Annotated in this window: 206 protein-coding genes and 1 tRNA gene (2 of these 207 cut by a window edge); 112 read left to right on the top strand and 95 right to left on the bottom strand. The window is 63.5% G+C overall.

The genetic code is table 11. The features are described 5' to 3' along the window. From pcnB to O3298_RS06985, 4 genes are all read right to left on the bottom strand, one after another. On the bottom strand, window positions 1-749 hold the 5' portion of the coding sequence (pcnB, locus tag O3298_RS07000) for a polynucleotide adenylyltransferase PcnB (protein WP_305057301.1). 625 nt of this gene lie to the left of the window's left edge; the window shows 749 of its 1374 coding nt (coding positions 1-749); its start codon is at window positions 747-749; its stop codon lies off the left edge, out of view. Then, the gene (locus tag O3298_RS06995) at window positions 742-1413 is read right to left on the bottom strand and encodes an HAD family phosphatase (protein ID WP_099668341.1); all 672 of its coding nucleotides are present in this window, start codon (window positions 1411-1413) and stop codon (window positions 742-744) included. The genes pcnB and O3298_RS06995 overlap by 8 nt, the downstream gene beginning before the upstream one ends. Further along, complete coding sequence (gene hda / locus O3298_RS06990; RefSeq protein ID WP_058048421.1) at window positions 1413-2081, bottom strand: DnaA regulatory inactivator Hda; 669 nt, start codon at window positions 2079-2081, stop codon at window positions 1413-1415. Before hda ends, O3298_RS06995 begins: the two co-directional genes overlap by 1 nt. 77 nt (window positions 2082-2158) lie before the next feature. Then, window positions 2159-3241 carry an AI-2E family transporter gene (locus O3298_RS06985; RefSeq protein ID WP_305054147.1) on the bottom strand — a complete coding sequence of 361 codons (1083 nt, stop codon included), beginning with the start codon at window positions 3239-3241 and terminating at the stop codon, window positions 2159-2161. Between the two features lie 188 nt (window positions 3242-3429). Here O3298_RS06985 and purM point away from each other — a divergent pair, with 188 nt between their 5' ends. Then, a complete protein-coding gene (gene purM, locus O3298_RS06980) occupies window positions 3430-4473 on the top strand; it encodes a phosphoribosylformylglycinamidine cyclo-ligase (RefSeq protein ID WP_077408694.1) in 1044 nt (347 codons plus the stop codon). Between the two features lie 185 nt (window positions 4474-4658). Here the strand turns inward: purM and O3298_RS06975 are convergent, their stop codons facing one another. Continuing rightward, entirely contained in the window at window positions 4659-5990 is a 1332-nt protein-coding gene (locus O3298_RS06975; RefSeq protein WP_305058853.1) for an MFS transporter, read from the bottom strand. Window positions 5991-6114: 124 nt separating this feature from the next. After that, window positions 6115-7731 (bottom strand): GMC family oxidoreductase, encoded by a 1617-nt coding sequence (locus O3298_RS06970; protein WP_305058852.1) that lies wholly within the window; start codon window positions 7729-7731, stop codon window positions 6115-6117. Window positions 7732-7893: 162 nt separating this feature from the next. On the opposite strand from O3298_RS06970, the gene O3298_RS06965 reads away from it, so the two are divergent. Further along, a complete protein-coding gene (locus tag O3298_RS06965; RefSeq protein ID WP_305058851.1) occupies window positions 7894-8730 on the top strand; it encodes an IclR family transcriptional regulator in 837 nt (278 codons plus the stop codon). Here O3298_RS06965 and O3298_RS06960 read toward each other — a convergent pair. The 5 genes from O3298_RS06960 to O3298_RS06940 form a co-directional block, all read right to left on the bottom strand. Further along, window positions 8727-9953 carry a 6-phosphofructokinase gene (locus O3298_RS06960; protein WP_305058850.1) on the bottom strand — a complete coding sequence of 409 codons (1227 nt, stop codon included), beginning with the start codon at window positions 9951-9953 and terminating at the stop codon, window positions 8727-8729. The two genes, O3298_RS06965 and O3298_RS06960, sit on opposite strands and share 4 nt — an antisense overlap. A 118-nt stretch (window positions 9954-10071) precedes the next feature. Beyond that, complete coding sequence (locus O3298_RS06955; RefSeq protein ID WP_305058849.1) at window positions 10072-12120, bottom strand: sodium:solute symporter family protein; 2049 nt, start codon at window positions 12118-12120, stop codon at window positions 10072-10074. Next, window positions 12117-12431: a DUF4212 domain-containing protein gene (locus tag O3298_RS06950; RefSeq protein ID WP_099666354.1), complete on the bottom strand. Its 315-nt coding sequence runs from the start codon at window positions 12429-12431 to the stop codon at window positions 12117-12119. The genes O3298_RS06955 and O3298_RS06950 overlap by 4 nt, the downstream gene beginning before the upstream one ends. Further along, complete coding sequence (locus O3298_RS06945; protein ID WP_369811495.1) at window positions 12424-13950, bottom strand: sensor histidine kinase N-terminal domain-containing protein; 1527 nt, start codon at window positions 13948-13950, stop codon at window positions 12424-12426. The genes O3298_RS06950 and O3298_RS06945 overlap by 8 nt, the downstream gene beginning before the upstream one ends. 2 nt (window positions 13951-13952) lie before the next feature. Continuing rightward, window positions 13953-14687: a response regulator transcription factor gene (locus O3298_RS06940; protein WP_034746066.1), complete on the bottom strand. Its 735-nt coding sequence runs from the start codon at window positions 14685-14687 to the stop codon at window positions 13953-13955. A gap of 240 nt (window positions 14688-14927) precedes the next feature. Between O3298_RS06940 and recA the strand changes: the two genes are divergently transcribed. The 6 genes from recA (at window position 14928) to O3298_RS06910 (ending at window position 20526) form a co-directional block, all read left to right on the top strand. Then, on the top strand, window positions 14928-16034 hold the full coding sequence (gene recA / locus O3298_RS06935; RefSeq protein ID WP_071321836.1) for a recombinase RecA: 1107 nt from the start codon (window positions 14928-14930) through the stop codon (window positions 16032-16034). Window positions 16035-16172: 138 nt separating this feature from the next. Then, window positions 16173-16628, top strand: a complete 456-nt coding sequence (recX, locus tag O3298_RS06930) for a recombination regulator RecX (RefSeq protein ID WP_289900142.1) — start codon at window positions 16173-16175, stop codon at window positions 16626-16628. Window positions 16629-17143: 515 nt separating this feature from the next. Further along, entirely contained in the window at window positions 17144-17704 is a 561-nt protein-coding gene (locus O3298_RS06925) for a DUF2889 domain-containing protein (protein ID WP_077408684.1), read from the top strand. Window positions 17705-17782: 78 nt separating this feature from the next. Next, window positions 17783-18952 (top strand): ADP-forming succinate--CoA ligase subunit beta, encoded by a 1170-nt coding sequence (sucC, locus tag O3298_RS06920; RefSeq protein WP_034788653.1) that lies wholly within the window; start codon window positions 17783-17785, stop codon window positions 18950-18952. Between the two features lie 13 nt (window positions 18953-18965). Further along, complete coding sequence (gene sucD / locus O3298_RS06915; protein ID WP_034746085.1) at window positions 18966-19847, top strand: succinate--CoA ligase subunit alpha; 882 nt, start codon at window positions 18966-18968, stop codon at window positions 19845-19847. A gap of 214 nt (window positions 19848-20061) precedes the next feature. Next, entirely contained in the window at window positions 20062-20526 is a 465-nt protein-coding gene (locus O3298_RS06910) for a pilin (protein WP_092608610.1), read from the top strand. Between the two features lie 21 nt (window positions 20527-20547). On the opposite strand, the gene O3298_RS06905 is transcribed toward O3298_RS06910, so the two are convergent. After that, window positions 20548-21270: a flagellar brake protein gene (locus O3298_RS06905; protein ID WP_305058847.1), complete on the bottom strand. Its 723-nt coding sequence runs from the start codon at window positions 21268-21270 to the stop codon at window positions 20548-20550. 163 nt (window positions 21271-21433) lie between these two features. On the opposite strand from O3298_RS06905, the gene O3298_RS06900 reads away from it, so the two are divergent. Beyond that, on the top strand, window positions 21434-21811 hold the full coding sequence (locus O3298_RS06900) for a DUF6713 family protein (protein WP_369811494.1): 378 nt from the start codon (window positions 21434-21436) through the stop codon (window positions 21809-21811). A gap of 12 nt (window positions 21812-21823) precedes the next feature. On the opposite strand, the gene moaC is transcribed toward O3298_RS06900, so the two are convergent. Next, on the bottom strand, window positions 21824-22330 hold the full coding sequence (moaC, locus tag O3298_RS06895) for a cyclic pyranopterin monophosphate synthase MoaC (protein WP_305058845.1): 507 nt from the start codon (window positions 22328-22330) through the stop codon (window positions 21824-21826). Window positions 22331-22526: 196 nt separating this feature from the next. Between moaC and O3298_RS06890 the strand changes: the two genes are divergently transcribed. Then, the gene (locus tag O3298_RS06890) at window positions 22527-24116 is read left to right on the top strand and encodes a M48 family metallopeptidase (protein ID WP_305058844.1); all 1590 of its coding nucleotides are present in this window, start codon (window positions 22527-22529) and stop codon (window positions 24114-24116) included. 3 nt (window positions 24117-24119) lie between these two features. Here the strand turns inward: O3298_RS06890 and O3298_RS06885 are convergent, their stop codons facing one another. The 4 genes from O3298_RS06885 to O3298_RS06870 all read right to left on the bottom strand — a co-directional run bounded on the left by O3298_RS06885 (window position 24120) and on the right by O3298_RS06870 (window position 26424). Beyond that, on the bottom strand, window positions 24120-24710 hold the full coding sequence (locus O3298_RS06885) for a DUF2946 family protein (RefSeq protein WP_305058843.1): 591 nt from the start codon (window positions 24708-24710) through the stop codon (window positions 24120-24122). Continuing rightward, the gene (locus tag O3298_RS06880) at window positions 24703-25728 is read right to left on the bottom strand and encodes a YheT family hydrolase (RefSeq protein WP_305058842.1); all 1026 of its coding nucleotides are present in this window, start codon (window positions 25726-25728) and stop codon (window positions 24703-24705) included. The genes O3298_RS06885 and O3298_RS06880 overlap by 8 nt, the downstream gene beginning before the upstream one ends. After that, window positions 25728-26153, bottom strand: coding sequence for a nuclear transport factor 2 family protein (locus O3298_RS06875; RefSeq protein ID WP_034780622.1), 426 nt, complete (start codon window positions 26151-26153; stop codon window positions 25728-25730). Before O3298_RS06875 ends, O3298_RS06880 begins: the two co-directional genes overlap by 1 nt. 76 nt (window positions 26154-26229) lie before the next feature. After that, window positions 26230-26424 (bottom strand): zinc-finger domain-containing protein, encoded by a 195-nt coding sequence (locus O3298_RS06870; protein ID WP_034780619.1) that lies wholly within the window; start codon window positions 26422-26424, stop codon window positions 26230-26232. 258 nt (window positions 26425-26682) lie between these two features. Between O3298_RS06870 and O3298_RS06865 the strand changes: the two genes are divergently transcribed. The 11 genes from O3298_RS06865 to O3298_RS06815 all read left to right on the top strand — a co-directional run bounded on the left by O3298_RS06865 (window position 26683) and on the right by O3298_RS06815 (window position 37991). After that, the gene (locus O3298_RS06865) at window positions 26683-27417 is read left to right on the top strand and encodes an AzlC family ABC transporter permease (protein ID WP_099668344.1); all 735 of its coding nucleotides are present in this window, start codon (window positions 26683-26685) and stop codon (window positions 27415-27417) included. Further along, entirely contained in the window at window positions 27410-27760 is a 351-nt protein-coding gene (locus O3298_RS06860) for an AzlD domain-containing protein (RefSeq protein WP_034780613.1), read from the top strand. Before O3298_RS06865 ends, O3298_RS06860 begins: the two co-directional genes overlap by 8 nt. A gap of 77 nt (window positions 27761-27837) precedes the next feature. Then, entirely contained in the window at window positions 27838-29049 is a 1212-nt protein-coding gene (locus O3298_RS06855; protein ID WP_099666365.1) for a phosphoglycerate kinase, read from the top strand. Between the two features lie 113 nt (window positions 29050-29162). Further along, window positions 29163-30611, top strand: coding sequence for a pyruvate kinase (pyk, locus tag O3298_RS06850; protein WP_305058841.1), 1449 nt, complete (start codon window positions 29163-29165; stop codon window positions 30609-30611). A 180-nt stretch (window positions 30612-30791) separates the two neighbouring features. After that, entirely contained in the window at window positions 30792-31856 is a 1065-nt protein-coding gene (gene fba, locus O3298_RS06845; protein WP_289903317.1) for a class II fructose-bisphosphate aldolase, read from the top strand. 104 nt (window positions 31857-31960) lie between these two features. After that, window positions 31961-32854 carry a phosphoribosylaminoimidazolesuccinocarboxamide synthase gene (locus O3298_RS06840; protein ID WP_099666367.1) on the top strand — a complete coding sequence of 298 codons (894 nt, stop codon included), beginning with the start codon at window positions 31961-31963 and terminating at the stop codon, window positions 32852-32854. 1 nt (window position 32855) lies between these two features. Beyond that, window positions 32856-33353 carry a 5-(carboxyamino)imidazole ribonucleotide mutase gene (purE, locus tag O3298_RS06835; RefSeq protein ID WP_289900147.1) on the top strand — a complete coding sequence of 166 codons (498 nt, stop codon included), beginning with the start codon at window positions 32856-32858 and terminating at the stop codon, window positions 33351-33353. 15 nt (window positions 33354-33368) lie between these two features. Continuing rightward, window positions 33369-34565: a 5-(carboxyamino)imidazole ribonucleotide synthase gene (locus tag O3298_RS06830; RefSeq protein WP_305058840.1), complete on the top strand. Its 1197-nt coding sequence runs from the start codon at window positions 33369-33371 to the stop codon at window positions 34563-34565. Next, window positions 34562-35581 (top strand): L-threonylcarbamoyladenylate synthase, encoded by a 1020-nt coding sequence (locus tag O3298_RS06825; protein ID WP_305058839.1) that lies wholly within the window; start codon window positions 34562-34564, stop codon window positions 35579-35581. The genes O3298_RS06830 and O3298_RS06825 overlap by 4 nt, the downstream gene beginning before the upstream one ends. 241 nt (window positions 35582-35822) lie before the next feature. Continuing rightward, complete coding sequence (locus O3298_RS06820) at window positions 35823-37205, top strand: SGNH/GDSL hydrolase family protein (protein WP_305058838.1); 1383 nt, start codon at window positions 35823-35825, stop codon at window positions 37203-37205. Window positions 37206-37304: 99 nt separating this feature from the next. Then, window positions 37305-37991: an OmpW family protein gene (locus tag O3298_RS06815; RefSeq protein WP_289903322.1), complete on the top strand. Its 687-nt coding sequence runs from the start codon at window positions 37305-37307 to the stop codon at window positions 37989-37991. A gap of 39 nt (window positions 37992-38030) precedes the next feature. Here O3298_RS06815 and O3298_RS06810 read toward each other — a convergent pair whose 3' ends face one another. Beyond that, a complete protein-coding gene (locus O3298_RS06810) occupies window positions 38031-38537 on the bottom strand; it encodes a flavin reductase family protein (protein ID WP_077408668.1) in 507 nt (168 codons plus the stop codon). Window positions 38538-38713: 176 nt separating this feature from the next. Between O3298_RS06810 and msrA the strand changes: the two genes are divergently transcribed. Then, complete coding sequence (msrA, locus tag O3298_RS06805; RefSeq protein ID WP_305058837.1) at window positions 38714-39247, top strand: peptide-methionine (S)-S-oxide reductase MsrA; 534 nt, start codon at window positions 38714-38716, stop codon at window positions 39245-39247. Between the two features lie 18 nt (window positions 39248-39265). Here msrA and O3298_RS06800 read toward each other — a convergent pair whose 3' ends face one another. Together O3298_RS06800 and pdxH are read right to left on the bottom strand one after the other, a co-directional pair. Further along, window positions 39266-40513, bottom strand: a complete 1248-nt coding sequence (locus tag O3298_RS06800; protein ID WP_099668346.1) for a cyclopropane-fatty-acyl-phospholipid synthase family protein — start codon at window positions 40511-40513, stop codon at window positions 39266-39268. A gap of 127 nt (window positions 40514-40640) precedes the next feature. Then, window positions 40641-41831 carry a pyridoxamine 5'-phosphate oxidase gene (gene pdxH / locus O3298_RS06795; RefSeq protein WP_305058836.1) on the bottom strand — a complete coding sequence of 397 codons (1191 nt, stop codon included), beginning with the start codon at window positions 41829-41831 and terminating at the stop codon, window positions 40641-40643. 112 nt (window positions 41832-41943) lie between these two features. On the opposite strand from pdxH, the gene tcdA reads away from it, so the two are divergent. Continuing rightward, window positions 41944-42804 carry a tRNA cyclic N6-threonylcarbamoyladenosine(37) synthase TcdA gene (gene tcdA / locus O3298_RS06790; RefSeq protein ID WP_305058835.1) on the top strand — a complete coding sequence of 287 codons (861 nt, stop codon included), beginning with the start codon at window positions 41944-41946 and terminating at the stop codon, window positions 42802-42804. Between the two features lie 10 nt (window positions 42805-42814). On the opposite strand, the gene thpR is transcribed toward tcdA, so the two are convergent. Beyond that, window positions 42815-43333 carry an RNA 2',3'-cyclic phosphodiesterase gene (gene thpR, locus O3298_RS06785; protein WP_305058834.1) on the bottom strand — a complete coding sequence of 173 codons (519 nt, stop codon included), beginning with the start codon at window positions 43331-43333 and terminating at the stop codon, window positions 42815-42817. Window positions 43334-43428: 95 nt separating this feature from the next. Here thpR and O3298_RS06780 point away from each other — a divergent pair, with 95 nt between their 5' ends. Both O3298_RS06780 and cysK read left to right on the top strand, forming a co-directional pair. Next, window positions 43429-43893: an FKBP-type peptidyl-prolyl cis-trans isomerase gene (locus tag O3298_RS06780; protein ID WP_077408663.1), complete on the top strand. Its 465-nt coding sequence runs from the start codon at window positions 43429-43431 to the stop codon at window positions 43891-43893. A 189-nt stretch (window positions 43894-44082) separates the two neighbouring features. Further along, window positions 44083-45015: a cysteine synthase A gene (gene cysK / locus O3298_RS06775; protein WP_305058833.1), complete on the top strand. Its 933-nt coding sequence runs from the start codon at window positions 44083-44085 to the stop codon at window positions 45013-45015. Here the strand turns inward: cysK and O3298_RS06770 are convergent. Then, window positions 44976-46265, bottom strand: coding sequence for an SGNH/GDSL hydrolase family protein (locus O3298_RS06770; protein WP_305058832.1), 1290 nt, complete (start codon window positions 46263-46265; stop codon window positions 44976-44978). The genes cysK and O3298_RS06770 overlap by 40 nt on opposite strands. A 99-nt stretch (window positions 46266-46364) precedes the next feature. Here O3298_RS06770 and O3298_RS06765 point away from each other — a divergent pair, with 99 nt between their 5' ends. Both O3298_RS06765 and O3298_RS06760 read left to right on the top strand, forming a co-directional pair. Beyond that, on the top strand, window positions 46365-47270 hold the full coding sequence (locus tag O3298_RS06765; protein WP_305058831.1) for a LysR family transcriptional regulator: 906 nt from the start codon (window positions 46365-46367) through the stop codon (window positions 47268-47270). A gap of 100 nt (window positions 47271-47370) precedes the next feature. Next, a complete protein-coding gene (locus O3298_RS06760) occupies window positions 47371-47772 on the top strand; it encodes a DUF2809 domain-containing protein (protein WP_305058830.1) in 402 nt (133 codons plus the stop codon). Window positions 47773-47774: 2 nt separating this feature from the next. Here the strand turns inward: O3298_RS06760 and O3298_RS06755 are convergent, their stop codons facing one another. From O3298_RS06755 to O3298_RS06745, 3 genes are all read right to left on the bottom strand, one after another. Further along, window positions 47775-50609 (bottom strand): pitrilysin family protein, encoded by a 2835-nt coding sequence (locus O3298_RS06755; protein WP_305058829.1) that lies wholly within the window; start codon window positions 50607-50609, stop codon window positions 47775-47777. Between the two features lie 78 nt (window positions 50610-50687). Further along, window positions 50688-51056, bottom strand: a complete 369-nt coding sequence (locus O3298_RS06750; protein WP_305058828.1) for a hypothetical protein — start codon at window positions 51054-51056, stop codon at window positions 50688-50690. Next, window positions 51057-51785 (bottom strand): hypothetical protein, encoded by a 729-nt coding sequence (locus O3298_RS06745; RefSeq protein ID WP_305058827.1) that lies wholly within the window; start codon window positions 51783-51785, stop codon window positions 51057-51059. Window positions 51786-51997: 212 nt separating this feature from the next. Between O3298_RS06745 and O3298_RS06740 the strand changes: the two genes are divergently transcribed. After that, on the top strand, window positions 51998-53770 hold the full coding sequence (locus O3298_RS06740) for a diguanylate cyclase (protein ID WP_251350145.1): 1773 nt from the start codon (window positions 51998-52000) through the stop codon (window positions 53768-53770). Here O3298_RS06740 and O3298_RS06735 read toward each other — a convergent pair. Continuing rightward, the gene (locus tag O3298_RS06735; protein WP_305058826.1) at window positions 53760-54242 is read right to left on the bottom strand and encodes a CinA family protein; all 483 of its coding nucleotides are present in this window, start codon (window positions 54240-54242) and stop codon (window positions 53760-53762) included. The genes O3298_RS06740 and O3298_RS06735 overlap by 11 nt on opposite strands. Before the next feature lie 223 nt (window positions 54243-54465). Here O3298_RS06735 and O3298_RS06730 point away from each other — a divergent pair, with 223 nt between their 5' ends. Genes O3298_RS06730 through O3298_RS06720 form a run of 3 tightly spaced genes read left to right on the top strand, consistent with a single transcriptional unit; the run spans window position 54466 to window position 59687 of the window. Further along, window positions 54466-55083 carry a YfiR family protein gene (locus O3298_RS06730; protein WP_180278680.1) on the top strand — a complete coding sequence of 206 codons (618 nt, stop codon included), beginning with the start codon at window positions 54466-54468 and terminating at the stop codon, window positions 55081-55083. Then, entirely contained in the window at window positions 55084-57114 is a 2031-nt protein-coding gene (locus O3298_RS06725; RefSeq protein ID WP_099666382.1) for an ATP-binding protein, read from the top strand. Further along, window positions 57111-59687, top strand: coding sequence for an EAL domain-containing protein (locus O3298_RS06720; RefSeq protein ID WP_099666383.1), 2577 nt, complete (start codon window positions 57111-57113; stop codon window positions 59685-59687). Before O3298_RS06725 ends, O3298_RS06720 begins: the two co-directional genes overlap by 4 nt. A 3-nt stretch (window positions 59688-59690) precedes the next feature. On the opposite strand, the gene thiL is transcribed toward O3298_RS06720, so the two are convergent. Next, entirely contained in the window at window positions 59691-60671 is a 981-nt protein-coding gene (thiL, locus tag O3298_RS06715) for a thiamine-phosphate kinase (protein WP_305058825.1), read from the bottom strand. A gap of 88 nt (window positions 60672-60759) precedes the next feature. Between thiL and O3298_RS06710 the strand changes: the two genes are divergently transcribed. Further along, entirely contained in the window at window positions 60760-61353 is a 594-nt protein-coding gene (locus O3298_RS06710) for a hypothetical protein (RefSeq protein ID WP_305058824.1), read from the top strand. A gap of 2 nt (window positions 61354-61355) precedes the next feature. Here the strand turns inward: O3298_RS06710 and O3298_RS06705 are convergent, their stop codons facing one another. Continuing rightward, the gene (locus O3298_RS06705) at window positions 61356-61877 is read right to left on the bottom strand and encodes a MarR family winged helix-turn-helix transcriptional regulator (protein ID WP_099668348.1); all 522 of its coding nucleotides are present in this window, start codon (window positions 61875-61877) and stop codon (window positions 61356-61358) included. Between the two features lie 125 nt (window positions 61878-62002). On the opposite strand from O3298_RS06705, the gene O3298_RS06700 reads away from it, so the two are divergent. The 4 genes from O3298_RS06700 (at window position 62003) to O3298_RS06685 (ending at window position 66687) form a co-directional block, all read left to right on the top strand. Further along, window positions 62003-63190: an MFS transporter gene (locus O3298_RS06700; RefSeq protein ID WP_369811491.1), complete on the top strand. Its 1188-nt coding sequence runs from the start codon at window positions 62003-62005 to the stop codon at window positions 63188-63190. Window positions 63191-63230: 40 nt separating this feature from the next. Next, window positions 63231-63824: an SMI1/KNR4 family protein gene (locus O3298_RS06695; protein ID WP_305058823.1), complete on the top strand. Its 594-nt coding sequence runs from the start codon at window positions 63231-63233 to the stop codon at window positions 63822-63824. Further along, window positions 63808-64176, top strand: a complete 369-nt coding sequence (locus O3298_RS06690) for a hypothetical protein (protein WP_305058822.1) — start codon at window positions 63808-63810, stop codon at window positions 64174-64176. Before O3298_RS06695 ends, O3298_RS06690 begins: the two co-directional genes overlap by 17 nt. Window positions 64177-64368: 192 nt before the next feature. After that, complete coding sequence (locus tag O3298_RS06685) at window positions 64369-66687, top strand: NADP-dependent malic enzyme (protein WP_099666388.1); 2319 nt, start codon at window positions 64369-64371, stop codon at window positions 66685-66687. A gap of 53 nt (window positions 66688-66740) precedes the next feature. Here the strand turns inward: O3298_RS06685 and O3298_RS06680 are convergent, their stop codons facing one another. The 4 genes from O3298_RS06680 to O3298_RS06665 form a co-directional block, all read right to left on the bottom strand. Then, window positions 66741-67610 (bottom strand): hypothetical protein, encoded by an 870-nt coding sequence (locus O3298_RS06680; protein WP_305058821.1) that lies wholly within the window; start codon window positions 67608-67610, stop codon window positions 66741-66743. A 69-nt stretch (window positions 67611-67679) separates the two neighbouring features. Continuing rightward, window positions 67680-68516 (bottom strand): universal stress protein, encoded by an 837-nt coding sequence (locus O3298_RS06675; RefSeq protein WP_099666390.1) that lies wholly within the window; start codon window positions 68514-68516, stop codon window positions 67680-67682. A 312-nt stretch (window positions 68517-68828) separates the two neighbouring features. Then, window positions 68829-69842 (bottom strand): two-component system response regulator, encoded by a 1014-nt coding sequence (locus O3298_RS06670; protein ID WP_305058820.1) that lies wholly within the window; start codon window positions 69840-69842, stop codon window positions 68829-68831. After that, on the bottom strand, window positions 69839-73195 hold the full coding sequence (locus tag O3298_RS06665) for an MHYT domain-containing protein (RefSeq protein WP_305058819.1): 3357 nt from the start codon (window positions 73193-73195) through the stop codon (window positions 69839-69841). The genes O3298_RS06670 and O3298_RS06665 overlap by 4 nt, the downstream gene beginning before the upstream one ends. Window positions 73196-73492: 297 nt before the next feature. On the opposite strand from O3298_RS06665, the gene O3298_RS06660 reads away from it, so the two are divergent. Further along, entirely contained in the window at window positions 73493-74299 is an 807-nt protein-coding gene (locus O3298_RS06660; RefSeq protein WP_305058818.1) for a class I SAM-dependent methyltransferase, read from the top strand. Window positions 74300-74302: 3 nt separating this feature from the next. Here O3298_RS06660 and O3298_RS06655 read toward each other — a convergent pair whose 3' ends face one another. The 3 genes from O3298_RS06655 to O3298_RS06645 form a co-directional block, all read right to left on the bottom strand. Then, window positions 74303-74803, bottom strand: a complete 501-nt coding sequence (locus tag O3298_RS06655; RefSeq protein WP_305058817.1) for a hypothetical protein — start codon at window positions 74801-74803, stop codon at window positions 74303-74305. A 64-nt stretch (window positions 74804-74867) separates the two neighbouring features. Then, the gene (locus tag O3298_RS06650) at window positions 74868-75614 is read right to left on the bottom strand and encodes a M56 family metallopeptidase (RefSeq protein WP_305057335.1); all 747 of its coding nucleotides are present in this window, start codon (window positions 75612-75614) and stop codon (window positions 74868-74870) included. A 7-nt stretch (window positions 75615-75621) separates the two neighbouring features. Then, entirely contained in the window at window positions 75622-76038 is a 417-nt protein-coding gene (locus O3298_RS06645) for a GNAT family N-acetyltransferase (protein WP_289917522.1), read from the bottom strand. A 147-nt stretch (window positions 76039-76185) separates the two neighbouring features. Here O3298_RS06645 and O3298_RS06640 point away from each other — a divergent pair, with 147 nt between their 5' ends. Both O3298_RS06640 and O3298_RS06635 read left to right on the top strand, forming a co-directional pair. Further along, window positions 76186-76578, top strand: a complete 393-nt coding sequence (locus O3298_RS06640; protein WP_289917520.1) for an Imm10 family immunity protein — start codon at window positions 76186-76188, stop codon at window positions 76576-76578. 68 nt (window positions 76579-76646) lie between these two features. Next, window positions 76647-77225, top strand: coding sequence for an NnrU family protein (locus O3298_RS06635; protein ID WP_289917519.1), 579 nt, complete (start codon window positions 76647-76649; stop codon window positions 77223-77225). Between the two features lie 91 nt (window positions 77226-77316). Here O3298_RS06635 and O3298_RS06630 read toward each other — a convergent pair whose 3' ends face one another. The 6 genes from O3298_RS06630 to O3298_RS06605 all read right to left on the bottom strand — a co-directional run bounded on the left by O3298_RS06630 (window position 77317) and on the right by O3298_RS06605 (window position 85452). Then, window positions 77317-78372: a hypothetical protein gene (locus O3298_RS06630; RefSeq protein WP_289917518.1), complete on the bottom strand. Its 1056-nt coding sequence runs from the start codon at window positions 78370-78372 to the stop codon at window positions 77317-77319. Then, window positions 78359-79789 (bottom strand): MBOAT family protein, encoded by a 1431-nt coding sequence (locus tag O3298_RS06625; protein ID WP_305058816.1) that lies wholly within the window; start codon window positions 79787-79789, stop codon window positions 78359-78361. The genes O3298_RS06630 and O3298_RS06625 overlap by 14 nt, the downstream gene beginning before the upstream one ends. Window positions 79790-79793: 4 nt before the next feature. Beyond that, on the bottom strand, window positions 79794-80855 hold the full coding sequence (locus O3298_RS06620; protein WP_305057338.1) for a radical SAM protein: 1062 nt from the start codon (window positions 80853-80855) through the stop codon (window positions 79794-79796). 401 nt (window positions 80856-81256) lie between these two features. After that, window positions 81257-81343 (bottom strand) — tRNA-Leu (locus O3298_RS06615). Window positions 81344-81497: 154 nt separating this feature from the next. After that, entirely contained in the window at window positions 81498-82814 is a 1317-nt protein-coding gene (locus tag O3298_RS06610; RefSeq protein ID WP_152282894.1) for a hypothetical protein, read from the bottom strand. A 274-nt stretch (window positions 82815-83088) separates the two neighbouring features. Further along, window positions 83089-85452 (bottom strand): DNA polymerase II, encoded by a 2364-nt coding sequence (locus O3298_RS06605; protein ID WP_305058815.1) that lies wholly within the window; start codon window positions 85450-85452, stop codon window positions 83089-83091. A gap of 132 nt (window positions 85453-85584) precedes the next feature. Here O3298_RS06605 and O3298_RS06600 point away from each other — a divergent pair, with 132 nt between their 5' ends. Further along, the gene (locus O3298_RS06600; RefSeq protein WP_289900186.1) at window positions 85585-87264 is read left to right on the top strand and encodes an AMP-binding protein; all 1680 of its coding nucleotides are present in this window, start codon (window positions 85585-85587) and stop codon (window positions 87262-87264) included. Window positions 87265-87339: 75 nt separating this feature from the next. Here O3298_RS06600 and O3298_RS06595 read toward each other — a convergent pair whose 3' ends face one another. The 8 genes from O3298_RS06595 to hutC form a co-directional block, all read right to left on the bottom strand. Beyond that, entirely contained in the window at window positions 87340-88320 is a 981-nt protein-coding gene (locus O3298_RS06595; protein WP_305058814.1) for a choice-of-anchor A family protein, read from the bottom strand. 199 nt (window positions 88321-88519) lie between these two features. Beyond that, window positions 88520-90244: a glycosyltransferase family 39 protein gene (locus O3298_RS06590; protein ID WP_305058813.1), complete on the bottom strand. Its 1725-nt coding sequence runs from the start codon at window positions 90242-90244 to the stop codon at window positions 88520-88522. A 152-nt stretch (window positions 90245-90396) separates the two neighbouring features. Continuing rightward, window positions 90397-90666, bottom strand: coding sequence for a type B 50S ribosomal protein L31 (locus O3298_RS06585; RefSeq protein ID WP_034746247.1), 270 nt, complete (start codon window positions 90664-90666; stop codon window positions 90397-90399). A gap of 293 nt (window positions 90667-90959) precedes the next feature. Further along, window positions 90960-92222 carry a transcription termination factor Rho gene (gene rho, locus O3298_RS06580; protein ID WP_034746249.1) on the bottom strand — a complete coding sequence of 421 codons (1263 nt, stop codon included), beginning with the start codon at window positions 92220-92222 and terminating at the stop codon, window positions 90960-90962. A 156-nt stretch (window positions 92223-92378) separates the two neighbouring features. Then, window positions 92379-92705, bottom strand: a complete 327-nt coding sequence (trxA, locus tag O3298_RS06575) for a thioredoxin TrxA (protein WP_077408631.1) — start codon at window positions 92703-92705, stop codon at window positions 92379-92381. A 302-nt stretch (window positions 92706-93007) separates the two neighbouring features. Beyond that, window positions 93008-93466 (bottom strand): response regulator, encoded by a 459-nt coding sequence (locus O3298_RS06570; protein ID WP_077409296.1) that lies wholly within the window; start codon window positions 93464-93466, stop codon window positions 93008-93010. A 70-nt stretch (window positions 93467-93536) separates the two neighbouring features. Then, window positions 93537-96860: a PAS domain-containing hybrid sensor histidine kinase/response regulator gene (locus tag O3298_RS06565; RefSeq protein ID WP_305058812.1), complete on the bottom strand. Its 3324-nt coding sequence runs from the start codon at window positions 96858-96860 to the stop codon at window positions 93537-93539. Window positions 96861-97190: 330 nt separating this feature from the next. Then, window positions 97191-97910: a histidine utilization repressor gene (hutC, locus tag O3298_RS06560; RefSeq protein ID WP_099666405.1), complete on the bottom strand. Its 720-nt coding sequence runs from the start codon at window positions 97908-97910 to the stop codon at window positions 97191-97193. Window positions 97911-98092: 182 nt separating this feature from the next. Here hutC and ada point away from each other — a divergent pair, with 182 nt between their 5' ends. From ada to O3298_RS06545, 3 genes are all read left to right on the top strand, one after another. Further along, a complete protein-coding gene (gene ada, locus O3298_RS06555) occupies window positions 98093-99148 on the top strand; it encodes a bifunctional DNA-binding transcriptional regulator/O6-methylguanine-DNA methyltransferase Ada (protein WP_305058811.1) in 1056 nt (351 codons plus the stop codon). Further along, window positions 99145-99834: a 2OG-Fe(II) oxygenase gene (locus tag O3298_RS06550; RefSeq protein ID WP_305058810.1), complete on the top strand. Its 690-nt coding sequence runs from the start codon at window positions 99145-99147 to the stop codon at window positions 99832-99834. Before ada ends, O3298_RS06550 begins: the two co-directional genes overlap by 4 nt. 75 nt (window positions 99835-99909) lie before the next feature. After that, on the top strand, window positions 99910-101586 hold the full coding sequence (locus O3298_RS06545) for a mechanosensitive ion channel family protein (protein ID WP_305058809.1): 1677 nt from the start codon (window positions 99910-99912) through the stop codon (window positions 101584-101586). 32 nt (window positions 101587-101618) lie between these two features. On the opposite strand, the gene O3298_RS06540 is transcribed toward O3298_RS06545, so the two are convergent. From O3298_RS06540 to O3298_RS06515, 6 genes are read right to left on the bottom strand one after another with little or no spacing between them, the layout of a single operon-like run. Next, on the bottom strand, window positions 101619-102122 hold the full coding sequence (locus O3298_RS06540) for a hypothetical protein (protein WP_305058808.1): 504 nt from the start codon (window positions 102120-102122) through the stop codon (window positions 101619-101621). 13 nt (window positions 102123-102135) lie between these two features. After that, window positions 102136-102648, bottom strand: a complete 513-nt coding sequence (locus O3298_RS06535; RefSeq protein WP_305058807.1) for a hypothetical protein — start codon at window positions 102646-102648, stop codon at window positions 102136-102138. Beyond that, entirely contained in the window at window positions 102648-103163 is a 516-nt protein-coding gene (locus O3298_RS06530; protein WP_289900195.1) for a hypothetical protein, read from the bottom strand. The genes O3298_RS06535 and O3298_RS06530 overlap by 1 nt, the downstream gene beginning before the upstream one ends. Window positions 103164-103173: 10 nt before the next feature. After that, the gene (locus O3298_RS06525) at window positions 103174-103632 is read right to left on the bottom strand and encodes a hypothetical protein (protein WP_289900196.1); all 459 of its coding nucleotides are present in this window, start codon (window positions 103630-103632) and stop codon (window positions 103174-103176) included. Between the two features lie 52 nt (window positions 103633-103684). Next, window positions 103685-104110: a hypothetical protein gene (locus O3298_RS06520; protein WP_289900197.1), complete on the bottom strand. Its 426-nt coding sequence runs from the start codon at window positions 104108-104110 to the stop codon at window positions 103685-103687. Between the two features lie 19 nt (window positions 104111-104129). Further along, entirely contained in the window at window positions 104130-105104 is a 975-nt protein-coding gene (locus tag O3298_RS06515) for a hypothetical protein (RefSeq protein ID WP_305058806.1), read from the bottom strand. Window positions 105105-105320: 216 nt separating this feature from the next. On the opposite strand from O3298_RS06515, the gene O3298_RS06510 reads away from it, so the two are divergent. From O3298_RS06510 to O3298_RS06470, 9 genes are all read left to right on the top strand, one after another. Continuing rightward, window positions 105321-105935, top strand: coding sequence for a GNAT family N-acetyltransferase (locus O3298_RS06510; protein ID WP_305058805.1), 615 nt, complete (start codon window positions 105321-105323; stop codon window positions 105933-105935). A 66-nt stretch (window positions 105936-106001) separates the two neighbouring features. Then, complete coding sequence (locus O3298_RS06505; protein ID WP_305058804.1) at window positions 106002-107675, top strand: amidohydrolase; 1674 nt, start codon at window positions 106002-106004, stop codon at window positions 107673-107675. A 118-nt stretch (window positions 107676-107793) separates the two neighbouring features. Next, window positions 107794-109497 carry a urocanate hydratase gene (gene hutU / locus O3298_RS06500; protein ID WP_305058803.1) on the top strand — a complete coding sequence of 568 codons (1704 nt, stop codon included), beginning with the start codon at window positions 107794-107796 and terminating at the stop codon, window positions 109495-109497. A gap of 19 nt (window positions 109498-109516) precedes the next feature. Beyond that, window positions 109517-111076: a histidine ammonia-lyase gene (gene hutH / locus O3298_RS06495; RefSeq protein WP_289900202.1), complete on the top strand. Its 1560-nt coding sequence runs from the start codon at window positions 109517-109519 to the stop codon at window positions 111074-111076. 20 nt (window positions 111077-111096) lie between these two features. After that, entirely contained in the window at window positions 111097-111885 is a 789-nt protein-coding gene (gene hutG, locus O3298_RS06490; RefSeq protein ID WP_305058802.1) for an N-formylglutamate deformylase, read from the top strand. Continuing rightward, window positions 111870-113246 (top strand): formimidoylglutamate deiminase, encoded by a 1377-nt coding sequence (locus tag O3298_RS06485; RefSeq protein WP_305058801.1) that lies wholly within the window; start codon window positions 111870-111872, stop codon window positions 113244-113246. The genes hutG and O3298_RS06485 overlap by 16 nt, the downstream gene beginning before the upstream one ends. Next, complete coding sequence (locus O3298_RS06480; RefSeq protein WP_305058800.1) at window positions 113246-113821, top strand: HutD family protein; 576 nt, start codon at window positions 113246-113248, stop codon at window positions 113819-113821. The genes O3298_RS06485 and O3298_RS06480 overlap by 1 nt, the downstream gene beginning before the upstream one ends. A 12-nt stretch (window positions 113822-113833) precedes the next feature. Further along, window positions 113834-115060 (top strand): imidazolonepropionase, encoded by a 1227-nt coding sequence (gene hutI, locus O3298_RS06475; protein WP_305058799.1) that lies wholly within the window; start codon window positions 113834-113836, stop codon window positions 115058-115060. Between the two features lie 84 nt (window positions 115061-115144). Beyond that, window positions 115145-116575 carry a glycine betaine ABC transporter substrate-binding protein gene (locus O3298_RS06470; protein ID WP_289913244.1) on the top strand — a complete coding sequence of 477 codons (1431 nt, stop codon included), beginning with the start codon at window positions 115145-115147 and terminating at the stop codon, window positions 116573-116575. An 11-nt stretch (window positions 116576-116586) separates the two neighbouring features. Here O3298_RS06470 and O3298_RS06465 read toward each other — a convergent pair whose 3' ends face one another. The 3 genes from O3298_RS06465 to O3298_RS06455 form a co-directional block, all read right to left on the bottom strand. Further along, window positions 116587-116766, bottom strand: a complete 180-nt coding sequence (locus O3298_RS06465; RefSeq protein WP_034746290.1) for a hypothetical protein — start codon at window positions 116764-116766, stop codon at window positions 116587-116589. Between the two features lie 588 nt (window positions 116767-117354). Beyond that, on the bottom strand, window positions 117355-117861 hold the full coding sequence (locus tag O3298_RS06460; protein WP_305058798.1) for a GNAT family N-acetyltransferase: 507 nt from the start codon (window positions 117859-117861) through the stop codon (window positions 117355-117357). Beyond that, window positions 117858-118802: a DMT family transporter gene (locus O3298_RS06455; protein WP_289903380.1), complete on the bottom strand. Its 945-nt coding sequence runs from the start codon at window positions 118800-118802 to the stop codon at window positions 117858-117860. Before O3298_RS06455 ends, O3298_RS06460 begins: the two co-directional genes overlap by 4 nt. Window positions 118803-118984: 182 nt before the next feature. On the opposite strand from O3298_RS06455, the gene O3298_RS06450 reads away from it, so the two are divergent. Further along, a complete protein-coding gene (locus O3298_RS06450; RefSeq protein WP_257218848.1) occupies window positions 118985-119116 on the top strand; it encodes a hypothetical protein in 132 nt (43 codons plus the stop codon). A 22-nt stretch (window positions 119117-119138) separates the two neighbouring features. On the opposite strand, the gene O3298_RS06445 is transcribed toward O3298_RS06450, so the two are convergent. After that, complete coding sequence (locus tag O3298_RS06445; protein ID WP_034780449.1) at window positions 119139-119588, bottom strand: glycine zipper 2TM domain-containing protein; 450 nt, start codon at window positions 119586-119588, stop codon at window positions 119139-119141. Window positions 119589-119724: 136 nt separating this feature from the next. Further along, the gene (locus O3298_RS06440) at window positions 119725-120153 is read right to left on the bottom strand and encodes a DUF962 domain-containing protein (protein WP_099666421.1); all 429 of its coding nucleotides are present in this window, start codon (window positions 120151-120153) and stop codon (window positions 119725-119727) included. 95 nt (window positions 120154-120248) lie between these two features. Between O3298_RS06440 and O3298_RS06435 the strand changes: the two genes are divergently transcribed. Then, complete coding sequence (locus O3298_RS06435; protein WP_305058796.1) at window positions 120249-120773, top strand: DNA-deoxyinosine glycosylase; 525 nt, start codon at window positions 120249-120251, stop codon at window positions 120771-120773. A gap of 31 nt (window positions 120774-120804) precedes the next feature. Here O3298_RS06435 and O3298_RS06430 read toward each other — a convergent pair whose 3' ends face one another. After that, window positions 120805-122013, bottom strand: a complete 1209-nt coding sequence (locus O3298_RS06430; protein ID WP_289913056.1) for a hypothetical protein — start codon at window positions 122011-122013, stop codon at window positions 120805-120807. A gap of 107 nt (window positions 122014-122120) precedes the next feature. Then, window positions 122121-122987, bottom strand: coding sequence for an HDOD domain-containing protein (locus O3298_RS06425; protein ID WP_099666424.1), 867 nt, complete (start codon window positions 122985-122987; stop codon window positions 122121-122123). Window positions 122988-123277: 290 nt separating this feature from the next. On the opposite strand from O3298_RS06425, the gene O3298_RS06420 reads away from it, so the two are divergent. After that, window positions 123278-123856, top strand: a complete 579-nt coding sequence (locus O3298_RS06420; RefSeq protein WP_305058795.1) for a DNA-3-methyladenine glycosylase — start codon at window positions 123278-123280, stop codon at window positions 123854-123856. On the opposite strand, the gene O3298_RS06415 is transcribed toward O3298_RS06420, so the two are convergent. Beyond that, window positions 123853-125559 carry a methyl-accepting chemotaxis protein gene (locus tag O3298_RS06415; RefSeq protein ID WP_305058794.1) on the bottom strand — a complete coding sequence of 569 codons (1707 nt, stop codon included), beginning with the start codon at window positions 125557-125559 and terminating at the stop codon, window positions 123853-123855. The genes O3298_RS06420 and O3298_RS06415 overlap by 4 nt on opposite strands. A gap of 68 nt (window positions 125560-125627) precedes the next feature. Beyond that, on the bottom strand, window positions 125628-126086 hold the full coding sequence (locus tag O3298_RS06410; protein WP_099666427.1) for a cache domain-containing protein: 459 nt from the start codon (window positions 126084-126086) through the stop codon (window positions 125628-125630). Window positions 126087-126368: 282 nt separating this feature from the next. Between O3298_RS06410 and O3298_RS06405 the strand changes: the two genes are divergently transcribed. From O3298_RS06405 to O3298_RS06385, 5 genes are all read left to right on the top strand, one after another. Further along, on the top strand, window positions 126369-127733 hold the full coding sequence (locus O3298_RS06405) for a KamA family radical SAM protein (protein ID WP_305058793.1): 1365 nt from the start codon (window positions 126369-126371) through the stop codon (window positions 127731-127733). A 2-nt stretch (window positions 127734-127735) separates the two neighbouring features. Next, window positions 127736-129076, top strand: a complete 1341-nt coding sequence (locus tag O3298_RS06400; protein WP_305058792.1) for an MFS transporter — start codon at window positions 127736-127738, stop codon at window positions 129074-129076. Beyond that, window positions 129021-129869, top strand: a complete 849-nt coding sequence (locus O3298_RS06395; protein ID WP_305057367.1) for a fumarylacetoacetate hydrolase family protein — start codon at window positions 129021-129023, stop codon at window positions 129867-129869. Before O3298_RS06400 ends, O3298_RS06395 begins: the two co-directional genes overlap by 56 nt. Continuing rightward, window positions 129869-130435 carry a carboxymuconolactone decarboxylase family protein gene (locus tag O3298_RS06390; protein WP_289917464.1) on the top strand — a complete coding sequence of 189 codons (567 nt, stop codon included), beginning with the start codon at window positions 129869-129871 and terminating at the stop codon, window positions 130433-130435. Before O3298_RS06395 ends, O3298_RS06390 begins: the two co-directional genes overlap by 1 nt. A gap of 95 nt (window positions 130436-130530) precedes the next feature. Beyond that, window positions 130531-132090, top strand: a complete 1560-nt coding sequence (locus tag O3298_RS06385; RefSeq protein ID WP_289903398.1) for a S1C family serine protease — start codon at window positions 130531-130533, stop codon at window positions 132088-132090. A gap of 56 nt (window positions 132091-132146) precedes the next feature. Here O3298_RS06385 and O3298_RS06380 read toward each other — a convergent pair whose 3' ends face one another. The 3 genes from O3298_RS06380 to yjgA form a co-directional block, all read right to left on the bottom strand. After that, window positions 132147-132815 carry an alpha/beta hydrolase gene (locus tag O3298_RS06380; protein WP_289917459.1) on the bottom strand — a complete coding sequence of 223 codons (669 nt, stop codon included), beginning with the start codon at window positions 132813-132815 and terminating at the stop codon, window positions 132147-132149. Then, entirely contained in the window at window positions 132812-133444 is a 633-nt protein-coding gene (gene mog, locus O3298_RS06375) for a molybdopterin adenylyltransferase (RefSeq protein WP_305058791.1), read from the bottom strand. Before mog ends, O3298_RS06380 begins: the two co-directional genes overlap by 4 nt. 90 nt (window positions 133445-133534) lie before the next feature. Further along, window positions 133535-134134, bottom strand: a complete 600-nt coding sequence (gene yjgA, locus O3298_RS06370) for a ribosome biogenesis factor YjgA (protein WP_099666434.1) — start codon at window positions 134132-134134, stop codon at window positions 133535-133537. Window positions 134135-134226: 92 nt separating this feature from the next. On the opposite strand from yjgA, the gene pmbA reads away from it, so the two are divergent. Then, complete coding sequence (gene pmbA, locus O3298_RS06365) at window positions 134227-135579, top strand: metalloprotease PmbA (RefSeq protein ID WP_305058790.1); 1353 nt, start codon at window positions 134227-134229, stop codon at window positions 135577-135579. A 46-nt stretch (window positions 135580-135625) separates the two neighbouring features. Here pmbA and O3298_RS06360 read toward each other — a convergent pair whose 3' ends face one another. Both O3298_RS06360 and O3298_RS06355 read right to left on the bottom strand, forming a co-directional pair. Beyond that, complete coding sequence (locus tag O3298_RS06360; RefSeq protein WP_305058789.1) at window positions 135626-136735, bottom strand: cytochrome-c peroxidase; 1110 nt, start codon at window positions 136733-136735, stop codon at window positions 135626-135628. 279 nt (window positions 136736-137014) lie between these two features. Then, complete coding sequence (locus O3298_RS06355) at window positions 137015-138139, bottom strand: M14-type cytosolic carboxypeptidase (RefSeq protein ID WP_034746346.1); 1125 nt, start codon at window positions 138137-138139, stop codon at window positions 137015-137017. Between the two features lie 141 nt (window positions 138140-138280). On the opposite strand from O3298_RS06355, the gene O3298_RS06350 reads away from it, so the two are divergent. Further along, complete coding sequence (locus O3298_RS06350) at window positions 138281-138535, top strand: hypothetical protein (RefSeq protein ID WP_077408596.1); 255 nt, start codon at window positions 138281-138283, stop codon at window positions 138533-138535. A gap of 112 nt (window positions 138536-138647) precedes the next feature. Here the strand turns inward: O3298_RS06350 and paaX are convergent, their stop codons facing one another. Then, the gene (paaX, locus tag O3298_RS06345) at window positions 138648-139577 is read right to left on the bottom strand and encodes a phenylacetic acid degradation operon negative regulatory protein PaaX (RefSeq protein ID WP_305058788.1); all 930 of its coding nucleotides are present in this window, start codon (window positions 139575-139577) and stop codon (window positions 138648-138650) included. A 267-nt stretch (window positions 139578-139844) separates the two neighbouring features. Between paaX and paaA the strand changes: the two genes are divergently transcribed. The 22 genes from paaA (at window position 139845) to O3298_RS06235 (ending at window position 161182) form a co-directional block, all read left to right on the top strand. Continuing rightward, the gene (paaA, locus tag O3298_RS06340) at window positions 139845-140834 is read left to right on the top strand and encodes a 1,2-phenylacetyl-CoA epoxidase subunit PaaA (protein ID WP_077408594.1); all 990 of its coding nucleotides are present in this window, start codon (window positions 139845-139847) and stop codon (window positions 140832-140834) included. 26 nt (window positions 140835-140860) lie between these two features. After that, complete coding sequence (gene paaB / locus O3298_RS06335; protein ID WP_034746356.1) at window positions 140861-141145, top strand: 1,2-phenylacetyl-CoA epoxidase subunit PaaB; 285 nt, start codon at window positions 140861-140863, stop codon at window positions 141143-141145. A 14-nt stretch (window positions 141146-141159) separates the two neighbouring features. After that, entirely contained in the window at window positions 141160-141912 is a 753-nt protein-coding gene (gene paaC / locus O3298_RS06330; protein WP_305058977.1) for a 1,2-phenylacetyl-CoA epoxidase subunit PaaC, read from the top strand. Then, window positions 141912-142439, top strand: a complete 528-nt coding sequence (paaD, locus tag O3298_RS06325; protein WP_305058787.1) for a 1,2-phenylacetyl-CoA epoxidase subunit PaaD — start codon at window positions 141912-141914, stop codon at window positions 142437-142439. Before paaC ends, paaD begins: the two co-directional genes overlap by 1 nt. A gap of 40 nt (window positions 142440-142479) precedes the next feature. After that, window positions 142480-143559 (top strand): 1,2-phenylacetyl-CoA epoxidase subunit PaaE, encoded by a 1080-nt coding sequence (gene paaE, locus O3298_RS06320; protein WP_305058786.1) that lies wholly within the window; start codon window positions 142480-142482, stop codon window positions 143557-143559. Window positions 143560-143643: 84 nt separating this feature from the next. After that, the gene (gene paaG / locus O3298_RS06315) at window positions 143644-144435 is read left to right on the top strand and encodes a 2-(1,2-epoxy-1,2-dihydrophenyl)acetyl-CoA isomerase PaaG (RefSeq protein ID WP_305058785.1); all 792 of its coding nucleotides are present in this window, start codon (window positions 143644-143646) and stop codon (window positions 144433-144435) included. 1 nt (window position 144436) lies between these two features. After that, window positions 144437-146002: a 3-hydroxyacyl-CoA dehydrogenase PaaH gene (gene paaH, locus O3298_RS06310; RefSeq protein ID WP_305058784.1), complete on the top strand. Its 1566-nt coding sequence runs from the start codon at window positions 144437-144439 to the stop codon at window positions 146000-146002. Next, window positions 145995-146441 (top strand): hydroxyphenylacetyl-CoA thioesterase PaaI, encoded by a 447-nt coding sequence (gene paaI, locus O3298_RS06305; RefSeq protein WP_305058783.1) that lies wholly within the window; start codon window positions 145995-145997, stop codon window positions 146439-146441. The genes paaH and paaI overlap by 8 nt, the downstream gene beginning before the upstream one ends. Before the next feature lie 68 nt (window positions 146442-146509). Continuing rightward, on the top strand, window positions 146510-147838 hold the full coding sequence (gene paaK, locus O3298_RS06300; RefSeq protein ID WP_305058782.1) for a phenylacetate--CoA ligase PaaK: 1329 nt from the start codon (window positions 146510-146512) through the stop codon (window positions 147836-147838). A 22-nt stretch (window positions 147839-147860) separates the two neighbouring features. Further along, complete coding sequence (gene pcaF, locus O3298_RS06295; RefSeq protein ID WP_305058781.1) at window positions 147861-149066, top strand: 3-oxoadipyl-CoA thiolase; 1206 nt, start codon at window positions 147861-147863, stop codon at window positions 149064-149066. Window positions 149067-149147: 81 nt separating this feature from the next. After that, complete coding sequence (locus O3298_RS06290; protein WP_305058780.1) at window positions 149148-150299, top strand: ABC transporter substrate-binding protein; 1152 nt, start codon at window positions 149148-149150, stop codon at window positions 150297-150299. An 81-nt stretch (window positions 150300-150380) separates the two neighbouring features. Then, window positions 150381-151259: a branched-chain amino acid ABC transporter permease gene (locus O3298_RS06285; protein WP_230538975.1), complete on the top strand. Its 879-nt coding sequence runs from the start codon at window positions 150381-150383 to the stop codon at window positions 151257-151259. Continuing rightward, window positions 151256-152239, top strand: a complete 984-nt coding sequence (locus tag O3298_RS06280; protein ID WP_289900230.1) for a branched-chain amino acid ABC transporter permease — start codon at window positions 151256-151258, stop codon at window positions 152237-152239. Before O3298_RS06285 ends, O3298_RS06280 begins: the two co-directional genes overlap by 4 nt. A 1-nt stretch (window position 152240) precedes the next feature. Next, window positions 152241-152996: an ABC transporter ATP-binding protein gene (locus tag O3298_RS06275; protein ID WP_099666449.1), complete on the top strand. Its 756-nt coding sequence runs from the start codon at window positions 152241-152243 to the stop codon at window positions 152994-152996. Beyond that, entirely contained in the window at window positions 152996-153724 is a 729-nt protein-coding gene (locus O3298_RS06270; RefSeq protein WP_305058976.1) for an ABC transporter ATP-binding protein, read from the top strand. Before O3298_RS06275 ends, O3298_RS06270 begins: the two co-directional genes overlap by 1 nt. Before the next feature lie 9 nt (window positions 153725-153733). Beyond that, window positions 153734-154348 (top strand): phenylacetic acid degradation protein PaaY, encoded by a 615-nt coding sequence (gene paaY, locus O3298_RS06265; RefSeq protein WP_289903419.1) that lies wholly within the window; start codon window positions 153734-153736, stop codon window positions 154346-154348. 23 nt (window positions 154349-154371) lie between these two features. Beyond that, window positions 154372-156423 carry a phenylacetic acid degradation bifunctional protein PaaZ gene (paaZ, locus tag O3298_RS06260; protein WP_305058779.1) on the top strand — a complete coding sequence of 684 codons (2052 nt, stop codon included), beginning with the start codon at window positions 154372-154374 and terminating at the stop codon, window positions 156421-156423. A 194-nt stretch (window positions 156424-156617) separates the two neighbouring features. After that, a complete protein-coding gene (locus O3298_RS06255; protein ID WP_289917432.1) occupies window positions 156618-156992 on the top strand; it encodes a hypothetical protein in 375 nt (124 codons plus the stop codon). 10 nt (window positions 156993-157002) lie between these two features. Then, window positions 157003-157440 (top strand): DUF2846 domain-containing protein, encoded by a 438-nt coding sequence (locus O3298_RS06250; RefSeq protein WP_289917429.1) that lies wholly within the window; start codon window positions 157003-157005, stop codon window positions 157438-157440. A 419-nt stretch (window positions 157441-157859) separates the two neighbouring features. Next, window positions 157860-159122: a hypothetical protein gene (locus tag O3298_RS06245; RefSeq protein WP_305058778.1), complete on the top strand. Its 1263-nt coding sequence runs from the start codon at window positions 157860-157862 to the stop codon at window positions 159120-159122. Between the two features lie 10 nt (window positions 159123-159132). Next, entirely contained in the window at window positions 159133-159540 is a 408-nt protein-coding gene (locus O3298_RS06240) for a hypothetical protein (RefSeq protein WP_289903423.1), read from the top strand. A gap of 61 nt (window positions 159541-159601) precedes the next feature. Then, window positions 159602-161182: a methyl-accepting chemotaxis protein gene (locus O3298_RS06235; protein ID WP_305058777.1), complete on the top strand. Its 1581-nt coding sequence runs from the start codon at window positions 159602-159604 to the stop codon at window positions 161180-161182. Here O3298_RS06235 and O3298_RS06230 read toward each other — a convergent pair. From O3298_RS06230 to O3298_RS06175, 12 genes are all read right to left on the bottom strand, one after another. Then, on the bottom strand, window positions 161179-162402 hold the full coding sequence (locus tag O3298_RS06230) for a Xaa-Pro peptidase family protein (protein WP_289903427.1): 1224 nt from the start codon (window positions 162400-162402) through the stop codon (window positions 161179-161181). The two genes, O3298_RS06235 and O3298_RS06230, sit on opposite strands and share 4 nt — an antisense overlap. Window positions 162403-162447: 45 nt before the next feature. Further along, entirely contained in the window at window positions 162448-162984 is a 537-nt protein-coding gene (locus O3298_RS06225; RefSeq protein ID WP_235194153.1) for a type II secretion system protein, read from the bottom strand. After that, the gene (locus tag O3298_RS06220) at window positions 162971-163354 is read right to left on the bottom strand and encodes a type II secretion system protein (RefSeq protein WP_305058776.1); all 384 of its coding nucleotides are present in this window, start codon (window positions 163352-163354) and stop codon (window positions 162971-162973) included. Before O3298_RS06220 ends, O3298_RS06225 begins: the two co-directional genes overlap by 14 nt. 5 nt (window positions 163355-163359) lie before the next feature. Further along, window positions 163360-163830 carry a type II secretion system protein gene (locus tag O3298_RS06215; RefSeq protein ID WP_305058775.1) on the bottom strand — a complete coding sequence of 157 codons (471 nt, stop codon included), beginning with the start codon at window positions 163828-163830 and terminating at the stop codon, window positions 163360-163362. A gap of 8 nt (window positions 163831-163838) precedes the next feature. Continuing rightward, window positions 163839-165713, bottom strand: coding sequence for a secretin and TonB N-terminal domain-containing protein (locus O3298_RS06210; RefSeq protein WP_305058774.1), 1875 nt, complete (start codon window positions 165711-165713; stop codon window positions 163839-163841). Between the two features lie 17 nt (window positions 165714-165730). Further along, window positions 165731-166270 carry a hypothetical protein gene (locus O3298_RS06205; protein WP_305058773.1) on the bottom strand — a complete coding sequence of 180 codons (540 nt, stop codon included), beginning with the start codon at window positions 166268-166270 and terminating at the stop codon, window positions 165731-165733. Then, entirely contained in the window at window positions 166267-166887 is a 621-nt protein-coding gene (pilO, locus tag O3298_RS06200) for a type 4a pilus biogenesis protein PilO (RefSeq protein WP_305058772.1), read from the bottom strand. The genes O3298_RS06205 and pilO overlap by 4 nt, the downstream gene beginning before the upstream one ends. Next, entirely contained in the window at window positions 166875-167417 is a 543-nt protein-coding gene (locus O3298_RS06195; RefSeq protein ID WP_305058771.1) for a hypothetical protein, read from the bottom strand. Before O3298_RS06195 ends, pilO begins: the two co-directional genes overlap by 13 nt. Further along, window positions 167408-168196: a hypothetical protein gene (locus tag O3298_RS06190; protein ID WP_305058769.1), complete on the bottom strand. Its 789-nt coding sequence runs from the start codon at window positions 168194-168196 to the stop codon at window positions 167408-167410. Before O3298_RS06190 ends, O3298_RS06195 begins: the two co-directional genes overlap by 10 nt. After that, entirely contained in the window at window positions 168183-169880 is a 1698-nt protein-coding gene (locus O3298_RS06185) for a GspE/PulE family protein (RefSeq protein WP_305058768.1), read from the bottom strand. Before O3298_RS06185 ends, O3298_RS06190 begins: the two co-directional genes overlap by 14 nt. Window positions 169881-169902: 22 nt before the next feature. After that, window positions 169903-171096 carry a type II secretion system F family protein gene (locus O3298_RS06180; RefSeq protein ID WP_305058767.1) on the bottom strand — a complete coding sequence of 398 codons (1194 nt, stop codon included), beginning with the start codon at window positions 171094-171096 and terminating at the stop codon, window positions 169903-169905. Between the two features lie 243 nt (window positions 171097-171339). After that, window positions 171340-173871 carry a M4 family metallopeptidase gene (locus tag O3298_RS06175; protein ID WP_251350220.1) on the bottom strand — a complete coding sequence of 844 codons (2532 nt, stop codon included), beginning with the start codon at window positions 173869-173871 and terminating at the stop codon, window positions 171340-171342. Between the two features lie 671 nt (window positions 173872-174542). On the opposite strand from O3298_RS06175, the gene O3298_RS06170 reads away from it, so the two are divergent. Beyond that, on the top strand, window positions 174543-175199 hold the full coding sequence (locus O3298_RS06170) for a hypothetical protein (RefSeq protein WP_099666466.1): 657 nt from the start codon (window positions 174543-174545) through the stop codon (window positions 175197-175199). Between the two features lie 51 nt (window positions 175200-175250). Here the strand turns inward: O3298_RS06170 and argH are convergent, their stop codons facing one another. Then, window positions 175251-176648 carry an argininosuccinate lyase gene (gene argH / locus O3298_RS06165; RefSeq protein ID WP_099376466.1) on the bottom strand — a complete coding sequence of 466 codons (1398 nt, stop codon included), beginning with the start codon at window positions 176646-176648 and terminating at the stop codon, window positions 175251-175253. Window positions 176649-176913: 265 nt separating this feature from the next. Between argH and O3298_RS06160 the strand changes: the two genes are divergently transcribed. From O3298_RS06160 to O3298_RS06150, 3 genes are all read left to right on the top strand, one after another. Further along, window positions 176914-177111, top strand: coding sequence for a hypothetical protein (locus O3298_RS06160; RefSeq protein WP_305058766.1), 198 nt, complete (start codon window positions 176914-176916; stop codon window positions 177109-177111). 135 nt (window positions 177112-177246) lie between these two features. Continuing rightward, entirely contained in the window at window positions 177247-177672 is a 426-nt protein-coding gene (locus O3298_RS06155) for a GNAT family N-acetyltransferase (RefSeq protein ID WP_289917892.1), read from the top strand. 81 nt (window positions 177673-177753) lie between these two features. Beyond that, complete coding sequence (locus tag O3298_RS06150) at window positions 177754-179019, top strand: S9 family peptidase (RefSeq protein ID WP_305058765.1); 1266 nt, start codon at window positions 177754-177756, stop codon at window positions 179017-179019. Window positions 179020-179046: 27 nt separating this feature from the next. Here O3298_RS06150 and O3298_RS06145 read toward each other — a convergent pair whose 3' ends face one another. Next, entirely contained in the window at window positions 179047-180435 is a 1389-nt protein-coding gene (locus O3298_RS06145) for a YfcC family protein (RefSeq protein WP_305058764.1), read from the bottom strand. A gap of 4 nt (window positions 180436-180439) precedes the next feature. Next, a complete protein-coding gene (locus O3298_RS06140; RefSeq protein ID WP_305058763.1) occupies window positions 180440-181576 on the bottom strand; it encodes a succinylglutamate desuccinylase/aspartoacylase family protein in 1137 nt (378 codons plus the stop codon). A 201-nt stretch (window positions 181577-181777) separates the two neighbouring features. Between O3298_RS06140 and O3298_RS06135 the strand changes: the two genes are divergently transcribed. From O3298_RS06135 to O3298_RS06125, 3 genes are all read left to right on the top strand, one after another. Further along, on the top strand, window positions 181778-182785 hold the full coding sequence (locus tag O3298_RS06135) for a MurR/RpiR family transcriptional regulator (RefSeq protein ID WP_305058762.1): 1008 nt from the start codon (window positions 181778-181780) through the stop codon (window positions 182783-182785). 33 nt (window positions 182786-182818) lie between these two features. Continuing rightward, entirely contained in the window at window positions 182819-185608 is a 2790-nt protein-coding gene (locus O3298_RS06130; protein WP_305058761.1) for a TonB-dependent receptor, read from the top strand. Window positions 185609-185756: 148 nt separating this feature from the next. Continuing rightward, window positions 185757-187010: a cyanophycinase gene (locus O3298_RS06125; protein WP_251350229.1), complete on the top strand. Its 1254-nt coding sequence runs from the start codon at window positions 185757-185759 to the stop codon at window positions 187008-187010. Here the strand turns inward: O3298_RS06125 and O3298_RS06120 are convergent. Beyond that, entirely contained in the window at window positions 187001-188197 is a 1197-nt protein-coding gene (locus tag O3298_RS06120) for a DUF418 domain-containing protein (protein ID WP_305058760.1), read from the bottom strand. The genes O3298_RS06125 and O3298_RS06120 overlap by 10 nt on opposite strands. Before the next feature lie 8 nt (window positions 188198-188205). Beyond that, complete coding sequence (locus O3298_RS06115) at window positions 188206-188808, bottom strand: TetR/AcrR family transcriptional regulator (protein WP_289913102.1); 603 nt, start codon at window positions 188806-188808, stop codon at window positions 188206-188208. Between the two features lie 209 nt (window positions 188809-189017). On the opposite strand from O3298_RS06115, the gene O3298_RS06110 reads away from it, so the two are divergent. From O3298_RS06110 to O3298_RS06050, 13 genes are all read left to right on the top strand, one after another. Further along, the gene (locus tag O3298_RS06110) at window positions 189018-190460 is read left to right on the top strand and encodes an IgA Peptidase M64 (protein WP_289913105.1); all 1443 of its coding nucleotides are present in this window, start codon (window positions 189018-189020) and stop codon (window positions 190458-190460) included. Window positions 190461-190887: 427 nt separating this feature from the next. After that, window positions 190888-191073: a hypothetical protein gene (locus O3298_RS06105; RefSeq protein WP_143451452.1), complete on the top strand. Its 186-nt coding sequence runs from the start codon at window positions 190888-190890 to the stop codon at window positions 191071-191073. Next, window positions 191070-191852, top strand: a complete 783-nt coding sequence (fabI, locus tag O3298_RS06100; protein ID WP_289913107.1) for an enoyl-ACP reductase FabI — start codon at window positions 191070-191072, stop codon at window positions 191850-191852. Before O3298_RS06105 ends, fabI begins: the two co-directional genes overlap by 4 nt. 10 nt (window positions 191853-191862) lie before the next feature. Further along, window positions 191863-193311 (top strand): efflux transporter outer membrane subunit, encoded by a 1449-nt coding sequence (locus O3298_RS06095; protein WP_289913109.1) that lies wholly within the window; start codon window positions 191863-191865, stop codon window positions 193309-193311. An 18-nt stretch (window positions 193312-193329) separates the two neighbouring features. Next, entirely contained in the window at window positions 193330-194403 is a 1074-nt protein-coding gene (locus O3298_RS06090; RefSeq protein WP_289913110.1) for an HlyD family secretion protein, read from the top strand. A gap of 2 nt (window positions 194404-194405) precedes the next feature. Continuing rightward, complete coding sequence (rbbA, locus tag O3298_RS06085) at window positions 194406-197150, top strand: ribosome-associated ATPase/putative transporter RbbA (RefSeq protein WP_305058759.1); 2745 nt, start codon at window positions 194406-194408, stop codon at window positions 197148-197150. Between the two features lies 1 nt (window position 197151). Next, complete coding sequence (locus O3298_RS06080; protein ID WP_099666483.1) at window positions 197152-198276, top strand: ABC transporter permease; 1125 nt, start codon at window positions 197152-197154, stop codon at window positions 198274-198276. Between the two features lie 47 nt (window positions 198277-198323). Further along, complete coding sequence (locus tag O3298_RS06075; protein ID WP_305058758.1) at window positions 198324-200588, top strand: DUF3141 domain-containing protein; 2265 nt, start codon at window positions 198324-198326, stop codon at window positions 200586-200588. 9 nt (window positions 200589-200597) lie between these two features. Beyond that, window positions 200598-202013: a bifunctional enoyl-CoA hydratase/phosphate acetyltransferase gene (locus O3298_RS06070; protein WP_305057402.1), complete on the top strand. Its 1416-nt coding sequence runs from the start codon at window positions 200598-200600 to the stop codon at window positions 202011-202013. Further along, complete coding sequence (locus O3298_RS06065) at window positions 202010-203227, top strand: acetate/propionate family kinase (RefSeq protein WP_305058757.1); 1218 nt, start codon at window positions 202010-202012, stop codon at window positions 203225-203227. The genes O3298_RS06070 and O3298_RS06065 overlap by 4 nt, the downstream gene beginning before the upstream one ends. Before the next feature lie 215 nt (window positions 203228-203442). Further along, complete coding sequence (locus tag O3298_RS06060; protein WP_305058756.1) at window positions 203443-203919, top strand: hypothetical protein; 477 nt, start codon at window positions 203443-203445, stop codon at window positions 203917-203919. Between the two features lie 164 nt (window positions 203920-204083). After that, the gene (locus O3298_RS06055) at window positions 204084-206393 is read left to right on the top strand and encodes a M43 family zinc metalloprotease (protein ID WP_305058755.1); all 2310 of its coding nucleotides are present in this window, start codon (window positions 204084-204086) and stop codon (window positions 206391-206393) included. Window positions 206394-206428: 35 nt separating this feature from the next. Continuing rightward, window positions 206429-206767, top strand: coding sequence for a hypothetical protein (locus O3298_RS06050; protein WP_305058754.1), 339 nt, complete (start codon window positions 206429-206431; stop codon window positions 206765-206767). On the opposite strand, the gene O3298_RS06045 is transcribed toward O3298_RS06050, so the two are convergent. The 5 genes from O3298_RS06045 to O3298_RS06025 all read right to left on the bottom strand — a co-directional run bounded on the left by O3298_RS06045 (window position 206764) and on the right by O3298_RS06025 (window position 215070). Then, entirely contained in the window at window positions 206764-206952 is a 189-nt protein-coding gene (locus O3298_RS06045) for a helix-turn-helix transcriptional regulator (protein WP_251350242.1), read from the bottom strand. The two genes, O3298_RS06050 and O3298_RS06045, sit on opposite strands and share 4 nt — an antisense overlap. Before the next feature lie 199 nt (window positions 206953-207151). Next, window positions 207152-209506 (bottom strand): DNA topoisomerase IV subunit A, encoded by a 2355-nt coding sequence (parC, locus tag O3298_RS06040; RefSeq protein WP_099401637.1) that lies wholly within the window; start codon window positions 209504-209506, stop codon window positions 207152-207154. A 48-nt stretch (window positions 209507-209554) separates the two neighbouring features. Continuing rightward, window positions 209555-211351 (bottom strand): J domain-containing protein, encoded by a 1797-nt coding sequence (locus O3298_RS06035; protein ID WP_305058753.1) that lies wholly within the window; start codon window positions 211349-211351, stop codon window positions 209555-209557. Between the two features lie 12 nt (window positions 211352-211363). Further along, complete coding sequence (locus O3298_RS06030) at window positions 211364-213073, bottom strand: molecular chaperone HscC (RefSeq protein ID WP_305058752.1); 1710 nt, start codon at window positions 213071-213073, stop codon at window positions 211364-211366. Beyond that, window positions 213073-215070: a DNA topoisomerase IV subunit B gene (locus O3298_RS06025; protein WP_077408539.1), complete on the bottom strand. Its 1998-nt coding sequence runs from the start codon at window positions 215068-215070 to the stop codon at window positions 213073-213075. Before O3298_RS06025 ends, O3298_RS06030 begins: the two co-directional genes overlap by 1 nt. Window positions 215071-215533: 463 nt before the next feature. On the opposite strand from O3298_RS06025, the gene kdpF reads away from it, so the two are divergent. The 7 genes from kdpF to O3298_RS05990 all read left to right on the top strand — a co-directional run bounded on the left by kdpF (window position 215534) and on the right by O3298_RS05990 (window position 224484). Then, window positions 215534-215623, top strand: coding sequence for a K(+)-transporting ATPase subunit F (kdpF, locus tag O3298_RS06020; RefSeq protein WP_034746483.1), 90 nt, complete (start codon window positions 215534-215536; stop codon window positions 215621-215623). Continuing rightward, complete coding sequence (gene kdpA, locus O3298_RS06015; RefSeq protein ID WP_305058751.1) at window positions 215623-217428, top strand: potassium-transporting ATPase subunit KdpA; 1806 nt, start codon at window positions 215623-215625, stop codon at window positions 217426-217428. The genes kdpF and kdpA overlap by 1 nt, the downstream gene beginning before the upstream one ends. Before the next feature lie 9 nt (window positions 217429-217437). After that, window positions 217438-219516, top strand: a complete 2079-nt coding sequence (gene kdpB, locus O3298_RS06010; protein WP_251350246.1) for a potassium-transporting ATPase subunit KdpB — start codon at window positions 217438-217440, stop codon at window positions 219514-219516. A gap of 10 nt (window positions 219517-219526) precedes the next feature. Beyond that, a complete protein-coding gene (gene kdpC / locus O3298_RS06005) occupies window positions 219527-220102 on the top strand; it encodes a potassium-transporting ATPase subunit KdpC (RefSeq protein WP_305057409.1) in 576 nt (191 codons plus the stop codon). Between the two features lie 58 nt (window positions 220103-220160). Next, window positions 220161-222902, top strand: a complete 2742-nt coding sequence (locus O3298_RS06000; protein WP_305058750.1) for a DUF4118 domain-containing protein — start codon at window positions 220161-220163, stop codon at window positions 222900-222902. Next, complete coding sequence (gene kdpE, locus O3298_RS05995) at window positions 222899-223597, top strand: two-component system response regulator KdpE (RefSeq protein ID WP_034746496.1); 699 nt, start codon at window positions 222899-222901, stop codon at window positions 223595-223597. Before O3298_RS06000 ends, kdpE begins: the two co-directional genes overlap by 4 nt. Window positions 223598-223728: 131 nt before the next feature. Next, complete coding sequence (locus O3298_RS05990; RefSeq protein WP_099668363.1) at window positions 223729-224484, top strand: TorF family putative porin; 756 nt, start codon at window positions 223729-223731, stop codon at window positions 224482-224484. Between the two features lie 54 nt (window positions 224485-224538). On the opposite strand, the gene O3298_RS05985 is transcribed toward O3298_RS05990, so the two are convergent. Genes O3298_RS05985 through O3298_RS05975 form a run of 3 tightly spaced genes read right to left on the bottom strand, consistent with a single transcriptional unit; the run spans window position 224539 to window position 226401 of the window. Beyond that, complete coding sequence (locus O3298_RS05985) at window positions 224539-225048, bottom strand: cobyrinic acid ac-diamide synthase (protein ID WP_289917344.1); 510 nt, start codon at window positions 225046-225048, stop codon at window positions 224539-224541. A 10-nt stretch (window positions 225049-225058) separates the two neighbouring features. Next, on the bottom strand, window positions 225059-226096 hold the full coding sequence (gene dapA, locus O3298_RS05980) for a 4-hydroxy-tetrahydrodipicolinate synthase (protein ID WP_289917342.1): 1038 nt from the start codon (window positions 226094-226096) through the stop codon (window positions 225059-225061). Continuing rightward, on the bottom strand, window positions 226093-226401 hold the full coding sequence (locus O3298_RS05975) for a hypothetical protein (RefSeq protein WP_233515995.1): 309 nt from the start codon (window positions 226399-226401) through the stop codon (window positions 226093-226095). The genes dapA and O3298_RS05975 overlap by 4 nt, the downstream gene beginning before the upstream one ends. 218 nt (window positions 226402-226619) lie before the next feature. On the opposite strand from O3298_RS05975, the gene O3298_RS05970 reads away from it, so the two are divergent. Further along, a protein-coding gene (locus O3298_RS05970; protein ID WP_289917341.1) for a gamma-glutamyl-gamma-aminobutyrate hydrolase family protein crosses the window boundary here: on the top strand, window positions 226620-227323 show its 5' portion. It continues 301 nt past the right edge of the window; 704 of the gene's 1005 nt are visible here — the first part of the coding sequence; its start codon is at window positions 226620-226622; its stop codon lies beyond the right edge, outside the window.

Genomic DNA, 227323 nt, shown 5'->3' with positions numbered 1-227323 from the left:
CAGGCCAGCGCGTGGCCGCTCATCAGCAGTTTCAGCATCTCGTCGAACACGCGCGGCGCGGGCACATTGTTGATCAGCGGCGCCATGATGGGAATCGGCGCGGCCGTGTGCGGCTCGATGGTGAATTTCAGCTTGGCGGCGAAGCGCACCACGCGCAGCATGCGCACGGGGTCTTCGCGGTAGCGCTCTTCCGGCTTGCCGATCATGCGCAAGGTCTTGGCGCGGATGTCTTCCACGCCGCCGTGGTAATCGAGCACTTCCTGCGTGGCCGGGTTGTAGTACATGGCGTTGATGGTGAAGTCGCGGCGCAGCGCGTCTTCGTGCTGCAAACCGAAGGTATTGTCGCGCAGGACGCGGCCGTGTTCATCCTTGGGCGCGGAATCGGCGCCGGCGCCGCGGAAGGTCGTCACTTCCAGCAAATCCTGGCCGAACATCACGTGCACGATCTGGAAGCGCTTGCCGATGATGAAGGCGCGGCGGAACAATCGCTTGACCTGTTCCGGCGTGGCGTTGGTGGCGATGTCGAAGTCTTTCGGTTTGACGCCCAGCAGCAGGTCGCGCACGGCGCCGCCGACGACAAAGGCCTCAAAACCCGCTTCCTGCAAGCTGCTGGTGACGCGGATGGCATTCGACGACACCAGTTTCGGGTCGATTCCGTGTTGCGCAGGACCGAGCACGATGGGTGCCGTGGTGTCGCGCGCTGCCTCTTTTTTAACGCCGAGGATCTTGCGGATGAATTTTTTAATCATTGAATAAGTGGAGTGATGGCCAGCCGTGGAGGGATGCGTGTGCGCTCAAAGCGGTATTGGGATTGGTCGCGACAGGGTGTGTCACGACCGACAGCAAGGGAATGTCGTTGTGCGAATCGCTGTAAAAATAGCTGCGCTCGAACTGCCCCAGTTCCTTGCCCATTTTTTCCAGCCAGGCATGGGTGTGGGTCAGCTTGCCCGCGCCCAGGGTCGGCGTGCCCACCAGCTTGCCCGTGACATTGCCTTTGTCGTCATACTCGGGCATGGCGGCCAGCAGGTGTTCGACGCCCAGCGCATCGGCGATGGGTTTGGTGATGAAATGGTTGGTGGCCGTGACGATGGCCAGCAGGTCGCCCGCGTCCTGGTGCTGTTTCAGCAAGGCCACGACTTCGGGGCGGATGGCCGGCATGACCACTTCGGCCATGAATTGCTTGTGCAGCGCTTCCAGGCGTTCGCGCGGAAACTGCGCCAGGGTGCCGAGCGAAAATTCCAGGTATTCCACCGGATCGAGCGTACCGGCCTGGTATTGCGCGAAAAATTCGTCGTTGCGGCGGGTGAATTCGGCGGCGTCCACGGCACCGATGCGTACCAGGAATTCGCCCCACTCGTGATCCGAGTCGATGGGCAGCAGGGTGTGGTCGAGGTCAAACAGGGCCAGATTCATCATTCTTTCGCTTCCGCCTGCAGCAACTCGCGCAACAATGGCAAGGTGATCGGGCGTTGGGTTTCAAGGGAGTAGAGGTCGAGAGAGTCCAGCATCGTCGACAGCGAACGCATGTCGCGCCGGAAATGGGACAGCAGATAGGGTAACACGCCGGGCGACAAGGTCAAGCCGCGGGTGGTGGCCGCCTGGGTCAGGGCGGCGATTTTTTCATCGTCGGTCAAGCCGTGGATTTGATAGATCAGGCCCCAGCCCATGCGCGTGCGCAAGTCTTCGCGCACGGGCAGCACGGCCGGCGGCACGGCGCCGCTGCATACCATGAACGCCTTGTTGGCGCGGATTTCATTGAACAGGGCAAAGGCATCGATCTGCGCCAGCGGCGACAGCTTTTCGCAGTCGTCGAGCAGGTACAGGTCGACGTCGGGCGAATACACGAATTCGGACTCGATCGAGAATGGCGAAATGTAGCGCGCGCGCTCGGTGCTGGCCAGGGCCTTGAGCAGGTGGCTCTTGCCGGCGGCCAGTTCGCCCCACAGGTAGGCAAAATGTTCGCGCGAAGTGCGCGCGGCGAACTGGCGCATCAGCTGCGCCACTTCGGCATTCTGTCCCACCTCGAAGGTATCGAGGCTGTGCGCCTGGTCTGTGCCTAAATCGAGCACCAGTTGTTTCATGGCGTACGCCTTGTCCTGTTTTTCATTACTGCTTGTGCATCATTGGTATTGCCAGGTTGATATGATATCCGCTTTTATTATGCATTATAGAAGGTGCTGGACAGGTAGTGGCGTCTTAGATGCTTAAAAGCGACCATCAACACGGCAGAAGCGGGTAAAGCGAGCAGTACGCCGACGAAACCAAACAGTTGCCCGAAAGCCAATAAGGCGAAGATCACGGCCAGCGGGTTCAGGCCGATGCGCTCGCCCACCAGGCGCGGCGTGAGGAAAAAGCCTTCGATGACCTGGCCGCAGCCGTAGATGACGGCCACGGCGATCACGCCGCTCCAGTCGGCGAACTGCAGCAGGGCGGCGATCAGCGCCAGCATCAGCCCCAGGCCGAAGCCCAGGTAGGGGATGAACACCAGCAAGCCCGTGATGATGCCCACAGGCAATGCCACTTCGAAACCGGCGATGGCCAGCGCGGCCGAGTAATACGTGGCCAGCACCAGCATGACGAGCAGTTGGCCGCGCAGGTATTGCGCCAGCAGGGTGTCGACTTCCTGCGCCATGCCCACCGTGCGGCCCACCCAGCGGCGCGGCACGGCGCCGGCGATGCGCGCCAGCATGGGATGCCAGTCCAGCAACAAATAGAACAGTACGACGGGAATCAGCACCACGGTGGCCAGCCAGCCCAGCACGGCCGTGCCGCCGATACGGGCCGAGGCCAGTACTGTGCTCCAGATTTCATCGCCGCTGGTGGCCATCTGCTGGCTCAGCATGCGCTTGATGCCCGTACCATCCAGGCGCACGCGGATGCCCAGGTCGCGCAGTTTCGGCGCCAGGAACTCGTTGGCCTTGCTGAGAAACTGGGGAATCTGCGCCTGCAGCAAGGGAATTTCCTTCTGCAGCACGGGCACGACGATCAGCACCAGCGCCGTAATGGCGAGGAAAAACAACACTACGACGACCAGCACGGCCAGCGGACGGGGCAGGTAAAAGCGCTTGTAGTGCAGGCGTTGCAATCGGTCCACGCCGGGATTGAGCACGTAGGCGAGGATGGCGGCGGCCAGGAAGGGCGTCAGGATGGGGCCCAGGCTGACGAGCAGCAGCAGGAATGCCAGCCAGACCGCGATCCAAAATGCTGTTTGCTTCTGTTCGGCGGTGATGGCGAATGGCATGGAGTTTGTACTGTTGCGTTAAAAAAAGGCAGTTAATTACGAAATGGCGGGGCAGTTTGATAAAATAGCGACTTGATCGACCGAATTCACCCGCTGGCGCCCTGCCGCACGATGTTGAAAAACATGCTTGCGCGCGCGTGCCGGCGGGTATCCGCCTTCTATTTTACCGCCTCCGCTGCCACCACACCATGAACCAGACTTCTAATGTTTCCCTTTCCTACCGTGACGCTGGCGTCGATATCGACGCAGGCGACGCTTTAGTCGAAGCAATCAAGCCGTTTGCCAAGCGCACCCTGCGCGAAGGCGTGATGGGCGGCCTGGGCGGTTTTGGCGCCATGTTTGAAATCAGCAAGAAGTACAAGGAACCGGTGCTGGTCTCGGGCACCGACGGCGTGGGCACGAAATTGCGCCTGGCATTCGAACTGAACCGCCACGACACGGTCGGCATCGACCTGGTCGCCATGAGCGTCAACGACATCCTGGTGCAAGGCGCCGAACCGCTGTTCTTCCTCGATTACTTCGCTTGCGGCAAGCTGGACGTGGCCATCGCCACCGACGTCATCAAGGGCATCGCCCAGGGTTGCGAACAAGCGGGCTGCGCACTGATCGGCGGCGAAACGGCGGAAATGCCGAGCATGTACCCGGCTGGAGAATACGACCTGGCAGGTTTTGCCGTCGGCGCCGTGGAAAAATCGAAAATCATCGACGGCACCAAGATCGCCCCGGGCGACGTGGTGCTGGGTCTGGCTTCGTCGGGCGTGCACTCGAATGGTTACTCGCTGGTGCGCAAGATTATCGAAGTGGCAAAACCGGACCTGGAAGGCGACTTCCATGGCCGCAAGCTGGCCGACGTGCTGATGCAGCCGACGCGCATCTACGTCAAGCCATTGCTGGCGCTGATGGACGCCATGGAAGTCAAGGGCATGGTGCACATCACCGGTGGCGGCCTGGTGGAAAATATCCCGCGCGTGCTGCAGCCTGGCCTGGTGGCCGAGCTGGACTCGAAATCGTGGACCATGCCACCGCTGTTCACGTGGCTGCAACAGCACGGCGGCGTGGCTGACGCCGAAATGCACCGCGTCTTCAACTGCGGCATCGGCATGACCGTGATCGTCTCGCAGGAAAACGCGGACGCCGCCATCGCCCAGCTGCAAGCGGCCGGCGAAACCGTCTCGCGCATCGGCACCATCCGTGCCCGCGTGGGCGACGAGCATCAAACCATCGTTATCTGATCGCACCTGACCAAACCTACTGCGCGCCGCGCTTTGCGGCCTGCGATGCTCACCGTACTAGAGTACGGTTGCGCTTCTTAGCCACAAATCACTGGCGCTCGCTACGGTTTTGTCAGGCGCTGTGGCGTTCGTAAGAAAAAAGCAGGCCTCTTTGAGAGCCTGCTTTTTTTATGCCAGTTGCCAGCTTACCTTGCGTGCGCCGGCTTCATGTGCCCATCCGGCTGCGAGCCGCCCCTGCCGATCATGGCCACGCTGACGGCCGAGACGAGGGACGCGAACAGGATGTAGCCGACGATGTGCCACGGTTCGCCATTGCCCGTCTTCAGCAGGTAGGTGGCGATGATGGGCGTCAGGCCACTGGCGAAGATGCCGGAGAACTGGTAGACGAAGGAAATGCCCGTGTAGCGCACCTTGGCGTCGAACAGGTCGCAGAACAGGGCCGCTTCCGGGCCGTACACGGCCGAATACAGCACGCCCAGCGGGATGATCACGGAACACCACAGCAGCAGCGGATTGTCGGCGTGGTTGAGCATGATCCAGAAGGCGGGGATGGCCGACACGCCCGTGATCAGCGAACCCCAGAAAAACACCTTGGTGCGGCCGATGCGGTCCGACAAGCGGCCGAAGAACGGGATGCAAAAGCACATTACGACGGCGGACGCCATCACGCCCATCAGCGCTTCCGTGCGGGCGATCTTGATGGTATTGGTCAGATAGGTGATGGAAAACACGCCGAAGATATTGAAGAACACGCCATCGATATAGCGCGCGCCCATACCCTTCAAGACATTGCCCGGGTAGCGTTTCAGCAGGTCGAAAAACGGAATCTGCGTCTCCGCGTTCTTTTCCTTGACGGCCTGGAATTCCGGCGTTTCCATCACGTTCAGGCGTATCCACATGCCGATGAAGACGAGGGCGGCCGACAGGATGAAGGCCACGCGCCAGCCCCAGGACAGGAATTGCGCATCCGTCAGGCTGTACGACAGAACCGCCACCACGCCGGAGGCGAGGCACAGGCCGATGGCCAGGCCGATCTGCGGCAGGCTGGCGTAAAAGCCGCGCTCCTTCGGCGGCGCATATTCATACGCCATCAGCACGGCGCCGCCCCATTCGCCACCGAGGCCGATGCCCTGCAGCACGCGCAGGAACAGCAGCAGGCCGGGCGCCCAGTAGCCGATGTGGTCATACGTGGGCAGTACGCCGATCAGGAAGGTGGAGATTCCCATGATCATCAGGGTCATCACCAGCATGCTCTTGCGGCCGATCTTGTCGCCAAAGTGGCCGAAGATCACGCCGCCGATGGGGCGCGACAAAAAGCCCACGGCGAAGGTGCCGTAGGCCAGCATGGTCGAAACAAGCGGATCGCCGCCCGGGAAGTACAGCTTGCTGAACACGATGCCGGCGACGACGCCGTATAAAAAGAAGTCATACCACTCGATGGTGGCGCCGATCACGCTGGCCATCACGACTTTCCGTAGCTCTTTGGCTTTTTTCGGATTGTTCGGATTGTTATCCATAATATCTAGTCTCCAATCGATATCGATTATGTGTTTTTTGATGCTGGGTTGCTTGCCGAGTCATTGGGGGCGGGCCGGTCTGTCCGCCGTTGGCATCCTCCTTGCTGGGAATGGAGCGGGTGGGTCAGGCCGCCTGCGGCAGCCGCACGGCGTCCGCCAGGATCATGTCGGCCGCTTTTTCCGCGATCATGATGGTGGGAGCGTTCGTGTTGCCCGAGACGATTTCCGGCATGATCGACGCATCGACCACGCGCAATCCCTGCAAGCCGTGCACGCGCAGGCGGTCGTCGACGACGGCCATCGCGTCATGGCCCATCTTGCAGGTACCGCTGGGGTGGTAGATCGACTGGCTGAAGCGCCGCGCCGCATCCAGCAGTTCTTCATCCGTCTCGAATTGCGGGCCGGGCACGAACTCGGCAATGATGTGCGGCGCCAGCGACGGCGCGGCGGCGATTCTGCGCGCCACGCGCAGGGCGGCGATCGCCGTGCGCTGGTCGCGCGGGTCGGACAGGTAGTTCGGGTAGATGCCCGGATAGGCGAGCGGGTCGGCGGACTTGATCGACACGTGGCCACGGCTGTGCGGGCGCAGCTGGCACACGGACGACGTAAAGGCGGAAAACGGATGCGCGCCTTCGCCCGGCTTGTCGGCGCTCAGCGGCTGCATGTGGAACTGGATGTCGGGCCGCTCCACCTCGGGCGAGGATTTGGTAAATACCGTCACCTGGCTGGCCGCCAGGGTCAAGGGCCCGGAGCGCGAAAACACATATTGCATGCCCACCCACAGCTTGCCCCACAGGCTGTTGACTTCATCGTTCAGGGTTTTCAAGCGCGTCTTGAAGACGAGGCGGATTTGCAAATGGTCTTGCAGGTTCTGCCCCACGCCGGGCAAGTCGTGCACCAGCGGCACGCCGACTTCCTCGAGCAGGGCGCGCGGCCCTACGCCCGAGCATTGCAGGATTTGCGGCGAGCCGATGGCGCCCGCGCATAAAATCACTTCGCCGCTGGCGCGCGCCTGGCGCAGCTGGCCATCCTGCCGGAATTCGATGCCGACGGCGCGCTTGCCCTCGAACAGTACGCGCGTGATTTGCGCCCGCACTTCCACGCGCAGGTTGGCGCGCTTGCGGGCCGGCCGCAAGAAGGCTTTCGCCGTGCTCCAGCGCAAACCCTTGCTGGCCGTCTGCTGGAAGTAGCCCACGCCTTCCTGCGTGGCGCCGTTGTAATCGGCATTGAAGGGGATGCCGCTTTCCGTGGCGCCGGCAATAAAGTGTTCCGCGATGGGGCGGCGCAGGCGTAGGTCCGATACTTTCAAGGGACCGCCCACGCCGTGGTAATCGCTGGCGCCCCGTTCCTGGTCTTCCGATTTTTTAAAGTAGGGCAGTACCTCGGCAAAGCTCCAGCCAGCGTTGCCCAGTTCGGCCCAGCGGTCGTAGTCCTCTTTCTGGCCCCGCACATACAGCAGACCGTTGAGCGAGCTGGAACCGCCCAAGACCTTGCCGCGCGGCCATTGCAGCTGGCGCCCGGCGATGCCGGCGTCCGCTTCCGTGCGGTAGCACCAGTCCAGATTCGGGTCGTGCATGGTCTTGAAATAGCCGACCGGCACGTGGATCCAGGGATTGTTGTCCTTGCCGCCCGCTTCCAGCAGCAATACCTGATTGTTGCTGTCGTGCGACAGGCGGTTGGCCAGCACGCAGCCGGCGGAACCGGCGCCGACGATGATGTAATCATAGTGTGTTTGCAACATTGCTCTTGTCTCCTGCGTTGCGGTAACGCTTGCCTCGGCGGGCGGTTTTTGCGATACACTGGTCTTTATTGATTATTTTTGGAACTTCTTGTTCCATTTATAAAAGACGTGCAGCACCGGGACAAGCGGAAACAGCCGCATACGCGAGAGGTGAAACAGAACATGCATGATGCGTTTCAAAAACGGCCGGCCGAGGCCGAAGAAGGTAGCCAGCCGGCGTCCAGCACGGCGGCCAGCCATGGCGACGAGGCGCGGGGCTTGCGCGTGCTGCGCCTGATCGAGCACCTGGCCAGCGCCAGCCAGCCCTTGACCCTGTCGCAACTGGCCGCGCGCATGCAGGTGCCCAAGGCCAGCATGATGCGCCTGCTCGATACCCTGGAACAACATGGTTATGTGCTGCGCACGCCCGTGGGACGCGGCTACGTGCCCGGTGCCGCTTCCACCAACCTGGCGCTGGCCACCCTGCGCAACAATGCCCTGATCCGCGTGAGCCGCAGCATCCTGGGCAGCCTGGTGGCGGCCACGGGCGAGACGTGCAATCTGGCGATTCCCGAGGGCAATGCGATCGTCTACGTGGACCGCGTGGAAACGCAGGAACCGCTGCGCCTGCACCTGGTGCTGGGCACGCGCGCGCCCATGCATTGCACGGCGAGCGGAAAATTATTCCTGGCGCACATGAATTTGCTGGAGCGGCGCGAGTTGCTGGCCATGCTGACCCTGCAGGCGCGCACGCCGAAAAGCATCACGGACCCCGTGCTGCTCGAGCGCGAGATCGTGCGCATCGCCCGCCTGGGCATCGGCATCGACGACGAGGAATTCGTGCATGGCATGGTCGCCGTGGCCGTGCCCATCTGCGCGGCCGACGGGCGCATCGTGGCGGCCGTCGCCTGCCACGCGCCCGTGGCGCGCAAGTCCGTGGAGCAGCTGCTGCAGCACGTGCCGCAACTGAAGGACGCGGCCGTCAAGCTGCGGCCGCTGCTGCTGGCGGAAAACAGCTAGGGTTTCAAGACCTTGGCCACCTTCGCCGCGCGCAGGCGGAAGGCGTCCGGCATGCCCGAGCCCAGCAGCGGGCGCAGGTACAGCCGGAAAGCATCCGTCACGTCCGTGCCGCTGGCGCTGATGAATTCGTCTTCCATGGTGCGCGTCTTGCCTGCCACGTCCGTCAGGGGCAGCAACTCGTAATCGACGGAATAAAAACCCGTGCGCTTGATGGCGACGGAGCCGTCGCGCTCGCCCCACATGGCGAATTGCACGGCCTTTTCACCCACTTCGCGGGCTTCGCGTTGATCTACATCAGAGACGCAGCCGATGAAGGAGCGCTGCAGATAGCCGAAGGTATCGCCGCGCACGCGCTTGATGCCCAGTTTCGCCTTGATCTCGTCGCACAGCAGGTCGGCCAGCGCGCCCGTGCCGGACAACTGCACGTTGCCGTGCGCATCGCGCTCGACCGCATTGCCCGCCTGTGTGGCCAGCAGGCTGGCGATCGGCTCGCCTGATGCATCGTGGATGCCTTCCGACACGGCGATCACGCAGCGGCCATGTTTTTCATACATGGCCTTCACGTCGGCGAGGAATTGATCCAGCGCAAAGACACGCTCGGGCAGGTAGATCAGGTGCGGGCCATCGTCGGGGAACTTCTTGCCCAGCGCCGAGGCGGCCGTCAAAAAGCCCGCGTGGCGGCCCATCACCACGCCCACGTAGACGCCGGGCAAGGCCGCGTTGTCGAGGTTGGCGCCGGCGAACGCTTGCGCGACGAAGCGCGCGGCCGAGGGAAAACCGGGCGTATGGTCGCTGCCCACCAGATCGTTGTCGATGGTTTTCGGGATGTGGATGCAGCGCAGCGGATAGCCGGCCTTATGCGCTTCCTCGCTGACGATGCGCACCGTATCGGACGAGTCATTGCCGCCGATGTAAAAGAAATGCTCGATTTCATGCGCGCGCAGCACTTCGAAGATTTGCTGGCAGTAGGCGATGTCCGGCTTGTCGCGCGTGGAGCCGAGGGCCGAGGAGGGCGTGGCGGCCACCAGTTCCAGGTTGTGGCTGGTTTCCTGCGTCAGATCGACGAATTCTTCATTGACGATGCCGCGCACGCCATGCAGTGCGCCATACACGCGCGTGACGTGTTGAAAGCGCCGCGATTCGAGCACCACGCCCACCAGCGACTGGTTGATGACGGCGGTGGGGCCGCCCCCTTGGGCGACAAGAATTTTTCCAGACGGCATGGGATTTCCTCGTAAATGGAACGGCCCTCCAGCCTACTCCTTTTTTGCCGGGGGGCTGTCTTTTCCGATATTCCTGTCGCGGAATTTCTCCATTTCATCCCATGGTCGGGACGCGTTGTTATTCCGGCGCCCGGATATGCTCGACCAGCCCCGTGCTGCGGCGCCCAGGCGCCGGCGTCAGCCAACTGACCAGTACGGCGGCCGCCAGGCCGGCCGGCACGCCGAAGATGCCGGCGGAAATGGGCGCGATATGAAACCATTGACCGCTGGCATTACCGCCCAACATTGTGCTCGTGTGCAGCATGTAATACAGGCACACGCCAAAGCCCGCCAGCATGCCGGCCAGCGCGCCCTGGTGGTTGGCGCGTTTCCAGAACACGCCCAGCACCAGCGGCGGAAACAGGGTCGAGGCGGCCAGGGAAAAGGCCACGCCCACGAGCGACAAAATGTCCGCCGGCTTTTGCGAGGCCGCATAGGCGGCGATGAAGGCCACGGCCAGCAGCAGCAATTTCGAAATCGTCACGCGCTTTTGCGTCGAGGCGGTGGGATCGACCACCTTGTAATAAATGTCGTGCGACAGGGCGTTCGAAATGGCCAGCAGCAAGCCATCGGCCGTCGACAGGGCGGCAGCCAGGCCGCCGGCCGCCACCAGGCCGGAAATCACGTAGGGCAGGCCGGCGATCTCGGGCGTGGCCAGCACCAGCACGTCGGCATCGATGGAAATTTCCGCCAGTTGCACGATGCCGTCGCGGTTGACGTCGACGATGCTGATCAGGGGGCTGAGCTTGTCCACGTTGGCCCAGTAAGATACCCAGGTGGGCAGGTTCGTGTATTGCGTGCCCACCAGCGCCGAGTAAATATCGTACTTGACCAGCACGGCCAGTGCGGGAATCGTGAGGTAGATCAACAAGATGAAGAACAGGGTCCAGAAGACGGACACGCGCGTTTCGTGCACGGACGGCGTGGTGTAGGATCGCATCAGGATGTGGGGCAGGGCGGCCGTGCCCAGCATCATGCAGAACACGAGGGCTAGGAAATTGTTGCGCTTGATGTCGGATTGTTCCCGGTCGGCGGCGGGAAACGGCTGCGCGTGCGGAATGATCGGCTCGGCGCGTTTCTGGTTCTGCGCCTGCGCCGCCTGCCACAGCACGCGTGCCTCGTCCGGACTTTTCGGATAGGCGATCAGGTAACGCTCCGCGTTGCGGATGTCGAGCAGCGAAGCATTGCGCTGGCGCAAACTATCGAGCTGGCGCTGGGCCGTCAGATGGCCTTGTTCCCAGGAAGCAGGCAAGCCGTCGATGCGCGCCTGGTAGCTTTGCGCGCGCTGGCGGAAGATGGCGCGCACTTCGTTTTCTTTCGGGTCCGTTTCCAGCACGTGTTCGCGCGCGCTCAGTTGCGGCAGCACCTTGCCGTAGGCGATCTGCGGCACGGGATTGTCCGCATGCTTGACCGACAGCCACATGGCGGGAATCAGAAAGGCGACGAGGATGATGATGTACTGCGCCACCTGCGTCCAGGTGATGGCGCGCATGCCGCCCAGAAAGGAGCAGACGAGGATGCTGGCCAGGCCCAGGAAGATGCCGACGGAAAAATCCACGCCCGTGAAGCGCGAGGCGATCAGTCCGACGGCATAGATCTGCGCCACCACATACGTAAACGAGACGATGATGGTGGCGGCCACGGCCACCACGCGCACGCTGGCCCCCCGTTTGTCGGTGCCGCTGCCGTAGCGGGCGGCGAGGAAATCGGGAATCGTGTACTGGCTGAACTTGCGCAGGTAGGGCGCGATCAATAGCGCCACCAGGCAATAGCCGCCCGTCCAGCCCATGATGAAGGCCAGGCCGTCGAAGCCGTTCAGGTACAGGCCGCCGGCCAGGCTGATGAAGCTGGCCGCCGAAATCCAGTCGGCGGCCGTGGCCATGCCGTTGAACATGGCCGGCACCCGGCGTCCCGCCACATAGTATTCGGTGACGTTCGAGGTGCGGCTGATGACGCCGATGGTGGCGTACAGGGTGATGGTGACGAGCATGAACAGGTAGCCGATCCACGCGCGCGGCATGCCTTCCTGTTCCAGTACCGACAGGGCCAGCAGGAAGGCGGCGAAACCGGCGGTAAACAGCAGGTAGTAGCGGCACAGGCGCGCAAAGAAGCTGCGCTGGCCGCTCATGCTTGCTCCTCGGCATGAAAAGCCCGGTCGAGGCGCCGCATGCGCCAGGCATACAAGGCGATGATGGCCAGGTACACGAGCGAGGCGCCCTGGGCTGCCATATAAAAGGGCAGCGGCCAGCCGAACAGATTCAAATGCAACAGTTCACGTGCATAGAACACGGTCAGGAAGCCCGTCAGCAGCCAGACCAGCAGCAGGATGGCCGTCAGGCGCCGCGTCTTGCGCCAGTGCACATCGAGGCGCGCCTGCAGCTCGGGGCTGGGCGTGCGCGCCGGCCGCGCGGGGGGAGCGGGTGGGCTCGGCTTATCCATACGTGATGTCATCCTCTTCTGGCGCGTCCGGCAACAGCAGGGCGATGCTCAGGCGCAGCAGGGTGCCCGGCAGCTTCGGCGACTGCGCGCGCGGATTGTTAAAAATATCGACTTCGGCGCCATGCTGCTGGGCAATTTCGCGCACGATGGCCAGGCCCAGTCCGCTACCGTCAACATTACTGCCGAGAATGCGGTAAAAGCGTTCGAACACGTGTGCCCGCTCCGCCTGCGGTATGCCGGGGCCCGTATCTTCCACTTCCAGGATGGCCAGTTCCAGGGTGCTGCGCACGCGCACCGTGACGCTGCCGCCAGCCGGCGTGTAGCGCAGGGCATTGTCGATCAGATTGCTCAGCAGTTCGCGCAGCATCATGGCATTGCCGGAAATCATGATCGAATACGCGGGCTGTTCGAAGCCCAGGTCGATATGCTGGGCAAACGAGGCTTGCACCCAGTCTTGCACCACGCCGCGCGCCAGTTCGCTCAACTCGATCGGTTCGAACGCCGTGCCGGCCTGCGGCTGGTTTTCCGCGCGCGCCAGGGCCAGCAACTGGTTCACCAGGCGCGTGGCCGCTTCCGAACTTTTCGCCAGTTGCAGCAGCGAGCGGTGGATTTCGTCGTGGTCGGTCTGGCGCAGGGCCAGCTCGGATTGCATGCGCATGCCGGCCAGCGGCGTTTTCATCTGGTGCGCGGCATCGGCGATGAAACGTTTCTGCATGTCGATCGACAGTGACAGCCGCGCCAGCATCTCGTTGAGCGAACCGACCAGCGGCGTGATTTCCTCGGGCACCTGGCCCGATTCGATGGGCGACAAATCGTCGGGCGGGCGGGCGCGTATGCGCTCCTGCAATTGCGCCAGCGGCGACAGGCCGCGCGCCAGGGCAAACCAGACCAGAGCCAGGATCACGGGCAGGATGATGAACTGCGGCAAAATCACGCCCTTGATGATTTCATTGGCGAGCTGGGCGCGCTTTTCCAGGGTTTCCGCCACTTGCACCAGCGCGCGGCTGGGTTCATCGTCGTTGCCGGAAGGAATGTCGAGATAGCTGAACGCCACGCGCACGGGCGTGCCGTGGATGGTGTCGTTGCGAAACAGCACCATGCCGCTGCGGTATTTGTCGGGGTCTTGCGGCGGCGGCAGATCGCGGTCGCCGTTCAGGTATTCGCCGCGCGGGCCCACCACCAGGTAATACAGAGTGTCGACATCGTCGCCGCGCAGGAAGTCGCGGCCCTTGCCGTTTTTGTCCGGCACGTGGCGCAGCATCGCGCCATCGGCTTGCTTGACCTGCTGCGTCAGCACCGTCACGCTGTCTTCCAGCGCATGGTCGAACGGTTGATTGGCGATGCTCTTGGCCACCAGATAGGTGATGGCGATGCTCATCGGCCACAGCAGCAGCAAGGGCGCCAGCATCCAGTCGAGGATTTCGCCGAACAGCGAATGCTCGATGGTGTCATCCTGCTCCGTGGTGGGCGGCTCGAACCAGTCGTCGTCGTCCGCCTCGTCCGCTGGCGCCTCGCGCACCTTCACTTGCTGGCGGGGCCGCTGGCCGGGCTTGCCGATTCGCCCGCTTCGGCGTTCAGGCGCGCCGCTTCCGAGTATTTTTCCAAACAATAGCCGAGGCCGCGCACGGTGGCGATGCGCACGCCGCCCACTTCGATCTTCTTGCGCAAGCGGTGGACATACACTTCGATGGCGTTGTTCGATACTTCTTCGCCCCATTCGCACAGGTGGTCGACAAGTTGCTCTTTTGAAACGAGGCGGCCCGTGCGGCCCAGCAGGATTTCCAGCAAGCCCAGTTCGCGCGCCGACAGGTCCAGCATCTGGTCGTTGATGTAGGCGCTGCGCCCCACCTGGTCGTAGCTGAGGGGGCCGTGCTTGATGATGGTGGCGCCGCCGCCGGCGCCGCGGCGGGTCAGGGCGCGCACTCTTGCCTCCAGTTCCGACAAGGCGAACGGCTTGGCCATATAATCGTCGGCACCGAGGTCGAGGCCATTCACGCGTTGCTCGATGGAATCGGCGGCCGTCAGGATCAGCACGGGAAGCAGCGAGGCGCGCGCGCGCAGGCGGCGCAGCACTTCCAGCCCGGACATCTTGGGCAAGCCCAGGTCGAGGATCAGCAAGTCGAATTCCTGGGTGGACAGGGCCGTATCGGCCTCTTGCCCGGTCTTGACGTAATCGATCGCATAACCGGACTGGCGCAGCGAGCGGGTCAGGCCATCGGCCAGCACGCTGTCATCTTCGGCAAGTAAAATACGCATGGTGCACTTCCTATGCTTGCGACGGTAGAAGCTTGTATTGTGTTTCATTTTCCGCAAGGTGGCGAATTTTTGTGAAAAACAGGGTTGTATTGATCTGTTTCAAAACAAATCCACGTTCCGCTTGCATTGATCACTGTTTTTTTATACAGTACTGTCTGTGTAAAGAATTTAACCCACTGGCGCTATCGCAGGCCGACCGATTCACGTGAATCGTCGACTGTAGAACGGCTGAAAGAACATATGGACGATAAAAAAGCTGTAGTACCCGCATCGGAAAAAGCCAAGGCGCTCGCCGCCGCACTGGCGCAGATCGAGAAGCAGTTTGGCAAAGGTTCGGTCATGCGCATGGATGCCAGCGCACCGATCGAAGAAGTGCAAGTCGTGTCGACCGGTTCGCTCGGCCTCGATATCGCGCTGGGCGTGGGCGGCTTGCCGCGCGGCCGCGTGGTGGAGATCTACGGCCCGGAATCGTCGGGTAAAACCACCCTGACCCTGCAAACCATTGCTGAAATGCAAAAACTGGGCGGCACCTGCGCCTTTATCGATGCCGAGCACGCGCTCGACGTCGGTTACGCGCAAAAGCTGGGCGTGAACCTGCATGAATTGCTGATCTCGCAACCGGATACGGGCGAGCAGGCGCTGGAAATCTGCGACGCCCTCGTGCGTTCGGGCAGCGTCGACCTCGTCGTCATCGACTCCGTGGCCGCACTGACGCCACGCGCCGAGATCGAAGGCGACATGGGCGATTCCCTGCCGGGCTTGCAAGCCCGTTTGATGTCGCAAGCCCTGCGCAAGCTGACCGGCTCCATCAACCGCACGAATACCCTGGTCATCTTCATCAACCAGATCCGCATGAAGATCGGCGTGATGTTCGGCAGCCCGGAAACGACCACTGGCGGCAATGCACTGAAATTCTACGCCTCCGTGCGCCTGGATATCCGCCGTACCGGCTCGATCAAGTCCGGCGATGAAGTGATCGGCAACGAAACCAAGGTCAAGGTCGTCAAGAACAAGATCGCGCCGCCGTTCAAGGAAGCGCACTTCGACATCCTGTACGGCGCCGGCACCTCGCGCGAAGGCGAAATCCTGGACCTGGGCTCGGATGCCAAGATCGTGGAAAAATCCGGTTCGTGGTACAGCTACAACGGCGAACGCATCGGCCAGGGCAAGGACAACGCCCGCGCCTTCCTGCAAGAGCGTCCGGCGCTGGCCCGCGAGATCGAAAACAAGGTCCGCGCTTCGCTGGGCGTGCGCGAACTGCCGCCGCTGGCTGCTGAAAAGCCGGAAAAAGCGGATAAAGCTGCCGACAAGGCTGCCAAGGCTGCGGAAGCCAAGGCCGCCGAGTAAGCGACAGTGGCGGGGCCAGCCTGGCCCGCCGGCGGCAGCTTGCCGCACAAAAAAGTTCTACAATGATTGCCGCCCTGCGCCTGTGCGCCTGGCGGCAATTGTGTTTTCAGTCCGGTGTGGTAAAGATGGGATATGGGTATGGCAGCGGTACAACTAAGCCTGAAAGGCAGGGCGCTACGCTTTCTGTCGATGCGCGAACACAGCCGCATGGAATTGCGGCGCAAGCTGCAGCGCCATGCGCAGGAAGGCGACGATGTGGAAGCCTTGCTCGACAGCCTGGAGCAAGCCAACTGGCTGTCGCAGGAGCGTTTTTCCGAGTCGCTGATCCACCGCCGCTCGGCCCGTTTCGGCAATAGCCGCATCATGGCGGAATTGCAAAGCCATGGCATCGGGGGCGAGGCGCTGCAGGAACTCAAGGCGGGCCTGGCCGAAGGGGAAGTGGCGCGCGCCTGCGAAGTGTGGCGCCGCAAATTTGGTGCAGTGGCGCAGGATGCCGAGCAGCGCAACAAGCAGATGCGCTTCCTGATGCAGCGCGGCTTTTCGCAGCGCGCCGTGCAAGCGGCCTTGAAGGGGCGGGAGCCCGAGGACGACTAGGCGGCTGGCGCGCTTCTGCGTGCTTTCGTGCCGTGCCGGCGGCCCGCTCTGGCCGCGCTGTGTTCCATCTACAACAGTCCGCACGATGCCCTGCTTGCGTGCGCGGGCCAGTCGGCCTTGCTGTTTGTCCATGTTTTCTTTGCAGGATTCTGCTTCTGTCATCGCCCTGTCAAGCCAGCGGCGTATTGTTGCGCTGCACGTCGTGAGTGCTGCCTGTGCCGTGCGATCTCGGCGCGGTGGCGGCAACTGGATGCGGCTCGCGGCTCCAGGTGCGCATATCTATCATCACTGAATGTGATAACAGCGTAAATTTCCATGTGCTTTCTTTATACTTTGAAATGTTTTTATCGAGGCAATGAAAAATTATGTTGCGGCGCAACCAGCGCCCAGTGTGCTACACTTTTAGGGTTTTTGCGGCGCCGCAGGTGCGGTTGCTGTTCGTAGAAGCTGCGAACAGAGTGCTTTAGGCACATGGCTGCTTACTAAATTATGGCCGCGCAAGCGGCATCGGTCTTATGCCCCTGTCAACTCCCGTATCCCGGCGCGCCCTCCGGCACTCCCGCGTTATCGACGTCCAAGCGTATGTGCGCGACGACGGCCTGTGGGATATTGACGCCCGTATCACCGATATCAAAAGCTACGACGCGACCCTGGCCTCCGGCCCCCGTCCCGCCGGCTCCCCCCTGCATGACCTCCACTTACGCATTACCGTCGATCGCGAACTGACCATCGTCGAGGCCGAAGCCGCCTCCGATGCCGTGCCCTATCCCGGTTTTTGCGATACCATCGGCCCCGCTTACAGAGCGCTGATCGGTTTGAATTTATTGAAGAATTTCCGCCGCGACTTGAAACAGCGCCTGGCGGGAATCGCCGGCTGTACCCATTTGACCGAACTGGCGCAAGTCTTGCCGACTGCGACGGTTCAGGCATTTGCCGGCGATGTCTGGTCGACCCGTGACGGTGCGAATGCTGACTTGTCGCATGAAAAGCCGTTTCAACTCGACAAATGCCACGCCCTGCGCACCGATGGCGGGGCGGTTGCACAGTATTACCCGCGCTGGGTAGCCAAAGCGTGACCCCGGCGCTCTGTTTTTCCTGTTTTTTTTGCACCACTAACCGTATTTTTACACATCAGTATCAGAAGGGAAGCCAGCATGAAAATCCATGAGTATCAAGCCAAAGAAATCCTCCGGCAATTCGGAGTGACGGTACCACGCGGTATTCCGTGCATGTCCGTCGAAGAAGCCGTCAAGGCTGCGGAAACCCTGGGCGGCCCGGTGTGGGTTGTCAAGGCGCAGATCCACGCAGGTGGCCGCGGCAAGGGCGGCGGCGTGAAAGTGGCAAAATCGATGGAACAGGTCAAGGAATACGCTGACCAGATCATGGGCATGCAGCTGATCACGCATCAGACCAGCGCCGAAGGCCAGAAAGTCAACCGCCTGCTGGTGGAAGAAGGCGCCGACATCAAGCAAGAACTGTACGTTTCGCTGGTCACCGACCGCGTTACCCAGAAAATCGTCCTGATGGCGTCGTCCGAAGGCGGCATGGACATCGAAGAAGTGGCCGAGAGCCACCCAGAGAAGATCCACCACGTCACCATCGAGCCGAGCGTTGGCCTGACCGATGCCCAGGCAGACGACATCGCGACCAAAATCGGCGTGCCTGCCGGTTCCATCGTCGACGCCCGCGTCAACCTGCAAGGCCTGTACAAAGCATACTGGGAAACCGATTGCTCGCTGGCCGAAATCAATCCGCTGATCGTCACCGGCAGCGGCAAAGTCATCGCCCTGGACGCCAAGTTCAACTTTGACCCGAACGCCCTGTTCCGTCATCCGGAAATCATCGCCCTGCGCGACCTGGACGAAGAAGATCCAGCTGAAATCGAAGCGTCGAAATTCGACCTGGCCTACATCTCGCTCGACGGCAACATCGGTTGCCTGGTGAACGGCGCCGGCCTGGCCATGGCCACCATGGACACGATCAAACTGTTCGGCGGCGAGCCAGCCAACTTCCTGGACGTCGGCGGCGGCGCCACGGCAGAAAAAGTGACCGAAGCGTTCAAGATCATGCTGAAAAACCCAGGCCTGAAAGCCATCCTGGTGAACATTTTCGGTGGCATCATGCGTTGCGACGTGATCGCCGAAGGCGTTATCGCCGCGGTGAAAGCCGTTTCGCTGAACGTACCGCTGGTGGTGCGCATGAAGGGCACCAACGAAGATCTGGGCAAAAAGATGCTGGCCGATTCCGGTCTGCCTATCATCGCAGCCGACACCATGGAAGATGCAGCCAAGAGCGTCGTTGCCGCCGCTGCCGGTCAAGCTTAATTAAGGAATCAACATGTCCATTCTGATCAATAAAGATACCAAAGTTGTTACCCAAGGGATCACCGGCAAGACCGGCCAGTTCCACACCCGCGGTTGCCGCGACTACGCGAACGGCAAAGCTGCCTTCGTGGCAGGCGTGAACCCGAAGAAAGCCGGCGAAGATTTCGAAGGCATTCCTATTTTCGCTAACGTTACCGAAGCGAAAAAAGAAACCGGCGCCAACGTTTCCGTCATCTACGTGCCGCCAGCAGGCGCGGCAGCGGCGATCTGGGAAGCTGTCGAAGCTGAAATGGATCTGGCCATTTGCATCACCGAAGGCATTCCTGTCCGCGACATGATGGCTTTGAAAGACCGCATGGCCAAAGCCAACAGCAAAACCCTGCTGCTGGGCCCTAACTGCCCAGGCTTGATCACGCCAGACGAAATCAAGATCGGCATCATGCCAGGTCACATCCACAAGAAGGGCCGTATCGGCGTCGTTTCGCGTTCGGGTACCCTGACCTATGAAGCAGTGGGTCAGCTGACCGCACTGGGCTTGGGACAATCGTCGGCAGTCGGCATCGGCGGCGACCCGATCAACGGTCTGAAGCACATCGACATCATGAAGATGTTCAATGACGATCCAGATACCGACGCGGTCATCATGATCGGCGAAATCGGTGGTCCAGACGAAGCCAACGCGGCTTATTGGATCAAAGACAACATGAAAAAACCGGTCGTTGGCTTCATCGCCGGCGTAACGGCTCCTCCAGGCAAGCGCATGGGTCACGCCGGCGCGCTGATCTCGGGCGGTGCCGATACGGCACAAGCCAAGCTGGAAATCATGGAAGCTTGCGGCATCACCGTCACCAAAAACCCGTCGGAAATGGCGCGTCTGCTGAAAGCCATGCTGTAATTCCAGCCCGGTCACCGCAGTACAAAAAAGGAGCTTCGGCTCCTTTTTTTTTGTCCGCAAGACAGGCCGCATCCCGGCCCAGGACGACGGCGCTGGTCCGAACCGGCCAAAATGTGTCGCTTTTCTTTCCACGTGTGCCGCCGCTGCCCGGGCGCGCCGCTGGCATGGCGCTTGCACCATGCACGGCGTGAGCAATGCACAATGGGAGGATACGATGCGCGCGCAAAGCGGATTTACCCTGATAGAACTGATGATCGTGGTGGCCATCGCCGGCATCCTGGCGGCCGTGGCCATTCCCCAGTATGGCGACTACACGATGCGGGCCAAGGTCAGCAATGTACTGGCGGCCGCCGCGCCGCTGAAGACAGCCGTGGCCCTGTGCGTGCAGGAAAACGGCGGGCTGGCTACCGCCTGCAGCACGCCCACCCAGGCCGTGCCCAGCGCCATCCCCGTGTTCAGTGCCACGCGCGAAGTGGCCAGCGCCACAGTGGACAAGGGCGATATCGTGCTGACCCTGGCGGCCGACCTGGGCACGGGTATCGGTGGACAAACCGTGACGATGACCATGAAGCCGGGGACGAGCAGCCTGACCTGGTTCAATAGCACCACCGTCACGAATGCGGCAGCGAAGGAAGCGATTACCAAAAACAACATTCCCGACGTGACGCCGACCCTGTAAGCAAGGCTTGCTGGCAGGGTGTCAGACGATTTTTTGCCGGTCCGCGATCAGCGCTTCATAGGTGAGGTTTTGCAGCAGCGTGTAGTGGGTCGGTTCCAGGTCGATGAATTGCACGCCATACGTATAGATTTCCGTCACCTCGGCGGCGTGGCCATTCGATGGTTTGCCCACGCTGACGTTCTGGATGCGCGCGCGCGTGTTGACGCGCATCTGATGCTTGTTCGGCTGCACCAGCAGGGTAAAACTGAGGGCTACGCCGTCGTCGTCCGGCGTGAGCATGCTGGGCGCCTCGATCAGCGCGCCCGAAACGCTGAGGTTGACGATGAACACGGGCACGGCCGCCACGTCGCGGTAGCTGAGCTGCGCCGGGATGTCCACTTTGACGCGCATCGCCGTGCGCAGGCTGGTGCCCTGGATGGCGTCGGGAAAGCTCAGGTGGACATAATTGAGCGGACGGCCAAAGATGCGCAGCACGCTGCAGGAAAATGAACACACGGTGACGCCGGAAAACACGCGGATGGTCAGTTTGTCGCCTTCGTTGAGCATGATGGCGGCGCCGTTTTCCATGGGAATCTTGACGATCAGGTACTCGTCTTTCACATAGCCGATCAGGGTCGAGAAATGCTGGATGGGTTTGATGGTGCGGTGCGTGATGAACTGGATGCGTCCACCCACCTGCAGATTCATGGCCTCGAATTCGAAGTCCTGGAGCTTGGTTTCTGCGGTAGGCTTGTTGCTTGTCATGCGATGCTCATCTGGATATGGACGACTCGCAGTATGCATGATTTCTTGATGAAAAAGCATTTATATCAATGAAATTCATATTGGCATCGAAAAATGCCATGCACGCGTGGCGGTGCAGGACTCAGGCTTTACAATTGCATCAATATTGACGAATGTAAATCTTATGCCGCGAAGCTACTTCTGGACCATGTTGTTCTTGATCTTGCATCAAATCGACGCTGCCTACTGGAAAGAGTGGGAGATGTTTCATGTGCCGGGCGGTGTGCAGGGTTTTCTGGTGTTTAACCTGGCGGCGATTGCCCTGGTGCTGGCCGGTTACCGGCATGTGCTGCTGGCCACCCCGCAGGCGAGCCTGTATGCGGCAGTGTGCGCTGCGCTGGGTGTGGGAACGTGTTTGATCCACGCCGGCTTCGCGCTGGCAGGGCAGGAACAGTTCCACTTGCCCCTGTCCGTGGCCATCATCGTGCTGTGCCTGGCATGCGCCGTGTGGCTGCTGTGCGATTTGCGCCGCGTCAAGGTGACGCGGCCAGTGCCCGCCTGAAGCGGTGGCGTCTTACACCTCGGCGTGCCAGTCGCCCGACTTGCCGCCATGTTTTTCCAGCACGCGCACGTTCGTCATGACCATGCCCCGGTCGACGGCCTTGCACATGTCGTAAATGGTCAATAAACCGATCTGCACGCAAGTGAGCGCTTCCATTTCCACGCCCGTCTTGCCCGTCGTGTCGACCTGGGCGCGGCAGTGCACGCTGTTGGCCGCCTCGTCCACTTCAAAATCGACGGTGACGCGCGTGAGGGCCAGCGGGTGGCACAGGGGAATCAGGTCGCTGGTGCGCTTGGCGCCCATGATGGCGGCGATGCGGGCGATGCCCAGCACGTCGCCCTTCTTGGCGTTGCCGGAAATGATCAATGCCAGGGTGGCGGGCTGCATGCGGATGGTGCCGGCGGCCACGGCGCTGCGGCGCGTGTCTTCCTTGCTGCCCACGTCGACCATATGGGCCTGGCCCGTGGCGTCGAAATGGGTCAGTTCCCCGGCGGGGGCTTGCTTGTCTGCTGTTGTCATGGCGTCAAAATAGGTGAGGAGTGGGGGCGCGGCACGCCTGGCCACGACGTCATGCCACTGGCATGGCGCATGCTTGTTGCGTGGGAATGGGCGCCGCGAACAAGGTATGATAGCACCCGTGAATTCAAAAACTCTTCTTCCGATCGTCCTTGAAAACGCCGGCGCGGCATGGCTGCGCAGCTCCCGGTGCGCGTCGGTGCTGGCTGCATTGTGGCTGGCGGCGCCCTGTGCGCTGGCGCAAACCTATACCTCCGCGCCTGCGGCGCCGGTTGCCAGCGTGGCGGCCAAGCCGGCCGGCAGCTGGACGCCGCTGGCCGTGCCGCCGGCGCCGAATCTGCCGAACCTGGGCGATACGTCGCGCGAAGACCTGTCGCCGGCGATGGAGCGCAAGATTGGTGAGGAAATCATGCGCGGCATCCGCGGCGACCGCGACTATCTCGACGATGCGCCCTTGCTGGAATACCTGAACACCTTCGGCAACGCCCTCGTGGCGGCGCGCCCCAGCGTGCGGGGCGAAACGAATTACGACTATTTTTTCTTTGCCGTGCGCGATCCCCAGTTGAACGCGTTTGCCTTGCCGGGCGGCTTCATCGGCGTGCACTCGGCCCTGGTGCTGGCGGCGCAAACGGAGGCGGAACTGGCTTCCGTGCTGTCGCACGAGATCGGCCATGTGGCGCAGCGCCATATCGCGCGCATGCTGGGCCAGCAGCGCCAGGATGCCCTGATGCCGCTGGCCGCCATGTTGCTGGCGGCGCTCGCTTCGCGCGCGGGCGGCGACGTGGCCATGGGCGTGTTTGCCGCCGGCCAGGGTCTGGCCATCCAGCGTCAGCTCAATTTCGGCCGCGACGCCGAACGCGAGGCGGACCGCATCGGTTTTCAGATCATGGGCGAAGCCGGTTTCGATACCACCGGCATGGTGGCCTTTTTCGGCCGCATGCAGGCGGCCAGCCGTTCGTACAGCGACCTGATGCCCGCCTATCTGCAGACCCACCCGCTGACGACCGAACGCATCGCCGACATCCAGGCGCGCATCCGCGAGCAGCCGTACAAGCAGCGTGCCGACAGCCTGAGTTTCCACCTGGCCCGAGCCCGCGCCCGCGTGCTGCAGGATGAAAGCGTGCAAGGCTTGTTGAACGCCAAGGCCCTCTTCAAGACGCAGCTGGAACAGCAAAGCCGTTTCCAGGTGACGGCCGCCCATTACGGCCTGTCTTTCGTCGCCGTCAAGCAGGGCAAGCCTGCGGAAGCGCAAAAGGAACTCGATGCGGCCAATGCGGCCCTGCACCAGCCGGCCGGGCCGAATGTGCTGACGTCGGGCGGCACGCAGGGCCCCAATTCGCTGCTGGCGGCGATGGGGCTGGAAGTGCTGTTGATGCCGGCGCAAAAGAAGGAAGTGGCGCAGCAGGCCCTGAAGGCGGCGGACGCTACGCGCCAGCAGTTTCCCCTGTCGCGCGGCATTGCCCACCAGTATGCGGAAGCGCTGATGGCTGCCGGCAAGCTGGAGCAATCCACCCTGTATTTGCGCGAGCAGGTGCAGCTCTACAAGGAGGAGCCGGAACTGTACGATTTACTGGCGAAAGCCTATGCGGACCAGGGCAAGATGACCTTGCAGCACATGGCGCTGGCTGAATCCTACGTGCTGCAGGGCGCCACCATGGCCGCGCTGGACCAGCTGACGATTGCCCGCAAATCGACGGACGCGACTTTTTATGACCAGGCCGTGATCGATGCGCGCGAGCGCGAGTTGCAGGAAAAACGCCGCGAACAGATCAAGGACCAGAAGGGTTAGCGCTTACCCGGCTTGCGGCGCCTGCTGGAAGCCGAAGGTTTGCGCTACGCTGGCATAGGCCAGCGGCTGCACGGCAATCTCCTTGCCGGCATGCAATAGAGTCAGCTTGCCCCGCTGTTCTTCCAGCCACGTCAGCAAGGCGTCGTCGCTGGCTTGCCGGCCGTCGATGCGCAGCGCGGGCAGCACCTGGGCCATGTCGCGGTCATCCACCTGCGCGACGATGTCGCCGTGGCGCAAGAGCAGCGCGCCGTTATCGCACCAATACGCTTGCTCGATCTGTTCCAACGGCGCACCCGACTGCAAGACAAAACCGTGCTGCGGGTCACTGCGGGCGATGTAGGGCGTCGCTTCCAGGTTCACATACACGCGCTGCGGGCCATTCTGGAAAAACCAGCAACCGCGTTCGTCCTGGGCGTAATTGCGGTTGATAAAGCTCAACAGGGCGGCATGGGCGATCTTGTCGCCCGGCAGTTGTTGCTGTTGCGCCTGCTGGTCGCGCATGCGCCAGTGGCCGCGCGCGTCCAGGCCCAGCCAGCCGTAGCAGTGGGGCACGTTCGGCCATTTGGCCAGGGCCTGTTTGACGAGTTCATCCATGTGGTGCGTTTTCCGTGTGAGTGCGCGCATCGCCAGCGTGACAGGTTTGCGGCGCCGATGGCGCCGTGTTGCCGCCTTCAAAAAAGTGGATCAGGCGCTGCGGCAGCCAGCGTGTGCTTCCCGGCAATTTGCCTGCCGCAAAGCCGACGTGGCCGCCGTGGCGCGGATACTCGAGGGTGACCGTCGGCGCGGCGCTGCGCGGCAGGAAGCGTCCGGGCAGGAAAGGATCATTTTGCGCATTCAGTACCAGGGTCGGCACGGTGATGTCCGGCAAGACGTGCTTGGCGCTGGCGCGGTGCCAGTAATCGTCGGCATCACGGTAGCCGTGCAGGGGCGCCGTGACGACGTCGTCGAAGGCGTGCAGGTCGCGCGCGGCCAGCATGGCGTCGCGCGCAAACAGGCCGGGAAACTGTTCCAGCTTGGCCAGGCATTTCGGTTTCAAGGTGTTCAGGAACATGCGCGTGTAGAGCCGGTTGGCGCCGGAAGACAGGGCCTTGCCCCCTTGCGCCAGATCAAGTGGGGCGGACACGGCTGCTGCCGCATCGACGAAATCGGCCTGGTGCTGCGACTGGCCCAGCCAGCACAGCAGGGCGTTGCCGCCCAGCGAGACGCCGGCCGCGTAAAACTTGCCCGTGGCGCGCGGGCGCAATGTGCGCACGACCCAGTCCACTTCCTGCGCATCGCCCGAATGGTAGAAGCGCGGCGCCAGGTTGGCTTCGCCCGAGCAGCCGCGGAAATGCGGCACGGCGCCCGACCAGCCGCGCGCGGCCACTTCGGCCATCAGGGCGCGCGCGTAATGGCTGTTCGACGAGCCTTCCAGGCCGTGGAACAGCACCACGAAGGGCTGGCCTGGCTGACCGTCGACCAGGTCGACGTCGACGAAGTCGCCATCGGGCGCTTGCCAGCGTTCGCGGCGGAAGGCCACGGCCGGCTTGGCGAGGCACACGGCTGGATAAATCGTCTGCGCGTGGCCGCCAGGCAGCCAGAGCGGGGCAGTATAGGAAAGAGACAAAGACATCAGTGCAGGATCTGCGCCCCCGTGGCGTCGGCCGGCGCGCCGCCCGGCGCGATGGAGGCATGGTGCAGCACGATGCGCCAGCCGCGCGGCGTTTTCACGTACACATTCGTTGCCAGCAGATGCGCCGGACCGCCTTCTTCCTGGGTGACGCCTTCGATCACCGTGTGCACCGAACTCATCAGGTTGTGCGTTTCATGCAGCTGCGCCGGCACGATGTGCAGGCCGCCGCCCGCCAGGATGGTTTCCCACGAGGCGCGGATGGCGGCATGGCCGATCAGGCGCGCGCCGCCCGGATGGATGCAGACGATCTCTTCATCGTCGGCCCACAGCGCCATCAGCGCTTCGAGGTCGGCGCGGTGCAAGGCATCGTAGAACGCCGCTTCGACTTCCGCGGCGCTGCCATTGAGTTCTTTCAGACGTTTCATGACGACTCCGGGCTGGTCGGTATAACTTGATACAAATAAAAACGGCGCGCTGGGGGCGCGCCGCTGGGCAGTTTTTTTAATGGTGGCCGGCGCTGGCGCCTTCCTTCAGGGTGTAGGCCGTGCCGCAGTACGGGCACTTGGCGATACCGTCCTTGTTGAATTCCAGGAACACACGCGGATGCGACGACCACAGCGGCATGGCCGGGTTAGGGCAGTGGGCTGGCAGGTCTTTACTGTCGAGTTCGACCGCTGGCTGGGTGGTTTTTGTCATCTTGTCATGCTCCGTGAGGCTGTATGGAAGGAAGTCGGCTGCTGCCAAAACCACGATTTTAACGGATTCAGGCAGACAGCAAAAATCATGGCTAAAATGGCGGCTCGATCATCTTCGGCTGCGGCGCGGGTTTTTACGGAAATATGGCAGCTGCAGCGCCACACTGACTGGATTTGCCTTGCCGGTATCGCCGTTGTCACCCTTGTCGCCACGCACCATTGTTGTGCAGTTACCACAGTACGCCTGCCGGAGCGCCGCGTGAACGCCGTCCTGGCCGCCAAGGATGACGCCCTGCTGAAAGATGCCTGGCGCGCCGGCCTGAACCTGGGTGCGCCCACCCTGCTGGGCATCGCCGCCTGGGGCATGGTGGTGGGCGTGGCCATGGTGAAAAGCGGCTTGACGGTGGCGCAGGCGGGGGCCATGACCCTGTTTGTCTTTGCCGGCTCGGCCCAGCTCGCGTCCTTGCCGCTGCTGGCCGCGCAGGCGCCCGTGTGGGTGATCTTCGCCACGGCCCTCGTCGTCAATTTGCGTTTTGTCATCTTTTCCGTGCTGTTGGCGCCCCATTTTTCCCATCTGCCGTGGCGCCAGCGCTTTGGGCTCGGCTATGTGGCGGGCGACATCACGGTGGGCCTGTTCCTGCAGCGCTATCCGCACGAAACGCCGGACCCGGCCAAGCTGCCTTTCCTGAAAGGCTTGATCTACCCCAACTGGCTGGCCTGGCAAATCGGTTCCTTCATCGGTATCGTGCTGGGCGCCGTCGTGCCGGCCGAATGGGGCTTGGGTTTTGCCGGCACCCTGGCGATCCTGTGCGTGACGGTGCCGCTGATCCTCAGCCGCGCCGCCCTGTGCGGCGTGCTGGTGGCGGGTGCGGTGGCCGTGCTGGCCTACGGCCTGCCGTATAAGCTGGGCTTGCTGGTGGCCGTCGTGGTGGGCATGGTCAGCGCCATGGCCGTGGAAGAATTGACAGAAAAATGGACAAAACGCCATGTTTGACGGCATAGACTGGGGCAGGGCCGACGTGTGGATCGCCATCGCCGTGCTGGTGGTGGCGACGGCCGCCACGCGCAGCACCTTTTGGCTGATCGGCCATCACATCACCATTCCGCGCCGCGTGGGCGAGATGTTGCGCTATGCGCCGGCCTGCGCGCTGGCCGCCATCATCGCGCCCGACATGCTGATGGAGGGGCAGCAAGTGCACCTTGAGTTGTCGAATTTGAAACTCCTGTCCGGTATTGCCGCCACGCTCTTTTTTGTGATCCGCCGCAATATGCTGCAAACCATCGTGTTTGGCATGCTGGTTTTCACGGGCTTGCGACTGTTGCACGTTTTTCAGTAAAGCAGGACAAATCGGGGATTTGCTCTGGTCATTGCGGTAAAATAGCGCACTTCCTTCCACTCGTCATCTGGATCGCCATGTCAGCTGTTCTCAACTTCATCCGTCTGCAAGATTTGATCGCCCAAAATGCACTGCAAGGCAAGCGCGTGTTTATCCGCGCCGACCTGAATGTCCCGCAAGATGACAGTGGCAAGATCACCGAAGATACGCGCATCCGCGCCTCGGTGCCGGCCATCCGCGCCGCGCTGGACGCTGGCGCCGCCGTCATGGTGACGTCGCACCTGGGCCGTCCGACGGAAGGCGAGTTCAAGCCTGCCGACAGCCTGGCGCCCGTGGCGGCACGCCTGTCCGAGCTGCTGGGCCAGGAAGTTGCATTGAAACAAAACTGGGTCGATGGCGCTGGCCTGGAAAACCTGGCTGCCGGCCAGGTCGTCCTGCTGGAAAACGTGCGCGTCAACAAGGGCGAAAAGAAAAACAGCGATGAGCTGGCGCAAAAAATGGCCAAATTGTGCGATATCTACGTCAATGACGCGTTCGGCACGGCCCACCGCGCCGAAGCGTCCACGCACGGCATCGCCAAGTTCGCGCCCGTCGCCTGCGCCGGCCCGCTGCTGGCCGCCGAGCTCGATGCATTGGGCAAGGCGCTGCACGCGCCGGCCCGTCCGCTGCTGGCCATTGTTGCTGGTTCGAAAGTATCGAGCAAGCTGACCATCCTGAAAGCCCTGTCCGACAAGGTCGATAACCTGATCGTCGGCGGCGGCATCGCCAACACCTTCATGAAAGCTGTCGGCTTGAATGTCGGCAAGTCGCTGGTGGAAGCGGAACTCGTCGAGGAAGCGAAAGCCATCATCGACATCATGGCCAAGCGCGGCGCGCAAGTGCCGATTCCCGTCGATGTCGTGTGCGCCAAGGAATTCTCGCCCACGGCCGTTGCCACCGTCAAGGACGTGGCCGACGTGGCGGACGACGACATGATCCTCGATATCGGCCCGAAAACGGCGGCCTTGCTGGCGCAGCAAATCGGCGCCGCCGGCACCATCGTGTGGAACGGCCCCGTCGGCGTATTCGAATTCGACCAGTTCGGCAACGGCACCAAGACCCTGGCCCTGGCCATTGCCGATTCGAAAGCATTCTCGATCGCTGGCGGTGGCGACACCCTGGCGGCGATTGCCAAATACGACATTACCGATAAAATCAGCTATATCTCGACGGGCGGCGGCGCTTTCCTGGAGTTCCTGGAAGGCAAGACTTTACCCGCCGTTGAAATCCTGATGCAGCGCGCCGCTTAAGGCGCTACCGTCAGCAATTCAGTACCAAGCGCAGCCTGACCGCTGCGCTTTTACCTTGCCGGGCGGTTCAGCCGCCAGGTCTTGCTCACCTTCGCTCGCGCACAAGGACTCCTATGCCACGCGGTACAAAAATCGTAGCAACAATCGGCCCCGCTTCCACCGACTTCGATATCCTGGTGAAGATGATACGTGCGGGCGTCGACGTGGTGCGTTTGAATTTTTCCCACGGCAAGGCGCAAGACCATATCGACCGCGCGGCGCTGGTGCGCCTGGCGGCGGCCGAGTGCGGCCGCGAAGTGGCCATCATGGCCGACATGCAAGGGCCGAAGATTCGCGTCGGCAAGTTTGAAAATTCCCGCATCCAGCTCGAAGCGGGCGACAAGTTCATCCTCGACGCCAAGTGGGGCGAAAACGGCGAACTGGGCAACCAGGAGCGTGTCGGCCTCGACTACAAGGCCCTGCCGCGCGACTTGCACAAGGGCGACGTGCTGCTGCTGAACGACGGCCTCATCGTGCTGATCGTCGAGCGCATCCACGGCAGCGAAATCCACACCACCGTCAAGATTGGCGGCGAATTGTCGAATAACAAGGGTATCAATCGCCAGGGTGGCGGCCTGTCCGCGCCCGCGCTGACGGCCAAGGATATGGAAGATATCAAGACGGCCATGAGTTTCCAGGCCGACTATCTGGCTATTTCCTTCCCGAAATGTGCGACCGACATGGAAATGGCGCGCCAGCTGGCCAATATCGCCGGCGAAACGTACCACCACAAGCCGATGATGATCGCCAAGATCGAGCGCGCGGAAGCCATTCCTGCCCTGCAAGAGATTCTCGACGCGTCCGACGGCATCATGGTGGCGCGCGGCGACCTGGCGGTCGAGGTGGGCAATGCGGCCGTGCCGGCCTTGCAGAAACGCATGATCAAGATGGCGCGCGCGTCGAACAAGATTGCTATTACGGCAACACAGATGATGGAATCGATGATCGTCAACGCCGTGCCGACCCGCGCGGAAGTGTCCGACGTGGCCAATGCCGTGCTCGATGGCACGGACGCCGTCATGACGTCGGCCGAAACGGCCTCGGGCAAGTACCCGATCGAGACGGTGGAAATGATGGCCGCCATCTGCGTGGAAGCGGAACAGTCCGAATACAACAAGCTCGATGCCGATTTCCTCAACGTCACGTTTACCCGCATCGACCAGTCGATCGCCTATGGCGCGCTGTTCACGGCCCATCACCTGCGCGTCAAAGCCATCGTGGCGCTGACGGAATCCGGTTCCACCGCCTTGTGGATGAGCCGCCACAGTATCGACACGCCGATCTACGCGCTCACGCCCAGTGTCACCACTTTGCGCAAAGCCGCGCTGTACCGCAATGTTCGGGCGTATCATCTGATGCAGAACGCCCCCAGCGCACAAGTGCTGAAGCAGGCGGAAGAGCTGCTGGTGGCGCAGGGCATCGTCCGCAAGGGCGACATGATCGTCGTCACCTGGGGCGAGCCGATGGGGCAGGTGGGCGGCACGAATGCCTTGAAGATTGTGAAGGTAGGCGAATTCGAGTAAAAACTGCCCAGGGCGTTGTTGCATTGCCTAGTTGTACTAGTTGTACTGCCTTCGGCAACGCGCCTAGCCCTGAGCAGTTTGTTGGACGTTCTAATTTAGTTGAAAGAATTCAGGCGCCGCCGCGGTTATTGACCACCGCGAAGCGCCGCAACGGTTTCTATTGTTATCTGGAGTATTACCATGTCTCTCGTATCCATGCGTCAACTGCTGGACCATGCTGCCGAAAACGGTTATGGCATTCCTGCTTTCAACGTCAATAACCTGGAGCAAGTGCAAGCCATCATGGCTGCCGCCGATGCGCTGAACAGCCCGGTGATCATGCAAGCGTCCGCTGGCGCGCGCAAGTACGCCGGTGAAGCGTTCCTGCGCCACTTGATCGACGCCGCTGTCGAAGCGTATCCGCACATTCCTGTCGTCATGCACCAGGATCACGGCCAGTCGCCGGCCGTCTGCATGGCCGCCATCCGCTCGGGTTTTACTTCCGTGATGATGGACGGTTCGCTGGAAGCGGACGGCAAGTCGGTCGCTTCCTACGAATACAACGTGGAAGTGTCGCGTGAAGTGGTGAAATTCTCGCACGCCATCGGCGTGACGGTGGAAGCGGAACTGGGCGTGCTCGGTTCGCTGGAAACCATGAAGGGCGACAAGGAAGACGGCCACGGCGCCGACGGCACCATGACCCGCGAGCAACTGCTGACGGACGTGGCGCAAGCGGCCGATTTCGTGCAGCGCACCCAGTGCGACGCCCTGGCGATCGCCATCGGCACCTCGCACGGCGCGTACAAGTTTACCCGCAAGCCGACGGGCGACATCCTGGCCATCGACCGCATCAAGGAAATCCACGCGCGCATCCCGAACACCCACCTGGTGATGCACGGTTCGTCGTCGGTGCCGCAGGAATTGCTGGCCATCATCCGCGAATTCGGCGGCGACATGAAGGAAACCTACGGCGTGCCAGTCGAGGAAATCCAGGAAGGCATCCGTCACGGCGTGCGCAAGATCAACATCGACACCGACATCCGCCTGGCGATGACGGCTGCCGTGCGCAAGTATCTGTTCGAGAACCCGTCGAAATTCGACCCGCGCGACTTCCTGAAGCCAGCCCGTGCCGCCGCCGAGCAAATCGTGCGCGCGCGCATGCAGGCGTTCGGCTGCGAAGGCCAGGCGTCGAAAATCAAGGTCATCACGATGGAAAAAATGGCCGAGCGCTACAAGGCCGGCGAGCTGTCGCAAATTGTGAAGTAAAATTCTGTCTGGAACGGGCCGGAAGCAATGCTCCGTGCCCGATTTTCTCGACCGGCGGGCACCCCCTGCCCGCCGGTTTCGTTTCATCCAACTATTCCCCCGCTATGAACAGCCTCTATCAGACTTCCATCCACTCCCTGCCATTGCTGGGCCACGGCAAGGTCCGCGACAACTACGCCGTTGGCGACGACAAGATCTTGATCGTCACCACGGACCGCCTGTCGGCCTTCGATGTCGTCATGAACGAGCCTATCCCCGGCAAGGGCAAGGTCCTCAACCAGATGAGCGACTTCTGGTTCGAGAAACTGGGCCACATCGTGCCGAACCACCTGACCGGCGTGGCGCCGGAATCCGTGGTGGCGCCAGAGGAAGTGGAGCAAGTGCAAGGCCGCGCCGTGGTGGCCAAGCGTTTGAAACCGATCATGGTCGAGGCAGTCGTGCGCGGCTACATCATCGGTTCGGGCTGGAAAGATTACCAAGATACGGGCAGCATCTGCGGCATCGCCTTGCCAGCGGGCTTGCAACAGGCGGAAAAACTGCCGGAGCCGATCTTCACCCCGGCAGCCAAGGCCGAGCTGGGCGAGCATGACGAAAACATCAGCTTTGCTGAAATGGAAGAGCGCATCGGTGCCGAGCTGGCCGCCAAGATGCGCGACGTCGCCATTGCCCTGTACAAGACGGCTGCCGAATATGCGGCCACGCGCGGCATCATCATCGCCGACACCAAGTTCGAATTCGGCCTGGACGACAATGGCGTCATGCATCTGATGGATGAAGTGCTGACGGCCGACTCGTCGCGCTTCTGGCCTGCCGATTCCTACCAGCCAGGCATCTCGCCGCCGTCGTTCGACAAGCAATTCGTGCGCGACTACCTGGAAACGTTGACCTGGGGCAAGACCGCGCCGGCGCCGGCGCTGCCGGCCGACGTCATCGAAAAAACCCAGGCCAAGTACTTCGAAGCCATCGAACGCCTGACGGGCGAGAAGCTGAAGGCCTGAGATGAGCGAGCACAATAAGCCGCTGGTCGGCGTCATCATGGGGTCGTCCTCTGACTGGGACGTGATGCAGAATGCGGTTGCCATCCTGAAACAGTTTGGCGTGCCGTACGAAGCGCAAGTCATTTCCGCGCACCGCATGCCCGACGAGATGTATGCGTACGCGAAAAGCGCGCGCGCGCGCGGCTTGCGCGCCATCATCGCCGGCGCCGGCGGCGCAGCCCACCTGCCTGGCATGGTGGCGGCGATGACCATCGTGCCCGTACTGGGCGTGCCCGTGCCATCGAAATACTTGCGTGGCGAAGACTCCATGTTGTCGATCCTGCAAATGCCCAAGGGCGTGCCGGTCGCCACTTTCGCCATCGGCGAAGCGGGCGCGGCGAATGCGGCGCTGACGGCCGTGGCGATGCTGGCCGCCAACGACGATGTCCTGGCCGAAAAGCTGGAAGCTTTCCGTACCACGCAAACGGCCGCCGCCAAGGCCATGGTCTTGCCTGATTAATATGTTTGAAAAATAATGAATAGTAAATCGACTTCCCCATTGCTGCCTGCCGCCCATCCATCGGCATGGCTGGGCGTGATGGGCGGCGGCCAGCTCGGCCGCATGTTTGCCCAGGCCGCACAAGGCATGGGTTATCAGGTGGCCGTACTGGAACCATCCGACGCCTGCCCTGCGGGGCAGGTGGCGCAGCGCCTGATCCATGCCGCATATGATGATGTGGCCGGTCTCGACGCCCTGGCGGCGCAATGCCTGGCCGTCACCACGGAATTCGAGAACGTGCCGGCCGACAGCCTGTCGCGCCTGGCCGAACGCGTGTTTGTTGCCCCCAACGCCCACGGCGTGTCGGTGGCGCAAGACCGCATCGCGGAAAAGCGTTTCTTTGTCGACTGTGCCGCGAAATCGGGCGTAATGCCGGCGCCGCATAGGGTCATCGCCACGCAGGACGATATCGACGCCATCGGCGACGACTTGCTGCCCGGCATCTTGAAAACCGTGCGCATGGGCTATGACGGCAAGGGCCAGTTCCGCGTGCGCACGCGCGACGACGTGCGCGCCGCCTTTGCGGAAATGGGCGAGGTAACTTGCCTGTTGGAAAAAATGTTGCCGCTGGCGTATGAAGTGTCCGTGCTGACGGCGCGCGGCGTGGATGGCCAGTCGGTCGTGTATCCGATCGCCGAAAACGTGCACCGCGACGGCGTCCTGTTTACCACTACCGTGCCTGGCCCGAACGTGTCGGACGACTGCGCCGCCAGGGCGCAGCGGGCGGCGCAAGCCATGGTCGCTGAACTCGGCTATGTCGGCGTGCTGTGCATCGAATTTTTCGTGCTGGACGACGGCAGCCTGGTGGTCAATGAAATGGCGCCCCGTCCCCACAACAGCGGCCACTACACGATGGACGCCTGCGTCACCAGCCAGTTCGCGCAGCAGGTGCGGGCCATGGCGCGTCTGCCGCTGGGCGACGTGCGCCAGCATTCGCCGGCCGTGATGCTCAACATCCTGGGCGACGCCTGGTTTGCCGGCGACAGCGATGTTGCCTGCGAACCGGCGTGGGATCAGGTGCTGGCGCTGCCGGGCGCGTGCCTGCACCTGTATGGCAAGGACGACCCGCGCCGTGGCCGCAAGATGGGCCACCTGACCTTCATCGCTGCCACCTTGCAAGAGGCGCAGCAGCGCCTGCGCGACGCTTGCCTGATCCTGGGAATCGCGCCGTGAGCGTACTTGCACACGATCTGGCAGCGGCCGCTGCCGTGCTGGAAGGGGGCGGCCTCGTCGCTTTCCCGACGGAAACGGTGTATGGCCTGGGCGCCGATGCGGAAAACCCGGCCGCCGTGGCGCGCATCTACGAAGCCAAGGGCCGGCCCTCGGACCATCCCGTGATCGTGCACGTGGCGCCTGGCGCCGACTTGGCGCACTGGTCCGACGATATTCCGCCCGAAGCGCAGCAACTGGTGGCTGCCTTCTGGCCCGGTCCGCTGACCCTGATCGTCAAGCGCGCCGCGCATATTCCCGACGCCGTGTCCGGCGGCCAGGATACGGTGGGCTTGCGCTGCCCGTCGCACCCGGTGGCTATCGCATTGCTACGCACCTTCAAGGGCGGCAAGGGCGGCCTGGCGGCGCCGTCGGCGAACAAATTCGGCAATGTCAGCCCCACCACGGCGCAGCATGTGCGCGATGAATTCGCGGCGGAACTCGCCAGCGGCTTGCTGGGCCAGGTCCTCGACGGCGGACAGAGCGATGTCGGCATCGAATCGACCATCGTCGACCTGTCGCGCCTGGCCACGCACGGTCCCGTGCTGTTGCGTCCCGGCCATATCAGCAGCGAGCAGATCGCCGCCGTCATTGGCCGCGCACCGGCTGTGGCGGACGCGGCCGCGCCGCGCGCCTCGGGCACCCTGGAATCGCACTACGCACCGCACACGCCTGTTGCGATGCAGCACAGCGACGACGTGCGCGCCACCTTGAACCGTCTGCTCAATGACGGGCGCCGCGTGGCCCTGATCCACTACTCGGATCTGCCGCCGGCCAGCGCCAGCGTGCGCCTGACAGCGACCCCGGAAAATTACGCACATGCGCTGTATGCCTCGCTGCGCACGATGGACCAGGTCGGCGCCGAGCTGATACTCGTCGAAGCACCGCCCACCGGTCCCGCGTGGCTGGGCGTGAATGACCGTCTGCGGCGTGCCGCCTTCGGTTCAAGTGGTATCTTGCAGCAATTTCTGTCCGCATAATAAAAGCCCCGCAAGGGGCTTTTTCTTGATGCAGCGCAATAGAAATGCTTGCCACGAAACATCTTATATCCTCCATAATTCAGCGGATCGCCCGGTCGCGACGGGGCGCTGGCAGTGTTGTTATTTCGTTGATTTTTAAAACATATTTTCTATACAAGCCTGAGGAACGATGGCATATTAGTTGGGTAGCGAATAGCACGCCCGTTCGTTTAGAAACCAGAAAAAAGACCGAGGAGACAAAATGCATCAAACAAAATTCGCGCTGGCCGTGCTGGCTGCGGCTGTCCTGGCAGGTTGCGGCGGCGCCAGTGGCGGTGATCAAGCCTTGAAAGTCAAATACACGGCGCAGGTGTCGTTCGGCGACAGCCTGTCCGATGTCGGTTCGTATGCCGTCGCCGGCGTGGCGGCGAGCGGTGGCGGCAAATTCACCATCAATGGCGACAATACCAAGATCAATCCTGAACTGACGGGCAAGAACTGGACCGAGCACCTGGCCGCGCAATTCGGCTTGCCGGCGCCATGCGCCGCCGAAACGGGCCTGGAAGGCAGCATTCCCTCCCTGCAGGCTCCGCGCGTCAAGCATGCGGGCTGCTTCGGCTACGCCATGGGCGGTTCGCGCGTCACCAACCCGGTCGGCCCGAACAACAAGTTGGCGGGCGGTGCGCTGGGCGCCCTGACCGTACCCGTGGTGACGCAGATTGCGAACCACCTGGCCGTTTCCGGCGGCAAGTTCAGCGGCACGGAAGCCGTCTTCGTGATGGCGGGCGGTAACGACGTGCTGTATCTGCTGGGTGCATTGCAAACGGGGGCGACCGCCGCCGGCCAGGCTGCTGGCGCGACCGCTGGCGCCCAGGCTTTCGCCACCAACCTGGCGATGGCCCTGGCGGCCGGCGCCACCAATCCAAACACGGCAGTGGTTGCCATTGGCACCGCCATCAAGACGGCCAGTGCGGCGCCTGGCGCCACGTCGACAACCATCGTCGGTGCCGCCGTGCAAGCTGCCATGATTGCGGGCAATGCGAATGCCCAGACGCTGGCCCCGGCCCTGGCCGCCAAGGCACAAGCCGACGCGACGGTGACGGGCAACGCCGCCGGCGCCAAGGCCGGTGCCGATTACGCTGCGGCACAGGGGCCGTTGCTGGTTGCCGCCATGGGACAGGCCGGCAAGGAGCTGGTAGTGCTGGTCAAGGACCAGATCATCGCCAAGGGCGCCAACTATGTCATCGTCAACAACCTGCCGGACGTGGCAGGCACGCCATCGGGCTTGAGCAAGGATGCCAACACCAAGGCGCTGATCAATGCCATGGTCAACACCTTCAACGGCGAGCTGAGCGCGGGCTTGAACGGCAATGCGAAAGTCTTGCTGGTCGACGTGTTTGCCGTCAGCCATGACCAGGGCGTCAATCCTGGCCCGTATGGCTTGACCAATGTCAGCGAGACGGCGTGCGACCTGAGCACGGCGAAGAATTTCCTGGGCAGCTCGCTTGTGTGCAATGGCACGAACCTGAAAGCGGGCGACGTCAGCCACTACTCGTATGCCGACGAAGTGCATCCTACGCCGTTCAACAACCTGTTGCTGGCCCGTTATGTGGCCAAGGACATGGTCGTGCGGGGCTGGCTGTAAGGGATGGCCGTACCGGCTGTGCCTGAGAGGCGCGGCCGGTGCCGGCAGCGACAAGACTCGAAAGCGGAACACTCCGCACATACTGAATCAGGAGACAAGATGAAGAATCGTTTGAATACCGCCGTACGCGTGCTGGCCGCGGCTGCCGCGATGGCCATGGCGACGGGCGCTTCGGCGCAAAGCGCAGGCACCTGGATGGCCAAGGCTGGCCTCAACAAGATCACGCCGCACGTGGACAGTGGCGATATTTCCGCGCCGGCATTGCCGGGCACCAAGGCCGACGTCAAGTCGGATACCAAGCCTATCCTGACCTTTGCCTACATGATCACGGACAATGTTTCCGCTGAAATGATTTTGGGCGTGCCGTACAAGCATGACCTGATCGGCGACGGTTCCATCAAGGGCACGGGCAAGCTGGGGACGGCGGAAGCCTTGCCGCCGACAGCCTTCATCCAGTACCGTTTCTTCCAGCCCAATGCGATGATCCGCCCATACGTGGGCGCGGGCTTGACGTATGCCTATTTCCAGAAGGAAAAAGGTTCGGGCCAGATGACGGCCTTGCTGGATCCGGGTGGAAAACCAGTGACGTACCGTATGGACAACAAGCTGACAGGCAGCCTGGTGGTCGGCAGCACCCTGGCCTTCAACGAGCGCTGGTTTGCCGATGTGGCGGTGGTCAAGACCTACCTGAAAACCAAGGCGAAATTCTCCACGGGGCAGACGCAGGACATCAAGCTCGACCCGGTCGCCGTGAGTATCAGCATCGGGTATAACTTTACCCTGTAAAACAAAAAATCCGCCTCGGCGGATTTTTTTTTGTCCCGCTCAGGCTGGCGGTGTATTGAACTTACCATTGTGGAAGATCAAGGGCGGCTGCGCGGCAAACGCGCATTGTTCCACTTCGCCCACGAAAATGACGTGGTCGCCTTCCGGATAGCGGCTGCGGTTGTGGCATTCGAACCAGGCCGATGCGCCTTTCAGGATGGGCTGGCCCGTGCGCGACAGTTCGTACTCCACGTCGTCGAAGGGATTCGGCGTGCGGCGTGAAAAGCGCGTGGCCAGTTCCGCCTGGTCGGCGCCCAGCACATTGATGACGTAATGCGAGTTGCCGCTGAAAATGGGCATGCTGTTCGCCACGGAACCGAGGCTCCACAGCACCAGGGGCGGCGACAGCGAGACGGAATTGAAGGAACTGGCCGTCAAGCCACGGAAACTGCCGTCGGCCAGGCGCGTCGTAATGACCGTCACGCCGGTGGCAAACTGCGACAGTGCCTGGCGGAAATGTGTCGTATCGAATTCTTGCGCGGGCGCGCGGGGAGAGCGTGTGTTCATGGGTGACCTGTCTATTTGCTGACATTATGCCAAAAATCGGCCATGCCAGCGCAATCGTGGCCGGCATACCCGTATGTGCGGTGTCCCACGCGCCGTTTCAAGCGGCGCTGCAAGCCATGGCGCTTTGCGTTACAGTGGTGAAATGATAAGTCGCAGCAGCGTTGCGGGAGGACATCATGAATCAACAGACGGAAGTGGCGGTATTCGGCGGTGGCTGTTTCTGGTGCCTCGCCGCCGTGTATGGGGAAGTGCGCGGCGTGACGCGCGTCGAGTCCGGCTACACGGGCGGCAGCGTGCCCCATCCCACTTATGAACAGGTGTGCGCGGGCGGCACGGGCCACGCGGAAGTGGTGCGCCTGGAATTCGATCCTGCCATCATCGCTTACCACGACTTGCTGGAAATCTTTTTCACGCTGCACGACCCCACCACCTTGAATCGCCAGGGAAATGATGTCGGTACGCAATTTCGCTCCGTCATCTATTACCAGTCGGCCGCGCAGGAAAGCGTGGCGCGCAAGGTGCTCGCCGAAATGGCCGGCGTGTGGGATGCGCCCATCGTCACGCAGCTGGCGCCGGCCGCCACCTTTTACCCGGCCGAGGATTACCACCAGAATTATGTCGAGCAGCATCCCTTGCAGGGCTATTGCGCCCTCGTCGTCGCGCCCAAGGTGGAGAAATTCCGCGCCATGTACGCGGGCCGCCTGAAGTAAGACGGCTCGGCACGCCTGTCAGGGCGCGAGCACGGGCGCCGGCCTTGTTTCCTGCGTATTCTCTTGCGCATACATGTAGTTGCGCGACCAGGGCAGGGTGGACGAGCGCCGGCCCGCCTTCACGCAGACGATCTGGTACAGGCTGATCAAATCTTGCTCGAAGGCATAGGCGCAGCCGGCCAGGTAGACGTGCCAGATGCGGAAGCGCCGTTCGCCCGCCAGCGGACGGATCTGCTCGGCATGGGCTTCGAAATTCTCCGTCCACAGGGCGCAGGTGCGCGCATAGTGGCGGCGCAGGTTTTCCACGTCCAGCACTTCCAGTCCCCCCTGCTGCATGGTTTTCAGGACATTGCCGATGTGCGCCAGCTCGCCGTGCGGAAATACATATTTTTCGATGAACTCGCCGCCGCCATACGGCGTTTCGCCATTGTCCGGGTCGGTCGAGGTGATGCCGTGGTTCATCGCCATGCCATCGGGCGCGAGCAGCTTGTGGATGATGGAAAAGTAGTCGGGCAAGTGTTTCAGGCCCACGTGCTCGAACATGCCCACGCTGGTGATGCGGTCGAACTGGCCCGTGACGTCGCGGTAGTCTTGCAGGCGGATATCGATCAAATGGGCCAGGCCGGCCGCCGCCACGCGCTCGCGCGCCAGCGCGTACTGGTTTTCCGACAGGGTCACGCCCACGCAGCGGGCGCCATATTGCTGCGCGGCACGAATCACGAGCGCGCCCCAGCCGCAGCCGATGTCGAGCAGGGTCTGGCCCGGCTGCAGCTGGATTTTCTTCAGGATATGGTCGATCTTCTTGACCTGCGCCTGCGCCAGGGTTTCATCGCCGTGTTCGAAATACGCGCAGGAATACACGAGGGCGGGGTCGAGAAATTGTTCATAGAACGCGTTCGACACGTCGTAGTGGTAGCGGATGGCTTCGGCATCCTTGCTCTTGTCGTGCGTAAAGCTGCGCACGATGCGGGCCAGTTTGCCTTCCGGCTTCAAGGTCGTGCGCGCCAGGGCATTGCAGATGGAAATCATGTCCATCGCCGTGCCCTTGACCTCGATATTGCCTTCCACATAGGCCGAGCCCAGGTTGGCCAGCGACGGGTTCAGCAGGTAGCGGGCCGAGGCGACGGTCGGCAGGCGGATGGTGACTCTGGGCGCTTCGCTGGACAGGTCGACATGCTGGCCGTTCCACAATTCTATGCGTAGCGGCAAGGCGGTCTTGCTGCGGATGCTGGCGATCCAGGACTTGAGTTGGTTTTGTACAAACAAAATGGCCTCCAATGAAGCGGCCGCCATGGCAGCCGCAAATTGAGAAACAATGTCATTTAGTAACTTCTACCCTCATAGCCTACACCTATATTGACCAGTTTGCTTTGCGCCGCCTTGCTTATTCTGTTCAGGGTTGCAGGCGCTGCATGCTCCATTGCCCGTCAGCATCGCGGGTAAACACGATGCGGTCGTGGAAGCGCGAGCGGCGTCCCTGCCAGAACTCGATGCGTTCCGGCTGCAAACGGTAGCCGCCCCAGTGGGCGGGGCGCGGCGGCTGCGCATCGCCGACGGCGGCGGCCACGGCCTCGTAATGGCTTTCCAGCTCGGCACGGCTGGCGATCGGTGTACTTTGCTGTGAGGCAATCGCCGACAGCCGGCTTTGCAGGGGACGCACATTGAAATACTCGTCGCTCTCGGCCGCCGTGGTCTTCACCACTGTGCCCTCGATGCGCACTTGCCGCTCCAGTTCGCGCCAGAAGAACAGCAGGGCCGCGTGCGGGTTGTGCTCGAGCTGCTGGCCCTTGTCGCTGTTGTAATTCGTGTACCAGGTGAAACCCCGTTCGTCGAACTGCTTGATCAGCACGATGCGCGAGCTGGGCTTGCCGTCGGGACTCACGGTGGACAAATCCATGGCATTCGGCTCCATTACCTGCGCGTGGACAGCCTCGGCAAACCATTTCTGGAACTGGGCGATGGGATCGGCCAGCACGTCCGTCTCGCTCAGGCTCGATTGCACGTAATCGGTGCGCATGGCCGCCAGCACGGCGGTCGCGTCCGGCGCTGCGGGTGCGATGCCGCGGCGGCGCTGCATGGCCGTGCCCAGCTGCTCCATCTGTTGCGCGCTGAACAGGCGCTTGGCCATGGGCGCCAGCTGGCCTTCTTCCTTGGCCATGTGGGCCTGGTAAGCGGCAACATAGTCGCGCACCCCGTCGACGGATAGCTGCGTGCCCGTGCCAGCCGCGATGGCGTCCAGTTCCGGGCGCAGGGTCAGCCAGGCCTGATCCATGCGCTGGTGGTCGGCGAGGATTTCCGGCACCAGCGTGATCAGCAGGGCGGCATCGTCGCCGGTGGCGGTCGCCTGCAGCATGGGCATCAAGTCCTGCTCTTCATCGTCATGGTGCAGATGGGCCGCTTTATTGAAATATTGCAACACCGCCTTGGCCGCCTGCTGCGCGTCCGCCGTGTTGCCGTGCTGCGCCAGATGGCCCAGCAGGTTTTGCAGGGTCGTCAGCTGCTTGCGGATCTTGTCGTGGCAATGCTTGAGCACGGCGATGGGCTGGTCAAAGCCGGGAACGGAGTCGAACAGGGGAGAGGTCATGGCGAGTTCTCGTGGTGAGCGGTGTGGGGGCGCGGCGACAGTTGCTCTTGTCGCTGTGTCAATTCGGCTATTTTAGAATATCCGCCAGCGCAGTGTCCGTTAAAATGGCGCCATGCATACCTCCACCAATGAACTAATTTCCATGGACTTGACCGAGATCGATTTTGAGCGGCGTTTCGGCGGCATTGCCCGCCTGTACGGCGCGCCCGCGCTGGCGCGCTTCCGCGCCGCGCATGTGTGTGTGATCGGCGTGGGCGGCGTCGGTTCCTGGATCGTCGAAGCGCTGGCGCGCAGCGCCGTTGGCCGCCTGACCCTGATCGACCTGGATAATGTGGCCGAATCGAACATCAATCGCCAGATCCAGGCCATGAGCGACACCATCGGCAAGGCCAAGATCACGGCCCTGGCCGAACGCATCGAATTGATCAACCCGTTTTGCCAGGTCACGCAGATCGAGGATTTCATTACCCCCGATAATCTGGAGCAATTGCTGGGCGGGCGCGATTTCGACTACCTGGTGGACGCCATCGACAATGCCAAGGCGAAAGCGGCCGTGATTGCGTATTGCCGCGCGCGCAACATTCCCATGCTGACCATCGGCAGCGCGGGCGGGCAGACGGACCCGACACTGATCGCCGTGCGCGACTTGTCGAAGACGGAACAGGAACCGCTGCTCAAGCGCGTGCGCAAATTGTTGCGCACGGAATATGGTTTCCCCCGTGGCGTGAAAAACAAATTCAATGTCGACGCCGTGTTTTCCATGGAGCCGCTGAGCACGCCCGAGAGCGCGGAAGCGTGCGCCATCGATGGCACGCCCGCCGGCGTCACCGGCCTGAACTGTGCCGGCTTCGGTTCCAGCGTGGTGGTGACGGCCAGCTTCGGCATGGTGGCGGCCGCCCATGCGCTGAAAAGCTTGCGCCAGGACAAAGTTGCTGAAGTGCCAGCGTCAATGCCAGTGCCGGACGCCGCCTGAGTCACGCTGCTTAGATCAGCTTCCTGCTGGCCAGGATGCGGTAATCGCCGCTGCTTTTCAGCGATTCCACCAGCACCAGTTCGTCCGCCTGCCAGGCGATGGGCGGGAAGTCCTCGATGGCTGGTGGCGGCGCCTGGCGCGCCAGGGTCACGTGCGGCGTGAAGCGGTCGTGCTCGAAGCGCGGCGCCAGCCCTTGTTCCGCCAGGCGCTGCATGCAGGCCGCGCGCAAGTCGAGCAAGGCGGGCGAGGGCCGCGCCAGGGCGGCCCAGGCCAGCGCCAGCTGCGTAAAATGGCTGGCGTGATCGAACAGCAGGGGCATGGCATGCGCCGGCATGTGTTCCAGAATATCCAGCAGGGCGGGCAGCTCGCTGGCGGGGCGCTGGCCCAGGAACGCCAGGGTCAGGTGCAGCTTGTCCGCGCGCACGGGCTTGCCTTCCAGACGCGCCTGCCAAGCGGCCAGGGCCGCGCGCGTGGCCGCATCGGGCCACAGGGCGTAAAACAGGCGGGGGCAATGGGCATCGGGCGACAAGTTTTTCCTATCGTTGCGGCGGTTTGCTATTATTGGCGTTCCCTGCCGGTTCGCTGGCGCAGGGATCTCACCGAAACTCACTGAAAGAATACATCATGACGCGTAGCTCCGTTTTGTTTGCCCTGATCTGCTCCGTCGCCGCGTCGCTGGCGCAGGCACAGGCGCCAGCGCCTGTTCCCGCCTCCGCCGTCTCGCTGAGCCCCGGCCCTGTCGCCGATAAATTGATCTTGATCGACAACAAGGTCGGCACGGGCAAGGAAGCGTCCGCAGGCAACAACGTCACCGTGCACTACACGGGCTGGCTGTACCGTCCGCTGGCGAAAGATTCGCGCGGCAAGAAGTTCGACAGCTCCGTGGGCCGTGGCCCGTTTGACTTCCCGCTCGGCAAGGGCATGGTCATCAAGGGCTGGGACCAGGGCGTGGCCGGCATGAAAGTGGGCGGCAAGCGCACCCTGATCATTCCAGGCGAACTGGCCTACGGCCCGCGCGGCGCCGGCAATGGCGACATTCCGCCGAACTCGGCACTGATCTTCGATGTGGAATTGCTGGACGTGAAGTAATTGTTCAGTTTGGCGGCGGCGCATGCTCGCGCCGCCGCCATCGGCACGTAACAAAATGTTCAGGGCTAGGCGCATTGCCGAAGACAGTACGAAAGTACGGCAAGGCATTGCAACAACGCCATGAACTTTTTGTTCAGTGTCTTGAAACGCGGTAGACTGGGGTTTCTTGAAATAGCGGAGCTTCCTTCCATGAACATCGCCAACGACGTCACTGAACTGATCGGCAACACCCCCCTGGTGCGCATCAACCGCATCGCCGCCGGCAGTGTGGCCACCATCCTGGCCAAACTCGAATTCTACAATCCCGCGCACAGCGTCAAGGACCGCATCGGCCTGTCCATGATCGTTGCGGCCGAGGCCGCCGGCAAGATCCATGCCGACACCGTCATCGTCGAGCCCACCAGCGGCAACACGGGCATCGCGCTGGCCATGGTGTGCGCCGCGCGCGGCTACCGCTGCACCCTCGTCATGCCCGACACCATGAGCCGCGAACGGCGCATCCTGCTGCGCGCCTACGGCGCCGAGCTGGTGCTCACGCCCGGCAGCGAAGGCATGCTGGGCGCCATCCGCAAGGCCGAGGAACTGGTGGCGGCCGACCCCCGCTACCTGATGTTGCAGCAATTCAATAACCCCGCCAATCCCGCCATCCACCGCGCCACGACGGCCGAGGAAATCTGGCGCGATACGGATGGACAAGTGGACATCGTCGTCGCCGGCGTGGGCACGGGCGGCACGATCACGGGCGTCGGCGAAGTGCTGAAGGAACGCAAGCCTGGCCTGCAAATGATCGCCGTGGAACCGGAAGCGTCGCCGATGTTGTCGAAGGGGACCAAGGGACCGCACCCGATCCAGGGCATCGGCGCCGGCTTCGTGCCGCAGATTTTGAATACGGCCATCTACGACGAAATCATTTGCGTCAAGAACGACGACGCGTTCGCCACGGCGCGCCTGGCCGCCAGCGATGAAGGCTTGCTGGTCGGCATCTCGTCCGGCGCCGCCCTGTGGGCCGCCTTGCAAGTGGCGCGCCGTCCGGAAAACGCGGGCAAGACCATCGTCACCATCATCCCGTCGTTTGGCGAGCGCTACTTGAGCACGGCCTTGTACGCGGGACTGGGCGATTGATTCAATAGCAGCGGCAGGGCTATCCCTTCCGCCAGCGCCCGGTTGCCCGCGTCGCCCGGGTGCAGGTGGTCGCCCGAGTCGTAGGCGGGCAGCAGGCGCAGCGGGTGCGCGGGGTCGCGCGCCCAGGCGTCGAAGTCGAGCACGGCATCGAAACTGCCGCTGCTGCGTATCCACGCATTGAGTTGTTGCCGCAGCGTATCTTTATCAGGCTGATAATAGTCGCTCAGCGGCGTGCCGGGCAGGGCGCCTGCGAATGGCGTCAGGGTGGCGCCGACCACGCGTACGCCGCGGCTGCGGGCCTGGGCCACCAGCTGGGCGTAGCCGCTGCTCAGTTCCTCCAATGTCGGCCGTTGCTCCCGTGGCGCAAACGCCGTGCCGGGCCAGCTGATGTCATTGATCCCCAGCAAGACGACGACCGTGCGCACGCCCGGCTGCGCCAGCACGTCGCGCTCGAAGCGGGCCAGGGCATTGGTTCCCATGCCGTCGGACAATAGCCTCGCACCGGAAATACCCGCATTGATCACGGCCACGCCCTGCGGCGCCAGGCGTTCGGCCAGGAAATCGGGCCAGCGTGCATCCATCCCCAGGCTGGCGCTGGCGCCATCGGTGATCGAATCTCCCAGGATGGCCACGGCTTGCGCGGCTGGTGCCGCTTCCACCTGGATGGCGCTGAGTAAAAGGCGCGCCGTGGTGGTCTGCACGCCGGGAGAGTCATCGATGCGCGCGGCGTGCGTCTGGTCATGCGGGGCGATCCACGCCGTCTCGCGGCCATCCCAGTGAAACGTGGAAGTCGGGCTGGCTTGCGGCAGGTGGATGCTCACCGTCAGCCGGGCCAGGTCCGGCACGGGCAGGTCGACGGGGTCGCTGACGAGCGGCGCGCCCGGCGCCACGCTGGCCGAGGGTTGGCCGGAAAACGTGAGCGCGCGCAGGCTGCCCGCTTCGATGGCCGAACCGGAAGCGGCCAGGGCCACGGCGGCCGCGCCGATGCGCAGCGGCACCTTGCCATACGCATTCGACAGCACGATGCGCACGCGCGGACCGCCCACGCTGAGGCGCGCTACCTGGCGCACGGTGTGCCCGTGCAGCACGGCGGGCACGTTGCTGGGGAACAGGAAGTCGCTGCTCCACACGGCTTGCGGGCTGGCCGTCCAGCTGGCCAGCCAGGCGGTATCCGCATTGGCGGCCTGGGCAGGGTTTGTGCCGAGTGCCAGGCTCAGCAGGGCGGCGGGGAGGATGGACAATCGTTGCATGGCGGCTCGCTTCATCAAGGGGAATGTCCGCATGATGCAAGCAAAGCCATTTATGCACTAGACTATCTTGTTGAAGAACATTTATGAGTTGAATTCACAATGGCCAGACTGGAAGTGAATCGTTCCGGCGAGCTGGAAGTGTTTGTGCGCGTGGTCGAGCTGGGCGGCTTTTCCGCCGCCGCGCGCGTTTGCGGCATGACGCCATCGGCCGTCAGCAAGCTCGTCTCGCGGCTGGAAGAGCGCCTGGGCGCGCGCCTGCTGAACCGCTCCACGCGCCAGCTGCAGCTGACGGCCGAGGGCTGCGGCCTGTACGAACGGGGCATGCAGGTGCTGGCGGCCCTGGACGAAGCCGAGCGCTGCGCCGGCGTGCAGGATGTGCCGCGCGGCAAAATACGCGTGAATGCGAACGTGCCGTTCGGCCAGCATTTTTTGTTGCCGCTGGCGCCGCTGTTTCTCGAACGCTATCCGCAGGTGACGCTCGACATCGTGCTCACGGATGCCGTGGTCGATATCCTCGAGCAGCGCACGGACGTGGCCGTGCGGGCCGGTCCCCTGAAAAGTTCCAGCTTGCTGGCGCGCAAGCTGGGCCAGACGCGCATGGTCATCGTGGCGGCGCCATCCTACCTGGCGCGGCGCGGCATGCCGCTGCTGGCGGCCGACTTGGCGTCGCACAACCTGCTCGACGCCAATTACGCGCGCGCCCGCTCGGGCTGGCCGCTGCGCTTGCCCGACGGCGACGTCGTCGTGCCTGTTATTGGCAATGCGCAGGCCAGCGATGGCGAAGCCTTGCGGCAACTGGCGCTGGCGGGACTGGGATTGGCGCGCCTGGCCGCCTTCCAGGTGCGCGGCGATATCGCGGCGGGCCGTTTGCAGGCCGTGCTGGAAGCGTTCAATCCGGGCGACAGCGAGGACGTGCATGCCGTCTTCGTGGGGCAAGGCGGGCATGTGCCGCTGCGCGTGCGCGCTTTGCTCGATTTCCTGGCGGAGAACGTCGACCTGGACTGAGCGTGCCCAGGCGCATTAGGCTACAGGCGGACACGGCCGCGCAGTACAATATCGGACGGGCCGCAATGGTTCGGCCCGTATCGTGCCTTTGAATGGAAATATGTTCCTGGTAAAACCTGAACGCCGCCGCCTGCTGCAGGTGGGCGCAACCGTGGCTGTCATCGCGCTGGGCCTGGCCTCGCGCGCCTATCCCCAATTCCTTCCCGCTGCATTGGGCAAATATCCGGGCGACGCCCTGTGGGCCATGATGATCGTCTTTGCGCTGGGCGGCCTCGCCACGCGCATGCGCACGTGGCAACTGGCCTTGTGGTCTTTGCTGATCTGCTTTGTCGTGGAATTCGGCCAGTTGTACCAGGCGCCGTGGATCGTCGAGCTGCGCGCGCATCCGCTGGGACACCTGGCGCTGGGTTCCACCTTCGGCTGGGGTGATTTGATCGCCTACACGGCCGGCGTGGCCGTGGCGGCGATCATCGACAAGCTGGCGCTGTTCAAGCGCCGCTAGCCTTATTTCACGTTACCTTCAGCATCGCGCAGTTCCACGGGCGCCAGTTTGAGCTTGCTCAATTGCGGGGCGATCTTCGCCTTGTCGCCCACGCCGATGACGATCAGCTTTTCCGGCTGCAGGTATTTTTTCGCCACCTGCTGCACCTGCTTGTCCGTCACGCTGGCAAAGCGCTGCGGCAAGGTCGTGTAATAGTCGAGTCCCAGGCCGTAGATGTACGCGTTTGCCATGCTGGCGCTGATGCTGGCGTTCGTGTCGAACTGGCCCGGCAGCGACAGCACTTGCGAATTGCGCGCATTCGCCAATTCCTTGCTGCTCAAGGGCTTGGCGATCATGGCGCGGATCTCCTTGACGGTTTCCGATACGGCCGGGCCCGTCACATCGGTGCGCACGCTGGCGGCAATCGAGAACGGTCCAGGCTGATTGCGGTACTGGAATTGCGAGCGCACGCCATACGTGTAGCCCTTTTCTTCGCGCAAGTTGGTGTTCAGGCGGCTGGTAAACAAGCCGCCCAGCGCCGCGTTCATCACTTGCAGCGGCGCATAATCGGGCGTGGCGCGCGGCACGGCGATGGCGGACAGGCGCACGGCCGTTTGCGGCGCGCCCGGCTTGTCGACCAAGATCAGTTTTGCCTTCGTCGTCTGCGGCGTTGCGGCCACGGACTGCGCCACGGTGCCTGCCTTCCAGCTGCCGAACTTCGCTTCGGCCAGCGCCTTCAATTCCGCTTCGCCGATATCGCCCGAAACGATCAGCGCCGCATTGTTGGGCAGGTAATGCTGCTGCCAGAACGCTTGCAGGTCGGCGCGGCTGGCCGCCTTCAGCGCCGCTTCCGTGCCCAGCTGGATGTAGCCGTACGGATGTTGTGGGCCATACAGGGCCGCCGCTTCCACGCGGGCCGCCACGGCACCCGCGTTTTCGCGCTGCTGCGCCAGCTGCCCGATGCGGCTGGCGCGCTGGCGCTCCACCTCTTCTTGCGGGAATTGCGGGTGCAGCACCACGTCGGCCAGCACGTCGAGCGCTTGCGGGAACGTGGCTTTGAGCGATGTCAACTGGGCAAACGAGGCATCCGTGCCGGAACCGGTGCTCAGCAGGGCGCCCAGCTGCGCCACGTCGTCGGCGATCTGCGGCGCGCTGCGCGTGGCAGTGCCTTCCTGCAGCAATTGCGCCGTAAAGCTCGACAAGCCCGGCTGCGCCAGCGGATTGGCGCCCGAGCCGCTCTTGATCACCAGCTGGCTGGAAACGAGCGGCACGGCCGGATTGTAGTGGTGGATCACGGTCAGGCCGTTCGCCAAGGTGAACGACTTGCCTTGCGGTAGCACAATCTTCGGCGCGGGACCGGCCTTCGGCACGGCATTGCGCCATGGCTCGTCCGCATTGATGGCCGTGCCTGGCGCAGGCTTGACCTTGCCCGGCGCCGGCGTCGGCACTTCCGCGCCCAGGTCCGGCTTGCCCGGCACGCCGTAGACGACGACGCGCGACTGCTTCTTCAGGTAGGTATCCACGGCGCGCTGCACGCCGGCCGCCGTCACCTGGCGGTAGCGCTCGATATCCTTGGCCAGGTAGCCGGGGTCGCCCAGGTACTGGTTGTATTCGTTGAGCAAGTTGGCCACGCCGCGCCCGCCCATTTTTTCCACCTGGCTCAGCATGGTGGTCTCGATGCTGTTGCGCGCCCGTTCCAGTTCCTTCTCGGTGGGGCCCTTGGCGCGCAATTGCTCCAGCTCCACTTGCAGCGCTTGCTCGATTTCCTCGGGCTGGTGGCCGGGGCGCGCCGTCGCGTCGATGGTGAAGATGGACGTGAGGGCATTCGATCCCTGGCTGGCACCCACGTCCTGGGCGATCTGCTTGTCGTACACGAGCGATTTGTACAGGCGGCTGGACTTGCCGCCGGCCAGGATGTGCGCGGCCATCGACAGTTCCGCGTCATCCTTGGTGTAGGCGGACGGCGTCAGCCAGGCCATGAAGACGCGCGGCAATTCGACCCGGTCCTGCACCACGATGCGGCGTTCCTGCGTGATGGGCGGCGTCACGACAGCGGGTTTCGGCACGGCCGGGCCGCTCTTGAAGCTGCCGAAGTATTTGTTGACCAGTTCCTTGGTCTTCGCCTTGTCGATATCGCCGGCGATCACCAGGCTGGCGTTGTTGGGGCCATAGTATTTGGTGAAGAAATCCTTGATGTCGGCCAGTTTCGCGTTCTGGATGTCCGCGTGCGAACCGATGACGCTGGCGTAATACGGATGGGTCTTGGGAAACAGCTGGTGGTACAGGGCTTCCTGCACGATGCCGTACGGCGCATTTTCCACGCTCTGGCGGCGCTCGTTGCGCACCACGTCCTGCTGGTTCGTCAGCGCCGTCTGGTCGAGCACGTCCAGCAGGTAGCCCATGCGGTCGGAATGCGTCCACAGGGCCAGTTCCAGCTGGTTCGACGGCACCGTGTCGAAATAATTGGTGCGGTCGAAATCCGTGCTGCCGTTCGAATCCGTGGCGCCCGCGCCTTCCAGCAACTGGTCGGCCATGCCGCGCGGCACGTGCTTGGTGGCGGCAAACATCATGTGCTCGAACAAATGCGCAAAGCCCGTCAAGCCCGGCGCTTCATTGGCCGGCCCCACGTGGTACCAGATATTGACGGCCGTGACGGGCAATTTATGGTCTTCCACGAGAATCACGTCCAGGCCGTTCGGCAAGGTGTATTTTTCGTAGGCGATATGCGGCACGGCCGTCGCGCCCAGGGGCGCCGTCGTGGCGGCCTTGGCGGCATCGGCGGCGTGGGTCAGGCTCAGGGGAGCGCCGTACAGCGACAGCAGCAGGGCGGGGAGGGCCAGCAATTTGATCGGTTTCATGCATGCTTCCAGGGATAGGTGGAGGAGACGCTGCGGCTCGCTCGTGGCTGGCGCAGCGCGACGGTGCTACGGTCGGTGCTACAGTTTATACAACAGGGCCGCGCCGCCCAGCACCAGCAGCGCGCTGGCGATGGAGACGATGGCCGCGGCGCCCAGCAAGCGCCATTCGCGCGGCGTGAAGCTGGTCGGCGCTGGCGCTGGCGCGGGTACGGGTGCTGCCGGCACGGGCTGGGGCATGGCTGCTGCCGGCAAGGGCGGCAAGCCGCCCGCCGCGCGCGCCTGGGCCGCCAGCGCCTGCGTGGCGGCGTCCAGCAGGGTCAGCTGGCGCTCGACGGTTTCCGCCAGCACGGCTTCGTTCAGCGCCACCAGGGCGAATATCGGGTCATCGACGTCGATCTTGATGCCCGTCTTGTCGAATACGTGGCTGCGCAGTTTGTGCTGGTCCATCTACCACTGCACCTTGTCGAGCTGTTCGAAGATGTCGCGGTAGACGACCTTGATGCGCTGTTTTTCCATGATGTTGAACTTGTCGTTCTGCAACACTTCCTGCATCGTCAGGCGCGCCGTGTTCATTTTCTTGACGTCCGCGCCAAAGGTGTCGGGATTGCGCTGGCTCAAGGTGATGCTGCCTTTGACGCGCGCGCGGTTGTCGCTGTACGACTGCGATTCGACGAATTGCTTGCCGGACGCCGATTGCAGCAGGCCGAAGTGTTCGTTTTGCCACAGCACCAGCGGCACGGTCGTCGCTTGGGCCGTGGCGACAAAACCCGTGGCCGTGTCGTGCAGGGTGTCGCCGCCGCCGACGATGGTGTGGATGTACACCTTGCGGCCCGATTCTTGCAGCAGCGAAAAACAGTCGTTTTCCAGCAGGTAGCCCATCAGCGGCGAAAACGTGTTCGCGCCATTGTCGACCACGCAGTTGCCGTCTTCTTCGAGGATATCGATCATCAGCGCGTCGAAGCGTTTCGGGTCGATGTTGCGCGCATCCGTCATCACGGGCACATGCTTGACGTTCATCGCCTTGTAGCGCGAAAAGGTGGCGTTTTCCTGATCGGTGTCATAGCAGCGCAAAGGCGTGCTGTCCTTGCCGCCTATCCACTGGGCCAGCAGGGTCGAGACGAGGGTCTTACCGATGCCGCCCTTGCCCTGCAGGATGAAATGTACCGTGTTTTGCATTGCGACTACTCCAAGTTGTTGCGTCAGTGACAATCAAAGATCCGTGACAGCGGCGCAGGCGCCCGGCCAGGCCACGACTGGCATTTTTACCACAATCCTTTGCAAATATGCCATGCGGAACAGCGAATCTGGTTATGATGTTAATCAGGATACCATTGATACAGAGCAAGTTTTGTGTGAAAAATCCACCCCAGAGTGTGAACGAGGACGCAGTGCCGATCTCCAGTCTCGATAAAGCCGACATTGACCGTCTGAATCAGCAAGCCTTGTCTTGCCTGGTCGGCAACCGCCGCCAGGCGCGCCGGCTGGCGCAGATGGCGCTGGCGGCGGCGCAACGGCAACAGTATGCGCGCGGCGGCGCGTATGCGGAACTCAATCATTGCTGGCTGGCGTATTACGCGGGCGAGGCCGAACCGTCGTGCGAACGCCTGGACGCGTATTTCCAGCACAGCGGCGACCTGGAAGGGGGCATGGAAGTGGCCGCCCTGCAGGGCGCGTATGCGAGCCGGCGCGGCGATTTTGCCGATGCCGAGCAGCATTTCCTGCAGGCGCGCAGCCAGGCCGCGCAGATACCCGACTCGCTGCACAAGTTCATGCTGTACGCGCGCCTGGGCGTCGATGCCCTGAACCGCGGCGATACGCAGGACGGTCCGCGCAATTTCCTGCTGGCACTGGACATCGCCGAGCGTTTCGGCAGCCCCGCGCACCGGGTCAACAGCCTGTCGAACCTGGCGTCGTCGCAGCATGACCTGGGCAACGATGAAGACGCCATTCCCCTGCTGGTCGAGGCGCTCGACATCATCGGCGCGCAAAAGCTCAAATACCAGCAAACCATCGTTTCGGCCAACCTGGCCATGTGTTTATTAGCCACGGGCAAGCCGGCCGAGGCGCTGGCGCTGGTGGAACCGTTTTACGAGTGGCCGGAAGAAGACCTGGCCGTGCGCGCCTTTTTGTTTTGCATCGCCGCCCACGCCGCCATCCTGCTGCAACAGCCGGCCAGCGCCCTGCAATTGCTGTTGCGGGCGGAAGAATATGCGCGCCGCGGCCAGGACCTGGAAGAGCAGATGCATGCGTGGCTGGTGCGCGGCAAGCTGGATCTGCACGCGGGCCAGACGGCGCAGGCCCTGGCCTCGCTGACGCAGGCGCACAGCCTGCTGAGCTGGACGCGCAACCCGTTTCACCAGCAGCAGATTTTGCGCGGTTTGTCCGATATCAATGCCCAGCTGGGCGAATGGCAAGCCGCGTATGGTTTCCTGCAGCAATACCAGGCCGCGTACGAGGCCAGCAGCAAGTCGGCGCGCGCTTCGCGCAGCCTGATGCGTAACCTGGAAAAGGAAATGCACAGCCTGAAAGCGGAGCGCGACAAGGCGCTGGAGCTGCAGGCGGCGCGCGAGACGGAAAACGCCAAGCTCGAGCACCTGAACCGCGAACTGGCGCACCAGATCCTGCACGTCAACTCCCTGCAGGACAGCCTGAAGGAGCAGGCCATGCGCGACCACCTGACGGGCCTGTACAACCGCCGCCATTTTGAAACTTGCCTCAATGCCATTCTGCACGAAGCCGATGCGGATGCGCCCGTGGCCATCGCCATCATCGACCTGGATTTTTTCAAGCGCGTCAACGATACCTACGGGCATAACTTTGGCGATGAAGTGCTGATCCAGTTCGCGCGCCTGGTGGAAGGCCAGTTGCGCGGCAGCGACATGCTGTGCCGCTATGGCGGCGAGGAATTCTGCCTGCTGTTGCGCGAAGCCGACAGCCTCATCGCGGCGCACAAGATCGACGATATCGCCGCGCGCTACCGCCAGCTGTTGATCCAGCAAGCGCCGCACAGCTTGTCCGGCTGCACTTTTTCGGCCGGCATCGCCGAATATCCGCGCCACGGCGCCGGCCGCCACGAATTGCTGATGCGCGCCGACAGCGCCCTGTACGCGGCCAAACAGGCGGGCCGCGACCGCGCCTGCATCGCCGATGCTACTGGATAAAGCGCAGCAGTTCCCGCAGCGCGTGCGCCACGGCCTGCTCGCGCACGGCCTGGCGGTCGCCGGCGAAGACCCGGCGCTCTGTCTGCACGCGCCCGGCCATGGCCCAGCCGAAGCACACGGTGCCGACGGGCTTGCCCGGTACGCCGCCCGTGGGGCCGGCGATGCCCGTGGTCGAGACGGCCACCTGGGCTTCGCTGTGGGCCAGGGTGCCTTGCGCCATGGCGGCGGCCACTTCCTCGCTGACGGCGCCGTGTGCGGCGATCAGCGCGGCGGGCACGCCCAGCATGCCGGTCTTGGCCCCGTTGGAATAGGTGACGAATCCCCGTTCGAACCAGGCGCTCGAGCCCGAGATATCGGTGACGGCTTGCGCCACGCCGCCGCCCGTGCACGATTCGGCCGTGGCCAGCAGCAAGCCCTTCGCTTGCAAGGCCAGGCCGAGCGCGGTGGAGAGGGGGACGAGTTCGTTGCTCATGGATGACTCCTGCAGGCGGTGAAAATGGTGGCAAGACTGTAGCATGGCCAACGGTAAAAGAAACTTTCCCCGGTCACAGCGAAAATGCGTACACTCTTTTATACATTTGCTACCACTTCGGGCCGGCAGGCGCTCTGTCGCTGCGCCACCCTGGTGCGCATCGCTCGAACAGGCCAGCGGCATGGTGCCGCGCCTTCGTATGCATTATCTTTACTCGGTTGTCATGGCAATTCTGAACTGGACCTGGTGGCGTCATCCTGGCCCCCTGCGCCACCCCGCGCGCGGCGCCGGCCGCCGCGCTCACCGCTGGGGCTGGCTATTGCTGCTGTTGGGCGTGCTGTGCGCGGAGACGCGGGCACAGGTGCCGGGGGAGCTGGAGCGCCAGGTCAAGGCCGCGTATCTGTACAAGTTTGCCGGTTTTGTCGAATGGCCCGACGGCAGCTTTGCCCGGCCCGACGCGCCGCTGGTGATCGGCGTGGCGGGCGCCGATGCGCTGGCCGAGCAGCTCGAACAGAGCGTGGCCGGGCACAGCGTCAACGGCCGCGCCGTGCAGGTGAAAAAAGTGCGCCGCGGCGAAACGCTGGCCGGGCTGCACGTGCTGTACCTGGGCGCGCTGGAGAAGGCGGCGCTGCAGGAGATGCTGGCCGCCAGCCGTGGCCTGGCGTTGTTGACGGTGTCCGATTCGGATGAGGTCTACGCGATGGGCAGCATGATCAATTTTGTGATGGCCGAGGACAAGGTGCGCTTCGACGTGGCCCTAAAACCCGTGGCGCAGGCGCATATCCGCATCAGCGCGCGCATGCTGCTGGCCGCCTACCGCGTACAGACGGGAGGCGCCTAGATGATACGACTGCGCTCCATCCGCCACAAGCTGATGTCGGTGGTCTTGCTGACCACCCTGGTGGCCCTCGTCATTTCGCTGGGCACCATCGTCGTCTACGACTTGCGCGCCTACCACCGCAACCTGGTGGCCGATATCAGTACCCAGGCCGAGCTGCTGGGGCACATGAGCTCGGCTGCGCTGGCCTTCGACGACGAACGCCTGGCGCTGGAAAACCTCAACCTGATGCGCATCCGCCCGCGCGTGACGGCCGGCGCCCTATACAAGGCCGATGGCAGCCTGTTCGCCAGCTATCGCGCGAACCAGAATGTGGGCGAGCTGCCGGCGAAGGTGGGCAAGGAAGGCGAAAGCATCCAGGGCACCTCGGTGGAGCTGTTCAAGCCCATCGTCGACAATGGCGAACTGCTGGGCACCGTGTATTTGCGCGCCGACTACGAGCTGGCCGGCCGCACGGCCGATTACCTGGCCATCGCGCTGGGCGTGACGGTGCTGGCGCTGCTGGTGGCCTTGCTGCTGCTGCGCCGCCTCGATTTCGTCATCACGCAACCGATCCTCGATATCGCCGATGTGGCGCGCGAAGTGATCGAGACGGGCGACTATTCGCGCCGCGCGCGCAAGCTCAGCGTCGACGAAGTGGCGCAGCTGGTCGATTCCTTCAACAAGATGCTGGCCGAGATCGAGCTGCGTACGCAGGCGCTGGAGCGCTCGAACGGCGAGCTGGCGCGCGAAGGCGAGCAGCGCACCCAGGCGCAGCAGGAAGTCATGCGCCTGAACCAGGAGCTCGAAGTGCGCGTGCACGAACGCACGGTGCAGCTGGAAATGACGAATGGCGAACTGGCCATGGCGATGGAAGAGGCGCGCAGCGCCAACTATGCCAAATCGGCGTTTTTGTCGTCGATGAGCCATGAATTGCGCACGCCGCTCAACGCCATCCTGGGCTTCGCGCAAATCCTCAGTTCCGACCGCTTGCCGTCGACCCTGGAGCAAAAGAAGGAGTTCGCCGGCCATATCCTGAAATCGGGGCGCCACCTGTTGACCTTGATCAATGAAATCCTCGACCTGGCGAAGGTGGAATCGGGCACGGTCAGCCTGTCGCTCGAACCGGTGGGCCTGGATGCCATCTTGCAGGAATGCCGCGACATGATCGCGCCGCTGGCCAGCCAGCGCGGCATCGGCATGGCCTTCCCCGACGCCTGCCCCCTGAACGTGCTGGCCGACCGCACGCGCCTCAAGCAGATCTTGTTGAACCTGCTGTCGAATGCGCTCAAGTACAACCGCGAGCAGGGCGAGGTGAGCATCGCTTGCGCACCGCAGGCGGGCGGGCGGGTGCGCATCAGCGTGCGCGACACGGGCGTGGGCCTCGACGGCGAACAGGTGGCGCTGCTGTTCCAGCCCTTCAACCGGCTGGGACAGGAGGGCGGCACGGAAGAAGGCAGCGGCATCGGCCTGGTGGTCACCAAACGCCTGGTGGAACTGATGGATGGCAGCATCGGCGTGACGAGCGCGCCCGGCGAGGGCAGCACGTTCTGGATCGAGTTGCGCGTGGTCGATGCCTTGCCCGCGCCTGCCACCCTGGCCTTGCCGCGGCCGGACCTGGCCGGCGCGCTGCTCGAGCACAGCGCACCCGTGACCTTGCTGTACGTGGAAGACAATCCCGCCAACCTGACCCTGGTCGAGGAAATCGTGCGCTATTGCCCGCAATTGCAGCTGCTGACGGCCACGGATGGCCGCCTGGGCGTGGAAATGGCGCGCACGCACCTGCCGCAGCTGATCTTGATGGATATCAACCTGCCGCACGTGAACGGCACGGACGCGCTGAAACTGCTGCGCGCCGATCCCCGCACGGCGCACATTCCCGTCATCGCCCTGACTGCCAACGCCATGCCGGGCGACGTGGAGCGCAGCCTGGCGCTGGGCTTTTACCGCTATCTGACCAAGCCGATCAACCTCGATGAATTTACCGAGGCGATCAACAGCACTCTGGCTTACGTGGCGCAGCAGCGCCGGCAGAAGGGAACAGGCGCGCCATGATCAGCCAGGCCGATATCTACGCGGCGAAAATTCTCATCGTCGACGACCAGGAAGTCAATCTGCGCCTGCTCGAGCATTTGCTGCAGAGCGGCGGCTACACGGCCGTCACCAGCACCCTCGACGCGCGCGCCGTGGCCGGACTGCACCAGCGCCAGCAGTTCGACCTGATCATCCTCGACCTGGCGATGCCCGGCATGAGCGGCTACGAGGTGATGGATGCCTTGCGCCCGCTGGAACTGGAGGGCTATCTGCCCGTGCTGGTGATCGCCGCCGACCCGGACGCCAAGCTGGCGGCGCTGGAAGCGGGGGCGCGCGACTTCATCAGCAAGCCGTTCGACGCGCTCGAGGTGCTCACGCGCATCCGCAACATGCTCGAAGTGCGGCTGCTGCACCGCGCCGCGCGCCACTACAACACCTTGCTCGAACGCACGGTGGGCCAGCGCACGGCCGAACTGCAGCGCTTTCGCGGCGCCATGGACGCCACCACCGACGCCATCTTCCTCGTCGACGTGCTGGGCATGACCCTGGTCGACGTCAACGATGGCGCGTGCCGCCTGCTCGGCTATGCGCGCGCCGAACTGCTGGCGCTGGCGCCCGGCACCTTGCTGCCGTCGCCGCCGGCCCCGCCCCTGGCCGGGCTGCCGGGCGGCCCGGCGCACCTGGCCACGGAAGTGACGGAATGCGAACTGGTGCGGCGCGACCTGAGCCTGATACCCGTGGAACTGGGCTGGCACTGGTATGCGCAGGCGCCCGTGGCGGGCGGGCAGGGCGCGGGCGGCCTGCTGCTGATCGCCGTGGCGCGCGATATCAGCGAACGGCGCCAGGCGCAGGAGCGCCTGAAGCACCTGGCCCATTACGATGGCTTGACGGGGCTGCCGAACCGCAGCCTGTTTTACCAGACCCTGGCCCAGGCCGTCGAACTGGCGCAGGAAAAAAGCTGGCGCATCGTGGTGCTGTTCATCGCGCTGGACCGCTTCAAAAGCATCAACGACACCCTGGGCGCGGCGCTGGGCGACGAACTGCTGCGCCAGTTCAGCAACCGCCTGGTCGAATGCGTGCGCCTGCGCGACACGGTGGGCCGCCTGGGCAACGACGAATTCGCGCTGATTTTGACCATGAGCCGCAACCAGCAGGAAGCCGTGGCCGTGGCGAACCAGGTGCGCGAAGCCTTGCGCGCGCCATTCGACTTGCGCGGCCATGCGGCCACCCTGACGGCCAGCATCGGCATCGCCATGTATCCGGACGACGCCACCGACCCGGAAACCCTGATCAAATACGCGAATACGGCCATGGGCGGCGCCAAGCAGGCGGGCCGCGACGGCTACCGCTTTTTCACGGCCGGCATGAACGTGCAGGTGCTGGCGCGCCTGGACCTGGAACTGGCGCTGCGCCATGCGCTCGAACACGAGCAGTTCATCCTGTACTACCAGCCCAAGGTGGATTTGCGCACGGGCCGCATCAGCGGCGTGGAAGCGCTGCTGCGCTGGCGCCGTCCCGGCTACGGCCTGGTGGCGCCGGCCGAATTCGTGCCGGTGCTGGAAGACACGGGCCTGATCGTGCGCGTGGGCGCCTGGGTGATCCAGGCCGCCTGCCGCCAGATCGCCGAGTGGCGCGACAGCGAGGTGGGGCCCGTGCACGTGGCCGTGAACGTGTCGAGCCGCCAGTTTGCCGAAGGCGACCTGGAAGGCGAGGTGACGCGGGCGCTGGCGCTGCACGGCGTGGCGCCGGAATTGCTGGAGCTGGAATTGACGGAAACGGCGCTGATGTCGAACGCCGAGCGCACCATCGTCGTGCTGGGCAAACTGAAGAAAATCGGCGTGAAGGTGGCCATCGACGATTTCGGCACCGGATATTCTAGCCTGGCCTACCTGCAGCGCTTCCCCATCGACAAGCTGAAGATCGACATCGCCTTCGTGCGCAACATCACCAGCAACCCGAACGACGCGGCCATCGCGCTGGCCATCGTCAGCATGGCGCATAGCCTGAAACTGAGCGTGGTGGCCGAGGGCGTGGAATCGCGCCCGCAGCTGGAATACCTGCGGCGCAACCGCTGCGATGAAATCCAGGGCTTCTATTTCAGCCGCGCCCTGCCGGCGCTGGAACTGGGGCAGATGATCGTCGCCGGCGCCGGCCTGCCGCCCGGTCACGACCCGGCCGCGCAGCCGGCGCAAACCCTGCTCATCGTCGATGACGACGTCAACGTGCTGTCGTCGCTGCACCGCCTGTTCCGTCCCGAGGGGTATCACATCCTCACGGCCAGCACGCCGGCCGAAGGTTTCGAGATGCTGGCGCTGCACCGCGTGCACGTCATCGTCTGCGACCAGCGCATGCCCAGCATGAGCGGCACGGAATTTCTCAGCAAGGTCAAGGAGCTGTACCCGGAAACCATCCGCATCATCCTGTCCGGCTACACGGGCCTGGAAGCCGTGCTCGACTCGATCAACCGCGGCGCCATCTACCGTTTTTATACGAAGCCGTGGGACGACACCCAGCTGCGCGACAACATCCGCCTGGCCTTCCAGCACTACTGGATGGTGAACCAGCCGGGGCTGGCGCGGGTGGCGGTGCGGTAGAACTTAGTCGCTGAAGTGGTCGAAGGACGATAAGCGCAGGTCGAGCGGCTGCCCCGTTGCATCCACCAGCCGCAGGCCCGCCTGCGCCTCGATGCTGCCCACGCGCGTGACGGGCGTGCCGCAGCTTGCCGCCAGGGCGGCGATGGCGTCGCGCGACGATGTCGGCGCCGTGAAGCACAGTTCATAGTCGTCGCCGCCGGCGGCCGTGTAGCGGCGGCGCACGCTGGCCGCTTGCCGCGCCAGCACGGGGCCGGCGGGCAGGGCGTCGACGTCGAGGGTGGCGCCCACTTGCGACGCTTTCAATATGTGGCCCAGGTCTCCCGCCAGGCCGTCGGAAATGTCGATGGCCGCGTGCGCCAGGCCCGCTTCGGCCAGGGCGCAGCCCAGCGCCACGCGCGGCGTGGGCGTGTGCATGCGCGCGGCCGCAGTCAGCAGGTCGGCGGGCGCCAGCTCCTGTTCCATGCGGTAGCCGGCCAGCGCCAGGCGCGCGTCGCCGATCGTGCCGCTGACCCAGATATCGTCGCCCGCCACGGCCGCGCTGCGGCGCAGGGCCTGGCCCGGCGTCAGTTCGCCAAACACGGTGATGCAGATATTTAAGGGGCCCTTGGTGGTGTCGCCGCCGATGAGTTCGCAATCAAAGGCGTCGGCCAGCGCGAACAGACCGTCGGCAAAGCCGGCCAGCCAGGCGCGTTCCGCCTGCGGCAGGGCCAGGGCCAAAGTAAATGCGACGGGACGCGCGCCCATGGCGGCCAGGTCGGACAAATTCACGGCCAGGCTTTTGTGGCCCAGCATGCGGGCATCGGCGCCGGCAAAGAAGTGCCGGTCCTCGACCAGCATGTCCGAGGAGATGGCGATCTGTTTGCCCGCGCCGGGCGTGAGCAGCGCGCAATCGTCGCCGATGCCCAGGGTGGCGCGGCCGGGGCGCTGGCGCACGAAATATTGTTTGATCAGGTCGAATTCGGAAAGCGCGTCGTGTGGGGCCATGGCGTGGACTGTTCGTTGAATGATGGTGTGGCCCGGCTATTATAGGCTGGCCTACAATACCCGTCTTTGCCAGCCTTGTTCATTTTCTATGCCCTTCCACGATATCCACGCCCTGATGCAATCCTATCTTGACGACGGCTGGCTGCGCGAACCGCAGGCCGTCGGCCTGGACACGTTTACGGCGCCGGAACTGCTGGCGCGCGGCTTTGATGAACTGTGCGACGGCGGCCAGCTGTGCCTGTATGAGGACGAACGTTACTTCCGCCGTGCCGGCCGCGCCGTGCAGGCCTCGTTCAAGGTGTATCTGCAGCAGGGCCGCTTGCACGCGAACGGGCTGGAGCTCGGCTATCAAGTGCGCCTGGCCAGCGTGCTGCGTGCGGCGCGGCGCCCCCTGCCGCCGTTCCGGCTGCTGCTGGAAAGTGGCGCCCACAGCGGGGCGCTGCTGTTCGACAGCGGCCTGGTGCTGCAGTTCGCGACCAACCTGCATGGCGCGCCCCGCCATTATTTCCTGACCCTGGTCGAGGGGCAGTTGCCCGATCCCGGTGCGGGCGAACTCGACCTGCGCGCCGCCAGCGAGGGCCACGTCCAGGCCCTGTATGGACACTGCGCGCCGGAAGAATTGCAGCGCCAAGCCCGGCGCGGCCATGCGGCCCTGCGCGAGCTGGCGCGTCTGCTTTCCTAAACTTAGACTTTCTTCGCCTGCGCCATGCCGTGCAGCAGCTTGGCCAGCAACTGGTCGAGCTGGCGCTGCTCGTCCGAGTTCAAAGCTGAGAGCATCGCGCGCTCGTTGTCCACGTGCAACAGCACCAGCCTTTCAATCAATTCCAATCCCCTTTGCGTCAGGGCCACCAGCACGCCGCGCCGGTCCGTCGGATGCTTCCGGCGTTCGATCAGGCCGGCCGCTTCCAGGCGGTCGATGCGGTTGGTCATGCCGCCCGAGGACAGCATGGCCGCCTCGTACAGGGCCGTCGGCGTCAGCGCATATGGCGCGCCCGAGCGGCGCAGGGTGGCCAGCACGTCGAATTCGCCCGGCTGCAAGCCGTGTTCCGCAAACAGGGGGTTGAGCCAGTCGCGCGCCATCAGCTGGGCCACCGTGCCCAGCTGGCCCACCAGCTGCATGGCGTTCGTATCCATCTGCGGCAGTTCGCGCTGCCATTGTGCGGCGGCAAATTGCGCGCGCGTGTGTTCTTGCGGGGTATCAGTCATGGCGTCATCCATTTATCTCGACATGAAGATACATTTCTATCTTTATGTTAAGATACTTTTCATCGAGTTATTTTATATGACGCATTAAACCATGTGCCTCCCAGCGAGGCAAGGACTACTCTCCCATGCCATCCGAACGCCCCGTCTCTTTCTCGCTTCCCTCGTCCGCCCTGGTGGTGGCCGCCATCATCCTGCTGGGCCTGAACCTGCGGCCCATCCTGGCCGCCATCGGCCCCTTGCTGGACAGCATCCAGGCCGGCACGGGCCTCAGCAATGCCGACGCGGGCTTGCTCACCACCGTGCCCGTGTTCGCCATGGGCGTGTGCGCCTTGCTGGGCGCGCAGCTGCAGCGCCGCCTGGGCGTGGCGCGCGGCATCGGTATCGGCATCGCCATCATCGCCTGCGCCTGCGCGCTGCGCTGGCCCCTGCACGGCAGCGGCGGCCTGATCGCCACGGCGGCCCTGGGCGGCCTGGGCATCGCGCTGGTGCAGGCGCTGCTGCCCGCCTTCATCAAGCGCCATTTCCCTGCGCGGGCAGGGCAGCTGATGGGGTTTTATACGACGGGCATCATGGGCGGCGCGGCCATTGCAGCCGCGTCCGCCTCACCGCTGGCGCAGTCGCTGGGTTGGCAGGCGCTGCTGGCCCTGTGGGCGTTGCCCGCCGTGGCGGCCGCGCTGCTGTGGCGCCGCGCCTCGGCTTCGCGCGTGGACGTGGCCGGCGGCGCGGGCGCCAGCCTGCCCGTGGGCAGTGGCCGCGCCTGGCTGCTGATGGTGTTTTTCGGCATCGGCACGGGCGCCTACACGCTGGTGCTGGCCTGGCTGCCGCCGTTTTATACGGAACTGGGCTGGAGCGCGGCCGACAGCGGCCTGCTGCTGGGTGGCCTGACCCTGGTGGAAGTGCTGGCGGGACTGGTCATTTCCAGCGTCATCCACCGCTTTCCCGACCGCCGCATCCTGCTGCTGTCTGTCCTGCTGGCCGTGCTGGCCGGCCTGGCTTGCCTGATCGTGGCTCCCGCGCAACTGGCGCTGCCCGCCGTGATATTACTGGGCTGCGGCATCGGCGCCCTGTTTCCCCTGTCGCTGATCGTCAGCATGGACCATGTGACGGACCCGGCCGGCGCCGGCGCGCTGCTGGGCTTTGTGCAGGGCGGCGGCTACATCATCGCCAGCAGCATGCCCTTCATCGCCGGCCTGATCCGCCAGCATTCGTCCAGCCTGGCCCAGGCGTGGATGGTGATGGCCGCCGGCGTCGTGGTCTTGCTGCTGATCGCCGTGCGCTTCGCACCCGGTGCTAATCTGGCCCCGTCGCGTTAGCGTGCGCTTGCCGGGTGCCGGCAGCTGCTATATTTCGCCCATGAACATCGTCGACCATTATTTGGCAGGCTTGCGCCAGGCCATGCCGCCGGAACCGCTGGCGGAGCTGGCGCTGGCCAGCGGCGCCAGCGCGGCGCAACTGGCCAGCCTGCGCCAGGTGTATCCGCTGTGCCCGGACAGCCTGCTGCGCTTGCTGGGCCAGTACAACGGCACCTATTATCAGGAGTATCCCGGCGGCACGGTGCTGGTATACATGCTGGGCTCGGACGTGTTCGAGTATCCGTATTACCTGAGCTCCGTCGAGCAGATCCTCAAGGACGGGCAGGCGAACCAGCGCAGCATCGCCGACATCTACGGCCTTTACCTGGAAGACGATCCCGGCATCGTCGACGCCCGCATCGACGCCGGCATCCGGCAGGGCCAGCGCCTGTGTTTTTCGCATTGCATGAACAATGGCGGCTCGTCGCGGCTGTATATCGATTTCACGCCCACGGCGTCGGGCAAGGTGGGGCAGGTGGTGCGCTTCCTGCACGATCCCGACAGCTACCTGGTCATCGCCGACAGCTTCGACGCTTATCTGCAGATGCTGATCGATGACGGCTATGCCTTCCTGACCGATGAAAATTTTGAATAACCGGGCCGCGCCGCCGTCCCTGCTGCCCGCCAACCGCCGCATCGTGCTGTCCGGCGAGGATGCGTTGCGCATCCTGCGCGAGATCGAATTCCTGCTGCAGTCGCTGCAGCACATCGGCCGCCATTATTATCCCGACGGCGACGATGACGGCGCCGATGCCCTGCGCCGCGCGCAGTATTGCGCGGAGACGACGCGCTTCATCGACGCGCAGCAAGCGACGACGCGCCTGGCGCTGATGCGCCGCATTTTGTCCGCGCCGTTCGACGGCACCCTGGGCGTGGACGACATGGACGATATCGAGCGCGCCGTCGCCGCGCTGCCGCTGTGGCGCGCCGCCGATATTCCATCATAAAAACTAATTGAAATCTAAAATTTGATAGTTTTTCCTGTTCGGGACGTTTGTGCCGCCGCACGGCCTTACAATGCTAGGTTATGCGTTTTCGTGATATCAGACTGTGGCTAGCGGAAAATACCTAGCTAATTGAAAGAATCGGTCTGATAAAATCCGGAACACCCGATCGACCAAACAGGAAGGCAGCACAGCATGGATTCGTCATCTGATAAAAAAGAAGAATTGCGTCAACAATTGCGCTTGGCCGCACTCGAGTATCACGAGTGCCCGCGCCCCGGCAAAATCAGCGTGACGCCGACCAAACAACTGACCAACCAGCGCGACCTGGCGCTGGCCTACTCGCCAGGCGTGGCCGCTCCCTGCGAAGAAATCGTCATCGATCCGGCGAATGCCTATAAATATACGGCGCGCGGCAACCTGGTGGCCGTCATCACCAACGGCACGGCCGTGCTGGGACTGGGCAATATCGGCCCGCTGGCCGCCAAGCCGGTGATGGAAGGCAAGGGCGTGCTGTTCAAGAAGTTCGCCGGCATCGACGTCTTCGACATCGAAATCAACGAGATGGACCCGGACAAGCTGGTCGACATCATCGCTTCGCTGGAACCGACCTTCGGCGGCGTGAACCTGGAAGACATCAAGGCGCCCGAGTGCTTCTACATCGAGCGCCAGCTGCGCGACCGCATGAAGATTCCCGTCTTCCATGACGACCAGCACGGCACCGCCATCATCGTCGGCGCGGCCATCCTGAACGGCTTGAAAGCCGTCGGCAAGAAGATCGAGGATTGCAAGCTGGTCGTGTCGGGCGCTGGCGCCGCGGCGCTGGCCTGCCTGGACCTGATCGTCGACCTGGGCTTCCCGCTGAAAAACATCTACGTCACCGACCTGGCTGGCGTCGTCTACAAGGGCCGCACGGAACTGATGGACCCGGACAAGGAACGCTTCGCGCAAGACACGCCGCTGCGCACCCTGGCCGAGATCATCCCGGACGCCGACATCTTCCTCGGCGTGTCCGCCGGCGGCGTGCTGAAGCAAGACATGGTGCGCAAGATGGCGCCGAACCCGCTGATCCTGGCGCTGGCCAACCCGAATCCGGAAATCCTGCCGGAAGAAGTCAAGGCCGTGCGCAGCGACGCCATCATCGCCACGGGCCGTTCGGACTATCCGAACCAGGTCAACAACGTGCTGTGCTTCCCGTACATCTTCCGCGGCGCCCTCGATTGTGGCGCCACCACCATCACGCGCGAGATGGAAATCGCCGTCGTGCACGCGATCGCCGACCTGGCGCATGCCGAGCAGTCGGACATCGTGGCCACCACCTACGGCATCAGCAACCTGTCGTTCGGTCCTGAATACCTGATCCCGATGCCGTTCGATCCCCGTTTGCTGATCAAGATCGCACCGGCGGTCGCCAAGGCGGCCGAGGATTCGGGCGTCGCCACGCGTCCGATCAAGGACTTGCAAGCGTACGCAGACAGCCTGCAGCAATTCGTCTACCGCAGCGGCACCTTCATGAAGCCGCTGTTCCTGATGGCCAAGTCCACGCCGGCCGAACTCAAACGCATCGTCTACGCCGAAGGCGAAGAAGAGCGCGTGCTGCGCGCCGTGCAAGTGGTGGTCGATGAAAAACTGGCGCGTCCCATCCTGGTCGGCCGCCCACCGGTGCTCGAAGCGCGCATCCAGAAGTTCGGCCTGCGCCTCAAGCAAGGCGTCGACTTCGACGTGATCAACCCGGACTTCGACGAGCGCTATCGCGATTACTGGAATACGTACTACGCCATGACGAGCCGCAAAGGCGTCACCGAGGAATACGCTAAACTGGAAATGCGCCGCCGTCACACCCTGATCGGTTCGATGATGATCCACAAGGGCGACGCCGACGGCATGATCTGCGGCACCTTCGGCACCACCCAGCTGCACCTGAAATACATCGACCAGGTGCTGGGCAAGCGCGCCGGCAGCAATGTCTATGCCGCCATGAACGTGCTGATCATGCCGGAACGCCAGCTGGTGATGGTCGACACGCACGTCAATGAAAACCCGGACGCCGACCAGTTGGCCGAGATCACCATCATGGCCGCCGAAGAGATGACCCGTTTCGGCCTGTCGCCGCGCGCGGCCTTGCTGTCGCACTCGAACTTCGGTTCCAGCGACAGCGCCTCGGCGCAAAAGATGCGCGCCGCGCTGGCCATCATCAAGGAACGCGCGCCGGACCTGGAAATCGACGGCGAAATGCACGGCGATACGGCCCTCGACAGCAAGCTGCGCCAGAAAATCATGCCGAATTCGGCACTGAAGAACGACGCCAACCTGCTCGTCATGCCGAACATCGAATCGGCCAACATCGCCTACAACCTGGTGAAGACGGCGGCCGGCAACGGTATCGCCGTCGGTCCGATCCTGCTCGGTTGCGCCAAGCCAGTGCACATCCTGACGCCATCGGCCACCGTGCGCCGCATCGTCAACATGACGGCCCTGTGCGTCGTCGACGCCGTGGCGCAGCGCAAAGCCTAAGGGTTTAGCTGCCGCCTGAAAGCCGCGCCATCCGCAAGGAGGCGCGGCTTTTTTTACATGGGCGGCACGGGCAGGGCCGCGGCGGGCGGATGGCGGCGCAGGTAGTAATGGCGGTACAGCATGATCTCGCCCCATACCAGCAGCAGCGCCGCCAGCGCGAACAGGCCCAGCGTGATCTTGAGCGAATTGAAATAGGCGCCGGCTTGCCGTTTGATGGCGTCGATGAAAATCATCGGCACTGACTTGTCGAGTTTGCTGAAGTCGGCATGGCGGGCCACGTCGGTGGTCAGGCGCACGGCCAGGTCGGTGCCCAGCGCGGCCAGCTCGCCCGTTGCCTGGCCACGGAAGTTGGCGCCCTTGAGCGCTTCGCCGAGCAGGCCGACCCTGGCGATCAGCTGTTCCTGCAGCACCTGCGTCAGCAGCACGCTGCCGCGGCGCAGAATGAATTCATTGATCCAGCGCGCCTTGCTGCGTTCCCAGTAGCTGCCGGACGTGGGCTGGTAATACATGCCTTGCACGAACGGTTCGAGCAGGCTGCGCACGCTGATGGGCTGGCCCGGGGCGATCAGCTTGACCTGCTGTTCCAGGTAGACGCGCAGCGCCGGCATCTGCGCCTCGACCACGGGCTGCAAGTCGCGCTCGAGGGCCTGGTTGACCACGCGGTGCACGCTGTGCACGGCGCCAAACCCGGCACCGAGGAGCGGCAGCGCGAGCAGGATCAGTACATAGCTGAGCTTGGCGGCCACATGCCAGGCGCGGGGACGGCGCACCAGCAGGCATTTTCTGGCCAGCTGGTAGCAGATGCCGAGCGCCAGCACGAAGCCGGCCGCGCTGCACAGCAGCATCCACGGCAGGGCGGTCCACAGCAGTTCGCCGCCGAACGGCACCAGGCTATTGCCCCAATTGAGGAGTTGTTGGTTCATGTACATTGCTTTGATATGGATAAACAGGCAAGTATACCCATTGTGCAACGACATGGAGCGCGCTTGGTGTCAGTGCGCCATCAGCACCGGCAAGGTCATCTGGCGCAGCACGGTTTCCGTCACGCCGCCCAGCAGGATTTCGCGGAAGCGCGCGTGGCCGTAGCCGCCCATCACCAGCAAGTCCGCATGCACTTCGGCGGCCATGGCCAGCAGCGCCGCGCCGATGTCGCCCGTGGCGACGGCCGGGCGCACTTCCACGGGCACGCCATGGCGGCTCAGGTAGGCGGCGATGTCGGCGCCCGGATGGCGCGCCGGCTGCGCGTGGCCGACCGGCGGGTGCAGCAGGGCCAGCACCACCAGGCGCGCCGCGCGCAAGAGGGGCAAGGCGTGGCCGATGGCGCGCGTCGCTTCCATGCTGCCATCCCAGGCCACCACGACCGTGTTGTCCACTTGTGCGAACTGGCCGCTGCGCGGCACGATCAGCACGGGACGGGCCGCGTTCAGCATCACGTAGGGCACCAGGTCGCTCATGGCGCCGGGCAAGGCTTCGCTGTCGTCGTGCTGGCTCAGCACCGTCAGATCGCTGTAGCGGGCGCTGACGGCCATGCCGCCATCCTCGTCGTCTTCGATCAGGCGCCGCTCGAGCGAGGCGGCGCCGGCCTGGCGCGCCAGCGTCTCGAACTGGTCGAGCGCCTGTTCCGCCTGCCCATGCAAGGCTGAAATCTGCGCCGCCACGGCACCGCCGCGCATGCCGCGGTTGTTTTCCAGGGTAAAGCGCGACATGCCCGTCATGGCGGCGCCGATCAGGTGCGCCTGGTGCGCGTGCGCCAGCCGCGCCGCGATGGCGATGCGCTGCGGCGCATGGCGCGACAGGTCGGCGTGGACGAGGATGGATTTGTAAGCCATGTTGTCACTCGGTAGTCAGGATGGCAACAAGGCTAGAACGGCAACACGGGCAAGTCCAGCATTGCCGTGCTGGCCGGGGTTTTTCTTATGCTGGGCTTGATGTAAGTCAAAAAAAGAGAGGCCAGGGCCATCTGCAAGTGCGCAGCCAGGAAAGTGCAAGCTGTTTGATGTGCATCAAAATGCCTGCCCCGCCGCCAGCCATAATGGCATTGAACTCCTGGCCCCTCCAGTGGTCTGCATCGGCGCCGGCGCCATCTGTCCGGCACTTGCTTGTGTGACGCAACAACGCTGGCCGTGGCGGGAGTTCACTCTTCAAGCGGACGCGTGGTGTTCCGCTTTCTCTGCCCAGCGCAGCCGGATGGCGTCGATGGCGGGCAATTCCCCGACAAACAGGTCGACCAGCCGCGCATCGAAATGGCTGCCCTGTTGCGCCTGCAGATAGCCCACGGCGTCCGACACCGACCACGCGCGCTTGTACGGGCGCACCGAGGTCAGCGCGTCGAACACGTCGGCCACGGCGACGATGCGCCCCGCCAGCGGGATCGCTTCGCCTGCCAAGCCGTTCGGGTAACCGCTGCCATCCCATTTTTCATGGTGCGACACGGCGATGGCGCGCGCCAGCGCCAGCATGCCGCCTTCCGCATGTTCGCCGATGATGTCGCCGCCGATGCGCGCGTGCGTCTGCATGATGGTCCATTCGTCCGCGTCGAGCTTGCCCGGCTTTTGCAGGATGCGGTCGGGGATGCCGATCTTGCCCACGTCGTGCATGGGCGCCGCGTGCAGCAGGTCGTCCGCGGCGGCCTCGTCCATGCCGGCGGCCACGCCCAGCAGGCGCGCGTAATGGCTCATGCGGATCACGTGCAAGCCTGTTTCATTGTCCTTGTATTCGGCCGCCAGGCCCAGGCGCTGGACGATCTGCAGCCGCGTTTCCTTCAATTCATCGATGCGCACCAGCGACAGGTGCGTGCGCACGCGGGCGCGCACGATGGCGGGGCTGAGCGGCTTGGTGATGTAATCGACGGCACCCGCTTCAAAGCCGCTCAGTTCGTCGCGCATGTCGTTCAGTGCCGTGACGAAAATGACGGGGATGGCGGCCGTCAGCGGCGTGGCCTTCAACTGGCGGCAGGCGTCGTGGCCGCTCATGCCGGGCATCATCACGTCGAGCAGGATCAGGGCCGGGCGCTCCTGCTGCGCCAGTGCCAGCGCCCGCGCGCCATCCTTGGCGAACAGCAGCGCATAGTCGTTCTGCAAGATCTGGCGCAGCAATTGCAAATTGGCCGCCTCATCGTCGACGATGAGAATCACGGGCCTGGCTGGTGCATTCATGGGGACTCCGGGGCGTAGGTGTGCAGCAAGTCGTGCAGCAGCGACTGTGCTTTGGGGAAATCAAAGTCGTCGATGGCATGCAGCAGCGGCGCTAGCGCGTCCGCTTGCGCGCCCATGGCGTGCTGCAACTGTGCTTGCGCCGTGTCATCGAGTTCGCCGCGCCGCAAGGCGCTTAACAGGGCAGTGGCCGCTTGCCGGACGGCGGGCGCGTCGATGGCCGCCGCCGTAGCCGCCGGCAAGGCAGGCGGCGCCAGCCGGGCGATGGCGGCCGTTGCCGCCGGCCATTGCGTCAGCAGGGTGCCCAGGATTTCGTCGAGCTGCTGCGCCGTGGCGGTACCGGGACCGGGACCGGCGCAGCATTGCTCCAGCGCCGCCAGGCTGGCGGCCAGTTGCTCCAGTCCCAGGTTGGCGGCCACGCCGCGCAGTTGGTGGCTGTGCGACAAGAGCGCCGCGTGGTCGCGCGCTTCGATGGCGGCCAGCAGGGCGGGCGGCAGGCGCGGATGCTCGCGTCCGAAACGGGCCAGCGCCGCGCGGTAGGCGCTGTCGTTGCCGGCCCAGCGCTGCAGGGCGCCCGCATGGTGCAGCACCCGTCCGCCTGCGGGGGGCGGCGCGTGGCTATCGTCGGCCGGGTCCGCCGCCAGGCCCAGCACGCGCGCGATTTCCTGCGCCAGCGCCTGCCATTCGACGGGCTTGGTGGCAAAACCGTCCATGCCGGCTGCCCGCGCCGCCTTGCGGTGCGCCTCGAGCACGCTGGCCGTCATGGCGATCACGGGCACGCGCGGGCGTCCGTCGCGCAGGGCGGCGGCACGGATGGCTTGCGTGGCGGCCAGGCCATCCATGTGCGGCATTTGCAAGTCCAGCAGCAGCACGTCGAAGTCATCCTGCTGCGCCAGTTGCAAGGCTTGCGCGCCATCGCCGGCCGTGACCACCGTGTGGCCACGCTTGCCCAGCAGTAAGCTCAGCAGTTCCAGGTTTTGCGGCACGTCGTCGGCGGCCAGCACGCGCAGGGGCGGCAGGCGCACGCTGCGCCGTTCGCTGGCGGGCAGCGCCGCCTGGCGCGCTGGCAGCAAGGGCAGCATGACGTGGAACACGCTGCCGTGCGGCAAGGCGGCATCGGCCCAGATGCGCCCCTGCATCAGGGTCACCAGCTGCCGGCTGATGGTGGTGCCCAGGCCCGTGCCGCCGAAGCGCCGCGTGGTCGAGGCGTCCGCTTGCACGAACGGGTCAAAAATGGCGTCGCGACGTTCCGCGGGGATACCGATGCCGCTGTCCTGCACCAGCAGGTGCAGCTGGCCATCGTCGCGGCGCGCCGCCAGGCTGACGACGCCGCCGGGCGTGAACTTGATGGCGTTGTCGAGCAGGTTGCCCAGCACTTGCCGCATGCGCAATTCGTCGCCATGCAGCATGGCCGGCAGTTGCGGGTCGTACTGCACCTCCATGCGCAAGCCCTTGGCGCGCGCATGGATGCCATACGTGGACGCCAGTTCGTCGACCAGCGCCAGCAGGCTGTAGTCGCGCAATTCCAGCGCCACGGCGCCCTTGTCCAGCTTGGCAGTATCGAGCACTTCGTTGAGCAGGCGCAACAGCGAGCGGCCGGACTGGCGTACGGTATCGAGGTGGCGCCGCTGCTCGGGCGCCAGCGGCGAGTCGAGCAGCACATCGGTAAAACCGAGGATGGAATTCATCGGCGTGCGGATTTCATGGCTCATGTTGGCGACGAAGCTGGCCCGCGTGGCGGCCGCCAGCTCCGCTTTTTCCTTGGCCATGCGCAAGTCTTCCTCCATTTGCCGCCGTTCGCTGATGTCGAGGATGACGCCGTCGACCCAGCGCACGGCGCCTGCCGCGTCGTGCACGACGGTGCCCCGCTCCCACAGCCAGCGCGCCGTGCCGTCCGCATGCAGCAGCCGGTATTCGAGCAGGTAGGGCTCGCCGCTGGCGACGCTGCGGTTGAAGACGTCGATGACGTAGGCGCGCTCTTCGCTGGCGATCAGGCCCGTGATGGTGCGGCGGGGCGCCGCGCCGAGAAAGTCGGCGGGCGGATAGCCGGTGATCCCTTCCACGCCGTCGCTGATGAACAGCATGGGCTGGTTTTCCGCCGTGGTGCAGCGAAAGGCGATGCCGGGCAGATTGCCGATCAGCGAGCGCAACTGCTGCTCGCTTTCGCGCAGGGCGGCCAGCATGGCGCGCCGTTCGCTGATGTCAGTAATGAACAGCACATATAAATCCTGGTCGGCCAGGCGCGCGCTGGCCATCGAGCGCTGCACGGCGACCGGGACCCCATCTTTGCGCAGGTAGACGATTTCCTCGCTGGTGTGGACCGCCTCGCCTTCGCCCGTGCGCAGGTAGTGCAGCAGGCCCTGCTGTTCCGACTGGCGCACGTCGCTGACCAGCAGGCTGACGTGGCGGCCGATAATTTCCGCCGCCCGCCAGCCGAGGATGCGCTCGGCGGCGCCGTTGAAGTCGACGATGCCGCCATGCCGGTCGATGGTGATGACGCCGTCGACCGTGCTCGTCAATAGCGAGCGCGTCCAGTGTTCGCTCTGGTTCAGGTGGCGAAACAGTTCGCGGTAGCGCAAGATGCCCACGGCCGAGGCGACGAGGATCGTCAGGGCGATGGTCAGCAAGGTCACGCTGATCACCAGCATGGGCCGGTTGGCATCGGCATCATTGCCTGGGGGAATCGTCCCCACGAAGCGGGCGGCTTGCATGCCCATGTAATGCATCCCGGCAATCGCGCAACCCATGACGCCGGCGCTGATCAAGGTGCGCCGCGAGGCAGACACGCGGCCGCTCCAGCCGCGCAGGCCGAAGCGTATCCACAGGGCCACGGTGGCCAGCGCCACGGCAACGACGAGCGACAGCGCGAACAGCAGCGGGTCGTAGCGCAGCGACAGGCCCATGCGCATGGCGTGCATGCCCGTGTAATGCATGGCGCCGATGCCCAGGCCCACCAGCAAGCCGCTCCTGAGCAGCAGCGGCGCCGTGACGGCGCGCCGGCTGATGGTGGCCAGGGCCACGAACGAGGCCGCCACGCTGGGCACGATGGATAGCAAGGTCAGGCCCGGATCGTAGGCGACGCTGGTGCCCAGCTCGAAGGCCAGCATGCCGATGAAATGCATGGCCCACACGCCGCAGCCCAGCGCCAGGCTGCCGGCTAGCAGGCACAGCAAGTGCAAGCGGCGGCTGATGCTCGCCTGCGCGCGGCTGTACGCCGTCATCTGGAAGGCCATCCACGACGTGAAAATGGCGATCACGAGCGACAGCAGCACCAGGCCCGGCGCATGCTGGCCATGGTGCAGCTGGGCCGGATCGGCGGGAAGGTGGAACAGGTGCTGGACGCTGGCAGGTATCATCGTGGGCAGGCAAATAGAGCGTCGTGGCGCTGAAAACAGGATCGGGGCCGGCCATCGCTGCGGGTGGCCGATGCAAATGACCTTACCAGATTTCTGGAAACAAATATCTTATTTGTAATTATTTTCTCTGTCGTGCAAGCCGTGCGCAGGCGAAAAAGTGGCGCGTATGCCTCGCCGCACCAAGGGAATGGCGGTGCGGGCTAAGAAGTTTCCATCAGGAATTGTGTGGTTTTTTTGCAAAGTGCGACGTCTTGCCGGGCGTCATGCTACATTCGCGTCCTGCTTTTTTCTGAAAGGATGACGATGCCTTTAGGTAACAACTTCTTGCGGCATAATCAGCAAGCCTGGGATGCCCAGGCGACCCGGAACAGTCCCTGGTCCCAGCCCGTCGACAGCGCCACCATCGCGGCGGCGCGCGCCGGACAGTGGCTCATCCACCTGACGCCCGGCCCCTTGCCGGCCGGCTGGCTGGATGACGTGCGTGGCAAGCGCATCCTGTGCCTGGCCGGTGCCGGCGGGCAACAGGCGCCCGTGCTGGCGGCCGCCGGCGCGCATGTGACCGTCTTTGATCTGTCTGAGCAGCAACTGGCGCAAGACCGCATGGTGGCCGAGCGCGACGGCTTGCAGTTAATCACCGTGCAGGGCGACATGCGCGACCTGGCCTGCTTCGCCGACGCCAGCTTCGATGTCATCGTCCATCCCGTGTCGAACCAGTACGTGCCCGATATCGCCCCCGTGTGGCGCGAATGCGCGCGCGTGCTGGCGGACGCTGGCGTGCTGTTGAGCAGTTTCTTCAACCCGGCCGTGTTCATCGGCGACCGCGACCCGCAATGGGCAAAACAGGGCTTGATACGGCCCCGTTTCGTGCTGCCGTACTCGGATGTGGAGGATATGGATGCCGATGCGCTGGCGGCGCGCATGGAAAGGGGCGAGCCACTGATCTTTGGCCACGGTCTGGACAGCCAGATCGGCGGCCAGCTGGCGGCGGGCTTCGTGCTGGCGGGATACCACGAGGAAATGCATCCCCACCCGCGCTTTGAAATTGAAAAATACCTGCCCAGCTTTATCGCCACGCGCGCCGTCAGGCTGGCGCGCGCGGGATAGCGTTTAGTTGTAGGGCTGCAAGTCCAGCCAGACGGCATACGACAGGCGCTTGCCATTCCACAGTCCGCCGCCGCGGATGACGGCGTCGCACGAGGTCAGCTGGCCCACCAGATCCATGCGGCCCAGGTTGCGGCGCAGGCGCAGCGCGTCGTTGTGCGAGAGGTAGCCCACCAGCTGGTCATCGATGAAGACGGCGATGGCCTTGTCCTGGAACGGGTTGGCATCGTCGCAGACGAGCAGGGCCAGGCATTTCTCTTCCGCATTGCCGGGACCATGCTCGCCGGCCAGTTTGGCGATGGCGGGCTGGTACATCGATTCGTTTTCCACTTCCGATGCAAAGCGCCCCTCATCGGTCCAGTGATGCGCGGGTGCGCCCGCAGGAATCGCCGGCACATACTGGCGCACCGACATGAGCGGCTTGTGCAGCGGTTTGGCGGGCGTGCGGCCGCTGAAGACGTAGTACAGCAGGGCGATGACGATCACGATGGCAAGCAGGTAAAGCATGGTATCTCTCTGATTTCTGAAGGGGAAGCCGGTGGCGCGGGCGCATTGCGCGGCGTTGCCGCTACTATAGCAAGTTCGCCGCCCGGTTCCGGGTAAATCTGGCCATCAGGCGGCGGCGCCGGCGCAGTGCGCGCGGGTCGTTCAGCACGATGGGCGAGGCGCCCGTCAGCCCCGAATAATACTGGCCGTGCTGGCGCAGCACGATGGCATAGTCGCGCAGCGCGTGGCCCTGCGCCAGCATGCGCGCGTCGCAATCGACTTCGATGGCAAAGCGCAGCCGGTGCAGCTGCCACCACAGGGGCACATTCCACGGCATGAGAATAATCAAGGCGTACGCCAGGGCCAGCAGCTGCGGGTCGCGCGCGGCCAGCCGGCATTGGGCGTGCGCCAGCAGCAGCGCCTGTTGCTGGGACGAAATCAGTCGCAGCCAGACGGGCATCACGATGCGCGGCCGCAGCAGTCCCGCCACGCAGGGACCGATGCCGCCACTCAAGTATACGGGCGTGCCCAGCAACGATGTTTTCTGCCAGCGGCGCTGGTGCGACAGCAGCCAGACGCTGCGCAGCGCCAGCAGCAGCAGCATGCCGCTCGATAGCATGAACCAGCCCAGTTTCAGCTGCGCCTGTTCCGCCGGCATGGCCGCCAGCACGCCGGGCAGCCATGCCAGGGGCACGATGGCGGACGCGGCGATGGCCGCCAGCCACAGCCAGCGCGTCGCGCGCCCGCGCCTTTGCTGCGCGCGCTCGGCGCGCCAGGCGGCGGCGCTCAACAGCAGCGCCAGCGTCATGGTGCACAGCAACCAGGCCGGCATCGGGCGCCTAGCGCTTCAGCGCCATGCCGACGGAGGCGGGCGCCGTGTGCTTGAAACCGAACTGCGCATACAGGTCTTGCGCCTGGCCATCGGCGATCAGGCTGACATACGCGCTTTCCGGCACGTCGCGATCGATGAACTGGCGGATTTCGCGCATGATCAGCTTGCCCAATCCCTTGCCCTGGTGGGCCGGCAGCACGGCGATATCGACGACCTGGAAGAAACAGCCGCCATCGCCGATGATGCGGCCCATGCCCACCACCTCGTCGCCATGCAGCACTTGCACAGCAAACAGGGAATTCGGCAAGCCCCGGGCCGCGGCATCCGTGGTTTTCGCGCTCAGGCCGGCGGCGACGCGCAGGTGCTGGTAGGTGGCGATGGACGGGATGGCCAGGCGGGTGGTGTAGGGCGATGCTGCGGTCAAGGCGGTCTCCTGTAGAAATAGTTTGGAGCGGCAATTATAGGCGGCGATGGATTTTCGTGACGGCAGGCTTTATTCATCGCGCCCTATGTCGTCCGTGCCGCTTTTGCGCTATGGTGGCGCCATCCCCATATTTGTTGAAAGCACGCCATGTCCGCAGGATTTACCGCCACCGAGTTGTCCGTCATCAATGAAGACGACGCCCTGATCACCACCCTGGCCGCGCCAGTCGGCAAAGGCGAGCCCGTCTACCTGATGCTGCAGCGCGCCGACCAGTATGACGAGCAGGACGTGGCCATGGGCATGGACGAGCCCTACATCGAATATGGCGGCCAGGAATTTGCCTGGTACGGCCACATGCACGCCGTGATCCTGCATCCGAACCGCCTGTCCGTGCAGATGGATGCCGAGGCCGCCATGCAGATGGACGACGACGGCCAGATCGACGTGCGTTTCAATTTGACGCCCGAGCGCTACGCCCAGCTGCAGCAGGCGCTGCGGACCACGTTCGAGGGCTGCGACTACTATCGCGAAGAACGTTGATCTGCGTGGACGGCACCGGCCATGATGTCGGGTATGCTGGATAGAGGATATGGACTGGGGAGTGGACGATGACGGTGCTGATACTCGGTTTGCTGCTGTTCCTGGGCTTGCACTCGGTGCGCATCGTCGCCGACGGCTGGCGCAGCGCCCAGCTGGCGCGCCTTGGCGAAAAGCGCTGGAAGGGCCTGTATTCGCTCGTGGCGTTCGTGGGGCTGGGCCTGATCATCTGGGGCTACGCCCTGGCGCGCCAGCAGCCGCAAGTGCTGTGGACGCCGCCCATGGGTTTGCGCCACGCCAGCGGCCTGCTGATGCTGTTCTCGCTGATTTTATTGGCGGCGGCCAATGTGCCGCGCAACCATATCAAGACCCTGGTGCACCACCCCATGCTGCTGGGCACGCAATTCTGGGCGGTGGCGCATCTGCTGGCCAACGGCAATGTGGCTGACGTGCTGCTGTTCGGCGGCTTTCTCGTCTGGTCGTCAGTCGATCTGTATGCCGCCGTGCAACGCGACCGCGCGGCCGGCGTGGCGTACGAGGGCGGCACCATGGCAGGCACTCTGATCGCCGTCGGCGCGGGCTGCGCGCTGTGGCTGCTGCTGGCGTTCTGGCTGCACGGCGTGCTGTTTGGCGTGCGGCCGTTTGGATAGGCGGAGGGAGCAAGCGCAATTCCGTGCGTTTCAGCATTATCGATACGGGGTGGGCGGCGGTGAAGGCAGGCCTGGAGGGCAGGCTGCGGTGTTAGGGGATTTTTGGCCGGATGGAAGAGCGGCCGCTGGCGTCCAGCATATCGTGTAACAGCTGGTCGCCCAGGCGGTTTGAGAAGTGCGTTTCATCCCAAAACATGGGCATGGAAGGAGGGGTATTGTCAGATTGGTCACTTTCATCGTTACGCAGCTCATAGTCAAGCAAAGGCACATGGAATTGCGATGCGAGCAAGGTGACCTCCCTTTTCCACTGCGCGGCTTGAGGCACGAGTCCGGCCTGGCGGATACGTGTTTGCCATTTTTCGCTAACAGGCAAAATCAGCAAAATAACTTCTATCTGCCTGGTTTGCGCGAGATGGAAGATGGCCGTCAAATCCCTGATATCGGCGGCATTGTTTGCATGATTTTGACAAGCGCTTGCAATCGTCTTGAAGAGCTGCTTAAAGCGCGACTCATGTGCTTGCGCTCCCCCTGCACGTGTAGCCCCTTTGGCAGGATCGTCATAGTAACGTCCTTGTTTGTCAAAATAGCTGTCGAAGGAGCGCGGAGGGAACAGATTTATTTTCAGCGTTCTTAGGCTGTATATGACGGCATTTTCGGGCGACAGATAATGAAATGGCGGGTCGAGCTCATTTTTTGTCACCGCATTTTCATCTTTCGTTTCGCAGGCATTGGATGTGAGGTAATTGACTTCCAAATACAGCCTTCGAATGCGTGCCTCTTGGCTAAGGATGAAAAACAGATCCCTGGCTGTTGATAGCGGCAGGGCATCGATGCCAGCCACTTGAACGTTGCCGCCGTATAAGCTGGAGGCGAGCGTTTCGTTGAAACCACGCCGTACCCGGGAAGAACCAAGAATCAACACGTCAGGCGGGTTCAGCGTGCTGCGCAATACAGCCGCGCTTGTCTGGCTGCTGTTAGGAATCTCCAGTCTGATGGTATTGATCTTATGGCTCGACTGGTGCCGCCAGATGGCATAGGGATCGACGATAAAAACGAGTCCGGCAATAAGGAGCGCGAATCCGAGCGCAATGAAAAAAACGCAGGCGAAAAAGCGCGCGATGGGGATGTCTTGATTAAAACCCTGCATATTTGAACTCTTTGACAGCGGACAAATTGATGAGCGCCAGGCACAGCGCGACGGCGACTGCTACCGCCCACGCCAGGCTGGGTTTCCAGGCCAACGAGCTGGTCGTGGATTTTTTCAGTTGCACGCTCCAGGCGGGGAGTTCTTTCGCCATCAGGTCGATCAGGGAGGGGGCAGACCAGTTAAATGCCACGGCGGCGAGGATGGCGGTGATGCCGAAAAAACCTCCAGGCCAGGCGCTTGCCTGTCCGGCACCCAGCAAGCCGAGAATGACGTGCCGTGCCTCCTGCCAGTCGGGCGTGGCCCACAGGCTGACGGAAAAGCCGATGGCCGCCAGCGTGAAGGTCCTGCCAGCCCAGTGCTGCAGCTTGCCGCCCTTGCGCGACACCAGATTCCAGCGCCGCAAGGCGTGGTTGCCCGTGACGAGCAGTCCTTGGTAAACGCCAAAGATCAGCAGTGGAATGGTGGCGCCATGCCAGATGGCGACAGCCATCATCACCACGAACAGGGCTGCGTAATGCCGCCATACCTGGCGTTTCCTGGTCAGGGGCCGATACAGGTAGTCGCGCATGAAGGCACCCAGGGTCACATGCCAGCGCGTCCAGAATTCGACCGGGCTGGACGACTTGAACGGGGCATGGAAATTGACGGGCAGGTGGATGCCGAACATGCGGCTGATGCCCATGGCCATTTCCGAATAGCCGCAAAAATCATAGTATGTTTCAAACAGGAAACCCAGGCAGGCGATCCAGGTCTCGATGAGGCCGATGGGGTCGCCTTGCCCTGCGCGCAGGAAAACATCGCCCTGGGCGTGGTGAAAAATGGGTGCGACGCAGGATTTCTTGAACAGGCCCATGGCAAACAGGGTGAGGCCGACGGCATAGTCGCGCGGCGCCGGATGCAAGGCCGACGACGTGCCCGGCACGCCCAGGAATTGCGGCAGCATGTCCTTGTGCGACAGCAGGGGGCCGGCAGGCAAGTGGGGAAACCAGGCCACGAAGAGCGCGTATTCGAGCGGATTGGTGCCGCGGGCCTGCCCCCGCGCCGTATCGACCAGGAAGGCGATTTGCGTAAATGTAAAATACGAGATGCCCAGTGGCAAAGCGGGAATCGCCGTGCCGGGCACGGTGAAGAATGTCGCATATTTATAAAACGCGAGAAAACATAAATTGCCCGCAATGGCCAGCGCCAGGTAGCGGGTTTTCCCGCGGCTCCTGCCGATGACGCCCGCAAGCAGCCAGTTGGCGCCCATCGACGCACAAAACAGCAGCAGGTTGTGCGCATCGTTGAGGTAATAAAAGGCCAGCGAGATCAGCAGCGGCAGCAGCAGCTTGAAATGGCTTGTCGACAGCAATTGGCGATAGCCATACGCGGACAGGGGCAGGAAGGCGAAGGCAAACCAGTACGAGGTAAAACTCATCGTATTACAGGGGGGCCTTGGCCGAGTTGTTGGCGTTCAAAAACAGCTTGGCCCAGATTTCCCGCACTTCCAGCCATTTGGCGAGCTCTTCCGGTTTTCTGACGGCTTCACGGATACGTGACAGATAGGTCGATTGTCCCATCGCATATGCGCGGCAGTTGCTGCAATCGATATTCGAACTGCAGCACTTGCCCTTGCCCGGTTGATGATCGACATGCACATGCACTTGCTTGGTGACGCGGAAACCGCAGTTCCTGGCGATCTTGGTGACGGGATCGATGTCATAGAGCTTGTCGCCCGTGACCCAGTCGTCATAGTGCAGGGAGTATTGCACCGTTTCCGGATAGGCCAGCATGGCGCGCACAATTTCCGCGCGTGCATGGGCAAAATCGGCTTGCGTCAGGGCCAGGCTTTGCGTGGCACTGCTGATGCGGAAATACGCCTTGTCGTTATCGGCCTTGTTTTCCAGCTTGTCCAGATAGCGGGTGGTGGGGCTGAAATAGCTGAAGGTGAGCGGCAAGCCGTGACTGTTGGCAAGCTCTGCCATGATCATGATCTGATTGATATTCAGGGAGGTAATGGTAAACACGCAAACGGCACGCGGGTCGTCGCGGTAATTGTTCATCGCCTTGGTCAGCACGTCGCCGGCGCGCAATGAACTGCCGATTTCATCGACCCCCCAGGAAGAGATATGGATGCGATAAAAGATATCGTCGGGCAAGCGTATCGTGCCATTGGTAAACACAATGCCATGCGGGATGTATTTTTGGGCCGCACGCAGCCGGTCGGGCACCAGGCTCGGTTCCGCGCCCGCCATGTAGGCCAGCGTGACGCCACGCGCCGCATCGGCGGCAAACAGGGCATCCCATTCGGCAAGCGAACGGCTGTCTTCGTGTCCTTCGTTTTCCTCGCCTTCGAAAAACAGGCAGCCCTCGCAACGCAAATTGCATTTTGACGCCACATCATAGTTGGCCGCCTTGAGGGTTCCCAGCCGCGCATTGAGTTCACGAAAATAGGCGAAGTCATTGTGCTTCGTGGCGGACGCAAGTTCAGAGAGGGAGTTCATAGGCACCGGAAGGTAGGATCGAAAAATTTATGGACATTGAGCATCCCGTACGGCGAGGCATGACGGCAGCTTGCATGCCCAGACGTGAGCCGTAAAGTGGGCGAGGGCCTGAGGCTTTAGTATGCCGCTTGCTCCGGCAAAATGAAATATTGGCTATAAATTAATTTACTTTTGAGCCACATCTTTTTATTGCAATGCAAGATTTTCTTGACAGTATGAAATACTCCATTTTTACCGTTTGCAGGGCCTGCGCGGCCGGTGCTGCGGCGCGTGACTAGCAAGTTGGGTGCACAGGGTGCGCATTTGACACGGAGGGGGCGGTGAAAGTGTGGAAAATCAGGCGAAAAAAAACCACCCGATCCTGAGAATGAGTGGTTGTTTTCTGGTACTGCAATGTCTGGTGGTGCCGGGAGCCGGAATCGAACCGGCACGCTGTTTCCAGCGCGGGATTTTGAGTCCCGTGCGTCTACCTATTCCGCCATCCCGGCAACGCGAGACGCATTATCACTGATTTATCGCGATACGGCAAGTTTTTCGCTTGGCAAACGGTTTAGCCCATTAATCGGGCGCTGCCCTTGCATGAAAAACGCCGTCCCGGGCGCGAACCGGGGACGGCGTGGTCAGGCTGCGGCGATGCTGGAATCAGTTATGCACGGAGTTCAGCTGGCGCGCGATGATGTCGTGGTTGAGCCAGACGACGGGCGCTTGCGGCTCCGACATGGCGTGGAACATCAGCGGGCCCGTGCCTTCCAGGACCAGCGAGCTCAGGTGGTCGGTGATCAGTTCCTTGCGGTCCTTGTGCAGCTTGGTGATGTCGTCCGAGGTACCGATCATGACCTCGGCCAGCTCTGGCGTGTTGTCCATCGGCCAGGCGGCGAAGTTGCGGAACTGCACGCTGGTGGCGTCGCCGTTGTAGGCGGCGATACGGTCGAGCAAGTCTTGCAGCGAAACGCCGTCTTCCAGCAAGCCCTGGCAGATTTTCCATTGCTCTTCGGCCCAGGCTGCGCCGCCTTCTTTTTTCAACGCGTCGAGCAGGGGGAACAGCGACAGTTCCACGCCGACGAAAATGTCGGACGAATTCGTGCGGATTTCCGGACAGTTGAAGACGGTCGCCTTGATGCCTTTTTCCCACGCGGCCTTGGCCACGTTTTCCAGGCGCATCTTGGCCAGGCCTTGCGTGTAGTTGCTGTACGTTTGCCACTGGTACTTGCCGTCGATCAAGATCTCCGTGCCGTGGTAGCCGTAGGCGCTGTAGCGCACCTGGCCGCCCGTCTGCTCGATGCGGGCGCGGATGGCGGCGCTGCCGTCGATCAGGTGTTGCAGCGTGTTGGCCGTGACTTCGTCGAAGTTCATCAGGATCAGCTTGCCCAGGTCGCTGTCGAGCAGGGCGCGCGAGGACATGAAGCGCTCGCCGCGGCCTTTGTAGATGCGGTTGGCAATCGCCAGGAAGACCTTGACCTTCGGAATGCCGCCAGCCATGGTGTGGGCGAAATACACATTGCTGCCGTCAGGAATCAGACTGTCCAGTTCGGCCATGGCTTTCGCCACGGAAGCGCTGAAGCGGGCGATGCCGGCTTCGCGGCAGCGTTCGATCTGCGCCCAGTCCAGCTTGTCTTCTTGCCAGCTTTTCAGGGTCATGTCGGCCAGCAGGGCCGTCGGGGTCGGTTCGCCGGCTGGCGCGTCCAGGTCGAAACCGGCCATCAGCGGCACATTGATGATGCGGCCTCCCAGGTTGGCTTCGGCTTCGGCCAGCTCTTCCGCGTTCAGCGGGCGCAGCGCCATGTTTTCATCGCGGCGGCCGACCGTCATGCCGACGATATTCATGCCCGCCTTGCGCGCTTCGTCCAGCAAGCCATTTACATAGCCGCGGCCGAACAGCTCGCCGAACAGCACAAAGGTGTCGCCCTTGCGGAAGATATTTTTTTGCGGGATGTCTCTTAAGGACGTGATCTCGGTCATGGTATCAATTCATTCAAAAATTAGCGGGGCAGACGGCTAAACGCGCCGCCCGCTGGTTCAACATAGTGTGAAATTATGCGCCATTTCAGCCTGGAAAATCCTGTTGCGAACGATTCTCGTCTGGAATGGCATCTTCTTCTTCGTGCAGCTCTTATTCTTTCGCCATGGCGTATTTTACGCTGCCGCGGCGCACAGCGCCTGTTGGGCTGGGGCAGATAAGCCCGGCAGGCGCCGATATTACCTCAGCTTTGTCATGCTGGTCAGTAAAATTGATCTAAAACAAATCCTGCTGCCCGGACACGAGGCGCGAAAAATCATCGCCCAGGAAGGGCAATATCGCGTCGGCCACCGGCTGCAGCTGGCGCGTCAGGTAATGGTGGTAGTCGATGGGCGAGCGCTGCGTTTCCAGCGGTTCCGGCCCCGCCACCGTGATGACATAGCTGATCCAGCCGCCGTTCTGGTACTGCAGCGGCCGGCCCTGCGCCAGGTTGTAGGCGTCGGCCGTGCGCGCCGCGCGCACGTGGGGCGGCACGTTGCGCTGGTAATCGTCGAGCGGGCGGCGCAGGCGCTTGCGGTAGACCAATAAAGCATCGAATTCGCCGCGCACGGTGCGCGCCACGTAGTCGCGCACATAGTCCTGGTAGGCGTCGCGCTGGAAGATGCGCAAGTACAAGGCTTGCTGGAATTGCTGCGCCAGCGGCGTCCAGTCGCTGCGCACCGTTTCCAGGCCCTTGTAGACCATCTGCTCGCTGCCGTCGGGCTTACCCACCAGGCCCGCGTAGCGCTTCTTGCTGCCTTCTTCCGAGCCGCGGATGGTGGGCATCAGGAAACGCCGGTAATGCGTCTCGAATTCCAGTTCCAGCGCATTTTCCAGACCGAATTCCTCGCGCAGATGCTGGTCCCACCAGGCGTTCACATGCGTCACCAGGGCGCGGCCGATCTTGCCCGCCTCTTCATCCGTATGTGCCGTTTTCAGCCACACGAAGGTGGAATCCGTGTCGCCGTAGATCACCTGATAACCCTGTTCCGTGATCAATTCTCGCGTGCGGTGCATGATGTCGTGGCCGCGCAGGGTGATCGACGAAGCGAGGCGCGGGTCGAAAAAGCGGCAGCCGCTGGAGCCCAGCACGCCGTAAAACGCGTTCATGATGATTTTCAAGGCTTGCGACAGCGGCGCGTTGCGCTCGCGCTTGGCTATCTCGCGGCCCTGCCACACCTGTTTCACGATGGCCGGCAGGCAATGTTTGACCCTTGAAAACTGCGCGCCCCGGTAGCCGGGCACGGTGTCGGCCTCGTCGCCGCTGGTGCCCACCACCAGGCCGACGGGATCGATGAGGAAAGTGCGGATGATGGACGGGTACAGGCTTTTGTAGTCGAGCACGAGCACGGAATCGTACAGGCCTGACTGCGAATCCATGACGAAGCCGCCGGGGCTGTTTTCGCCGGAAATATCGCCCAGGTTGGGCGCCACGTAACCCTGCCGGTGCATCAGCGGCAAGTACAAATGTTCGAAGGCGGCCACGGAGCCGCCGCTGCGGTCGGCCGCCAGGCCCGTCACGCTGGCCCGTTCCAGCAAGAAGGTCAGCAGCTCGGTCTTGGCGAAGATGCGCGTGACCAGCTCGCAATCCTTGAGGTTGTAGCGGGCCAGCGCCGGCTTGTCTTCGCGGAAACGCCGGTCGATCTCGGCCATGCGCTGGTAGGGATTGTCGATGGACTTGCCTTCGCCCAACAAGGTCTGCGCCACGTTTTCCAGGCTGAATGAGGAAAAATTCCACGTCGCCGATTTTAACGCTTCGATGCCGTCGATGATCAGCCGGCCCGCGGCGGCCGCAAAATAGTGTTCCTGCTTGCCGCCATGTTCGCGCCATTCCATCACGGCGCCGCCCCGTCCCAACCTCAACGGGACTTGATAACGCTCAGCATGTTGCTTGAGCACGCGCAAGTCGAACTGCACCAGGTTCCAGCCGATGATGGCGTCCGGATCGTGGCGCTCCATCCACGTGTTCAGGCGGTCGAGGATCTGTGCGCGCGAGTCGCAGTATTCGAGGTCGAAGTCGCGTTCCCCGTCGACGCCGTTTGGCGGGCCCAGCATGTAGACCTGGCGCTGGCCGCAGCCTTCTAGGGCCAGCGAATACAGCTCGCCATGCGCCGTCGTCTCGATATCGAGCGACACCAGTTTTAATGCGGGACGGTAGCCGGCTGCCGGTTTCAGCTGCACTTCCTGCAGTGTTTCTCCGCTGAATGTCACCGGCGCCGTAATAAAACGCTCCATCAGATAGCGCTCGGGCGGGCGGATGTCCGCTTCATACACGTCGATGCCGTGCGCGCGCAGCTGCTTTTCCAGCTTCAGCAAATGCCGGTATTGCTTGCAGTACAGTCCCAGCACGGGGCGATGGTGGAAATCGCACAGCGACAGGGGACGCAGTTCCGCGTGGCGCTCGCCGCGCAGCAGCTGTTGCGCCTGTTCCTGTTGCTCCATGGGAAGGAAGGCGACGGCCGTCTGCACGGGTAGGCGCACGTGGCGGGGCCCGGCATCCGTTGCCAGCCAGAAATCGACCTCCGTGCCGGCGGGCGTGTCGCGCCAGTGGCGGGTCAGGATGAAGCCCTGTTCGGGCGGGTGCTGCGTGTTGCCTGTCATGGTGCCGTGAATGTCGGGTGTGCTGGCCTGCACATTACAGCAAGCCGGTGCAGGGCGGGGGCGGTTGCGGCTATAATTTTTGTAGTCGATGACCATAAGAAGAGCGCGTCGCGCCATTACCCTGGAGACAGCATGCAAGCAATGAGTTATGTACACGGCGCCCACGAGACGCCGTTGATCGGCGAAACGATAGGCGCTTACCTCGATGGCATCGCCGCCCGCTACGGCCAGCACGACGCCCTGATCGTGGCGCACCAGAACGTGCGCTGGACGTATCTGGAATTCCAGCAGCGCGTGCACCGCCTGGCCGCCGGCTTGCTGAAGCTGGGCTTGCAGCCGGGCGACCGGGTCGGCATCTGGTCGCAAAACTGCGCCGAATGGGTGCTGACGCAGTTTGCCACGGCGAAAGCTGGCTTGATCATGGTCAACATCAACCCCGCCTACCGGCGTTCGGAACTCGAATACGTGCTCGACAAGGTGCAATGCAGCGCGCTGATCCTGTCACCCAGCTTCAAGTCCAGCGATTACCTGGCCATCGTGCAAGACGTGGTGCCGGAAATCGCCCGTTCGCGCGCGGGCGCCCTGCAGTCGCCGCGCTTGCCGCAATTGCGCCACGTCATCCGCCTGGGCGCGGCCGCCACTCCCGGCATGCACAACTTCGACGCCTTGATGGACGGCATTACCGACGCCGACCTGGCGCACCTGGAAGAAGTGAGCGCGACCTTGCAGTTTGACGACGCCGTCAACATTCAGTTCACGTCCGGCACCACGGGCGCGCCGAAGGGCGCCACCTTGACGCACCACAATATCCTGAACAACGGTTTCTTCATCGGCGAAGCCATGCGCCTGACGCAACAGGACCGCTTGTGCATTCCCGTGCCCCTGTACCACTGCTTCGGCATGGTGCTGGGCAACCTGGCCTGCGTCACGCATGGCGCGGCCATGGTGTTTCCCGGCGAAGGCTTCGACCCGAAAGCCGTGCTGGACACCGTGCAGGCCGAGCGCTGCACGGGGCTGCACGGCGTGCCGACCATGTTCATCGCCATCCTCGACCATCCTGATTTCAAGCAATACGACCTGTCGAATTTGCGCACCGGCATCATGGCCGGTTCGCCCTGCCCGATGGAAGTCATGACGCGGGTCATCGAATTGATGCACATGGCGGAAATCACGATTGCGTATGGCATGACGGAAACGTCGCCCGTCAGTTTCCAGACGGCGATCGAAGACCCGCGCGAAATGCGCGTGTCGTCGATCGGCAGGGTCCATCCGCACCTGGAAGTGAAAATCGTCGATGCGGAAGGGCGCATCGTGCCGCGCGGCGAAAAGGGCGAATTGCTCACGCGCGGCTATTCCGTGATGCAGGGTTACTGGGGCGATCCAGAAAAAACCAGCGAGGCCATCGATGCGGCGCGCTGGATGCACACGGGCGACCTGGCCGTGATCGACGCCAACGGCTTTTGCAGCATCGTCGGCCGCTCGAAGGACATGGTCATCCGTGGCGGCGAAAACATCTATCCGCGCGAGGTCGAGGAATTCCTGTACCGCCACCCCAGCGTGCTCGACGTGCAATGCGTGGGCGTGCCGGATGCCAAGTATGGTGAAGAGTTATGCGCCTGCATCATCTTGCGTCCGGGCACGCAGGCCACCAGCGACGACATCCGCGCCTTTTGCGATGGGCAGATCGCCTATTACAAGATTCCCCGCTACGTGCGTTTCGTCGAGGAATTCCCCATGACGGTGACGGGCAAGATCCAGAAATACCTGTTGCGCAAGCAGGTGGCGACGGATCTGGGGCTGAGCGGGGACTAAATCTTTTTGCCCGCGCATAAAAAAACACCGGGACGCTCGCGCGGCCCGGTGTTTTTTATGGATTCAGCGTAAAGCTCAGGCCATCGCGGCTTGCGGTGTGCGCGCTGGCGTGCGGCGGCGCACGAAGGCCAGCAAGCCCAGGCCGGCCAGCAGCATGGCGTAGGTGCCTGGTTCCGGCACGGCCGAGACGCTCACCGTGTTGAAGCCGGCGCCGTTCATCGAGACGTGGCCATAATTGATCGAGCTGACCGAATTGGCGACCAGGGTGCCGTTCATGCTGCCCGAACCGGAAAAGGCGCTGTTCGGCGCCAGGATGCTGCCGTTGATGCCAACGTTGTTCAGGCTGGTGGTGGTGGCATTGGCGAAGTTCAGCAGCGTACGGTCGGCAAAGCTGCCGAAATTGTCGAAGCCGCCGCTCATGGTGATGTTGGTGGCGGTGCCGTTGATGATGATGCTGGCCGTGCTTTTCAGCGACGAGACGTCCAGGCTCAGGTTATGCAGGTCGTTTGCATTGATCGTGAAGACGTTGACGTCGGCGTTGATGTCGCCTACCAGCTTGAAGCCGCCGTATTGCGAAATCACGGTGCCGTTCGATTGCAGCTTGGCCACATCGCCCGACAGGGTCGTCAGTTGCTGTTGGGCAGCTGCGAAGTCCAGGGTGGAAGCATTGCCCTTGCTGAAGGTGCCCGTTGGGTACCACGATGGCGCCGTCACGGTGCCGTTGGCATTGCTCACGCCATACACGCCCGTACCGTTGATGCTGCCGCCGCCGATGTTCAGGTTGTTACCTGCGACCAGCGTGTTGGCGGCGCTGCCCGGCTTCTTGTTGGTGCCGACGCTGTAGCCTTCCAGATAGATATTGCCGCCGGCGGCCAGGCTGCCGCTGACGCTGGTAAAGCCGCTGGCGTTGCTGCTGCCGATGTTGCCGAAGATGAAGGCCGAGTAGCCGTTGGCGACGCCGAGGTCAATCACGGTGGCCTGGGCCGAGGCGCTGAAGGAGAAGGCGAACAGGGCGGCGCTGATGAGCGGCAAGGTACGTGTGGCAAATTTTTTCATGGACAGCCTTATGGTGAATTGGGGGACGAATAGGGCGGGAAAGCAAGACACCGCCATCGCGCAAGCCATCATTATAATATAAAAAGCAATTCTAGTTCAATTTAGGTAATTAACTATATTTAAAGGCAACACTTTTGCTGTCGGCAGTGTTTGGCTTGCGGACATAAAAAAACCGGGCCAGGCCCGGTTTTTTTGCTGCTTACCTGACGCGCTGGTACAGGCGGAAGCGTTCCACGTCATCCGTGGGGCGGCGCCCTTCCCACAGCTTGATCCAGTCCGCGCCGTGGTGCTCGGGCAATTGTTCCTTGCTGTCGGGAACCTTGATGCTGTCTTGCAACAGGAACACATCGCATTCCTGCTGCCCCACGCTGGCAAACGGCAAGTGGCCGAAGTAGGCGAACGAGGCGCGCTGGGCCGCGCCGACGTTGCTGTTGATGCACTTGCTGCCCGGCGGCAGGTGGACGGAAATCTGGTGTGCCACGCTGGCGTAGCTCTTGCTGTAGTTTAGCGGCGGCAGGAACAGGGTCATGATCAGCACCCAGATCAGGATCAGGCCGCCGGACGACAGCACCACGGCGCGCCACAGCACGGCCGGCTGGCGCGAGATGCGCCAGTGCACCAGCGCCACCCAGCCCGCGCTGACGCAGGCGGCCACGAAAAAGGCCAGCAAGTCCAGCTCGGGCTTGAAGCCTGGCATCAGTTTCAGGGCGTTGTGCGCCAGTTTTGGCGGCCAGCCCGTCAGGATGGCGAACCAGAACAGCCACAGCGCGAGGGCGCAGATGGTCAGCACCATTACGGAGAACCAGTCGATGGCGTTGATGGCGCCGCGCTTCATGGTCAGCAAGCCAAACGCGGCCATGACGGCCAGCGGCGGCAGCAGGGGCAGCAACTGGCTCGGGTCGGGATCGGGGTGGCACAGGCCCAATATTGCTAGCATTGCAACAAAAGTCAGCGGCACGACGATGTGCAGCACGTGGTGCTGGCGGCGCCAGGCGTACACGGCCCAGGCGGCGAAAGGCCATGCGGGCCAGAAGAACCAGATGCCGACACGCAAGAAATACTGCACGCTTTTCAGGCTTGGAGCGCTGAACTGGCGGCAATTCCACTCCATCCAGGCGTGCAGCGGCGAATGGCCGTACGGCAGCAGCCATTCGCCCGGCAACAGCCAGACGAGGGTCAGCGCGATGCCGATCAGGATGGCCAGCGCCAGGTGGCGTATGCTGCGCAGCAACGGCAGGCGCAGGAAGATAGTGCACAGCAGCAAGGCGATGCTCAGCGCCGCCGGTGTGATCCAGCCGCGCGCCAGGGCCAGGCCGCCCATCGCCAGGCCCAGCAGGGCTGCATTGCGCACGGACGGGCCTTCCATGTAGCGCACGGCGCGGTACAGCAAATAGGCCATCAGGGACACGTACAGCGCTTCGGCCGTGATGTCGTGGCTGTGCTGCAGCAGGCCCAGGCAACCCAGGTAGATGAGCACGGCGGCATCGGCCAGGGTGCGGCCGAAGTCGTCCGGCTCGGGCTGGCCGCCGAAGGCCAGGCGCAGCGGCTGGGCATCGCTGCGGCGGCCCAGGTTGAAGGCGGTGTACCAGACGGACAGGGTGCTGACGACAAAGATGCCGATGGTCGACATGCGCGCGCCAAAGACGTCGCCGTCGACCCAGCCGAACAGCTTGATGAAAATGGCACCCAGCCAGAAGGCCAGCGGACCTTCATCGGGCAGCGACAGGCCGGCCACGTTGGGCCACAGCCAGTCGTTTAGGCCGCCATGCGCCATGGTCCACATGATGCCGAAACTGGCGGCATCATCGTTCTTCCACGGTTCGCGGCCAATCAGGCCAGGCAGGATGTACAGCAGGCCAAGCGCAAACAAGGCCCATCGTGGCAGCGCGAGTGTGGCGGCGGCGGGAAGGCGGACTGGCTTCATCGATAATCGGTATCAGAATAGTGGCAAGACGCGACGAATGGCGTCGGGTATGCGCGAGTATAAAGTAAAGCGGCCAAAGACAAAAAAGGCAGCCGTAGCTGCCTTTTCTCTGGTAGCCGAAGCTGCCCTTTTTTGCCGCAAAGCGGCAAAAATTAGCCTGCTGCGACTGCGGTTTTCGAACCAACCGAACCGAACTTCTGACGGAACTTCTCGACGCGACCGGCGGTATCGACGATTTTGTGCTTGCCCGTGAAGAATGGGTGCGATTCAGCCGAAACCTCGATCTTCACCAGTGGGTATTCTTTACCGTCGTGGGTGATTTTTTCGCGGGTTTGGATGGTCGAGCGGGTAACGAATTTGAAATCGCACGACAGATCGTGGAAAACAACTTCGCGGTATTCTGGATGGGTATCGACTTTCATGGTCTTCTCTCTAGTTTGGTAGCCAAACAGCACTTCGTCGGTCGTCCTGCTTCTTGACCCGATTGCCGATCACTTGCCAGGGTTTAAAATAATGCAACCGTCGATTATATAGCGCTTTCCGGCGGACGGCAATAAAAAAGCCGCTCAGGGAGCGGCTTGGGCCGGTAGTGCACGGAAATGTGCCACCGAGGGGAGGGAAACCGTAGCGAGCAGGCCCGATATACGGCCGAGTAGCGCAGCTGTACGAAGGTACAGCGAGCAACACAGGCCGTAGAGCGGGACGCGCAGTAGGTTTACCCCCCTCGGCGCATCATGTCGAAGAATTCGGCGTTATTTTTCGTCGCCTTCATCTTGTCCAGAATGAACTCCATCGCCTCGATCTCGTCCATCGAGTACAGCAACTTGCGCAAAATCCAGATTTTTTGCAATTCGTTCGGCTTGATCAGCAATTCTTCGCGGCGGGTACCCGATTTGTTCAGGTTAATTGCCGGATAGACACGTTTTTCAGCCAAACGGCGTTCCAGATGCACTTCCATGTTGCCGGTACCCTTGAATTCTTCAAAGATCACGTCATCCATGCGCGAACCCGTTTCGATCAGCGCCGTGGCGATGATGGTCAGCGAGCCGCCTTCTTCGATATTGCGCGCGGCGCCGAAGAAGCGTTTTGGACGTTGCAGCGCATTCGCGTCGACACCACCGGTCAGGACCTTGCCCGAGGCAGGGATCACGGTGTTGTAGGCGCGTGCCAGGCGGGTGATCGAGTCCAGCAGGATCACGACGTCTTTTTTCATTTCGACCAGGCGCTTGGCTTTTTCCAGCACCATCTCGGCCACTTGCACGTGGCGCGTGGCCGGCTCGTCGAAGGTCGAGGCGACGACTTCGCCGCGTACCGAACGTTGCATTTCGGTAACTTCTTCCGGACGTTCGTCGATCAGCAGCACGATCAGGGTGATGTCCGGGTGATTTGCCGTGATCGCATGGGCGATGTGCTGCAGGATCACGGATTTACCGGATTTCGGCGACGCCACCAGCAAGCCGCGCTGGCCTTTGCCGATCGGGGCGATCAGGTCGATGATGCGGCCGGTGATGTTTTCCTGGCCATTCATTTCACGTTCCAGGCGCAGCGGCTCGTTCGGGTGCAGCGGCGTCAGGTTTTCAAACAGGATGCGGTGTTTCGACATCTCCGGCGATTCGCCGTTGACCTTGTCGACTTTGACCAATGCGAAATAGCGTTCGCCATCTTTCGGGGTCCGTACCTCGCCTTCGATCGAATCGCCGGTGTGCAGATTGAAGCGGCGGATTTGCGAAGGGGAGATGTAAATGTCGTCGGTGGACGCCATGTAGCTGGCGTCGGGCGAGCGCAGGAAGCCGAAGCCGTCAGGCAGCACTTCCAGGGCGCCGTCGCCAAAAATCTGTTCGCCGGACTTGGCGCGTTTTTTCAGGATAGCGAACATCAGCTCCTGTTTGCGCAAGCGGGCTGCGTTGTCAATGTCAAGACCGATCGCCATCTCAAGCAGGGCGGATACGTGTAGGGCCTTTAGTTCGGATAAATGCATATGTGTTGAGTGTCCCGAGACGGGATGTAAAGGTAGGGGAGGGGACTGCGTGGCGTTGATTAATTATTGGGGAAGGCTGTGCACGAATGAGGGCAAAGCCGCTTCCCGGTCGTTCCAGTCAGGCGGCGCTGCGGGCGCAGCGCTGCCCATCATACATTAAATGTTGCTGTCGACGAAAGCGGTCAACTGGCCCTTGGCCATGGCGCCCACTTTTTGAGCAGCTGCAACACCATCCTTGAATAGGATCAGGGTCGGGATGCCGCGGATGCCGAACTTGGCAGGTACTGCCTGGTTGGCGTCCACGTCCATCTTGGCGATCTGGATGCGGCCGGCGTATTCCTTGGCTACTTCTTCCAGGATCGGGGCGATGGCCTTGCAGGGACCGCACCATTCTGCCCAGAAGTCGACCAGGACTGGCAAATCGGATTTCAGGACGTCTGCTTCAAAAGATGCATCGCTAATGTGTTTGATATTTTCGCTCATATTTTCCTCAAATGAGGGTGGGATCAATAATGCCTGGAATTAACCATACGCTGGTTCGCCATCCATGCTTCCTGGAATGCAGTTAGAAGATGGGGACAATGGGCACGACTTCAATGTCTTGGAAGGTGCGACCAGAGGTATGCAGGCGGGGATGGCTGAAATAATAACCCATTTTTTCAAAGCGTGGCGATTATTGCAGAAAAACTTGAGGCATATCGTCCCCATGCGTGCCGGCAGGGCGGCAAAGCCGCATGCCTGCTGGCCTGCAGCGCCGTGTCCGCCCTCCCGGCCGGCCTGCGCGCTCAGGCTTGCACGCTGGCCAGACGCGCCGAGTGCTGCAGTTGCAAGTTCACCATCAGCTGCAATTCCGCGCTTTCCATCGGCTTGCGGAAAGTGCCCAGGATATGCAGGCCGTTGGCCATGGCCAGGCGCTCGGCCGCCAGGCGCACGGCCGAATGCAGGCCCGACAGCAGGACCACGCCGCCGCGGAAGCCGTTTTCCGCCGCCATGCGCAAAAATTCGATGCCGTCGATGTCGGGCATCGACAGGTCACAGATCAGCAGGTCGGGCTGGTGCTGCTTCAGGGTGGCCAGCGCCTGTTCGCTGTGCGACTCGCAGCGGATATCGAACTGGCCCATTTGCTCGAGCATGTCGCTGAGCACATCGAGCATGAAAACGTCGTCGTCCAGCAGCAGCACGCGCAATGGCGCCAGGCCTGCTTCGTTGTGTTCCCGGCTTGCTTGGTTTGATACAGTGTTCATCGTCATGTCTTTCTGTTGATATGCATCGTTGTCGATGCCGATACCTTGCCGCAATCCAATTTGGCGGTAGCTAATCGTCATTGGCAAAGCTGGTGTTATTCATGATTTGTTCGGTAATCTGTTCCAGCAGGGGCCACAGGCGCGTGACGATGCGCCGTGCCCGCTCCGCCTCGTCGGCCGGTTCGCCCGGCGCCAGGGTTTCCAGGTTGTGGCACAGCTCGGCCAGCCCCAGGGCGCCCACGGTGCGCGCCGACGACTTGATGCGGTGACCCAGTTCGCGCACCTGGTGCACGTCGCCGCGCGCCAGGGCCGCATCGATGTCGCCGAAGCCATCCTGCGTGGTCTGCAGGAACTTGAAGGCGAACTTGCGCACCTTTTCCGGGTTGTAGCCCAGCAACTTGGCCAGGATGGACAGGTCGATCACTTGCGGGTCGCCCGCCAAGGTGGTCTTGAAGGCGGGCGCGGCGCGGCTGCGCGCCGGCGGCGGCGGTGTTTCGTGCGCCGGCAGCCAGCTGGCGATGGTCTGGTACATCATGGCTGGCTGGATGGGCTTGGAAATGAAATCGTCCATGCCCGCCTCCAGGCAGCGTACGCGGTCTTCGCTGGTGGCCGTGGCCGTCATGGCCAGCACGCGCAGGTGCGCCAGCTGCGGGTCGGCGCGGATGTGGCGCGTTGCCTGCAAGCCATCCATCAGCGGCATCTGCACGTCCATCAGCACGCAGTCGAACTGCGTCTGGCGCAGCAGGTCGAGCGCTTCCTCGCCATTGTTGGCCAGGCAGACGGAGGCGCCCGCTTCCTCCAGCAATTCCAGCGCCACTTGCTGGTTGAACGTATTGTCTTCCACCAGCAGGATGCGTGCATGCTTGAGCGTGCGCATCACCAAGGCCGCGTCGGCGCTGGCGCGCATGGCGGCCGCCGTCTGCACCATGCTGTCGAGCATGGCGGGCGCGGCCTGGTCGGAAATGCCCAGGTTGGCCGTGAACCAGAAGGTGCTGCCGGCGCCGGGACGGCTGTCGACGCCCACGTCGCCGCCCATCAGCTGCGCCAGCTGCTTGCAGATGGCCAGGCCCAGGCCCGTGCCGCCATATTCGCGCGTGGTGGAGGTGTCGGCTTGCTGGAAGGACTGGAAGAGTTTACTCATTTCATCCTGCGACAGGCCGATGCCGTGGTCGCACACTTCAAAGCGCACGAGGCAGTGTTTCGCGTCCGCCACCACCCTGCGCACTTTCACGGTAATGCTGCCCTGTTCGCTGAACTTGATGGCGTTATTGGCGTAGTTGATCAGCACTTGCCCCAGGCGCAGCGGGTCGCCCACGAGCACGGCCGGCAATTGCGGGTCGATCTCGAACAGCAGTTCCAGGTTCTTGCCGGCGGCGCGCGGCGCCACCACCGTCATCAGGGTTTGCACGACGTGGTCGAAACTGAAGTTGACATGCTCGATTTCCAGCTTGCCCGCCTCGATTTTCGAGATGTCGAGGATATCGTCGATGATGCCCAGCAAGTGCTCGCCCGCAAAGCGGATTTTTTCCAGGTAGTCGCGCTGGCGCGGTTCCAGGTCCGTTTTGAGGGCCAGGTAGGCCATGCCGATCACGCCATTCATCGGCGTGCGGATTTCATGGCTCATGTTGGCCAGGAATTGTCCCTTCGCCAGGCTCGCTTCTTCGGCCACTTGCTTGGCTTGATCGAGCTGTTCCGTGCGCTGCGCTACGCGCTCTTCCAGATGTTCATTGAGCTCGCGCAAGGCGCTCTCGCTGCGCTTGTGATACGTGATGTCCGTCAGGCTGGCCACCACCATGCCCACCTTGCCGTATTCATCGCGGATCGCCTCGGTATTCACGGACAGCCACGACAGGCTGCCGTCGGGTTGCTGCACGCCCATCAGCACGTCGCGCATGGCTTCGCCCGTCGACAGGGTGATGTGCACGGGATGGCTGCGCTGGTCGAAGGCGGAGCCGTCTTCGCGGATGGCTTGCCACAGGCTGTTGCCGGCCGGACTGGCCGCCAGCATGCGTTCGGCGGCGGCATTGCTTTCCAATATGTGGCCGTGGCTGTCCTGCACCACCAGGCCATTCGTCACGGCGCCGAACACGGACGCCATGCGCTGGCTCGAGTTCGACAGGGCGATCGATGCCTGGCGCCGCTCGGTGATGTCGGTGATCATCGCCAGCGTGCCACCCGGCTCGCCGTTGTCCGACTGGATGCTGGTGCTCGACAGCAAGCCCCACAGGCTGGACTGGTCCTTGCGGAAGAAGCGGAAATCGACCTGGTCCGGCTGGCTGGCCTGACTGCCGTGGCTGGCCAGGCGGCGCTGCATCAGCAACTGGCTGTCGCGGTCCATGAAATCGAGCAGGGGACGGCCCAGCATTTCCTGCACCGTGTAGCCCAGCATGTGCGCCATCTTCGGGTTGACGAACGTGGTCTTGCCGTTCGCATCCGTCATCCAGATGCCTTCGGCGGCCGTCTGCACGATCAGGCGATAGCGTTCCGAACTGGCGTGCAGCGCTTCTTCGGCGCGTTGCCGTTGCGTCATGTCGCGCAGCGAGACGATGGAAAACACCTGGCCGGCCATGCGCAGCGGCGACAGGCTGACCTTGGCGGGGAAGTGCGTGCCGTCGCGGCGGCGCGCCATCATCACCCGGCCCGGCAGGCTGTGCCGCCCTTGCGGGTCGCCTGCGGAGTGGCTGGCCGTGCTTTCCGGCACCAATTGCTCCAGCGACATACCCGTCAATTCGGCCAGCGGATAGCCGAAGCAGCGCGCGCCGATCTGGTTGGCGTAATGCACCTTGCCTTCGACGTCGGCCACCAGCATGGCTTCGGGTGCCGCTTCCAGCATCGAGCGCATGCGCGATTGCTCATCCTGCTTGCGCTCGCTGATATCGCAGACGATGCCGCTGGCCTGCGTGGCGCCGCCGTTCGAGGCGCGCGACAGGACGGCGCCGCGCGCCAGCAGCCAGCGCCAGTGGCCGTCGCTGTGGCGCAAACGGAATTCGCAATTGAAGGTGCCGGGCGCCTGGCCATCCAGGTGCTGGCGGAAGGCAAGGCTCAGGCGCGCGCGGTCGTCCCGGTGGACTTCGGCCAGCCAGTCGGCCAGCGCATGCTCGAGTTTGGCATTCTTGTCGCCCAGGACATCCTGGTACTGGGGCGCGAACTGCAGCCGGTCGGACTGGGGCCGCCAGGTCCAGCCGGCCATGGTGGCGCCGCGCAAGGCTTGTACGGCATCCTGTTCGGCCTGGGCTTGCGCCGGTTGGGGCTGGCGGTGCAACTGTTGGCGCAGGCGCCAGGCTTGCCAGCAAGCCAGTCCCGCCAGGGCGGTGGCGCTGGCAGCCGCATAGGGCCACAGCAATGCCGGCGCCATGACGGCTGCCGCCGCCTGCACCGGCAGCGAAAGTGTCATGCCTGCCGCCAGCATCGTACGAGCGAGCCGGCGCAGCGCAGGGCGCCGTGGGCGTGGTGCGCCGAAACTCGTGTGGCTGCAATACGACAAATGCATCCCTTTCTGGGGCGTGATTGGACTAGGCTGGCAGTACATGAGGCGCGCTCAAATAAACGCCTGCGGCGCTTTCTGGCGGCAACTATAGCATCGAATATTTACTCGGAGTATTTAAGTTCAGAAACGGCCAAAACAGGGTTTTTTTTGCCCCGAAATGGCCGTTTTTTTCGCGATTTGGTGAGAATTCGTGAGAAAGTTGGCGCGAATTCGTGCTACTGAATCGAGGCGATAGCCTCAGCTAAAGCTGCCGGCGAATTGATAGCGGTGTCCCGGATGCCACATGGTGGCGATCGAGGCGATCTTGCCGCCCGAACGCGTCTGGCGGCGCAGCACCAGGCACGGCTGTTTGGTGTCGATGGCCAGCATTTCGGCGATGTCGCGCGGCGCCGACAGCGCTTCGATGCTGTAGGTGGCCCCTTGCAGGGGCGCGGCGGCCATCAGGTATTCGTTTGGCGTGATGCTGGAAAAATCCTGCGTCATGTAGTCGGGCGCGCACTCGGGATTGACCCAGCGGTCTTCCACCTGGATCGGCACGCCGTTTTCAAAATGCACGATCAGCGAATGAAACAGCGGGTGTTCCGGCGGCAGGCCGAATTGCTTGGCCAGCAAGTCGGACGCCCTGGTGCGTTCCAGCAATTGCAAGCTGCTGCGGTGGATATGTCCGCGCGCCCGCACTTCATCGGCGATACTCTTGATTTCCAACAAGGTCGCCTGATATTTTTGCTGTGCCACATAGGTGCCGGAACCCTGACGCCGCGTCAGCACCTGCTCGCTGGTCAGTTCGCGCACGGCGCGGTTGACCGTCATGCGCGAGACGCCGAATTGTTTGACCAAGGCTTGTTCGGAGGGAATCACGTCGCCTTCCTTCCAGCGTCCGGCGGCGATGCCGGCCAGCAGAAAATCCTTGATGCGCTGGAAAATGGGCGTATTTTCTTGTGTATTGTGGTCGTCCAATGCGGTTTCTCCGGGGCACGGGCAGGGCGCGCCGCCGGCTGGAGGCGCGATGGCCGATTTTAGCACCGAGCGCGATGCCTGCCGCCAGCCTTTTTTTTGAATTCAAAAGCAAGCGCCGGAGTGTGGCGCGCCCTGGCGCTGGCTATGCTGGAGACTGACTATTGACTTGCACGGAGTTCGCCATGGAACACGCTTACCTGACTGACGATGAACGCTGGGATGCCCTGCAGCGGCGCGCGCCCGACGCCGACGGCGTCTTTTACTATTCGGTGCGCACGACGGGTGTGTATTGCCGGCCATCTTGCGCGGCGCGCCCCGCCTTGCGCTGCAACGTGGCTTTCCACGCCAGTTGCGAGCAGGCGGAGGCAGCCGGTTTTCGTCCCTGCCTGCGCTGCAAGCCCAACCTGCCGCCGCTGGCCCAGCGCCAGGCGGCCATCGTGGCCGATATCTGCCGTTTGATCGACGCCAGCGACGAGCTGCCCGACCTGGACAGCCTGGCACAGGCCGCCGGCCTGAGCCGCTTTCACTTTCATCGCGTCTTCAAGGCGCACACGGGCATCACGCCGAAAGCGTATGCGGCGGCGCGGCGCGGCGAGCGCCTGAAGGCCGGCTTGCAGGGGGCGGGCAACGTCACCGAGACCTTGTACGCGGCCGGTTTCAATTCCAGCGGCCGCCTGTATGCCGCCACGCCGGGCTTGCTGGGTATGACGCCGGGCGCGTTTCGCGCCGGCGGCAGCGGCGCCGTGATCCGCTTTGCCATCGGCGCCTGCTCGCTGGGCGCCATCCTCGTGGCCAGCACGGCCAAGGGCATTTGCGCGATTTTGATCGATGACGACCCGGAAGTGCTGCTGCGCGACTTGCAGGACCGCTTTCCGCAAGCCGAGCTGCGCGGCGCGGAAGCCGACTATGAACAGACGGTGGCGCAAGTCGTCGGCCTGGTCGAGGCGCCGGGCCTGGGCCTGGACTTGCCGCTCGACGTGCGCGGCACGGTGTTCCAGCAGCGCGTGTGGCAAGCCTTGCGCGAGATTCCTGCCGGCAGCACGGTCAGCTATGCCGAGCTGGCGCGGCGCATCGGCTCCCCGCAAGGCGCGCGTGCCGTGGCGGGCGCCTGCGCCGCCAATGCGCTGGCCGTCGCCATTCCCTGCCACCGCGTGGTGCGCAACGATGGCGCGCTGTCCGGCTACCGCTGGGGCGTGGAGCGCAAACAGGCGCTGCTCGAGCGTGAGGGCGAACGGTGAGGGCGCCGGACTGGCGCCAGATCGAGGATGATCTGAATCAATACGGCTGCGCCGTCGTGCCTGGCTTGCTGAATCCCGCGCAATGCGCTGCGCTGGCGGCGCAGTACGACGATGCGTCGCGCTTTCGCAGCAGGGTGGTGATGCAGCGCCATGGTTTTGGGCAAGGCGAGTACCAGTATTGGGCGCATCCGCTGCCCGACGCCGTGGCGGCCTTGCGCACGGAGCTGTATCCGCCGCTGGCAGCCATCGCCAACCGCTGGCACGCCAGCATGGGCCTCGATAGCCGCTTTCCCGTGGCGCACGCCGATTTCCTCGCGCGCTGCCATGCGGCGGGGCAAACCCGGCCCACACCGTTGCTGCTGCGCTACCGGGAAGGCGATTACAACTGCCTGCACCAGGACTTGTATGGCGAGCACGTGTTTCCGCTGCAACTGGCCGTATTGTTGTCGCGTCCGCAAGACGATTTCACGGGCGGCGAGTTCGTGCTGACGGAGCAGCGCCCGCGCATGCAGTCGCGCGCCGAAGTGGTGCCGCTGGCGCAGGGCGACGCCGTGCTCTTTCCCGTCGCGCAGCGTCCCGTGAATGGCACGCGCGGCAGTTACCGCGTGAACATGCGCCATGGCGTGTCGCGCCTGCGTTCTGGCTTGCGCCACACCCTGGGCATCATTTTCCACGATGCGAGCTGAACGGTAGCTGCGGCGCTTGAGTTTCCAGGATTACATGGCATGATGGCTGCTTCTTGTCACTCTTTCATTTCTGCCATGTCCGCGCTGCTCCGCCTGTTGTGCCTGTTGACCATTTTCCTGCTGCCCGCAGCCCATGCGGACGATGGCGTGCCCGCGCTCGTTGCGGAGGCCGCGTCCGTCGTGGCGCCGTCGCAGGCCGGGGCGGCCAGGACGGCGCCGCTGATGTTTGCCAACCGCAAGGTGTTCGTCTTCCGCGCCGCGCTGGCCGGCTATCCGCCCGATGAGCGGGCCACGGGCGCGCAGCGCCGCCTGGAAGGCGTGCTGGCCAAGAATGGCCCCTTGCAGACGAGCACGCGCATGATTCCCGAAGGCACGCAAGTGCTGCTCGACGGCGTGCAACTGTTCGTCGTCGTACCTGGCGACGTCAACCAGCTGGCCGGCGACACGACGGAAAGCGTGGCGAAAACGGCGGCCGGCGAGTTGAGCAAGGCCGTGCTCGATTACCGCGAACAGGGCAGCTGGCGTTACCTGGCCATCGCCGCCGCCGTGTGCGCGGCCGCCACCCTCGTGTTCTGGCTCGTGTGGATGGGCCTGACGCGTCTGTACCATTGGGCCAAGCGCCGCAGCGGCATCCTGCTGGCCTCGCGCCTGCGCGACGTGCGCCTGAAGAATGTGCGCGTGCTTGACGCCGAACATTACATCGCCTTCGCGTATCAACTGCTGAGCGCCGTGCTGTGGGGCTTGCGCCTGATGGCCACGTATCTGTGGGCCGCCTTCGTGCTGGGCCGCCTGCCCTACACGCGCTCGTGGGGCGAAAGCCTGAGCGGCTATCTGTTCGACGTGGCCGCCGACGTCTTCCACGCCATCATCGGCGCCTTGCCGGGGCTGGTGCTGGTGTGCGTGATCTTCGCCATCGCACGCCTGATCGCCGCCACGGCCGCCTCGTTGTTCAAGCGCGTGGAAAGCGGCGAATTGCAAATCGGCTGGCTGGACAAGGACACGGCCCTGCCGACGCGCCGCATCGCCAGCGTGGTGATCTGGCTGTTCGCGCTGGCCATGGCCTACCCGTACCTGCCCGGCTCGCACACGGCCGCTTTCCAGGGCCTGTCCGTGCTGGTGGGCCTGATGGTGTCGATCGGCGCGTCGAGCATCGTGGGGCAGGGCGCCAGCGGCCTGATCCTGATGTACACGCGCGCCCTGCGCAAGGGCGAATATGTGCGCGTGGGCGACAGCGAAGGCACGGTGGTCGACGTGGGCATGTTCGAGACGCGGCTGCGCACGGGCCTGGGCGAAGAGGTCGCCTTGCCGAACGCGTGGGTGATGTCGCAAACGACAAAGAACTATTCGCGCGCCCAGCCCGGCGGCGGCTTCGTGCTCGACTCCACCGTCACCATCGGCTACGCCACGCCATGGCGGCAAGTGCACGCCATGCTGGAACTGGCCGCGTCGCGCACGACGGAGCTGTCCACCACGCCGAAACCGTATGTGATGCAACTGGCCTTGCAAGATTACTACGTGCAATACCGCCTCGTCGCCTACGCCAGCGCCGAAGTCCCCCGCCAGCGCGCCGAAGTGCTGAACCGATTGCACCAGAACATCATCGACGTCTTCAACGAATTCGACGTGCAGATCACCTCGCCGCACTACATCGATGACCCGAAAGAGTCGCACGTGGTGCCGCCGGAGCAGTGGTTCAGGGCGCCGGCGCAACGGGGGGAGGAATCGAGTGAGGTGGTTCCGCCCACCCCTTGAGTGTTTTGGCCAATTCCTTGATGCTGCATGCCTTATCGTAATTGTTCTTCGAGGGCACAGGTATTCTTGCCGTTTGTCAGTTGAACGACGTGAAATCCCCCGGAAGGCGCTATGAGCAGGCAAAAATCTGCCGAGTAGCGCGAAGTCGGATCAGATGCGGATGGTGGCCTTCCCATGAAGGATACGCCATGCACCTTTCCCGCAACCAGTGGCGCTGCATCGCTGCTCTCGGCCCCCTCGGGAGCCTTGCCGTAGCGCACGCATCCCCTGTTTGGCAGACGATAGGTGGGATCGCCAAACGAGGCATTGGGGAACATGACCGTCCATACATTTTTCCAGCCATTCGGCCCAGGTGTGCTGATCGTCAGCATCTTCAGGCTGACAGGGCCCCTTGATCTTTCCTCTTCATTGGCAATCTGGAAGCAGGGAAGGCCCGCTTCCGTGATGACGGCGGCGGGACCCATGCGCGACCACGCCGAGGCATCGATAGCCGTCAGGGTGGCAAGCAGGAATAGCAGCGTGTGACGACATGGCATGGCGACCCTCGCACTATCTGATGAGCGAATGTTCTGGACAGATTTCATCTATCCAGGCTTGGCTATCGCTGTCGATACGGAGAATTTTTCGCTCCCCGGAGATGCCGCTGATTAAGCAAAATTTGCCCACGTAACCGCGAGTAGGGTCCGATGGATCGGCTGGCCCACCGTTCAGGAATACGTCATACATGCGCCCCGTTTTCAGCGGCGGGGCTTTGGGTGGTTTGACCTCTGCTGTTGCTGGTGCAACTCCATACAGAAGGCAGGACTTGGCATGCACAGGAATAGTCGCTGCGCCCGGTAAATGAAAAGACCATACTTCTACTGCAGGCTTGACGGATACGTCTGTCAGTACGATCGCACTAATCAGAGGAAGCCCGTTGCGCGCTTCTTCTTTTTGCGAAATGGTGAAACAGGGAGTGCCATTTTTTAGCTGTACTTCCGCGTATGCCATGCGGGAAGTGGCCGAGGCGCTCATGCAGGTCAGCAAGGTGAGCACCAATAGTGGCTTGTGATAAATGGACACTATTGCCCTTTTTGTGCCAGCTTGTTTGCTGGGCAGATTTCGTCTATCCAGGCCCGCATATTGCGCGTGATGGGAATAACCTGTTGGCCGCTGTTCGCTGTCGTGATGAGACAGAATTTCCCTTTGTAGCCGTAGGTCGAGTCTGATGGGGCATCCGGTCTTCCATTCAAAAAGACGCTGTACATCCTGTCTGTTTTCAGCATCGTCGCGGCAGTCGATTCGGCTCCCGTCGGTACTTGGCCATACAAATGGCAGGTTTTGGCATGCATGGGGAGGGGCGTCGCTCCAGGGAGAATGAAGGACCAGACCTCTACAGGCGGTTTTATGGATAGATCGTAAACCATGAGTGCGCCAAGCATCGGCGTTCCATTGCGGTGTTCCTCTCTTTTTGAGATGGTGAAGCATGGTATACCTTTGAATGCGCTAATTTCGGCTTCGGCCATGCGCGACCACGCCGCGGCATCCATGCTCGTCAAGGTCGCCAGCAGATAAAGAATAAGGTGACGATGATTCATGGCATGCCTTCTATGGGACAGGATTTTTGGCTGGGCACGTATCATCCATCCAGGCCTGTGTATCGCTTTGGATGACGACAAGACGTGGCTTGGCAGAGACCTGCTGGACTAGGCAGAATTTCGCCACGTATCCATAGGTTGGATCGGTAGCATCCATAGACCTGCCATTCAGAAATACTTCGTACACCCTGCCCGTCTTCAGTTCAGGCGCAGGGGAAGCCTCGGCGCCGGACGGGATATCCCCATAAAGAATGCAATTTGCTGATGACAACGGGATTTTCTTGCCACCTGTCATGAGAAAACCCCATATTTCCGTCGTTGGCTTGACCGTCACGTCCGACACGCTCAAGGCGCCGAGGAAGGGCTGGCCGTTGCGCCTATCTTCCTTTCTGGAAATGCTAAAGCAGGGTACGTCATTGATCGAGGTGACTTCGGCATCGGCCATGCGTGATCGCGCGTCGCTGTTCATGCTCGAGAATGCGAGCAGTATGAATAGTGTTTTATGAGACAAGGGCATGATGCTAAGGCGGCGTTGGGCAGACTTCATCGATCCAGGCCTGCATGTCGCTGTTGATGGGAATGACTTGCTGACCGCCAGCAGCCGTAGTTCTCACGCAGAATTTTCCTTGATAGCCATACGTTGGATCGGACGGATCTTTGGGGCTGCCATTTAGGAATACGCTATAGAAATGCCCGGGTATCAGTTTTTCTGCGCGTATGCCCGTCGCACCGGTAGGCACGTTTCCATAGCGGATGCATGTGCTGGCACGGATGGATAAGGGCATTTCTGGCGGCAGGGAGAACCCCCATACTTCCTTTACCGGTTGCACGGACATGTCTGAAACCATGAGTGCGCCAAGAAATGGCAGGCCATTGCGTGCCTCTTCTTTTTTTGTAATGGAGAAGCAGGGCATGCCCTGCGCCGACTGGATAACTGCTTCTGCCATGCGGGAATATGCCCATGTGTCAGGGAATATCGAATATAGGCTCATGGTCAATATCGTTACCAGGCAAGTTTTTCGGGCTCTTGCGGTCGTTAAAAAAATCATTGAGTACCTTTTTAAACAGTTCTCCGGAGTTTTTATAGCGTTGCTGGCGCATGGCACGAGTGGAAGTTAAAAATCTCAGCACAAAGTAGTCCGCCAATAAATCACCTTGCGCTTCCATGTCATGGCTGGATAATTTCTGATTGGGGAGCAAGGTATATTTGTAGTCCAGCCCCAAGCGAATGGCTCCCCGCAGTTTTACTTGATATCCGAGTTGGTACTGCCAAACATGAACCATTTCGTGCATAAACCAGTGTTTCAGACTATCTTTTTCTTTGGAAAAGTCCTCCTTGTAGTCCAATACATGAAAATACATCTCCCCATCCGGCGTCATGGCCACATCCTTCGGCTGCAAGCCAAACCATAGATACGGTTCGCCATGCACCTTGACCTTGCCGTAGTCGATCGCATCCTGGAACAGCATCCACGCCATGTCGATCTCGCCCCTGGTCAGCGGGCGAACCTTGTCCTTCACTTTGACCTGTTTGATGGACGAACCGACGTCCTTGTCGGTCGTCTTGATGCCATCGAACTGGACGACCTTGACGGCAGGCGCTGCCGGTTTTGGCGCGGCGGCGCAGCATGGTGATTTATCCGGGTGCGGCAGGAATTCGGCCTGGGTGATTTGTTCCTCCCGCTTGCTGGCGATACGCCCCGTGCGCCCCTTCGCATCCGTCGTCCCCGTCCACGTTTCGCCATTGCTCAAGGTGAGCCGGTAGTCGGCGTGCGCCAGCGGCACGTCGGCTTGCGAGACGAATTCCAGCTGCTCGTCATAGCCGCAGCACCAGCATTCGTCGGGCTGGCCGGCCAGGCGGTGCAGTTCGCAGCCGCTTGTCGCGTTGCGCAGGGCGGCGCCCAGCACGGGCTGGCCGTCGGCGCTGAAGGTGACGATCATGCTGTCGAAGCGCGCGCCCAGGCTGCTCTTCTGGTGCGCCACGAGCTTGAAGAACACGTCGCACGCGGTGGTGCTGATGACATGGTGCCTGGCCATGGGGTATTCCACCTGAAAACCTCAGCGTAGACCCGTGGAGCCTTGCAAGTATTGACTGGGCGCAAGGCCTGCGCGCTTGCGTTAAGATGCCGGGCGTTTCAATGAGAAGAAAGAGTCCCCATGTCCAGCCCATCCAACATCGAATCCTTCCGCACCGCCCGCAGCCTGGCCGCCGCCCTGACCGACGATCCGTTCTACCGCACCGTCACGGTGGCGTGCGGCGACGACGAGGCGGCGCGGCTGTCCATGCTGGACGCCTACTTCGCGCTGGCGCTGGCCGAGGGGTGGCAGGCGGGGCGCGTCGACCTGGCGGATGATGCGGGCAATGGCGCTGCCATCTGGACGACGGATACGCCGGCGGCCCTGCGCCAGGCTGCGTATGTGCAGCGCGAAGCCGCCTTGCGCGCGCTGCTGGGGGAGCGGGGCTTTGCGCATTTCACGGCTATCGTCGCGAACATGGAGCATGCGCTGGCGCCGCACGGGTTGCAGGATGCCTGGTATCTGTCGATTGCCGGCATCGCCCCGGCCGCGCAGGGGCAGGGGCTGGGCGCGTCCGTGCTGGCGCCGGGCTTGGCGGCCGTCGATGCGGCCGGCGCCGCGTGCTTCCTGGAGACTTACAACGAGCGCAGCCTGCCGTTCTATGCCCGTCTTGGCTTCGTGGCGGCGGGCCGCTACGCGGAAGCCGTCACGGGCTGCGATTACTGGCTGTTGGTACGAGCGCCCCGCGCTGCCTGATTGACCATTTTGCCAATTTCTATACACTCGTCTTTTTGCTAACGACTAAAAGATCTGGAGATGGAAATGCCGACCTTGCCACTGCGCCGCACCCTGCTCACGCTCGCCTGCCTGGGGGCCATCGGCCACGCACATGCCGATACCGTCATCGACAATGCCAACGGCTACACCCTCAATGCTGCCGGCAAGGTGCTGCGTTTCACGGCGCTGGCCTTTGACGACGGGGGCAAGCTGCTCGCCGTCGGCAGCGCCGCGCAGGTGAAACGCAAGGCGGCCAAGGGCGCCATCCATGTCGACGTGCAGGGAAAAACCGTGCTGCCAGGCCTGATCGACGCGCACGGCCACGTCTTCGGCCTGGGGACGATCGCCAGCGGCGTGATGCTGTACGGTTCCGCCTCGCTGCCGGCCGCCGTGCAGGCCGTGGGCGACTTCGCCAAAGCGCATCCCGAGCGCAGCTGGGTGATCGGCAATGGCTGGAACCAGGAAATCTGGAAGCTGGGACGCTTTCCCACGGCAGCGGAACTCGATGCGGCCGAAAGCGCGCGGCCCGTGTGGCTGCGCCGGGTCGATGGCCACGCGGGCTGGGCCAACAGCCGGGCGCTGGCGCTGGCCGGCATCACGCGCGCCACACAAGACCCGGCGGGCGGCAAGCTCGAACGCGACGCGGACGGCAATGCCACCGGCGTGCTGGTCGACAGCGCCATGGACTTGATGGACGCCGTGCTGCCCAAGCCGGGCGACGTGGAAAACCGCGCCGCCCTCGATGGCGCGCTGGCGCAGCTGTCGCAAGTGGGTCTGACCAGCGTGCACGATGCGGGCATCGGCCAGATGCAGGACCGGCTGTTCCGCGACTATGCGGACCACGGCAAGCTGACGGTGCGCGTGTACGGCATGATCGCCGACACCACGGAAGACTTCGACGCGCTGTCGAAAAACGGCCCCTTGAATAGCTATGCGCGCGACATGTACGCCTTGCGCGCCGTCAAACTGGTGTCCGACGGCGCCCTGGGCAGCCGCGGTGCGGCCCTGCTGGCACCGTACAGCGACGATCCCACTACCCGTGGCCTGCTGTTCTACCCGGACGGCGCCATGCGCGCGAAGATGGAAAAAGCCATGCGCGCCGGCTACCAGGTCAATGTGCACGCCATCGGTGACGCGGGCAACCATCAAATCCTCGATGGCTACCAGGCCTTGACCGCGCAATACCGCAGCGTGGGCCTGCGCCACCGCATGGAACATGCGCAGGTGGTGCAGTTGTCCGACATCCCCCGTTTCAAGGCGCTGGGCATCGTCCCCTCGATGCAGCCGACGCACGCCACGTCCGACCAGAACATGGCGGAGCAGCGCGTAGGCCATGAGCGCATCAAGGGCGCGTATGCGTGGCGCACCTTCCTTGCGCAAGGTTCGCGCATCGCCTGCGGTTCCGACTTCCCCATCGAGTCGCCGAACCCGTTCGAAGGCATCCACGCGGCCGTCACGCGGCAAAACAGCGAGGGCTTCCCGGCCGGCGGCTGGTATCCGCAGCAAGCCATGACGGTGACGCAGGCGCTGCGCTGCTTCACCCTCGACGCGGCTTGGGCGGCGCACCAGGAAAAGGCCATCGGCACCCTGGAAGCGGGCAAATGGGCGGACTTCATCGTCGTCGACCAGGACCTGTTCAGCGTGGAACCAAAGGCCATCGGCAAGACGCAGGTGCTGCAGACGTGGGTGGCGGGCAAGCGCGTGTTCGAGAAAAAATAAGGATTTGACGCCTGCAAAAACCTGTTGACTTGGTTGTATAGACAACCTATGCTGGGAGTACCAGAGCGGGCCAGGTATCGGGCCAGATACGTCCGCTCGCACCCTACGAGGAGACAGCATGAACAGCACAATGGACACCGATCCACGCTTTGATGCCAGCCGTACCATCCGCGCCCCGCGCGGCACGGTCATGGCTTGCAAGAGTTGGCAGGCCGAGGCGGCCTACCGCATGTTGCAAAACAATCTGGACCCGGAAGTGGCGGAAAATCCGCAGCACCTGGTCGTCTATGGCGGCATCGGCCGCGCCGCCCGCAACTGGGCCTGTTTCGACCAGATCCTCGCCTCGCTGCGCGAGCTGGAAGGCGACCAGACTCTCCTGATCCAGTCCGGCAAGCCGGTGGGCGTGTTCCAGACCCACGCGGATGCGCCGCGCGTACTGATCGCCAATTCCAACCTGGTGCCGAAATGGGCCAACTGGGAACATTTCAACGAACTCGATCGCCAGGGCCTGTTCATGTACGGCCAGATGACGGCCGGCAGCTGGATTTACATCGGCACGCAGGGCATCGTGCAGGGCACGTATGAAACCTTCGCCGAAGCGGGCCGCCAGCATTTCGGCGGCGATTGGGGCGGACGCTGGATTCTGACAGCGGGCCTGGGGGGCATGGGCGGCGCGCAGCCGCTGGCCGCCACCATGGCGGGCGCCGTCTCGCTCAATATCGAGTGCCAGCAAAGCAGCATCGATTTCCGTTTGCGCACGCGCTACCTGGACAAGCAGGCGGCCAGCCTGGACGAAGCCCTGGAACTGGTCAAATACCACACGCAGCGCAAGGAAGCCATTTCCATCGGCCTCCTGGGTAACGCGGCCGAAGTGCTGCCGGAGCTGGTGCGCCGCGCCAAGGCGGGCGGCCTGGTGCCGGACCTGGTGACGGACCAGACGTCCGCGCATGACCTGGTCAACGGCTATCTGCCGCGCGGCTGGAGCGTGTCGGACTGGAAGGCGGCGCAACAAGACCCGCAGCGCCATGCGCGCCTGACGGTGGCCGCCGCCGATTCCTGCGCCGCCCACGTGCAAGCCATGCTCGATTTTCACGCCATGGGCGTGCACACCGTCGATTACGGCAACAACATCCGCCAGGTGGCGTTCGACCAGGGCGTGCAGAACGCCTTCGACTTCCCCGGCTTCGTGCCCGCCTACATCCGCCCGCAGTTCTGCGAGGGGCGCGGCCCGTTCCGCTGGGTGGCCTTGTCGGGCGACCCGGAAGACATCTATAAAACGGATGCAAAGATCAAGGAGCTGTTCCCGCACCACGCGCAGGTGCACCACTGGCTGGACATGGCGCGCGAGCGCATCGCCTTCCAGGGACTGCCGGCGCGCATCTGCTGGCTGGGACTGGGCGAGCGCCACATCGCCGGCCTGGCCTTCAACGAGATGGTGCGCACGGGCGAGCTGAAGGCGCCCATCGTCATCGGCCGTGACCACCTCGATACGGGGTCCGTCGCCAGCCCGAACCGCGAAACGGAAAGCATGAAGGACGGCACGGACGCCGTTTCCGACTGGCCGCTGCTCAACGCCATGCTCAATACGGCCGGCGGCGCCACCTGGGTCTCGCTGCACCATGGCGGCGGCGTGGGAATGGGGTATTCTCAGCATGCGGGCATGGTCATCGTGGCCGATGGCAGCGAAGCGGCGGCGAAACGCCTGGCGCGCGTACTGGTCAACGACAGCGGCTCGGGCGTGATGCGCCATGCCGATGCCGGCTACGAAACAGCGGCCGCCTGCGCCAAGCGCAACGGCCTGATTCTTCCCATGATTCCTTGAGACCTCGATTCGAATGACTATGACACAGCATGCCAAAAGTTGGACCCTGAAACCAGGCGCGATGACCCTGGCCGACCTGCGCGCCGTCTGGGCCGCGCCGGCAAAATTGACCCTCGCCGCCGAGGCCTATCCCGTCATCGAGGCGTCGGCCGCCGCCGTGCAAGCCATCGTCGCCAAGGGCGACGCGGCGTACGGCATCAACACGGGCTTCGGCCTGCTCGCCAAGACGCGCATCCCCGATGAAAAGCTGGAGCAATTGCAGCGCAACCTGATCCTGTCGCACTCCGTCGGCACGGGGGAACTGCTGTCGGACGCCGTCGTGCGCCTGATCATGCTGATGAAGATCGGCAGCCTGGCGCGCGGCTTTTCCGGCGTGCGCCCGCTGATCGTCGATACCCTGATCGCCCTGTACAACGCGGGCATCATGCCGGCCATTCCCGCCAAGGGTTCCGTCGGCGCCTCGGGCGACCTGGCGCCGCTGTCGCACATGACCTTGGCCATGCTGGGCGTGGGCGACGTGCGCGTCAACGGCGAATTGATGGCGGCCCCCGAGGCGCTGGCGCAGGCGGGCATCGCGCCCGTGGTGCTGGCGGCGAAAGAGGGCCTGGCCCTGATCAACGGCACGCAAGTGTCGAACGCGCTGGCGCTGCATGGCCTGTTCATGGCCGAGCGCCTGCTGGAAGCGGCCATGGTCACGGGCGCGCTGTCGCTCGACGCGGCCAAGGGCAGCGACTCGCCGTTCGACGCGCGCGTGCATGCCGTGCGCGGACAGCCGGGGCAGATTTTGGCGGCGCAGATGTACCGCCAGCTGGTGGCGCACAGCGCGATTCGCGCTTCGCACCTGGAAGGCGACGAGCGCGTGCAGGATCCGTACAGCCTGCGCTGCCAGCCGCAAGTCATGGGCGCCTGCCTCGATTTGATCGGCAACGTCGGCCGCACGCTGCTGATCGAAGCCAATGCCGTCACTGACAACCCGCTGATCTTCCAGGATGGCCCCAACGGGCAGGCGGAAATCGTCTCGGGCGGCAATTTCCATGCGGAGCCGGTGGCCTTTGCGGCCGACACCTTGGCGCTGGCGATTTCCGAAATCGGCGCGCTGGCCGAGCGCCGCATCGCGCTGCTGATCGACGCCACCTTGTCCGGCCTGCCGCCTTTCCTCGTGCGCGACCCGGGTGTCAATTCCGGCTTCATGATCGCCCACGTGACGGCTGCCGCGCTGGCGTCGGAAAACAAGTCGCTCGCGCATCCGGCCAGCGTCGACAGCCTGCCGACGTCCGCCAACCAGGAAGACCACGTGAGCATGGCCACGTTCGCCGGGCGCCGCCTGGACGACATGGCGCACAACACGGCCGTCATCGTCGGCATCGAGCTGCTGGCCGCCGCGCAGGGCATCGATTTCCACCGTCCGCTGAAAACCTCGCCGCACCTCGAACATGTGCATCACCAGTTGCGCCAGAAAGTGCCGTTCTTCGACGCCGACCGCTTCTTCGCGCCCGACATCGAAGCGGCCAAGCAGATGGTGCTGCAGGGTGAGTTGAGCAGCACGTGCAAGAATTTGTTCGCCCCGCTGTACGCTTGAGCTGGAGCAAGGAGACAAGCATGGATTTCCGCTTTAATGAAGGCAGCATCCCGCTGCTCGTGTCGATGCCCCACGTGGGCACCGACATACCGGACGATATCGCCGCGCGCATGACGCCGCAGGCCCTGGTCAGGGCCGACACGGATTGGCATCTGCGCGAGCTGTATGGCTTTTTGCAGGAGATGGATGCGTCCGTGCTGTCGGCGCGCTGGTCGCGTTACACCATCGACTTGAACCGCCCGCAGGAAGACACGAATCTGTATCCGGGGCAGGATACGACGGGCTTGCTGCCCAACGATACTTTTCATCGCGAGCCGCTGTACCTGGCCGGCCGCGAACCGGATGCGCAGGACGTGCGGCAGCGGCTGCAGCGCTACTGGGCGCCGTATCATGCGCAGCTGCGCGCGGAACTGGACCGGCTGCTGCGCGTGCATGGCGCCGTGGTGCTGTGGGATGCTCATTCGATCGCCTCGCGCGTGCCGCGCTTCTTTGACGGCAAGCTGCCCGACCTGAACTTCGGCACGGCCGATGGCGCCAGCTGCGATGCGGGCCTGACGTCCGCCGTGGTCGATATCGCGCGCGCGCAGGAGGCATTTACCGTGGCCTTGAATGGCCGCTTCAAGGGCGGCCATATCACGCGCCACTACGGCCAGCCGGAAGGTCGCGTGCATGCGATCCAGCTGGAGATGTGCCAGTGCCTGTACATGGATGAAACGGAACCGTTTGGCTACCGGCCCGACCTGGCGGCGCAAGTGCAGCCGCTGCTGCGCCAGATGATGGAAGCGGCCGTGGCATGGGTGGCGCGTTGAGTGCGTCCTTGTTTGCGCGCCATGCGCTGCTGCCGCAAGGCTGGCGCCGCGACGTGCTGCTGGAGTGGGACGCGGGCGGCGATTTGACGGCGGTGGCGGAAAACGCCGCGCCGCCCGCCGGCGTCGAAGTGGCCGAATATGTCTTGCCCGGCATGGTCAACCTGCATTCGCATGCTTTCCAGCGGGCGCTGGGCGGCATGACGGAGATTGCGGGTGACGGGCCGGACAGCTTCTGGACCTGGCGCGACCTGATGTACCGCTTCGCGCGCCACATCACGCCGGAACAGATGGAAAGCATCGCCGCGCAGCTGTTTGCGGAATGCCTGCGCCATGGCTACACGGCCGTGTGCGAATTCCACTACCTGCAGCGCGATGCGGCCGGCGCGCTGTATGCGCGTCCCGCCGAAACGGCGCAACGGGTGCTGGCGGCGGCGCGCCTCAGCGGCATCGGCCTGACCATGCTGCCCGTGCTGTACAGCCATGCGGGTTTTGGCGAGCAACCCCTGAAGCCGGAGCAGGCGCGCTTCCGCACCGGTGCGGACGATGTCTTGCGCGTCGTCGAGGCGCTGGCGCCGCAGCGCGGCGGGCAGGTGGAGGTGGGATTTGCGCCCCATTCGCTGCGCGCGGCCGGCGTGGCGCAGATCAAACAGGTGGCGCAGGCGCTGCCCGCGGGTCGCCCCATCCACATCCACATCGCCGAGCAGCAGGGCGAGGTGCGTCAGTGCCTGGACTACAGCGGCCGGCGCCCGGTGCAGTATCTGCACGAGCAGGTCGACGTCGACGCGCGCTGGTGCCTTGTGCATGCCACGCATGTGCAGCCAGACGAGGTGGCGCTGATGGCGGCCAGTGGCGCCGTGGCGGGCCTGTGCCCGACGACGGAAGCGAACCTGGGCGACGGCCTTTTCCCGCTGGCCGAATTCATCGCTGCCGGCGGGCGCTTTGGCGTCGGCAGCGACAGCCATGTATCGCAATCGCCCGTCGAGGAATTGCGCTGGCTCGAATATGGCCAGCGCCTGCAGCGGCAGCAGCGCAATGTCGCCGCCACGCCGGAGGAGCGCCATGTGGGCGACTACCTGTGGCAGGCGGCCCTGCAAGGGGGCGCGCAGGCGGCCGGGCGCAAGCTCGGTGCGCTGGCGCCCGGCTGCCGCGCCGACTTGCTGGTGCTCGACGAAGCGCATGTGAACCTGTGCGGCGTGGCCATCGAAAATGTGCTGGGCAGCGTACTTTTCTGCGGCAATGACAACCTGGTGCGCGACGTGCTGTGCGGCGGCCAATGGCAGGTGCGCGACGGGCGCCACGTGGCGCAGGACGCCATCGCTGCCGCCTACAAGCGCACGCTGGCGCAACTGAGGGCGCTCTGATGGCGACCTTCATCCCGCAGGAATGCCTGCGCGCCGCGCCGTGGAAAAACGGCGGCGGCAGCACGATGGAAATCGCCATTGCTCCGCCCGGCGCCAGCCTGATGGAATTCGACTGGCGTATCAGCCTGGCGACGATCACGGCCAGCGGGCCGTTTTCCAGTTTTCCCGGCATCGACCGCAGCCTGATGCTGGTCGATGGCGACAGCGTGCAGCTGACGCTCGATGGCGCGCGCAAGGTGACCTTGAGCGCGGCGCAACCGATGCTGTGGTTTCCCGGCGAGGCGGCCGTGGAGGCGCAAGTCAGGGGAACGACGACGGATTTCAACGTGATGACGCGGCGCGACCGCTGCCGCCACCAGCTGGAAAAAATCACGGCCCCGTGCCGGCTGGTGCGGCGCAGCGCGGCGACCTTGCTGTTTGTCGCCGGCGAAGGCCACGTGCTGGCGCGCGGTGGCGAGCAGCAGTTCGCGCTGGCCCGCCATGACGCGCTGCTGCTGGACGCCGACGATGCGCAGGAATGGCGGCTCGACGCCTTGCAGCGTTCGCCCGTGCTGTGCGTCGACCTGTTTACCTAGGGAGAGAAAGCGATGCAAGACTGGGACCTGGTCATCCATAACGTCCACCTGGCCACCATGGAGCACGGTTATGGCGAGCTGCTCGATGCGGCCATCGCCGTCAAGGATGGCCGCATCGCCTGGTTCGGCCCCGGCGACGAATTGCCGGCCAGCGGCGCGGTGCTGCAGGATGGCCAGGGTTGCTGGCTCACGCCCGGCCTGATCGACTGCCACACGCACATCGTCCACGCGGGCAACCGCAGCGACGAATTCGAGGCGCGCCTGAATGGCGCCAGCTATGAAGACATCAGCCGGGCCGGCGGCGGCATCATGTCCACCGTGCGCGCCACGCGTGCGGCCAGCGACGACGAATTGCTGCGGCAAAGCCTGCCCCGCGTGCTGGCGCTGCTGGCCGAGGGCGTGACCACCTTGGAGATCAAGTCCGGCTATGGCCTCGACGCGGCCAGCGAAGCGAAGATGCTGCGCGTGGCGCGCAGGATAGGGCAAACACTGCCCGTATCCGTGCGCACCACCTTCCTTGGCGCGCACGCGCTGCCGCCCGAGTATGCAGGTCAGGCCGATGCGTATATCGAGCTGCTGTGCGCGCAGATGCTGCCCCAGCTGGCCGGCGACGGCCTGGTGGACGCCGTCGACGCCTTTTGCGAGCGCATCGGCTTTACGCCGGCGCAAACGGAATTCCTGTTCGAGGCGGCGACGGCGCTGGGGCTACCTGTGAAACTCCATGCCGAGCAGCTGTCGGACCTGGGCGGCGCGGCGCTGGTGGCGCGCTATGGCGGCCTGTCGGCCGACCACCTGGAATTTTTGTCGGCAGAGGGCGTCGCCGCCATGGCGCAGCATGGCACGGTGGCCGTTCTGCTGCCGGGCGCGTATTACTTTTTGCGCGAGACGCAGCCGCCGCCCGTGGCGGCCTTGCGCGCGGCCGGCGTGCCCATGGCCGTGTCCACCGATTGCAACCCGGGCACGTCGCCCATGACGTCCCTGCTGCTGGCGATGAACATGGCCTGCACCCTGTGGCGGCTCACGCCGCAGGAAGCGCTGGCCGGCTGCACGATCCATGCGGCGCGCGCGCTGGGGCTGCAGCAGGAAACGGGCAGCCTGGCGGTAGGCAAGCGCGCCGATTTCGCCCTGTGGCGCATCGCGCGCCCGGCCGACCTGGCGTATGCGCTGGGCCTGAACCCGTGCGCGGGCGTGGTGCATGGCGGTGTCTGGCGCGCGCCGGTGGTAAGCTTGCCGGATTGATCATCCGTCCCGGAGCGCCGCGTGCGTCTTGCTTACTTGCTGTTGTTACTTGTCTTCGCCGCCGCGCCCATATCCTCCCTTGCCATGGACGGCGGCACCCTGAAGGTGGGTTCGAAGCGCTTTACGGAATCGTATATTCTCGGCGAAATCGTCAAACAGAGCGCTGCGCCGCACGTCAGGGCGGAACACCGCCAGGGCCTGGGCAACACGGCCATCGTGCTGGCCGCGCTGCAGGCGGGCAGCATCGACGTGTATGCCGAATACATGGGCACCATCGCCAGCGAAATCCTCAAGCACGACAAGGCCATTGATCTGGCGCAGATGCGGCGCGAGCTGGCCACGCTGGGCCTGGGCGTGGCCGTGCCGCTGGGCTTTAACAATACGTATGCGCTGGCCATGCGCGGCGATGAAACGGGCATCGCCAGCCTGGCGCAGCTGGCACAGCATCCCGCCCTGAAATTCGGTCTGTCGCATGAATTCATCGGCCGGGTCGATGGCTGGCCGGGCCTGGCCGCGCGCTATGGCTTGCCGCAGCGCCCGCGCGGGCTCGATCACGGCATCGCTTACGAGGCGCTGGCGCAGCGCCAGGTGGATGTGATCGACATTTATTCGACGGACGCGAAGATACGCCAGTACGGCTTGCGCGTGCTGTCCGACACGCAGCAGTATTTTCCCCGCTACGACGCCATGCTCTTGTACCGGCTCGACGTGCCGCAGCGTTTTCCCGCCGCCTGGCTCGCGCTGCAAGGCTTGCAGGGGCGCATCAGCGAGAGCGACATGATCGCCATGAATGCGGCCGTGGAAATCGATGGCAAGACTTTTTCCGGCGTGGCGCTCCAGTGGCTGGCCTCAGGCGCGCAGGCGAAAAAACCGGCCGCCGCGCGCAGCAAGCTGCTCGATAAAATCATCGGCGACGATCTGTGGACCCTGACGCGCCAGCACCTGACCCTGGTGCTGCTGTCGGTGGCGCTGGCGTGCCTGATCGGCATTCCGCTGGGCGTGCTGGCGGCGTTGTCGGCGCCGCTGCGGCAAACGGTGCTGGCCTTCGTCGGCGTGCTGCAGACGGTGCCGTCGCTGGCCTTGCTGGCGATATTGATCCCGCTGCTGGGCATGATCGGCACCGTGCCGGCGCTGGTCGCGCTATTCGTGTACGCCTTGCTGCCCATCGTGCGCAACACGTGCACGGGCATCTTGCAGGTGCCGCAAGGTTTGCGCATGGCGGCGCTGGCGCTGGGCTTGAGCAAGCGCGACCGCTTGCTGCACGTGGACTTGCCGCTGGCCTTGCCGGTGATGCTGGCGGGCATCAAAACGGCGGCCGTGATGAGCGTGGGCACGGCCACCATCGCCGCCTTCATCGGCGCGGGCGGTTACGGCGAACGCATCACCATCGGCCTGGCGCTGAATGACAACGACATGCTGCTGGCCGGCGCGATCCCCGCAGCCGTGCTGGCCCTGCTGACGCAAGGCTTGTTCGAGCTGGTGGAGCGCTGGGCCGTGGCCGGCCGGCAGCACTGACGGCATCACGGTTACAGCGAGTGCAGTTTGGAGCGCACCGAGACGACGGCCTGGTGCAGGATGCGTTCAGCCTGGAAGTCGTTCTCGCGCTGTTCGGCGATGGCTTGCAAGTCGCGCGTGTAGCGCTCCAGGCGGGAGCGCAGGTAGGCGCGGTAGATTTTCATGACGAGCGGTTTGGCAGAGACATTCATGATGTGGCTCCCAGGTGCGTAACGATGCGTTCATTTTGTGTGAGCGGAATGCCGCCACTTTGCGCCATATCAAATGCCATGACCCCGTCAAATTGGCGCGTTTGAGATTGCGCAATGCTCCCCAGACCGAAGATGCCACACTGAATCTTCCCTGCTCGCCCGGTCATCATCAGGCGCCGCGGGCTCTGATTCCCTCAAGCATACTCAAGGAGCGTCGCATGGTCATTTTCGCCGTGGTTGCTGGCTGCATCGCCTGTTTCACAGTGTACCAAATCTATAAGAATGCGCAGGGTGGCAGTGGGCTTACACAACAACATATCGGTTTGCACGGCACATTGATTGAACCACGGAAATAAACAGTGTCATCCGAGCGACACTCGGTGACACTTGGTTAGCGAATTTAAGTCAAATGTAAGGCCCGGTAAGCAAATGTAAAGGTCTGCGCGGTGGCAAGCGGCAGCGTTTATATTGATAACCGTTGATTGCATTCTCCCCCTCCCACTTGACAATGGGTTCACCCCGCGGTGCCGCTAGCCCGCGGGGATTTTTTTGGAACTTGCATTTGCAGTTCCCGCGATGCAGTGCCAATCACAGTGGTTGTGGCGTACCGGCCGACAATTGCGTCAAGGCATCGCCAGCGACCCGGCAGATGCGCCAGTCCGGCATCACGTCCGCGCCCATGCCCTTGTAGAAGTTGATCGCGTTTTCATTCCAGTCCAGCACCGACCATTCGAAGCGGCCGCAATCGCGTGCGACGGCCAGTTGCGCCAGCGCCACGAGCATTTGCTTGCCATAACCCTTGCCGCGCACCGATTGCTTCACATACAGGTCTTCCAGGTACAAGCCCTTGCGGCACAGGAAGGTGGAAAAGTTGTGGAAGAACAGGGCGAACGTCACCACCTCGCCATCTTCCTCGCCCACCAGCGCTTCGCACGCGGGATGGGCGCCGAACAGGCTGTCGTGCAGCATGGATTCCCTGGCGATCATCATGTGTTCGAGTTTTTCAAACATGGCCAGTTCATGGATCATGCCAAAGATGGCGGCTACGTCGGATGCGGTCGCGGGACGGATGGCGAGGGAGGTAGAGGTGCTCATGTTGCCTTTGTGGATGGAGTGGTGGAAATAGAGGAAACGGCAGCCGTCTTGCGCGCGCCCGAGGTCAGGGCCCAGGCCACGCTGGACAGGCACAGCACCATGCCCACCCATTCGATGGCGGCGGGCCGGTAGTGTTCGAACTGCACCGACAGCAGCACGGAAATGACGGGGGTGACGACGCCGATATACACGGTCTTTTGCGTGCCGATGCGGGCGATTAACGTGAAATACGCGCTGAAGGCGATGACCGAGCCGAAGATGGCCAGGTACAGCAATCCCATCCAATAACTGGGGCGCGCGGGCAATTGCCAGGACTGGCCTGTGGCGACGGCCCAGGCGGCCACCATCAAGGTGCCCCACAGCATGGTCCAGGCCATGGTCAGCATCACGTTGCCGGAATGCTCGCGCACTTTCATGACGAGGGCGTTGCCCACCGTGCTGGACACGGTGGCCACTAGGGCCAGCATGAAACCGAGCAGGAAATGGCCATTGCCGCCGCCCAGGATATCTTGCAGTGCCGCACCGATGGATTGGTAAAACAGCAGCACGATGCCGCAGATGGCGACGAAGGCCGCGCAGCAGGTGCTCCAGGTGATGGGCGTGCCGAAGGCGATGCGGTTGAGCAATGGCGTCCAGAACACCATCAGCGCAAACAGCACGCTGACGAGGGCCGAGACGAGATATTGCTCGGAACTATACGTGCACACATAGCTGAGGGCGAATGATGCCAGGCCCTGCAGCAGCATCCATTTCTGCGCGCGCCAGGGCAGGCGCAAGCGGTCGCCGCGCAAGGCGCACCAGGCAAACAGGGTGGCGGACGCGAGGCCGAAGCGGTAGACCACGGAAACGGCGGGGGCGACATCGCCCAGCTGCAAGGTGATGGCCCAGAAGGTGGAGCCCCAGATCAGGCAGGCAATGATGAACAGGAGAGGAGAGGACATCGCGCAAGTATACGGGCATCGCGCGGGGATGGCGAGTCTTGGCCGGGCTTGCTCAAAGAGTGGTCAGGAGACAACGAGGCATTGAGCCAGCGCAGTGCTTCTGGAAAATGTTGAATTTATGAAAATATTTACTTTATTATCAAGTAAACATTTTCTGAATTGCATCTTTGAAGGGGACCGCCATGCCAGCCTCACTGCAGATCAAAGTATGGAGCGTGCTTGTATATGTCGTGGTGGCAACCTTGGTTGCAATCTGGCTGCATGAGGGCATGTCGCCCTCGGCCTTGCTGATGGCAGCCGGCGCATTCGGCTAAAGCGCATGCGCCGGCAAGCAGATCAGTGGGTGACGCGGGTCTTGCGGCCATCGGACAGCAGGCGCACGCGTTCGCCCGGACGGAACAGTTCGTCCGCGTCTTGCACGATGGCGCGCATGTCGCCATTGTCCAGGCGTACGGTGATTTCCAGGCCGGGTTTGTTGGAAGCGTTCGCTTCGATGCTTTTGCCCGCCATGCCGCCGGCGACGGCGCCCAGGATGCTGGCAGCGATGGCGCCCTTGCCGCCACCGACTGTCGAGCCGGCCACGCCGCCCAGCGCCGCGCCAGCCAGTACGCCCGTGCCCGTTTCACCCTTGTCGATGGTGACCTGGCGCACAGATTCAACCGTGCCCATGCGAACCGATTGTTCATTCTGCGCCTGGCGCGCGTTGTACACATTCGCCGAGTTCGGTTGTACGGCGCAGCCGGCCAGGGTGGCCAGCAATGCCACTGCAATAATTGGTGCTTTCATGTGGGACTCCCTTGGACAAAAGTTAGTTGCCGATTACATTGACCGACAGATGATGACTTATCATAAGGACACTTGCCTCAGATAACTAGTTGCGAATAGTAAAAATCTGTTACGGCCCCGCATGACCGCTTGCTGCTCAATACGCCAGCCGCAGGCGCCGGTACAAAAATCCCAGCACGAACAGCGGTCCCACCAGCAAGAAGCGCAAGTCGTCCAGGAACGACGGTTTCTTGCCTTCGATCTGGTGGCCGATGAACTGGCCTATCCAGGCCAGCACGAACAGCGCCAGCGACACGGGCAGGACAGTCAGCGCCGGCATCAGCAGCAGCAGGCCCAGCATGGCGGCCAGCATGGCCAGCATGCCTGCCGCAAACGGACGCGACAGCTTGTAGTAATAGTATAAAGCGAGAATACTGCCGAGCAGCGCCACGCTGGGATGCACGCTCCACAGCAGCCCCAGCAGGCTGAAGACGATCAGCGGCACGCACACGATGTGCACCCATTCATTGACGTGGTTGCGGTGGCTTTCGCCATACTGGGCCAGCAGGGTGTCGATGGTGCGCATGGGCGGTCTCTTGTGTAGGGATGGTTGTCCGGGAATTCTACACCGTCGCGTGGCCGGGTAAAATGGCCCTTCATTTCCCCTTCCGGACCGCTCATTTGAATAGCCCAGCCTTCTTGCCAGACCCTGCCGCCGACCCGCGCAAGCGCTGTTTCGATCCCGTCGTCGACGCCGATACGCGCTTGTTGATACTGGGCAGCTTGCCCGGCGAAAAATCGCTGGCGCACAGCCAGTATTATGCGCATCCGCAAAACAAGTTCTGGCTGCTGCTGGGAGAGGTGCTGGGCGTGGACTTGACGAGCCAGCCCTATGAAGCGCGCTTGAGCACCTTGCTGGCGCACGGCGTGGGCCTGTGGGATGTGGTGGCGCAGGCGCAGCGCACGGGCAGCCTGGACAGCAACATCCGCGCCCGCGACGACAACGACCTGGTGGCCCTGGCCGCCAGTCTGCCGCAATTGCACACGATCGCCTTCAACGGCGGCACGGCCGCTAAGCTGGGCATCAAGGTGCTGGGCGAGCACGCGCAGCGCTACCGCATCGTCAGCTTGCCGTCGAGCAGCCCCGCTTACACACTCGCGTATGGCGCCAAGTTGCTGCAATGGAAAACATTGCAGCCGTTGTAATGCGGGGACTCAGTTGATCAGTTTGCCGGCTTTAGGCCGGCGCGTACGGCTGCGCTTCCAGCGGCTGTCCCTTGGCGTCGAATTTCAGCGCCACTGACAAGCGGGTGACGCCGATGGTGGCCAGCGCGTCGCAGATGTCGTCGACTTCGTCCTGCAAGTCGGCGGCCAGGTCCAGCGGCTTGTCGGCGCTGTGCAGCAACTGGCCGTCTGCCGTGCTGACGTTGACGCGCAGCAGCATTTCGCCGTGCTCATCGGCCGGGCCGACGACCACCGAGACGTCGCCCGCGTCCACGTTGTTTTCTGCCAACGCATGGTTGATGCCGGACATCATCTGCAGCATCGCATACTCGCTCATGCCTTGTTCCTTGCCACCGTGGAACAGATCCTGGTAGAGGAAGCTTACTTCCAGGGTGTTGCCGGCCGGCGCCAGGCAGCGTTTCACCAGATCGCCCACTTCCGTCGTCCACTGCTGGTAGCGGGCCATGCGCGCATCGAACCAGGCGTCGAGCGCCGCTTCATCCTTCGGTTCCGCATAGAACGGGTCGTCCACGCGCTTGAGGGCAAAGCCCAGCAGGAAGCGCAGTTCGACGGCCGTGTCCTGCGGACCGAAGGCCGTCTCGCTCCAGCCGACGATGCTGCTTTCCAGGCCCGGCGTGGCGACGATTTTCTTGTCCGTCATCGACGAGTACGCATCGCGCACCATTTCGTGCAGGTGGCTGTAGGTGATGCGGTCGATTTCATCGAGGTCGTAGGCGTGGCTCATCAGGACTACCTTGGCCTTGGCGCTTTCCAGTTCTGCCTGTTGGAAGCTTTTCACCAGCGCTTCGAACGCGTCCTGGTCCTGGAAGCTGTCCGCTTCCTTCAGGCCGCCCGTGCTTTGCACCAGCAGGGGCACGACGAAGGCGTTGATTTCCATGGCCGGGGCATTTTCGCGGCGGATCACGGAAATGGACGCCGCTTCCTCGATATGGCTGCGCAGGTACTGGTAGGCGCCCACGTCCTCGTATTTCGCCCGCTCGATGGCGTCGTACAGGATTTCATCCTTCTTTTGATTCAAGGCCTTGCGGATCAGGCGGCCGAACTCGACGGCTTGCTCGGCCAGCACCGTGCCCTGCGATTCGCTGTCTTCCTGCTCCGCCAGGTTCAGGGCCATCGTGCACAGCATGCGCGTGACGGATTCATCCTTGTCTTCAGGCGTGTTGGCGGATTTACGGGGGACAGGGCGCTTATTTTTGGGCATGGCGATCAACAGGTTAAGAAAGACGGGTCAGGCAAACGGAAACAGGCGCCAGGGCTTGTGCCAGGCGCCGGGACGGATCATACAGGCGGACGCGGCCGCCTGATACCTCAATGGTCGGTATCGAACATCTCGTGCAATTCGTCGAGCAGGTCGGCGGCTTCTTCCTGCGACAGGCCAAGATGCTGGCAAGCAAGTTCGCCGCCCTTGTCCCACTCCAGCGAGGTACTGTTGCCATGGTAGCGCTGAATGCCCTTTTCGGCCAGCAGCGACAGGGCGACGAGCGAGCGGATGGCGTCGTCCGTGGACGGGTCGGCCAGCACCGTGTAGTCGTGGTGGTGCAAGATCGCCCACGAGACGTCGGAAGACAGGCCCCAGTTGCGCGCCAGCAAGCAGCCGATGGCCGCGTGGTTGGTCTGGTGGCGTGCGTCTTCCAGTGCTGTAAAACAATTGTGCGCATCGTTGGCGGCCGCCGCGTACGTGTTGACGTAGTCGGGAAAGCGGTTCATCAGCAGGGGCACGCCGATGTCGCAGAACAGGCCGAAGGTGTGGGCGATGTCGGGCGGGGCGATGCGCAGCTTGCGTGAGGTAAATACCAGGGCGCGCGCGCGCTTGGCCGACACATCCCAGAAATTGGTCAGTTCCACGCCTTCCGCTTCCAGCGCCTGGCGCGCCAGCAAGCCCGTCATCATGGCGCTGCACTGGTTGATGCCGAGAAAGTTGATACCTTGCTCGACGGACTTGGCCTTGCGCGCGGCGCCATAGAACGGCGAATTGGCCAATTTCAGCAGGGCGCCCGACATGCCGACGTCGTCGGCGATGATGCGCGCGATGCGGCGCGGCGACGGGTCCTGTTCCGCCAGTTCGCGCTGCAGGTCGACCAGCAGGCTGGGACGCGGCGGGATACGGATGGAACGCATCAAGGCGTCAACCGGATCTTCCTGCTCTATCTGCTTTTGCGCTGCCGCTCTCATCATCACGCTTTCATCATCATTTTTGTGCCCGGTGCTTATTCTGTCGCGCGCTGCCGCTGCCCGCTTCATGAGCGTCTGGCGCAGTGCCCGACGATTATCGCTGTTTATGCATAGCAATAGTTCATATCTGCAATATATTCTGGAAAAAATCCCCGTTTTGGCCCGGTCCAGCCGTGATTTTCATCATTTTACGACCTTGCCCATCCCGGTATCCATGATGAAAAAACCAAGTTTTATTTGTTTTCAAGGCGAGGCAAAGCGTGCGGCCGGATGCGCGGCAGTACAATTGCCTGATGAAAAAAATCCTTGCGGGTATCGATTTCGCGGACGATTCCAGCAGCGTGGCGCGCCAGCTGATCGGCGTGACCGTGCTGGTCGACGGCGTGGGCGGGCGCATCGTGGAAACGGAAGCGTATGACCGGCTGGACCCTGCCTCGCACACGTATGGGGGCATGACGCCGCGCAATGCGGCCATGTTCGGCCCGCCCGGGCACGCCTATGTCTACCGCTCGTACGGCATCCACTGGTGCCTGAACTTTGTGTGCCGCGAAGCGGGGCATGGCGCGGGCGTGCTGATCCGCGCGATCGAACCTGTGGAGGGACTCGATACGATGCGCGAACGGCGCGGCGTCGAGGGGGAGCGGCTGCTGTGCTCGGGACCGGGCAAGGTGTGCCAGGCGCTGGGCGTGAGCCACCTGCACAACCGGCTGGCACTGGACGCGCCGCCGTTCCTGTTGCTGGCCCGCGAAGGCGATGTCACGGTGCAAACGGGGCCGCGCATCGGCATTTCCAGGGCGATGGACACGCCGTGGCGCTTCGTGCTGGCCGGCTCGCCCTATCTGAGTAAACCGCTGCGCGCGCCCGCCGTCTAGCTGCGCCGGCGCCGCGATGCATCGTTGGCGCCATGCCGGCCGGGCATGCCGCGCAGCGGGCTGTGCAATGCGCGCCGGTCCTTGCCTTCTCCGTTGGCGGGGCTGGCCGGATGCTGGAATGCTTCGTCTTCGGTGTGGCCAGCCGGTGAGGCGGGGCGCTCATCCAGGGTGAACACGGCCACGGCCGCCGACAATTTGACGGCCTGGTCCTGCAAACTGGCCGCCGCCGCTGCCGCCTGTTCCACCAGGGCTGCATTTTGCTGGGTGACGTCATCCATTTGCGTGACGGCCTGGTTCACTTCCGTGATGCCCGACGCCTGCTCCGCGCTGGCCTGTTTCACGCGCTGGATGATCTCATTGACTTGCTGCACCGAGGCCACGATGGCGCCCATGCTGTCGCCCGCCTGCTGCACGGCCACGCTGCCGCCATCGATAGTGGTGACGGACGTGGCGATCAGGGTCTTGATTTCCTTGGCGGCTTGCGCCGAGCGCTGCGCCAGGGTGCGCACTTCCGACGCCACCACGGCAAAGCCGCGGCCCTGTTCTCCCGCGCGCGCCGCTTCCACCGCCGCATTCAGCGCGAGGATATTGGTCTGGAAGGAAATCCCGTCGATCACGCCGATAATATCCACGATCTGGCGCGAATTGGCGCGTATTGTCGCCATCGTCGTCACGGCTTGCTGCATCGACACGCCCCCTTGCACGGCCAGGGTGGATGCCTGCCCCGCCAGCTCGCAGGCCAGTTGGGCGTTGTCGGCGTTGTCATTGACGGCTTGCGTCAGCGCTTCCATGGCGCTCGACGTTTCTTCCAGCGAGCTGGCTTGCATTTCCGTGCGCGCCGACAGATCCAGGTTGCCGGTGGCGATTTCGTGCGAGGCCGTGTCGATCGATTGCACGGCGCCCATGATGGTGCGCAAGGTCTGATTCAGGTGGGCGATGGTCTGGTCCAGCACGCGCGAGGTGGCGGCGATTTCGTCATTGCCCTGCTTGGGCGCGCCGGCCATCAGCTTGCCCGCCGCCAAGTCTTGCACGGCGTCGGCAATGCCGCGGATTTCCACCAGCATGGCGCGCCGCACCAGCATGGTCACCACGATGGAGACGAGGATGGAGAGCAGGACGGTCAGCAGCAAGCTCCAGCACAGGGTGCGAAACTCGGCGCTGGCCGTCGCATGGGCCTGGCTGCTGAGCGTCGTTTCCAGCGCGGACAGTTGCGCCAACTGCGTATTGAACTGGCCGAACTGCGTTTCCGCCTTGAGCATGGAATTGGTGGCGATCGACTGGTCCATCTGCGCCATTTCCATCGTTTCCAGCACAGCCTTGCGATAGCCGGCCAGTGCTGTGATGGCCGCATCGACCAGGGTGAGTTCGGCGCCCGTGGCCGTGGCGCGCAGCGAGGCCAGCTGGGTGCCGATGGCCGCGTGGCGCGCCTTGATCTGTTGCTCCAGTGTATCGAGGCGGGCCTTGGCGAAGCTGCCATTCGTCCACGACAGCAACTGGTACATATTGCCGTGCACATGCTTGGCGTCCCCCAGTACGTCGGCGGCTGCCTTCAGGTGCGTGATGCGCACCCGCACCATGTTTTCCAGCGAGGCATTTTGCCGCACCATGCCATACCAGGCGCCGGTCGAGCTGAGTATCAGCAACAGCAAGACCAGGGTGGGTGCCAGCAATAATTTTGGCCCTATGCGTAATTGATTGAGCATGCTCGACTCCTGGCGATGGCCGTTCAAACCGCAGGCGGCGCGCGGTGTGCATGCGCGCCGCCCTTGCCCTATTTTTTGTAGATCCCCGCTTCCAGCACCACATCGTTGACGCGCAGGATGTAGGTGGTCTTCGGTTCGATCTTGCCGGTGGTGGGATTCTTGTATTGATAATCGACCCAGCCCTTGCCCTGTTTTTGCGCCAACTCAATGATTTCACGGCGATATTTCTTGCCATTCGCATCGGGCACATCCGTCAAATCCTTGCCCACGATGGAAGGATTGATGGGGTGGGCCAGCACGATGCCCGTCTTGATGTCGCGCATGTCCACATACAGCGAGCCCTGCACGAAGTCCGGGTCTTTCGCTGTGATTTTTTTCATCATTTCTTCCTTGCCATGCGCCTTCATGAAGGCGGCACCCCGTTCGGCCATGGCGATGGCGTCTTTTTCCGTTGGTTCGACCGCGGCGCTGACGTTGCCACCGGCAAATGCCAGGCACAGCAGGCTACCCGTGAATAAGCGTTTCATGAAAGCTCCTTGTGATATCGAGGGATATGTTGCCAAGTCGTAATTTACGTCGCCGACGCTTCCCGCAAATTGCGATGGCACAAACTAAGGTGTTGCTTGTCGGTAGCTTGCAACGTATCGACGGCTTGTTGATATGTAACAATTTGGTTCCGAGCGGCAAGAACTATGATGACTTTCACAGCATGCCAAGCTGGCAAGGCATGGCAGAGGAAGAGGCTGGAATTGGCCGGGATAGGGCTGGTTTCAAGGAAGTTATCGCTGTTTACTGGCAAGGAGCCGATCGTGTCCGCACCCATTACCGAGCCGTTTTCACCCAAGTTCAAGCCGTATACGCGGCACACCATACAACAGGCGCGGCAGTGGGAATGGCTGCCGGAAGAGCAGCGCGAAGCCGTGCAAGTGGTGTCGCACGTCTTGCCGTTTCGCACCAATGCCTATGTGCTCGACCAGTTGATCGACTGGAACAACATCCCCGACGACCCCATCTATCGCCTCGTCTTTCCCCACCGCGACATGCTGGCGCCCGAACAGTACGCGCACCTGCGCGAGCTGGTGCTGGTGCAGAGGGACAAGGCCGCTATCGATGCCTATGTGCATGGCTTGCGCCTGGGCATGAATCCCCATCCGGCCGGGCAGATGACGCACAACGTGCCCCGGGTCAACGATGCGCCCGTGCGCGGCTTGCAGCATAAATATGCGCAAACGGTGCTGTTTTTCCCCAGCGCAGGACAGACGTGCCACGCGTATTGCACCTTCTGTTTCCGCTGGCCCCAGTTCGTCGGCATGGACGACATGAAGTTCGATGCGCATGAGTCGCATGAGCTGGTCGCCTACCTGAAACTGCATCCGGAAGTGACGGACGTGCTGATCACGGGCGGCGACCCGATGATCATGAATACGCGGCAACTGGCTGCCTACCTGGAGCCGCTGCTGGCGCCGGGCCTGGAACATATCCAGAACATCCGCATCGGCACCAAGGCGGTGGCGTATTGGCCGCAGCGCTTCGTCTCGGACCGCGATGCGGACGACTTGATGCGCCTGTTCGAGCGTATCGTCAAGGCGGGCAAGAACTTGGCCGTGATGGGCCATTACAGCCATGCCGTCGAGTTGCGCCAGGACATCGCCCAGCAAGCGGTGAAGCGCATCATTTCCACGGGCGCCACCTTGCGCATGCAGGGGCCGCTGATCCGCCACATCAACGAAGACCCCGCTAGCTGGGCCGAGCTGTGGCAGGCGGGCACGCGCCTGGGGGCGATTCCGTATTACATGTTTGTCGAACGGGACACGGGCCCGCGTAGCTATTTCGAGTTGCCCCTGGCGAAGGCGCACGAGATTTTCCAGGCCGCCTACCAGATGGTGTCCGGTCTGTCGCGCACGGTGCGCGGGCCTTCCATGAGCGCGTTTCCCGGCAAGATCGTCATCGATGGCATCGTCACCATCCATGGCGAAAAACTATTTGCCCTGCAATTTTTGCAGGCGCGCAACCCGGACTGGGTGCGCCGGCCGTTTTATGCTAAGTTCGATGCGGAAGCGACGTGGTTGGACGATTTGAAGCCGGCCTTTGGCCAGGACAAGTTTTTCTTTGAAACGGATGACCCGGTGCCGCAGGTGCCGCATAAAATCATCCGCCTGGCACAGGCCGCCTGAGCATGCACGGCCACGGCGCGCCTGCCCGCTCCGGCGCGGCCGTGTTTTGCCTGGTGTTCCTGCCGTTCGCACTCGGGCACTACTTGTCGTGCCTGTTGCGCGGCGTGAATGCCGTGCTGACGGCCGAATTACTGGGCGCCATCGCCCTGACGCCAGCCCAGCTGGGCCTGCTGACCAGCGCCTTTTTTCTCGCTTTTGCGCTGGTGCAATTGCCGGTCGGCATGGCGCTGGACCGCTACGGCCCCCGCACGGTGCAACTGTGGCTGCTGGCGCTGGCGGCCCTGGGCGTGTGGCTGTTCAGCCGGGGCCACAGCTTTGCCGGACTGATGTGGGCGCGCGCCTTGATGGGGGCGGGCCTGGGCGGCTGTTTCATGGCCGCCGTGAAAGCGGTCTCGTGCGCCATCGCGCCAGCTCGCCTGCCTTCCGTGCATGGCTATCTGATCGCCGTGGGCGGCCTGGGGGCGGCCACGGCCACCATGCCCGTCAAGCTGGCCCTGCACTACACGGATTGGCGCGGCGTGTTCCTGGGCCTGGCGCTGGCGGCGCTGGCCATCGGCTTGCTGATCCGCCTGCTGTCGCCGGCCCAGCCTGCACCCGCCGCGGCGAGGAACAAGGTCAGCGTCTGGAGCGTGTATGGCGACAGGGCCTTTCGCCGCACCATCGCGCTGATCCTGCTGCCGCACACGGTGTTCTTTGGCGTGCAGGGCTTGTGGGTGGGGCGCTGGCTGGCCGACGTGGGCGGCTTGTCCGACGACAATGTCGCGTATTTGTTGTATCTGGGCATGGCGGCCGTCATCTTCGGCGCCATCGGCATGGGCATGCTGACGGAATGCGCGGCGCGGCGCGGTATTGCACCCATGCAAGTGGCGGGCGTGGGCATCGTCCTGTTTGTCGCCGTGCAAGTGGCGATGGCGTGCAATGTGGTGCCCAGCCTGCCTTTGCTGTCCGTGCTATTTACCCTGCTGGGCACGGTGACGGGCCTCGAGTATGCGATCGTTGCGCAAAGCATGCCGGCCAGTTTGACGGGCAGGGCGGCCACCTGTTTGAATTTGCTCATTTTCACGGGCGCCTTCCTGGTGCAGGCGGGCTTTGGCCTGATCCTCGGCTGCTGGCCCCTGAACAGCCAGCAGCAGTATCCGCCGCAGGCGTACCAGGCGGCGTTTGGCGTGCTGGCGGCCTTGCAATTGCCAGGACTTGCGATGTTTTTCATTCACCGCTGCAGGCGTGCCGGGCCATCCGGTAAAATGGCAGCCTGCACAGCGGCAATGATCAACTCCAAGGAAGACTATGAAACTCGTTCGTTATGGACGTCCAGGCAAGGAAAAACCGGGCCTGATCGATGAAGAAGGCAAACTGCGCGACCTGTCCGGCGTGATCGCCGATATTGATGGCGCACAACTGTCCGACAAGGCCCTGCGCAAGCTGGCCAAGCTCGACGAAAAGACCTTGCCTTTGGTGCGCGGCAATCCACGCTTCGGCGTGCCGCTGGCGAAAGTCGGCAAGTTCATCGGCATCGGCCTCAATTACGCGGATCACGCGGCCGAGGCCGGCATGGCTATCCCGGCCGAACCCATCGTCTTCATGAAGGCCATTACTTGCCTGAATGGCCCGGACGACAATGTCGTGCTGCCAAAAGGTTCGAAAAAGACGGATTGGGAAGTGGAGCTGGGCGTGATCATCGGCACGCGCGCGCAATACGTGAGCGAAGAGGACGCCCTGAAATACGTGGCCGGCTATTGCGTCGTCAACGACATTTCCGAGCGCTCGTTCCAGCTGGAGCGGGGCGGCCAGTGGGACAAGGGCAAGGGCTGCGACACCTTCGGCCCCGTCGGCCCATGGCTGGTGACGCGCGATGAAGTCATCGACGAGCAGGATCTGGACCTGTACCTGGAAGTCAACGGCAAGCGCATGCAGACCGGCAATACGCAAACCATGATCTTCACGGTGGCACAGATCGTCAGCTACCTGTCGCAATTCATGACCCTGGAACCGGGCGACGTCATCGCCACGGGCACGCCGCCGGGCGTGGGCCAGGGCCGCAAGCCGCAGCGTTTCCTCAAAAAAGGCGACAGCATGCGCCTGGGTATCGCCGGCCTCGGTGAACAGCAGCAGGATGTGGTTGCCTGGACTGCCTGATGGCCGGTAGCGATATCGACCGTTTGCCGCCGTTGCCGCTGGATCAGCTCGATGTCCAGCAGCGCGCGGCCGCGCAAGCCATCATCGACGGTCCGCGCGGGGCCCTGTACGGCCCCTTCGTGCCGCTGATCCGCAGCCCCGAGCTGATGGAAACGGCGCAGCGCATGGGCGAATACTTGCGCTACCGCAGCGCCATCGGCACGCGGCTGTCGGAATTGGCGATCCTGGTGACGGCGCGCCAATGGGACCAGCAAGTCGAGTGGGCCATCCACGCGCCGCTGGCCGTGCAGAACGGCATTGCGCAAGCGGCCGTGGATGCCATCGCTGCGCGGCGCGTACCGCTTGCCCTGAAGGAAGATGAGCAAGCCGTGCACGACTTTTGCATCGAGCTGCAGCAGAACAAGCGCGTCAGCGATGCCACGTATGCGCGGGCGCTGGCGCTGTTCGGCGAGCACGGCGTGGTCGACTTGATGGGCATCAATGGCTACTACACTTTCCTGGCCATGGTGATGAATGGCGCGCAGACGGCGGTGCCGGCCTTGGGTGTGCCGCCCATGCCCGCCTGATGACAGGTGTTTTTCGGGCAAAGATGGACAAAGTGTAATGAAGTTGAAATTATTCAATATATAATTTTACTTCCCTGCCATTGCCAACAAGCTCAATGAAAACTCGTCCGTGCTTCACCCTGATGGGCCGCGCCTTCCTGGCGCTGGCCCTTTCTTTTTGCCCCCTGATGACGGTGCGCGCGCTTGCCGCCGAGACCGCTGCAACCGCCAGCCCCGGCGCTTCCGCCCTGGAGAATTCAGTCGTCAAGGTGTTTTCCACCCTGCGCGGGCCGGATCCCTATAAACCGTGGAGCAAGGCTGCGCCGCAAGAGGTGACGGGTTCCGGCGTCGTCATCGAAGGCCGCCGCATCCTCACCAATGCGCATGTGGTCGGCTATGCCAGCCAGGTGCAGATCCAGGCGAATGGCGCCGGCGACAAGATACCGGCGACCGTGCTGGCCATCTCGCGCGGCATGGACCTGGCCTTGCTGAAAATTGACGATGACAGTTTTTTTGCCAGCCATAAAGCGGTGCCGCGCGCCAATGTCTTGCCGGACGTGCGCGATGCCGTGCTGGCGTATGGCTATCCGACGGGCGGCACCTCGCTGTCGATCACCAAGGGCATCGTTTCGCGCATCGAATTCGTGCGCTACAACTTCCCCGTGTCCGGCCTGCGCATCCAGATCGATGCGGCCATCAATCCGGGCAATAGCGGCGGCCCCGTGATTGCCGGCGACAAGATGATCGGCCTGGCCTTTGCCGGCATGCTCAATGCGCAAAACATCGGCTACATCATCCCCAACGAGGAAATCGAACTGTTTCTGCGCGACCAGGACAGTGGCGCGCCCAAGGGCAAGCCGGCCATGCGTGACGTGACGCAAACGCTGGAAAATCCCGCGCTGCGCACGTATCTGAAGCTGGCCAAGGGTGTCGAAGGCGCCGTCGTGATGACGCCGGCCAGCAAGGATGCCGCCTATCCGCTCAAGGAGTGGGATGTCATCACGCATATCGGCGATTTTCCCATTGACAACCAGGGCATGGTCAAGCTGAATGCCAACAGCCGCGTGCGCTTCCAGTACCGGGTACAGCAGCTGGCGAAAGACGGCCAGTTGCCGTTGACGGTGGTGCGCCAGGGCGCGCCCCTGAAAATCAAGGTGCCCGTCTCGGCGGCGCACCCGATGCTCATCAGCGGCTTGCAGGGCAATTACCCATCCTATTTCATCTTCGGTCCGATGGTGTTTTCGCGCGCCAGCACGGAATTCATGGCGGCGCCGAATGGCAACCCGGCGATGTTGGGCGGCATGGCGTTTGCCGGCAATCCGCTGGCCACGCGGCGCGGCGATGCGCCCGACAGCGAACGCGAGGAACTGGTGGTGATCGCCGCGCCGTTCTTCCCGCACAAGCTGATGAATGGCTACAGTACCCGTTTCTTCTCGGTCGTCGATTCCGTCAATGGCGTGCGCGTGCGCAGCCTGGCGCACCTGGTGGCCTTGCTGCGCGACCAGACGGATGAATTGCTGACGTTCCGCTTCCAGCAGCGCGATGCGGAAATGGTCGTCGTGCCCCGCAAGGACATGCTGGCAGCGACGGAATCGGTGCTGACGGACAATGGCATCCGCTCGGAAGCGTCGCCCGACATGCTGAAAATCTGGAATGAAAAAACGCCGGTAAACTGATCATTCCCGGCGTTCCGCAAGACAACAGGCGTGGCGCAGACCGCGCCTGTTTTACTTTAAGCCAATACTTTCTTCAGCCACGCGCCGATGGCGTCGATTTCTTCCTGGCACAGCGAGTGCTGCATCATGTACTCGTGCCATTCCACCTTGTAACCCATGCCGGTGAGCAAGTCGCGCGACTGTTGCGCGCGGTTGATCTGCACCACGGGGTCGGCCGTGCCGTGCGCCATGAAGATCGGCGTCTGCAGGCTGGCCGGCGTGCGTTCCAGAGCCGTCTTGTCGGCCAGCGGCAGATAGCCGGACAGGCACATCAGGCCGGCCAGCGGTTCCGCATGGCGCAAGCCCGTTTGCAGGGTCATGGCGCAGCCTTGCGAGAAGCCGGCCAGGATGATGCGGCTGGCGGGAATGCCGCGCGCCTTTTCGCGCGCGATCAGCGCTTCGATCTGCAGCTGCGAGGCGCGCAAGCCGCCCTCATCTTCGCGGCGTACGAGGTCGCTCACGAGGATGTCGTACCAGGCGCGCATCACATAGCCGTTGTTGATGGTGACGGGCATGGTGCCGGCGCTGGGGAAGATGAAGCGGATGGCGGGGCAGCCGCGCAGGTCGAGTTCTTTCACCAGGGGAACGAAGTCGTTGCCGTCGGCGCCCAGGCCATGCATCCAGATGATGGATACGGTGGGGTTCGGTGCGCTGTCGAGTTCGATGGTTTCCAGCAAAGTGCTCATGTATTTTCCTCTGGTAGTGATTGCGCCGGACGCAGCGCCGATTTGGGACGGAAGGCCTTGCAGATGGCCGGGTCGGTTTCCATGTAAGGGCCTCCGATGAGATCGATGCAATAGGGCACGGCGGCAAAGATGCCGTTCACCAATTGATTTCCATCAACATCCTTCAAGCCTTCCAGGGTTTCCTTGATGGCTTTCGGCTGGCCCGGCAAGTTCATGATCAGGGCGGCGCGCTCGGGCGTCTCGCGGATCACGGCCACCTGGCGCGACAAAATGGCCGTCGGCACGAATTGCAGGCTGATCTGGCGCATCTGTTCGCCGAAACCTGGCATTTCCTTGGTCCCGACGGACAAGGTGGCGTCCGGCGTCACATCGCGCCGCGCCGGACCCGTGCCGCCCGTCGTCAGGATCAGATGGCAGTGACTGAGGTCGACCATGTCGATCAGGGTGTTTTCAATTTGCGAGCGCTCGTCCGGGATCAGGCGTTTTTCCAGGCGGAAAGGCGTGCGGATGGCGGCGGACAGCCAGCTTTCCAGGGCGGGGATGCCCAGGTCTTCATACACGCCGCCGCTGGCGCGGTCCGAGATCGACACGAGGCCGATAATCAATTCGTCTTCGAGAGTGGTGGACATCGGTCACCTATAAAAGTCTGGAGTGTCTTAAAAACAATAAAACCGGGATTATCCCGGTTTTTTGTCCATCCTTGCGTTTGGGACGGTCAATTACTCGTCGTCTTCCGCTTCTGCGTCATCTTCGTCGGCATCTTTCTTGCCGCCATTTTGCTTCTTGGCGATCTCTTTCAAGATCTGGAAGATTTCACGGTAGGCCTTCGGCGGCTTGTTCTCGGCTTGCTCCTTGCGGGCATTGCGGATCAGGGTGCGCAGGTGCTGCACGTCCAGTTCCGGATTTTCCGACAGCAAGACGGTCAGGGCCTTGTCGTCCGTCAAGAGTTTGTCGCGGCGGCGTTCCATCGCGTGCATATTGGCCGTGTCGGCTTTCGACAAGCCTTTCCAGCTATCGATGGTGCGTTGGATGGCGGCAACTTCGTCTTCATCCAGGGTGCGCATCTTCTTGCCCACGTATTGCAGCTGGCGGCGGCGGCCTTCGTGATCCTTGATTTGCTGGCATTCGAGAATGGCGTCGCGCACGTCTTCCGGCATCGGGACGCGCTTGACGCGGTCGCGTGCCTCATTGACGAGTTCTTCGCCCAGCTTTTGCAGGACGGTCATCTGGCGCTTGAGTTCCGACTTCGAAGGACGTTCATATTCCTGTTCGAATTCGGTGGATTGGAAGCCGCAAGCTCCCCGGTTTGGATTTGGCATGATAAGGCGGGATTGGCCGCGTAGGCCGCACCTGTAAACTGTAAACGACTGCTATGATAACCTTTTTAGCGGCTTTCCGAAGAAAACAGCGCATGAACGACTCCGTATTTACCCATAGTCAAGAGCAATTGCAGCAACTAGCCCGTGATGTGTTGTCTTTTGCGCGGGAAGCGGGCGGCACCGACGCAGCCGTCGAAGTCAGCGAAGGCGGCGGCTTGTCCGTTTCTGTACGAAAAGGCAAGATCGAGACGATCGAGCAAAACAAGGACAAGGGCATGGGCGTGACCGTGTTTGTCGGCAAGAAGCGCGGCAATGCCAGCACCTCCGACTTCTCGCCGTCCGCCCTGCGCGCCACGGTGGACGCCGCCTACAACATCGCCCGCTTCACGGCCGAGGACGATTGCGCGGGCCTGGCCGACACGGATATGCTGGAAATGTCCCCCCGCGACTTGCAATTGTTCTATCGCTGGCTCATTTCCACCGAGGAAGCCGTCGCCCTGGTCCAGCGGGCTGAAGCGGCCGCGTTTGCCGTCGACCCGCGCATCACGAACAGCGAGGGAGCCAGCGTGCACGTGCAGCAATCGCACTTTGTTTCCGCCAATTCGCGCGGCTTCATCGGCGGCTACCCGTTTTCACGCCACACCCTGTCCGTGGCGCCCATCGCCGGCAAGGGCGCGAAGATGCAGCGCGACGACTGGTATTCGTCCGTGCGCGACGCCTCCAAAATGTCGAGCCCGGAAGCCATCGGTCGCTATGCCGCCGAGCGCGCCCTGTCGCGCCTGAACGCGCGCAAACTGGGCACGCGCACTTGTCCCGTGCTGTTCGAGGCACCGCTGGCGGCCGGTTTGCTGGGTACCTATGTGCAAGCGACCTCGGGCGGCGCCCTGTACCGCAAATCCACTTTCCTGAACGATTCCCTGGGCACGCAAGTGCTGCCGTCGCACGTGCAGATCTTCGAAGACCCGCACGTGATCGGCGGCGTCGGTTCGGCGCCGTTCGACGAAGAGGGCGTGAAAACCGTCAGCCGCGACGTCGTCAAGGATGGCGTGGTGCAAGGCTATTTCCTGTCGACCTACACGGCCCGCAAGCTGGGCATGCAGACGACGGGCAACGCGGGCGGTTCGCATAATCTGTATCTGACGTCGAACCTGACGGCCGCCAGCGACGATTTTAGTGCCATGCTGAAAAAGCTGGGCACGGGCTTGCTGGTGACGGAACTGATGGGACAAGGAACCAATTACGTGACGGGCGACTATTCGCGCGGCGCATCCGGTTTCTGGGTGGAAAATGGCGTGATCCAGTATCCGGTGGAAGAAATCACCATCGCCGGCAACATGAAGGACATGCTGCGCAACATCGTGGCCGTGGGCGCCGACGAACTGCGCCGCGGCACCAAACAGACGGGGTCCATTCTCATCGAGAGCATGGTGGTGGCGGGCGGCTGAGCGCCTGAATGGCAAGCGCGACAACGCCGGGCGGGCGTGCCACGCTTTACTGCTGGACTTGATAGCCATCCGTCAGGGTGGCCAGGAACTTCACCATATCCTCGATCTCGCCCGCCGTCAGCGCCGGCGCCATGCCGCGCTTGCGGTCGAACGGCGCTTCCTTGACGTTCACGTTGGCGCGGTATCTGGCAGGTATGTCATTGAATTTCTGCACTTTTCCTCGCTTGTCGCGCGGATACCATTCTTGCGGATGCGTATCGCGCCGCACATAAAAACGCAGGGCATCCGTCAGGTTGTCGAACACGCCGTTATGAAAAAACACCTGGCGTGTGGCCACATTGCGCAGGCTGGGCACCTTGAAGGCGCCGCATAGTTCGCCTTTCGCCGCCAGGTCCATACGGTCGGGACCGCACAAGCCCAGGTCGAAATAGGCCGGGTCGGCCGTGGCGGGAATGCGCATATTGCGCGGCACGCCCAGATTGTCGAAACTGAAGTCCGTAAACAGGGGCGGCGCGCCATGTTCGCCCCGCACGCTGGGGTGGCAAGCGGCGCAATTGCCCTTGCGTTCATCGTTGAACAGGGCCAAGCCCCGCAATTCGGCCAGCTCCAGGGGAACCTTGTTGGCCAGGTACAGGTCATATTTGGAATCGTAGCGGTGAAAATCCGGCTCTTCCTGCTGGAATTGCTGCAAAGCATACGTGATGCGGCTGAATGCCTGTTGTGGTTGCGCAAAGATGGCGTCGCCAAAGACGCGCCGGAATGCGTCCGCATAGTTGCCGTTGCGCAACCGTTCCACCACCACATCCGTGCTGGCATTGGCCATTTCGTGCGCTGCCAGGAACGGCCGTTCCGCCTGTTCTGCCAGGCTGGCGGCGCGGCCGTCGCGGTTGATGCCGCCGTTGGGGGCGCCTTCCTCATCAAAGCGGAAGGGCGGCGTGTGTTCCAGGTAGCGCAGCGATGGCGTGGCGCGGTAGCCGTGCGCCTGGCCATCGGCGCCGCCCAGTTGCACGGCCAGCTTGTTGCCGGGCGCGTAGGCGTGGGCTGGGTCATGGCAACTGGCGCACGACTGCCTGCCCGAGGCGGACAGGCTGGCATCGTGGAAGATGCGCCGCCCCAGCTGCGCGGCAGGGCTGAGTTCGGCCGCTGTGCCTGGCATGCCGTGCAAGCCAAGAAACAAGAATGTGCACACGTGTGCAAGTCGGGTCGGTGAAAATCGCGCCTCAGCGCATGGCTGGTCTTTGATGGTCATATGCGGGATGGTTGTCGGCAAGGGGGAGACAGGCAATGCTGCGCCCAGTATAGGCAGCAATGGCTGGCGTGGCAACGATTAGCGATGCTGCGCTGCGCAAGACGGGGAGCGGAAAACAGCCGGCGGCAGAGTAACCGCCGGCCAAGCCCGTCACGTCATGCGTGGCGGGCCAGTTTCATGCGCGGCTCAGGCGCGCAAGGTGGACAGGATAGGCTGCAGCACGGCCGCGCCCAGGGCGGCGCTGCGGGCGCCGCTCCAGCCCGTTTGCGGGTCGGGATCGTTGGCATTGTCCTTGAACGGCAATTCCAGGGTCAGCGACAGGCAGCCGAAGGCGTGGGTGATGTGGGGCGAACCCATGGTCAGTACTTCCGGCGTGAACGGGCCGTCTTCGTAGCCGTGCTCATCCTGGAAGTCAGGGCTGGCCACCTTGAAGTCGGCGATGAAGCGGTCTTGTTCGGCCTTCTGTGCTGGCGTGAAATTTTCCAGCGCATCGCTGCCGGCCACGAAGACGTAAGGCAAACCTTCGTCGCCATGCACGTCGAGGAACAGGTCGCAGCCGATTTCATGCATTTTCTGTTTTACCAGGAACACTTCCGGGCTGCGCTCCATCGTCGGCGTCATCCATTCGCGGTTCAGGTTGGCGCCGGCTGCGTTGGTGCGCAGGTTGCCATGCACGGAACCGTCCGGGTTCATGTTCGGCACCACGTAGAAGACGGCGTCTTGCAGGCACTGGCGGGCAAATGGATTGGCCTGGTCCAGCAAGGCTTCGAGCATGCCTTCGACAAACCATTCGGCCATCGTTTCACCTGGATGCTGGCGCGCGATGACCCAGACTTTCTTTTCGGCATCGGCGTCGCCGACCACCAGCAGATTCATGTCGCGGCCTTCCACGGTGCTACCCAGGTCGATCAAGCGCACCAGCGGCGACGCTTGCGCGCTGTCGATCAGGGCCAGGTGGCGGTCCCATGGGTACGGCTCGAAGTAGGCGTAGTACACGCTTTCCTCTTCCGGCGTGTGTTCGATGGTCATCACCGTGCCGTCAAAGCTGGTCGGTACGCGGAACCAGGTTTCGCGGTCGTAGCTGGCCACGGCCTGGTAATCTTTCCAGCCGTCCGGGTAGGCCGACTTGCCTGCGTTCATGAAGCGGATCGTGCACGCCTCGCCTTGCGCGCCTTGCAGGCGGAAGTAAAACCACTGCGTGATGTCGGCGTGGGAATCCTTGCGGATGTTCAGCTCGATGGATTGGGCATCGTCGGCGCGCAGCACCTCGATCGCGCCGGCGTCGAATTGCTGGCTGATTTTAATGGTCATGTGTGTTCCTGATAAAAACGTATGGGTTTTGCATCGTGTGCAATGGCGCGATGATACCTGTTTTGCGGTGGACTTTGTGCTGGCGCAAACGATGACGGACGCGCTTTGCTAACGTGATAGCTCCGACACGGGGAGGCCATCATGGATGACAACGGCAAACACATACGCGAACTGGAAAAGAAAATCAGCGCCCTCAGCGACGCCCTGGCGCACCTGGGCAAGGGCACGACCTTGCAGGAATTGCTGCGCATCATACGTTTCCCCGGCTATACGACGCCGGCCGAATTCACCTTCAACGTCGCCATCCTCGACACCATGCTGGTACAGGCCAATGCGCTGGAAAAGCTGGGACAGGATTTATTGGCAGGGGCGAAACAGGTGGTAGCAAAACAGTGAGCGCAGGCTCGGACGTATTCCTGAGCGCCTGAAAAATGGCCAGGGCCTGGCGCAGGGCCGCAGGCGGTACGAACGGACGCCCAGACCCTGCAACATCGTCATGGACGTTTTATCAGGTGTTCAGGCCGCCAAAACGTTCGTAGAACCACGGCTCCACATCGGGCGCCTGCGCATCTTCGCGCCGCAAGGTGGCCAGGATATGTTCCTCGGCCGCCGCGTACGTGATGCGGTACAGGTCGCGGGCCAGCGCATACGCCTGCGTGCCGGGCCACGGTTCGGGCAGCAGCTCGACGGGCAGTTGCGGGTCGTGCAGTTGCACGCGGCGGTAGGCGTGCGTCAGCAGCGAGCGGATGACGAACGCTTGCTCCGCATCGAACACGGGTGCTTCTTGCAGCAAGGTCAGCAGTGGTTGGAAACTGGCGATGAATTTTTGGTAGCCGGCTATGACTTCCGATAAATCCCAGCAGTCGCCCACCATGTCGCGCAGGGGACGCGTGCTGACGCCCGGCAATTCCGTGGTGTGGCAGACATACAGCTTGCCCTGCACTTCATTGCGCACGAGGATATCTTCCAGCGCCTCCGTATTGCTGGCCGGGTGGCCAAAGATGCCAGGCGAGATCAAGCCATAGCCAGCCCACAATAATTCCTTGCGCAGCGCCCCCCGCTCGGTGGCGCCGATGCTGCCGGCCGGCCCGATCACCAGGGTCCAGCTGCCATCCCAGTGCACGACCAGCGGTGCATAGATGCGGCGATAGGCGCGCTCGAAGCGGGCCAGCGCCTCCGGACGTATCGTATAGGCGCTGCGGCGGCCGTCGCGCTGCGAGCTGAGCCAGCCTTCCTGCGCCAGGCGGAACACGCTGGTGCGCAATAAACGGTCATTCACGCCAAACGGCGCCAGCAGTTCGATCAGGCTGCCCAGCCAGATGGCGCCGCCGCGCGGCACGATGGCGTCGCCAAAGATGGTCATCACCAGGGACTTCGAGCGCGGTGGGTCGCTTTCCAGGAAATCGGCTATCCATGCCGTGCAGCGGGTGTTCTTCATGTGGTTCCGGTCTGGCCGTGTTGCGGTCGGTTCAATAAAAGCAGCAGTTTACTTGGCTGCGCGGGTAGCGCGGCAATAATTTGCCGGAAGCGCTGGTGGCGCTTCGCAGTGTTTTCTCATAAGCAATATCATACGCACAAAAAAGCTGCACAAGATACGATTTTTTAAAATGATTCATATCAAGTGTATGCAAATCGTTTTTTGTATCGTATTATCTGTTCATCGCACCGCGTTGCTGCGCAAAATCAAAGACATGGGAGACAGATCATGTACGCACAAATGGTTGAAACCGGCCTCAAGAACGTCCGTTCCCTCGACGACATGGGTCAAGAAGAGCGCGCTTTCCAGGCGCGCATCGACGAAGGCATCAAGATCGAGGCCAAGGACTGGATGCCGGACGCTTACCGCAAGACCCTGATCCGCCAGATTTCGCAGCACGCGCACTCGGAAATCGTCGGCCAATTGCCTGAAGGTAATTGGGTCACGCGTGCGCCCACCCTGAAACGTAAATCGATCCTGCTGGCGAAGATCCAGGACGAAGCCGGCCACGGCCTGTACCTGTATAGCGCCGCGGAAACCTTGGGCGTGTCGCGCGACGACTTGCTGGCCGCCTTGCATTCGGGCAAAGCCAAGTATTCCAGCATCTTTAACTATCCGACCCTGTCGTGGGCCGACATGGGCGCCATCGGCTGGCTGGTCGACGGCTCCGCCATCATCAACCAGATTCCCCTGTGCCGCTGCTCGTACGGCCCGTATGCGCGCGCCATGATCCGCGTCTGCAAGGAAGAATCGTTCCATGCGCGCCAGGGCTACGACATCATGATGTCGCTGTGCAAGGGCACGCCCGCGCAGAAAGCCATGGCGCAGGATGCGCTGAACCGCTGGTGGTGGCCGTCGCTGATGATGTTCGGTCCATCGGACGCCGCTTCCGTCAACAGCGCCCAGTCGGCGCAATGGCGCATCAAGCTGTTCTCGAACGACGAATTGCGCCAGCGCATGGTCGACCAGACCGTGCCGCAAATCGAATACCTGGGCCTGACCGTGCCCGATCCCGACCTGAAGTTCAATGCGGAAACGGGCCATTATGAATTCGGCGAGATCGACTGGTCCGAGTTCAACAATGTCTTGAAGGGCAATGGCCCGTGCAACCGCGAACGCCTGCAAACGCGCGTGAAAGCGTATGAAGACGGCGAATGGTTCCGCGATGCCTTGGTCGCCTACGCCGACAAGCAAGCCGCTAGCAAAGCGGCAGCCTGAAAACATCTATAAAAGGGGATAGCAACATGAGCAAAGAATGGCCTTTGTGGGAAGTTTTCATCCGCAGCCAGCACGGCCTGGCGCACAAGCATGTGGGCAGCCTGCACGCTTCCGACGCCACCATGGCGGTCAACCATGCGCGCGACGTCTACACGCGCCGCAATGAAGGCGTGAGCATCTGGGTGGTGCGCGCGGCCGATATCGTCGCCAGCAGCCCCGGCGACAAGGGCGCCCTGTTCGAGCCATCGAACAGCAAGGTGTACCGCCATCCCACCTTCTTCCCGATGCCGGAAGAAGTCAAGAATCTGTGATGGGAGCGCCTGCAATGGATGACAAGGTCAATTACCTTCTGCGCCTGGGCGACAACGCCCTGATCCTCAGTCAGCAGCTGTCGCAGCTGTGCGGCAAGGGTCCCGCGCTGGAAGAGGACATGGCGCTGACCAACGTGGCGCTGGACCTGCTGGGCCAGACGCGTTTGTGGTTCAGCTATGCGGCCGAGCTGGAAAACGCGGGCCGCGACGAGGACGACATCGCCTTCCTGCGCGATGCCCACGATTTCAAGAATTGTCTGCTGGTCGAGCAGCCGAACGGCAATTACGCCGACACGATGATGCGCCAGTTCTTCTTCGACAGCTGGCACTACTTCCAGCTGCTGGAACTGACGAAATCGACGGATGCGCGCATCGTCGAGGTGGCGCAAAAGTCGATCAAGGAAGTGACCTATCACCTGCGCCGCAGCGGCGATCTCGTCGTGCGCCTCGGCGACGGCACGGCGGACAGCCACGCGAAAACGCAGGCCGCCGCCGACAAGCTGTGGATGTACACGGGCGAGATGTTCAAGTATGACGCCGTCGACCAGGCCATGGTGGCCGCCGGCATCGCGCCGCCATCCGACATCCTGCGTCAGGCGTTTCTGGAACACGTGGCCGAGATCTTCGCCGAAGCCACCTTGAGCATGCCGGCGCCCGACGCCTGGATGCAAAAAGGCGGCAAGCAGGGCACGCACACGGAGCACCTGGGTTTTATCCTGGCCGAGATGCAGTTCCTGCAGCGCGCCTATCCCGGGGCGGAGTGGTAATGAACACTGCCGCGGCAGCGCTGGACGCCGCCCAGGTCTGGGCCTGGCTGGGCGACGTGCCGGACCCGGAAATCCCCGTCATTTCGGTGGTGGACCTGGGCATCGTGCGCGCCGTCGAAGTCACCGGCGGCGACGCCTGTACCGTGACGATCACGCCCACGTATTCGGGCTGCCCTGCCATGCAGGTGATCGCCGACGCCGTCACGGATGCCTTGCGCAGCCATGGCGTGGACAAGGTGACGCTGGTGAACCAGCTGGCGCCCGCCTGGACGACGGACTGGATGAGCGAGACGGGCAAGGCCAAGCTGAAAGGCTATGGCATCGCTCCGCCGCAGCAGCAGGTGATCGACATCAGCGGTTTACGTGGTGGCGTCAAGCGCCAGGCGACGCCGAAACTGGACGTGATTTGCCCGAATTGCGGTTCCACGCATACGCAGCTGACCAGCCAGTTCGGCTCCACGCCGTGCAAGGCCCTGTACAAATGCCTGGATTGCCGCGAACCGTTTGACTACTTCAAGTGCCACTAAAAAAATCAGGCACACGTTCCGAAGAAACTGGAGATGAAGCATGAGTAAATTTTATCCGCTGTGCGTGGCCAACGTGCGCAATGAAACGCGCGACACCATCGCCGTCACGTTCGACGTGCCGGCCGAATTGCAGCAGCAGTTCCGCTTCCAGCAGGGCCAGCACCTGACCCTGCGCGCCCATATCAATGCGGAAGACGTGCGTCGCTCGTATTCCATCTGTTCGGCGGTGCAGGATGGCACCCTGCGCGTGGCCATCAAGCGCACGCCGGGCGGCGCTTTCTCTACCTGGGCGAACGACACCCTGAAAGCCGGCGCCACCATCGAGGTGATGCCACCGATGGGCCACTTCAACGTGCCGCTCGACTGCGTCAACCGCAAGCATTACCTGGCGTTCGCGGCCGGCAGCGGCATCACGCCCATCCTCTCCATCATCAAGACGACACTGCTGACGGAGCCCCTGAGCCGTTTCACCCTGTTCTACGGTAACCGCGCTTCGTCGTCCGTCATCTTCAAGGAAGAATTGACGGACTTGAAGGATGTGTACCTGGAGCGTTTGAACCTGGTCTACGTGATGAGCCGCGAACAGCAGGACATCGAACTGTTCAACGGCCGCATCACGCAGGAAAAATGCGAGCAGTTCCTGCAGTACTGGATCAAGATCGAAGACTACGACAACGCCTTCATCTGCGGCCCGGAAGACATGATGCTGGGCGTCTCCGCTGCCTTGCAGGCAGCCGGTATGCCCAAGCAGAATATCAAGATCGAGCTGTTCGCCGCCAGCATTCCGAAAAACGCCCACAAGCCGCGCGCCCAGCTGGCGACGGACGCCGTGCAGGAAACGGAAGTGACCGTCATCCTGGATGGTAACCACACCACCTTCACGATGGACAAGGACAAGGAATCCATCCTCGACGCGGGCCTGCGGCAGGGCATCGACATGCGCTATTCGTGCAAGGGCGGCGTGTGCTCGACCTGCCGCTGCAAGATCCTCGACGGCAAGGTTGAAATGGACGTCAACTATGCGCTGGAAGATTACGAAGTGGCGCGCGGCTTTGTCCTCAGTTGCCAGAGTTTTCCGGTTACTGACAAAGTCGTGGTGGACTTTGACCAAGCCGAATAACCCAACTGCCACTGCCGGGGTCAGACCCGACGGGTCTGACCCCAGATTTCCGCTGTGGGTTGATAACTAAAATAGCGAGACACCATGACCTACCAAAACATCCTCTTCACCATCGAGCAGGGCATCGCCACGCTCACCCTGAACCGTCCCGACAAACTGAATAGTTTTACGCAAGCCATGCACGAGGAAGTGCGCGACGCTATTGCCAAAGTCAATGCGGACAGCGCCGTGCGCGTCTTCGTGCTGACGGGTGCGGGCCGCGGCTTTTGCGCGGGCCAGGATTTGTCCGACCGCGCCGTGGAACCGGGTTCGAAGGGCGTGGACCTGGGCGAGTCGGTGGAAAAGAACTATGCGCCGCTGGTGCTGGCCTTGAAAGCCTTGCCGATGCCCGTGATCTGCGCCGTCAACGGCGTAGCCGCCGGCGCGGGCGCCAACCTGGCGCTGGCTTGCGACATTGTCATTGCCGGCAAGTCGGCCAGTTTCGTGGAAGTATTCTGCAAGCTGGGCCTGATCCCGGATACGGGCGGCACCTTCTTCCTGCCACGCCTGATCGGTTCCGCGCGCGCCATGGGCCTGGCCATGCTCGGCGAGAAGCTGACGGCAGAAAAAGCGGAAGACTGGGGTTTGATCTGGAAATGCGTCGAGGATGCCCAGCTGGCCGACGAAACGCGCAAGCTGGCCGTGCACTTTTCCACAGCCCCCACCAAGGGCCTGGCCTATACCAAGCAGGCGCTGGCCGCCAGCGGTGCGAATACTCTGCCGCAGCAGCTTGCGCTGGAAGCGCGCATGATGAGCGATCTCGGTAACAGCGACGATTACCGCGAAGGCGTGGCCGCCTTCATGGAAAAGCGCGCACCGCAATTCAAGGGACATTGATATGGCAGCTCTGGACAACAACAGTATCGTCGCCGTCATCGGCAGCGGCGCCATGGGCGCCGGCATCGCGCAGGTGGCGGCCGCCGCCGGTTACCGGGTCAAGCTGTATGACACGCGCTTTGACGCCGTCAGCAAGGCGCTGGCCGACATTGGCAAGATGTATGCGAAGATGGCTGAAAAGGGCCGTATGACGCCCGACGAAGCCGCGGCCGCCACGGCGCGCCTGCAGGCGGCCGGCAGCCTGGCTGATGTGGCAGATGCTGCCCTGGTAGTGGAGGCCATCGTGGAAAACCTCGACGTCAAGCGCGGCCTGTTCGCCGAACTCGAAGTGCTGGTTGGTGACGACTGCATCCTGGCGACGAACACCTCGTCGATTTCCGTTACGGCCATCGCGGCCAAGCTGCGCCGTCCGGAACGCCTGGTCGGCATGCACTTCTTTAATCCTGTGCCCCTGATGGCGCTGGTCGAAGTGATCAGCGGGCTGGCCACCAGCGAGAAAGTGGCCGCCACCGTGTATGACACGTCGATTGCCTGGGGCAAGAACCCAGTGCATGCAAAATCGACTCCCGGCTTCATCGTCAACCGTGTCGCCCGTCCCTTCTATGCGGAAGGCTGGCGCCTGCTGAACGAACAGGCGGGCGACGCCGCCACCATCGATGCCGTGCTGCGCGAAGCGGGCGGTTTCCGCATGGGCCCATTCGAGCTGATGGACCTGATCGGCCATGACGTCAATTTCTCCGTCACGCAATCCGTGTTCGGCGCCTATTTCAACGACCCGCGCTTCACGCCGTCCGTGCTGCAGCAGGAAATGGTCAATGCCGGTTTCCTCGGCCGCAAATCGGGCCGGGGTTTTTACCTGTACGGCGAAGGGGCCGCTGCCCCCGTGGCGCAGGCGGAAGGCGCGCAAGCGAAGCCGGAATTCGTTGCCCTGTCGGCCGCCATCGGCGGCGATGGCCGTGGCCACAGCGGCATCATCCGCAGTCTGGTGCAGCGCCTGGAGCAGGCCGGCATCACCGTCAGCCGCCGCGTGACGCAGGAAGGCCAGTCGCATGACGAGGCGCCCGCCCTGCATTGCCATGGCGCCGCGATTTATCTGACCGATGGCCGCAGTGCCACCCAGCGCGCGCACGACAACCAGCATCCGGACACGGTGCTGTTTGACCTGGCGCTCGATTACGCCAATGCCAAGCGCATCGCCGTGGCCCGCGCCGACCAGTGCAGCGATGCGGCCTACGCGGCCGTCGTTGGCCTCTTCCAGGCGGCCGGTTTCATCGTCACGCGCCTGGACGACGTGCCTGGCCTGGCCGTCATGCGCACGGTGGCCATGCTGGCCAACGAGGCGGCCGACGCCGTCAACCAGGGCGTGTGCACGGTGGCTGCCGTCGATATCGCCATGCAGAAGGGCGTCAACTATCCGTGCGGACCGCTGGCCTGGGCCGATGCCGTCGGCGTCCAGCACATCGTGACCGTGCTGCACCACCTGGCGCAGGGCTATGGCGAGGACCGTTACCGCGTCTCGCCGCTGCTGCGCCGCAAACTCGCCAATGGAGCACAGTTTCATGCATAAGGAAGACCATATCCACGCCGCCCAGGCTTTGGCCGAAGCGGCCGCCGCCTCCATGCTGTCGCGCGATAACGCCACCGCCGCCATGGGCATGGCCCTGGCCGACGTGGGCCCCGGCCATGCGCGCATGACGATGACGGTGCGCGCAGACATGCTCAATGGCCACCAGACTTGCCATGGCGGTTTTATCTTTGCCCTGGCCGACAGCGCTTTCGCGTTTGCCTGCAACAGCTACAACCTGAACACCGTGGGCGCCGGCTGCACCATCGATTACCTGGCACCGGGCCGCGAAGGCGACATGCTGACGGCGCACGCCGTCGAACAGGCGCTGGCCGGCAAGAGTGGCGTCTATGACGTCAAGGTGAGCAACCAGGACGGGCGTGCCATCGCGCTCTTCCGTGGCAAGTCGATTCGCGTGGCGGGTGAAGTCATCAGCAATTGAAGTTACAAGAGCAGGCTTGAACTGCCGGAACGAATTACATAGTTATAGAACCGAATCAGGAGACAGAGATGGTCCAACGTACACCTTCCCCGAATGACCTCGAGCCGATCGAGCGCGCCAGCAAGGATGAACTGCAGGCGCTACAGCTCGAACGCATGAAATGGACGCTCAAGCACGCGTATGACAACGTGCCCCATTACCGCGCCGCTTTTGACGAAGCGGGCGTGCATCCGGACGACCTGAAATCCCTGTCCGACCTGGCCAAATTCCCGTTCACCGATAAAAAGGTCTTGCGCGACAATTACCCGTTTGGCCTGTTCGCCGTGCCGCGCGAGCAAGTGGTGCGCATCCATGCATCCAGCGGCACCACGGGCAAGGCCACGGTGGTCGGCTACACGCAGAACGATATCGATACCTGGGCCAACGTGGTGGCGCGCTCGATCCGCGCCGGCGGCGGCCGCGCGGGCGACATGGTGCATATCTCCTACGGCTACGGCCTGTTCACGGGCGGCCTCGGCGCGCATTATGGCGCCGAGCGCCTGGGTTGCACGGTCATTCCGATGTCCGGCGGGCAGACGGAAAAGCAGGTGCAGCTGATCCAGGATTTCAAGCCATCGATCATCATGGTCACGCCATCGTATATGCTCAACATCATCGAGGAATTCACGCGCCAGGGTCTGGACCCGGCCGAGTCCTCGCTGAAGGTGGGCATCTTCGGCGCCGAGCCATGGACGGACGCCATGCGCTCGGAAATCGAGGCGCGTGCCGGCATCGACGCCGTCGATATCTACGGCCTGTCCGAAGTGATGGGCCCGGGCGTGGCGTCCGAATGCATCGAGAGCAAGGACGGTCCCGTCATATGGGAAGACCATTTTTACCCGGAGATCATCGATCCGGAAACGGGCGAAGTGCTGCCGGACGGCGAAGAGGGCGAGCTGGTGTTTACCTCGCTGTCGAAGGAAGCGCTGCCCATCATCCGCTACCGCACACGCGACCTGACCCGCTTGCTGCCGCCGACGTCGCGTTCCATGCGCCGCATCGGCAAGATCACGGGCCGCTCGGACGACATGCTGATCATCCGCGGCGTGAACGTCTTCCCTACGCAGATCGAAGAGCTGATCCTGAAAATGCCGAAGCTGGCGCCGCAATACCAGCTGGTGGTCACGCGCGACGGCCACCTCGACAAGCTGGAAGTGGTGGCTGAATTGCGCATCGACCTGACGTCCACGATCTCGGCCAGCGAAACGGACGCGCTGGCGCGCGAGCTGGAACACCGTATCAAGACGCACGTGGGTGTGAGCACGCGCGTGCGCCTGGTGGCCGCGGCCGGCATCGAACGCACCTTGACGGGCAAGGCCCGCCGCGTGGTCGACCAGCGCCCGAAGATCTTCTCCTGATAGCACGAACAAGGAACCAAACATGAATGACGCTTTTATCTGTGACGCCGTACGCACTCCCTTTGGCCGCTATGGCGGTGCGCTGTCCAGCGTGCGCGCCGACGATCTGGGCGCGCTGCCGATTGCCGCGCTGATCGCCCGCAACCCCTCCGTCGACTGGTCCGCCATCGACGATGTATTTTACGGCTGCGCCAACCAGGCGGGCGAGGACAACCGCAACGTGGGCCGCATGGCTGCGCTGCTGGCCGGCTTGCCGGCGGCAGTACCGGCCAATACCATCAACCGCCTGTGCGGTTCCAGCCTGGATGCCGTCGGCATGGCTGCCCGTTCCATCAAGGCAGGCGAGGCGGAGCTGATCATCGCCGGTGGCGTGGAAAGCATGACGCGCGCGCCTTTCGTGATGGGCAAGGCTGACAGCGCGTTCTCGCGCGCAGCGAAAATCGAGGACACGACCCTGGGCTGGCGTTTTGTGAACGGCAAGATGAAGGCGCAGTACGGCATCGACACCATGCCAGAAACGGCGGAAAACGTGGCCGTGGAATTTGGCATCAGCCGTGCCGACCAGGATGCGCTAGCCCTGCGCAGCCAGCAGCGCTGGGCCGCCGCCCACGCGGCCGGCGTCTTCGAGCGCGAAATCGTGCCCGTCGCCGTGCCGCAAAAGAAGGGTGATCCGAAGATGGTCACGAGCGATGAACACCCGCGTCCGGACACTTCGCTGGAAATGCTGGCGAAACTCAAGGGCGTCGTGAAAGCGGACGGCACGGTCACGGCCGGCAATGCCTCGGGTTTGAACGATGGCGCCTGCGCCATCTTGCTGGCGTCCGCCACCGCCGTCGACAAATATAAGCTGATGCCGCGCGCAAAGGTGCTGGGCATGGCCACGGCCGGCCTGGCGCCGCGCATCATGGGCTTTGGCCCTTCGCCCGCTTCGCGCAAGGTGCTGGCGCAGACGGGATTGACCATCGAGCAGATGGATGTCATCGAACTCAATGAAGCGTTTGCCGCGCAGGCGCTGGCCGTCACGCGCGACCTGGGCCTGGCGGACGATGCGGCTCACGTGAACCCGAATGGCGGCGCGATCGCCATCGGTCACCCGCTGGGTGCCTCGGGCGCGCGCCTGGTGATGGCCGCGCTAAACCAGCTGGAACGCACGGGCGGGCGCTATGCGCTGTGCACCATGTGCATCGGCGTGGGGCAGGGTATTGCTGTCGTAATTGAGCGCGTATAAAAAATAAAACAAAAAAGGCGCAGGCTTGCAAAAAAGCGCCAACCATACATAGACCGTAGTGCCAACCTGGTGGAGACCACAATGATTGCCAATATCTTCAAGAAAACCCTGATCGCCGGCGTGCTGGCCATGTCCGCCGCGGGCACGTATGCGGCCGATAACATCAAGATCGGCTCCGTGCTGTCCGTCACGGGCCCGGCCGCCTTCCTGGGCGACCCGGAACTGAAAACCCTGCAGCTGTACATCGAGAAGATCAACGCGGCCGGCGGCGTGCTGGGACGCAAGCTGGAACTGGTGCACTACGATGACGGCAGCGACGCGGCCAAGGCCAACGGTTTTACCAAGCGCCTGATAGAGTCGGACAAGGTCGATGTGTTGATCGGCGGCACCACCACGGGCGCGACGATGGCGATGGCGCCGCTGGTGGATCGCGCCAGCATGCCGTTCATTTCACTGGCCGGTGCCGTTGTCATCATCGATCCGGTCAAGAAATGGGTGTTCAAGACGCCGCATACGGACCGCATGGCGGCCGAGAAGGTGTTCGAGGACATGAAGAAGCGCGGCATCAGCAAAGTTGGCCTGCTGTCGGAAACGAGCGGCTTTGGCGCCTCGGGCCGCAAGGAATCGCAAATCGTCGCGTCCAAATACGGCATCACTCTGGTGGCCGATGAAACTTACGGTCCGAAAGACACGGACATCACGGCGCAGCTCACGCGCATCAAGAACACCGCCGGCGTGCAAGCCGTGTTCGTGTTCGGCCTGGGCCAGGGCCCGGCCGTCGTGACCAAGAACTATGGCCAGCTGGGCATGGCCGCGCTGCCACTGTACCAGTCGCATGGCGTGGCGTCGGACGAATACCTGAAATTGTCGGGCAAGGCCGCCGAAGGCGTGCGCCTGCCGACGCCGGCGCTGCTGATCGGCGCCATGCTGCCCGACAGCGACGCGCAGAAGGCCGTCGTCGTCGGCTACGACAAGACGTATAAGGACCGCTACAAGATCGACCCGTCGACCTTCGGCGGCTATGCGCTCGACGCCCTGAACCTGTCGGTCGACGCCATCAAGCGCGCCGGCGGCACGGACCGCGAAAAAGTGCGGGCGGCGCTGGAATCGACCAAGGGTTTTGTCGGCACCACCGGCGTGTTTAACATGTCGGCCAAGGACCACATGGGCCTGGATCTGTCGGCTTTCCGCATGGTCGAAGTGAAGAACGGCGAATGGCAATTGTCTAAATAAGTTCGAGAAGGTAAGCCAGAAGTACCCGCGCGGGCCGCCCTCGAAGGCGGTTCGCGCGTAGCCGAACATAATGGAGACACCATGGAAGTCGCTCAATTTCTACAATTTCTGTATTCCGGGATGACGGTCGGTTCCGCCTACGCGCTGGCGGCGCTGGGCTTCACCATCATCTACAACACCAGCGGCGTGATCAATTTCGCCCAGGGCGAATTCATCATGCTGGGCGGGATGCTGGCTGCCGTGATGTCGGCCGCCGGCGTGCCGCTGCCGCTGGCCATCATCCTGGCCGTCGTCGCCACCGGTATCGTTGGCCTGTTGATGGAAAAAACCGTGATCGAACCGGCGCAAAATGCACAGGTCATCACGCTCCTGATCATCACCATCGGCGCCTCCCTCGTGCTGCGCGGCCTGGTGCAAATCTGGCTGGGCAAGGATACGCATTCGCTGCCGGCGTTTTCCGGCGATGCGCCGATCGAATTCCTGGGCGCCAGCCTGCTGCCGCAAAGCCTGTGGGTGCTGGGCGTGACGGTCGTCATCGTGCTGGTGCTGGGCTGGTTCTTTGGTCGCACCCTGATGGGCAAGGCCATGCTGGCCACCTCGCACAACAAGCTGGCGGCACAACTGGTGGGCATCAACACGCGCAAGGTGCTGCTGTTCTCGTTCGGCCTGTCGGCCCTGCTGGGCGCGGCAGGCGGCATCCTCGTTGCACCGATCACCTACACCTCGTATGACGCGGGCATCATGCTGGGCCTGAAAGGCTTTGTTGCCGCCGTCCTCGGTGGCCTGGGCGGCGGCGCGGGCGCGATCGCTGGTGGCCTGATCCTGGGCATCGCCGAAGCCATGACGGCCGGTTACATTTCGTCGGCCTACAAGGACGCGGTGCCCTTCGTGCTGATTTTATTGATCCTGTTCTTCCTGCCGCAAGGCTTGTTTGGCGCTAAAAATTCGGAGCGTGTATGAAGAGTTTCTTTACCCGCTCGCGCCACGGCGGCTTGTTGTTGCTGGCCCTGGTGCTGGCCATCCTGCCCCTGTTCCTGACTAACGCGTTCTACTATGACGTGGCGATCCGCATCGCCCTGAACGCCATCGTCGTCATCGGCCTGAATCTGCTGATGGGTTACACGGGCCAGATCAGCCTCGGTCATGCCGGTTTCTATGGCCTGGGCGCGTATGCGTCTGCCGTGCTGACCACGCACTACAACTGGCCGCCGCTGGCTGCCCTGGCGGCGGGCGCCGTCGCCACGGGCTTGCTGGCGCTGCTGCTGGCGCGTCCTGTGTTGAAACTCAAGGGTCATACCCTGGCCATGGCGACCCTGGGCCTGGGCATCATCATTTCCATCGTCATCAACAACGAGACGCAGTGGACGGGGGGCCCGGACGGCATCGGCGTGTCCGCCTTCAGTGTTGCCGGCCTGGAAATCGCCGGCGAGAAATCGTGGTACCTGGTGTGTGCCGTACTCCTGTTGCTGGTCACATGGCTGGCCCTGAACCTGATCGATTCGCCCGTCGGCCGCGCGCTGCAGGCCATCCACGGCTCGGAAGTGGCGGCCCGCGTGGTCGGTGTCGACACGACCCGCTTCAAGGTGCGCGTGTTCGTGCTGTCGGCGGTGATTGCCAGCATCGCGGGCAGCATCAGTGCCCACTACATCGGTTTCATCACCCCCAACCTGGCCGGTTTCTTCCACTCGATCGAACTGGTGACGATGGTGGTGGTGGGCGGCATGGCGTCGATCTTCGGCTCCATCATCGGTGCGGCCCTGCTGACGATCCTGCCGCAACTGCTGTCCAGTTTTGAAGGCTGGGAAACGGTGGTGTTTGGCGTGATCCTGATGGCGACCATGATCTTCATGCCCAAGGGCCTGGTGCCCAGCCTGGCCAGCCGTTCACGCAAGCGGGCTGCCACGCCCAAGGCGCCCGTCAAATCCGCGCAGGAGGTGTGACATGCTGACGATTAACAATCTGAGCAAGAGCTTTGGCGGCGTGCACGCGGTGCAGGATGTCAGCTTCACGGTCAAGGAAGGTAATATCCATTCCGTGATCGGCCCGAACGGCGCCGGCAAGACGACCCTGTTCAACCTGATCACGGGCGTGTACACGCCCACCAAAGGCGAGATCCTGCTCAATGGCGAAAACGTGGCTGCCATGTCGCCCGATGCGCTGGCGCGGCGCGGCATGAGCCGCACCTTCCAGAACCTGCAGGTGTGCATGAACATGACGGCCATCGACAATGTGATGGTGGGCGCGCACCTGCGCCTGAACCAGAACCTGTTCGCTTCTATGCTGCGCTTGCCGTCCGTGCGCCGCGCCGATGCGGCTTGCCGCGACGAGGCGGCCAGTTTGATGGAGTTCGTCGGCGTGGGCCGGCATATCGATGACGAGGCGGGGCAGATGTCGTACGGCGCCTTGAAGCGCCTGGAGATCGCCCGCGCGCTGGCGGCCAAGCCGAAAGTGCTGTTGCTCGATGAACCGGCCGCGGGCCTGAACCACACGGAAACGGGCGAAATCGAAGCCCTGATCCGCAAGGTGGCGCAATCGGGGGTGACGGTGGTGCTGGTCGAGCATGACATGAAACTGGTAATGAATCTGTCGGACCATATCCTGGTGCTCGACTATGGCAAGAAGCTGGCCGAAGGGACCGCCGCCGAAGTGCGCGCGAATCCCGACGTGGTGGCGGCATATCTGGGAGTGGCGGCATGATGCAAAATGAAATTCAGGCTCCACTGGTACTCGATATCAAAGGGCTGACCAGCCATTACGGCCGCATCCAGGCCCTGCACGGCATCGACCTGCAGGTGCGCCAGGGCCAATTGGTGGCGCTGGTGGGCGCCAATGGCGCCGGCAAGACGACCCTGCTGCGCGCCATCTCCGGCGTGCAGCCGATCAGCGCCGGCAGCATCGCCTTCGCGGGCCAGGACGTGAGCCGCATGAGCGCGGACAAGCGCGTGCGCAGCGGTATTTGCCAGGTGCCGGAAGGGCGGCAAGTGTTCGGCCCCATGACGGTGGAAGACAATCTGCGCCTGGGCGCCTTTACCCGCCCTGCGCAGGACGTGGCGGGCGACATGGAGCGCATGTATGGCCTGTTCCCGATCCTGAAGGAAAAGCGTCTGCTGTTGGCCGGAACGCTCTCCGGCGGACAGCAGCAGATGCTGGCCATGGCGCGCGCGCTGATGGGCCGCCCGCAACTACTGCTGCTCGACGAACCGAGCATGGGCCTGGCGCCGCTCCTGATCGCGGAAATCTTCCGCATCGTGGCCGAATTGCGCGACCAGGGCATCACCATCTTCCTCGTCGAGCAGAACGCGCATGCGGCCCTGTCGATCGCCGACGTGGGCTATGTGATCGAGACGGGCGCCATCACGCTGTCCGGTCCCGGCTCTGAATTGCTGCATAACGAGCAGGTACAAAGCGCCTATCTGGGCATGTAAGGAGTCTGTATGGTCAAAGTCTACGAAATCAACGGCGTCACCCCCGTCGTCCACCCCAGCGCCTACGTGCATCCGTCGGCAGTGCTGATCGGCGACGTGATCGTCGGCCCGCGCTGCTACATCGGTCCGCTGGCCTCGATCCGCGGCGACTTCGGCCGCCTGATCCTGGAAGAAGGCGCGAACCTGCAGGACACCTGCGTCATGCACGGTTTTCCCGGCTGCGACACGGTGGTCGAAGTCGACGGCCATATCGGCCATGGCGCCGTGTTGCATGGCTGCCGCATCGGCCGCAACGCGCTCGTCGGCATGAACGCCGTGGTGATGGATAACGCCATTATCGGCGAGGAATCCATCGTCGCGGCCATGAGTTTTGTGAAGGCGGGCATGATTGTCGCGCCGCGCAGCATGGTGGTGGGCACGCCGGCCAAGATCATCCGCGCGCTGACCGACGATGAAATCAAATGGAAAAGCTCGGGCACGGGCCAGTATCACGAACTGGCCGTGCGCTCGATGCACACGATGCGCGAAGTGGAAGCCCTGACGGAAGTCGAAGCGAACCGCCAGCGCCTCAATTTCGAATCGGCCTTGCCGCTGCATTTGCACAAGAACGCCGCAGCGCAGTAAAAACCAACATAGGAGTAAACCACATGGCTCAAATATCTACCCTGCAAAGCCTGATCGCCGGCCGCTGGCTGGGCGAAAGCGCCGCCGTGCCCCTGCACAGCGCCTTGAACAACCGCGTCATCTATCACACGCATGCGGAAAAGATCGACTTCGACGAAGCTGTCACGTATGCGCGCAAGACGGGTGTACCCGGTCTGATGGCGCTGGACTTCCAGCAGCGCGCCGCACGCCTGAAGGCACTGGCGCTGTACCTGGTCGAGCGCAAGGAAGAGCTGTACGCGATCTCGCACCTGTCGGGCGCCACCCGCGCCGACAGCTGGGTCGATATCGAAGGCGGTACAGGCACCCTGTTCGCCTACGCCAGCATGGGCAGCAACGAGCTGCCGTCGTCGAACGTGCTGCACGAAGGCCCGGCTATCGCGCTGGGCAAGAAGGGCGGTTTCGCCGGCACGCACATCCTGGTGCCGCGCGGCGGCCTGGCCGTGCACATCAACGCCTTCAACTTCCCCATCTGGGGCTTGCTGGAAAAATTCGCCCCGAGCTTCCTGGCGGCCATGCCCTGCATCGCCAAGCCGGCCACGGCGACGAGCTACCTGACGCAGGCCGTCGTGCGCATGATGCACGAATCGGGCTTGCTGCCGGCTGGCAGCCTGCAATTGGTGATCGGTTCCACGGGCGACTTGCTGGACCGCCTGAATGGCCAGGATTTCGTCACCTTCACGGGATCGGCCGCCACGGCCGCCAAGCTGCGCACGAATCCGAACCTGATCGCCCAGTCCGTGCCGTTCAACGGCGAAGCCGATTCGCTCAACTGCGCCATCCTGGCGCCGGACGTCACGCCGGACGATGTGGAATTCGACCTCTTCGTCAAGGAAGTCGTGCGCGAGATGACGGGCAAGTCGGGCCAGAAGTGCACGGCCATCCGCCGTATCATCGTGCCCGAGCACCTGATGGACGCCGTCGGCACGCGCTTGCGCGAGCGCCTGGCCAAGGTGGTGGTGGGCGACCCGTCCATCGACGGTGTGCGCATGGGCGCGCTGGCATCGAAAGAGCAGCAGAACGATGTGGCCGAGCGTGTCGCCACCCTGTCGCAGGGTAACGAGGTGGTGTTCGGCGCGGCCGACGGTTTCAATCCGCTGGGCGATGGCGCTCAAGATGGCAGCTTCTTCTCGCCGACTCTGCTGCTGTGCCGCGACGCCTTCGGCAACGACGCCGTGCATGACGTGGAAGCGTTCGGCCCCGTCAGCACCATGATGGGCTACAAGGAGATCGACGAGGCGCTGGCCCTGGCCGCGCGCGGCAAGGGCAGCCTGGTGAGCACCCTGGTGACGCGCGATCCGAAGATCGCCGCGCGCGTGGTGCCGCAAGTGGCGGCCACGCATGGCCGCGTGCACGTGCTCGAGCGCGTGGCCTCCGTCGACTCGACGGGCCATGGTTCGCCCCTGCCGCAATTGAAGCACGGCGGCCCTGGCCGCGCGGGCGGCGGCGAAGAGCTGGGCGGCGTGCGCGCCGTGCGCCACTACCTGCAACGGGCGGCCGTGCAAGGCTCGCCGACCATGCTGGCGGCCATCACGGGCGAGTACGTGCGCGGCGCGGACGTCAACGAAAGCCCGATCCACCCGTTCCGCAAGCACTTCGAGGACTTGAAGACGGGCGACTCGCTGCTCACGCATCGCCGCACCGTCAGCGAAGCGGACATCGTCGCCTTTGGCGGCATCTCGGGCGACTTCTTCTACATGCATTTCGACGAAATCGCGGCCAAGGAGTCGCAGTTCGGCAAGCGCATCGCCCACGGCTACTTCGTGCTGTCGGCGGCCGCCGGCCTGTTCGTCTCGCCCGGCGTGGGCCCCGTGCTGGCCAATTATGGTCTGGACAACCTGCGCTTCGTCGCGCCCGTCGCCATCGGCGACACCATCCGCGCCCGCCTGACGTGCAAGCGCAAGGTCGACCGCAACCGCAAGGACGTGTTTGGCGTAGGACAGGGCGTGGTGGCGTGGGACGTACAGGTGACGAACCAGAATGAAGAACTGGTGGCCAGCTACGACATCCTGACCCTGGTGTCGAAGCGCGAATAAGACAGCTTGCCGTGCGGGTGCCCTGCCCGGATGGCGCACCTGCACGGTTGCTGCAGGTGCGTTATCAGAAAAGTTGTTGAAAGAGAGGAAATTTAAATTTCCTGTTAGGAAAGTGAGTATTGGATAGTATTGTTGTATTCTTACTAGCTATGATGGCATTCCGTTATCAGCACGTCACTCTTAACTGAATGCCCATGTCCCTCCGCCATATGCTGAACAGTGTTTGCCTGTCCCTTGCGTTATGTTCTTGCGCGGTACAGCAAACGCCGGCAGTAATCTCCCTCGTTCCTGCAGGTGACAGCGTTGAACGTACGCTGGCCTCTGCGCTCGAAATTCAGCTGAACACGGGTTACCACCGTACCTTGAAGGCCGGGAGCCACTGGAGACAGATTGGCAGCGTGCCGCAAGGCGCAGTCTACAAGCCTTACCTGGATGTGTTTACGATCGAGGGGGCGCATATCCATGAAGCGTACCTGGTTGTTGAAAGTGCCATGCTGGTCGGATTTTATCTTCCTGCCGAACGCAGTTATGTCAGCCTGAATCAGCGGAAGTCCATTCTTTTCAACTAAACAGGAAACCATGAAACTCGTGAAACTTGCCCTGATTGGTGCCGTTGTCGCCTTGACCGGTTGTGCCGCCAGCGGTCCCAAGTTCTCTGCCATGCAGGCATCGACGCCAACGCTGAATGCAGACCAGGGCCGTATTTATTTCTACCGTACTAGCAGCATGTTTGGTGCGGCGCTCCAGCCGGCGGTAATGATGGATGGCTCGGAAGTGGGGAAATCCCAGCCAGGCGGATATTTTTACGTGGATGCTGCCACCGGCAGCCATGAAGCCAGCACCTCGACCGAGGCGACCAATAAGGTCAGCTTTGTCCTGGAAAAGGGCGAGGTCAAGTATGTGCGTACGTCGCCGGCGATCGGCCTGCTGGTTGGCCGCGTCGTGCCGGAACTGGTGAACGCGGACGAGGCGACGAAGGAGTTGCCGGAACTGAGCTACACGGGCAAAGCCCAATAAGAATCACCGGGCTTGCCAGCCCCGGCGCCGCCCGCACTGTTTTGCGTGGCGGCGTTTTTTTATGTCGGAGCCAGGAAAATCAGCGATATCGGTCCATCAGTTTCTATTCCGATGAATTATCCATAAGTGTATGAAAAGTATAGTGAAAGTGTGGTTTTGCACGGCGTGCTATTTAGATAAACCCCTCTAGAACGCGTGCTTTTTCCTTGAAAACGGGCGAATTCGCTCATTGCCTCCAGAAAACTTTCCAACGTAAAACCTTTTCTCTGTAGCATGGTTTTACTCACTGGTCACGCCGCCATGCACGCCCAAGGCGATGGCGGCGCGAAAAAAACGGACCCGGCCTTTCACGGCCGGTGAGCCATCGACCTCGAGTCCACTCCACGATTAATGTTCACCGCTACGGGTATTTAATTACTATGAATAAACACGTCCTGATTTTCCTGCTGGCCATGCCCCTGGCCATCAGCCATGCCTATGCCGAAGAGGCCACCGGCCCCGCCGTCAAGATCAGCGGTTACGGCAGTGCCGCCCTGACCATGGCCGATACCGACAACGCGCAGTTTGCGCGCCCGAACCAGGCTGCCGGCGCCGGCCGCACTGCGCGCACGGGGGTCGATTCCAACCTGGGCCTGCAGGCCAATGTCACCGTCAATCCGTGGCTGTCGGCCACCGTGCAGGGCCTGGCGCGCAAGGATGGCGAGGATGATTTCGGCGCCGAACTGGCGTGGGCCTTTGCCAAGGCCAAGGTGTCGGACAGCTTCAGTGTGCGCGTCGGCCGCATGGGTCTGCCCGTCTTCATGATTTCCGATTACCGCAACGTGGGCTATGCCAACACCATGCTGCGCCCGCCGGGCGAAATGTATTCGCAGGTTCCCCTCAACAGCATCGATGGCGTCGACGGTACCTACCAGTTCAGCGCGGGCGATACCAGCATCACCACGCAGCTGGCGCTGGGCCGCACCAAGGCCACCCTTGCCACGGGTCCCGATTCGACCGTGCAGGTGGAAGGCAAGTCCATCGTCGCCCTCAACGTGGTGGCCGAACATGGCCCCTTCGCCATGCGCTTCGGTCGTGCCGAAACCAAGTTGACGATCAACGATTCACCGAGCCTGAACACCTTGATGGGCAGCTTGCGCGCGGCCGGCAGCGGCTACCGGATCGCCCAGCTGGGTGCCCTGGCCGATGCGCTGGAAGTCAAGGACAAGAAGGCGTCGTTCACGTCCGTGGGCCTGGGCCTGGACTGGAACAATGTCCTGGTGCAGTCCGAATATGCGAAGCGCAAGACGGACAGCTATGTCAGCGACAGCACTTCGTGGTACGTGATGGGCGGCTATCGCATGGGCGCCTTCCTGCCGTATTACAGCCACGCCAGCCTGAAGGCCGATGGCCGCGTGAACAACACCGTGCCTGCTGCCTGCCCAGCCGGCTATCCGGCCGCCTGCACGCCGACCCTGCGCGCCCTGTCGGCCGGCGTCGACACTCTGGCCTATATGCGCAACCAGCTGGAGCAGTCGACGGACAGCATCGGCGTGCGCTGGGACTTCCACCGCTCGGCGGCCCTGAAGGTGCAGATCGACCGCATCAAGCCGAAGAATGGCCCGGGCCTGTTCGTGCAAGCCAAACCTGGCTTCCATGGTCCCGTCACGGTGGCTGCCGCCGCTATCGATTTCGTTTTCTGAGGAGCGCCGCATGAAACCATTTATTGCAAATGTGGCTGCCTTGCTGGCGCTGTCGACCGCTATTCCCGCCATGGCCGAAGTGGTCGTGGTGGTCAATCCGAAGAGCGCCGCCGGCGCCATGACGAATGAACAGGTGGCGCAGTTTTTCCTCGGTAAATCGACGGCCATGACGCCGATCGACCAGCCGGAAAGTGCCCCCGTGCGCGCCGAGTTCTACAAAAAGGTGACGGACAAGGAGCCGTCGCAGGCGAAGGCCCTGTGGTCCAAGCTGGTCTTCACGGGCAAGGCGACCTTGCCGAAGGAAGTGGCCAATAGCGCGGACGTGAAGAAGGCCGTTGCGGCCGATCCGAAAGCCATCGGCTATATCGAAAAGAGTGCCGTCGACGGCACCGTCAAAGTGGTGCTGACGGCGCCATAAAGCCGGCTCGGGCTGCACGCCATGCGGCGGCCCGACAATCGATCAACATCAGGAGACAGCCATGAGCATCAAACGCAAGATATGGGCGCTGCCTGTCGTCTCGGCCGTGATTTTCGGACTGGGACTGGCCGTCAGCGCCTATCTGTCCACGGCCACGCTCAATTCCATCCACGCCACCGAAAGTGCCGACTATCCCGTGCTCGACATGGCCAAGTCGCTGACCCTGGACGTGGCCGCCGTCGGCGACGCCCTGCGCGATGCCGTCAGCGAAGGCGACAAGGAGCGTATCGGGCAAGTCGGCGGCCAGGCCGTCAAGCTGCGCGCCAAGCTGGAGGCCTTTGCGGCGATCCCCGGCCAGCGCGAACAGGGCCAGCGCCTGGCCAGGGAATTCGATGCCTACTATGCGCCAGCGCTGAGCGCTGCGCGCATCATGCTGGAAATGGAGGAGGGCGACCCGCAAGCGACGGTGGCGCGCATGCAGGGCGCGCTGGCGGTGCTCAACACGGACCTGGCAAAAACCAACGAACAGGCGCAAATACAGTTCAAGCAGGGCATCGAACGCAGCGCGGCCAATGTGCGCAATGCGCTCAATACCAGTATCGCCGTGGCGCTGGCCGTCATCGTCTGCCTGGTGGCCGTGTCGCGTTTCGTCGTGCGCGCCATCTGGCAGCAGCTGGGCGGTGAACCCGAATACGCGCGCCAGATCGCGCGCGCCGTGGCCGATGGCGACCTCTCGATGAACATCGTGACCGAGGCGGGCGACCAGAGCAGCTTGCTGGCGGCGCTGAAGGACATGCGCGCCAAGCTCGGCGGCATGGTCTCGGACATCAAGGCGTCGGCTGAAACCATCCAGGTGGCCAGTGCCGAGATTGCCCAGGGCAATGCGGACCTGGCCGCGCGCACGGAATCGCAGGCGGGCAGCCTGGATCAGACGGCGCGCAGCATGGATAGCCTGACCGCCACCGTGCGCGACAACGCCGCCAACGCGGGCCAGGCGCATGAACTGGTGGTGTCGGCATCGTCGGTTGCCGTGAAGGGCGGGCAGGTGGTCAGCCAGGTGGTCACCACCATGGGCGAGATCAATGATTCATCCAGGCGTATCGTCGATATCATTGGCGTCATCGACGGCATCGCCTTCCAGACGAATATCCTGGCCCTGAATGCGGCCGTGGAAGCAGCGCGCGCGGGCGAACAGGGACGGGGCTTTGCCGTGGTGGCGTCCGAAGTGCGCAACCTGGCGCAGCGCAGCGCGGCAGCGGCACGCGAAATCAAGCAATTGATCGGCGATTCGGTGGCCAAGGTCAACGAGGGTTCGAAGCTGGTCGACGAGGCGGGATTGACCATGGGGCAGATCGTCGATTCCGTGAAAAAGGTGGCCGACATCATGGCCGAGATCAGCGCCGCAAGCCAGGCGCAAAGCACCGGCATCGGCGATATCGGCGTGGCCATCGGCAGCATGGATCAAATGACGCAGCAAAATTCCGCGCTGGTGGAAGAAGCATCGGCGGCGGCCGAATCGCTGCAGGAACAGGCCGTGCAACTGGGCACGGCGCTGGCTGTGTTCAAGCTGGCGCAGGGAAGCGCGCCGGCGATGACCACCGTGGCAGCGGCACGGCGGCTGGCGTTGACGAAGGCGGCTTAAACCTTCAGCCCGAACGGATCGTCGATGCTGTGCGCTGGTTCGGTGAACCAGCGCGGGCCGTTTTCCGTCATGTAAAAATGGTCTTCGTGGCGGATGCCGAATTCGCCGGGGATACAGATCATCGGCTCGTTCGAGAAGCACATGCCCACGTCCAGCGGCGTCGTGTCATTGCCCACCAGGTAAGGCCACTCGTGGATATCGAGGCCGATGCCGTGGCCGGTGCGGTGCGGCAGGCCGGGCAGCTTGTAGCCGGGGCCGAAGCCGTCCGCTTCCAGCGAGACGCGCGCGGCGCGGTCCACGTCGCCGCAGGGTACGCCCAGCTGTGCGGCGGCGAATGCGGCTGCCTGCGCGGCCTTTTCGCTGTTCCACACGCTGCGCTGGCGTTCGCTGACGGTGCCAAACACATAGGTGCGCGTGATGTCGGAGATGTAGTTCATCACCTGGCAGCCCGTGTCGATCAGCACCGTGTCGCCCGCTTTCAGGGTCTGCACGTAGTTCACGCCATGCGGATAGGCGGTCGCTTCGCCGAACAGCACGATGCAGAAATACGAGCGGGGCGCGCCCACCTTGCGGTGCGCGCGCTGGATGAATTCTTCCACTTCCACCGTCGTGATGCCTTCATACAGCATGCTGGCTGTGGCTACGTGCACGGCCAGGGTCATGTCCATCACGCGCTGCATCAGGGCGATTTCGGCCGGCGACTTGCGGCTGCGGCAGTATGCCGTCACGGCGCGCGCATTTTCCAGCGCGTAGCCGGGGGCCAGCGGTTTGATGCCGTCGTAGATGAAGAAGGCGGCGCTTTCGCAGATGCCCACGCGCGGTGGCGCGGCCGCATCCTGGGCTATGTCCATGCGCGCCAGCGCGTCGACGAACAGCTGGTACGGGCTTTCATGCTCTTCCCAGCAATTGACCTTGCCCTCGATGACCATGAAGCCCGTCAGGGTGCTTTCTTCGAAGGCGGGGGCGATGTACTCGAGCTCTCCGCTGGCCGGCAGGATGGCGCCCACCATGCGTTCGCTGGCATACCATTTGGTGCCCGTGAAATAGGTGAGGTTGGCGCCCGCGTTCAGGTAGATCGCGGCGATGCCCTGCTTGCGCATGAACGCCTGCGCCTTGGCGATGCGTTGTGCGTGTTCGTCCTTGCCGATGGCGACCATGCCGGATGTCATGTCCGACAGCGATGCCAATGCCTGTTCGATGGAAGTGCCACCTATGCTCATGCCTGCTCCTTTGCTCGATGCTGAATATGGAATGCGGGCATGATATCAGTTCGCGCCTTTCGGCTTGAGCCCGGGCGCGCCGCCGGCGGCATCGGGCGGGGCCAGCACCAGGTCGTGCGGATACGTGAAGTGCCAGTCCGCGTAGCGTTGCTTGCGGCGCAGGCTGGCGTCTTCGTCGAGAAAGTTGTCCTGCTTGATGGGCAGTTGCGGCGACAGCGAATGGATGCCGACGATGCGGCCCTCCTGTCGCAGCAGGCCCCATTCCGCCTTGCCCGTGACGGGGTCCGCATACAGGCGGCGCAAATGCCGCCGGGCGTTGGCGAAGCGCGGGTCGCGCAGCAGTTCCTGCAAGGTCAATGGATAGCGGGGCCGCCCGTCGCCCGGCGTGCTGTCGTAGTAGCGCCCCAGCGCGTTGCGGAATTCATGGCCGATGAACAGCAGCTCGCGTTCCTTGTCGCGCCGCGCGGCCGTGGCATGCAATTCGCTGGCCAGCACCAAACCCACGCCCATGAAGGCTACCAGCATCAGGGTCCAGATATACGCGAAACCCCGTGCGCGGCGCTGGAAACTAGAGCTGCTCAAAGGGGATGCCCTCGCGCGTCTTGCCTTTGGCGCCGCTGCACACGTCCGCCACGCCGCCGATTTCGCCATTCGGCGAAGGGATCAGTTGCCAGGTGGCGGCGGACTCCGTGACGGGGTCCAACGGTACGCTGCGGAAGTAATGGTGGGTCACCAGGTCGGCCAGTGCGGCCGGATACTCGCCCTTGTCGGCATAGTATTTATCCAGGCCGCTCCGGAGCACCTGCAGGTTTTCCTTCAGGGCGACCTCCTTCGATTTTTCCACCGAGCCGAAATAGCGGGGAATGGCGATCGTCAGCAGCAGCGAGATGATCGCCAGTACCACCAGCAGTTCGACCAGCGTAAAACCGCGGCGCGGATGTGAGCAGGGCATCGAAATCACCATTCCTTGAGCGGCACGCCGTTCAGGCCCACCTTGGTCGAGCGCGAGGCGACGTCGAACACGTCTTCGCCTTCGCTGGGATTGTCGGGCGGCGAGGCGTAGGCGCGCTTGCTCCAGCTGTCGGCCGCGCTGCCAGCTTCCCTGGGCAGGAACGGGTCGCGCGGCAGGCGGCGCAAAAAATAGATGTTCTGCTTCGAGGGACTGCGTTGGTCGGGCACGCCCTCGACCAGTTCCTCGAGTTTTTTCGGATAGCCGGAAGCGCCCAGCGACAGCTTGATGCGGCCATTGTCGGAAGCGCGCTTGTAGGTATCGATCGCTTCGCGTATCTCGATCAGGGCGCTGCGCAACTCCTGTTCCTTCGCCCTTTGCTGCGCCACTTGCGCCATCGGCACGGCGACCGTGGCCAGGGTCGCCATGATCGCCAGGGTGATCATCAGCTCGATGAAGGTAAAGCCCCGCTGTTTCACTGGCCACCTCACTGGCCACCCTTGACAGTGGCCTTGTCGCCTGCCGCTGGCGCCTCGTCGCCGCCCGTCATGGGCGAGCCGCTGCGTGGGGCGGCCTGCTCGGGCGCGGCGACGGCTTCGGGGCTGCCACCCACGCTGGCACGGCCGCCCACGGATGCCTCGGTGCCGGAGTTGAATTCGGCCGTCATCAGGTCCGGGCGGCGTATGCTGCGCAGCAGGCGCGGCGTGATCGACAGCACGATCTCGCTGCGCATGGCGTCGTCCTTTTGGCTGCCGAACAGGCGGTTCAGCACGGGCAGTTCGCCCACGCCCGGCACCTTGTTGGCCGTGCCCCGGTCCTCGTCGCTGATCAGGCCCGCCAGTACCTGCGTTTCGCCATCTTTCAGGCGCAGCACCGTCGAGGCGCTGCGCGTGCCGATCTGGTAAGCCTGCGTGCCCGTCTTGCTGATGACTTCCTTGACGACATTCGACACTTCCAGGTTGATCTTGATGGCCACTTCGTCGTCCAGGTAGACGTTCGGTTCGACGTCGAGCTTCAGGCCCACATCGATGTAGTTGACGCTGTCGGAACTGACGCCGTTATTCGTCGTGACGGTAATGACGGGCACGCGGTCGCCGATGAGGATCTTGGCCTTTTCCTTGTTGCGCACGCGGATGCGCGGATTGGCCAGGATATTGCTGTCGCTGTCCGTCTTGTTGGCGTTCAGGGTGACGCCGCCGATGCCCAGGTTGATGTTGTCGCCATTGATGCGGTGCAGGTCGGCCACCTTCAGGCCGCCCAATCCCGTGCCGACGCCGGCCAGCGTGAGGCTGGCCTGGTCCGGCCAGCGCACGCCCAGCTCCATCAGGCGCGTCCGCTTCACTTCCAGCACTTCGACCTCCAGCATCACTTCCGGGTCGGCCAGGTCCTGCACGTTGATGATGCGCTCGGCCATGCGTACCATTTCCGGCGTATCGCGCAGCATGATGATGCCCAGGCGCTCGTCGGTGACGACGTCCTTGGCCTTGAGCAGGGTCTTGATGGAAAACGCCACCGTCTTGACGTCCGCATTGGCGAGAAAGAAGGTGCGTACCACGAGCTGCTGGTAATCCTTCACCTTTTGCGGCGTGTTCGGGTAAATCGTGATCGACTTGTCGCTGGTGACGCTTTGTTCCAGCTGGTTCGCGCCCAGCAGCATGGCGATCGCCTCTTCGATGCTGGTGTCGCGCACGGAGATGGTGGCGCGCAGGGCCGGGTCGACTTCCTTGTCGAAGACGAAGTTCAGGCCCGACACCTTGCTGATGAAGTCAAACACGGAGCGTAGCGGCGCATCGCGAAATTCCAGCGTCACGGGTTTGCGGTAGGCGGCCGCCAGCTTGCCGCCGGATGGCAGGTTTTTTGACTGCGCCTCGCCGATGCGGCTTTTCAGGGCCAGCGCCTCGCGCTGTGTGGGGCGCTCCTGCAGCACCTGGCGCAAGGCTTCCTGCGCCTGCGCGATATTCGCTTCGCCACCGCGCTGGTAACTGGCCTGCGCTTCCTGCACCAGCTTGCGGTGCCGCTCATCCTGCGCCACGCCGGCAAGGCCCCGCTGCGCCACGTCGTTGCTGGCATCCAGCACCAGCGCCTGCTGGTACAGCGCTTGCGCTTCGGGTAGCTTGCCTTGCTGGCGCAGCGCTTCGGCGCGGCCATTCAGGCTGTTCAGCGCGCGCATCCTGCCGTTGGTGACGGCGATGCGGTACTTGGCGTTGGTCGGCTCGGCTTGCGCCGCTTGTTCCAGCAGGGCCAGGCCCTGTTCCGTGCGACCGGCGCCCAGCATGGCCTGGCCGTCGTTGTAGGCCTGGTTGCCGGCGCAGGCGGCCAGCAGGGACAGCATCGGGAGCAGGGTGATGATAGTACGAGACATACGTGCGGCGCGTCGTTTCAATTGAGGTCCCCTACGGCGAGTGTCTGTTTCAGGTTGAGCGGCAGATAGGTAAATTGCAGGGCGCCCTGCACCACGCCGTCGAAGCGGTAACGCTCCTCGAGCGTGTCGCCGGGGCGCGCCACCACGTTGCGTTCGCCCGCTTGCAGGAAGTAGGCAGCCTTGCCTTCGTCGACGAAACGGCCTAGGAATTGAAAGGGCAGTGGCGGCGGCGCGTTCGCATCGGCGCGGGCGGCAGGCAGCGCAGCCTGGGCGGCCTGCTGGTCGAGCATAATTTTTTTTGGCGTATCGGGCTGCCAGCTTTGCTTGGCAAACAGGGTGGCCACCTCGTCATCGTCGAGTGCGCGCCGCGGATGGATCGCCAGCGGGCGGCCAGGCGCCGGCGCGGCTGTATCGGGAAGCACGGTTGCTGGCGCCACCCGTTCTACCTGGCGCGTGGTGGCCGTGGCCGGTCCCACGATACTGCCTTCATCCTCGGGCGCGAAGAGGGCTGCCAGCAAGGTCGCCACGGCGGCGCTTCCTAGTACGACTTTCTTCATCGGCGTACCTCCGCCTTTTTCACCAGCAGGATGAACTGGATGCGCGCGTCGATCTCGCCCGCCTCGATCTGCTCTCGCTTGAACAGCACGGAGTCGAGCGTCAGGGTGGGCAGCGCCTGCAAGGCGTCGACGATGAACGTTTGCAGCTGCGCGTATTCGGCTTTCACGGGCAGGGTGATCTGGTAGCGCAAAAAGGCCGTATTGCCATCTTCCTGCGGCTTGTAGTCGGCCTTGGCCAGGGTGACGCCGCTCTTTTGCGCCACTTCCAGCAAGGTTTTCAGCTGCTCGGGAATGCTGTCGTGCGCGGGCAGGTAGGCGTGAAAGGCGGTCAGGCTGTCGGCATCGGCATCGAGCGAGATGGCCGCCGGCGGCAGCGCCGACTGTCTGGCCGCAGCGGCCAGTTGCGCCGCCAGTTGCTGCTGGCGCGCGGCCAGCGCATCGCCCTGCTGCATGGCGAAAGCGGCCAGCGCGAGGCAGGCCGCGCCGATGGCGCTGGGCCAGCCTAGGGTACGCCACAGCCGTTGCGCTTCCCACCGCAGGCGCGGGGGCAGGCGCAGTTGCAGGCGTGGACGCGCCACGGGCGTGCTGGCTTTCAGCACGGATTTTATTGCCGCCATTGCGCCTCCAACTGAAAACGGTACGGGTGTTCGGGAGCGTTCGCATTCATCTCGTGTTTGAGCAGGTACACGGAACTGAACATGGGCTGCTGGTTCAGGAAGGCCAGGTAGTTGAGCATGTCCTGTGGCGTTTCCGCTTCGGCGGCGATTTTCAGGACACTGGCGCCATCCTGTCCCTGCTGCGCGTTCAGGTTTAGTCCCAGAAGGGCCACGCGCACGTCGCGCGGCGCCTGCACCGTTTTCACCAGGCGCGTGACGGGCAGGTTGAGCTGGCGCACGGCGGCGGCCACCTGTTTCAGTTCGCTGTCGCGTTCGCGTTGCTGGGTCGCCGAGAGGGGGGCGCGCACGGGACGCGGGGGCTGCAGCTGTGCCAGTTGCGCCTCCAGGCGCCGCGTTTCCTGCGCCTGCACCAGCCAGTACACGGCGGCCGGCAACAGCAGCAGGGAGCCCGCCAGGCACAGGGCCAGGCGCCAGCCGCTGAACGTCTGCACTGCGCCGGGCGCCGGCAATTCCAGGCGGCTCAGGCCCATGCGGCCTCCCGCATCAGGTGCGCGGCGCTGGCCACGGCAACGGGCTGGAAGCGCGCCGGCAGCGCATCCTGCAGTTCGCCGCTCAGGTCGAGCAGCACCACGTGCTCGATGGTGTCGAGCTGCGGCGCGCGCAAGTTCCAGCGCCGCCACGCCCGATCCAGTTCGTCGCCCCAGGCGGCGCCGCAAGACTGGCTATGCAGGGCTGTGATGCGCCCGCTGCTCGTCGTTGCCAGCAGCAGCCGGCCCGCTTCCACGAGGGCGAAGGCGGCAGGCTTGTTGCCGGCCATGCTGCGCCAGGCCGGCCCTACGATGGGTTCGATGGACAGGCAGCGCCGGCCATGCGCGGCGGCTGCATCCTGCACCCCTTGCAGCAGGGCCGCATCGACGCCGCAGGCCAGGCGCGGCTTGCCGTACGGTGCATCGTCGGCAGCCAGGCGCCAGGCGCGCGCACCATCGCCGTAGACGGCTGCGAACTGGCTGTGCAGGAAGCGCTGTGCGCTGGCCGCGTCGAGCAGGGCGCCGCTCCACGGCACCATCAGCATGGCGCACCAGCGGCTGGCCAGGCTGACGGCCAGCGGCAGTTTTTTTTCATTGTGCTGTTCGAGCCAGCCGTGCAAGCTTGCCAGCGCCACTTCCCAGCTGGCGTCGGGGTTCAGGATGGGCACGTGAAAAGCGCTGTCCGTTACGGGACGGCCGGCGCGGCGCAGCACGCCGTCCAATCCGTGCGGCGCCACGTGCAGGCACAGGGTGGCGCGGGTAAGGCGTTCAATAAGTGACACGATTGAGCTCCGCTAAAGTGGTTTCGCCGCGCCGCACCAGGTCCAGGCCCGCTTCGCGCGCCAGGCGAAAACCGTTGCGCGCCGCCTCTTCCTTCATCTGGCTCAGGGGCGCGCGCGTGCAGATCATTTCGCGCATCGTATCGCTGAGCATCAGGACCTCGGCGACGGCCTTGCGCCCCTTGTAGCCGGTGCCGCGGCAGTGGCCGCAGCCCTTGCCGGCCATGAATTGCCAGTCCTGCACCTGGTGCAGGGCCAGGCCGCTGTCGCGCAGCTGCTGCGCATCGGCCAGCACCTCGGCGCTGGCGTCGACGGCGCAATGGGCGCAATTGAGGCGCAGCAGGCGCTGCGCCACGATGCCGTTCAGGGCCGCCGCAAAGCTGTAGGCGTCGACGCCCATGTGCAGGAAGCGGCCGACCACATCAAAGACGTTATTCGCATGCACGGTGGTAAACACCAGGTGGCCCGTCAGCGCCGCCTGCACGGCGATCTGCGCCGTCTCGTCGTCGCGGATTTCGCCGATCATGATCTTGTCGGGATCATGGCGCAGGATGGAGCGCAGGCCGCGCGCGAACGTCAGCCCCTTTTTTTCGTTGACGGGAATCTGCAGCACGCGCGGCAAGCGGTATTCGACGGGGTCCTCGATGGTGACGATCTTGTCGCGCCCCGTATTGACTTCCGTGATGGCCGCGTACAAGGTGGTGGTCTTGCCGGAACCCGTGGGGCCCGTCACCAGCAGCATGCCGTGCGGCTTGGCGGCCAGGCGCCGTATCTGTTCGATGGCGTCCTCGTTCAGGCCCAGGCTTTCCAGGCGCAGCGCCTGCGCCGCTTCCGTCAGTGCGCGCCGGTCCAGCAGGCGCAGCACGGCGTCCTCGCCAAAGATATTGGGCATGATGGAAACGCGAAAATCGATCTCCGCCCCTTTCACGCGCACCTTGAAGCGGCCATCCTGCGGGATGCGGCGCTCGGCGATGTCGAGGTCGGCCATCACCTTGATGCGCGAGATGATCTGTTCCGCCATCGCCAGTCCCTGCACCTGGCCCGCCTGCACCAGCACGCCGTCGACGCGGTATTTGATGACCAGGCTGGCCACGTCGCATTCGAGGTGGATGTCGCTGGCCTGGAATTTCAGGGCGTCGTAGATGGTGGAGTTCACCAGTTTCACCACCGGGCTGCTGTCTTCGCTGATGCGAATGAGCGAGATGTCCTCGATGCTCTGGTCGAGACCCGGCACGTCGTCGCCGTGCTGCATTTCCTGCATCGCCTGCTGCACGCTTTCCTGCTGCTGCAGGTAGGCGGCCAGGTCGTCCGGATGCGCCAGCGCCACCGTGAAGGGCGTGGACAGGGCGAAGTCGGCCCACTGCAGCAAGTCTTCGGCAAACGGGTTGCCGATGACGAGTACGGGCGGCGCGCCGGGGGCGTCTGGCTGCAGCAGCACGCAGTCGCGCTGCGCGCAATCCGTGTAGGGCAGCAGGGCAAAGGCGGGCAGGGCGGCTTGCAGCTCTGCCATCGTCCAGGCCGGATAGCGAAACAGGGCGGCCAGCTGGCGCAGGAAGACTTCGGGCGGCAGGGCCGCCGTTTCCTGCAGCACGGCCATCTGCGGGCGGCCCTGTTCCAGTGCGCTGGCGTGGGCGCGGCGCAGCATGGCCGCATCGAGCACGGCCCGTTCTTCGTCGCGTGCGTTCATGGCATGACCTTCACGATAACGTTCACGATAAGCTCCCGGCCAGTTCAAAGATCGGCATGTACATCAGCACCACCACGCCGCCGATGACGACGCCGATGACGGTCATCAAGAGCGGCTCGAGCAGGCGCGAGGCCCAGTCCACCCAGCGGGCGAATTCCTCGTCGTGGAATTTGGCTGAGCGTTCCAGCATGTCGCCTAGGCGGCCCGTGTTCTCTCCCACTTTCAGCAGCGATTGCGCCACCGGCGTGGCCATGCCGGCGTGTTCCAGCGCGGTGGAAAATGGCATGCCTTCCTGCACCGCGCGGCGCGCCTGCGCCAGTTGCTCCTGCTGCGCCGGCAGCAGCATGGGCGCCACCATGGCCAACGCCTTGTGCAGCGGGATGCCGGCGTGCAGCAGCAGGCTCAGAGCGCGATAGAAGCGGGCCAGGCGGAACTCCGCCGCCTTCCCGGCCAGCACGGGCAGGCGCAAGAGGCGCAAGACGAGGGCTTGGCGCGTACCGGCATTGGCGATGCCGAAGACCACGGCGCCAACGGCGGCGGCGAGCGCGCAGGCACACAGCAGCGGATGCGCGGCCAGGGTCTGGCCAAAACCCAGCAGCATTTGCGACATCCACGGGATTTCGCGGCCCGAGCTTTCGTAGACGACGCTGAACTTCGGCACCACGTAGCCGAGCAGGAACAGGGTCACCAGACCGCCGACGACGAGCAGCATGCACGGGTAGATGGCGGCGGAAATGAGTTTTTTACGGATGGCGTCGAACTGCAGCTGGTAGCCGACGAAGCGCGCCAGCGCCTCGGGCAGGTTGCCCGAGCGTTCGGCCGCATGCACGGTGGCGATGTAAATGTCGGGGAAGATGTCGGGGAAACCGGCCAGGGTGTCGGAAAAGCTTTGCCCCTGCTGCAGGGTGAGCACGATGGCGGCCAGGGTGGCCTTTGCGCTTGGCCGCGTTTCCTTGTTGTGCAGGGTGGCCATGGCCTCGCCCAGGTTCAGGCCCGCTTCGAGCAGGGCCAGCAGCTCCTGGCTGAATTGCAGCAGGGGCAAGCCCTGCTTGCCCAGGCGCGGCGCGACGCCAGCCTCTTGCGCCGCGCCATCGTCGACGGCCAGCACGCGCCAGCCGCCGCGCACGGCCGCGCGGATCGCCTCGGCCTCGCTGGCGGCGTCGATGGCCAGCGCCTGGCTGCCCGCCGGGCCCTGCACCTGGAGGTGGAACTGCATGGCCGCGTCAGGCGAGCATGGTGGCAGGCGTAAAAATGGACAGGCTGGAATGGGGGAAAGCGCGTGCAGACAAGGTCGAAGTAGGCATCGGTCAGGAACAATCCAAAAAAAGTTCAATTCGTCGCGGGTACCGGCAGCAGGCAAGATGCAATCACTGCCTCAGGGTAGACTGTAATTGCCAGAAAATCAATCGTGCTGTGCGGGCAAGCCTTGTATCGATGGCTTGCCCGCAGGTTCAGCCGCTTACTGGGTAACCAGGCTGACCTTGTCGATCACGAACGAGGTTTGCAGCGAAGCGTCCTCGGTCGCGGCAAACGAGATCTGCACGGTCTGGCCCTTGTAGGCGATCAGGTCAAACGTGCGGATCTGGTAGCCGGCTGCCTTGTTCACGTTTGAATACGTGGCCAGGGTGCCCAGCACCGTGCCGGCGCTGTTCTTCACGGTGACGACCAGCTTGTCGTACACGGTATTGCCCGTTTCCGCCGTGTCGATGTGCAGCGCAAAGGTCAGGCTGGCGGACGTGGCGGCGGCCGGAATGGCTACGCTTTGCGTCAGCGATTCGCTGGCCGTGGCGCCATTGCCGCCCAGCCAGGCGTACTGCGTGCCTTCGTATGCGGTTTGGCCCGTGAAGGTGCCGATGGCGCCCGTGGTGCCGCTCCAGCCCGTGGCGCCGGACTCGAAGCCGCCGTTCGTCACGCGTTCGGTGGCGCTGCTCGTGCCCACCGTCAGCGTGGCGTTGTTCGACGTGGCCGTCACGGCGGGCGAGGACGAATCCGTCACCGTGGCCTTGAACACGGCGCCGCTGTCGGCCGCCACGGTCGTGAAGCTGTAGGCAGGCGACGTGGCGCCGCTGATCACGGCTCCGTTGCGGTACCACTTGTAGGTGTACGGCGCCGTGCCGCCGCCCGCGCCCACGGCGAACGAGGCGGTGGCGCCCGGTGCGACGGTGATGCTGGCCGGCTGGCTGGTGATGGTCACCGCGCCGCCCGTGGTCGATTCATCGACGTCGGCGCCCACGTTGATGGCCGCATACGCGCGCTTGACGGCGATAGCCTCGGCGCTGCCCACGCCATACAGTTCCTCGGCTGCCTGCAGCACCTTGTTGCGCGCATCGGCATAGTTGGTCGACGAGGTGAACTTGGTGGTGGCGGCCTTGAACCAGATGCGGTAAGCCTTGTCGCTGCCGATACCGGTCATGGCCAGCGGGCTCTTGTTCAGGTAGGAGCTGTAGTAGTCGCTGCTGGACGTGGAGTTCGAACCTTGCGACAGGAAGTAGAACATGCGGTTGTTCGGGCCGCTGCTGTAGTGGACGTCGAGGTTCTTGATGGTGCTGCTCCACGCATTCGGGCTGCTGCCATCCTTGCTTGGCTTGTACAGCCAACGCAGCGGCTGGCCATTCTTGGCGATTTCCTTGCCCGTCATCCAATCGTTGCCCGTGTTGGGGATGCTGGTGCCCGTGCCGCCGGCGCGCGCATAGGCTTCCACCATTTCGCCGGCGATGTCCGAGCTCGATTCGTTCAAGCCGCCCGACTCTTGCGAGTAGATCAGGCCCGAGGTGGCGTCCGTGATGCCGTGGCCCATTTCGTGGCCGATAACGTCGATGGAACCGAGGTTGTTGAACGAGCTGCCGCCATCGCCGATGTACATGCACTTGCAACTGCTGTCGTAGTAGGCGTTGTCGTAGGCCGTGTTGACGTGGGCGGCGATGTGGGTGGCCGTGTTGTTGCCGTCCAGGCTGGACCAGCCCAGCACATTCTTGTGCGTGTCGTAGGTGTTCATCAGGCCCCACATCGCGTTCACGGCCGCCGTCTGGCCGTTGGCGTTGGTGGTGCTGCCGCCGTTGATGTATTGCTGGCCGTCGCCCCAGGTATTGCTGGTGCTGCTGTACACGCTGCCCGAGGTGGTGCCGTGGTTGGCATTCGTGATGGCCATGCCGCCGAAGCTGCCGCCCGTGCCGCGGCTGGGGTCTTTCATGGTGTAGGTGCTGCCCGTGAGCGTGGTGTTGAGCGGTACCTGGCCGTTGTACTGGCTGTTGCCGATGCCGGCCACGGTTTTCAGGGCTTTCCACTGGCGCAGGATGCGGCCATCCTTGGCGCTGACGACGGTGTCGTAGTAGACGGGCTTGTTACCGCTGATCATGCGCGTCTGCACCAGGTAGGCCAGCTCGTAGTGGTCGACCACGTCCTGCACGTCGAGGGCGTTCAGCGCGGCTTCCGACTTGTTCTCGGCGCCGGCCACGCGCACCGTTTTCATCACGGGGTAGATCAGCAGTTGCGCATGCGGCGGCACGTGGTCGACGGCCGGCACGCCGATGCTTTTCACGGCAGCGGCGATGGCGGCGGCGGCGCTGACGGCCGGCGTGGTGTCGATGTCGGTGGTGGCGCTGCGGGTGACGGAATTGACGCCGCCGCTACCGAGGCCGGAAGCGCGGTCCGACACGGATTCGCTGACGATGTCGCCGGCGTTGTTGCTGACCACGACCGTCTCGGAACCGAAGACGGGCAAGCCCTTGTAGGTGTGCTGTACGCGGCTCACACGCGTGCCGCTGACGCCCGGATGCTGGGCGCCGACGGCAAAGCCATGCTCGGTATTCAGGCCGCGGCTGCGTGCCTGCGCGGCCAGCTTGTTGACCAGGCTGGCGTTCTCTTGTGGAGAGGCCAGGCTGACCGGGGCGGCCATCAGGGTCTGTGGCAGCGGCGAGGCGGCATCTGCCGTGGTGGCCATCAGCGGCAGGGCGGCGATGGATGCGGCAACTATCGTCAAACGTAAATTCATTTCTGCTCCATGGTATCGGTTAAGGAAATGGTGAATGAGCTGGCCGCGATGCCTGATGGCCACCCCGGCGTGCCTGGCGGCGGGCGGATAGCCTGCCGTTTTGTGGTGGCATGACGCCGGGTAGGGGGACACTAAACTTGTCGAGATCGCCATGTCAAAAAATTCAAGAAATGGGTCACTACGCGAATTTTTGTTAAGAATTGAACATTTATCAGCGCTGTATCGTTGGAAAGTTTGATCTACCACAAGCTGCAACTTTTGTTTTGGACTACTTCCCCTAATGGGGCGCTCTGTTGGAAAAACACTGTTGCATTTTTTAAATGTTGCGATCTACACTAGCTCTTCATGTGGTCCCCAGCGGATCACGCGAAGACAAAAAAAGCGCACGCGGCAATGACCGCGTCCAGATACAGCGCATCGGGAAAAAATCGGGAGTTTCACATGACGTCAGTTCTGTTTTCTGCTGTTGGTTTCAGCCATTTCCCCTCTGGAGCGGCATTCATGCTGCATCCGCCTTCCTAGCCGCCGCTAACCGGCCCTTCCCCCGTGAGGGGGGCTTTTCAGCGAGTCCGACCGCGCCGCCCGGTGCGGCCGCTGGCGCAGTGCATCCTTTTTTCAGGAAGGGTTGCCGGCTCCTGGTGCGTGCACCGGAATCACCGGCCCGACGAACTATGCTTTCGATAGCGACCAAAGTGGAACAGATCGTGATGGAATCGGCCTTTCTCAGCGAGGGACTGGGCCGGGGCTTGCTCAACCTGTCGGAACTGGCGCGCCAGCTACAGCCGCAATTGCAGAGCGACTTATGGAAACCGGTGGGCCAGGCCGCCGTGGTGATGGCGCTGCGCCGCCTGGCCGAACGGATGCCGCAGCAGAAAAGCGGCGAAATCGTGCTGGCACACCGCGCGGGCGAACTGTCCACGCGCAGCGAACTGATGATTTTTACCTACCGTTACTCCGACCAGACGTATGCCTGCCAGCGCCAGTTGCTGGCGCTGGCCGCGCCCCAGCGGGGCACGTTCATTACCGTCACGCGCGGCGTCAACGAGGTGATGGTGATCTGCAGCCGCAGCCTGCATGCGCTGGTGGAAGAGGTTTTCGGCGAAGAGCAGGAGCTGGCGCGCCTCGAACGCGTGACGGCCGTGACCTTGCACCTGGCGCCCGAAACCTGCTATACGCCGGGCGTGTATCACGCCATCCTCAAGCGCCTGGCGTGGGAGCGCATCAACCTGATCAACATCATCTGCACCTACACGGAGCTGACCTTGCTGCTGGAGGCATCGCAGACGGGGGCCGCTTTTGCCGTGCTGTCGAAAATCGTCGCCCAATGAAAAACGCCCCGCTGCAGCGATGCAGCGGAGCGCTGGCGGGACGCAGCCCGTTTATTTTTCCAGCTGCGTACGCACGCGGGCGATCGCGGCGCGTACCTGGCGGGGAGCGGTGCCGCCCACGTGGTCGCGCGCGGCGACAGAGCCTTCCAGGGTCAGCACGGCAAACACGTCTTCATCCGTCAGCGGGGAAAACGCGCGCAGCTGCTCCAAAGACAGGTCGGCCAGGTCGCAGCCGGCGTCGACGCAGGCGCGCACGGCCAGGGCCACCGCTTCATGCGCGTCGCGGAATGGCAAGCCTTTCTTGACCAGGTAGTCGGCCAGGTCGGTCGCCGTGGCATAACCTTGCAGGGCTGCCGCGCGCATCGCTTCCGGTTTCACCGTGATGCCGCCGGCCATGTCGGCGAAGATGCGCAGGGTGTCGATGACGGTGTCGACGGTGTCGAACAGCGGTTCCTTGTCTTCCTGGTTGTCCTTGTTGTAGGCCAGCGGCTGGCCTTTCATCAGGGTCAGCAGGCCAGTCAGGTGGCCATACACGCGACCCGTCTTGCCACGCGCCAGTTCCGGCACGTCCGGGTTTTTCTTTTGCGGCATGATCGACGAGCCGGTGCAGAAGCGGTCGGCGATGTCGATGAAGCCGATGCGTGGGCTCATCCAGATCACCAGTTCTTCGGCCATGCGCGACACGTGCATCATCAGCACGGCGGAGGCGGCGCAAAATTCAATGGCGAAATCGCGGTCCGACACGGCGTCGAGCGAGTTGTGGCAGACGTCGTCAAAGCCCAGCGTCTTGGCCACGCGCAGGCGGTCGATGGGGAAGGTGGTGCCGGCCAGGGCGGCGGCGCCCAGCGGCAGGCGGTTGACGCGCTTGCGGCAGTCGGCCATGCGCTCGGCGTCGCGGCCGAACATCTCGACATATGCCAGCATGTGGTGGCCGAAGGTGATCGGCTGGGCCACCTGCATGTGGGTAAAACCCGGCATGATGGTGTCGGCATGCTGTTCGGCCAGGTCCGTCAGCGCGCTGCGGAACGTCGCTAGCAGGGCGGTGATGTCGTCGATGGCGGAGCGCACGTACAGGCGAATGTCGGTCGCCACCTGGTCGTTGCGCGAACGGCCCGTGTGCAAGCGCTTGCCCGCATCGCCTACCAGTTCGGTCAGGCGTTTTTCAATATTCAGGTGGACATCTTCCAGGTCCAGCAGCCATTCGAACTGGCCGGCGGCAATTTCCTGCGAGATTTGCGCCATGCCGCGCTGGATTTCCGCGTAGTCGGCCGGGCTGATGATGGCTTGCGCATGCAGCATTTCCGCATGGGCCAGCGAACCTTCGATGTCGAACAGCGCCAGGCGCTTGTCAAAAAATACAGAAGCTGTGTAGCGCTTGACGAGGTCCGAGACCGGTTCGGAAAACCGGGCCGACCAGGCTTCGCCCTTTTTGGAGAATTGATCAGTCATGAAAGAAGTCCTTTAGTGTAGGGCGATTATAAACAAGGTTGGCCGGCGGTAGGGCTTTTAGGGGCTTGCAGGGCGCTGAAATGGCCAGGAATGGGGCTGGCAAGCCTCAAATGCCACGGCGCGGGCACGTTGTGCGTTCTATCCGGGCTTTTTGTATTCTGTCCCGCGAATCGTGCGTTTGGTCGCAATCCGATGGCGGTTCAGTGGGGATCGGCCTACAGTTCAATCATCGCAGCACACAACCAGCCACCCAAAGGACATCATCATGAACATCGCTAAAAACATGGAAGCCATCTTCGTTGCCATCATCGCCATCGCCGCCGCCACCAGCCTGGCCACCGCCGCCGTGCCGAAGTTCCGCGCCGCGCCAGCATCCATGGTCACCAGCGCCGAGCAAGTCACCATGCACACCGTGTACGTCAGCGCCAAGCGCCTGAGCGCTGAAGAAAAAGCCGCACTGTAAGCGGGGCAATGCAATGCAGGCAGCACCCATCACCGGCAATCAGGACGGGCGGCGCCCCCGGTTCTTTCTTGCCCAGGTGACAGCAGCGCGCAAATCGCCGATGATCGGTTTTTTCCACGACAGGCGGACAGCGTGATGTCACATTTGAAGATCAGCAGCGACAAGGCGGAACTCGACGTTCCAGCCATTCACCATTTTCTCAGCACGCAATCGGCATGGGCCAGCGGCATCCCACTGGCCACCGTACAGCGCGCGATCGACCATTCGCTCTGCTTCGGCGGCACGCTGGACGGCCGTCAAGTGGCGTTCGCCCGCGTGGTCAGCGACTATGCCACGTTTGCCTATCTGGTCGACGTGTATGTACTGGAAGAGTACCGCGGCCGCGGCTACAGCAAGCGCCTGATGGAGGCCGTGATGGCACATCCCGACTTGCAGGGCTTGCGCCGTTTCATGCTGGCCACCAGCACGGCGCATGGCTTGTATGCGCGCCACGGCTTTACGGCGCCGCTCCGGCCGGAGACGCTGATGGAGCGGTATTTTCCGGATATGTACCGGCGTTGAACGGCTGGCGCGGTTTGCGCGTGGCTCCGGTCCTGCCCTGCCATTTCCATTGTATTGATTCCCCTACCGGACGCTGACTCCATGACCTCTTTCTTTCTCTGGCCTCTGCTTGCCGTATCGTTCTCGGCGACTGCTGCGCCCATGCCGGAGGAATTCAGCCCGGCGCCTTGCGAGACGGGCATTTTTCGCCAGGATCAGACGGGCTTTGTCGCCCTCACCAAGGGGGGCAAAGGCTACGGCTACACCTTCAGCGACGGGACCGTTGGCAGCACGCAGGATGCCGGCGCACTGATCGCGTGCGGAAAGGACGCCGTGCTTGTCAATGGCAAGGAGCGCTGGCCGAAAGTGGCTTTGGTCGCAACAGATACGCGCTTTGCATCGAACGGCGTCATGTTCGCGGGCCGCTTGATGGAAGCGCCGGGCGCCGGCAAGGACACGCCACTGGTCGTGTATGCACATGGTTCCGAAAGCAGCGGCTGGATCGACCGCGCGCGCGACCCTTATCAGATGGTGGGACGGGGCGTGTCCGTTTTCGTGTATGACAAGCGCGGTACCGGGCTGTCCGAAGGCGAATATACGCAGAATTTTCCACGCCTGGCCGATGATCTGGTGGCCGCGTCGCGCGAAGCCAGGCGGCTGGCACAAGGCCGCTACGGCCGCTTTGGCCTGATAGGGGTAAGCCAGGGCAGCTGGATCGCTCCACTGGCGCAGGTGCGCGCCAAGGCGGACTTTCTCGGCATTGGCTATGGCCTGGCGGTCGATATCACGGAGCAGGATGCGGCGCAGGTTGCCAGGGAACTGCAGGACAAGGGCTATGGCGGCGACGTCGTCGCCAAGGCCAGGATGGGGACGGATATCACGGCAAGAATCGTCAAATCCGGCTACCAGGATGGACTGGACGACCTGTCGGCATTCCAGTGGCAGTTTGGCAAGGAGCCGTGGTTTTCCCTCATCAAGGGCGGCTACACGGGCGTGTTGCTGGGCATGCCGGCCGAGGAATTGCGCAAGCACGGTATACCGCAGTTCGACAAGCTCGGTGTCGACTGGTCGCAAGATCCCGTGCAGGAATTGCGCCAGGTCGCGGTGCCGCAGTTATGGGCCCTGGCAGAGGACGACCGCCAGGCGCCGCCGGCTGTCAGCGTGGAGCACCTGGCGGCGTTGCGCAGCCAGGGCCAGGCCATCTCCATCTACCTCTTCCCGCAGGCCGATCACGGCATGCGCAGCTACGTTCAGGCGCCCGATGGAACGCGCAAGCCCACCGTCATCACGCCCGGGTTTTACGACCTGATGGCCGACTGGGCGAAGGGCGGCGCCGACGGCGCGTATGGACAGGCGTATCGCAAATAAAGCCACGGCGACGCTGCCTCGCCGTGCTTACTGCCAGTGCATCAGACAGGGGGGAATCAGAAGCAGCAGCGCCAGCACCAGGTAAATCAGCTGCAGCGGGATCATCCACTTGGCCCACGTAATCCAGGGCACGCGCGCCAGCGCCAGCACGCCGACGGTGATGCCGGACGTGGGGATCATCGGCGTGGTGAATTCGCCGAACTGGAAAGCCAGGATGGCAGTCTGGCGCGTCACGCCCACCAGGTCGGCCAGCGGCGCCATGATGGGCATGGTCAGCGCGGCCTGGCCGCTGCCGGAATGGATGAAGAAGTTGATCACCGACTGCATGAAGAACATCTTTTGCGCGGCGAAGACGGGACTCGACGAGGCTACCAAGGGCGTGAGCGCATGCAACATGGTGTCGATGATCTGCGCGTCGCGCGCCAGGATCATGGTGCCGCGCGCGAGCGCGATGACCAGCGCCACGCTGACCATGTCGCGCGCACCTTGCACGAAGGACGCCACCAGGCTGTCCATGTCGAGCCGGCCCACCAGGCCGACGACGATGGCCATCACCAGAAACAGGGCGGCGATTTCATCAATGAACCAATCGTACTTGACGACGCCGACGACCATCGTCAGCAAGGTCGCCATGAAAATCCACAGCACGGTGCGGTGCGTGCGCGTCATGCCGGCAAAGCTGTCGAGGTCCATCGAGTGCTCGCCGCGCTTTTCGATGTCGAGGAAGTACGTGGGGCTTTTTTCCGGATGGCGCTTGATGCGCGCCGCGTACCACATCAGAAACACGATGCTGACCGCCGTGGCGATGGCCCACACGATCAGGCGATAGCCGATACCGGAAAAGATCGGCACGCCCGCGATGCCTTGCGCGATGCCGACATTGAACGGGTTCAGGAAGGCGGCGGAAAATCCCACCTGCGAGCCGATGAACGGAATCGATACGCCCGTGATGGTGTCATAGCCCAGGGCCAGCGCCAGCGGCACGAAGATCAGGATGAAGGGGATGGCTTCCTCGTTCATGCCGAAGGTGGCGCCGCCGAGCGAGAACATGGTGAAGAAGACGGGGATGATGGCGGCGCGCACGAAGCGCGAACTGGTGTGCGCCTTGGCGATGGCCTTGATCAGGGAATCGAAGGCTTCCGTTTTTTGCAGCACGGCGAAGGCGCCGCCGACGATCAGCACGAAGCCGATGATCAGACTGGCGTCGACGAAGCCCTTGATGGGCGCCATCATCAGGGCGGCGAGTCCCTGCGGCTTGTTGTCGACATAGTGAAACGTACCGGGGATGATCAGCTGCTTGCCGTTGACCAGCTGCGTATCGAATTTCCCGCCTGGCACCAGCCACGTGGCCAGGGCGATCATGGCCAGGATGCCGCACAGCAGGACGAAGGTATTGGGGAGCTTGAATTTTCTCATGGCGTCATTGGCTCAGCAGGCTGCCGCCGCGGAAAGCGACAGCGCCGGCGACCTTGCCGACGTTCATGCCGCGCAGGACGTGGCGGTGGGCGCTGCGCGCGAAGAAGACGCCGGCGACTGTGCAGCGCAAGGTCGTCGTTTCGCCGCTGACGGGGTCAATCAGGTCGGCCACCGCATCGCCGGCGGCCAGTACGTCACCCATTTCGCGCAGGTAGACCAGCACGCCGTGATGCGGCGCGAGGATCGGCTCTACCCCGGCCAGCGGCGTCGGTGTGCATTGCGGCGCGGGCAGGTCGTCGCCGGCACCGGGGATGTCCAGCACGCCCTCGATGGCGAGAAAATGCAGCAGGGCGGTGGCGTCGCGTTCGGCCAGGGCGTAGCTTACTTCCACTTCGCCGCGCAACTCGACGGTGGTCGACAGGCAGGCGGCAGGAATCGGATAGCGGCCCTGGAAGTGCGCGTCGAGATCCCACCACAGGCGGCTGCAGGCTTCGTCGAACGGTTCTTCTCCGGCCGCCAGTTCCAGCAGCACGGCGCGCGCGCCCAGCAGCGCGGACAGGGGCGCGATCTGCGCCGCCAGCGGCGTGCCGGTATAAATGTGCAGGGCCGCCTCGTTGTCGCAATGCAGGTCGAGCACGATGTCGGCGTCGATGGCCATGCCCAACAGGGTTTTCTTCAGTGTTTCCGCATCCGTGCCCGGCTGCCAGGCGGCGACGGCGGTGCGCGCATGTTCGCGTATCAGCGCCACGTTGGCTTGCACGTCCTGTCCCAGCAGGCCATCGAGCGTGGTTTTCAGTTCATCGGCCACGTGGCGGTAGGCGCGGTTGAAGTTGATGCCGGTGGTCAGGTCGAAGCGCCCGAACGGCGCGCCATGGATGGCTTGCGCCAGGCCGATCGGGTTGGCGGCCGGTACCAGGATGATTTCGCCGTGGATCTTGCCCGCCGCTTCCAGCGCCAGCAGCTCGCGGCGTAAAAATTGCGATACCAGCATGCCCGGCACTTCATCCGCATGCAGCGCCGCCTGGATGTATACCTTCTTGCCGCTGCGGCTAGCGGCGGCCGCACTGCCAAAATGTAAGCTGCTCAATTGGCACGCTACGCTGGCGTGCGCGGTGGAGATGGGATGCTGTTGTACTTGCATGGTGAATTCGCCCCAAAACGGGGCGCGGTTGATGGATTCCGGTCGATTATGTAGCAATATTTTCACGAAGTAAATCAATGAAAATCCTTTTACAAATATTTGTTGAGTTTTCTTTTTGATATGAGTACAGTAAGTTCCAGCGACCCGATTTCGCCTTCCGTCAGTGATCCGCAGTGTCCAAGAATACAGGCCGCCAGTGATATGAAAGCATCCGCCAGTCCTGCACGCAGCAGTCCCCATACGCCACGGGTTGGCACGTTGTCGGCGCCCGATGCCGCCTTCGCGCAGTCTCCGCTGGGGCAGGCGCTGATGCACGTGCTGGGCAGCGGTTCGGCTTCGCAGCGGCAGATCGCCGATTACCTGCTGCGCAACCAGATGCGGGTGACGGCGCTGGGCATCGAGGAACTGGCCGACAGCTGCGAGGTATCGACGGCCACCATCAGCCGCTTCGCGCGCGATATCGGCCAGAAGAATTATTCGGCCATGCGTGGCGCCATGGCCGAAACCTTGCAATCGCTGTTGCAGCCAGTCGACAAACTGCGCCGCACGATAGAGCGGCGCGCGCGCGCCACGTCGCCCGTCACGGAAAGCCTGGAATATGCGGCCGCGAACATCGCCGCCACATCCGATGCCCTGTCGCCGCCCGCCGTGCAGGCCGTGGTGCGCCGCCTGACGCGCGCCAAGGTCGTGTATGTGATGGGTTTTGGCCTGTCGGCCAACTTGGCCGGCATGCTGGTGCAGCATCTGCAGCCGTTTTGCCCGCATGTGGTGGAAGTGGTGGGTATCGGCGGCTCGGAAGTGGCGGCCGGGCACCTGGTCAACCTGACGGCGCAGGACGTGCTGGTGGTGATTTCGTTTCCCCGCTATACGCTCGATTGCATCGGCCTGGCCAGCTTCGCGCGCGACCGCGGCGCCTGCATCGTGGCGCTCACCGATTCGCCTGCCTCGCCGCTGGCCGAGCTGGCCGATCATGCGCTATTTGCGCAAAGCACGCATCCCGTCCTGCCCAGCAGCGCCAGCACGGCGCTGGCCATGATCGAGGCGCTGGCCGTGGCGCTGATGGTGTCGAACAAGGATAACGTCGACAAGGCCGCACGCCTGAGCGAAGTGATCGCCGCCTACCTGTATGGCGGCGAGCATGGGGTGCAGGCTCCCAGGAAAACAGCAGCACAGCAGCGCAAGGCAGTCCATAAAAAGCAGTCATTATAAAAATCAGGGTCAATACCATTGGGGAGAGTTGGAATGCATAGGGAAAAACAACAGGGCGGGCCTGCACTGCCACGTGAAGCGGCACTGGCGCATGCCGTGCGCCTGGCGCTGGGCGCCTTGAGCGTGACGGCGGCGCTGGGCATGCTGGGCAATGGCGCGCTGGCGCAGGAACAGGACGGAGACGCGGCGCCGAAAAAAATGCAGCGCGTGGAAATCACGGGGTCGGCCATCAAGCGGCTGGAATCGGAAACGGCGCTGCCGGTGCAGATCATCACGCGCGCCGAGATCGACAAGGCGGGCGTGACGACGGCGGCCGAGCTGATGGCGCGCGTGTCGGCCAACGTGGGCGGCCTGACCGATGGCGCCAGCATCAATATCGGCGGCGACCAGCGCGGCTTCAACAGTGCCAATCTGCGCGGCGTGGGCACGTCATCCACGCTGGTGCTGCTCAATGGCCGGCGCATGGCCAACTTTGCCTCGCCCGGCGACGATGCGGGCGTGGACCTGAATAATATTCCTGCCGCCGCGCTGCAGCGCGTGGAAGTGCTGCTCGACGGCGCCTCGGCCCTGTACGGCACGGACGCCATCGGCGGCGTCATCAATTTCATTACGCGCAAGGATTACCAGGGCGTGGAGCTGAATGCCTACGGCAGCGGCACGCAGGAAGGCGGCGCCGGCAAGCGCACGGCCAGCATCACGGCCGGTACGGGCGACCTGGCCACGGATGGATACAATATCTTCGCCGTGTTCGACGCGCAGCAGACGGACCGCCTCAGCACCTCGCAGCGCAAGTTCATTCCGAACCTGAACGTGCCCGAGCGCCTTGGCCATTTGCTGTCGAGTTTTACCAGCCCGGCGAATATCCGCCTGTCGGGCGCCCAGCGCGATCACCTGCAGGAGATCGGTTTCCTGTTGAACGGCAAGCCGATCACCAACCGGCAAATCAACCTGTCCATCCCGGACTGCAATCCACCCGCCAATTTGTACCTGCCCAACGGCACTGGCGGCGTCGATGGCTGTACCTACGATTACATGCGCGATACGGAGTTGTATCCGAAGTCGGAGAAGCAGAATTTTCTTTCGCGGGGCGTGTTGAAGCTGAACCCGGAGCATCAGGTATATGCGGAGGTGGCATTGAGCCGTTCGCGTACCAATTATGTCGCGTCGTCGACACGGGTGATCGGTTACCTGGATTACAGCAAGGTGCCGCAATTGGCCAATACCGGTTTTGATACCATATTGGATGACGATGGCAAGCAGGTGGAGCGCGAACTGGAAGTGCGCATGCGATTGAAGGAGGCGGGCAACCGCACCAGTGAGTTGACCAGTGAAAGCCAGCGCTTCGTGGTGGGGGCGACCGGTACAGTGGCGGGATGGGATTATGACGTGGGTTTGAATCATAGCGTCAATACCGTCAGGGACCGTGATACCAAAGGCTATCTGCTGAAGGACAAGCTGCGCGCAGGTATCGCCGATGGCAGCATCAATCCCTTCGGGCCTTCCAGTGCCGAGGGCCTGGCACTGATTGAGAGCATCCAGGTCAACGATGAAGTGCGCCACGCGCGCGGCGTCATGGATACGCTTGATTTCAAGGCGTCACGCGCTCTGATGGCCATGGGTGGCGGCGACATGGCCCTTGCCGTTGGCGGAGAGGTGCGCCGCGAACGTACGCAGTTCCGTCTTTCCAAATTACTGATGAGTAATAATATCAATGACGATTCGGCGCCGGAAGGCGGCAAGGACACCAGCGACAGCCGCACTGTGCAAGCCATTTACAGCGAACTGCTGCTGCCGTTCACCAAGCAGTGGCAGGCGCAGTTATCTGGCCGTTACGACCATTACCAGCAGGTAGGCGGCGCCCTCAGTCCGAAGATCGGTCTGACTTACATGCCCAGCAAGCAGGTGCTGATGCGGGCATCCACCGGCAAGGGTTTCCGCGCTCCATCGATGTCGGACTTGCACCGACCCACCGTCTACAGCAGTACGGCGACCCTGCCCGATCCCGTGTTATGCGCCACTGTGGAGAATAACTACGCCGATTGCGCGCAAAACTGGGATACGCGCCGCTACAGCAACGACAAGCTGAAGCCGGAGCGCAGCCGCCAGTTCACGGCCGGTGTGGTGCTCGAGCCGAGCCAGCACTGGACCTTCAGCTTCGATTACTGGAACATCAAGCGCACGGACCTGATCAGCGAAATTGGCGACGACATCATCCTCGGCAACCTGGCCAAGTACGGCGACCTCGTACATCGCAACGAGGACAATGAAATCGACTACATCGAGCTGCGCAAGGAAAACCGTGGCGCGCAAAAGGCTACGGGCATCGATATTACGGCCGACCTGCATGGCGTAAAGACGGCCTGGGGACGTTTCGGCGCCCACCTGAGCGGCACCTACGTGCTCGATTCGAAAATCCAGACGAGCCCCGGCGATGCCTTTATCAGCAACCTGAATAAATTCGTCACGGACGGCGTGGTGCAGCGCTGGCGCCATACGATTACCCTCGACTGGGACCATGGCCCGTATTCGGCCAGCCTGTCGAACACCTATTCGAGCAGCTACAATGACCAGAACTCGGCCATCAACACGGATGACGGCAGCGTCGTCAAGCCGAATAGGGTCAAGGCCTACACGCTGTGGGACATGTCGGGCGCGTATGCCGTCAGCAAGCAGTTCAAGCTGCGCGCAGGCATACAGAATCTGTTTAATACCAGCCCGCCATACTCGAACCAGGCCTACTTTTTCCTGTCCGGCTATGACCCGACCTATACGGATCCGCGCGGCCGGCGCTTTTATGCCAGCGCCAATTACAGTTTTAAGTAAAAAATTGGAGATACCGCAACAACGCTGTCACATGCAGCAAGTAGTATCGTAGTGCGATGGCGTTGGATTGCAAGCAGCAGTTTTGGTAGCAAGGGCGCGTGCCTGTATCAACAAATATGCGCCACTTTCCTTGTATTCGAAAGGCACCATGAAATCATCTTCAAGCCTGTATCAACAATTGTGCGCCGCGCTGCTGTTCGCGCTGGCATTGTGCAGTGTCCAAGCCGTGGCGGCGCCCGGCGGCAGCGCCATCGGCAGTGCGCCGCAGGGGACGCTCGTCATCATCGGCGGCGGCCTGCGCGCCGACAATGCCGAAGTCTGGCAGCGCATCGTCAAGTTGTCGGGCGGGCCAGGCGCGCGCATCGCCGTGCTGGCCTCGGCCGCGATGAACCCGGAAAAATCGGGCGAAAGCATCATCAAAAAGCTGAACCAATATGGCGCCGATGCCTTTTTCGTGCCGCTGGCCGTCAAGCTGCCGAACAGGGATTACCGCAAGGCCGCCGAAGACCCGGCCATCGTCACGCAGATCAAGTCGGCCAGCGGCATCTATTTTGCCGGCGGCGACCAGGGGCGCATCACGCAAGCCTTGCTGCGGCCGGACGGCAGCCGCACGGCCGCGCTGGAAGCCATCTGGTCGGTCTATCGCAATGGCGGCGTGATCGCCGGTTCCAGCGCCGGTGCCGCCATCATGAGCACCACCATGTTCTACGACGCCAAACCCGTGCTCGACATGCTCAAGATGGGCGTGACGGATGGCCGCGAGATCGCGCCGGGCCTGGGCTTCATCGGCAGCGATGTTTTTGTGGACCAGCATCTGCTGGTGCGCGGGCGCTTTGCGCGCATGATTCCCGTGATGCTGAAAAAAGGCTATCACCTCGGGCTGGGCATCGATGAAAACAGCGCCATGGTGGTCGACGCCATGCGCGACGTGGAAGTCATCGGCTACAGCGGCGCCCTGCTGATCGACCTGTCGGGCGCCATCAGCGACCGTGGCGTGAAAAATTTCAATATCAGCAATGCGGCCATCAGCTACCTGGACCGAGGCGACAAATTCAACCTTGTCACGCGCGTGTTTACGCCCTCGCCGGACAAGGCCGACAACAAGCTCGATCCGAACCAGCCCGACATGCGCGAACCCGTGTTCACCAACGATATCCTCGGCAATAACGCCGTGCTGGACCTGATGGGTAATTTGATCGATAACGCGCAGCAGGAAGCCATCGGCATCGCCTTCGGCAACCCGCGCGACCCATATCCCGACCTGGGCTTCGAGTTCCGCTTCAGTAAAACGGTCAACAGCGTCGGCTACAGCTCGACCGAGGCGGAAGCGTATTCGGTACTGAAACTGCGCCTCGACATCCGCCCCATCCAGCTGCGCCAGCCCCTGTATCGCTACAAGTAAGCGGTGCGCCGCCAGCGCGGCCACGCGGCGATCGTCAAGGCCCTGAGCAGCCACTCGACGGGGCCATACGCGTGGCCGCGCAGCCACCAGCGGCTCAATGGCAGCTGCAGGCCGAAGATGATAGCTGCTAGCGCCAGCGCGCCCAGCGGCGACACGCTGCCCATCAGCCGCGCGCCATACGCGAGGAACAGCACGGCGCAGATGGCCGACTGCAGCAGGTAGTTCGACAGGGCCATGCGGCCCGTGTCCGCCAGCAGCGCAAACAGCGTGCCGTCGCGCAGGCGCTCGAACAGGGCCAGCGCCAGCGCCAGGTAGGCGCCCGCCAGCAGCGGTGCGCTCGCCAGGCCCACGGCCAGTCCCGCCACCTGCCATGCCTGGCTATCGCCATACACGGAGGTCCACGCGTAGAAGGCGGCGCCGGGCAATCCCGCCAGCGCTCCGGCCCACAGCAGGCGGCGGCGCAGCGGCAGGTAATCGCTTGCGTGCAGCAGCATCTCGCGCTTGCCGGCGGCCAGGCCGCACAGGAACATGGCCAGCGCGCACGGTGCCTGCACCAGCAGCAGGACGATCCAGATTTCACCCAGTTCGCGCAGGTGCTGATGGACGACGGCGACTGGCGTGGCGTGGTAGGCGGCCAGCGCGCTTGCCGCCTTTTGCGCCATCGCCACGGTGTTGTCCGCGGCGTCGCCCGCCGGCTGCAGGCTTTGCAGCCAGGCCATGCCTGCCCAGAATGCCACGCAGACGGCGACGAGTATCAACGCCAGGGACAGTGCCTGGCGCTCGCCGCAGCGGTGCAGCGCCAGCAGCACGATGCCCAGCAGAGCGTAGGTCGTGAGTATGTCGCCATGAAACAGGAAGACGGCATGCAGGGCGCCGATCAGCCACAGGCCCGCTTGTCGGCGCAGCATGCGCGGCACGAACGGCGCGTCGGCGCGCGCGGCCGCCTGCATCTGCAAGGTGAAGCTGTAGCCGAACAGGAAGGAAAACAGCAGGTAGAACTTGGTTTCGAACAGCAGGGCGACGATAAAGTGCGTGGCGCGGTCCACGCCGCCGTGAAAGGCGGGATCGGTCAATCCCAGGCCGAACCAGGGTGTGGCGAAGGCGCCGATATTGACGACCAAAATGCCGAACAGGGCGCAGCCGCGCAGGGCGTCGACGTCGGCGATACGCGTTGGCCGGGTTTGCATGGCGCCGCTCATGCCAGGGCAGGGCGTAGGAAGCGCGCCAGCAGCAGGTGCAGGCTGGCGCGCTGCGCCAGCGGTGCATAATCGGGATCGACGGCGACCCGGTTGAAGATGCCATCGATCAGCGCGGCGATCCAGCTGGCCGTTTGCGCGGCGTCCAGCGCGGCGTCGACCTGGCCCCCTGATGCCGCCTCTTCCAGCAAGGCTTGCAAGCCGCCGCGCAGGCTGGCGTCGTTGTGCGCCACCCTGGCCGCGATATCCGCGTCGCGCATCGCCTCGGCGGATATTTCCAGCGCCAGCCCCGCAAAGTCGTCATCGGCCGCCAGCGCCAGCACCAGGTCCATGAAGTCGAGCAGGGCGCCGTAGGCATCGGCGCTGCCTTGCACGCCGGCGAAATAGGCGGCCGTCTCGCTGCCTTCCTCGTCGACGATGGCGGCGATGATGGCTTGCTTGGTGGGGAAGTAGTGAAACAGGTTGCCGGGACTCATGCCCGCTTGCGCGCAGATGACGGCGGTGCTGGTCTGGTGAAAGCCCTTGCGCGCAAAGCAGTGGCGCGCGGCGGCAAGAATGGCGTCGCGGCGGGCCGCGTGTTTGCCGGGATCGATGGTGCGCATGGCTCTTTCCTTTAATTAATCGACTAGTCAGTCTAATATAAATCGATTCTATCGCATGCTCAAGCAAATCGCGTGAAATGGGCGCTTTGCACGCTCGCATCCTGTCGCTACAATGTGCCGCAGCGGTTTTTCCCGCGCCTGCCGGCAGGCCCGCCGATTGTTTGGAAAACCGTTCCCTTCACCTGTTTTTCTACCGTTTTAGGAATGACATGCAGCAGACTCCGATCCGATCCTTCCTCTGCGCGCTGGCGCTGGCCGCCGGCATCGTCCCTGCCGCGCAGGCGGATAATGCGCCGCCGCCGGCTACCATGCGCCTCGATTACCAGCACAGCGGCAATGCGCTGGGTGAGCACTATGCGGTCGAGCGCGTGCTGGTCGAGCCCCTGCCATGGCCGGGCAACCCGGCGCGTCCCATCGACGACAGCAACCGCGGCAACAACCTGCTGGAAGTGGTCGACATCAAGTCGGGCACGGTGCTGTACTCGCGCGGTTTTTCCACCATCTTCGGCGAATGGGCCAGCACCGATGAAGCGAAGACCACCACGCGCGCCTTCCAGGAATCCGTGCGCTTTCCGCAGCCCGAACACCCCGTGCGCGTGCGCATCCTCAAGCGCGACGAGCGCGGCCTGTTTTCCGTTGTATGGAGCACCGATGTCGACCCTGCCGCGCAGGACGTGATCCGCAAGCAGCCGCCGGCGCCCGTCAAGCCGATCCCGATCCGCATCAGCGGGCCATCGCCCGACAAGGTCGACCTGCTGATCATGGGCGACGGCTATACGGCCGCCGAAATGGGCAAGTTCGAAGCGACGGCGCGCAAGCTGGCTGAGCATCTTTTCACCGTCTCGCCATTTCGCGAGCGGGCCAAGGATTTCAACGTGTGGGCCATGGCCGCGCCGACCCAGGAGTCGGGCGTGTCGCGTCCCTCGACGGGCGTGCATCACGCGTCGCCGCTGGGCACGCGCTACGATATCTTCGGCAGCGAGCGCTATGTGCTGACGACGGATAACCGCGCGCTGCGCGACCTGGCGCAGTATGCGCCGTATGAATTCATCGAAATCCTCGTCAACAACGATACCTATGGCGGCGGCGGCATCTTCGGCCAGTTCAGCACGGCGGCAGCGAATAACGATTGGGCCAACTACCTGTTCGTGCATGAATTCGGCCACCATTTCGCCGGCCTGGCCGACGAGTACTACACCTCGCCCGTGGCCTATCAGTCGAATGGCGAGCGCCAGGAACCGTGGGAGCCGAACGCCACGGCGCTGCGCGATCCGGCCAGGCTGAAATGGAAGAATCACGTCAAGGCCGGCACGCCGCTGCCGACGCCATGGCCGAAGGAAGCATACGACAGCCATGCGCGCGAATACCAGAAGCAGCGCGCGGCCCTGCGCGCGGCCAACCGCCCGGAAAGCGAGATGAGCGACTTGTTCAAGGCCGACCTGGCGTACACCCAGCAGCTGTTCTCGAAGGCGCCGCAGCGCCATGCGGTGGGCGCCTTCGAAGGCGCGAACTACGAGTCGTCCGGCTACTACCGGCCCGAGATGCAGTGCATCATGTTCGACCGCAGCGAGACGTTCTGCTCCGTGTGCCAGGATGGCATCAGCACCATCATCGACCTGTATTCGCGTCCCGCCGCGGCGCCGGGCAAATAATGCCGCTCCTGCCGCATCCGTAATACATGGGGGTCATGTTGCATCGCAATAGCATGGCCCCTATTCTGCCTCTCCTCACCGTCTGCCTTCCGCCCCTGCCCGGCGCTGCTTGTTTTCCAGGCAATACCAATTGTCGCTCACCTGCGCGCTTTTCTTCTCGCTAGCCCAGTGATATTATCAAATAAATACGTCCGCACGCTTGCCTGAAAAATATTTCATTTAGATAATATTGAGGTAAAATTTGATTTACATCAATGTTGCATTGCCGCAATCGCACTTATAGTTGACCTAGCTCAAAGCGTCATGGAATGCGGATCGGACTCATCACGAATCACGCGTCTAAATGCTGTAGAGTAATTTCGCCCCGTACCAGTTCCCCGAAAATGCACTGGTGCGTGCCTCGAATTTCAGTGACGGAAGCCGATTCATGAAGATGCAGACCCCCGCGCCTGACGCGTGCAGTACCTTACACCCCCACACTCCCATTGCCTTGCCGTATGCGCGTGCCGGCGGCGTGACGCTGGCCACTTGCGCCGCCGCCATGCACGCCGGCGCGGTGCGATGCGTGCATGCGGCCACGCCGTGGCCCGCCCTGCGTCCAGTCCAGGCATGACGGCCGACTTGCGGCCCTTGCCTTTGCAGGGCAAGCGGGGCCTGGTGGTGGGTATCGCCAACACGCAAAGCATCGCCTGGGGCTGCGCCAGCGCACTGCGCGCGGCCGGCGCCGAACTGGCCGTGACCTGGCTCAATGACAAGGCCCGTCCATACGTGGAACCGCTGGCGCAGCAGGTGCAGGCGGCCATCATGGCGCCGCTCGACGTGGCCGTGCCGGGCCAGCTCGAAGCGCTGTTCGCGCAGATCGAACGGCAATGGGGGCGGCTCGATTTCGTCGTCCATTCCATTGCCTATGCGCCGAAGCAGGACTTGCATGGCCGCGTGACGGACAGTTCTGCTGATGGCTTTGCGCAGGCGATGGATATCTCCTGCCACTCCTTCATGCGCATGGCGAAACTGGCCGAACCGCTGATGCCGGACGGCGGCAGCCTGATGACCATGAGTTATTTGGGCGCGGAGGAAGTCGTCGCCGACTATGGCCTGATGGGGCCCGTGAAGGCGGCGCTGGAAGCGTCGGTGCGCTACCTGGCCGCCGAACTGGGCCCGCAAGGCATCCGCGTCAACGCCATTTCGCCGGGGCCGCTGGAAACGCGGGCCGCTTCCGGCATCGCCCATTTCGACCGCCTGATGGCCGACGCCATCGAACGCTCGCCCATGCGGCGCCTGGCCACCATCGAGGACGTGGGCGCGCTGTGCGCCTTCCTCGCCGGCGACGGCGCGCGCGCCATCACGGGCGGCGCCCTGTATGTCGATGGCGGCTACAACATTCTGAATTGACTGGAAGAAGATGACCATGGCTGTTCCTACTTTGCCCAACCGCGCCAGGATGGCCGCGCTGGCCACCGCGCTGGCCCTGGCCGGCTGCGCCTCGATGGCGCCGCCGTATGCGCCACCGCCGCTGCCCGTGGCGGCGCAGTATCCGGAAACCGATTCCGCCGGCGCGCACGCGCCCGACGTCGCCTGGCAAGCCTATTTTGCCGATCCGCGCCTGCAGGCGCTGATTGCTCAGGCGCTGGCCAGCAACCGCGACATCCGCATCGCCGCGCTGCGCGTGGAAGAAGCGCGCGCCGCGTATGGCATCCAGCGCGCCGAACAATTTCCCACCATTGCGCTGGGTGCTTCGGGCAGCCGCGCGCGCGTGCCCGGTGACCTGAGCGTGACGGGCCGTCCCATGACGAGCGCGCAGTACCAGACAGGCTTGAACGTGAGCGCCTGGGAACTCGATTTCTGGGGCCGGGTGCGCAGCCTGAAGGACAGCGCCCTGCAAACCCTGCTGGCCAGCGACGAGGCGCGCCGCGCCGTCGGCGTGGCCCTAGTGGCGCAGGTAGCCAATGGCTACCTGGGCTTGCGCGAACTTGACGAACGGGTGGAACTGGCGCGCGCCACCGTCGACAGCCGCGCCGAATCACTGCGCATCTTCACGCGCCGCTTTGAAGTCGGGTCGATTTCCAAGCTGGACCTGACGCAGGTGGAAACCTTGCTCAGCCAGGCCTTGTCGCTGTCGGCGCAGCTGGAACAGGCGCGTGCCGTGCAGGCGCACGCGCTGGCACAGCTGGTGGGCGGCCCCGTCGACCTGACGCCGGTGGCTGGTGAGGTGCGCCGCTTCGACGACGCCAGCGTGCTACAGCCGCTGCATGCGGGCATGCCCTCGGCTTTGCTCACGCAGCGTCCCGACCTAGTGGCGGCCGAACACCAGCTGCGCGCTGCGCAAGCCAATATCGGCGCCGCGCGCGCCGCCTTCTTCCCGACGATTTCCTTGACGGCAGCCTACGGCACGGCCAGCGCGGAATTGAGCGGCTTGTTCGATTCGGGCAGCGGCGCGTGGAATTTCGCGCCGCGCCTGGTGCTGCCGATCTTTGACGCGGGCCGCCTGCGCGCGAATATGGAACTGGCCGAAGTGCGCCGCGACGTGGCCGTGGCCAATTACGAAAAAAGCGTGCAGGGCGCCTTCCGCGAAGTGGCCGACGCGCTGTCGAACCGGCGCTGGCTGGCGCTGCAGGTCGATATCGGCAAGACGACTTTGGCCGCGCAGAGCGAACGGGCGCGCCTGGCCAAGCTGCGCTACGACAATGGCGCCGCGCCCTACCTGGAAGTGCTCGACGCGCAGCGCGACTTGCTGACGGTCGAGCAGCAGCTGGTGCAGACGCGCCGCGCGCTGCTGTCCAGTCAGGTCAGCCTGTATGCGGCGCTGGGCGGTGGCGCGCCAGCCACTTCTGCCTCCGCTTCCACCCACTAATTTGATCACCCCCATACCATGACTCCACAACTGAAGAAAAAACTCATTCCCGCGGCGCTGGTCGTGGCCGTTCTCGTACTGGGCTATGTGGCCTGGCAAAAAATGCGTCCCACGGGCCCAGGCGAAGGTTTCGTCAGCGGCAATGGCCGCATCGAAGCGACGGAAATCGACGTCGCCACCAAGCTGGCGGGCCGGGTCAAGGAGATCCTCGTGCGCGAGGGCGACTTCGTCAAGTCGGGCCAGCCGCTGGCCACCATGCAGGTCGATTCCCTGACGGCCCAGCGCGACGAGGCGCGCGCGCGCCAGCAGCAGGCGTCCGACGCGGTGGTGGGCGCGCAGGCGCAGGTGGCAGTGCGCGAGAGCGACAAGGCGGCCGCGCTGGCCATGGTGGCGCAGCGCGAAAGCGAACTCGATGCGGCCAAGCGCCGCCTGGCCCGTTCCGAAACCCTGTCGAAGGAGGGCGCTTCCTCGGTGCAGGAACTCGATGACGACCGCGCCCGCGTGCGCAGCGTGGCTGCCGCCCGGAATGCGGCCAAGGCGCAAGTGACGGCGGCGCAGGCGGCCATCGACGCGGCAAGGGCGCAGGTGGTGGGTTCGCGTTCCGCCGTCGTCGCCGCCGAGGCGACGACGGCGCGCATCGATTCCGACCTGGCCGATGGCCAGCTGACGGCGCCGCGCGACGGCCGCGTGCAATACCTGGTGGCGCAGCAGGGCGAAGTACTGGCGGGCGGCGGCAAGGTGCTTAACCTGGTCGACCTGTCGGACGTCTACATGACCTTCTTCCTGCCCGAGACTGCGGCCGGCAAGGTGGCGCTGGGCGGCGAGGTGCGCATCATCCTCGACGCGGCGCCCAATTACGTGATTCCGGCGACGATCTCGTTCGTCGCGGCCAGCGCGCAGTTCACGCCGAAGACGGTGGAAACGGCCAGCGAGCGCCAGAAGCTGATGTTCCGCGTGAAGGCGCAGATCAGCCGCGAGCTGCTGCAAAAGCATCTGGCGCTGGTGAAAGTGGGCTTGCCTGGCGTGGCCTGGGTGCGTCTCGATGCGAAGCAGGCATGGCCCGCTGAACTGACTGCCAAGGTTCCGCAGTGAGCATGGACGTGAACTCCTTTGTCGTCCGCATCAAGGGCGTCAGCCAGCATTACGGCAAGACGGTGGCGCTCGACGCCATCGACCTGGACGTGCCGGCCGGCCGCATGGTGGGCTTGATCGGACCCGATGGCGTGGGCAAATCGAGCCTGCTGTCGCTGGTGGCCGGCGCGCGCGCCGTGCAGCAGGGCAGCGTGATGGCGCTGGGCGGCGACATGCGCGATGCGCGCCACCGCGACGACGTCTGTCCCCGTATCGCCTACATGCCGCAAGGTCTGGGCAAGAATCTGTATCCGACCCTGTCGGTCGAGGAAAATCTGCAGTTTTTCGCGCGCCTGTTCGGCCATGACGCTGCGGAACGCCGGCGCCGCATCGACCAGCTGACCCGCAGCACGGGTTTGCAGCCCTTCCTGGCGCGCCCGGCGGGCAAGCTGTCGGGCGGCATGAAGCAGAAGCTAGGCCTGTGCTGCGCGTTGATCCATGATCCCGACCTGCTCATTCTCGATGAACCGACCACCGGCGTCGATCCGCTGGCGCGGGCCCAGTTCTGGGACCTGATCGCCGGCATCCGCGAGCAGCGCCCGCAAATGAGCGTGATGGTGGCCACCGCCTACATGGACGAGGCGCAGCGCTTCGATTGGCTCGTGGCCATGGACGACGGCAAGGTGCTCGATACGGGCACGCCGGCCGAACTGTTGGCGCGCACGGACAGCGGCAACCTGGAAGCGGCCTTCATCAAGCTGCTGCCCGACGCCAAGCGCGCCGGCCACCAGCCCGTGGTAATCACGCCGCTGGATGCGGCCAGCGCGCAGGACGTGGCCATCGAGGCCAAAGATCTGACCATGCGCTTCGGCGATTTCACGGCCGTCGACCATGTGAATTTCCGCATCGGCCGCGGCGAGATTTTCGGCTTTCTGGGATCGAACGGTTGCGGCAAGTCGACCACCATGAAGATGCTCACGGGCCTCTTGCCGGCGACGGAAGGCAAGGCCTGGCTGTTCGGCAAGGAGGTCGATTCCAACGATATCGACACGCGCCGCAGGGTCGGCTACATGTCGCAGGCCTTCTCTCTGTACAGCGAACTGACGGTGCGCCAGAACCTGGTGCTGCACGCGCGCCTGTTCCACGTCCCGGAAGCTGAAATCGCTGCACGCATCGACGAGATGGCGCAGCGTTTCGACTTGCGCGCAGTGATGGACGACTTGCCCGACAGTCTGCCGCTGGGCATACGCCAGCGGCTGTCGCTGGCCGTGGCCATGGTGCACAAGCCGGAAATGCTGATCCTCGACGAGCCGACGTCCGGCGTCGACCCCATCGCGCGCGACAATTTCTGGCGTCTGATGATAGAGCTGGCGCGGCGCGACCGCGTCACCATTTTCATTTCCACCCACTTCATGAACGAGGCCGAGCGCTGCGACCGCATCTCGCTGATGCATGCGGGGAAAGTGCTGGTCAGCGATGCGCCGGCCGAACTGGTGCGCAAGAAGGGCGCGCCATCGCTGGAAGCGGCCTTCATCGCCTACCTGGAAGAGGCGGGCGGCGGCACGGCGCCGGCGGCGCAGGAAAGCGAGGCGCCCGCGCAGGAAGCGGCAGTGCAGGCACCCACGCCGCAGCACCGGCGCAGCCGTTTCAGCCTGGGCCGCATGCTCAGCTACATGTGGCGCGAGACGCTGGAACTGCGCCGCGACCCCGTACGCCTGACCTTGGCGCTGGGCGGTTCTGTGCTGCTGCTGTTCGTCATCGGCTTCGGCATCAGCCTGGACGTCGAAGACCTCAGTTATGCGGTACTTGACCACGACCAGACGACTTTGAGCCAGAATTACACGAACAACCTGGCCGGCTCGCGCTACTTCATCGAACGCCCGCCCTTGCGCGACTATGCCGATATCGACAAGCGCATGCGCAGCGGAGAACTGTCGCTGGCCATAGAAATTCCGCCCGGCTTTGCGCGCGACGTGCAGCGCGGCGCGCCAGCCCAGGTAGGCGCGTGGATCGACGGCGCCATGCCGATGCGCGCCGAGACCGTGCAGGGCTACGTGCAGGGCATGCATCAGCTGTGGCTGGCCGACCAGGCCTTGCACCGCTATGGCATCACGATGAACAACCCCGTCGCCATCCAGACGCGCTACCGCTACAACCCGGACGTGAAAAGCTTGCCGGCCATGGTGCCGGCCGTGATTCCGCTGCTGCTGCTGATGCTGCCGGCCATGCTGGCGGCGCTGTCCGTGGTGCGCGAGAAGGAACTGGGTTCCATCATCAATCTGTACGTGACGCCCGTCACGCGTCTGGAATTCTTGCTAGGCAAGCAGGTGCCGTACGTGGCGCTGGCCATGCTCAATTTCATCCTCATGGCGCTGTTGGCAGTCACGGCCTTCGGCGTGCCGATCAAGGGCAGCCTGCCGACCCTGATCGGCGCCACCTTCATCTTCAATATCTGCGCCACCGGCATCGGCCTGTTCGCTTCGACCTTTACGCGCAGCCAGATCGCGGCCCTGTTCGTGACCATGATCGGCACCATGATCCCGGCCATCCAGTTTTCCGGCCTGCTCAATCCCGTCTCGTCGATGGAAGGCGTGGGCAAGGCCATCGGCCTGATGTACCCAGCCACGCACATGCTCAATATCAGCCGGGGTGTGTTCAACAAGGCGCTGGGCTTTGGCGACCTGCACGCCTCGTTCTGGCCATTGATCATCGCCATTCCCGTGATCCTCGGCGTGACGGTGGCGCTGCTGAAGAAACAGGAGAGCTGATATGCGGCATCTTGAAAATATCTACCGCCTGGGCGTGAAGGAAATCTGGAGCCTGATCCGCGACCCCATGATGCTGATCCTGATTCTCTACACGTTCACTTTGGCCATCTACGTGGCCGCCACGGCCAAGCCGGAAACGCTGCACATGGCCTCGATCGCCATCGTCGACGAGGATGGCTCGCCCCTGTCCGGGCGCATCGCCTCGGCCTTCTTTCCGCCCCAGTTCACGCCGCCGGCCATGATCAACCAGAGCCAGGTCGATGCGGGCCTGGACGCGGGCCAGTACACCTTCGTGCTGACGATACCGCCCAAGCTGCAGGCCGACGTGCTGGGCGGGCGCCAGGCGGAATTGCAGCTGAACGTGGATGCGACGCGCATGAGCCAGGCCTTCAGCGGCAGCGGCTATATCCAGCAGATTGTCGCCGGCGAAGTGGCCGAATTCGCCAAACGCTATCGGGGCGCGACGGTCTCGCCGGTGGAACTGGTGATGCGCGCGCGCTTCAATCCGTCGTTGAGCCAGGCGTGGTTTGGCTCGCTGATGGAAATCATCAACCAGGTGACGATGCTGTCGATCATCCTCACGGGCGCGGCCCTGATCCGCGAACGCGAACACGGCACCATCGAGCATCTGCTGGTGATGCCCGTGACGCCGGCCGAAATCATGCTGGGCAAGGTCTGGTCGATGGGCCTGGTGGTGCTGCTGGCCGCCGCCCTGTCGCTGAACCTGGTGGTGCGCGGCATGCTGCATGTGCCCATCGAAGGCTCGATCGCGCTGTTCCTGTGCGGCGCGGCGCTGCACCTGTTTGCCACCACGTCGATGGGTATTTTCCTCGCCACCGTGGCGCGCAGCATGCCGCAGTTCGGCATGCTGCTGATCCTCGTGCTGCTGCCGCTGCAGATGCTGTCGGGCGGAAGCACGCCGCGCGAAAGCATGCCCCAGTTGGTGCAAAACATCATGCTGATCGCCCCGACCACGCATTTCGTCGAATTGAGCCAGGCGATTTTGTACCGGGGCGCCGGCATCGACGTAGTCTGGAAGCCGTTCCTGGCCCTGCTGGCCATCGGCACGGCCCTGTTTACCTTCGCGCTGGCGCGCTTTCGCAAGACCATCAGCCAGATGGCGTAGCCCCCGCGCCGGAATGGTCCGGCGTTTTTTGCATGAAAAGGATAGCCATGAAGATCGAAGCTGCACCATTTTTCTCCACCGGCGGCTTGCCGTCGCTGGGCGTGCTGGGCGACTATGCGCGCGATTCGTGGCAGCGCATCGTACTGTACGCGGACGTGATGCGCCGGCGCGGCAACCAGTACCTGGAGCACATGGCCGAGGAAGTGCCGAACGTGCTGGACTTCCCCGCCGAACTGGTGATGTCCGGCCTGGAGCTGGCGCGCCCCGTCAACTACGGCCTGGCGCGCATATTGACGCCCGATGCGCCGGAACCCGATCCGTCGAAGCGGCCCTTCGTCGTCGTCGACCCGCGCGCGGGACACGGTCCCGGCATCGGCGGCTTCAAGGCGGAAAGCGAAATCGGTGTGGCCCTGCGCGCCGGCCACCCGTGCTACTTCATTGGCTTCCTGCCCGATCCCGTGCCGGGACAGACGGTGGAAGACGTGATGCACGCCGAGGCGGCCTTCCTGGAAAAAGTCATCGCCCTGCATCCGCTCAGCGAGGGCAAGCCCGTCGTTATCGGCAATTGCCAGGCGGGCTGGCAAATCCTCATGACGGCGGCCATGCGCCCGGAACTGTTCGGCCCCATTATCGTGGCCGGCGCGCCCGTGTCGTACTGGGCCGGCTGGCATGGCCGCAATCCGATGCGCTACGCGGGCGGCCTGATGGGCGGCAGCTGGGCCACGGCCCTGGCGGGCGACCTGGGCAACGGCCGCTTCGACGGCGCCAGCCTGGTGCAGAATTTCGAGAAGCTCAACCCGGCCAACACCCTGTGGAGCAAGCAGTACAACCTGTATGCAAACATCGACACGGAAGCGCCCCGTTACCTGGAATTTGAAAAATACTGGGGCGGCCACGTCTTCCTGAACGACGTCGAGATGCAGTACATCGTCGACAATCTGTTCATCGGCAACCGCCTGGCTACGGCGGAGTTGATCACGTCCGATGGCGTGCGCCTGGACTTGCGCAATATCCGTTCGCCCATCGTCGTCTTTTGCTCGAACGGCGACAACATCACGCCACCGCCGCAGGCGCTGGGCTGGATCACGGACCTGTACCGCGATGACAAGGATGTGCTGCTGCACGACCAGACCATCGTGTATGCCGTGCATGACAGCATCGGCCACCTGGGCATCTTCGTCTCGGCCAAGGTGGGGCACAAGGAACACCAGAAATTCGCCAGCAATATCGACCTGATCAACCTGCTGCCGGCCGGTATCTACGAAGCGAGGATCGTCGACAAGACGCCCGACACGCCGAACGCGGACCTGGCCAGCGGCGACTATGTGCTGCAGGTCGAGCACCGCGGCATCGAGGATGTGCGCGCCATCGTGCAGCCAAGCGTGGAAAACGACCGCAAGTTCGCCGCCGCTGCGCGCGTGTCCGAAGTGAACCTGGCCTTGTACCGCACGTTTGCGCAGCCGTGGGTCCGCGCCATGGTCACGCCGCAGTCGGCGCGCTTCCTGCAGCTCGCGCATCCGCTGCGCGTGTCTTACGAACGCTGGACGGACCATAATCCGCTGGCCAGGCTGGTGGCCAAGGAGGCGGAAAAAGTACGCGCCCATCGCCAGCCGGTGGCGCCCGACAACCCGCTGTTGGCCATGCAGGAAGCCATCTCCGGCGCCATCACGGCCGGCTTGAACGGCTGGCGCGACTGGCGCGACACGGTGCAGGAAACCACCTTCGACCTGGTGTACGGCTCGCCCCTGGTGCAGGCGCTGACTGGACAAGCCATCGGCGACACGACGCCGCCGCGTCCCCATCCCGGCATCTCGCCCGAGCATTGCGAATACGTGCGCTGCGAAACGCGCAAGATGGACGAGGACATGCAGCGGGGCGGCCTGGTGGAAGCGGCCGTGCGCGCGCTGTTTTACATCTACCGCTTCCGCATGATCGCCGACGAGCGCAGGGTCAACCTGGCCCTGAAATTGATCAAGCCGCAGTACCGGCAGGATGTCAACATGGAGGAATTCCGCGGCATCGTGCGCCAGCAGGCGCGCTTGATGCTGCATGATTTCGATGCCGCCATCGCCGCCTTGCCGGTCCTGCTGTCGCGCGCCAGCCCGGACGACATCGGCGCGCTGTCCGAATGGCTGCAGCAAGTGCTGCAAGTGCCCGAAGCGCCGACGCCGGACGAGGAAGCGAGCCTGCAGCAGATGCAAGACGTCTTCGAGCGCGCGATCAAGGCGCAAGCGAAGGCGTTGCCGTCGGACGCGCGCTCATCCCCTGCCGGGCCAAAAGCCAAGCCGGCCAAACACATTACCCCTGTATAGAAGACCACGATGACTACTACCCAAGACGATGACTTGAATATCGTACGTAACCGCACCTTCGACCAGATCGCCATCGGCGACAGCGCCAGCATCACGCGCACCCTGAGCATGGACGATATCGCCCTGTTCGCGGTGATGTCGGGCGATGACAACCCGCAGCACCTCGATGCCGAATTTGCCGCTGCCAGCCGCTACCAGGGCGTGATCGCCCACGGCATGTGGGGTGCTGCCCTCATTTCCGCCGTGCTGGGCACGCGCCTGCCCGGCGCCGGCACCGTCTACACGGGCCAGACCCTGCGCTTCCTGCAGCCCGTGCGCGTGGGCGATACGCTGGCCATCAGCGTCACCGTCACGGCCCTCGATCCGCGCAGCCGCCACGTGACCCTGGCGTGCCGCTGCGTCAACCAGCATGGCGCCGTGGTGCTCGACGGCGAGGCGCAGGTGATCGCGCCCGCCGAGCAGATCGAACGGCAGCGCGCCACCCTGCCCGAGGTACGCCTGCATAACGGCGACGGCACGCGGCGCCTGCTGGAACACGCGCGCACCCTGGGTCCGATCAGGGTGGCCGTGATCCACCCTTGCGATGAACTGAGCCTGTCCGGCGCGCTCGACGCGCATGCGGCCGGCCTGATCACGCCCGTGCTGGTGGCGCCGCGCGCGCGCCTGGAGGCGGTGGCGCTGGAGGCGGGCCTGAGCCTGGCCGGCATCGCCATCGAGGACGTCGAGCATAGCCATGCGGCCGCCGCGCGCGGTGCCGAACTGGCGGGCAAGGGCGAAGTCGAGGCGCTGATGAAGGGCAGCCTGCACACGGATGAACTGATGTCGGCCGTGCTGGCCGCCAGCGCGGGCCTGCGCACCAAGCGCCGCATCAGCCACTGCTTCCTGATGCAGACACCCGCGTATCCGCGTCCTTTCATCATCACGGACGCGGCCATCAATATCGCGCCCAACCTGGCCATGAAGGCCGACATCGTGCGCAACGCCATCGACCTGGCGCACGTGATCGGCGTGGCAAGGCCGCGCGTGGCCATCCTGGCCGCCGTGGAAACGGTGAACGCGGACATGCCCGCCACGCTCGATGCCGCCGCCCTGTGCAAGATGGCTGACCGTGGGCAGATCACGGGGGCGATCCTTGACGGCCCGCTGGCTTTTGACAACGCGGTCTCGATCGCCGCCGCCACCGTCAAGGGCATCGTCTCCGAGGTGGCGGGCCGCGCCGATATCTTGCTGGTGCCCGACCTGGAAAGCGGCAACATGCTGGCCAAGCAGCTCGAATACATGGGCGACGCGGACAGCGCCGGCATCGTGCTGGGCGCGAAAATTCCCGTCATCCTGACCAGCCGCGCCGACTCGCGCGCCAGCCGCATCGCCTCGTGCGCCATCGCCGTGATGTTGGCCAACCATTACCGGAGCACGCCGCCATGAACGCAGCAGTCCAACATGCCGATGGCACCCTGATCCTGGTGCTCAATTGCGGCTCGTCGAGCATCAAGTTCGCCCTGTTCGAGCAAGCGGGCGGCGTGCTGCCGCAGCAGGCGCAATGGAGCGGCAAGGTCGAAGGCATCGGCCGCGAAAACGCCACTTACCGCGCTGGCGGACTGCCGGCAGTCGCCTTGCAGCTGGACCCGGAGCAGCCCCATCACGCGGCCCTCGAATATATCCGCGCGCAAGTGGTGGCGCAGCTGGACGGGCGTTCCTTGCGCGCCGTGGCGCACCGCGTGGTGCATGGCGGCAGCAAGTATTTCGCCCCCGTGCGCATCGACTTCACCGTGCTGGCGGACCTGAAAAGCTTTGTGCCGCTCGCGCCCCTGCACCAGCCGTTCGCGCTGGAGGCGATCGAGGTGCTGCTCGAATCGCGTCCCGACATCGCCCAGGTGGCGTGCTTCGACACGGCCTTCCACCACACGGTGCCGCAGGTCGAGCAAATGCTGGCCCTGCCGTACGATGCGTGGGAGCGGGGTTTGCGCCGCTACGGCTTCCACGGCCTGTCGTATGAATACCAGTCGCTGGTGCTGGAGCAGCGCTTCGGCGCTGCCGCGCGCGGCAAGGTCATCGTGGCCCACCTGGGCAGCGGCGCCAGCCTGTGCGCCATGGAGAATTTGCACAGCGTGGCCACCACCATGGGCTTTTCCGCGCTCGATGGCCTGATGATGGGCACGCGCTGCGGTTCGCTCGATCCGGGTGCCGTCATCTACCTGATGGAAATCGAAAAACTGTCGCTGGAAAAGGTGGCGCACGTGCTGTACCACGAATCGGGCTTGCTGGGCGTGTCGGGCGTGTCGGCCGATCCGCCGGTCTTGCTGGCGCAGCAGGACCGCCAGGATGCAACCGGCGAGCGCATCCGAGCCGCGCTGGCTTTATATATCCGCCGCATCGTGCGCGAGATCGGCGCCCTGACGGCCGTGCTGGGCGGGCTGGACATGCTGGTGTTTACGGCCGGTATCGGCGAGCACAGCGCCGAGCTGCGCCAGCGCATTTGCGCCGAGCTGGGTTTTATTGGCCCCGTGCTCGATGCGGAGGCGAACGCGCGCAATGCCAGCCGTATTTCCAGCGATGCCAGCCGCATCGTGGTGGGCGTGGAGCCGGCCAATGAGGAGTGGGTGGCGGCGCGCCACGCGGCATTGGCCGTGTGCGCATGAGGTCCTGAACGCCGGCAGCGTGCTCAATGGGAAATTTGCCGAAATGCACATATTTCCCGTTGAGTGCGCTAACGCACTGTGTGGTTTGCCCGTTATCTTTACTATGAAGTCATGCCATTGCGCTACATCAAGAAACAGCGCGATGCCTGGCAAATTTTGAACATTTTGCCCGCCTTTAGTAAGAATAAAATTAAACCATATTGAAAGGTCTCATCATGAACAAATTACTCGCCACCCTGATCGCTACCCTGTTTGCTACCGCCGCCATCGCGCAAACGTCGCCGGTTACCCCAGCCGTTGCCAGCGCCCAGGCGTCTGCGCAGCATGACATCAACAAGGCTGCCAACAAGGAATCCAAAGTCGATGCCAAGGCTGACGCGAATGTCGCCAAGGCAGAAATGAAGGCCGACGAAAAGAAAGCCGACGCCCAGCACAAGGCGAACAAAACCAAGGCCAAGGCCCACGATAAAGTGGCCGATGCCGATCCGGAAGACAAGATGAAGGCGCAAGCCAAGGCTGACAAGGCTGCCGCCAAGGCCGATGCGAAAGCGGGCAAAACCGCCGTGAAAGCTGATGCCAAGGTCGCCAAGGAAAAAGTGGAAGCGAACGCCGACAAAGCCATCGCCGCCACCAAGACGGAAGAAGTGAAGGCCAAGGCCGACGCTGAAGTCAAGGCCGCCGCCGCCAAGTAATCCACCGTTTGCGGGCCGCGGCCCGCAAGCCCCAAAGACAGCTTCGGCTGTCTTTTTTTCGTCCAGCACTTTTCCCTGGCGTCGCTTGTCAGTCTTGATCTGGCGCAAATGCTCCTCTTTTCGCCGTGCCATAGTGATCTGGCAAACAGACGAAGGGAGACATCATGAGCACCGCTAAAACGAAAAAAACACCGGCCACCGGTTCGGCTGAAGGCATGTCCGCCATGTCTTCCATGCAGGCGATGCCGGTCGAGGGCGACATGCAGGCCGATGCTGATGCGACGGGCGGCGACGCTATGCCGGGGCCGCGCCTGGGCGTGTCGTATGCCGACCAGACGGCGCTCGCCCAGGGCGTGGCCGCCGTGGATGCCGGCGCCATGCCGGGCGGCGGCATGCAGCAGGCGCCGCAAGGCATGGCGGGCACCAGCTGCATGCAGATTGGTGGCGGCGGCATGGGCGGCGATGGTGGCGGTGGCAACGGTGGCGACGGGGGGCAGGGTGGCGGTACGCCGCAGACGCGCACCTGCGCCACGATGGACGTGCATCGCCGCCTGCTGACCGAAGATCCATCCTATGCGAACGTGCGCGCCGATATAGAAAACCTGGCCGGACTCTACGAGGGCGACAGCAGCATTGCCGGACGTTCCGGTGTGACGCAGATACCGGTGGTGGTGCACGTGGTGTGGAATACGGCCGCGCAGAATATTTCGGATGCGCAGATCGCCAGCCAGATCGATGTCCTCAATCGCGACTTTCGGCGCGTCAACCCGGATGTGAACAGCACGCCGGCGCCATTTTTGCCCCTGACGGCCGATGCGCGCGTCGAGTTTGCGCTGGCCACGACCGATCCGCATGGCGCGGCGACCAGCGGCATCGAGCGGCGCCAGACGACGGTCGCCTCGTTTGGCGCGGACGATGCCGTCAAGTCGCAGGCGACGGGCGGCATGGATGCCTGGCCGGCCGACAGCTACCTGAATATCTGGGTGTGCCAGCTCGGTGGCGGCTTGCTGGGCTACGCGCAGTTCCCCGGCGGCCCGGCCGCCACCGACGGCGTGGTGATCCTGCAATCGGCGTTTGGCACGAGCGGCACGGCGGCACCGCCGTTCCACCTGGGACGCACGGCCACGCATGAAATCGGCCACTGGCTGAACCTGAACCATATCTGGGGCGACGACGGCACCGGGTGCTCGGGCACGGACAACGTGGCCGATACGCCGAACCAGGGCGGGCCGAACACGGGCCAGCCTTCGTTCCCCCACGTTTCCTGCAGCAATGGTCCGAATGGCGACATGTTCATGAACTATATGGATTACGTCGACGATCCCGCCATGTTCATGTTCACGGCGGGCCAGGTGGCGCGCATGCAGGCCTGTCTCGATGGTCCGCGCGCCAGTATCGGCACAGGAGGCACGGGGGCAGGCGCCACGCCGCGCCAGAGTTCTTCTCCCGTCGTGGCCTGGGGGGCGAACCGCCTCGACGTCTTCGTGCTGGGTACGGACCGCGCGCTGTACCACAAGGCCTGGAATGGCTCGGCCTGGGCGCCGTCCGTCACAGGCTATGAAGGGCAGGGAGGCATCTGTACCAGTGCGCCGCAGGTGGTGTCGTGGGCGTCGAACCGGCTCGACGTGTTCGTCACGGGCACCGACAGCGGCTTGTTCCACAAATGGTGGAACGGCACGGCGTGGGGACCGTCCCTGACCGGCTATGAAGCCATGGGCGGCTTGTGCGTGGGCGACCCGCGCGCCGTGGCCTGGGGCCCGAACCGTCTCGACGTGTTTGTCGTCGGCACGGACCGCGGCCTGTATCACAAGTGGTGGAATGGCGCCGCCTGGGGGCCGTCGCTGACGGGTTACGAAGCCATGGGCGGCATCTGTCTGGGGCAGCCGGAAGCCGTGGCGTGGGGGGCGAACCGCCTTGATGTCTTCGTCATCGGCACGGACCGGGCCCTGTACCACAAGTGGTGGAACGGCACGGCCTGGGGACCGTCGCTGACGGGCTATGAACGCCTGGGCGGCATCTGCACCTCTTCGCCGAAGGCGGTGGCGTGGGGACCGAACCGCCTCGACGTGTTTGTCACGGGTACCGATGGCGCGCTGTACCACAAGTGGTGGGATGGCGCGAAATGGGGGCCTTCCAACGATGGTTTTGAACGACTGGGCGGCATTTGCGTGGGCGAAGTGGAAGCCGTGTCGTGGGCGCCCAACCGGCTCGACCTGTTCGTCATCGGCACGGACAGCGCGCTGTACCACAAGGCATGGAACGGCAGCGCCTGGAGTCCGTCGCTGACGGGATTTGAAAACCTAGGCGGCATCTGCACCTCGCGTCCGCGCGCCACGGCCTGGGCGCCGAACCGCCTCGACGTATTTGTCACGGGCACGAATGGCGCCCTGTTCCACAAGGCGTGGAACGGGGCGGCCTGGTCGCCCTCCGTGAGCGGCTATGAAAGTCTGGGCGGCGTGGTATCGTGTTTCTGACGTCAATGTGTTAAACGGGAGGCGGCATGCACGGCATGACGATGGCTTTGCCCAGCGGTAGCTGGACGCATTCCTTCGAGGAGGATGCAGACGGTGTCGAGGTGTACCGGCCCACGACCACGTTCGCCTTTCCGCCCAGCCGCAAGGGGCGCAAGGTGCTCGAGTTTGGGGCGCCCGCCGGCGCCATGGCGCAAGGCGAGATGACGGTGACGTCCATGGCGCCCGGCCCCGATGACCGGCCCCGCGCCAGCCCCGTTGCCCGGCTGCACCCCCTGGGCATGGGACGCTATGCGCTCAGTGACGCCGCCGGGACGCAGGAGGTGATCGACATCGTCGAAGCGACGCCCGACGTGCTGCGCCTGTCGCGGCGTTAAGGCGTGCCGCGCAGCTTACAGGCGAGCGCCGTGCGGTTGCCCACGCCCAGCTTCTGGTAAATCGCATGCAACTGGTTGCGCACGGTGGCCGGCGACTTGCCCAGTTCCCTGGCGATGCTTTTATAGGGCAAGCCTTCGGCCGCCATGGCCGCCACCAGCCGTTCGGCCGGGGTCAGGCGCTGCATGGAATCCTGCCTGAAACGTTGTTTGTCATCCTTGTTCTCCTGTCCGTGTGCGGCATGTCGGGGGCATGCCTGCAGGGATAACGGGAACGCGGGACGTATCTGTAAAATTATTTGTACAACTATTTTCCCTGCGGCCGCTACGGGGCGATGGGCGAAAAAAAGACAGGCGAACCTGTCTTTTCGTATGGCTTGATGGCGATCAGCCGATGGCTGCCATGGATACCGGTTTCAGCTTGGCCGCCAGCGCCTTGCCCTTCTTCGCGCGCTTGCCGAAGTGTTCGGCCAGGGCCGTGGCGCCCAGCGACGCATCCTGCGGTTTCGATGCCCGGCCGATGCCCGAGACCACCACGCCGCGCTGGGTGATCGGCTGCACGGCCAGCAGCTTGTCCTTGGCATCGAGGTCGATCAGCTTGACGCCGGTGCCGCCCTTGGACAGGGTTTTCATTTCATCGAGGCCGAACACCAGCAGGCGCGCGCCTTCCGTCAGGCAGGCCAGGGCGCTGGCCGCCTCGGGAATGACTTTCGGCGCCAGAGGCACGTCGCCGTCGTCCAGGGTGATGAAGGCCTTGCCACCTTTCAGGCGGCTCGTCATGTCACCCGCCTTGGCGATGAAGCCGTAGCCGGCGCTCGACGCCAGCAGCAAGTTGGTGGCGCCATTGCCCGCAAAGTAATGGAGGATGCGCACGGCGTTGCCGGGCGTGCCGCCGCTCAGGTCACACAAGGTCGTGATCGGCACGCCGTCGCCGCGTGCGTTGGGTAGCGCCGATACGGGAACCGAGTAAATCTTGCCGTTGTTGCCAAAGCCCAGCAGGGTGTCGACCGTGCGGCATTCGAAGGCGCCATGCAGGCTGTCGCCCGCCTTGAACGTGAACTGCGCCGCATCGTGGCCGATGCCGGTGCGCGCGCGCACCCAGCCTTTTTCCGAGATGATGACGGTGACGGGTTCATCGACCACCTTCTGTTCGGCCACGGCTTTCTGCGCTTCTTCGATCAGGGTGCGGCGCGCATCGCCGAACTGCTTGGCGTCCGCTTCGATCTCGCGGATGACGGCGCGCTTCATCGAGCCCGGGTTGTCGAGCAGGTCTTGCAGCGACTTTTCTTCCTTGCGCAGCTCGGCCAGTTCCTGCTGGATCTTGATCGTTTCCAGGCGCGCCAGTTGGCGCAAGCGGATTTCCAGGATGTCGTCGGCCTGGCGTTCGGACAGCTTGAACGCCTCGATCAGGGCCGCCTTCGGTTCATCCGAATTGCGGATGATCTGGATCACCTTGTCGATATTGAGCAGGATCGCTTCGCGTCCTTCCAGGATATGGATGCGGTCCTTGACCTTGCCCAGTTTGTAGCCGGTGCGGCGCGTAACGGTCTCGAAGCGGAAGTCGATCCACTCGCGCAGGATGTCGCCCAGCCCTTTCTGGCGCGGACGGCCATCGCCGCCGATCATCACCAGGTTGATCGAGGTCGACGATTCCAGCGACGTATGCGCCAGCAGCATCAGCATGAACTCCGTCTGGTCCTGGTTCTTCGATTTCGGCTCGAACACGAGGCGCACGGGCGCGGCGCGGCCCGATTCGTCGCGGATGGTGTCGAGCGAATTGAGGATCAGCGCCTTCAGGGCCACCTGGTCCGGCGACAGCGCCTTCTTGCCCAGCTTGATCTTCGGATTCGTCAGTTCCTCGATTTCTTCCAGCACCTTTTGCGACGAGGTGCCCGGCGGCAGCTCCGTCACGACGGCTTGCCACTGGCCGCGCGCCAGTTCTTCGATCTTCCAGCGCGCGCGCACCTTCATGCTGCCACGACCGCTCGCGTACATGTCCTGGATTTGCGAGGGCGGCGTGATGATCTGGCCGCCGCCGGGGAAGTCCGGGCCAGGAATGATGGCCATCAGCTCGGCGTGCGTCATCTTCGGATCGCGGATCATGGCGACAGCTGCCTTCGCCACTTCCGCCAGGTTGTGCGACGGGATTTCCGTCGCCAAGCCCACGGCGATGCCGGAGGCGCCGTTGAGCAGCACCATCGGTAGGCGCGCCGGCAGCAGCTTCGGTTCTTCCGTCGAGCCGTCGTAGTTGGGCTGGAAGTCCACCGTGCCCATGCCGATTTCATCCATCAGCAGCTTGGCGATCGGCGTCAGGCGCGCTTCCGTGTAACGCATGGCCGCGGCGCCGTCGCCATCGCGCGAGCCGAAGTTGCCCTGGCCATCGATCAGCGGGTAGCGCAGCGAGAAATCCTGCGCCATGCGCACCAGCGCGTCGTACACGGACTGGTCGCCGTGCGGATGCAATTTACCCAGCACGTCGCCGACCACGGCCGCCGATTTGCGCGGCTTCGCGGTGGAGTTCAAGCCCAGCTCATTCATCGCATACAGGATGCGGCGCTGCACGGGCTTCTGTCCGTCGCACACGTCGGGCAGGGCGCGGCCCTTGACGACGGAGATGGCGTAATCGAGATAGGCGCGCTCGGCGAAGGTGGACAGGGTCAGCGCTTCGCCGTCGAATACCGGTTCATCCGGCTCGATCGGCTCGGGCTGGGCATCGTCAAATAAATTGGTTTGTGTGGACATGGCGCTTGTTTCGGTGTTAAGTGGTTGCGGTTGAATTCGTGGAGCTGATTATGACAGCCCGGATTTGGAAAAGGACTTGCCGTACGTCAGATACATGTAGCGCAAGGTCAAATAGAGCACGGCCAGGGCCAGTTCGACGCCGTTATGCATCATCGGCATGGCGCGGATGGCCGGGGCTTGGCTGGCCAGCACGAAAGTGGCGATGGACGGCACCAGCACCACCGGCCAGATCGTCTTCCATTTGAAATCGCTGGGGGAAAACAGCAAGCCGGCACACGACCAGACATACAGCGCGGCGCCGACGAAGGCGGCCGGCAGCAGTTGCAAATACAGTTGCAGCAGCAAGCCCGCGCAGCCGATCAGCCATGCCGCGCGCAGGCGGGGCAAGAGCGCCTCTGGCCAGCCGCAATCGCCATACAGACCGGTGGCGCTGCGCAGGGCCAGCGCCGCCAGGCAAAACATCAATGGCATGGCATCGCCGATGGCCAGCGCCGACTGGCCCCTGCCGCTCATGAACATGGCGGCGAACAGCGACAGGCCCAGGCACAGGAGCAGCAGCATGCCGTGCAGCAACTGGCGGTTCATCGCATACGCGAGCAGGGCCGACGCGCACAGGCCGGCCGCCGTGACGAGGCGCATGGTCTCGCTGCGTTCGGGCAAGAACAGCATTAGCGCCAGCAGCAGATAGGGCACGATCCAGCCCAGCTGCCGCAAGCCTGGCCGCGCCCACAGCACGGGCAGGCGTTCCTGCAGCCCTTCCTGCAGCGCTTCCAGGCGCGTGAACAGCGGCGCCGGCCAGCGCAAGGCATGAACGGCCAGCAGGGCAAAGGCCAGCACCTGGAAACCCAGCAGGCTGGCATAGGCAGCCGTGTCGCCGAGCTTGAAGCCGGCCGCATCGAGCACACCCGCGAGCATGAAGTACAGCACGAAACCCAGGCCGCCCGAGGCCAGCGCCGTCTGTTTGAAGTAGCGTTTGGCATGGACGGCGTGTTCCCACTGCTCGAACAGGTCTGTATCGAGCTTGCAGGCCTGCATCTCTCCGTGCTGCCAGCGTATCGCGTGCAGCAGTTCGCGCAGCTGCAGCGTGAATTTTTGGTCGAATAGCTGGCGCGCGTAGGCGCTTGGCGGCTGCTGCGACATGATGCAGTCCAGGCCGGGGTAGCTGTCGCGGTTGTCGCTGAAATGGGCGAACGAGCGGTCTGCCCGGTAACGCTGCACGGCGCCGCGCACCAGGTCCGCATGGCTGCGCGCCAGGTAGGAAAAGTCGCGGTCCCAGCCCAGCTGCTCGAACAGGGCCTGGCGCAGCGCCAGGTCATAGCCGGCGCTGGCGCAATAGCGCAGCGCGCACAGGTCGAATTCCTCGCGCACGTCGAGGTTCAGCATGGCGTCGTCCTGCAGCATGCGGACCAGCACGTCGCCGGCATCCGCATGCCGCGTCAGCTCCAGGCAGCCTTGCCACAGATTAGCCGCTTCCTGCGCCGGGTCGATGGCGACCACGCCCCATTGTTCCGGGGGAGGGGGCTGTTCCTGGGCGATGATGCCCCACAGTTCCGCAGGCGCTTCCTGCACCGCCTCGTCGATGACGCCCCACAGGTCTGCCGGTTCCATGGGCGGCGCTTCTGGCGTTTCCGCTGCTGCCGCTTGCGGTTCCTGAAATTCCTCCGCAAACAGGTGCGCATGGCGCAGCGCGTATTCATACGCTTCGCGCAGTTCCTGGAAGGCGGCCGGATCGTCTTCGGGACGCGTCACTTTCAGGCGCTTCGCGTACGCGCGCTTGAGGGCGCGCTCGTCGCCCGTCGGCTCCGTGTCCAGGATATCCCACAGGCTGCGCTGCCCGTTGTGCATGCCGCCGTCCATTTACAGGAAGCTCTCGCTCTCGACCTGGCGCAACACCTCGTCGAGCGCCTGGCGCGCCTTGCGGATGGTGCTCGGGTCTTGCGTTTCCAGCGCCGCCTGGAAATTGGCCGTGTGCGCCGCCAGGTACTGGCGCACGTCGCCCAGCGACTGTTCGTACAATCGGTCGGCGCGCGTGACCAGGGTGCGGTTTTCCAGCTGCTCGCGCGGGTGGATCTTCAGGTCGGCCAGTTCCGCAAAGCGCTGCTCGATTTGTTCCGGCGTCATCACGCCCGCGTTGTCGCTGATGACCATCTTGTGCTTTTCCTGCGTGGCCAGCACCGTCACTTCCGCTTCCAGCACGCCGCTGATGTCGTAGGTGAAGCGCACGTCGATGCCGATCTCGCCCGCCTTTTTCGCGGGAATCGGGAAGCTGATCTTGCCGAGGAAGACGTTGTCGGCCACCAGGCGCGACTCGCCCTGGAAGATCGCCACGTTGATTTCCTTCTGGTTGTCGTAGATGGTGGTGATGTTTTCCGTGCGCGAGACGGGCACCACGGAATTGCGCTCGATGATGGGCAGGTAATGCCCGCCTTCATACTGGTTCGCGCCGACCTGGCGCGAAATCGAAATGCCCAGCGAATACGGCGCCACGTCCGTCATGACCACTTCATCGAGTGCGGCGTCGCGCATCTTCAGGCCCGCCTGCACGGCGGCGCCCAGCGCCACGGCTTCGTCCGGGTCCAGGTGGATGGCGGGGAAGCGGCCGAACATGCGCGAGACGAGTTTGCGCACCAGCGGCATGCGCGTGGCGCCGCCGGCCAGCACCACTTCGTCGAGTTCCGCGGCGCGGATGGTAGCGTCGCGCAGCGCCCGCTCCACGGGCAGGCGCAAGCGCGCCAGCAGCGGTTCGCACAACTGCGCCAGTTTCTCTTCGCCGATCTCCCAGCTGTATTCCTTGTCCTGGTAGCGCGTGGCCATGCGCACGGACGGCTGGTCCGACAGCAAACGCTTGACGCGCTCGGCTTCATCGCGCAGCAGCTGTTGCTGGCGCGGATCGAACAGGCGGCTGCCGGCTGCGTCGCGCAAGCCGCTGCCTTCCAGGAAGGCGTCGACCAGCACGGTGACGAAGTCTTCGCCGCCCAGAAAATTGTCGCCGGCCGAGGCGCGCACTTCCATCACGCCTTCGAATAGCTCCAGGATCGACACGTCAAACGTGCCGCCGCCCAGGTCGAAGACGAGGAATTTGCTTTCCTGTTCCTTGTCGCGGATGCCGTAGGCCAGCGCGGCGGCCGTCGGCTCGTTGAGCAGGCGTTCCACGCGCAGGCCCGCCAGTTGTCCCGCGATGCGCGTGGCCTTGCGCTGCGCATCGCTGAAATACGCGGGAACCGTAATGATGGCTTCCTCGACCTCGTGCCCCAAAAAGGCTTCGGCATCTTCCTTCAGCGCGCGCAGCACCATCGACGATAGTTCTTCCGGACGGAATTGCTGCGTGCCGAGGGTGATCTTCTTTTCGCTGCCCATGTAGCGCTTGAAGACGGCCGCCGTCAGCTGCGGGTGCGTCTGCAGGCGCTCGCGCGCGGCGCGGCCCACCAGCACGGTGCCGTCGTCATCGATGCTCACGCACGACGGCGTCAGGTGTTCACTGAGCGCATTCGGGATGATGGAAGCCTTGCCGTCGCGCCAGATGGCGACCAGGCTGTTGGTGGTACCCAGGTCGATGCCGATGATCATCAGATATCCGCCTCCGCTTCATTGCCATGTTCTTCGATCCAGGCGCGGCGTCCTGCCGCTTCGCCCTTGCCCATCAACATATTGAAGCGGGAGGCCGAGGCCATGTGGTCGACTTCACCGAGCGTGACGGGCAGCAGACGGCGCGTGTCCGGGTTCATCGTCGTTTCCCACAGCTGCTCGGCGTTCATCTCGCCCAGGCCCTTGAAGCGCGAGATCGACCAGGCGCCCTGTTTCACGCCTTCCTTGCGCAGCTTGTCCTCGATGGCGAGCAGTTCGCCGTCGTCGAGCGCATAGATCTTCTGCATCGGCTTCTTGCCGCGCGCGGGCGCATCCACGCGATACAACGGCGGGCGGGCGATGCAGATGTGACCCTTGTTGATCAGGGCCGGGAAGTGCTTGAAGAAAAGCGTCAGCAGCAGTACCTGGATGTGCGAGCCGTCCACGTCTGCATCGGACAGGATGCAGATCTTGCCGTAGCGCAGGCCGGACAGGTCGGGCGAGTCGCCCACGCTGTGCGGATCGACGCCGATGGCCACGGCGATGTCGTGGATCTCGTTATTGGCGAACAGGCGGTCGCGGTCCGTTTCCCACGAATTCAAGACCTTGCCGCGCAGGGGCAGAATCGCCTGGAATTCCTTGTCGCGGCCCATCTTGGCCGAGCCGCCCGCCGAGTCGCCCTCGACGAGGAACAGTTCATTGCGCGTGATGTCCGACGATTCGCAGTCGGTCAGCTTGCCCGGCAAGACGGCGACGCCCGAGGATTTTTTCTTTTCCACTTTCTGCAGCGAGCGCTGGCGCGACTGCGCCTGCTTGATCACCAATTCGGCCAGCTTCTTGCCGTAGTCGACGTGCTGGTTCAGCCACAGTTCCAGCGGCGGCTTGGTGAAGGTCGACACGAGGCGCACGGCGTCGCGCGAGTTCAGGCGTTCCTTGATCTGGCCCTGGAATTGCGGGTCCAGCACCTTCGCCGACAGCACGAAGGAGGCGCGCGCGAATACGTCTTCCGGCAGCAATTTGACGCCTTTCGGCAGCAGCGAGTGCATTTCGACGAAGTTTTTCACGGCGCCGAACAGGCCGTCGCGCAAGCCCGATTCGTGCGTGCCGCCATTCGAGGTGGGAATCAGGTTGACATACGATTCGCGCACGATGGCGCCTTCTTCCGTCCACGCCACCACCCAGGCCGCGCCTTCGCCCTCGGCAAAGCCTTCCGAGTCCGGGCCCGCATACTGCGCGCCTTCGAACAGGGGAATCAGGGTTTCGCCATTCGATACCTGCGCCAGCGTTTCGGTCAGGTAGCCGCGCAAGCCTTCCGCGTACTGCCAGGTTTGCGTATCGCCCGTTTTCGCGTTGGTGAGGGTGACGGTCACGCCCGGCAGCAGCACGGCTTTCGAGCGCAGCAGGCGTTGCAGCTCGGTTTGCGAAATGTTCGGCGAATCAAAGTATTTGGCATCGGGCCAGGCGGTGACGCGTGTACCCGACTTCTTGCCGTCGCGCGGGGCGGGGCGGGAGCTCAGAGGCTCGATCACGTCGCCGTTGGCAAACACCATATGGTGCAAGCCGTTGCCGTCGCTTTCCTTGCGCCAGACGGTGATTTCCAGGCGCGTCGACAGCGCATTGGTGACGGACACGCCGACGCCATGCAGGCCGCCCGAGAATGCATAGGCGCCGCCCGAACCCTTGTCGAACTTGCCGCCCGCGTGCAGCCGCGTAAACACGATTTCCACCGTCGGCACGCCTTCTTCCGGGTGCAGGCCGACGGGAATGCCGCGGCCATTGTCTTCGACGGTGATGCTGCCATCCGTGTTTTGCGTCACGGCGATATGCGTGCAATGACCGCCCAGCGCCTCGTCGGAGGCATTGTCGATCACTTCCTGAATGATGTGCAGCGGATTTTCAGTGCGGGTGTACATCCCCGGGCGCTGCTTGACGGGTTCCAGTCCTTTCAGGACACGGATGGATGATTCGCTGTAGTCGGATGCTGGTTTTTTAGTGGCCATACGTGTTCAAGCTAAGTAAAGACAGTGGTTGGAACGCCAGGCCAGGGCACTGCAGGGCGCAGTGACAGCGGCGGCGATAACTGTATGAATATACAGTATATCCCGTCCAGCGTCACTGAGGGAGGGCAGTGCGGCAGGCTTGGCGTCCTTGTGCGGACGCTCGCGCATTCTATCTTGTCCCGCGAGCAATAGCGCTACTCCAGGGCAACAACAGTGCGCCGCGCGCGTGGTTTGGCGCCCATTGTGAAGGATTTTATGTGGTAAAGCGCCCGTTTTTACATCTTGTTTACAGCTGCCTCCCCAGTCTTTACGAATTTTTTAGACCCTTTTGGCTAATCTGCTCACTATCAAAACAAACCTGAATGAGGGTGGGAATGGATCTCGTGTATCTCGGCTTGATTGCCGTGTTTTTCGTCCTGGCGGCCGGCTTTGCCGTCGCCTGCGACAAATTAGGGAGCGTCAAATGAACGCGTTTTATGTGCTGGGCGCCGTCGTCTCTGCTGGCCTGCTCGTGTACCTGCTGGTGGCGCTGCTGAAGGCGGAGGAACTGTGATGACGACGCAATCGATACTGTTATTGGTGGCTTTCCTGGCCGTGCTGCTGGCCGCCGGCTATCCGCTGGGCCTGTACATGGCCAGGGTGGCCGGCGATGGCCCCGTGCGCGGCCTGGGCTGGCTGCAAAAGTTGGAAAATCTGCTGTACCGCTGGTCCGGCCTGCCCGCCGACAAGGCCATGGGCTGGAAAAGCTATGCCATCGCCCTGATCGTCTTCAATACCGTGGGCGCCGTCTTCGTCTACGGCCTGCAGCGCCTGCAGGGCTTCTTGCCCTTGAATCCCCAGGGTCTCGGCGCCGTCAGCCCCGATTCCTCGTTCAATACCACCGTCAGTTTCGTCGCCAATACCAATTGGCAGGGCTACGGCGGCGAACAGACCATGAGCTACCTGACGCAGATGCTGGGCATGGCATGCCAGAACTTCTTTTCGGCGGCCACCGGCATCGCCGTGATCTTCGCGCTGGTGCGCGGCTTCGCCTCGCGCTCGGGCAAATCGATCGGCAATTTCTGGGTCGACCTGGTGCGCTCGACCCTGTACATCCTGCTGCCGCTGTCCCTGGCCCTGTCCGTCGTTTTCATGGGCGAAGGCATGATCCAGAATTTTTCCGCGTACAAGGAAGTAACCCTGCTCGACCACGTGGCGTATGAAACGCCGAAAGTGACGGCCGATGGCCAGCCCGTGCTGGATGCGGCCGGCAAGCCCGTGATGGAAGCGCAAGTGGCGACCACGCAGACGATCGCCATGGGCCCTGTGGCGTCGCAGGAGTCGATCAAGCTGCTGGGCACGAACGGCGGCGGCTTCTTCAATGCCAATTCCTCGCACCCGTACGAAAATCCGACCGTGCTGTCGAACTTCCTGCAGATGCTGGCCATCTTCATCATTCCCGCCGGCCTGTGCTTCACGTTCGGCCGCATGGTGGGCGACCAGCGCCAGGGCTGGGCCGTGCTGGCCGCGATGACCCTGATCTTTGTCGTCATGACGGCCGGCGTGATGAGCGCCGAGCAGCAAGCCAATCCCGCCTTGCAAGGACTGGGTGTGGACCAGCAGGCCAGCAGCCTGCAATCGGGCGGCAATATGGAAGGCAAGGAAACGCGTTTCGGCATCAGCTCCTCGACCCTGTTCGCGGCAGTGACGACGGCCGCATCGTGCGGCGCCGTCAACTCCATGCACGATTCTTACATGCCCCTGGGCGGCATGGTGCCGCTGCTGCTGATGCAGTTCGGCGAAGTGATCTTCGGCGGCGTGGGCACGGGCCTGTACGGCATGCTGATGTTCGCCATCCTGGCCGTCTTCATCGCTGGCCTGATGATAGGCCGCACGCCCGAATATCTGGGCAAGAAAATCCAGGCCTATGAAATGAAGATGGTGTCGCTGGCCATCCTGATTACGCCAGCCCTCGTATTGACGGGCACGGCGATCGCCGTGATGGTCGAACCGGGCACGGTGGGCGTGGCCAATCCTGGCGCGCATGGTTTTTCCGAAATCCTCTACGCCTTCACGTCGGCGGCCAACAACAACGGCAGCGCGTTTGCCGGCCTGTCCGCCAACACGCCGTTCTACAACGTGATGCTGGCAATCGCCATGTGGTTCGGCCGCTTTGGCGTGATCGTGCCCGTGCTGGCGGTGGCCGGTTCGCTGGCGGCCAAGCAGCGCCTGTCGGCCAATGCCGGCACCATGCCCACGCACGGCCCCATGTTCATCGGCTTGCTGATCGGCGTTGTCGTGCTGGTCGGCGTATTGAATTACGTTCCCGCGCTGGCCCTGGGCCCGATCGTCGAACACCTGCAACTTTTCATCAAATAAGAGGCTACCATGTCACGCACAAGCCTGACTTTGTTCGATTCCGCACTGATCGGCCCCGCCGTCGTCGATGCGTTCAAAAAACTCGACCCCCGCACGCAGTGGCGCAGCCCCGTGATGTTCGTCGTCTACGTGGGCAGCATCATCACGACCCTGCTGGCCATCCAGGCCCTGAACGGCCAGGGTGAAGCGCCATTCGGCTTCATCGTCGCCGTCGCCGTGTGGCTGTGGTTTACCGTGCTGTTCGCGAACTTCGCCGAAGCGCTGGCCGAAGGCCGCAGCAAGGCGCAGGCGGCGTCCCTGCGCGCCCTCAAGCAAACGGTGATGGCAAAGAAAATGCAGACGCCGAAATACGGCACTTCCTGGCTGCCCACGCCGGCCACCGACCTGCGTAAGGGCATGACGGTGCTGGTCGAGGCGGGCGACGTCATTCCCGCAGACGGCGAAGTGACGGCCGGCGTGGCCTCTGTCGACGAAAGCGCCATCACGGGTGAATCGGCGCCCGTCATCCGCGAATCGGGCGGCGATTTTTCCGCCGTGACGGGCGGCACCCGCGTGCTGTCGGACTGGCTGCTGGTGCGCGTTTCCGTCAATCCGGGCGAAGCCTTCATCGACCGCATGATCGCCATGGTCGAAGGCGCCAAGCGCCAGAAAACGCCGAATGAGATCGCCCTGACGATTTTGCTCGTCGCCCTGTCGATCGTCTTCCTGATCGTCACCGTGACCTTGCTGCCGTATTCGCTGTTTTCCGTGGCGGCGGCCGGCAGTGGCACGCCGGTGACCATCACCGTGCTGATCGCGTTGCTGGTGTGCCTGATCCCGACCACCATCGGCGGTCTGTTGTCCGCCATCGGCGTGGCCGGCATGAGCCGCATGATGCAGGCCAATGTGATCGCCACGTCGGGCCGCGCCGTGGAAGCGGCCGGCGACGTGGACGTGCTGCTGCTGGATAAAACGGGCACCATCACCCTGGGCAATCGCCAGGCGTCGAGTTTTGTACCAGCACCCGGCGTAACGGAGCAGCAGTTGGCCGATGCGGCGCAACTGGCCTCCCTGGCCGATGAAACGCCGGAAGGGCGCAGCATCGTCGTGCTGGCCAAGCAGAAGTTCAATATCCGCGAACGCGAGATGGCCAGCCTGCACGCCACCTTCGTGCCGTTCACGGCGCAGACGCGCATGAGTGGCGTGGACATTCCCGGCGAACAGCAGGTGCGCCAGCTGCGCAAGGGCGCGGCCGATTCCATGAAAAAATATGTGGAAGCGCTGGGCCAGCCGTATCCGGCGGAGGTGGGGCGCGCCGTCGACGACATCGCGCGCCGCGGCAGCACGCCGCTGGTGGTGGTCGACGATGGCCGCGTCATGGGCGCCGTGGAGCTGAAGGATATCGTCAAGGGCGGCATCAAGGAGCGTTTCGCGGAATTGCGCCGCATGGGCATCAAGACCGTCATGATCACGGGTGACAACAAGCTGACGGCCGCGGCGATTGCCGCCGAAGCGGGCGTGGACGATTTCCTCGCCGAGGCGACGCCGGAAGACAAGCTGAAACTCATCCGCAGCTACCAGTCCGAAGGCCGTCTCGTCGCGATGACGGGCGACGGCACCAACGACGCACCCGCACTGGCGCAGGCCGACGTGGCCGTGGCCATGAATTCCGGCACGCAGGCTGCGAAGGAGGCGGGCAATATGGTCGACCTGGACTCGAACCCGACCAAGCTGCTGGAAATCGTTGAAATCGGCAAGCAGATGCTGATGACGCGCGGTTCGCTGACGACGTTCTCGATTTCGAACGACATCGCCAAGTACTTCGCCATCATCCCGGCCGCCTTCGTGGGCACCTATCCGCAATTGAAGGCGCTGGACATCATGCACCTGGCCAGCCCTGCGTCGGCCATCATGTCGGCCGTGATCTTCAATGCCTTGATCATCGTCGTGCTGATTCCATTGGCGCTGAAAGGCGTGCAGTACCGCGCCATCGGTGCGGCCAGCCTGTTGCGCCGCAACCTGCTGATCTACGGCCTGGGCGGCATCGTCCTGCCCTTCATCGGCATCAAGCTGATCGACATGCTGCTGTCCGCCCTCAATTTAGTCTAAAGGAACCATCATGAGCACTATCGTACGTCCCGCCCTGGTCCTGTTTGCCGCGCTGACCGTGATCTGCGGCGTCGTCTATCCGTTTGCCACGGCCGGTATCGGGCAGCTCGCTTTCAACGATGAAGTCAACGGCAGCATCGTCGAGCGAGGTGGCAAGCCTGTCGGCTCGATGCTGATCGGCCAGTCCTTCACCTCGCCCAAGTATTTCTGGGGCCGTCCATCGGCCACCGCGCCGATGGCGAACAACGGCGCCGGCTCGGGCGGCTCGAACCAGGGGCCGAGCAACCCGGCCCTGGTGGACGCCGTCAAGGCGCGCATCGCTGCCCTGCAGGCAGCCGATCCGGGCAACCGCAACCCGATCCCCGTCGACCTGGTGACGGCGTCGAGCAGCGGCCTGGACCCGGAAATCAGCCTGGCGGGTGCCTTGTACCAGGCGCCGCGCGTGGCCCGCGTGCGCGCGCTGCCGCTGGCGCAGGTGGAAAACGCCATCGCCAAGGTGCAGAAAACCGCGTATATCGGCTTTTTCGGTGAACCGCGGGTCAATGTGCTGGAACTGAATCTGGCGCTTGATGCGGCCGCGAAGTAAGATGATGCAGGGGCAGAGCCGCCGGTTTTGCCCCTGGTTTTGACATTAAAAGATGCCCATGCTCCCCAACGACAGCCAACGCCCCGACCCTGATGCCCTGCTGGCGCAAGTGCAGGCGCAGGAAAAGAAAGCCGCGCGCGGCCGGCTGCGCATTTATTTTGGCGCCTCGGCCGGCGTCGGCAAGACCTATGCGATGCTGGCCGCCGCCCGCAAATTGCTGGCCGATGGCCAGGATTTGCTGGTGGGCGTGGTGGAGACGCATGGGCGCCAGGATACGGCGGCCCAGCTTGACGGCTTGCCCGTCCTGCCCCTGAAGGCCATCGAATACCGGGGCAAGACCCTGTACGAGTTCGACCTGGACGAAGCGCTGCGCCGTGCGCCGGTGCTGATGCTGATGGATGAACTGGCCCATTCGAACGTGGCCGGTTCGCGCCATCCGAAGCGTTGGCAGGATGTCGAGGAATTGCTGGCGGCCGGCATCGACGTGCTGTCGACCGTCAACGTGCAGCACCTGGAAAGCCTGAACGACGTGGTGGGCGGGATCACGGGCGTGCGCGTGGCCGAAACCTTGCCCGACACGGTGTTCGACCGCGCCGACGAAGTGGTGCTGGTCGATATCCCCGCCGATGAACTGCTGCACCGCCTGAAACAGGGCAAGGTGTATCAGCCGCAGCAGGCCGAGCGGGCGTCCCAGCATTTTTTCCGCAAGGGTAATCTGATCGCCCTGCGCGAACTGGCCTTGCGCCGCACGGCGGACCGGGTGCAGGACGACGTGCAGGCTTACCGCGTCGAAAAATCCATCAATCCCGTGTGGAAGACGGGGGCCGCGCTGCTGGCCTGCGTGGGGCCGCACGCGGGGGGAGAACACGTGATCCGCAGCACGGCGCGCCTGGCCAGCCAGCTGAATGCGGAATGGCACGCGCTGTACGTGGAAACGCCCCGTTTGCAGCGCCTGCCGGCGAGCCAGCGCGAACGCATCCTGAAAACCCTGAAACTGGCGCAGGACCTGGGCGCGCGCACGGCCGTCAATCCGTCCGCCGACATCGCCGGCGCCGTGGTCGAGTATGCGCGCAGTGCGAATATCTCGAAAGTCATCGTGGGACGTAGCCGTACCGGTGCGCTGGCGCGCCTGTGGCATGCGTCGCCGGCCGCGCGCATGGCCAGCCTGGCGCCCGATATCGACCTGGTCGAAGTGGGCTTGCCGCCCGCCGATGCGGCGCCCCGTCGCGCTGCTGGCGACGATGCCGAGGCGCCGCGCCGGTCGTCTCGCCATTGGCGCTACATCCTGGCCGCTGGCGCCAGCCTGGCCACGGCCCTCGCCTCGGTCCCCCTGCAACCCTATCTGGACCTGGCTAATATCGCCATGCTGTCCTTGCTGACGGTGGTGCTGGTGGCCGTGCGCCTGGGGCGCGGGCCGGCGGCGCTGGCCAGCCTGGTGGGCGTGGCTTGCTTCGATTTCGTCTTCGTGCCGCCGCGTTTTTCGTTTGCCGTGGGCGATTTCCAGTATGTGATCACCTTTGGCGTGATGCTGGCCGTCGGACTGATCACGGGGCACCTGACGGCAGGCCTGCGTTTCCAGGCGCGCGTGGCCTCGCACCGCGAAGCGCGCGCCCGCGCCCTGTACGAATTCTCACGCGAGCTGTCCGGCGTGCTGCAGACGGAACAGATTTTCGACATCACGAAAAGCGCCATCGAACGGGCTTTCCGCGCGCGCGCCACCTTGCTTTTACCTGATGACGATGGCAGCTTGCAAGCCCCGAACGGCGGCGAGCCGCTCGATATCGGCATCGCGCAGTGGGCCTTCGACCATGCGCAGGCGGCGGGGACGGGCACGGATACCTTGCCGGCGTCGCCCATTTTCTACCTGCCGCTGATCGCACCGATGCGCACACGGGGCGTGCTGGCACTGCTGCCGCTCGAGGGCGCACACCGCGGGCGCTGGCTGCTGGTGCCGGAACAGCGCCAGCACCTTGATACCTTTGCCGCGCTGGCGGCCATCGCGCTCGAACGCGTGCATTACATCGACGTGGCCCAGGGCGCGCTGCTGCAGATGGAGTCCGAGCGCTTGCGCAATTCGCTGCTGGCGGCCCTGTCGCACGACTTGCGCACGCCCTTGACGTCGCTGGTGGGCCTGGCCGAATCGCTGGCCCTATCGCGGCCAGCCTTGTCGCCTGCGCAGCTGGACATGGCGCGCTCGCTGCAATCCGAAACCGTGCGCATGAGCGCCCTGGTGGCGAACTTGCTGGACATGGCGCGCATCGAAAGCGGGCAAGTGCGCCTGAACCTGCAATGGCAGGCGCTGGAAGAAGTGGTGGGCAGCGCGCTGCGCGCCAGCGGCCCCCAATTGCAGCAACATGCCGTGCAGACGCAGCTGGCGCCGGACTTGCTGCTGGTGCGCTACGACGCGGTGCTGATCGAGCGCGTGCTGTGCAACCTGCTGGAAAACGCGGCCAAGTACACGCCGCCCGGCAGCACCATCACGGTCGCGGCCGGGGTGCACGGCCAGTTCCTGCAGGTGATGGTGGCTGATGATGGCCTGGGCTTGCCGCCCGGCCGCGAGGAAGCCATCTTTGAAAAATTTACCCGCGGCGAGCGCGAATCGAACAAGCCGGGTGTCGGGCTGGGGCTGGCCATTTGCCGCGCCATCGTCGAAGCCCACGGCGGCACCATCCACGCGCAGCCGCACGCTCCGGGACAGGGCGCCGCCATTGTGTTCAGCCTGCCGCTGGGCACGCCTCCGGCGCCGCCGGAGATCGAGCTCGATGACGCCAACGACCATGAAACAGGAAAACCAACATGAACGAACCTTCCGCCACCGCCCTGCTGGTCGAGGATGAACCGCAAATCCGCCGCTTCGTGCGCGCAGCGCTGGAGGACGAGGGCTGGCAGATTTTCGAATCCGCCACCATGCAGCGGGGCTTGATCGATGCCGGCACGCGCCGGCCCGACCTGATCGTGCTGGACCTGGGCCTGCCCGACGGTGACGGCATCGATTTCATCGCCGACATCCGCAAATGGTCGGCCGTGCCCATCATCGTGCTGTCGGCGCGGGTCGACGAGCAGGACAAGATCCGCGCGCTCGATGCGGGCGCCGACGACTATCTCACCAAGCCCTTCGGCGTGGGCGAACTGCTGGCCCGTGTGCGCGCCACCCTGCGCCGCCAGCGCCAGCCCGCCGCCAGCGACGATGGCGTGGTGCAGTTTGGCGACGTGCGCGTCGATTTGAAGGACCGTCTGGTGACACGCAACAAGCAGCTGGTGCACATGACGCCGACGGAATTCCGCCTGCTGTCGGTGCTGGTGAAGAATGCCGGCAGGGTGGTCACCAATCCGCAGCTGCTGCGCGAAGTGTGGGGGCCGTCGAACAGCGAAAACGGCCACTATCTGCGCATCTACATGGGCCATCTGCGCCAGAAGCTGGAAGCCGATCCGGCCCAGCCGCAGTACCTGCTGACGGAAACGGCCGTCGGCTACCGGCTGCTGCTGCCGCTCTAACACCTGTTATTTCCCTGTTTGAAAACAGGCGCCGCGCGCGTCAGGGGGACGCTTTACCCATTTTTTTGCAGCGGCGGGCCAGCTGCGCCATGTTGGCAAAGGCCCATACCACCCATGAAGAAGAAAAAACCATGAATAAAATGCTACTGGCACTTGCCCTAGCCACCCCCTTCACCGCCTTGACGGGCAGCCTGGCCCACGCGGATGAGGTCAAGCCCGACAATGAAGTCAGTTTCAATGTGGCCGGCGTGTCCGATTACCGCTATCGCGGCATCTCGCAGACGCGTTTGAAACCGGCGCTGCAGGGCGGCGTCGATTACGTCAACAACCCGACGGGCCTGTATGCGGGCGCCTGGGCCTCGACCATCAAGTGGACCAAGGACGCGGGCGGCAGCGGCGACGTGGAAGTGGACCTGTATGCGGGCAAGCGCGGCCAGTTGACCGGTGATATCGGCTATGACGTGGGCGTGCTCGCCTACGTGTATGCGGACAACGGCTTGAAGAATATCGGCCTGGCCAACGCGGACACGCAGGAAGTCTACGGCCAGCTGTCGTATGGTCCCGCCTACGTCAAATATTCGCACGCCGTCTCCAACCTGTTCGGCATCGTCAACAGCAAGAACAGCGGCTACCTGGACATCGGCGCGACCATCGACCTGACGAACGGCTGGACCGGCAACCTGCATGCGGGCCACCAGAAGGTCAGGAACAACGACGCGTCGAGCTATACGGACTGGAAAGTGGGCGTCACGCGCGACTTCGGCTTTGTTTCGGGCGCGCTGGCCGTGATCGGCACGAACGCGGGCAAGTCGGCCTATGCCTCGCCCGTGAATGGCAAATTCATGGGCAAGACGGCGCTGCAGCTGACGGTCAGCAAGACGTTTTAATGGACTGAGTTGACTGAAAGGAGAGGCGGCGCATGCGCCGCCTTTTTTGCGTACTTACGCTGGCAGGTTGAAAACGGCGCAGTACAGCTGCCCCAGTCCCACCACGCGGGCGGAGGGAATCTGCGCGGCCAGGGCATGGGCGGGAGCCGCTTGCGTGTCCGTTGCCAGCAAGACGCGCAAGCCTGGATTGACGCTGCGCGCGTGTGCGATGCGGCGCGCCAGGCCCGCCTGCGCGGCGGCGTCGACGACGCCGTCGAGCGGCACCACCAGCACGCGCGCGGCGATCAGGGCCGAACGGCTGCCCATGGAGTCGCGGCCTTCGCTGTCGATGACGATGTCGTGGTAGCAGTGCACCAGGTGCTCGAGCTCCGGCTGCAAGCCCTTGGCGCTGATGGCGCGCGCCATCAGGTGCGGCCGGGTCAGACTGCCGTGCATGGCGCCGTCGTGCAGGTTCCTGGCTTGCGCCATGGCGCCCTGGCGCGGATCGGCATCGAGCAGCAATACCTTGCGTCCGGCCAGCGCGCGCGAGGCGGCCAGCCGTCCGGCCAGGATGGATTTCTCCATGCCCCCGCGTTCATCCGTGATGGCGATGATCATCTTGGCGCACGGCTGGCATGATATTGGCGGGGGAAACCAGCTGCAGCAGACAGCCTTCGCGCGGCGCATCCCTGTCGCAGGCGGTCCATGCGGGCAGTTCCATCAGGGGTTCGAGCGCCGCGGCCAGGGCGGCCTGGCCGGCGGCGGACATGGGCGTCATCGGCAGGCGCAATGCGTCGCGCACCTTGCCTTGCATGGTCAGCGCCGCTTTGACGGGAGCGGGATTGGGTTCGGCAAACAGCAGGCGGATGACGGGCAGCATGGTCTTGAACAGGGCACCGGCGGCGCCGTGGCGGCCCTGCTTGACCAGATGATATAGCTGCGCATACAGATCGGGACGGACCTGGGCGGCGGCCGACATGGCGCCGTGGCCGCCCATGGACAGGCTGGCCAGCAGCAGCGCATCGTCGCCGCACAGGACGTCCAGGCGCGTGTCGAGCAGCAGTTCGCCCAGCTGCTGCAGCTTGCCGCCCGCTTCCTTGATGGCGACGAAGTGCGAGTCGCGCGCCAGCAGCGCGGCGGTCTGCGGTTCGATGTTGACGCCCGTGCGCGCCGGCACGTTGTACAGCACGATGGATTGGTCGGTGGCGGCGGCGATGGCCTGGAAGTGGCGCACGATGCCGTCCTGGGAAGGGCGCACATAGGCGGGAGCGGAGACCAGCAGGCCGGCCAGCGGATGGTCGTTGTAGCGCTGCACCGTGCCGACGACGGTGCGCGTATCGCTGCCGCCGATGCCCATCACGACGGGGAAACGGGGGCCGACGGCTTCGAGCACGCTGTCGAGCAGCATGGTCTGTTCCGCGGCGCTCAGCATGGCCGCTTCGCCCGTGGTGCCGCACACCACCAGGCCATCGATGCCGCTGGCGGCCAGTTCGCACGCCAGTTGCTGGGCGGCGTCGAAGTCGATGTCGCCATCGACATCAAGGAATGGCGTGACCATCGGCACCCAGATACCCTGGAAGTGCGCGGTGATGCGCATGGATGACATCGCGTGTTCGCAGGCATACTGGTTCATAGCGATTTCCCCTGGCTGATGCGGCCAAATTCTGCCGCCGGCAGCAGGCGCATGACGGCATCCATGGTCAGGCGCAGGGCCGGTTCCGTCACGCACAGCCAGACTTTCATGCGCTCGGCGTGGTCGACTGCCTCGACGCGCATGAATGACAGCATGCCGCCGCAGGTTCGCACGACCAGCTGGCGCAGCTCGGCCAGACAGGCTTTGTCGACCGTGATATGCATGAGAAAGGTGGGCAGGCGGGGATGGCGGTGGGGCAGGGCTTGATGCGCTTGATGCGTTTGCAGGCGTGAATGGGGTTCCATGGTGGCTTTGCAGCGGTGGTTGAGGTACGTTCAAGATTAGCAGCGGGGGCGTAAAGATTCTCTAAAAAGCGGGGCCGCCAGCGTAAACGGACTGTATGCATCGGACGTGGACGTGTTGCGTGGATGCCCCGCGCGTGGGCTTTTGTTACAAAATTGAATCGTGCTTTCCGGGGCAGGGGTTTATATTGAAAACGTCTCCGCTTTCAGTCAGCCCCGCCATGTCAGACGAAAAAGATCCCCAGCTTCCCCCTTCCACCGATCCCGCGGCGCCAGCGCCAGCTTCGGCGCGGCCCGACCGGGTAGGCAGGGCGCCCGATGATGAGCACCGCGCGCGCGATGCCGCACCCCGCTATCTGAAGGACAACGACACGCCGCTGGCGCTGGCATGGCGGGTGATCTCGTCGCGCTACCGCTCCATGCGCGACAAGGCCAGCCGCGATTTCATGCGGCGTACTTTGCGCATCGGTATCTCGGCGCGCATTTTTCACCCCGAACCGGGCGCCACTGGCCTGCGCAGCAAGAACCTGCAATACCTGGAAGAGTCGATCGCCCAGTGGGTCATGTCGCGCGACGTGCTGGTGTTCATGATCCCGACCGTCAATACCAGCGGCCAGCTCCACCCGAGCAACATCACCTTGCGCCACTATGCGCGCCACCTGGACGGCCTGGTGCTGCAGGGCGGCGCCGACGTTTCGCCGCAGACGTATTCGGAGGCGGCCACGCGGCCCGAATGGAGCGGCGACCGCGCGCGCGACCTGTACGAACTGGAACTGCTGCACGAATTCGTCGATGCGGGCAAGCCCGTGCTGGGCATCTGCCGCGGCTGCCAACTGATCAATGTGGGCTTTGGCGGCACCCTGTACCAGGACATCGCCTCGGATGTGGAAGGCGCCACCTCGCACGTCAACGACCTGTATGACCG

This window comes from Janthinobacterium sp. SUN137 (assembly GCF_030587265.1).
GTDB lineage: Bacteria > Pseudomonadota > Gammaproteobacteria > Burkholderiales > Burkholderiaceae_D > Janthinobacterium > Janthinobacterium kumbetense.
Note: the sequence above shows the minus strand (reverse complement) of the source record. Positions and strands in the feature narration are given on the sequence as shown.

What these genes read in the sequence shown, in the direction of transcription:
- O3298_RS06995 (WP_099668341.1), bottom strand. Translation starts at nt 1,413, where the DNA reads ATGAATCTGGCCCTGTTTGACCTCGACCACACCCTGCTGCCCATCGAC.
- hda (WP_058048421.1), bottom strand. Translation starts at nt 2,081, where the DNA reads ATGAAACAACTGGTGCTCGATTTAGGCACAGACCAGGCGCACAGCCTC.
- O3298_RS06985 (WP_305054147.1), bottom strand. Translation starts at nt 3,241, where the DNA reads ATGCCATTCGCCATCACCGCCGAACAGAAGCAAACAGCATTTTGGATC.
- purM (WP_077408694.1), top strand. Translation starts at nt 3,430, where the DNA reads ATGAACCAGACTTCTAATGTTTCCCTTTCCTACCGTGACGCTGGCGTC.
- O3298_RS06975 (WP_305058853.1), bottom strand. Translation starts at nt 5,990, where the DNA reads ATGGATAACAATCCGAACAATCCGAAAAAAGCCAAAGAGCTACGGAAA.
- O3298_RS06970 (WP_305058852.1), bottom strand. Translation starts at nt 7,731, where the DNA reads ATGTTGCAAACACACTATGATTACATCATCGTCGGCGCCGGTTCCGCC.
- O3298_RS06965 (WP_305058851.1), top strand. Translation starts at nt 7,894, where the DNA reads ATGCATGATGCGTTTCAAAAACGGCCGGCCGAGGCCGAAGAAGGTAGC.
- O3298_RS06960 (WP_305058850.1), bottom strand. Translation starts at nt 9,953, where the DNA reads ATGCCGTCTGGAAAAATTCTTGTCGCCCAAGGGGGCGGCCCCACCGCC.
- O3298_RS06955 (WP_305058849.1), bottom strand. Translation starts at nt 12,120, where the DNA reads ATGAGCGGCCAGCGCAGCTTCTTTGCGCGCCTGTGCCGCTACTACCTG.
- O3298_RS06950 (WP_099666354.1), bottom strand. Translation starts at nt 12,431, where the DNA reads ATGGATAAGCCGAGCCCACCCGCTCCCCCCGCGCGGCCGGCGCGCACG.
- O3298_RS06940 (WP_034746066.1), bottom strand. Translation starts at nt 14,687, where the DNA reads ATGCGTATTTTACTTGCCGAAGATGACAGCGTGCTGGCCGATGGCCTG.
- recA (WP_071321836.1), top strand. Translation starts at nt 14,928, where the DNA reads ATGGACGATAAAAAAGCTGTAGTACCCGCATCGGAAAAAGCCAAGGCG.
- recX (WP_289900142.1), top strand. Translation starts at nt 16,173, where the DNA reads ATGGCAGCGGTACAACTAAGCCTGAAAGGCAGGGCGCTACGCTTTCTG.
- O3298_RS06925 (WP_077408684.1), top strand. Translation starts at nt 17,144, where the DNA reads ATGCCCCTGTCAACTCCCGTATCCCGGCGCGCCCTCCGGCACTCCCGC.
- sucC (WP_034788653.1), top strand. Translation starts at nt 17,783, where the DNA reads ATGAAAATCCATGAGTATCAAGCCAAAGAAATCCTCCGGCAATTCGGA.
- sucD (WP_034746085.1), top strand. Translation starts at nt 18,966, where the DNA reads ATGTCCATTCTGATCAATAAAGATACCAAAGTTGTTACCCAAGGGATC.
- O3298_RS06910 (WP_092608610.1), top strand. Translation starts at nt 20,062, where the DNA reads ATGCGCGCGCAAAGCGGATTTACCCTGATAGAACTGATGATCGTGGTG.
- O3298_RS06905 (WP_305058847.1), bottom strand. Translation starts at nt 21,270, where the DNA reads ATGACAAGCAACAAGCCTACCGCAGAAACCAAGCTCCAGGACTTCGAA.
- O3298_RS06900 (WP_369811494.1), top strand. Translation starts at nt 21,434, where the DNA reads ATGCCGCGAAGCTACTTCTGGACCATGTTGTTCTTGATCTTGCATCAA.
- moaC (WP_305058845.1), bottom strand. Translation starts at nt 22,330, where the DNA reads ATGACAACAGCAGACAAGCAAGCCCCCGCCGGGGAACTGACCCATTTC.
- O3298_RS06885 (WP_305058843.1), bottom strand. Translation starts at nt 24,710, where the DNA reads ATGGATGAACTCGTCAAACAGGCCCTGGCCAAATGGCCGAACGTGCCC.
- O3298_RS06880 (WP_305058842.1), bottom strand. Translation starts at nt 25,728, where the DNA reads ATGTCTTTGTCTCTTTCCTATACTGCCCCGCTCTGGCTGCCTGGCGGC.
- O3298_RS06875 (WP_034780622.1), bottom strand. Translation starts at nt 26,153, where the DNA reads ATGAAACGTCTGAAAGAACTCAATGGCAGCGCCGCGGAAGTCGAAGCG.
- O3298_RS06870 (WP_034780619.1), bottom strand. Translation starts at nt 26,424, where the DNA reads ATGACAAAAACCACCCAGCCAGCGGTCGAACTCGACAGTAAAGACCTG.
- O3298_RS06860 (WP_034780613.1), top strand. Translation starts at nt 27,410, where the DNA reads ATGTTTGACGGCATAGACTGGGGCAGGGCCGACGTGTGGATCGCCATC.
- O3298_RS06855 (WP_099666365.1), top strand. Translation starts at nt 27,838, where the DNA reads ATGTCAGCTGTTCTCAACTTCATCCGTCTGCAAGATTTGATCGCCCAA.
- pyk (WP_305058841.1), top strand. Translation starts at nt 29,163, where the DNA reads ATGCCACGCGGTACAAAAATCGTAGCAACAATCGGCCCCGCTTCCACC.
- fba (WP_289903317.1), top strand. Translation starts at nt 30,792, where the DNA reads ATGTCTCTCGTATCCATGCGTCAACTGCTGGACCATGCTGCCGAAAAC.
- O3298_RS06840 (WP_099666367.1), top strand. Translation starts at nt 31,961, where the DNA reads ATGAACAGCCTCTATCAGACTTCCATCCACTCCCTGCCATTGCTGGGC.
- purE (WP_289900147.1), top strand. Translation starts at nt 32,856, where the DNA reads ATGAGCGAGCACAATAAGCCGCTGGTCGGCGTCATCATGGGGTCGTCC.
- O3298_RS06830 (WP_305058840.1), top strand. Translation starts at nt 33,369, where the DNA reads ATGAATAGTAAATCGACTTCCCCATTGCTGCCTGCCGCCCATCCATCG.
- O3298_RS06820 (WP_305058838.1), top strand. Translation starts at nt 35,823, where the DNA reads ATGCATCAAACAAAATTCGCGCTGGCCGTGCTGGCTGCGGCTGTCCTG.
- O3298_RS06815 (WP_289903322.1), top strand. Translation starts at nt 37,305, where the DNA reads ATGAAGAATCGTTTGAATACCGCCGTACGCGTGCTGGCCGCGGCTGCC.
- O3298_RS06810 (WP_077408668.1), bottom strand. Translation starts at nt 38,537, where the DNA reads ATGAACACACGCTCTCCCCGCGCGCCCGCGCAAGAATTCGATACGACA.
- msrA (WP_305058837.1), top strand. Translation starts at nt 38,714, where the DNA reads ATGAATCAACAGACGGAAGTGGCGGTATTCGGCGGTGGCTGTTTCTGG.
- pdxH (WP_305058836.1), bottom strand. Translation starts at nt 41,831, where the DNA reads ATGACCTCTCCCCTGTTCGACTCCGTTCCCGGCTTTGACCAGCCCATC.
- tcdA (WP_305058835.1), top strand. Translation starts at nt 41,944, where the DNA reads ATGCATACCTCCACCAATGAACTAATTTCCATGGACTTGACCGAGATC.
- O3298_RS06780 (WP_077408663.1), top strand. Translation starts at nt 43,429, where the DNA reads ATGACGCGTAGCTCCGTTTTGTTTGCCCTGATCTGCTCCGTCGCCGCG.
- cysK (WP_305058833.1), top strand. Translation starts at nt 44,083, where the DNA reads ATGAACATCGCCAACGACGTCACTGAACTGATCGGCAACACCCCCCTG.
- O3298_RS06770 (WP_305058832.1), bottom strand. Translation starts at nt 46,265, where the DNA reads ATGCAACGATTGTCCATCCTCCCCGCCGCCCTGCTGAGCCTGGCACTC.
- O3298_RS06765 (WP_305058831.1), top strand. Translation starts at nt 46,365, where the DNA reads ATGGCCAGACTGGAAGTGAATCGTTCCGGCGAGCTGGAAGTGTTTGTG.
- O3298_RS06760 (WP_305058830.1), top strand. Translation starts at nt 47,371, where the DNA reads ATGTTCCTGGTAAAACCTGAACGCCGCCGCCTGCTGCAGGTGGGCGCA.
- O3298_RS06755 (WP_305058829.1), bottom strand. Translation starts at nt 50,609, where the DNA reads ATGAAACCGATCAAATTGCTGGCCCTCCCCGCCCTGCTGCTGTCGCTG.
- O3298_RS06750 (WP_305058828.1), bottom strand. Translation starts at nt 51,056, where the DNA reads ATGGACCAGCACAAACTGCGCAGCCACGTATTCGACAAGACGGGCATC.
- O3298_RS06745 (WP_305058827.1), bottom strand. Translation starts at nt 51,785, where the DNA reads ATGCAAAACACGGTACATTTCATCCTGCAGGGCAAGGGCGGCATCGGT.
- O3298_RS06735 (WP_305058826.1), bottom strand. Translation starts at nt 54,242, where the DNA reads ATGAGCAACGAACTCGTCCCCCTCTCCACCGCGCTCGGCCTGGCCTTG.
- O3298_RS06730 (WP_180278680.1), top strand. Translation starts at nt 54,466, where the DNA reads ATGGCAATTCTGAACTGGACCTGGTGGCGTCATCCTGGCCCCCTGCGC.
- O3298_RS06725 (WP_099666382.1), top strand. Translation starts at nt 55,084, where the DNA reads ATGATACGACTGCGCTCCATCCGCCACAAGCTGATGTCGGTGGTCTTG.
- O3298_RS06720 (WP_099666383.1), top strand. Translation starts at nt 57,111, where the DNA reads ATGATCAGCCAGGCCGATATCTACGCGGCGAAAATTCTCATCGTCGAC.
- thiL (WP_305058825.1), bottom strand. Translation starts at nt 60,671, where the DNA reads ATGGCCCCACACGACGCGCTTTCCGAATTCGACCTGATCAAACAATAT.
- O3298_RS06710 (WP_305058824.1), top strand. Translation starts at nt 60,760, where the DNA reads ATGCCCTTCCACGATATCCACGCCCTGATGCAATCCTATCTTGACGAC.
- O3298_RS06705 (WP_099668348.1), bottom strand. Translation starts at nt 61,877, where the DNA reads ATGACTGATACCCCGCAAGAACACACGCGCGCGCAATTTGCCGCCGCA.
- O3298_RS06700 (WP_369811491.1), top strand. Translation starts at nt 62,003, where the DNA reads ATGCCATCCGAACGCCCCGTCTCTTTCTCGCTTCCCTCGTCCGCCCTG.
- O3298_RS06695 (WP_305058823.1), top strand. Translation starts at nt 63,231, where the DNA reads ATGAACATCGTCGACCATTATTTGGCAGGCTTGCGCCAGGCCATGCCG.
- O3298_RS06690 (WP_305058822.1), top strand. Translation starts at nt 63,808, where the DNA reads ATGAAAATTTTGAATAACCGGGCCGCGCCGCCGTCCCTGCTGCCCGCC.
- O3298_RS06685 (WP_099666388.1), top strand. Translation starts at nt 64,369, where the DNA reads ATGGATTCGTCATCTGATAAAAAAGAAGAATTGCGTCAACAATTGCGC.
- O3298_RS06680 (WP_305058821.1), bottom strand. Translation starts at nt 67,610, where the DNA reads ATGAACCAACAACTCCTCAATTGGGGCAATAGCCTGGTGCCGTTCGGC.
- O3298_RS06675 (WP_099666390.1), bottom strand. Translation starts at nt 68,516, where the DNA reads ATGGCTTACAAATCCATCCTCGTCCACGCCGACCTGTCGCGCCATGCG.
- O3298_RS06670 (WP_305058820.1), bottom strand. Translation starts at nt 69,842, where the DNA reads ATGAATGCACCAGCCAGGCCCGTGATTCTCATCGTCGACGATGAGGCG.
- O3298_RS06665 (WP_305058819.1), bottom strand. Translation starts at nt 73,195, where the DNA reads ATGATACCTGCCAGCGTCCAGCACCTGTTCCACCTTCCCGCCGATCCG.
- O3298_RS06660 (WP_305058818.1), top strand. Translation starts at nt 73,493, where the DNA reads ATGACGATGCCTTTAGGTAACAACTTCTTGCGGCATAATCAGCAAGCC.
- O3298_RS06655 (WP_305058817.1), bottom strand. Translation starts at nt 74,803, where the DNA reads ATGCTTTACCTGCTTGCCATCGTGATCGTCATCGCCCTGCTGTACTAC.
- O3298_RS06650 (WP_305057335.1), bottom strand. Translation starts at nt 75,614, where the DNA reads ATGCCGGCCTGGTTGCTGTGCACCATGACGCTGGCGCTGCTGTTGAGC.
- O3298_RS06640 (WP_289917520.1), top strand. Translation starts at nt 76,186, where the DNA reads ATGTCCGCAGGATTTACCGCCACCGAGTTGTCCGTCATCAATGAAGAC.
- O3298_RS06635 (WP_289917519.1), top strand. Translation starts at nt 76,647, where the DNA reads ATGACGGTGCTGATACTCGGTTTGCTGCTGTTCCTGGGCTTGCACTCG.
- O3298_RS06630 (WP_289917518.1), bottom strand. Translation starts at nt 78,372, where the DNA reads ATGCAGGGTTTTAATCAAGACATCCCCATCGCGCGCTTTTTCGCCTGC.
- O3298_RS06625 (WP_305058816.1), bottom strand. Translation starts at nt 79,789, where the DNA reads ATGAGTTTTACCTCGTACTGGTTTGCCTTCGCCTTCCTGCCCCTGTCC.
- O3298_RS06620 (WP_305057338.1), bottom strand. Translation starts at nt 80,855, where the DNA reads ATGAACTCCCTCTCTGAACTTGCGTCCGCCACGAAGCACAATGACTTC.
- O3298_RS06610 (WP_152282894.1), bottom strand. Translation starts at nt 82,814, where the DNA reads ATGACCGAGATCACGTCCTTAAGAGACATCCCGCAAAAAAATATCTTC.
- O3298_RS06605 (WP_305058815.1), bottom strand. Translation starts at nt 85,452, where the DNA reads ATGACAGGCAACACGCAGCACCCGCCCGAACAGGGCTTCATCCTGACC.
- O3298_RS06600 (WP_289900186.1), top strand. Translation starts at nt 85,585, where the DNA reads ATGCAAGCAATGAGTTATGTACACGGCGCCCACGAGACGCCGTTGATC.
- O3298_RS06595 (WP_305058814.1), bottom strand. Translation starts at nt 88,320, where the DNA reads ATGAAAAAATTTGCCACACGTACCTTGCCGCTCATCAGCGCCGCCCTG.
- O3298_RS06590 (WP_305058813.1), bottom strand. Translation starts at nt 90,244, where the DNA reads ATGAAGCCAGTCCGCCTTCCCGCCGCCGCCACACTCGCGCTGCCACGA.
- O3298_RS06585 (WP_034746247.1), bottom strand. Translation starts at nt 90,666, where the DNA reads ATGAAAGTCGATACCCATCCAGAATACCGCGAAGTTGTTTTCCACGAT.
- rho (WP_034746249.1), bottom strand. Translation starts at nt 92,222, where the DNA reads ATGCATTTATCCGAACTAAAGGCCCTACACGTATCCGCCCTGCTTGAG.
- trxA (WP_077408631.1), bottom strand. Translation starts at nt 92,705, where the DNA reads ATGAGCGAAAATATCAAACACATTAGCGATGCATCTTTTGAAGCAGAC.
- O3298_RS06570 (WP_077409296.1), bottom strand. Translation starts at nt 93,466, where the DNA reads ATGAACACTGTATCAAACCAAGCAAGCCGGGAACACAACGAAGCAGGC.
- O3298_RS06565 (WP_305058812.1), bottom strand. Translation starts at nt 96,860, where the DNA reads ATGACACTTTCGCTGCCGGTGCAGGCGGCGGCAGCCGTCATGGCGCCG.
- ada (WP_305058811.1), top strand. Translation starts at nt 98,093, where the DNA reads ATGGAACACGCTTACCTGACTGACGATGAACGCTGGGATGCCCTGCAG.
- O3298_RS06545 (WP_305058809.1), top strand. Translation starts at nt 99,910, where the DNA reads ATGTCCGCGCTGCTCCGCCTGTTGTGCCTGTTGACCATTTTCCTGCTG.
- O3298_RS06540 (WP_305058808.1), bottom strand. Translation starts at nt 102,122, where the DNA reads ATGCCATGTCGTCACACGCTGCTATTCCTGCTTGCCACCCTGACGGCT.
- O3298_RS06530 (WP_289900195.1), bottom strand. Translation starts at nt 103,163, where the DNA reads ATGAATCATCGTCACCTTATTCTTTATCTGCTGGCGACCTTGACGAGC.
- O3298_RS06525 (WP_289900196.1), bottom strand. Translation starts at nt 103,632, where the DNA reads ATGAACAGCGACGCGCGATCACGCATGGCCGATGCCGAAGTCACCTCG.
- O3298_RS06520 (WP_289900197.1), bottom strand. Translation starts at nt 104,110, where the DNA reads ATGGCAGAAGCAGTTATCCAGTCGGCGCAGGGCATGCCCTGCTTCTCC.
- O3298_RS06515 (WP_305058806.1), bottom strand. Translation starts at nt 105,104, where the DNA reads ATGATCGTCACCTTCAGCGCCGACGGCCAGCCCGTGCTGGGCGCCGCC.
- O3298_RS06510 (WP_305058805.1), top strand. Translation starts at nt 105,321, where the DNA reads ATGTCCAGCCCATCCAACATCGAATCCTTCCGCACCGCCCGCAGCCTG.
- O3298_RS06505 (WP_305058804.1), top strand. Translation starts at nt 106,002, where the DNA reads ATGCCGACCTTGCCACTGCGCCGCACCCTGCTCACGCTCGCCTGCCTG.
- hutU (WP_305058803.1), top strand. Translation starts at nt 107,794, where the DNA reads ATGAACAGCACAATGGACACCGATCCACGCTTTGATGCCAGCCGTACC.
- hutH (WP_289900202.1), top strand. Translation starts at nt 109,517, where the DNA reads ATGACACAGCATGCCAAAAGTTGGACCCTGAAACCAGGCGCGATGACC.
- hutG (WP_305058802.1), top strand. Translation starts at nt 111,097, where the DNA reads ATGGATTTCCGCTTTAATGAAGGCAGCATCCCGCTGCTCGTGTCGATG.
- O3298_RS06485 (WP_305058801.1), top strand. Translation starts at nt 111,870, where the DNA reads ATGGGTGGCGCGTTGAGTGCGTCCTTGTTTGCGCGCCATGCGCTGCTG.
- O3298_RS06480 (WP_305058800.1), top strand. Translation starts at nt 113,246, where the DNA reads ATGGCGACCTTCATCCCGCAGGAATGCCTGCGCGCCGCGCCGTGGAAA.
- hutI (WP_305058799.1), top strand. Translation starts at nt 113,834, where the DNA reads ATGCAAGACTGGGACCTGGTCATCCATAACGTCCACCTGGCCACCATG.
- O3298_RS06470 (WP_289913244.1), top strand. Translation starts at nt 115,145, where the DNA reads ATGGACGGCGGCACCCTGAAGGTGGGTTCGAAGCGCTTTACGGAATCG.
- O3298_RS06465 (WP_034746290.1), bottom strand. Translation starts at nt 116,766, where the DNA reads ATGAATGTCTCTGCCAAACCGCTCGTCATGAAAATCTACCGCGCCTAC.
- O3298_RS06460 (WP_305058798.1), bottom strand. Translation starts at nt 117,861, where the DNA reads ATGAGCACCTCTACCTCCCTCGCCATCCGTCCCGCGACCGCATCCGAC.
- O3298_RS06455 (WP_289903380.1), bottom strand. Translation starts at nt 118,802, where the DNA reads ATGTCCTCTCCTCTCCTGTTCATCATTGCCTGCCTGATCTGGGGCTCC.
- O3298_RS06450 (WP_257218848.1), top strand. Translation starts at nt 118,985, where the DNA reads ATGCCAGCCTCACTGCAGATCAAAGTATGGAGCGTGCTTGTATATGTC.
- O3298_RS06445 (WP_034780449.1), bottom strand. Translation starts at nt 119,588, where the DNA reads ATGAAAGCACCAATTATTGCAGTGGCATTGCTGGCCACCCTGGCCGGC.
- O3298_RS06440 (WP_099666421.1), bottom strand. Translation starts at nt 120,153, where the DNA reads ATGCGCACCATCGACACCCTGCTGGCCCAGTATGGCGAAAGCCACCGC.
- O3298_RS06430 (WP_289913056.1), bottom strand. Translation starts at nt 122,013, where the DNA reads ATGCCCAAAAATAAGCGCCCTGTCCCCCGTAAATCCGCCAACACGCCT.
- O3298_RS06425 (WP_099666424.1), bottom strand. Translation starts at nt 122,987, where the DNA reads ATGATGAGAGCGGCAGCGCAAAAGCAGATAGAGCAGGAAGATCCGGTT.
- O3298_RS06420 (WP_305058795.1), top strand. Translation starts at nt 123,278, where the DNA reads ATGAAAAAAATCCTTGCGGGTATCGATTTCGCGGACGATTCCAGCAGC.
- O3298_RS06415 (WP_305058794.1), bottom strand. Translation starts at nt 125,559, where the DNA reads ATGCTCAATCAATTACGCATAGGGCCAAAATTATTGCTGGCACCCACC.
- O3298_RS06410 (WP_099666427.1), bottom strand. Translation starts at nt 126,086, where the DNA reads ATGAAACGCTTATTCACGGGTAGCCTGCTGTGCCTGGCATTTGCCGGT.
- O3298_RS06400 (WP_305058792.1), top strand. Translation starts at nt 127,736, where the DNA reads ATGCACGGCCACGGCGCGCCTGCCCGCTCCGGCGCGGCCGTGTTTTGC.
- O3298_RS06395 (WP_305057367.1), top strand. Translation starts at nt 129,021, where the DNA reads ATGAAACTCGTTCGTTATGGACGTCCAGGCAAGGAAAAACCGGGCCTG.
- O3298_RS06390 (WP_289917464.1), top strand. Translation starts at nt 129,869, where the DNA reads ATGGCCGGTAGCGATATCGACCGTTTGCCGCCGTTGCCGCTGGATCAG.
- O3298_RS06385 (WP_289903398.1), top strand. Translation starts at nt 130,531, where the DNA reads ATGAAAACTCGTCCGTGCTTCACCCTGATGGGCCGCGCCTTCCTGGCG.
- O3298_RS06380 (WP_289917459.1), bottom strand. Translation starts at nt 132,815, where the DNA reads ATGAGCACTTTGCTGGAAACCATCGAACTCGACAGCGCACCGAACCCC.
- mog (WP_305058791.1), bottom strand. Translation starts at nt 133,444, where the DNA reads ATGTCCACCACTCTCGAAGACGAATTGATTATCGGCCTCGTGTCGATC.
- yjgA (WP_099666434.1), bottom strand. Translation starts at nt 134,134, where the DNA reads ATGCCAAATCCAAACCGGGGAGCTTGCGGCTTCCAATCCACCGAATTC.
- pmbA (WP_305058790.1), top strand. Translation starts at nt 134,227, where the DNA reads ATGAACGACTCCGTATTTACCCATAGTCAAGAGCAATTGCAGCAACTA.
- O3298_RS06360 (WP_305058789.1), bottom strand. Translation starts at nt 136,735, where the DNA reads ATGCCAGGCACAGCGGCCGAACTCAGCCCTGCCGCGCAGCTGGGGCGG.
- O3298_RS06355 (WP_034746346.1), bottom strand. Translation starts at nt 138,139, where the DNA reads ATGACCATTAAAATCAGCCAGCAATTCGACGCCGGCGCGATCGAGGTG.
- O3298_RS06350 (WP_077408596.1), top strand. Translation starts at nt 138,281, where the DNA reads ATGGATGACAACGGCAAACACATACGCGAACTGGAAAAGAAAATCAGC.
- paaX (WP_305058788.1), bottom strand. Translation starts at nt 139,577, where the DNA reads ATGAAGAACACCCGCTGCACGGCATGGATAGCCGATTTCCTGGAAAGC.
- paaA (WP_077408594.1), top strand. Translation starts at nt 139,845, where the DNA reads ATGTACGCACAAATGGTTGAAACCGGCCTCAAGAACGTCCGTTCCCTC.
- paaB (WP_034746356.1), top strand. Translation starts at nt 140,861, where the DNA reads ATGAGCAAAGAATGGCCTTTGTGGGAAGTTTTCATCCGCAGCCAGCAC.
- paaC (WP_305058977.1), top strand. Translation starts at nt 141,160, where the DNA reads ATGGATGACAAGGTCAATTACCTTCTGCGCCTGGGCGACAACGCCCTG.
- paaD (WP_305058787.1), top strand. Translation starts at nt 141,912, where the DNA reads ATGAACACTGCCGCGGCAGCGCTGGACGCCGCCCAGGTCTGGGCCTGG.
- paaE (WP_305058786.1), top strand. Translation starts at nt 142,480, where the DNA reads ATGAGTAAATTTTATCCGCTGTGCGTGGCCAACGTGCGCAATGAAACG.
- paaG (WP_305058785.1), top strand. Translation starts at nt 143,644, where the DNA reads ATGACCTACCAAAACATCCTCTTCACCATCGAGCAGGGCATCGCCACG.
- paaH (WP_305058784.1), top strand. Translation starts at nt 144,437, where the DNA reads ATGGCAGCTCTGGACAACAACAGTATCGTCGCCGTCATCGGCAGCGGC.
- paaI (WP_305058783.1), top strand. Translation starts at nt 145,995, where the DNA reads ATGCATAAGGAAGACCATATCCACGCCGCCCAGGCTTTGGCCGAAGCG.
- paaK (WP_305058782.1), top strand. Translation starts at nt 146,510, where the DNA reads ATGGTCCAACGTACACCTTCCCCGAATGACCTCGAGCCGATCGAGCGC.
- pcaF (WP_305058781.1), top strand. Translation starts at nt 147,861, where the DNA reads ATGAATGACGCTTTTATCTGTGACGCCGTACGCACTCCCTTTGGCCGC.
- O3298_RS06290 (WP_305058780.1), top strand. Translation starts at nt 149,148, where the DNA reads ATGATTGCCAATATCTTCAAGAAAACCCTGATCGCCGGCGTGCTGGCC.
- O3298_RS06285 (WP_230538975.1), top strand. Translation starts at nt 150,381, where the DNA reads ATGGAAGTCGCTCAATTTCTACAATTTCTGTATTCCGGGATGACGGTC.
- O3298_RS06280 (WP_289900230.1), top strand. Translation starts at nt 151,256, where the DNA reads ATGAAGAGTTTCTTTACCCGCTCGCGCCACGGCGGCTTGTTGTTGCTG.
- O3298_RS06275 (WP_099666449.1), top strand. Translation starts at nt 152,241, where the DNA reads ATGCTGACGATTAACAATCTGAGCAAGAGCTTTGGCGGCGTGCACGCG.
- O3298_RS06270 (WP_305058976.1), top strand. Translation starts at nt 152,996, where the DNA reads ATGCAAAATGAAATTCAGGCTCCACTGGTACTCGATATCAAAGGGCTG.
- paaY (WP_289903419.1), top strand. Translation starts at nt 153,734, where the DNA reads ATGGTCAAAGTCTACGAAATCAACGGCGTCACCCCCGTCGTCCACCCC.
- paaZ (WP_305058779.1), top strand. Translation starts at nt 154,372, where the DNA reads ATGGCTCAAATATCTACCCTGCAAAGCCTGATCGCCGGCCGCTGGCTG.
- O3298_RS06255 (WP_289917432.1), top strand. Translation starts at nt 156,618, where the DNA reads ATGTCCCTCCGCCATATGCTGAACAGTGTTTGCCTGTCCCTTGCGTTA.
- O3298_RS06250 (WP_289917429.1), top strand. Translation starts at nt 157,003, where the DNA reads ATGAAACTCGTGAAACTTGCCCTGATTGGTGCCGTTGTCGCCTTGACC.
- O3298_RS06245 (WP_305058778.1), top strand. Translation starts at nt 157,860, where the DNA reads ATGAATAAACACGTCCTGATTTTCCTGCTGGCCATGCCCCTGGCCATC.
- O3298_RS06240 (WP_289903423.1), top strand. Translation starts at nt 159,133, where the DNA reads ATGAAACCATTTATTGCAAATGTGGCTGCCTTGCTGGCGCTGTCGACC.
- O3298_RS06235 (WP_305058777.1), top strand. Translation starts at nt 159,602, where the DNA reads ATGAGCATCAAACGCAAGATATGGGCGCTGCCTGTCGTCTCGGCCGTG.
- O3298_RS06230 (WP_289903427.1), bottom strand. Translation starts at nt 162,402, where the DNA reads ATGAGCATAGGTGGCACTTCCATCGAACAGGCATTGGCATCGCTGTCG.
- O3298_RS06220 (WP_305058776.1), bottom strand. Translation starts at nt 163,354, where the DNA reads ATGCCCTGCTCACATCCGCGCCGCGGTTTTACGCTGGTCGAACTGCTG.
- O3298_RS06210 (WP_305058774.1), bottom strand. Translation starts at nt 165,713, where the DNA reads ATGTCTCGTACTATCATCACCCTGCTCCCGATGCTGTCCCTGCTGGCC.
- O3298_RS06205 (WP_305058773.1), bottom strand. Translation starts at nt 166,270, where the DNA reads ATGAAGAAAGTCGTACTAGGAAGCGCCGCCGTGGCGACCTTGCTGGCA.
- pilO (WP_305058772.1), bottom strand. Translation starts at nt 166,887, where the DNA reads ATGGCGGCAATAAAATCCGTGCTGAAAGCCAGCACGCCCGTGGCGCGT.
- O3298_RS06195 (WP_305058771.1), bottom strand. Translation starts at nt 167,417, where the DNA reads ATGGGCCTGAGCCGCCTGGAATTGCCGGCGCCCGGCGCAGTGCAGACG.
- O3298_RS06185 (WP_305058768.1), bottom strand. Translation starts at nt 169,880, where the DNA reads ATGAACGCACGCGACGAAGAACGGGCCGTGCTCGATGCGGCCATGCTG.
- O3298_RS06180 (WP_305058767.1), bottom strand. Translation starts at nt 171,096, where the DNA reads ATGCAGTTCCACCTCCAGGTGCAGGGCCCGGCGGGCAGCCAGGCGCTG.
- O3298_RS06175 (WP_251350220.1), bottom strand. Translation starts at nt 173,871, where the DNA reads ATGAATTTACGTTTGACGATAGTTGCCGCATCCATCGCCGCCCTGCCG.
- O3298_RS06170 (WP_099666466.1), top strand. Translation starts at nt 174,543, where the DNA reads ATGCTTTCGATAGCGACCAAAGTGGAACAGATCGTGATGGAATCGGCC.
- argH (WP_099376466.1), bottom strand. Translation starts at nt 176,648, where the DNA reads ATGACTGATCAATTCTCCAAAAAGGGCGAAGCCTGGTCGGCCCGGTTT.
- O3298_RS06160 (WP_305058766.1), top strand. Translation starts at nt 176,914, where the DNA reads ATGAACATCGCTAAAAACATGGAAGCCATCTTCGTTGCCATCATCGCC.
- O3298_RS06155 (WP_289917892.1), top strand. Translation starts at nt 177,247, where the DNA reads ATGTCACATTTGAAGATCAGCAGCGACAAGGCGGAACTCGACGTTCCA.
- O3298_RS06150 (WP_305058765.1), top strand. Translation starts at nt 177,754, where the DNA reads ATGACCTCTTTCTTTCTCTGGCCTCTGCTTGCCGTATCGTTCTCGGCG.
- O3298_RS06145 (WP_305058764.1), bottom strand. Translation starts at nt 180,435, where the DNA reads ATGAGAAAATTCAAGCTCCCCAATACCTTCGTCCTGCTGTGCGGCATC.
- O3298_RS06140 (WP_305058763.1), bottom strand. Translation starts at nt 181,576, where the DNA reads ATGCAAGTACAACAGCATCCCATCTCCACCGCGCACGCCAGCGTAGCG.
- O3298_RS06135 (WP_305058762.1), top strand. Translation starts at nt 181,778, where the DNA reads ATGAAAGCATCCGCCAGTCCTGCACGCAGCAGTCCCCATACGCCACGG.
- O3298_RS06130 (WP_305058761.1), top strand. Translation starts at nt 182,819, where the DNA reads ATGCATAGGGAAAAACAACAGGGCGGGCCTGCACTGCCACGTGAAGCG.
- O3298_RS06125 (WP_251350229.1), top strand. Translation starts at nt 185,757, where the DNA reads ATGAAATCATCTTCAAGCCTGTATCAACAATTGTGCGCCGCGCTGCTG.
- O3298_RS06120 (WP_305058760.1), bottom strand. Translation starts at nt 188,197, where the DNA reads ATGCAAACCCGGCCAACGCGTATCGCCGACGTCGACGCCCTGCGCGGC.
- O3298_RS06115 (WP_289913102.1), bottom strand. Translation starts at nt 188,808, where the DNA reads ATGCGCACCATCGATCCCGGCAAACACGCGGCCCGCCGCGACGCCATT.
- O3298_RS06110 (WP_289913105.1), top strand. Translation starts at nt 189,018, where the DNA reads ATGCAGCAGACTCCGATCCGATCCTTCCTCTGCGCGCTGGCGCTGGCC.
- O3298_RS06105 (WP_143451452.1), top strand. Translation starts at nt 190,888, where the DNA reads ATGAAGATGCAGACCCCCGCGCCTGACGCGTGCAGTACCTTACACCCC.
- fabI (WP_289913107.1), top strand. Translation starts at nt 191,070, where the DNA reads ATGACGGCCGACTTGCGGCCCTTGCCTTTGCAGGGCAAGCGGGGCCTG.
- O3298_RS06095 (WP_289913109.1), top strand. Translation starts at nt 191,863, where the DNA reads ATGACCATGGCTGTTCCTACTTTGCCCAACCGCGCCAGGATGGCCGCG.
- O3298_RS06090 (WP_289913110.1), top strand. Translation starts at nt 193,330, where the DNA reads ATGACTCCACAACTGAAGAAAAAACTCATTCCCGCGGCGCTGGTCGTG.
- rbbA (WP_305058759.1), top strand. Translation starts at nt 194,406, where the DNA reads ATGGACGTGAACTCCTTTGTCGTCCGCATCAAGGGCGTCAGCCAGCAT.
- O3298_RS06080 (WP_099666483.1), top strand. Translation starts at nt 197,152, where the DNA reads ATGCGGCATCTTGAAAATATCTACCGCCTGGGCGTGAAGGAAATCTGG.
- O3298_RS06075 (WP_305058758.1), top strand. Translation starts at nt 198,324, where the DNA reads ATGAAGATCGAAGCTGCACCATTTTTCTCCACCGGCGGCTTGCCGTCG.
- O3298_RS06070 (WP_305057402.1), top strand. Translation starts at nt 200,598, where the DNA reads ATGACTACTACCCAAGACGATGACTTGAATATCGTACGTAACCGCACC.
- O3298_RS06065 (WP_305058757.1), top strand. Translation starts at nt 202,010, where the DNA reads ATGAACGCAGCAGTCCAACATGCCGATGGCACCCTGATCCTGGTGCTC.
- O3298_RS06060 (WP_305058756.1), top strand. Translation starts at nt 203,443, where the DNA reads ATGAACAAATTACTCGCCACCCTGATCGCTACCCTGTTTGCTACCGCC.
- O3298_RS06055 (WP_305058755.1), top strand. Translation starts at nt 204,084, where the DNA reads ATGAGCACCGCTAAAACGAAAAAAACACCGGCCACCGGTTCGGCTGAA.
- O3298_RS06050 (WP_305058754.1), top strand. Translation starts at nt 206,429, where the DNA reads ATGACGATGGCTTTGCCCAGCGGTAGCTGGACGCATTCCTTCGAGGAG.
- O3298_RS06045 (WP_251350242.1), bottom strand. Translation starts at nt 206,952, where the DNA reads ATGCAGCGCCTGACCCCGGCCGAACGGCTGGTGGCGGCCATGGCGGCC.
- parC (WP_099401637.1), bottom strand. Translation starts at nt 209,506, where the DNA reads ATGTCCACACAAACCAATTTATTTGACGATGCCCAGCCCGAGCCGATC.
- O3298_RS06035 (WP_305058753.1), bottom strand. Translation starts at nt 211,351, where the DNA reads ATGCACAACGGGCAGCGCAGCCTGTGGGATATCCTGGACACGGAGCCG.
- O3298_RS06030 (WP_305058752.1), bottom strand. Translation starts at nt 213,073, where the DNA reads ATGATCATCGGCATCGACCTGGGTACCACCAACAGCCTGGTCGCCATC.
- O3298_RS06025 (WP_077408539.1), bottom strand. Translation starts at nt 215,070, where the DNA reads ATGGCCACTAAAAAACCAGCATCCGACTACAGCGAATCATCCATCCGT.
- kdpF (WP_034746483.1), top strand. Translation starts at nt 215,534, where the DNA reads ATGAACGCGTTTTATGTGCTGGGCGCCGTCGTCTCTGCTGGCCTGCTC.
- kdpA (WP_305058751.1), top strand. Translation starts at nt 215,623, where the DNA reads ATGACGACGCAATCGATACTGTTATTGGTGGCTTTCCTGGCCGTGCTG.
- kdpB (WP_251350246.1), top strand. Translation starts at nt 217,438, where the DNA reads ATGTCACGCACAAGCCTGACTTTGTTCGATTCCGCACTGATCGGCCCC.
- kdpC (WP_305057409.1), top strand. Translation starts at nt 219,527, where the DNA reads ATGAGCACTATCGTACGTCCCGCCCTGGTCCTGTTTGCCGCGCTGACC.
- O3298_RS06000 (WP_305058750.1), top strand. Translation starts at nt 220,161, where the DNA reads ATGCTCCCCAACGACAGCCAACGCCCCGACCCTGATGCCCTGCTGGCG.
- kdpE (WP_034746496.1), top strand. Translation starts at nt 222,899, where the DNA reads ATGAACGAACCTTCCGCCACCGCCCTGCTGGTCGAGGATGAACCGCAA.
- O3298_RS05990 (WP_099668363.1), top strand. Translation starts at nt 223,729, where the DNA reads ATGAATAAAATGCTACTGGCACTTGCCCTAGCCACCCCCTTCACCGCC.
- O3298_RS05985 (WP_289917344.1), bottom strand. Translation starts at nt 225,048, where the DNA reads ATGGAGAAATCCATCCTGGCCGGACGGCTGGCCGCCTCGCGCGCGCTG.
- dapA (WP_289917342.1), bottom strand. Translation starts at nt 226,096, where the DNA reads ATGAACCAGTATGCCTGCGAACACGCGATGTCATCCATGCGCATCACC.
- O3298_RS05975 (WP_233515995.1), bottom strand. Translation starts at nt 226,401, where the DNA reads ATGGAACCCCATTCACGCCTGCAAACGCATCAAGCGCATCAAGCCCTG.